General features: G+C 69.6%; 219 protein-coding genes, 1 tRNA gene, 5 pseudogenes and 2 riboswitches (2 of these 227 only partly in view). Of the genes and pseudogenes, 102 read left to right on the top strand and 123 right to left on the bottom strand.

The window, feature by feature from the left end; genetic code table 11:
* The 3 genes in view from G6N48_RS15800 to G6N48_RS15810 are tightly spaced (at most 32 nt apart) and all read left to right on the top strand, a layout consistent with a single transcriptional unit that may run on beyond the window.
* Positions 1-1,964: the 3' portion of an FUSC family protein gene (locus G6N48_RS15800; RefSeq protein ID WP_085272073.1), read on the top strand. Its footprint begins 220 nt before the window's first position; only the last 1,964 of its 2,184 coding nucleotides appear in the window; its start codon lies beyond the left edge, outside the window; its stop codon occupies positions 1,962-1,964.
* Between the two features lie 32 nt (positions 1,965-1,996).
* Positions 1,997-3,247: a cytochrome P450 gene (locus G6N48_RS15805; RefSeq protein ID WP_085271867.1), complete on the top strand. Its 1,251-nt coding sequence runs from the start codon at positions 1,997-1,999 to the stop codon at positions 3,245-3,247.
* Positions 3,248-3,263: 16 nt separating this feature from the next.
* Complete coding sequence (locus tag G6N48_RS15810) at positions 3,264-4,442, top strand: FAD-binding domain (RefSeq protein WP_085271866.1); 1,179 nt, start codon at positions 3,264-3,266, stop codon at positions 4,440-4,442.
* A gap of 26 nt (positions 4,443-4,468) precedes the next feature.
* Here the strand turns inward: G6N48_RS15810 and G6N48_RS15815 are convergent, their stop codons facing one another.
* A complete protein-coding gene (locus G6N48_RS15815) occupies positions 4,469-5,341 on the bottom strand; it encodes an alpha/beta fold hydrolase (protein ID WP_085271865.1) in 873 nt (290 codons plus the stop codon).
* Positions 5,342-5,421: 80 nt separating this feature from the next.
* Here G6N48_RS15815 and G6N48_RS15820 point away from each other — a divergent pair, with 80 nt between their 5' ends.
* From G6N48_RS15820 to G6N48_RS15830, 3 genes are all read left to right on the top strand, one after another.
* Positions 5,422-6,318: an NYN domain-containing protein gene (locus G6N48_RS15820; protein WP_085272072.1), complete on the top strand. Its 897-nt coding sequence runs from the start codon at positions 5,422-5,424 to the stop codon at positions 6,316-6,318.
* A 115-nt stretch (positions 6,319-6,433) separates the two neighbouring features.
* A complete protein-coding gene (locus G6N48_RS15825) occupies positions 6,434-7,687 on the top strand; it encodes a cytochrome P450 (protein WP_085271864.1) in 1,254 nt (417 codons plus the stop codon).
* Positions 7,688-7,770: 83 nt separating this feature from the next.
* Positions 7,771-9,123, top strand: a complete 1,353-nt coding sequence (locus G6N48_RS15830; protein WP_232066631.1) for a hypothetical protein — start codon at positions 7,771-7,773, stop codon at positions 9,121-9,123.
* Positions 9,124-9,129: 6 nt separating this feature from the next.
* Here the strand turns inward: G6N48_RS15830 and G6N48_RS15835 are convergent, their stop codons facing one another.
* The 7 genes from G6N48_RS15835 to G6N48_RS15865 form a co-directional block, all read right to left on the bottom strand.
* Entirely contained in the window at positions 9,130-10,419 is a 1,290-nt protein-coding gene (locus G6N48_RS15835) for an NRAMP family divalent metal transporter (RefSeq protein ID WP_085272070.1), read from the bottom strand.
* Between the two features lie 161 nt (positions 10,420-10,580).
* Entirely contained in the window at positions 10,581-11,078 is a 498-nt protein-coding gene (locus G6N48_RS15840; protein WP_085271863.1) for a hypothetical protein, read from the bottom strand.
* A gap of 62 nt (positions 11,079-11,140) precedes the next feature.
* Complete coding sequence (locus G6N48_RS15845) at positions 11,141-12,238, bottom strand: PDR/VanB family oxidoreductase (RefSeq protein ID WP_085271862.1); 1,098 nt, start codon at positions 12,236-12,238, stop codon at positions 11,141-11,143.
* A complete protein-coding gene (locus G6N48_RS15850) occupies positions 12,235-14,001 on the bottom strand; it encodes an SDR family oxidoreductase (RefSeq protein WP_085271861.1) in 1,767 nt (588 codons plus the stop codon). The genes G6N48_RS15845 and G6N48_RS15850 overlap by 4 nt, the downstream gene beginning before the upstream one ends.
* Before the next feature lie 18 nt (positions 14,002-14,019).
* Positions 14,020-14,928 carry a metal-dependent hydrolase gene (locus G6N48_RS15855; protein ID WP_085271860.1) on the bottom strand — a complete coding sequence of 303 codons (909 nt, stop codon included), beginning with the start codon at positions 14,926-14,928 and terminating at the stop codon, positions 14,020-14,022.
* Positions 14,929-14,947: 19 nt separating this feature from the next.
* Complete coding sequence (locus G6N48_RS15860; protein WP_085271859.1) at positions 14,948-18,181, bottom strand: fatty acyl-AMP ligase; 3,234 nt, start codon at positions 18,179-18,181, stop codon at positions 14,948-14,950.
* A 516-nt stretch (positions 18,182-18,697) separates the two neighbouring features.
* Entirely contained in the window at positions 18,698-19,690 is a 993-nt protein-coding gene (locus G6N48_RS15865) for a diacylglycerol kinase family protein (protein WP_085271858.1), read from the bottom strand.
* Positions 19,691-19,831: 141 nt separating this feature from the next.
* On the opposite strand from G6N48_RS15865, the gene G6N48_RS15870 reads away from it, so the two are divergent.
* The 4 genes from G6N48_RS15870 to G6N48_RS15885 all read left to right on the top strand — a co-directional run bounded on the left by G6N48_RS15870 (position 19,832) and on the right by G6N48_RS15885 (position 22,654).
* Complete coding sequence (locus tag G6N48_RS15870; protein WP_085271857.1) at positions 19,832-20,701, top strand: oxidoreductase; 870 nt, start codon at positions 19,832-19,834, stop codon at positions 20,699-20,701.
* A gap of 99 nt (positions 20,702-20,800) precedes the next feature.
* On the top strand, positions 20,801-21,724 hold the full coding sequence (locus tag G6N48_RS15875) for a DMT family transporter (protein ID WP_085271856.1): 924 nt from the start codon (positions 20,801-20,803) through the stop codon (positions 21,722-21,724).
* An 89-nt stretch (positions 21,725-21,813) separates the two neighbouring features.
* The gene (locus G6N48_RS15880) at positions 21,814-22,335 is read left to right on the top strand and encodes a restriction endonuclease (protein WP_232066632.1); all 522 of its coding nucleotides are present in this window, start codon (positions 21,814-21,816) and stop codon (positions 22,333-22,335) included.
* A gap of 34 nt (positions 22,336-22,369) precedes the next feature.
* Positions 22,370-22,654: a hypothetical protein gene (locus tag G6N48_RS15885; RefSeq protein ID WP_085271855.1), complete on the top strand. Its 285-nt coding sequence runs from the start codon at positions 22,370-22,372 to the stop codon at positions 22,652-22,654.
* 186 nt (positions 22,655-22,840) lie between these two features.
* On the opposite strand, the gene G6N48_RS15890 is transcribed toward G6N48_RS15885, so the two are convergent.
* A tRNA-Tyr gene (locus G6N48_RS15890) sits at positions 22,841-22,924 on the bottom strand.
* Positions 22,925-22,993: 69 nt separating this feature from the next.
* Here G6N48_RS15890 and G6N48_RS15895 point away from each other — a divergent pair.
* Together G6N48_RS15895 and G6N48_RS15900 are read left to right on the top strand one after the other, a co-directional pair.
* Positions 22,994-23,485 carry a YajQ family cyclic di-GMP-binding protein gene (locus G6N48_RS15895; RefSeq protein WP_085271854.1) on the top strand — a complete coding sequence of 164 codons (492 nt, stop codon included), beginning with the start codon at positions 22,994-22,996 and terminating at the stop codon, positions 23,483-23,485.
* A gap of 63 nt (positions 23,486-23,548) precedes the next feature.
* Complete coding sequence (locus G6N48_RS15900; RefSeq protein WP_085272068.1) at positions 23,549-25,084, top strand: flavin-containing monooxygenase; 1,536 nt, start codon at positions 23,549-23,551, stop codon at positions 25,082-25,084.
* 3 nt (positions 25,085-25,087) lie between these two features.
* Here the strand turns inward: G6N48_RS15900 and G6N48_RS15905 are convergent, their stop codons facing one another.
* On the bottom strand, positions 25,088-26,560 hold the full coding sequence (locus G6N48_RS15905; RefSeq protein ID WP_085272067.1) for a trypsin-like peptidase domain-containing protein: 1,473 nt from the start codon (positions 26,558-26,560) through the stop codon (positions 25,088-25,090).
* 141 nt (positions 26,561-26,701) lie between these two features.
* Between G6N48_RS15905 and G6N48_RS15910 the strand changes: the two genes are divergently transcribed.
* Both G6N48_RS15910 and G6N48_RS15915 read left to right on the top strand, forming a co-directional pair.
* On the top strand, positions 26,702-27,727 hold the full coding sequence (locus tag G6N48_RS15910; protein WP_085271853.1) for an NAD(P)H-dependent glycerol-3-phosphate dehydrogenase: 1,026 nt from the start codon (positions 26,702-26,704) through the stop codon (positions 27,725-27,727).
* A 242-nt stretch (positions 27,728-27,969) separates the two neighbouring features.
* Entirely contained in the window at positions 27,970-29,475 is a 1,506-nt protein-coding gene (locus G6N48_RS15915) for a SulP family inorganic anion transporter (RefSeq protein WP_085271852.1), read from the top strand.
* On the opposite strand, the gene htpX is transcribed toward G6N48_RS15915, so the two are convergent.
* The gene (gene htpX, locus G6N48_RS15920; RefSeq protein ID WP_085271851.1) at positions 29,472-30,341 is read right to left on the bottom strand and encodes a zinc metalloprotease HtpX; all 870 of its coding nucleotides are present in this window, start codon (positions 30,339-30,341) and stop codon (positions 29,472-29,474) included. The two genes, G6N48_RS15915 and htpX, sit on opposite strands and share 4 nt — an antisense overlap.
* A gap of 74 nt (positions 30,342-30,415) precedes the next feature.
* Entirely contained in the window at positions 30,416-31,423 is a 1,008-nt protein-coding gene (grcC1, locus tag G6N48_RS15925; RefSeq protein ID WP_085271850.1) for a nonaprenyl/(2E,6E)-farnesyl/geranylgeranyl diphosphat synthase, read from the bottom strand.
* A 22-nt stretch (positions 31,424-31,445) separates the two neighbouring features.
* Here grcC1 and menJ point away from each other — a divergent pair, with 22 nt between their 5' ends.
* Together menJ and G6N48_RS15935 are read left to right on the top strand one after the other, a co-directional pair.
* A complete protein-coding gene (gene menJ / locus G6N48_RS15930) occupies positions 31,446-32,675 on the top strand; it encodes a menaquinone reductase (protein WP_085271849.1) in 1,230 nt (409 codons plus the stop codon).
* Positions 32,676-32,728: 53 nt separating this feature from the next.
* Complete coding sequence (locus G6N48_RS15935) at positions 32,729-33,097, top strand: DUF732 domain-containing protein (RefSeq protein WP_085271848.1); 369 nt, start codon at positions 32,729-32,731, stop codon at positions 33,095-33,097.
* A 7-nt stretch (positions 33,098-33,104) separates the two neighbouring features.
* Here the strand turns inward: G6N48_RS15935 and G6N48_RS15940 are convergent, their stop codons facing one another.
* Positions 33,105-33,797, bottom strand: coding sequence for a demethylmenaquinone methyltransferase (locus G6N48_RS15940; RefSeq protein WP_085272065.1), 693 nt, complete (start codon positions 33,795-33,797; stop codon positions 33,105-33,107).
* Positions 33,798-33,855: 58 nt separating this feature from the next.
* On the opposite strand from G6N48_RS15940, the gene G6N48_RS15945 reads away from it, so the two are divergent.
* Positions 33,856-34,680: an SDR family oxidoreductase gene (locus G6N48_RS15945; RefSeq protein WP_085272066.1), complete on the top strand. Its 825-nt coding sequence runs from the start codon at positions 33,856-33,858 to the stop codon at positions 34,678-34,680.
* A gap of 31 nt (positions 34,681-34,711) precedes the next feature.
* Here G6N48_RS15945 and G6N48_RS15950 read toward each other — a convergent pair whose 3' ends face one another.
* From G6N48_RS15950 to G6N48_RS15975, 6 genes are all read right to left on the bottom strand, one after another.
* Positions 34,712-35,875 carry a glycosyltransferase family 4 protein gene (locus G6N48_RS15950; RefSeq protein WP_085271847.1) on the bottom strand — a complete coding sequence of 388 codons (1,164 nt, stop codon included), beginning with the start codon at positions 35,873-35,875 and terminating at the stop codon, positions 34,712-34,714.
* Positions 35,876-35,954: 79 nt separating this feature from the next.
* Complete coding sequence (locus tag G6N48_RS15955) at positions 35,955-36,497, bottom strand: DUF3592 domain-containing protein (protein ID WP_085271846.1); 543 nt, start codon at positions 36,495-36,497, stop codon at positions 35,955-35,957.
* A gap of 10 nt (positions 36,498-36,507) precedes the next feature.
* The gene (menD, locus tag G6N48_RS15960; protein WP_085271845.1) at positions 36,508-38,160 is read right to left on the bottom strand and encodes a 2-succinyl-5-enolpyruvyl-6-hydroxy-3-cyclohexene-1-carboxylic-acid synthase; all 1,653 of its coding nucleotides are present in this window, start codon (positions 38,158-38,160) and stop codon (positions 36,508-36,510) included.
* Positions 38,161-38,225: 65 nt separating this feature from the next.
* Positions 38,226-39,014: an alpha/beta fold hydrolase gene (locus G6N48_RS15965; protein ID WP_085271844.1), complete on the bottom strand. Its 789-nt coding sequence runs from the start codon at positions 39,012-39,014 to the stop codon at positions 38,226-38,228.
* Positions 39,011-39,991, bottom strand: coding sequence for an o-succinylbenzoate synthase (locus G6N48_RS15970; protein WP_085271843.1), 981 nt, complete (start codon positions 39,989-39,991; stop codon positions 39,011-39,013). Before G6N48_RS15970 ends, G6N48_RS15965 begins: the two co-directional genes overlap by 4 nt.
* Positions 39,988-41,592, bottom strand: coding sequence for an amidohydrolase (locus G6N48_RS15975; protein ID WP_085271842.1), 1,605 nt, complete (start codon positions 41,590-41,592; stop codon positions 39,988-39,990). The genes G6N48_RS15970 and G6N48_RS15975 overlap by 4 nt, the downstream gene beginning before the upstream one ends.
* 78 nt (positions 41,593-41,670) lie before the next feature.
* On the opposite strand from G6N48_RS15975, the gene fadD8 reads away from it, so the two are divergent.
* Complete coding sequence (fadD8, locus tag G6N48_RS15980) at positions 41,671-43,272, top strand: fatty-acid--CoA ligase FadD8 (protein ID WP_085271841.1); 1,602 nt, start codon at positions 41,671-41,673, stop codon at positions 43,270-43,272.
* A 111-nt stretch (positions 43,273-43,383) separates the two neighbouring features.
* On the opposite strand, the gene G6N48_RS15985 is transcribed toward fadD8, so the two are convergent.
* On the bottom strand, positions 43,384-43,932 hold the full coding sequence (locus tag G6N48_RS15985; RefSeq protein WP_232066633.1) for a TetR/AcrR family transcriptional regulator: 549 nt from the start codon (positions 43,930-43,932) through the stop codon (positions 43,384-43,386).
* An 81-nt stretch (positions 43,933-44,013) separates the two neighbouring features.
* Here G6N48_RS15985 and G6N48_RS15990 point away from each other — a divergent pair, with 81 nt between their 5' ends.
* The 10 genes from G6N48_RS15990 (at position 44,014) to G6N48_RS16035 (ending at position 52,232) form a co-directional block, all read left to right on the top strand.
* Entirely contained in the window at positions 44,014-44,949 is a 936-nt protein-coding gene (locus G6N48_RS15990) for an aldo/keto reductase (protein WP_085271839.1), read from the top strand.
* A 14-nt stretch (positions 44,950-44,963) separates the two neighbouring features.
* Positions 44,964-45,419: a nitroreductase family deazaflavin-dependent oxidoreductase gene (locus G6N48_RS15995; protein ID WP_085271838.1), complete on the top strand. Its 456-nt coding sequence runs from the start codon at positions 44,964-44,966 to the stop codon at positions 45,417-45,419.
* Positions 45,416-46,318 carry a 1,4-dihydroxy-2-naphthoyl-CoA synthase gene (locus G6N48_RS16000; RefSeq protein ID WP_085271837.1) on the top strand — a complete coding sequence of 301 codons (903 nt, stop codon included), beginning with the start codon at positions 45,416-45,418 and terminating at the stop codon, positions 46,316-46,318. Before G6N48_RS15995 ends, G6N48_RS16000 begins: the two co-directional genes overlap by 4 nt.
* Before the next feature lie 44 nt (positions 46,319-46,362).
* Positions 46,363-47,256: an SDR family oxidoreductase gene (locus G6N48_RS16005; protein WP_085271836.1), complete on the top strand. Its 894-nt coding sequence runs from the start codon at positions 46,363-46,365 to the stop codon at positions 47,254-47,256.
* Positions 47,257-47,287: 31 nt separating this feature from the next.
* Complete coding sequence (locus G6N48_RS16010) at positions 47,288-47,695, top strand: VOC family protein (protein WP_085271835.1); 408 nt, start codon at positions 47,288-47,290, stop codon at positions 47,693-47,695.
* 97 nt (positions 47,696-47,792) lie between these two features.
* Positions 47,793-49,043 (top strand): inorganic phosphate transporter, encoded by a 1,251-nt coding sequence (locus G6N48_RS16015; protein ID WP_085271834.1) that lies wholly within the window; start codon positions 47,793-47,795, stop codon positions 49,041-49,043.
* Complete coding sequence (locus G6N48_RS16020; RefSeq protein WP_085271833.1) at positions 49,040-49,357, top strand: hypothetical protein; 318 nt, start codon at positions 49,040-49,042, stop codon at positions 49,355-49,357. The genes G6N48_RS16015 and G6N48_RS16020 overlap by 4 nt, the downstream gene beginning before the upstream one ends.
* Before the next feature lie 51 nt (positions 49,358-49,408).
* Positions 49,409-49,702, top strand: a complete 294-nt coding sequence (locus tag G6N48_RS16025) for a DUF3349 domain-containing protein (protein WP_085271832.1) — start codon at positions 49,409-49,411, stop codon at positions 49,700-49,702.
* Positions 49,703-49,773: 71 nt separating this feature from the next.
* A complete protein-coding gene (gene menE / locus G6N48_RS16030) occupies positions 49,774-50,868 on the top strand; it encodes an o-succinylbenzoate--CoA ligase (RefSeq protein ID WP_372511308.1) in 1,095 nt (364 codons plus the stop codon).
* 11 nt (positions 50,869-50,879) lie between these two features.
* Entirely contained in the window at positions 50,880-52,232 is a 1,353-nt protein-coding gene (locus tag G6N48_RS16035; RefSeq protein WP_085271831.1) for a hypothetical protein, read from the top strand.
* Between the two features lie 23 nt (positions 52,233-52,255).
* Here G6N48_RS16035 and G6N48_RS16040 read toward each other — a convergent pair whose 3' ends face one another.
* Genes G6N48_RS16040 through G6N48_RS16050 form a run of 3 tightly spaced genes read right to left on the bottom strand, consistent with a single transcriptional unit; the run spans position 52,256 to position 55,411 of the window.
* Entirely contained in the window at positions 52,256-52,918 is a 663-nt protein-coding gene (locus tag G6N48_RS16040; protein WP_085271830.1) for a TIGR04282 family arsenosugar biosynthesis glycosyltransferase, read from the bottom strand.
* Positions 52,915-53,577, bottom strand: coding sequence for a glycosyltransferase family 2 protein (locus G6N48_RS16045; protein ID WP_085271829.1), 663 nt, complete (start codon positions 53,575-53,577; stop codon positions 52,915-52,917). The genes G6N48_RS16040 and G6N48_RS16045 overlap by 4 nt, the downstream gene beginning before the upstream one ends.
* A 25-nt stretch (positions 53,578-53,602) precedes the next feature.
* Positions 53,603-55,411 carry a hypothetical protein gene (locus tag G6N48_RS16050; RefSeq protein ID WP_085271828.1) on the bottom strand — a complete coding sequence of 603 codons (1,809 nt, stop codon included), beginning with the start codon at positions 55,409-55,411 and terminating at the stop codon, positions 53,603-53,605.
* A gap of 306 nt (positions 55,412-55,717) precedes the next feature.
* Here G6N48_RS16050 and G6N48_RS16055 point away from each other — a divergent pair, with 306 nt between their 5' ends.
* Positions 55,718-57,442, top strand: a complete 1,725-nt coding sequence (locus G6N48_RS16055; protein WP_085272063.1) for a DUF7937 domain-containing protein — start codon at positions 55,718-55,720, stop codon at positions 57,440-57,442.
* A 3-nt stretch (positions 57,443-57,445) separates the two neighbouring features.
* On the opposite strand, the gene G6N48_RS16060 is transcribed toward G6N48_RS16055, so the two are convergent.
* Complete coding sequence (locus G6N48_RS16060) at positions 57,446-58,492, bottom strand: NAD-dependent epimerase/dehydratase family protein (RefSeq protein ID WP_085271827.1); 1,047 nt, start codon at positions 58,490-58,492, stop codon at positions 57,446-57,448.
* Positions 58,489-59,265: an S-methyl-5'-thioadenosine phosphorylase gene (locus G6N48_RS16065; RefSeq protein ID WP_085271826.1), complete on the bottom strand. Its 777-nt coding sequence runs from the start codon at positions 59,263-59,265 to the stop codon at positions 58,489-58,491. The genes G6N48_RS16060 and G6N48_RS16065 overlap by 4 nt, the downstream gene beginning before the upstream one ends.
* Positions 59,266-59,336: 71 nt before the next feature.
* Between G6N48_RS16065 and G6N48_RS16070 the strand changes: the two genes are divergently transcribed.
* A complete protein-coding gene (locus tag G6N48_RS16070; RefSeq protein WP_085272062.1) occupies positions 59,337-60,209 on the top strand; it encodes a 1,4-dihydroxy-2-naphthoate polyprenyltransferase in 873 nt (290 codons plus the stop codon).
* Here the strand turns inward: G6N48_RS16070 and G6N48_RS16075 are convergent.
* On the bottom strand, positions 60,206-60,490 hold the full coding sequence (locus G6N48_RS16075) for a DUF4229 domain-containing protein (RefSeq protein WP_139826047.1): 285 nt from the start codon (positions 60,488-60,490) through the stop codon (positions 60,206-60,208). The two genes, G6N48_RS16070 and G6N48_RS16075, sit on opposite strands and share 4 nt — an antisense overlap.
* A 169-nt stretch (positions 60,491-60,659) precedes the next feature.
* Here G6N48_RS16075 and G6N48_RS16080 point away from each other — a divergent pair, with 169 nt between their 5' ends.
* Entirely contained in the window at positions 60,660-60,812 is a 153-nt protein-coding gene (locus tag G6N48_RS16080) for a hypothetical protein (RefSeq protein WP_139826021.1), read from the top strand.
* A 6-nt stretch (positions 60,813-60,818) separates the two neighbouring features.
* Here the strand turns inward: G6N48_RS16080 and G6N48_RS16085 are convergent, their stop codons facing one another.
* Genes G6N48_RS16085 through hemL form a run of 7 tightly spaced genes read right to left on the bottom strand, consistent with a single transcriptional unit; the run spans position 60,819 to position 68,098 of the window.
* The gene (locus tag G6N48_RS16085) at positions 60,819-62,117 is read right to left on the bottom strand and encodes a MinD/ParA family ATP-binding protein (RefSeq protein ID WP_232066634.1); all 1,299 of its coding nucleotides are present in this window, start codon (positions 62,115-62,117) and stop codon (positions 60,819-60,821) included.
* A gap of 40 nt (positions 62,118-62,157) precedes the next feature.
* Positions 62,158-63,135, bottom strand: coding sequence for a c-type cytochrome biogenesis protein CcsB (gene ccsB / locus G6N48_RS16090; protein WP_085271823.1), 978 nt, complete (start codon positions 63,133-63,135; stop codon positions 62,158-62,160).
* A complete protein-coding gene (locus tag G6N48_RS16095; RefSeq protein ID WP_085272061.1) occupies positions 63,132-64,733 on the bottom strand; it encodes a cytochrome c biogenesis protein ResB in 1,602 nt (533 codons plus the stop codon). The genes ccsB and G6N48_RS16095 overlap by 4 nt, the downstream gene beginning before the upstream one ends.
* 47 nt (positions 64,734-64,780) lie before the next feature.
* Entirely contained in the window at positions 64,781-65,560 is a 780-nt protein-coding gene (locus G6N48_RS16100; protein WP_085271822.1) for a cytochrome c biogenesis CcdA family protein, read from the bottom strand.
* The gene (locus G6N48_RS16105) at positions 65,557-66,135 is read right to left on the bottom strand and encodes a TlpA disulfide reductase family protein (RefSeq protein WP_085272060.1); all 579 of its coding nucleotides are present in this window, start codon (positions 66,133-66,135) and stop codon (positions 65,557-65,559) included. The genes G6N48_RS16100 and G6N48_RS16105 overlap by 4 nt, the downstream gene beginning before the upstream one ends.
* Positions 66,136-66,155: 20 nt before the next feature.
* The gene (locus G6N48_RS16110; RefSeq protein WP_085271821.1) at positions 66,156-66,764 is read right to left on the bottom strand and encodes a histidine phosphatase family protein; all 609 of its coding nucleotides are present in this window, start codon (positions 66,762-66,764) and stop codon (positions 66,156-66,158) included.
* The gene (gene hemL, locus G6N48_RS16115) at positions 66,764-68,098 is read right to left on the bottom strand and encodes a glutamate-1-semialdehyde 2,1-aminomutase (protein WP_085271820.1); all 1,335 of its coding nucleotides are present in this window, start codon (positions 68,096-68,098) and stop codon (positions 66,764-66,766) included. The genes G6N48_RS16110 and hemL overlap by 1 nt, the downstream gene beginning before the upstream one ends.
* Positions 68,099-68,277: 179 nt before the next feature.
* Here hemL and G6N48_RS16120 point away from each other — a divergent pair, with 179 nt between their 5' ends.
* Positions 68,278-68,673, top strand: a complete 396-nt coding sequence (locus tag G6N48_RS16120; RefSeq protein ID WP_085271819.1) for a nitroreductase family deazaflavin-dependent oxidoreductase — start codon at positions 68,278-68,280, stop codon at positions 68,671-68,673.
* 515 nt (positions 68,674-69,188) lie between these two features.
* Here the strand turns inward: G6N48_RS16120 and G6N48_RS16125 are convergent.
* Positions 69,189-70,474, bottom strand: a pseudogene (locus G6N48_RS16125) (amino acid permease).
* Positions 70,475-70,559: 85 nt separating this feature from the next.
* A complete protein-coding gene (locus tag G6N48_RS16130; protein WP_085271817.1) occupies positions 70,560-71,705 on the bottom strand; it encodes an LLM class flavin-dependent oxidoreductase in 1,146 nt (381 codons plus the stop codon).
* Between the two features lie 268 nt (positions 71,706-71,973).
* On the opposite strand from G6N48_RS16130, the gene G6N48_RS16135 reads away from it, so the two are divergent.
* The gene (locus tag G6N48_RS16135) at positions 71,974-72,855 is read left to right on the top strand and encodes an alpha/beta hydrolase (RefSeq protein ID WP_085271816.1); all 882 of its coding nucleotides are present in this window, start codon (positions 71,974-71,976) and stop codon (positions 72,853-72,855) included.
* Between the two features lie 281 nt (positions 72,856-73,136).
* On the opposite strand, the gene G6N48_RS16140 is transcribed toward G6N48_RS16135, so the two are convergent.
* Both G6N48_RS16140 and G6N48_RS16145 read right to left on the bottom strand, forming a co-directional pair.
* Positions 73,137-73,832, bottom strand: coding sequence for an Rv0518 family GDSL lipase (locus G6N48_RS16140; RefSeq protein ID WP_085271815.1), 696 nt, complete (start codon positions 73,830-73,832; stop codon positions 73,137-73,139).
* 111 nt (positions 73,833-73,943) lie between these two features.
* Positions 73,944-75,164, bottom strand: coding sequence for an acyltransferase family protein (locus G6N48_RS16145; protein ID WP_085271814.1), 1,221 nt, complete (start codon positions 75,162-75,164; stop codon positions 73,944-73,946).
* Between the two features lie 305 nt (positions 75,165-75,469).
* Between G6N48_RS16145 and G6N48_RS16150 the strand changes: the two genes are divergently transcribed.
* Positions 75,470-75,907, top strand: coding sequence for an STAS domain-containing protein (locus tag G6N48_RS16150; protein ID WP_085272058.1), 438 nt, complete (start codon positions 75,470-75,472; stop codon positions 75,905-75,907).
* On the opposite strand, the gene G6N48_RS16155 is transcribed toward G6N48_RS16150, so the two are convergent.
* The 7 genes from G6N48_RS16155 to G6N48_RS16185 form a co-directional block, all read right to left on the bottom strand.
* The gene (locus tag G6N48_RS16155) at positions 75,891-76,154 is read right to left on the bottom strand and encodes a hypothetical protein (protein WP_085271813.1); all 264 of its coding nucleotides are present in this window, start codon (positions 76,152-76,154) and stop codon (positions 75,891-75,893) included. The two genes, G6N48_RS16150 and G6N48_RS16155, sit on opposite strands and share 17 nt — an antisense overlap.
* Positions 76,151-76,693 carry a DUF3093 domain-containing protein gene (locus tag G6N48_RS16160; protein WP_085272059.1) on the bottom strand — a complete coding sequence of 181 codons (543 nt, stop codon included), beginning with the start codon at positions 76,691-76,693 and terminating at the stop codon, positions 76,151-76,153. Before G6N48_RS16160 ends, G6N48_RS16155 begins: the two co-directional genes overlap by 4 nt.
* Positions 76,694-76,719: 26 nt before the next feature.
* Positions 76,720-77,709 carry a porphobilinogen synthase gene (gene hemB, locus G6N48_RS16165; protein WP_139826019.1) on the bottom strand — a complete coding sequence of 330 codons (990 nt, stop codon included), beginning with the start codon at positions 77,707-77,709 and terminating at the stop codon, positions 76,720-76,722.
* Between the two features lie 100 nt (positions 77,710-77,809).
* Positions 77,810-79,477, bottom strand: a complete 1,668-nt coding sequence (locus G6N48_RS16170; RefSeq protein WP_085271811.1) for a bifunctional uroporphyrinogen-III C-methyltransferase/uroporphyrinogen-III synthase — start codon at positions 79,475-79,477, stop codon at positions 77,810-77,812.
* Positions 79,478-79,497: 20 nt separating this feature from the next.
* Positions 79,498-80,442: a hydroxymethylbilane synthase gene (gene hemC, locus G6N48_RS16175; protein WP_085272057.1), complete on the bottom strand. Its 945-nt coding sequence runs from the start codon at positions 80,440-80,442 to the stop codon at positions 79,498-79,500.
* Between the two features lie 13 nt (positions 80,443-80,455).
* Positions 80,456-81,835 (bottom strand): glutamyl-tRNA reductase, encoded by a 1,380-nt coding sequence (locus G6N48_RS16180; RefSeq protein ID WP_085271810.1) that lies wholly within the window; start codon positions 81,833-81,835, stop codon positions 80,456-80,458.
* 151 nt (positions 81,836-81,986) lie between these two features.
* Positions 81,987-82,268: a glutaredoxin family protein gene (locus G6N48_RS16185; protein ID WP_085271809.1), complete on the bottom strand. Its 282-nt coding sequence runs from the start codon at positions 82,266-82,268 to the stop codon at positions 81,987-81,989.
* A gap of 91 nt (positions 82,269-82,359) precedes the next feature.
* Between G6N48_RS16185 and G6N48_RS16190 the strand changes: the two genes are divergently transcribed.
* From G6N48_RS16190 to G6N48_RS16210, 5 genes and pseudogenes are all read left to right on the top strand, one after another.
* Positions 82,360-82,683: a WXG100 family type VII secretion target gene (locus G6N48_RS16190; RefSeq protein ID WP_085271808.1), complete on the top strand. Its 324-nt coding sequence runs from the start codon at positions 82,360-82,362 to the stop codon at positions 82,681-82,683.
* Positions 82,676-82,966: a WXG100 family type VII secretion target gene (locus G6N48_RS16195; RefSeq protein ID WP_085271807.1), complete on the top strand. Its 291-nt coding sequence runs from the start codon at positions 82,676-82,678 to the stop codon at positions 82,964-82,966. The genes G6N48_RS16190 and G6N48_RS16195 overlap by 8 nt, the downstream gene beginning before the upstream one ends.
* A 120-nt stretch (positions 82,967-83,086) precedes the next feature.
* A complete protein-coding gene (locus G6N48_RS16200; RefSeq protein WP_085271806.1) occupies positions 83,087-84,010 on the top strand; it encodes an HAD family hydrolase in 924 nt (307 codons plus the stop codon).
* 44 nt (positions 84,011-84,054) lie between these two features.
* Positions 84,055-84,567: an FAS1-like dehydratase domain-containing protein gene (locus G6N48_RS16205; protein WP_085271805.1), complete on the top strand. Its 513-nt coding sequence runs from the start codon at positions 84,055-84,057 to the stop codon at positions 84,565-84,567.
* A gap of 10 nt (positions 84,568-84,577) precedes the next feature.
* Positions 84,578-85,506 (top strand): annotated as a pseudogene (locus G6N48_RS16210) (cyclopropane mycolic acid synthase family methyltransferase).
* Positions 85,507-85,585: 79 nt separating this feature from the next.
* On the opposite strand, the gene G6N48_RS16215 reads toward G6N48_RS16210, so the two are convergent.
* The 9 genes from G6N48_RS16215 to G6N48_RS16255 form a co-directional block, all read right to left on the bottom strand.
* On the bottom strand, positions 85,586-86,662 hold the full coding sequence (locus tag G6N48_RS16215) for a lysophospholipid acyltransferase family protein (protein WP_085272056.1): 1,077 nt from the start codon (positions 86,660-86,662) through the stop codon (positions 85,586-85,588).
* A 5-nt stretch (positions 86,663-86,667) separates the two neighbouring features.
* Entirely contained in the window at positions 86,668-87,795 is a 1,128-nt protein-coding gene (locus G6N48_RS16220; RefSeq protein WP_085271803.1) for an SDR family oxidoreductase, read from the bottom strand.
* Positions 87,796-87,854: 59 nt separating this feature from the next.
* Positions 87,855-87,956 carry a 30S ribosomal protein bS22 gene (locus G6N48_RS16225; RefSeq protein WP_003402602.1) on the bottom strand — a complete coding sequence of 34 codons (102 nt, stop codon included), beginning with the start codon at positions 87,954-87,956 and terminating at the stop codon, positions 87,855-87,857.
* A 186-nt stretch (positions 87,957-88,142) separates the two neighbouring features.
* Positions 88,143-88,400, bottom strand: coding sequence for a cell division/environmental response transcriptional regulator (locus tag G6N48_RS16230; protein ID WP_085271802.1), 258 nt, complete (start codon positions 88,398-88,400; stop codon positions 88,143-88,145).
* 140 nt (positions 88,401-88,540) lie between these two features.
* Positions 88,541-89,416, bottom strand: a complete 876-nt coding sequence (proC, locus tag G6N48_RS16235; protein WP_179969881.1) for a pyrroline-5-carboxylate reductase — start codon at positions 89,414-89,416, stop codon at positions 88,541-88,543.
* A gap of 24 nt (positions 89,417-89,440) precedes the next feature.
* Entirely contained in the window at positions 89,441-90,274 is an 834-nt protein-coding gene (locus G6N48_RS16240; RefSeq protein ID WP_085271800.1) for a thioesterase family protein, read from the bottom strand.
* Between the two features lie 15 nt (positions 90,275-90,289).
* Entirely contained in the window at positions 90,290-91,132 is an 843-nt protein-coding gene (locus G6N48_RS16245; RefSeq protein WP_085271799.1) for a sugar phosphate isomerase/epimerase family protein, read from the bottom strand.
* Between the two features lie 27 nt (positions 91,133-91,159).
* Positions 91,160-92,188: a hypothetical protein gene (locus G6N48_RS16250; protein ID WP_085271798.1), complete on the bottom strand. Its 1,029-nt coding sequence runs from the start codon at positions 92,186-92,188 to the stop codon at positions 91,160-91,162.
* Complete coding sequence (locus G6N48_RS16255; RefSeq protein ID WP_085271797.1) at positions 92,185-93,201, bottom strand: Ppx/GppA phosphatase family protein; 1,017 nt, start codon at positions 93,199-93,201, stop codon at positions 92,185-92,187. The genes G6N48_RS16250 and G6N48_RS16255 overlap by 4 nt, the downstream gene beginning before the upstream one ends.
* Positions 93,202-93,484: 283 nt before the next feature.
* Between G6N48_RS16255 and G6N48_RS16260 the strand changes: the two genes are divergently transcribed.
* Positions 93,485-94,270 (top strand): hypothetical protein, encoded by a 786-nt coding sequence (locus tag G6N48_RS16260; RefSeq protein WP_085271796.1) that lies wholly within the window; start codon positions 93,485-93,487, stop codon positions 94,268-94,270.
* A gap of 81 nt (positions 94,271-94,351) precedes the next feature.
* On the opposite strand, the gene regX is transcribed toward G6N48_RS16260, so the two are convergent.
* The 6 genes from regX to G6N48_RS16290 form a co-directional block, all read right to left on the bottom strand.
* The gene (gene regX, locus G6N48_RS16265; protein WP_066917713.1) at positions 94,352-95,035 is read right to left on the bottom strand and encodes a two-component sensory transduction protein RegX; all 684 of its coding nucleotides are present in this window, start codon (positions 95,033-95,035) and stop codon (positions 94,352-94,354) included.
* 108 nt (positions 95,036-95,143) lie between these two features.
* Complete coding sequence (locus G6N48_RS16270; protein ID WP_139826018.1) at positions 95,144-96,364, bottom strand: sensor histidine kinase; 1,221 nt, start codon at positions 96,362-96,364, stop codon at positions 95,144-95,146.
* Positions 96,365-96,515: 151 nt separating this feature from the next.
* Entirely contained in the window at positions 96,516-97,265 is a 750-nt protein-coding gene (locus tag G6N48_RS16275; protein WP_085271794.1) for a phosphoglyceromutase, read from the bottom strand.
* A gap of 21 nt (positions 97,266-97,286) precedes the next feature.
* Complete coding sequence (locus G6N48_RS16280; RefSeq protein WP_085271793.1) at positions 97,287-97,802, bottom strand: type III secretion system chaperone family protein; 516 nt, start codon at positions 97,800-97,802, stop codon at positions 97,287-97,289.
* Entirely contained in the window at positions 97,799-99,133 is a 1,335-nt protein-coding gene (mshA, locus tag G6N48_RS16285; protein ID WP_372511307.1) for a D-inositol-3-phosphate glycosyltransferase, read from the bottom strand. Before mshA ends, G6N48_RS16280 begins: the two co-directional genes overlap by 4 nt.
* Complete coding sequence (locus G6N48_RS16290) at positions 99,134-100,363, bottom strand: ROK family transcriptional regulator (RefSeq protein WP_232066801.1); 1,230 nt, start codon at positions 100,361-100,363, stop codon at positions 99,134-99,136.
* Positions 100,364-100,619: 256 nt separating this feature from the next.
* On the opposite strand from G6N48_RS16290, the gene G6N48_RS16295 reads away from it, so the two are divergent.
* Positions 100,620-101,369, top strand: coding sequence for an SDR family oxidoreductase (locus G6N48_RS16295; RefSeq protein WP_085271790.1), 750 nt, complete (start codon positions 100,620-100,622; stop codon positions 101,367-101,369).
* Here G6N48_RS16295 and G6N48_RS16300 read toward each other — a convergent pair.
* Together G6N48_RS16300 and G6N48_RS16305 are read right to left on the bottom strand one after the other, a co-directional pair.
* Positions 101,353-102,699, bottom strand: a complete 1,347-nt coding sequence (locus G6N48_RS16300; RefSeq protein WP_139826017.1) for a L,D-transpeptidase — start codon at positions 102,697-102,699, stop codon at positions 101,353-101,355. The two genes, G6N48_RS16295 and G6N48_RS16300, sit on opposite strands and share 17 nt — an antisense overlap.
* A gap of 71 nt (positions 102,700-102,770) precedes the next feature.
* Positions 102,771-103,886 (bottom strand): UDP-N-acetylmuramate dehydrogenase, encoded by a 1,116-nt coding sequence (locus tag G6N48_RS16305; protein ID WP_085271789.1) that lies wholly within the window; start codon positions 103,884-103,886, stop codon positions 102,771-102,773.
* 26 nt (positions 103,887-103,912) lie between these two features.
* Between G6N48_RS16305 and G6N48_RS16310 the strand changes: the two genes are divergently transcribed.
* Genes G6N48_RS16310 through G6N48_RS16320 form a run of 3 tightly spaced genes read left to right on the top strand, consistent with a single transcriptional unit; the run spans position 103,913 to position 106,309 of the window.
* Positions 103,913-104,422: a DUF2505 domain-containing protein gene (locus tag G6N48_RS16310; protein WP_085271788.1), complete on the top strand. Its 510-nt coding sequence runs from the start codon at positions 103,913-103,915 to the stop codon at positions 104,420-104,422.
* Between the two features lie 22 nt (positions 104,423-104,444).
* Positions 104,445-105,275 carry a carbon-nitrogen hydrolase family protein gene (locus G6N48_RS16315; protein ID WP_085271787.1) on the top strand — a complete coding sequence of 277 codons (831 nt, stop codon included), beginning with the start codon at positions 104,445-104,447 and terminating at the stop codon, positions 105,273-105,275.
* Positions 105,272-106,309, top strand: coding sequence for an LmeA family phospholipid-binding protein (locus tag G6N48_RS16320; protein WP_085271786.1), 1,038 nt, complete (start codon positions 105,272-105,274; stop codon positions 106,307-106,309). Before G6N48_RS16315 ends, G6N48_RS16320 begins: the two co-directional genes overlap by 4 nt.
* 15 nt (positions 106,310-106,324) lie before the next feature.
* Here the strand turns inward: G6N48_RS16320 and deoC are convergent, their stop codons facing one another.
* From deoC to G6N48_RS16350, 6 genes are all read right to left on the bottom strand, one after another.
* Complete coding sequence (gene deoC / locus G6N48_RS16325) at positions 106,325-107,002, bottom strand: deoxyribose-phosphate aldolase (RefSeq protein ID WP_085271785.1); 678 nt, start codon at positions 107,000-107,002, stop codon at positions 106,325-106,327.
* Positions 107,002-107,427, bottom strand: coding sequence for a DUF2599 domain-containing protein (locus G6N48_RS16330; protein WP_085271784.1), 426 nt, complete (start codon positions 107,425-107,427; stop codon positions 107,002-107,004). Before G6N48_RS16330 ends, deoC begins: the two co-directional genes overlap by 1 nt.
* Before the next feature lie 4 nt (positions 107,428-107,431).
* On the bottom strand, positions 107,432-107,719 hold the full coding sequence (locus G6N48_RS16335) for a DUF2516 family protein (RefSeq protein WP_085271783.1): 288 nt from the start codon (positions 107,717-107,719) through the stop codon (positions 107,432-107,434).
* Between the two features lie 92 nt (positions 107,720-107,811).
* A complete protein-coding gene (hbhA, locus tag G6N48_RS16340) occupies positions 107,812-108,417 on the bottom strand; it encodes a heparin-binding hemagglutinin HbhA (protein ID WP_085271782.1) in 606 nt (201 codons plus the stop codon).
* A gap of 228 nt (positions 108,418-108,645) precedes the next feature.
* Positions 108,646-109,065, bottom strand: a complete 420-nt coding sequence (locus G6N48_RS16345) for a helix-turn-helix domain-containing protein (protein WP_085271781.1) — start codon at positions 109,063-109,065, stop codon at positions 108,646-108,648.
* Between the two features lie 84 nt (positions 109,066-109,149).
* Complete coding sequence (locus G6N48_RS16350) at positions 109,150-110,544, bottom strand: DUF445 domain-containing protein (protein WP_372511230.1); 1,395 nt, start codon at positions 110,542-110,544, stop codon at positions 109,150-109,152.
* A gap of 133 nt (positions 110,545-110,677) precedes the next feature.
* On the opposite strand from G6N48_RS16350, the gene G6N48_RS16355 reads away from it, so the two are divergent.
* Together G6N48_RS16355 and pcaA are read left to right on the top strand one after the other, a co-directional pair.
* Positions 110,678-111,385, top strand: a complete 708-nt coding sequence (locus G6N48_RS16355; protein WP_085271779.1) for a TetR/AcrR family transcriptional regulator — start codon at positions 110,678-110,680, stop codon at positions 111,383-111,385.
* 195 nt (positions 111,386-111,580) lie between these two features.
* Positions 111,581-112,444: a cyclopropane mycolic acid synthase PcaA gene (gene pcaA / locus G6N48_RS16360; protein ID WP_085271778.1), complete on the top strand. Its 864-nt coding sequence runs from the start codon at positions 111,581-111,583 to the stop codon at positions 112,442-112,444.
* A 61-nt stretch (positions 112,445-112,505) separates the two neighbouring features.
* Here the strand turns inward: pcaA and G6N48_RS16365 are convergent, their stop codons facing one another.
* The 4 genes from G6N48_RS16365 to G6N48_RS16380 form a co-directional block, all read right to left on the bottom strand.
* Positions 112,506-113,366, bottom strand: coding sequence for a cyclopropane mycolic acid synthase family methyltransferase (locus G6N48_RS16365; protein ID WP_085271777.1), 861 nt, complete (start codon positions 113,364-113,366; stop codon positions 112,506-112,508).
* A 178-nt stretch (positions 113,367-113,544) separates the two neighbouring features.
* Positions 113,545-114,408 carry a 3-hydroxybutyryl-CoA dehydrogenase gene (locus tag G6N48_RS16370; protein ID WP_085271776.1) on the bottom strand — a complete coding sequence of 288 codons (864 nt, stop codon included), beginning with the start codon at positions 114,406-114,408 and terminating at the stop codon, positions 113,545-113,547.
* Between the two features lie 174 nt (positions 114,409-114,582).
* Positions 114,583-115,869, bottom strand: coding sequence for an isocitrate lyase (aceA, locus tag G6N48_RS16375; protein WP_085271775.1), 1,287 nt, complete (start codon positions 115,867-115,869; stop codon positions 114,583-114,585).
* 276 nt (positions 115,870-116,145) lie between these two features.
* Entirely contained in the window at positions 116,146-116,940 is a 795-nt protein-coding gene (locus tag G6N48_RS16380) for an acyl-[acyl-carrier-protein] thioesterase (protein WP_085271774.1), read from the bottom strand.
* Between the two features lie 168 nt (positions 116,941-117,108).
* On the opposite strand from G6N48_RS16380, the gene ramB reads away from it, so the two are divergent.
* Together ramB and G6N48_RS16390 are read left to right on the top strand one after the other, a co-directional pair.
* Complete coding sequence (ramB, locus tag G6N48_RS16385) at positions 117,109-118,524, top strand: acetate metabolism transcriptional regulator RamB (RefSeq protein WP_085271773.1); 1,416 nt, start codon at positions 117,109-117,111, stop codon at positions 118,522-118,524.
* Positions 118,521-119,087, top strand: coding sequence for a carboxymuconolactone decarboxylase family protein (locus tag G6N48_RS16390; RefSeq protein WP_232066636.1), 567 nt, complete (start codon positions 118,521-118,523; stop codon positions 119,085-119,087). The genes ramB and G6N48_RS16390 overlap by 4 nt, the downstream gene beginning before the upstream one ends.
* A 9-nt stretch (positions 119,088-119,096) precedes the next feature.
* Here G6N48_RS16390 and G6N48_RS16395 read toward each other — a convergent pair whose 3' ends face one another.
* The 5 genes from G6N48_RS16395 to exaC all read right to left on the bottom strand — a co-directional run bounded on the left by G6N48_RS16395 (position 119,097) and on the right by exaC (position 123,320).
* Positions 119,097-119,372, bottom strand: a complete 276-nt coding sequence (locus tag G6N48_RS16395) for a hypothetical protein (protein ID WP_085271772.1) — start codon at positions 119,370-119,372, stop codon at positions 119,097-119,099.
* Between the two features lie 4 nt (positions 119,373-119,376).
* Complete coding sequence (gene lpdA / locus G6N48_RS16400) at positions 119,377-120,771, bottom strand: dihydrolipoyl dehydrogenase (RefSeq protein WP_085271771.1); 1,395 nt, start codon at positions 120,769-120,771, stop codon at positions 119,377-119,379.
* A gap of 33 nt (positions 120,772-120,804) precedes the next feature.
* The gene (locus G6N48_RS16405; RefSeq protein ID WP_085271770.1) at positions 120,805-121,374 is read right to left on the bottom strand and encodes a hypothetical protein; all 570 of its coding nucleotides are present in this window, start codon (positions 121,372-121,374) and stop codon (positions 120,805-120,807) included.
* On the bottom strand, positions 121,367-121,645 hold the full coding sequence (locus tag G6N48_RS16410; protein ID WP_085271769.1) for a putative holin: 279 nt from the start codon (positions 121,643-121,645) through the stop codon (positions 121,367-121,369). Before G6N48_RS16410 ends, G6N48_RS16405 begins: the two co-directional genes overlap by 8 nt.
* 151 nt (positions 121,646-121,796) lie before the next feature.
* Positions 121,797-123,320, bottom strand: coding sequence for an acetaldehyde dehydrogenase ExaC (gene exaC, locus G6N48_RS16415; RefSeq protein ID WP_085271768.1), 1,524 nt, complete (start codon positions 123,318-123,320; stop codon positions 121,797-121,799).
* 77 nt (positions 123,321-123,397) lie between these two features.
* On the opposite strand from exaC, the gene G6N48_RS16420 reads away from it, so the two are divergent.
* From G6N48_RS16420 to G6N48_RS16440, 5 genes and pseudogenes are all read left to right on the top strand, one after another.
* Positions 123,398-125,431 (top strand): prolyl oligopeptidase family serine peptidase, encoded by a 2,034-nt coding sequence (locus tag G6N48_RS16420; RefSeq protein WP_085272053.1) that lies wholly within the window; start codon positions 123,398-123,400, stop codon positions 125,429-125,431.
* Positions 125,428-126,513 carry an NHL repeat-containing protein gene (locus G6N48_RS16425; RefSeq protein ID WP_085271767.1) on the top strand — a complete coding sequence of 362 codons (1,086 nt, stop codon included), beginning with the start codon at positions 125,428-125,430 and terminating at the stop codon, positions 126,511-126,513. Before G6N48_RS16420 ends, G6N48_RS16425 begins: the two co-directional genes overlap by 4 nt.
* A 32-nt stretch (positions 126,514-126,545) precedes the next feature.
* Positions 126,546-126,857, top strand: a complete 312-nt coding sequence (locus G6N48_RS16430) for a hypothetical protein (RefSeq protein WP_085271766.1) — start codon at positions 126,546-126,548, stop codon at positions 126,855-126,857.
* 8 nt (positions 126,858-126,865) lie between these two features.
* Positions 126,866-127,775: pseudogene (locus tag G6N48_RS16435) on the top strand (crotonase/enoyl-CoA hydratase family protein).
* A gap of 68 nt (positions 127,776-127,843) precedes the next feature.
* Complete coding sequence (locus G6N48_RS16440) at positions 127,844-128,296, top strand: DUF5078 domain-containing protein (RefSeq protein WP_085271765.1); 453 nt, start codon at positions 127,844-127,846, stop codon at positions 128,294-128,296.
* A gap of 133 nt (positions 128,297-128,429) precedes the next feature.
* Here G6N48_RS16440 and G6N48_RS16445 read toward each other — a convergent pair whose 3' ends face one another.
* Entirely contained in the window at positions 128,430-129,116 is a 687-nt protein-coding gene (locus G6N48_RS16445) for a TetR family transcriptional regulator (RefSeq protein WP_085271764.1), read from the bottom strand.
* A gap of 324 nt (positions 129,117-129,440) precedes the next feature.
* Between G6N48_RS16445 and G6N48_RS16450 the strand changes: the two genes are divergently transcribed.
* Genes G6N48_RS16450 through G6N48_RS16460 form a run of 3 tightly spaced genes read left to right on the top strand, consistent with a single transcriptional unit; the run spans position 129,441 to position 134,419 of the window.
* Positions 129,441-129,863, top strand: coding sequence for an MmpS family protein (locus G6N48_RS16450; RefSeq protein WP_085271763.1), 423 nt, complete (start codon positions 129,441-129,443; stop codon positions 129,861-129,863).
* Between the two features lie 50 nt (positions 129,864-129,913).
* Positions 129,914-132,736 (top strand): MMPL/RND family transporter, encoded by a 2,823-nt coding sequence (locus tag G6N48_RS16455; RefSeq protein WP_139826044.1) that lies wholly within the window; start codon positions 129,914-129,916, stop codon positions 132,734-132,736.
* Positions 132,737-132,745: 9 nt separating this feature from the next.
* The gene (locus G6N48_RS16460; RefSeq protein WP_139826016.1) at positions 132,746-134,419 is read left to right on the top strand and encodes a cytochrome c biogenesis protein DipZ; all 1,674 of its coding nucleotides are present in this window, start codon (positions 132,746-132,748) and stop codon (positions 134,417-134,419) included.
* Here G6N48_RS16460 and G6N48_RS16465 read toward each other — a convergent pair.
* Entirely contained in the window at positions 134,406-135,269 is an 864-nt protein-coding gene (locus G6N48_RS16465) for a hypothetical protein (RefSeq protein ID WP_085271762.1), read from the bottom strand. The genes G6N48_RS16460 and G6N48_RS16465 overlap by 14 nt on opposite strands.
* Before the next feature lie 6 nt (positions 135,270-135,275).
* Positions 135,276-135,788: a mycothiol transferase gene (locus G6N48_RS16470; RefSeq protein ID WP_085271761.1), complete on the bottom strand. Its 513-nt coding sequence runs from the start codon at positions 135,786-135,788 to the stop codon at positions 135,276-135,278.
* A gap of 65 nt (positions 135,789-135,853) precedes the next feature.
* On the opposite strand from G6N48_RS16470, the gene G6N48_RS16475 reads away from it, so the two are divergent.
* The 4 genes from G6N48_RS16475 to G6N48_RS16490 are packed head-to-tail and all read left to right on the top strand — an operon-like array spanning position 135,854 to position 140,077.
* Positions 135,854-137,593 carry an N-acyl-D-amino-acid deacylase family protein gene (locus tag G6N48_RS16475; protein ID WP_085271760.1) on the top strand — a complete coding sequence of 580 codons (1,740 nt, stop codon included), beginning with the start codon at positions 135,854-135,856 and terminating at the stop codon, positions 137,591-137,593.
* Between the two features lie 38 nt (positions 137,594-137,631).
* On the top strand, positions 137,632-139,059 hold the full coding sequence (locus G6N48_RS16480; protein ID WP_085271759.1) for a PPE family protein: 1,428 nt from the start codon (positions 137,632-137,634) through the stop codon (positions 139,057-139,059).
* Positions 139,060-139,093: 34 nt separating this feature from the next.
* Entirely contained in the window at positions 139,094-139,501 is a 408-nt protein-coding gene (locus tag G6N48_RS16485; RefSeq protein ID WP_085271758.1) for a hypothetical protein, read from the top strand.
* Positions 139,502-139,516: 15 nt separating this feature from the next.
* Positions 139,517-140,077, top strand: coding sequence for a carboxymuconolactone decarboxylase family protein (locus tag G6N48_RS16490; protein ID WP_085271757.1), 561 nt, complete (start codon positions 139,517-139,519; stop codon positions 140,075-140,077).
* Here the strand turns inward: G6N48_RS16490 and G6N48_RS16495 are convergent.
* The 4 genes from G6N48_RS16495 to G6N48_RS16510 form a co-directional block, all read right to left on the bottom strand.
* Positions 140,066-140,893: an SDR family NAD(P)-dependent oxidoreductase gene (locus G6N48_RS16495; protein ID WP_085271756.1), complete on the bottom strand. Its 828-nt coding sequence runs from the start codon at positions 140,891-140,893 to the stop codon at positions 140,066-140,068. The genes G6N48_RS16490 and G6N48_RS16495 overlap by 12 nt on opposite strands.
* Before the next feature lie 146 nt (positions 140,894-141,039).
* Positions 141,040-142,665 (bottom strand): chaperonin GroEL, encoded by a 1,626-nt coding sequence (gene groL / locus G6N48_RS16500; RefSeq protein WP_085271755.1) that lies wholly within the window; start codon positions 142,663-142,665, stop codon positions 141,040-141,042.
* 232 nt (positions 142,666-142,897) lie between these two features.
* A complete protein-coding gene (locus tag G6N48_RS16505; RefSeq protein ID WP_085272051.1) occupies positions 142,898-143,590 on the bottom strand; it encodes a M24 family metallopeptidase in 693 nt (230 codons plus the stop codon).
* Positions 143,591-143,609: 19 nt separating this feature from the next.
* Positions 143,610-144,179: a TetR/AcrR family transcriptional regulator gene (locus G6N48_RS16510; RefSeq protein ID WP_085272052.1), complete on the bottom strand. Its 570-nt coding sequence runs from the start codon at positions 144,177-144,179 to the stop codon at positions 143,610-143,612.
* Positions 144,180-144,282: 103 nt separating this feature from the next.
* Here G6N48_RS16510 and G6N48_RS16515 point away from each other — a divergent pair, with 103 nt between their 5' ends.
* The gene (locus G6N48_RS16515) at positions 144,283-145,197 is read left to right on the top strand and encodes an SDR family NAD(P)-dependent oxidoreductase (protein ID WP_085271754.1); all 915 of its coding nucleotides are present in this window, start codon (positions 144,283-144,285) and stop codon (positions 145,195-145,197) included.
* 54 nt (positions 145,198-145,251) lie between these two features.
* Here G6N48_RS16515 and G6N48_RS16520 read toward each other — a convergent pair whose 3' ends face one another.
* From G6N48_RS16520 to G6N48_RS16530, 3 genes are all read right to left on the bottom strand, one after another.
* A complete protein-coding gene (locus tag G6N48_RS16520) occupies positions 145,252-145,431 on the bottom strand; it encodes a hypothetical protein (protein WP_085271753.1) in 180 nt (59 codons plus the stop codon).
* Between the two features lie 115 nt (positions 145,432-145,546).
* A complete protein-coding gene (locus tag G6N48_RS16525) occupies positions 145,547-146,992 on the bottom strand; it encodes a flavin-containing monooxygenase (RefSeq protein WP_232066637.1) in 1,446 nt (481 codons plus the stop codon).
* Positions 146,989-147,462: a VOC family protein gene (locus G6N48_RS16530; protein WP_085271751.1), complete on the bottom strand. Its 474-nt coding sequence runs from the start codon at positions 147,460-147,462 to the stop codon at positions 146,989-146,991. The genes G6N48_RS16525 and G6N48_RS16530 overlap by 4 nt, the downstream gene beginning before the upstream one ends.
* Positions 147,463-147,535: 73 nt before the next feature.
* Between G6N48_RS16530 and G6N48_RS16535 the strand changes: the two genes are divergently transcribed.
* From G6N48_RS16535 to G6N48_RS16580, 10 genes are all read left to right on the top strand, one after another.
* A complete protein-coding gene (locus G6N48_RS16535; protein ID WP_085272050.1) occupies positions 147,536-148,480 on the top strand; it encodes an SDR family NAD(P)-dependent oxidoreductase in 945 nt (314 codons plus the stop codon).
* An 18-nt stretch (positions 148,481-148,498) separates the two neighbouring features.
* A complete protein-coding gene (gene moeA, locus G6N48_RS16540) occupies positions 148,499-149,704 on the top strand; it encodes a molybdopterin molybdotransferase MoeA (RefSeq protein WP_085271750.1) in 1,206 nt (401 codons plus the stop codon).
* 62 nt (positions 149,705-149,766) lie between these two features.
* Positions 149,767-150,501, top strand: a complete 735-nt coding sequence (locus G6N48_RS16545) for a phosphatidylserine decarboxylase (protein ID WP_085271749.1) — start codon at positions 149,767-149,769, stop codon at positions 150,499-150,501.
* On the top strand, positions 150,498-151,388 hold the full coding sequence (pssA, locus tag G6N48_RS16550; protein ID WP_085271748.1) for a CDP-diacylglycerol--serine O-phosphatidyltransferase: 891 nt from the start codon (positions 150,498-150,500) through the stop codon (positions 151,386-151,388). The genes G6N48_RS16545 and pssA overlap by 4 nt, the downstream gene beginning before the upstream one ends.
* Complete coding sequence (locus G6N48_RS16555; protein WP_085271747.1) at positions 151,385-153,574, top strand: AAA family ATPase; 2,190 nt, start codon at positions 151,385-151,387, stop codon at positions 153,572-153,574. The genes pssA and G6N48_RS16555 overlap by 4 nt, the downstream gene beginning before the upstream one ends.
* Positions 153,575-153,756: 182 nt before the next feature.
* Positions 153,757-155,184, top strand: coding sequence for an MFS transporter (locus G6N48_RS16560; RefSeq protein ID WP_232066638.1), 1,428 nt, complete (start codon positions 153,757-153,759; stop codon positions 155,182-155,184).
* A 119-nt stretch (positions 155,185-155,303) separates the two neighbouring features.
* Positions 155,304-156,698 carry a long-chain-fatty-acid--protein ligase gene (locus G6N48_RS16565; RefSeq protein WP_232066639.1) on the top strand — a complete coding sequence of 465 codons (1,395 nt, stop codon included), beginning with the start codon at positions 155,304-155,306 and terminating at the stop codon, positions 156,696-156,698.
* A 101-nt stretch (positions 156,699-156,799) separates the two neighbouring features.
* Positions 156,800-158,152, top strand: coding sequence for an acyl-CoA reductase (locus G6N48_RS16570; protein ID WP_308205285.1), 1,353 nt, complete (start codon positions 156,800-156,802; stop codon positions 158,150-158,152).
* Positions 158,149-159,081, top strand: coding sequence for an SDR family NAD(P)-dependent oxidoreductase (locus G6N48_RS16575; protein ID WP_085271745.1), 933 nt, complete (start codon positions 158,149-158,151; stop codon positions 159,079-159,081). Before G6N48_RS16570 ends, G6N48_RS16575 begins: the two co-directional genes overlap by 4 nt.
* Positions 159,066-159,650, top strand: a complete 585-nt coding sequence (locus G6N48_RS16580; RefSeq protein ID WP_232066640.1) for a TetR/AcrR family transcriptional regulator — start codon at positions 159,066-159,068, stop codon at positions 159,648-159,650. Before G6N48_RS16575 ends, G6N48_RS16580 begins: the two co-directional genes overlap by 16 nt.
* Here G6N48_RS16580 and G6N48_RS16585 read toward each other — a convergent pair.
* From G6N48_RS16585 to G6N48_RS16615, 7 genes are all read right to left on the bottom strand, one after another.
* Positions 159,647-160,465, bottom strand: a complete 819-nt coding sequence (locus G6N48_RS16585; protein WP_085271744.1) for an enoyl-CoA hydratase-related protein — start codon at positions 160,463-160,465, stop codon at positions 159,647-159,649. The two genes, G6N48_RS16580 and G6N48_RS16585, sit on opposite strands and share 4 nt — an antisense overlap.
* Positions 160,462-161,484 (bottom strand): TIGR03617 family F420-dependent LLM class oxidoreductase, encoded by a 1,023-nt coding sequence (locus tag G6N48_RS16590; protein WP_085271743.1) that lies wholly within the window; start codon positions 161,482-161,484, stop codon positions 160,462-160,464. Before G6N48_RS16590 ends, G6N48_RS16585 begins: the two co-directional genes overlap by 4 nt.
* Positions 161,481-162,134 carry an LON peptidase substrate-binding domain-containing protein gene (locus G6N48_RS16595; RefSeq protein ID WP_139826013.1) on the bottom strand — a complete coding sequence of 218 codons (654 nt, stop codon included), beginning with the start codon at positions 162,132-162,134 and terminating at the stop codon, positions 161,481-161,483. The genes G6N48_RS16590 and G6N48_RS16595 overlap by 4 nt, the downstream gene beginning before the upstream one ends.
* A complete protein-coding gene (locus tag G6N48_RS16600) occupies positions 162,134-163,267 on the bottom strand; it encodes a glutamate--cysteine ligase (protein ID WP_085271741.1) in 1,134 nt (377 codons plus the stop codon). The genes G6N48_RS16595 and G6N48_RS16600 overlap by 1 nt, the downstream gene beginning before the upstream one ends.
* A complete protein-coding gene (gene sodC / locus G6N48_RS16605; RefSeq protein ID WP_085271740.1) occupies positions 163,267-163,935 on the bottom strand; it encodes a superoxide dismutase[Cu-Zn] in 669 nt (222 codons plus the stop codon). Before sodC ends, G6N48_RS16600 begins: the two co-directional genes overlap by 1 nt.
* Positions 163,936-164,039: 104 nt before the next feature.
* Entirely contained in the window at positions 164,040-164,519 is a 480-nt protein-coding gene (locus G6N48_RS16610; RefSeq protein WP_085271739.1) for a LytR C-terminal domain-containing protein, read from the bottom strand.
* Positions 164,520-164,537: 18 nt separating this feature from the next.
* On the bottom strand, positions 164,538-164,846 hold the full coding sequence (locus G6N48_RS16615; protein ID WP_085271738.1) for a DUF3263 domain-containing protein: 309 nt from the start codon (positions 164,844-164,846) through the stop codon (positions 164,538-164,540).
* Positions 164,847-165,040: 194 nt separating this feature from the next.
* On the opposite strand from G6N48_RS16615, the gene G6N48_RS16620 reads away from it, so the two are divergent.
* From G6N48_RS16620 to G6N48_RS16640, 5 genes are all read left to right on the top strand, one after another.
* A complete protein-coding gene (locus G6N48_RS16620; RefSeq protein ID WP_085271737.1) occupies positions 165,041-165,634 on the top strand; it encodes a peptide deformylase in 594 nt (197 codons plus the stop codon).
* Positions 165,634-166,464 carry a GNAT family N-acetyltransferase, cg3035/Rv0428c family gene (locus G6N48_RS16625; RefSeq protein WP_085271736.1) on the top strand — a complete coding sequence of 277 codons (831 nt, stop codon included), beginning with the start codon at positions 165,634-165,636 and terminating at the stop codon, positions 166,462-166,464. Before G6N48_RS16620 ends, G6N48_RS16625 begins: the two co-directional genes overlap by 1 nt.
* Before the next feature lie 62 nt (positions 166,465-166,526).
* Entirely contained in the window at positions 166,527-167,345 is an 819-nt protein-coding gene (locus tag G6N48_RS16630; protein ID WP_085272047.1) for an exodeoxyribonuclease III, read from the top strand.
* 162 nt (positions 167,346-167,507) lie between these two features.
* The gene (locus tag G6N48_RS16635) at positions 167,508-167,954 is read left to right on the top strand and encodes a hypothetical protein (protein ID WP_085272046.1); all 447 of its coding nucleotides are present in this window, start codon (positions 167,508-167,510) and stop codon (positions 167,952-167,954) included.
* Between the two features lie 20 nt (positions 167,955-167,974).
* Positions 167,975-172,417, top strand: coding sequence for a cation-translocating P-type ATPase (locus G6N48_RS16640; protein ID WP_085271735.1), 4,443 nt, complete (start codon positions 167,975-167,977; stop codon positions 172,415-172,417).
* Here G6N48_RS16640 and G6N48_RS28960 read toward each other — a convergent pair.
* Positions 172,344-172,580: pseudogene (locus tag G6N48_RS28960) on the bottom strand (hypothetical protein); the annotation flags it as partial. The gene G6N48_RS16640 and the pseudogene G6N48_RS28960 sit on opposite strands and share 74 nt — an antisense overlap.
* On the opposite strand from G6N48_RS28960, the gene G6N48_RS16645 reads away from it, so the two are divergent.
* Entirely contained in the window at positions 172,479-172,754 is a 276-nt protein-coding gene (locus G6N48_RS16645; protein WP_139826011.1) for a hypothetical protein, read from the top strand. The pseudogene G6N48_RS28960 and the gene G6N48_RS16645 overlap by 102 nt on opposite strands.
* A gap of 31 nt (positions 172,755-172,785) precedes the next feature.
* On the opposite strand, the gene G6N48_RS16650 is transcribed toward G6N48_RS16645, so the two are convergent.
* From G6N48_RS16650 to G6N48_RS16660, 3 genes are all read right to left on the bottom strand, one after another.
* Positions 172,786-176,658 carry an ATP-binding protein gene (locus G6N48_RS16650; RefSeq protein ID WP_085271733.1) on the bottom strand — a complete coding sequence of 1,291 codons (3,873 nt, stop codon included), beginning with the start codon at positions 176,656-176,658 and terminating at the stop codon, positions 172,786-172,788.
* Positions 176,655-177,011 (bottom strand): STAS domain-containing protein, encoded by a 357-nt coding sequence (locus G6N48_RS16655; protein WP_085271732.1) that lies wholly within the window; start codon positions 177,009-177,011, stop codon positions 176,655-176,657. The genes G6N48_RS16650 and G6N48_RS16655 overlap by 4 nt, the downstream gene beginning before the upstream one ends.
* A 116-nt stretch (positions 177,012-177,127) precedes the next feature.
* Positions 177,128-177,787: a PAS and ANTAR domain-containing protein gene (locus G6N48_RS16660; protein ID WP_232066641.1), complete on the bottom strand. Its 660-nt coding sequence runs from the start codon at positions 177,785-177,787 to the stop codon at positions 177,128-177,130.
* A 156-nt stretch (positions 177,788-177,943) separates the two neighbouring features.
* A riboswitch (TPP riboswitch) is annotated at positions 177,944-178,054 on the top strand.
* On the opposite strand from G6N48_RS16660, the gene thiC reads away from it, so the two are divergent.
* The 5 genes from thiC (at position 178,045) to G6N48_RS16690 (ending at position 182,628) form a co-directional block, all read left to right on the top strand.
* Positions 178,045-179,691 (top strand): phosphomethylpyrimidine synthase ThiC, encoded by a 1,647-nt coding sequence (thiC, locus tag G6N48_RS16665; RefSeq protein WP_085272045.1) that lies wholly within the window; start codon positions 178,045-178,047, stop codon positions 179,689-179,691. Its footprint overlaps the riboswitch before it by 10 nt.
* 56 nt (positions 179,692-179,747) lie before the next feature.
* Positions 179,748-180,626 (top strand): bifunctional hydroxymethylpyrimidine kinase/phosphomethylpyrimidine kinase, encoded by an 879-nt coding sequence (gene thiD, locus G6N48_RS16675; protein ID WP_085272044.1) that lies wholly within the window; start codon positions 179,748-179,750, stop codon positions 180,624-180,626.
* Complete coding sequence (locus G6N48_RS16680) at positions 180,623-181,258, top strand: alpha/beta hydrolase family protein (RefSeq protein ID WP_085271730.1); 636 nt, start codon at positions 180,623-180,625, stop codon at positions 181,256-181,258. The genes thiD and G6N48_RS16680 overlap by 4 nt, the downstream gene beginning before the upstream one ends.
* Before the next feature lie 46 nt (positions 181,259-181,304).
* On the top strand, positions 181,305-181,739 hold the full coding sequence (locus G6N48_RS16685; RefSeq protein ID WP_085271729.1) for a MarR family winged helix-turn-helix transcriptional regulator: 435 nt from the start codon (positions 181,305-181,307) through the stop codon (positions 181,737-181,739).
* A 19-nt stretch (positions 181,740-181,758) separates the two neighbouring features.
* Entirely contained in the window at positions 181,759-182,628 is an 870-nt protein-coding gene (locus G6N48_RS16690) for an LLM class F420-dependent oxidoreductase (protein WP_085271728.1), read from the top strand.
* A gap of 16 nt (positions 182,629-182,644) precedes the next feature.
* Here the strand turns inward: G6N48_RS16690 and G6N48_RS16695 are convergent, their stop codons facing one another.
* From G6N48_RS16695 to G6N48_RS16720, 6 genes are all read right to left on the bottom strand, one after another.
* Positions 182,645-184,099 (bottom strand): neutral zinc metallopeptidase, encoded by a 1,455-nt coding sequence (locus G6N48_RS16695; protein ID WP_085272043.1) that lies wholly within the window; start codon positions 184,097-184,099, stop codon positions 182,645-182,647.
* Positions 184,100-184,405: 306 nt separating this feature from the next.
* Positions 184,406-185,875 carry a M28 family peptidase gene (locus G6N48_RS16700; protein ID WP_085271727.1) on the bottom strand — a complete coding sequence of 490 codons (1,470 nt, stop codon included), beginning with the start codon at positions 185,873-185,875 and terminating at the stop codon, positions 184,406-184,408.
* The gene (locus tag G6N48_RS16705) at positions 185,872-187,368 is read right to left on the bottom strand and encodes a M28 family metallopeptidase (RefSeq protein ID WP_085271726.1); all 1,497 of its coding nucleotides are present in this window, start codon (positions 187,366-187,368) and stop codon (positions 185,872-185,874) included. The genes G6N48_RS16700 and G6N48_RS16705 overlap by 4 nt, the downstream gene beginning before the upstream one ends.
* Before the next feature lie 95 nt (positions 187,369-187,463).
* On the bottom strand, positions 187,464-187,889 hold the full coding sequence (locus G6N48_RS16710; protein ID WP_085271725.1) for a DUF2752 domain-containing protein: 426 nt from the start codon (positions 187,887-187,889) through the stop codon (positions 187,464-187,466).
* Positions 187,890-187,902: 13 nt separating this feature from the next.
* On the bottom strand, positions 187,903-188,244 hold the full coding sequence (locus G6N48_RS16715; protein WP_085271724.1) for a CD225/dispanin family protein: 342 nt from the start codon (positions 188,242-188,244) through the stop codon (positions 187,903-187,905).
* A 21-nt stretch (positions 188,245-188,265) separates the two neighbouring features.
* A complete protein-coding gene (locus G6N48_RS16720; protein ID WP_139826010.1) occupies positions 188,266-188,601 on the bottom strand; it encodes a hypothetical protein in 336 nt (111 codons plus the stop codon).
* A 60-nt stretch (positions 188,602-188,661) separates the two neighbouring features.
* Here G6N48_RS16720 and G6N48_RS16725 point away from each other — a divergent pair, with 60 nt between their 5' ends.
* Together G6N48_RS16725 and G6N48_RS16730 are read left to right on the top strand one after the other, a co-directional pair.
* Positions 188,662-189,189, top strand: a complete 528-nt coding sequence (locus G6N48_RS16725; RefSeq protein ID WP_085271723.1) for a serine/threonine protein kinase — start codon at positions 188,662-188,664, stop codon at positions 189,187-189,189.
* Between the two features lie 6 nt (positions 189,190-189,195).
* On the top strand, positions 189,196-189,714 hold the full coding sequence (locus tag G6N48_RS16730; protein ID WP_085271722.1) for a serine/threonine protein kinase: 519 nt from the start codon (positions 189,196-189,198) through the stop codon (positions 189,712-189,714).
* On the opposite strand, the gene G6N48_RS16735 is transcribed toward G6N48_RS16730, so the two are convergent.
* The 4 genes from G6N48_RS16735 to thiO form a co-directional block, all read right to left on the bottom strand.
* Positions 189,715-190,473, bottom strand: a complete 759-nt coding sequence (locus tag G6N48_RS16735; RefSeq protein ID WP_085271721.1) for an SGNH/GDSL hydrolase family protein — start codon at positions 190,471-190,473, stop codon at positions 189,715-189,717. It abuts the gene before it with no gap.
* A gap of 10 nt (positions 190,474-190,483) precedes the next feature.
* Positions 190,484-191,272 (bottom strand): thiazole synthase, encoded by a 789-nt coding sequence (thiG, locus tag G6N48_RS16740; RefSeq protein ID WP_085271720.1) that lies wholly within the window; start codon positions 191,270-191,272, stop codon positions 190,484-190,486.
* Positions 191,265-191,462 (bottom strand): sulfur carrier protein ThiS, encoded by a 198-nt coding sequence (gene thiS / locus G6N48_RS16745; protein ID WP_085271719.1) that lies wholly within the window; start codon positions 191,460-191,462, stop codon positions 191,265-191,267. The genes thiG and thiS overlap by 8 nt, the downstream gene beginning before the upstream one ends.
* Complete coding sequence (gene thiO / locus G6N48_RS16750; protein WP_085271718.1) at positions 191,459-192,466, bottom strand: glycine oxidase ThiO; 1,008 nt, start codon at positions 192,464-192,466, stop codon at positions 191,459-191,461. The genes thiS and thiO overlap by 4 nt, the downstream gene beginning before the upstream one ends.
* A riboswitch (TPP riboswitch) is annotated at positions 192,458-192,585 on the bottom strand. (Overlaps the previous gene by 9 nt.)
* 35 nt (positions 192,586-192,620) lie before the next feature.
* On the opposite strand from thiO, the gene thiE reads away from it, so the two are divergent.
* Positions 192,621-193,295 carry a thiamine phosphate synthase gene (gene thiE, locus G6N48_RS16755; protein ID WP_085271717.1) on the top strand — a complete coding sequence of 225 codons (675 nt, stop codon included), beginning with the start codon at positions 192,621-192,623 and terminating at the stop codon, positions 193,293-193,295.
* On the opposite strand, the gene G6N48_RS16760 is transcribed toward thiE, so the two are convergent.
* Complete coding sequence (locus G6N48_RS16760; RefSeq protein ID WP_085271716.1) at positions 193,267-193,899, bottom strand: NUDIX hydrolase; 633 nt, start codon at positions 193,897-193,899, stop codon at positions 193,267-193,269. The genes thiE and G6N48_RS16760 overlap by 29 nt on opposite strands.
* A 124-nt stretch (positions 193,900-194,023) precedes the next feature.
* On the opposite strand from G6N48_RS16760, the gene glnX reads away from it, so the two are divergent.
* From glnX to G6N48_RS16775, 3 genes are read left to right on the top strand one after another with little or no spacing between them, the layout of a single operon-like run.
* On the top strand, positions 194,024-195,343 hold the full coding sequence (gene glnX, locus G6N48_RS16765) for a protein kinase G-activating protein GlnX (protein WP_085271715.1): 1,320 nt from the start codon (positions 194,024-194,026) through the stop codon (positions 195,341-195,343).
* A complete protein-coding gene (locus G6N48_RS16770; RefSeq protein WP_085271714.1) occupies positions 195,343-196,320 on the top strand; it encodes a glutamate ABC transporter substrate-binding protein in 978 nt (325 codons plus the stop codon). The genes glnX and G6N48_RS16770 overlap by 1 nt, the downstream gene beginning before the upstream one ends.
* Complete coding sequence (locus G6N48_RS16775; RefSeq protein WP_085271713.1) at positions 196,320-198,590, top strand: serine/threonine-protein kinase PknG; 2,271 nt, start codon at positions 196,320-196,322, stop codon at positions 198,588-198,590. The genes G6N48_RS16770 and G6N48_RS16775 overlap by 1 nt, the downstream gene beginning before the upstream one ends.
* A 333-nt stretch (positions 198,591-198,923) precedes the next feature.
* Here the strand turns inward: G6N48_RS16775 and G6N48_RS16780 are convergent, their stop codons facing one another.
* Positions 198,924-199,778 carry an endonuclease domain-containing protein gene (locus tag G6N48_RS16780; RefSeq protein ID WP_085272042.1) on the bottom strand — a complete coding sequence of 285 codons (855 nt, stop codon included), beginning with the start codon at positions 199,776-199,778 and terminating at the stop codon, positions 198,924-198,926.
* Between the two features lie 94 nt (positions 199,779-199,872).
* Between G6N48_RS16780 and G6N48_RS16785 the strand changes: the two genes are divergently transcribed.
* Together G6N48_RS16785 and G6N48_RS16790 are read left to right on the top strand one after the other, a co-directional pair.
* Positions 199,873-201,189, top strand: coding sequence for a DUF1800 domain-containing protein (locus G6N48_RS16785; protein WP_085271712.1), 1,317 nt, complete (start codon positions 199,873-199,875; stop codon positions 201,187-201,189).
* Between the two features lie 10 nt (positions 201,190-201,199).
* Entirely contained in the window at positions 201,200-202,399 is a 1,200-nt protein-coding gene (locus tag G6N48_RS16790; protein ID WP_085271711.1) for a DUF1501 domain-containing protein, read from the top strand.
* On the opposite strand, the gene G6N48_RS16795 is transcribed toward G6N48_RS16790, so the two are convergent.
* The 3 genes from G6N48_RS16795 to fgd are packed head-to-tail and all read right to left on the bottom strand — an operon-like array spanning position 202,388 to position 206,628.
* A complete protein-coding gene (locus G6N48_RS16795) occupies positions 202,388-203,548 on the bottom strand; it encodes an acetate kinase (RefSeq protein WP_085271710.1) in 1,161 nt (386 codons plus the stop codon). The two genes, G6N48_RS16790 and G6N48_RS16795, sit on opposite strands and share 12 nt — an antisense overlap.
* Positions 203,538-205,595 carry a phosphate acetyltransferase gene (pta, locus tag G6N48_RS16800; RefSeq protein ID WP_232066804.1) on the bottom strand — a complete coding sequence of 686 codons (2,058 nt, stop codon included), beginning with the start codon at positions 205,593-205,595 and terminating at the stop codon, positions 203,538-203,540. Before pta ends, G6N48_RS16795 begins: the two co-directional genes overlap by 11 nt.
* 22 nt (positions 205,596-205,617) lie before the next feature.
* A complete protein-coding gene (gene fgd / locus G6N48_RS16805; protein WP_085271708.1) occupies positions 205,618-206,628 on the bottom strand; it encodes a glucose-6-phosphate dehydrogenase (coenzyme-F420) in 1,011 nt (336 codons plus the stop codon).
* Positions 206,629-206,722: 94 nt separating this feature from the next.
* Between fgd and G6N48_RS16810 the strand changes: the two genes are divergently transcribed.
* The gene (locus tag G6N48_RS16810) at positions 206,723-207,481 is read left to right on the top strand and encodes an MBL fold metallo-hydrolase (RefSeq protein WP_085271707.1); all 759 of its coding nucleotides are present in this window, start codon (positions 206,723-206,725) and stop codon (positions 207,479-207,481) included.
* Positions 207,482-207,504: 23 nt separating this feature from the next.
* Here G6N48_RS16810 and G6N48_RS16815 read toward each other — a convergent pair whose 3' ends face one another.
* The 3 genes from G6N48_RS16815 to G6N48_RS16825 are packed head-to-tail and all read right to left on the bottom strand — an operon-like array spanning position 207,505 to position 209,317.
* Entirely contained in the window at positions 207,505-207,999 is a 495-nt protein-coding gene (locus G6N48_RS16815; protein WP_085271706.1) for a GNAT family N-acetyltransferase, read from the bottom strand.
* Positions 208,000-208,046: 47 nt separating this feature from the next.
* The gene (locus G6N48_RS16820; protein ID WP_085271705.1) at positions 208,047-208,943 is read right to left on the bottom strand and encodes a class I SAM-dependent methyltransferase; all 897 of its coding nucleotides are present in this window, start codon (positions 208,941-208,943) and stop codon (positions 208,047-208,049) included.
* 5 nt (positions 208,944-208,948) lie between these two features.
* The gene (locus G6N48_RS16825) at positions 208,949-209,317 is read right to left on the bottom strand and encodes a DUF3054 domain-containing protein (RefSeq protein ID WP_085271704.1); all 369 of its coding nucleotides are present in this window, start codon (positions 209,315-209,317) and stop codon (positions 208,949-208,951) included.
* 116 nt (positions 209,318-209,433) lie between these two features.
* Between G6N48_RS16825 and G6N48_RS16830 the strand changes: the two genes are divergently transcribed.
* The 5 genes from G6N48_RS16830 (at position 209,434) to G6N48_RS16850 (ending at position 214,407) form a co-directional block, all read left to right on the top strand.
* Positions 209,434-210,618, top strand: coding sequence for an acyl-CoA dehydrogenase family protein (locus G6N48_RS16830; RefSeq protein WP_085271703.1), 1,185 nt, complete (start codon positions 209,434-209,436; stop codon positions 210,616-210,618).
* A gap of 20 nt (positions 210,619-210,638) precedes the next feature.
* Entirely contained in the window at positions 210,639-211,787 is a 1,149-nt protein-coding gene (locus G6N48_RS16835) for an acyl-CoA dehydrogenase family protein (RefSeq protein WP_085271702.1), read from the top strand.
* Between the two features lie 37 nt (positions 211,788-211,824).
* Positions 211,825-212,439: a hypothetical protein gene (locus G6N48_RS16840; protein WP_085271701.1), complete on the top strand. Its 615-nt coding sequence runs from the start codon at positions 211,825-211,827 to the stop codon at positions 212,437-212,439.
* A gap of 233 nt (positions 212,440-212,672) precedes the next feature.
* Entirely contained in the window at positions 212,673-214,061 is a 1,389-nt protein-coding gene (locus G6N48_RS16845; protein ID WP_085271700.1) for an NAD(P)/FAD-dependent oxidoreductase, read from the top strand.
* 82 nt (positions 214,062-214,143) lie between these two features.
* Positions 214,144-214,407, top strand: a complete 264-nt coding sequence (locus G6N48_RS16850; protein WP_085271699.1) for a hypothetical protein — start codon at positions 214,144-214,146, stop codon at positions 214,405-214,407.
* A 105-nt stretch (positions 214,408-214,512) separates the two neighbouring features.
* Here the strand turns inward: G6N48_RS16850 and G6N48_RS16855 are convergent, their stop codons facing one another.
* Positions 214,513-215,394 (bottom strand): cytochrome P450, encoded by an 882-nt coding sequence (locus G6N48_RS16855; protein WP_308205283.1) that lies wholly within the window; start codon positions 215,392-215,394, stop codon positions 214,513-214,515.
* A gap of 504 nt (positions 215,395-215,898) precedes the next feature.
* Between G6N48_RS16855 and G6N48_RS16860 the strand changes: the two genes are divergently transcribed.
* Entirely contained in the window at positions 215,899-216,624 is a 726-nt protein-coding gene (locus tag G6N48_RS16860) for a TetR/AcrR family transcriptional regulator (RefSeq protein WP_085271697.1), read from the top strand.
* A gap of 51 nt (positions 216,625-216,675) precedes the next feature.
* Here the strand turns inward: G6N48_RS16860 and G6N48_RS16865 are convergent, their stop codons facing one another.
* The 4 genes from G6N48_RS16865 to G6N48_RS16880 form a co-directional block, all read right to left on the bottom strand.
* Positions 216,676-217,068 (bottom strand): rhodanese-like domain-containing protein, encoded by a 393-nt coding sequence (locus G6N48_RS16865; RefSeq protein ID WP_085271696.1) that lies wholly within the window; start codon positions 217,066-217,068, stop codon positions 216,676-216,678.
* On the bottom strand, positions 217,065-218,195 hold the full coding sequence (locus tag G6N48_RS16870) for an ATP-grasp domain-containing protein (RefSeq protein WP_139826039.1): 1,131 nt from the start codon (positions 218,193-218,195) through the stop codon (positions 217,065-217,067). Before G6N48_RS16870 ends, G6N48_RS16865 begins: the two co-directional genes overlap by 4 nt.
* Before the next feature lie 89 nt (positions 218,196-218,284).
* On the bottom strand, positions 218,285-218,923 hold the full coding sequence (locus G6N48_RS16875; protein WP_085272041.1) for a PaaI family thioesterase: 639 nt from the start codon (positions 218,921-218,923) through the stop codon (positions 218,285-218,287).
* Between the two features lie 8 nt (positions 218,924-218,931).
* Positions 218,932-220,230, bottom strand: a complete 1,299-nt coding sequence (locus G6N48_RS16880) for an adenylosuccinate synthase (RefSeq protein ID WP_085271694.1) — start codon at positions 220,228-220,230, stop codon at positions 218,932-218,934.
* Positions 220,231-220,297: 67 nt separating this feature from the next.
* On the opposite strand from G6N48_RS16880, the gene G6N48_RS16885 reads away from it, so the two are divergent.
* Genes G6N48_RS16885 through G6N48_RS16895 form a run of 3 tightly spaced genes read left to right on the top strand, consistent with a single transcriptional unit; the run spans position 220,298 to position 222,668 of the window.
* Entirely contained in the window at positions 220,298-220,942 is a 645-nt protein-coding gene (locus G6N48_RS16885) for a peptidase M50 (RefSeq protein ID WP_085271693.1), read from the top strand.
* Between the two features lie 60 nt (positions 220,943-221,002).
* Positions 221,003-221,731, top strand: coding sequence for a site-2 protease family protein (locus G6N48_RS16890; RefSeq protein ID WP_163670973.1), 729 nt, complete (start codon positions 221,003-221,005; stop codon positions 221,729-221,731).
* A 40-nt stretch (positions 221,732-221,771) separates the two neighbouring features.
* Positions 221,772-222,668 (top strand): cation diffusion facilitator family transporter, encoded by an 897-nt coding sequence (locus G6N48_RS16895; protein WP_085271691.1) that lies wholly within the window; start codon positions 221,772-221,774, stop codon positions 222,666-222,668.
* Here G6N48_RS16895 and G6N48_RS16900 read toward each other — a convergent pair.
* On the bottom strand, positions 222,665-223,078 hold the full coding sequence (locus G6N48_RS16900; RefSeq protein ID WP_085271690.1) for a DUF3151 domain-containing protein: 414 nt from the start codon (positions 223,076-223,078) through the stop codon (positions 222,665-222,667). The two genes, G6N48_RS16895 and G6N48_RS16900, sit on opposite strands and share 4 nt — an antisense overlap.
* Positions 223,079-223,143: 65 nt before the next feature.
* Between G6N48_RS16900 and G6N48_RS16905 the strand changes: the two are divergent.
* Positions 223,144-223,734 (top strand): annotated as a pseudogene (locus G6N48_RS16905) (hypothetical protein); the annotation flags it as partial.
* Between the two features lie 60 nt (positions 223,735-223,794).
* Here the strand turns inward: G6N48_RS16905 and fbaA are convergent.
* A complete protein-coding gene (gene fbaA, locus G6N48_RS16910; RefSeq protein WP_085271688.1) occupies positions 223,795-224,829 on the bottom strand; it encodes a class II fructose-bisphosphate aldolase in 1,035 nt (344 codons plus the stop codon).
* Between the two features lie 96 nt (positions 224,830-224,925).
* Between fbaA and G6N48_RS16915 the strand changes: the two genes are divergently transcribed.
* Positions 224,926-225,609: a DedA family protein gene (locus tag G6N48_RS16915; RefSeq protein ID WP_085271687.1), complete on the top strand. Its 684-nt coding sequence runs from the start codon at positions 224,926-224,928 to the stop codon at positions 225,607-225,609.
* Between the two features lie 19 nt (positions 225,610-225,628).
* On the opposite strand, the gene G6N48_RS28670 is transcribed toward G6N48_RS16915, so the two are convergent.
* Positions 225,629-226,823: the 3' portion of a 3-oxoacid CoA-transferase gene (locus G6N48_RS28670; RefSeq protein ID WP_085271686.1), read on the bottom strand. Its footprint extends 152 nt past the window's final position; the window shows 1,195 of its 1,347 coding nt (coding positions 153-1,347); its start codon lies off the right edge, out of view; its stop codon occupies positions 225,629-225,631.

The raw sequence follows: 226,823 nt of genomic DNA on the forward strand, positions 1-226,823 counted from the left end.
CGCCGCACAAGCTGGCCGCCGACGCCGCCTTCGTGACGGTGGTGTTCGCCGCCGTCTACGTCCGCCGCTTCGGGGCGCGCGGAAGGGCGCTGGGCATGGTCGCGTTCATGGCCTACTTCTTCACCCTGTACCTGCGGGCCAGCCTGCGCGAGTTGCCCTGGCTGGTCGGGGCGGTCCTGGTGGGCACCCTGTGCACGTACGTGATCGGCACCTACGTGCTGCCCGACCGGCCGGAGCGCGTACTGAGGGCCACCATCCGATCGCTTCGGGCGCGCATGGCGATCGTGGTGGACGGCACCGCGGACGCCCTGCGGGCCGGGTCGGTCGACGAGCGGCGCCGGCGGCGCATGCGGGTGCGCGTCGCCCGGCTCAACGAGACCGCGCTGATGATGCAGAGCCAGATCGAGGACAAAGCCAACCCGGCCAACCCTGACAGGGTTTGGCCCGGCGTCAGTGCCGAACGACTGGCGCCGTGGTTGTTCGACGCCGAACTCGCCGTCGAATGGGTGGCGATCGCCGGTCAGCGTGCCGCCGCCGCACCCGCGATCCCCGGGCCCACCCGGTTGGAACTCGCCGGGGCGCTGACCCAGCTCGCCTTGGCCATCCGCAACCCGCAGCGCGACGGGCTGCGCCGGGCGGCGGACCGCGCGCAGGGGATTCTCGACCGCCAACCGGGCCCCGCCGACGCGGAGGACACCGGTGCGGCCGCGGTCCGCCGCCTGGTACTGGCGATCACCGCCGCGGCCCAGGCGACGTCCGACGTCCGGGCACTGGTCGAGCGCACGGCGGCCGCGCACGAAGGACGCGACGAGGGTGCCTCCGCCCGGCCGGTCAGCCCCGACGTCGCGGGCGGCCCGGACGTCGCCGACGTCGAAGACACCCCGCAACCCCATGGCGGCCTGCTGCCCACGACGCGCCAGGCCATTCAGGTGTCCGTCGCCGCGACGCTGGCCATCATCACCGGCGAGTTGGTGTCGCAGTCGCACTGGTACTGGGCCGTGATCGCGGCTTTCGTCATCTTCGCGGGCACCAACTCGTGGGGCGAGACCTTGACCAAGGGCTGGCAGCGACTGGTCGGCACGGTGCTCGGCGTGCCGTGCGGCGTGCTGGTCGCCACGCTGCTGTCCGGACACACCACCGCGTCGCTGGTCACGATCTTCGTCTGCCTGTTCTGCGCCTTCTACTTCATGCAGGTCACCTACAGCCTGATGACCTTCTGGATCACGACCATGCTGGCGCTGATGTACGGCCTGCTCGGGGAATTCACCTTCGACGTGCTGCTGCTGCGCATCGAAGAGACGGCGATCGGCGCCGTGATCGGTGTGACGGTCGCGATCCTGGTGTTGCCCACCAACGTCAGCACCGTCATCCGGCGGGACGCCCGGGCGTTCCTGACGACGCTGTCGTCCCTCATCGAGACGAGCGTCGCGACCATGTTCGACGACGACGACAGCGCGAGCCCGACCGAGCAGGCCCGCCAACTCGACCGGGACCTCCAACAGTTCCGGCTCACCGCGAAGCCGATGCTCTCGGGGATCGCCCGGGCGGGCAGCCGGCGCAGCATCCAGCGCGGCCTGCAACTGTTCACCGCCTGTGACCGCTACGCCCGCAACCTGGCCCGCAGCAGCGAGCAGTACGAGGACCCGGCGTGCTGCCGCGAGTTGCTGGACGCCGTCACCGACGCCGCCGTGCAGATCCGGCGCAGCATCGACGCGCTGGTGTGCGCACTGGACGGCGCCCGCGACGTGACCATCTACCCCGCGGCCGATGCCCTCGACGCCGCCGAGGCGCTGGCCAGGCAGCAGGACCGCGACTGCGAACCGGGGCCCAACACGCAGCGACTGCTCACCGCGCTGCACTCGCTGCGCCGCATCGAACGGGCCGTCGTCGCCGCGGCGGCGCGCCTCGGCGCGGTCGCGGGTTTCAAGGTGCCAGACCAGGCCCAGCGGCTACCATCGGCCTGACCGCCACGCCAACGCAGGCGAGGAGACCCGCCATGGCCGCTCCGCAGCTTCCGCCGGGGTTCGATTTCACCGACCCGGACATCTACGCCCGCGGGCTACCGGTCCAGGAGTTCGCCGAGCTGCGCCGAGTGGCGCCGGTCTGGTGGAACGAGCAGCCGCCCGGCCAGGGCGGGTTCGGGGACGGCGGCTACTGGGTGGTGACCAAGCACCGCGACATTCGCGACGTCTCGCTGCGCAGCGACGTCTTCTCGTCGGCGCAGAAGTCGATTGTGCCGCGCTACCGGGAGGACCTGGCGGCGGGCCAGATCGAGGCGGGTCGCGCCTCGATGATCATGATGGACGACCCCGAACACAGCCGGCTGCGCAAGATCGTCTCGCGCGCCTTCACGCCGCGCGCCGTCGAGCGGTTGCGCGCCGACCTCGCGGAGCGGGCGCGGCAGATCACCGTTCGCGCCGCCGCGCAGGGCTCGGGCGACTTCGTCCGCCAGGTCGCCTGCGAGTTGCCCCTGCAGGCCATCGCGGGCCTGCTCGGCGCACCGCCCGGGGACTACGAGAAGCTGTTCGACTGGACCAACACCATGATCGGCAGCGACGACCCGGAGTTCGCCGACAACGACGCGCTGGCGTCGGCGGGCGAATTGATGTGGTACGCAATGCAATTGGCGTCCCATAAGGTCGAGCACCCCGGCGACGACATCGTCACGGCGCTGGTGCGGGCCGATGCCGAGGGCCAACGGCTCTCCGAGGCCGAGTTCGGCATGTTCGTGGTCACGCTGGCCGTCGCCGGCAACGAGACCACCCGCAACTCGATCACGCAGGGCATGATGGCCTTCGCCGACTATCCGGACCAGTGGGAGCTCTTCCGCGCGCAGCGACCCAAGACCGCGGCGGACGAGATCATTCGCTGGGCCACACCCATCACCGCGTTCCAGCGCACCGCCGTGACCGACACCGAACTGGGCGGGGTGCGGATCGGCAAAGGCCAGCGGGTGGTGCTGTTCTACCGCTCCGCGAACTTCGACGAAGAGGTCTTCGACCACCCGCACACCTTCGACATCCTGCGGAGCCCCAACCCACACGTCGGATTCGGCGGCACCGGGGCGCACTACTGCATCGGCGCGAACCTGGCGCGCATGACGATCGACCTGATGTTCAACGCGATCGCCGACCAGCTGCCCGACCTGCGTCCGGTGGCCGCCCCCGAGCGGCTGCGTTCGCCGTTCATCAACGGCATCAAGCACTGGCAGGTCGACTACACGGGCCCGCGCCCGGTCGGGCAGTGAATCCGCCGCTCGCGCAATGAGAATCGCGATCAGCGGTGCCGGTGTGGCGGGGGCTGCGCTCGCCCACTGGCTGCAGCGCACCGGCCATACGCCGACGCTGATCGAGCAGGCCCCGGCATTTCGCACCGGCGGCTACATGATCGACTTCTGGGGCGCCGGCTACCAGGTGGCCAAAAGGATGGGCATCGAAGACGCCGTCCGCGCCGCCGGGTACGAAATCCAGCGGCTGCGCTCCGTGGGCTCCCGCGGCGAGGTCAAGGCGGACGTCGACGTCAAGGTGTTCCGCCGCATGCTCGGCGACGACTTCACCAGCCTGCCCCGCGGCGACCTGGCCGCCGCCATCTACGCCACGATCGAGGACAAGGTCGAGACGATCTTCGGTGACAGCATCGCCGCCGTCGACGAGCACGGCGGCGGTGTCCGGCTCGCCTTCGAGAGGGCCGCCCCGCGCGACTTCGATCTGGTGATCGGCGCCGACGGACTGCACTCGAACGTGCGCCGCCTCGTCTTCGGACCGGAGGCGGACTTCGAGCACTATCTGGGGTGCAGGGTCGCGGCGTGCGTCGTCGACGGCTACCGGCCCCGCGACGAGTTGGTCTACGTCATGTACGCCACCCCCGGCCGCCAACTGGCGCGTTGCGCGCTGCGCGACGACCGCACCATGTTCCTGTTCGTCTTCCGCGTCCCGAACGACAGAGTCGCCACCTCACCCAAAGATCAGCTGCGCGAGGAGTTCCGCGACGCCGGCTGGGAAAGCCGGGAGATCCTGGCGACGCTCGACGACGGCGCGTCCGGTGTCGAAGACCTGTACTTCGACGTCGTCAGCCAGATCCGCATGGATGGCTGGTCGCGCGGCCGGACGCTGCTGGTGGGCGACGCCGCCGCGTGTATCTCCCTGCTCGGCGGCGAGGGCACCGGTCTGGCGATGACCGAGGCCTACGTGTTGGCCGGCGAACTGGCGCGCGCCGGCGCCGACCACCGCCGCGCCTTCGATGCCTACGAGGCGCGCCTGCGCCCCCTCATCGAGGCCAAGCAAGCCGGCGCCGAGAAGAACATCCCGTTTTTCGCGACGAAGACCCGGCTCGGCCTGTGGTTTCGCACCGTCGCGATGCGCACCATGAACTTCGCTCCGCTGGCCAGGCTCTTCGCCGGCACCGTGGTCGACGACTTCGAACTGCCGGACTACGGCTTGTGACGGGGCTGTGATTTCGCCCGTCCGGCTCAGAAGCTCGGCTGCGGGCTGCCCAGGTCCGGACGTTCGCTGCTGGTGACGAAGTCCTCGATCAGCCCGATCACCCTGTCGGGCATCTCGACCTGCGGGAAGTGCCCGACGCCGGCCAGCACCTCCAGCCTGCTGTCGGTGCGCACCTCCTGCGCGGCATACGCGTGGGCGACCGGGATGATGTCGTCGCGATCGCCCCAGATCGCCATGACCGGCAGCTCCTGGCGCAGCCGCAACCGGCTGAGCGCACTGACCGCCTGGCCGCGGTAGTCGACCACGGACCGCAGGGTTCGCAGGAACGACTGGCGGGTCTCCCGATCCGACAGGGACGAGTAGGCGCTCCACAGCTCGGCGCCGCGCGGCGACCGCACGCCGGCGCTCCGCAGCCACGACCGCAGCTTGTTGCCGACGGCGAGCACCGGCTTCGGCGCGATGACCGGCAGCACGAACTCCGCCCCAGGCGCCGAGAGCAGCCGCAACACCAGTCCGACGTCCGGCCCCAGGCCGCCGCTGCTAATCAGGATCAAGCGCTTGGCGTAATCGGGGTGCTGGTAGACGAACTGCATCGCGACCCCGCCCCCGAGCGAGTGCCCGACCACGGTGGCCTGGCTCACGCCCAGTTCGTCGAGGAAGTCGCGCAGCCACACGGCGAACGCGCCCAGCGAGTAGTCGCCCCTCGGCTTGTCCGACGCCCCGTGGCCGAGCAGGTCCGGCGCGATCACCCGAAAGCTCCGCGACAGCCGCGGTATCACCGCGCGCCACGTATCCGAACTGCCGGCCATGCCGTGGATGAGGAGCAGGACCTGCCCTTCGCCCTCGTCGCGGTACGCCACACGGTCACCGTGCAGCTCCAAGAACGACAACTGCTTCATCGCATCGGGGTACCCCGCGCAGGCGGCGTTGACAAGGAAAGTGACACAGAACGCTCACCGCCCGGCGGAGGATGTACGTCATGACCGAACCCGTCGCGGCCCGCGTGGCCGTCTACCTCGACTTCGACAACATCGTGATCTCGCGGTACGACCAGGTGAACGGGCGTAGCTCCTTCCAGCGGGACAAGGCCAAGGGGCTCGAGAAGTACCCCGAGCGGCAGGCCAGGGCCAGGGTCGACGTCGCCGCGATACTCGACTTCGCGTCGTCGTTCGGCACGCTGGTCCTCACCCGCGCCTACGCCGACTGGTCGGCGGACGTCAACGCGGGGTACCGCGGGCAGCTGGTGGCCCGCGCGGTCGACCTGGTGCAGCTGTTCCCGGCCGCCGCCTACGGCAAAAACGGCGCCGACATCCGGCTGGCCGTCGACGCGGTCGAGGACATGTTCCGCCTGCCCGACCTGACCCACGTGGTGATCGTGTCCGGCGACTCCGATTACATCGCGTTGGCGCAGCGCTGCAAGCGCCTCGGCCGGTACGTGGTGGGCATCGGGGTGGCGGGCGCGTCGAGCCGGGCGCTGGCGGCGGCGTGCGACGAGTTCGTCGTCTACGACGCGCTGCCGGGCGTTCCGGTGCTCGAGCCGGGCCCGGCGCCGGCAGACCCCGAGCCGGCGCTGGCGAAGAAGCGGCAGACCGGGCGCGGCAGGGCGACCGAACCCGAGGAGCAGGAGCCGCCCGACCCCCAGCTCGCCGCGACGGCGCTGCTGACGCGCGCGCTGCAGATCGGCCTGGAGAAAGACGACGCCGACTGGCTGCACAACTCGGCGGTCAAGGCGCAGATGAAGCGGATGGACCCGTCGTTCAGCGAAAAGTCGCTGGGCTTCCGGTCGTTCAGCGACTTCCTGCGCTCGCGGTCAGACGTCGTGGAGCTCGACGAGACGTCGACGACCCGGATGGTGCGGCTGCGCACGGAAAAGTGACAATACGAATCTTGGCTTACGTATGATTCGGGCCGCGTCCGCACCGGCCCGACGTTGACTACCCCCATCTCTGGCCATACATTGATCGAAAGTCGTCGGGCCCCAGGAGACCGTCATGGCCGTCGGTACCGCTCCCGCAAGCGTTTTCGATGCCGACTTGCCGGCACTGTCCTACGGCGACGACGAGACCCCCGCGCAGATCTATCCCCGCCTGCGCGCGGCCCAGCGGCAGGCGCCCGTCGCGCTGGGGCCGCACGGGCCCGAGGTGCTCTCGTACCATCTGGTGCGTTCTGTCCTGCGGGACAACCGGTTTCAGATTCCCCCCGGCTTGAACATGCTCGTCCAGGGCATCAGTTCGGGGCCGTTGTGGGACAAGGTGGTCAACAGCCTGCTGTGCCTGGAGGGCGACGCGCACCAGCGGCTGCGCGGCCTGACCGCCAAGGCGTTCACACCCCGGGCGGTCGAGCGCCTGCACGACACCATGGCCGACGTCATGAACGGACTCGTGGACGGTGTCGCCGACCGGGGGCGCTGTGACGTCGTCGCCGACCTCGCGCGCCCCTACCCCGTGCCCATCATCTGCGCGCTGCTCGGCGCACCCCGGGAGGACTGGCGACGGTTCTCGGTCTGGGCCGACGACGTGTTCAAAGCGTTCAGCTTCACCGTCGATCTACGCGCAGTCGAGCCGGACGTCATGCGCGCGTGGGGCGAGCTCGACGACTACGTCGACGCCATGGCCGCGCGGCGGCGGCACAGCCTCACCGACGACCTGCTCTCCGATCTGATCCGCGCCGAGGACGACGGCGACCGCCTCACCGGCGCCGAGCTGCGCATGCTCGCCGGGGGACTGCTGCTGGCCGGCACCGACACCACCCGCAATCAGGTGGCGGCCTCGGTGCAACTGCTGTGCGAGCATCCCGACCAGTGGCAGCTGCTGCGGCGCCGGCCCGAACTGGCGATGCGGGCGGTCGAGGAGAGCATGCGGCACTCCCCGATCGTGTGCGGCACGCTGCGCCTGGTGGTCGACGATGCCGAACTGGGCGGCTACCTGTTCCCCGCCGGCACGATGGTGCTGGTGAACACCGCCGCGGCCAACCGCGATCCCGCGGTGTACGACGACCCGGACCGCGTCGACATCACCCGCGAGGGCGCCCCGGCGATCCTCACGTTCGGCGGGGGCGTGCACTACTGCCTGGGCGCCAACCTGGCCCGCCGAGAGATCGCCGAGGCGCTGACCGTCCTGGCCCGCCGGCTGCGCAACCCGCGCGTCGCGGGGCCGGCGCCGTGGAAGCCGATGGCCACTTTGAGCGGCCCCACGAGCCTGCCGATCGAGTTCGACGCGGAGCGGCCGCTTCGCGAGCGCGTGTGACGTAAACCGCCGCCTTACGGTCGCGGCGGCGCCGACCCGGCCTTACGCTCGTTGGTTACACGAAAGTAACGGGGGTCTGGTTGATGTTTGCGGTCCGGGGGCAGCGCGTGCCCAGACACGGCCTGGCCCCGGTCACCGGCCTCGTCGTCGCCCTCGCCCTGGCCTCCTGTTCGGACACCGCGGCCCCGCCGGCGCCCACCCCGACCACCTCGACGTCGCCGTCGCGGGCGAGCGCCGGCGCCGCCGCCGCCCCCTCTCCCGCCCCGGTCACGGGCCCGCTGGAGAAGGACTGGAAGAGCTACGGCGGTACGGCTTACTTCGGCTGCCCCGAGAAGTTCTCCACCGGCAACTCGGCCCTCGACGCCATCCGCCCCAAGATCTTCGACCCGAAGACGGGGCAGTACGTCGCGCCCGCCGTCCCGATGGTGGCCGCGGGCGAGACTCTCACCGGCGCCATGTGTGCGCTCACGGGCACCGCCGGCGATATGCGGGTCGTCTACGTCGTCACCACCGGCAAGCCCGCGCAGGGCACCGAGCCCGCCGTCGCCAGGACCACCGCATACGCGTACGACTTCACGTCGGGCCAGCCGCTGGCCACCAAGGACCTGCAACCGCCCTCCCCCGAGCTGAAGCTCACGCAGCCGGGCGGATGGGCGCTCTCCTCGACCGCGACCGGTGTCGCCTGGTGCAACGCGTTCACCGACGGGCACGCCGCCACGTCACCGCCCCGGACGGTCGTCCTGTCCGCCACCGACCTGTCCAGCATGTGGGACGACCCGGAACCGGCCCGCGTCTGGCAGGACGTCCTGGCCTTCCACCGCAACACCGACCCCGCCAAGACCTTCGGGGCCGAGCTGCGCCGCCCCGGCGGCGAGGCGATCTACCAGGACAACGACATCCGCACCGTCGACGCCGAATTGTCCGACGGCCCCAACAAACTGGTGCAGATCACGCACTGGGACTCCTACAGCCCGCCGGTCCTGTCGACCATGTTCTACGACCTGAACGCGAAGTCCGTCATCAAGATCGGTGACACCGATCGGGTCTCCGGGGGCGGACTGGCCGCGACGCTGTCCGACGGCAGATTGTTCGTCGACGGCCGCGGGTCGGACACTTCACAATTCGGCTTCGGGGTGTGGAACCTACAGACCCAGCAGTGGGAGCTGCTCAAGACCCGGGAGGACGCCAAGGCGATCGCGAAGATCGCGTTCTTCGACGACCACCTCTACATCACGAATACCGGCGGCACGTTCGCGGTGATCGCGCTGCCCGCGACGGATCCGGTCGCGCCGAACTGGTCGGTGCGACCCTTCCAGCGAATCTCCGACTGGACGCTGGTGTGCCGCGGCGAAACGGCGCCGGGCTCGAACGGGGAGTGCAAGGAGATCGTGATGGTGCAGGACCAGGACGGGCACTATCCCGGCCCCTGGTTCTGACGCCGCTCAGGCCCAGCCGAAGGCCTGCGGGACCATGTAGAGCCCGAAGCCCATCACGACGAGGCACAACGTGCAGGTGATGTATTTGCGCGGCCCGCGCATGCGCCACTGCTCGGGCAGGGCCCTGGCCTCCAGCGCCAGCAACAAGCCCAGGACGATGGGCAGCAGCAACGCGTTCATCACCTCGACGTCGACCGCCAGGTTGACCAGGTCGACGCTGGCCAGCACCAGCACCGCGCCGACGATGTGAGCCAGCCCGTAGGTGATGTAGAACTTGGCGGTGGCCCGGTTGGGGCGCTCGTTGAGGGTGTGCCGCCAGCCGAAGACTTCCGAGAGGCCCCACGCGCCGGCGAGGGACGCGACGATCGCGGCGACCAGCGCCGCGCCCAGCATCCCGAGGCCGAAAAGGACCGTTCCGCCGACCCGGCCGAGGTACGGGGTCAGCGATGCGGCGATGTCACCCACCGTGTTCAAGGACGCCCCGCCGCTGTGCGTTCCGACCGTGGACGCCACCGTGACGACCACCGCGATCATGATCAGCTGGGTCAGCACCGCGCCCGCGGCGGTGTCGTAGCGCGCCTGGCGAATCGTGGCGACCGACAGTTGCTTGTCGACGACGGCGCCCTGCTGGTAGAAGACCATCCACGGCATGATGACCGCGCCCACGTTGGCGGCGATCAGCAGCAGGTACGACGAGTTGCCCAGCGGCATGGACGTCAGGCCCGCGGCGAGCGCCCGCGGTTGCGGCCGCGCCATCACCATGGCCACCAGGAACGCGAGTTCGGCCGCGCCCACGACCAGCCCGATGCGTTCGACGCGCCGGTAGCTGCCGGTCAGCGCCAGGGCCAGCAGCGCCGCGGTCGCCACCGGGATGCTCACCCACCGCGAGACGCCGAACAGTTCGCCCACCCCCGCGACGCCGGCGAACTCCGTCAGCAGCGCCCCGATCGCCGACGCGAACAACGTGAACGCCGACAGCCACGCCCAGCCGCGGCCGAACCGGTCCCGGATGAGGGCACCGTGCCCCTGCCCGGTGACGATGCCCAGCCGCACGGTCATCTCCTGCACCACGTAGAGGATCGGCATCAGGAGGAGCTGCGGCAGGACCATTCGGTATCCCCACAGGGCGCCGGACTGCGACGCCGTGATCAGCGAGCCCGCGTCGGTGTCGGCCAGCATCACCACCAGACCGGGGCCCCACACCGCCAGCAGTCCCCAGCGCAGCCAGCGACCGCGGCCGCGCGGCGACAGCGACGGGCGACTGTCGTCGGCCACCGGCGTGGTTGTATCGGTCACCACCAGCTCCTTTGCGTTCTTGGTGCGACGACGGTCGGGCGCGGCGCAGAGAACCCGCTAAGGGTAGCCTAACTCGCGACGCGGCCGACATCGACGTGGTGACGGGCATGGTCCGCAACTCCGGAATACCGGTGGGCCTGTCTGACCGCGTCCGCGGCGAATTACGCCGGAAGGGCTCCTCGGGCGATCAGCAGTTCGCGTATCTCGGTGAACCTGGTCTGAGCCGCGTCGTACTCGTAGCTCTCCACGACCGCGACCCAGTCGTCACCCTGCCTGATCGCGAATTCGGCTGCGTCGGTGAGCCGTTGGAAGAACACCTCCGCAAGCTCGTCGGACCACAGCACCCACACCCCCAGGGGCGTGTGGTCCAGCGCGCCCATCGCCGCGTAGAAGGTGTCCAGGACGCCGGTCGAACGATCCGGATTCAGGAAGTACAACAGATGAGGTATCTCGGAGTACGCCTTCTCCAGGAACGCCACGATGGCGGGATCGCGATAGGGATGGCCCGGCGGCACCTCGTCGAACACGAGCTCGACGGATCCGCACCAGGAGCGGGCCCGTTCGGGATCGGCGCCCGCTTCGCTCAGGGCGTCACGCACGGCGCTGATGTCCGACACGGACCACTGGCTCTTCGGGATCTCGAGCCGCTGCGGCGTCATCGGATCGGCCCTTCCCTGCACGCTTTCCCGACCAGCCAAGGTTACCCGGGCCCGATCGCCGATCAGGCGTCGATCACCACCCGGCCACCGGTCGCACGGGAGACGCAGACCAGCATCTCACCCTCGTCCTCGGCGGCGCGTCCGCGGCGGTCGACCGCACCGCCCAGCACCTTCACCTTGCAGGTCCCGCAGAACCCCTGTTGACACGAGTAGGCGGTGGCCGGGTCGCCGTCGAGCATGACGTCGAGCGCGGACCGGTTCGACGGCACGCGCAGCACCCGTTTCGAGCGCACGAGCTCCAGTTCGAAGGGGACACCGTCGACCACGGGCGGCGGGCCGAACCGTTCGTAATGCAGAGGCGCGCCGGCGTGTTCGGCGCGCGCGGTGCGCACCGACTCCAGCAGGGCAGTCGGGCCGCATACATACACGGCCGTCGCCGGGCCGGCGCCGGCGAGCAGCTCCTCGGCGGTCGCGAAGCGGCCGCGCTCGTCGTCGGCCCACACGGTGACCCGGTCGGGCCCCAGGGCGAGCACCTCGTCCAGCAGCGGCATGTGGTCGCGGCCGCGGCCCGCATAGACGGCGCGCCAGTTCATCCCCCGGTGCGCGGCCACCCGGATCATGGGCAGGATCGGCGTCACGCCGATGCCGCCGATCACGAACAACACGTCGCGCTCGTCGGTGACGAGGTAGAACGCGTTGCGGGGGCCTTCGAAAACCAGGGTGTCGCCCACGCCGAAGGCGTCGTGCATCTCGATGGAACCGCCGCCGCCGTCGGCGATCCGGCGCACGGCGATGCGGTAGTCGGTGCGCCGCCCCGGGGGCCCGCACAGCGAATACTGCCGGCGGCGGCCCGACGGCAGTATGACGTCGATGTGCGCGCCGGGGGTCCACGACGGAAGCAGTCCGCCCTGCTCGTCGGCCAGGGTCAGCGCGACGACATCGGGCGCCAGCAGTTCGCGCCCGGTGACCACCGCGGTGGTGGTCCGCCGCACCGGCTGCACCCGCTCCGGGGTCCACCGCGACGCCGATGCCATGCCCCCGAAGAGCACGCCCGCGCCCCACAGCGCGGTGTAGAAGCGGTCGCGCTTGCGGCGGCCGTACAAGTCGGCCGGTCTGCTGTTCCACACGGTCTGCGACACAAGGCCCTCGCTGTCGTTCATGTCTGTCGGATGTCGATGCGCGCGAACAGCCGCACCAGCGTCGGGCTGACGCGGCGCATGGCGTAGCCCAGCCGGGACTCGGCCGCGATCGGCAGCACCGCCGGTCCGGTCTTCACGGCCCCGACGATCGCCTTCGCGGTGGCTTCCGGGGTGTAGTTGCGGCGGCGGTACGCGGCGTCGGCCTTCGCGCGGGCGCGCTCCTGTTGCTCGGCGGTCAGGCCCGCGTAGATGGTGCTCGTGGCGATGTTGGTGTTGACGAAGCCGGGGCACACCGCCGTGACGGTGATGCCCTCGTCGGCGAGGTCGGCGCGCATCGATTCGCTCAGCGCGAGCACCGCCGCCTTCGAGGTGCCGTAGGCGACCATCGATTTCGACGGCAGGAAGGCCGCCGCCGACGACACGTTGATGATCGTTCCGCCCTGGCCGCGTTCGACCATCTGGGCGCCGAACAACCGGCTGCCGTTGATGACGCCGCGCAGGTTGACGGCCATGATGGCGTCCCAGTGTTGCGGAGTCGTCTCCAGGAAGCGGCCAGCCATGCCGATGCCGGCGTTGTTGACCAGGATGTCGACGACGCCGTGCTTGTCGTGGACCTGCGCGGCGAGCTCGGCCATCGCGGCGTCGTCGCTGACGTCGGCCCGGTAGACCGCCGCCTCGGCCCCGGCCGCCCGGACGGCCTCCGCCGTCTCGTCGGCCCCGGCGGCGTCCCGGTCGACCACCACCACGGTGGCCGTGCCCCGGCGCGCCAGCTCGACGGCGGTGGCCCGGCCGATGCCGGCGCCCGCGCCGGTGACCAGCGCGAGTTTGCCGCGCACGTCGCGGGGCCCGGTGCGCACCACGGCCTCGCTCGCCGGGGCCCCGTTCGCGTTCACCCGGTCGACCCATTCGGCGGTGAGCCGGGCGATGACGTCGGGCCGCGAGGCCACCACCCAGTGGCCGCCCTCGATGTGCACCACCCGGGCGGCCGCGGGGATCGCGCCGGTGAACCGCTGCATGGCCGGCGACACGAAGTGGTCCTGTCGCGCCACCAGCACCTGGACCGGCACGTCGGTCCGGGGCAGCCGCGGGGGCGGCGCCAGGATGGGCGCGGGCATGTTGGCGCGGTAGAGGTTGAGCCCGTTGAGGTAGTCGCGGGTGGACCGGTACGCGGCGCGGCGCCGGCTGCGGGTGCTCGACCGGCCGATGCGTTCGACCGCCTCGAACACCTTCGCGGTCGCTCGCGTCCGGATCGCCGCCTCGGGAAGCCCCGGGCACAGGAAGAACCAGATGTATCCCGACGCCACGAACTGTTTGGCGACGTCGGCCACGGCGCGGGGGGTGCGCGCCGAGCGCAGGAACCTGCCGGCGTAGTTCAGGTGCGGCCCGGACACCGACGTGAACGACGCGACCTTGTTCCTCACCGAGTCGCTTGCCGACCCATCGGTGACCGCCGCCCAGCACTGGATCGAGCCCCAGTCGTGCGCCAGCAGGTGGACCTCGTCGAGGCCGAGGCCGTCGATGACGGTGCCGATGTCGGACACCAGTTGCGGCAGGCGGTATCCCGACCGGTCGGCCGGGACTCCCGATTCGCCGGCGCCGCGCACGTCGACGGCGATGACGTTGTACCTGTCGGCGAGCTCCGCCGCGACGCCGTCCCAGACGTGATGGTTGTCCGGGTAGCCGTGCACGGCCAGGACGCTCGGCCGCCGCGGGTCGATCTCGGTGTAGGCGTGAACGGCCAGCGGCACGTCGTCCGTCGCGGTAACGGTCATGGTCGTGGTCATGAAGCCTCCCCCGAGGGCTCAGTGGGCCGCGCGGGCGGCCGGCGATCGCGCCAGGTAATCGACCGCGCGCCCCACCCCGCCCAGCTGGGACGGATGGAAACCCGGCCGATAGTAGGCGCCGATCACCCGCACGAACTCGAAGGGGCCGGGCACCAGCCGCCGCCGCGCCGCGCGGAAGTAGTCCCGCCAGCGCGGCCTGGTGCCCGGCGGCAGGTGCGGGTCGACGGAGTACATGAACCCGACGCCGCGGACGAACAACCACAGCAGCGCCGGCGTCACCAGCAGCTGGGTGCGGACCTGACGCCAGTACCCGGCGCGCAGGTGCTTCATGGTGTCGAAGGCCACCGCCTTGTGTTCGACCTCCTCGGCGCCGTGCCACCGCAGCAGGTCCAGCATCACCGGGTCGGTGCCGAGCGCGTCGTGCTGCGGGGTGTCGAGGATCCAGTCCCCGAGGATGGCGGTGTAGTGCTCGAGGGCCGCCACCATCGAGACCCGTTCGACCAACCAGCTCTGCCGCCGTCGCGGGCTCCAGCCGGGCCGGTCACCGATGAGCTTGGTGAACAGCCAGCGGATCTGGTCGATGAACGGCGTCAGGTCGATGCCCCTGGCGGCGAAGTGGTCGAGCACGCCCGCGTGGGCCTGGGAGTGCAGGGCCTCCTGGCTGATGAAGCCCTGCACGTCGCGGCGCAGCTGGTCGTCCTTGATCAGCGGCAGCGCGTTCTTGAAGGCGTCGACGATGAACTCCTCGCCCGCCGGCAGCAACAGGTGCAGGACGTTGCAGAAGTGGGTGGCGAAGGGCTCGTTGGGCACGTAGTAGAACGGCAGCGTCGTCCAGTCGAACTGGACGTCGCGGGCCTGCAGGACGAGGCGCTCGTGCCCGAGCGACGCACCGCGCGGGCCGGTGGCCTCGTCGTCGACGGTGAACATTGGTGAACTCCTTGGATAGCTAGGCGCTGCGGCGGGCGTCGTCCTCGGTGATCAACTCCTCGCTGCACAAAAACCGGTGCAGGTTGGCGACGGTCTCGGCCAGGGCCGGCTCGCGCAGCCGGGCTTTGGTCATTGTGCGCGCACGCCGGTACTGGGTGTTGTCGTACCTCTTGTCGCGCATCGCCGCGATCTTGCCGGCCGAGCGGGTGAGGAAGTCGACCAGCGGGTAGAAGGGGTCGCTCGGCCCGCACCGGCGGTTCAGCTGCTCGGAGAACGAATCGATGTCGTGGTACTCGAAGCGGTAGCCGTAGCGCTCGGACAGGATCCGCGTCACGTCCATCAGCCCGTAGTAGTCGTCGGCCGTGATGTTGAAGACGGTGCCGGCCTCGGCGGGCAGACCGATCAGCTCCACGATGTGCTCGGCCACCAGGTCCGCGGGCAGCAGGCTGATCTGGTTGTGCGCCCTGACGGCCAGGCCGTGCTGGATCATGAAGGCCGTGAGCCGCACCAGGATGTCCTCCTGGCTCCCGAAGCCCGCGCTGGTGGGGGAGATGAGCGAGGGCCGGTAGATGCGCACGTCGAGGCCCTGCCGCTGGGCGTGCAGCGCCAGTTGCTCGGCGACCCACTTGGTCTGCGAGTAGCCGAAGTCCAGCCCGCTCATCTGCTCGTTGGCGTCCCACTCCCCCACCACGGGCAGGGTGCTCCACCCGTAGATGAAGGTGCTCGACACCAGGTGGAAGGCCTTGCGGTGGCCCGTCATGGCCAGGCGCAACAGCTCCCAGGTGCCGACGACGTTGGCGGGCCGCAGGGCGTCGTAGGTGCGCACGTAGTTGACCAGGGCGCCGTTGTGCACGATGGCGTCGACGCTGTCGGCCAGTCGCCCGAACGCCTCCTCACCGATGCCGAGGCTCGGCTCGGCGAGGTCGCCGCAGACCACCCGCACCCGCGCCCGCACCTGGGCCTCCAGCGCCGCGGACCACAGGCGCGCCCGCCGCAGCGAGGCGACGATCCGGTCCAGGCCGTGCTCGGCGTCCGTCGCGCGGATCAGCGCGTGAATGGTGAACGACGTCCGCCCGATCAGGCTGCTCAGCAGGAACGGTCCCAGGAACCCCGTGACACCCGTCACCAGGATGTCGGTGGGCGCGCCGGAGCGCGCCGGGGGAAGCTCCGGCAGGGGCAGCTGCGCGTCGGCGCGCATCTGCGTGATCTCGTGCGCCTCGTACTGCGCGGAGATCTGCGCCAGCGCCTGCCGCAGGGCGTCGATCGGCTGCCCGGCCCCCTCGCCGAACTGCCGCACCAGCCCGAAGAACTCGGCGACCGTCAGGCGCTGCAGCAGGCGGGTGTTGACGGCCTCGGCCAACTGCCCTGCGCCGTGCTCCTCGAGCAGGGCCTGCAGGTCCGCCCGCAGCTCGGCCAGGGCCAGCGAGTCGATCCCGAGGTCCGCGAACGAGCAGTCCTCCTCGCCGGTGAGGTCGTAGTCCTCGATGAGAGTGCGAAACCGGGCCAGCGGACCCGTGCCGGCGTCCGGGCCGTCGTGGGTTGGGTGGGCGTAACTGCCCACCACGGGCAGCTGCCCGTCGAGGTAGAGCCGCCGGGTCTCGGCCCGCCGGATCTTCCCCGAGGTGGTCTTGGGGATGGTCCGCGGCGGGACGAACACGATGGTGTGCGGGTCGATGTGGCCGTGCCGGCGGATGGCCCGCGCCAGCGCCCGCCCGTCGGGCAGGTCCGCGGCGTCGCGCACCTCGGCGACCACGACCAGCGCCTCGGAGTCGTCGTCATCGACCGCGAAGGCGGCGACGCAACCCTTGCGGATGTGCGCGGCCGCGCGCTCCGCGATGGCCTCGATGTCCGAGGGGTAGCAGTTGACGCCGCGGACGATGACCAGGTCCTTGGTCCGGCCGCAGACGAACAGCTCGCCCTCGTACAGAAAGCCCAGGTCGCCGGTGCGCAAGTAGGTGCGCTCGTCGTCGCCCGCGATGCGGGCCCCGAAGGCCTCCGCGGAGGCGTCGGGCCGGCGCCAGTAGCCACCGCCCTTGGACGCGCCGGCCACCCAGATCTCCCCGATCCGGCCCTCGCCCAGCGCATGGCGCGACTTCGGGTCGACGATGCGGACGACGTTGCCGGCGACGGGCTTGCCGGAGCTCACCAGCGGCGCCTGATTGCTGTTCCGGGGCAGAGCCTTCTCGACCCGCACCACGTTCTCCTGCAGCGCGCGCTTGTTCACCGACACGATCTGGCGTCCGCGAAGGGACACGATCAAGGTGTTCTCGGCCAGGCCGTAGGCGCCGGTGACCGCGTCGGGCCGCAGGCCGTACGCGGCGAAGCGTGCGCGGAATCGCGTGAACGTTGCGGCTCGCAGCGGTTCGGCGCCGATGACCATGGAGTCCAGGCTGCTCAGGTCGACGCCGGCCAGCTCCGAGTCGGGCAGCTTGTCTTCGCGCAGGCAGTACTCGAGCGCGAAGTTCGGAGCCGGCGTCTGGGTGGCGCGGACCTGGCTGATCAGCCGCAGCCACGCCGAGGGCCGCTTGAGGAAGTCCTCCGGCGACATCGCGTGCGTGGTGCCGCCGATCACCGTGATGAACAGGTAGGCGGAGATGAGACCCATGTCGTGGTGCTGCGGCAGCCACGAGACCGCCACCTCCCTGCCCGGGTAGGCCGAGGCGTTGGCGATGACGTTCGCGTGGCTGACGATGACGCCCTTGGGGTCACTGGTGGACCCCGACGTGTACTGCAGGAACAGCACCCGGCCGGGCGTATCGGCGACCGGCGCGCCACCGAAATCGCGCGCACCGTCCGTCCCGAACCAGGGCAGCTCGGGGAGCTGCGGCGAGCCCGCCCAGGCAAGGCCGCCCCCCTGGGTGCCGAGAAGCATGCGGAAGTCGTGCTCGAGCTGCTTGGTCGACAGCACCGCCTTGGCCTGGCAGTCCCGCGCGATGAAGGCGAGTTTGGCCAGACCGGCCTCGAAGGACATCGGCAGCGGGGGGCTGACCGGGACGGCGATCACGCCGAGCCGCGCGCACGCGAACAGCGCCGCGACCATCTCCAGGCCCGGGGGGTAGACCAGCAGCGCCCGGTCGCCGGCCCGCAGGCCCGCCTCCGCGGACAGATAGGCGGCCAGCTCGCGCGTCCGGCCGGCGAAGCTCGCGTAGGTGTAATGCTCGAGCTCGCGGCCCTCTGAGTCGACGAACCGAAAGAGCGTCTGATCCGGTTTTTCGGCTTCCCACTTCTGCAGATAGTCAATGAGCGTCTCCATCGCGGGAGCACCCCCTTCCAGGTCGGGCCCGAAATCGCTTTGCGCTTTAAGCTTGGATTTACCCAATGTAGCGCCACTAAATGACACCAGGCAAAGGCGATTGCGACGTTTATGGGTGGTCCACATCGATTTCACAGCTGCGCCTTAAACGGCGTGGCGTATGTGCTTTTCCGGCGTGCAAATGCATAATCGCACAGTTACGTATCTCAGTACTTCAGGAGCCATTGAGCTGGTCTTTCGAAGCATCCTGCCCCAAATACGCCGATACTGAACTACGCATTTTCGCGTTGTCCAATTTGAGCAGATATTCCCGCGCCGGCCCGCACGTGGGACCGCTATTCCGATGCGCATGATCGCAATCGCAGCAGCGACGGCAAATAATGGCATTGCGGCAATGGTCGGCGCCGAGTTCCGGCGGCACGCAGCCCCTGAGCGACGGTGCGCCCGAGCACACCTACTGACGTACTGACGCCGCGCGCGACGGACGAAGCGCCGGCGTGCGCGACATCACAGCGGTCAGCCGACCTGCGCGACCCGGATGCGCGGCCCGGCGCGGGCCGTCAGCGTCACGACGCCGACGAATCGCTCGCCGTCGATGATCGGGGACAGCGGCTCGCCGTCGGCCTCGATGAGCATCTCTTGGCCGTTGACGTCGCGCACCCGCTCGCCGTGCAGGGTGCCGTTGGTCAGCGCGGCGGGAAGTTGCACGACGATCCTCGACGGCCTCAGCTCCCCCGCCTGGAAGCTCAACGCACCCGGCCTTTCCGCTTTGGGAAACAGCCGGAACGGACCGCCGATCCGAAGGTCGATCGCGCCCGCGTGCAGCAGCCGGTGCTTGCGCGTCGGCACCTCTTCGCCGTCGATCACCACGCGGGCACGCGTCGGGGCGAACAGGCGCGACGCGTAGTTCGATTTCGTCACGCGCCCGGGGACGACCTTGGTCGCCAGGTAGTCGCCGAGCGAGCGGGCGATCACCCGGGCGACCATCGTCCGGCCGTGATGGGCGTAGCCGTAGTACATGTCGTAGAACCGGTTGCCGACACCCCCCGCGGCCAGCCCGAAGCAGATCCGGCTCAACGTCGACCCGTCCTCGGTCTCACCCTCCAGCTGCAGCGTGTCGAGGAACACCTCCGGCGGTGGCCGGTCCGCCTCGGCCGCGGCCGCCAGGGCGCGCACGATCGCATCCGCCCTGCCGTGCACCCCGGCCTTGCGTGCGACCGCGTTGACGCTGCCGCCGTTGGTGGGGACGAAGGTCGGCCAGCGCTGCGGATCGGACTCGCATTGCCACACCTCATTGATCAGCCAATGCAGGGCGCCGTCACCGCCGTCGCCCACGAGGTGGGTCACCCGCGGCAGCAGTTCCTTCACGGTCTCGCCGAGGTGCTCGGTCGAGGCGGTCTGGCGCACCTCACCCCACGTGCCCGCGGCGCGCTGCAGTTCGGCGCAGCGTTCATCCGGCGCGGCCCGGTTCCTGCGCGCGTTCGGATTGACGATGACCCCTAGGTACATCCGGCGGTGACCACTCCTGAGTGCGGGAATTACGCGCACCAGGTGCGATCCCGAGCGCTCCCCAGACGATACCTGCGGTGTTGTCGCCGCCACCCGGTCGCGCGCCCGGGCCCGACGCCACTGCCGATTAGTCTGGTCGCCATGCCAGGTTGGACCGCAGCAGACCTGCCTTCGTTCGCCGGGCGCACCGCCGTCGTGACCGGCGCCAGCGGCGGCCTGGGCGAGGTCACCGCGCGTGAGCTGGCCCGGGCCGGCGCCCGCGTCATCCTGGCGGTGCGCAACCCCGAGAAGGGCGCGGCCGCCGCCGGCCGCATGAGCGGCGATGTCGAGGTGCGCCGGCTCGACCTGCAGGACCTGTCGTCCGTGCGGAACTTCGCCGACGGGCTGAGCACGGTCGACGTGCTGGTGAACAATGCCGGCATCATGGCCACCAAGCACGCGGTGACCGTCGACGGCTTCGAGGGCCAGATCGGCACCAACCACCTGGGCCATTTCGCGCTGACCAACCTGCTGCTGCCCAGGATCACCGACCGGGTGGTGACGGTGTCTTCCCTGCTGCACCACATCGGCTACATCAGCATCGAAGACCTGAACTTCCACAGACGGCCGTACTCCGCGTGGCTGGCCTACGGCCAGTCCAAACTGGCGAACCTGCTGTTCACCAGCGAGCTGCAACGGCGTCTGGACGCCGCGGGGTCGCCAGTGCGCGCCTTGGCCGCCCATCCCGGCTGGTCGCACACCGACCTGCAGGGCCGCTCCGGCCGCAGGCTCGGCGATGCGCTGGTGCTTGCCGCCGATCGGATCGTGTCCACCGACGCCGACTTCGGGGCCCGGCAGACGCTGTACGCGGCGTCGCAGGATCTGCCCGGTGACACCTTCGTCGGCCCGCGGTTCGGGCTCTACGGGCGCACCCAGCCGACCTGGCGCAACTGGCCGGCCCGCCGAGCGACGACCGCCGCGGCGCTGTGGGACTTGTCCGAACGGCTGACGGACACCAAATTCCCCCTCTGAGCAGCGCCGGGTCGGTCGGCTTTCGCGGCCGCGCGCCTCGCGCAGCTAAATTGGTGACTACACAGTAGGCGGCTTCGGCGCGGCGAGGAGGGTCACCGGATGTCGAGAACCGATATGGCGGTGCTGCTCGCACTGGCCGCCGCGCTGGCGGCAGCGGTCGGCAACGTGGTCCGTCAGCGGGCCGCACAGGAGGTGACCGACAAGCCGGTCGGTCACCTCGCGCTGTTCGGCATGTTGCTGCGTGACCGCAAGTGGTGGCTGGGCGGCATCGGGGACGTCTCCAGCTACGTCCTGATCGCGGCGGCCCTCGACAAGGGCTCGGTGATCCTGGTGACGGCGCTGCAGGTGACGGCGCTGCTGTTCGCCCTGCCGGTGTATGCGCGGTTGTCCCGCCACCGGATCACCGGGCGGGAATGGGCGTGGGCGGTCCTGCTGGCCGCGGCACTGGCGGTGGCCATCACGGTCGGCAATCCGGCGGTCGGCCACGAGCGGGCGCCGATGAGCGCCTGGCTGGCGGTGGTCCTCGTGATGGGTCCCCTGCTGGGCCTGTGTCTGCTGGGCGCCCGGATGTGGTCGGACCGTCCGGTCGCGGCGCTACTGCTGGCGGCGGTGGCCGGATCGTTGCTCGGAGTGTTCGCGGTGCTGACCAAGAGCATCGTCGACATCCTCGAGCACGACGCGGGACACCTGCTGCGCACGCCGGAACTCTACGGCTGGGTGTTCGCCGGGGCGGCCGGGATGATCTATCACCAATCGGCGTATCGCGCCGGTGCCCTCACGGCGTCGTTCCCGACGATCATCGTGGCGAAGCCCGTGGTGGGCGCGGTCCTGGGGGTCACCGTCCTCGGCGAGACATTGCACACCGGTGGCGCCGGGTGGTTGGTGTTGGCCGTGGCGGTCACTGCGGTGATCGCCGCGACGGTGGCGCTGGCCCGCGGTGAGGCCGCCACGGTGGCGGCGGGCGCGGGCCGCGACGTGCGGATCGACGCGATGCCGGCGCCGTCGCAACCCCTGAGCGGCTGAGATCTGTCGCCGCCGGTCTCTATCATTCGGCCCATGCATCGGCTGTCGCCGCCCACCCGTGTCGCCACACGGCTTTCGCCGCTCCCCGTATGAAGATCGCGTTCCTCTTCCTGCCCGGCTACTTCGCGCTGCTGCTCGGCTTCATGGGGCACAGCACCGCAATCGGCTTGGCCGGAGCGGGTTTGGGCCTGCTGCTTGCGGCCCTGGTGTCGCGCAAGGCGGGCTGGGGCCCGCGGCCCGCCGGGATGAAAGCGATCGACGCCATGGACGGGGTGGCGTTCGAGGACTACGTCGCCGGGCGCCTGCGGCGGGCCGGCTGGCAGGTCGGCTTCACGCCGCCGGTGGGCGACTACGGCGTCGACCTGATCGCACAGAAGGACGGCCAGTCGGTGGCGATCCAGTGCAAGCGCCACGGCAAGACGGTCGGGATCGCCGCCGTCCAGCAGGTGGTCTCGGGCGCACGCCACCACGGCTGCACGAGGAGCATCGTCGTCAGCAATCAGGAATTCACCTCCGCGGCAAAGCAATTGGCCCACACCCACGGCTGCCAGTTGATCGGCCGACGGGCCCTGCAGGCGTGGGTGCCGCCGCCGTCGCGCCGGGCGGTCTAGCCTTGCACCATGCCAACCCGGGTTGGGGGATCACGTGCCCGATGACGATCGCCCCAGGAACGACATCAGCCTCGTCGAGCTGGAGGCCCTGCTGTTCCCGGGCGGACGGTACTCGCTGAAGGACTACGGCAGACTGCGCGCGACCATCGTGGAGCTCTCCGAGCAGTACGGGCACGAGCGGATCATGGCCATGATCAAAGAGCTCAACTCGATCAAGCGGGTGCCGGCGAAGATCGCCGCCGAAGACGCCCAGGAAGCGTTCAGGCGGATGTTCAAAGCCCTCAGGGATCGGCGCGGCCGGGGCGAGCCGCCCGCCTAGGTGTACCCGGCGCGATCGTGGCCGGCCACGGGAGGTCGTCGGGCCCAAAGACCCACCCTCCCCGGCTCTTCCGGACAGCACCGGCGCGAGCGACGACGCGCGGTCGGTTTCGGTTCGGGCGGGCCGGGCGCACGGCGACAGTCCCCGGCCGCTGCGCGCGAGGGTCCCGAGAGGCGGTAAATCTGGTGGTGGCAGGTACAGGATTCGAACCTGTGAAGCTTTCGCGACGGATTTACAGTCCGCTCCCATTGGCCGCTCGGGCAACCTGCCGCCTAGCAGGGTACAACGAGCGGGTAGACAAATCACAAACGGCCAGCACCGCAAGAAGGGACGGATCGAATGGCGGACTCATCGTTCGACATCGTCAGCAAAGTGGACCGCCAGGAGGTCGACAACGCGCTCAACCAGGCGGCCAAGGAGCTCTCCACCCGCTTCGACTTCCGTGGCACCGACACCAAGATCGCCTGGAAGGGTGACGAAGTCATCGAGCTCACATCGTCGACGGAGGAGCGGGTCAAGGCCGCCGTCGACGTCTTCAAGGAGAAGCTGATCCGCCGCGACATCTCGATGAAGGCGTTCGACGCCGGCGAGCCGCAGCCGTCCGGCAAGACCTACAAAGTCACCGGGTCGCTCAAGCAGGGCATCAGCAGCGAGCACGCCAAGAAGATCACCAAGCTGATCCGTGACGACGGCCCCAAGACCGTCAAGACCCAGATCCAGGGCGACGAGATCCGCGTCACCAGTAAGAAGCGCGACGATCTGCAGGAGGTCATCGCGATGCTCAAGCAGGCCGACCTGGAGGTGGCGCTGCAGTTCGTCAACTATCGGTAGCCGCCCGGCGCCCGGGCCGTGGCGTTACGCTCGACAGCCATCGGGATGAAAGCGAGGTTCACGATGACCGTGACTCCCCGGGAGGCCGTCGACGGCGCTCTGCCCACCACGGACGACGACGGCGGCCGGTTCGACGTCGTCATCGTCGGCGCCGGCATCTCCGGCATCGACGCGGCCTACCGGATCACCGAGCGCAACCCCGGCCTCAGTTACGTCATCCTGGAACGGCGCGAACGCATCGGCGGCACGTGGGACCTGTTCCGCTACCCGGGCGTGCGCTCGGACAGCAGCATCTTCACGCTGTCGTTCCCATTCGAGCCGTGGACGCGGGAGGAGGGCGTCGCCGACGGCGTCCACATCCGCGAGTACCTGACCGCCACCGCGCACAAATACGGCATCGACCGCCACATCCGGTTCAACAGCCACGTCCGGTCGGCCGACTGGGATTCGGCCACCGACACCTGGACGGTCACCACCGAAGAAGACGGGGCACCTGAGGGCGCGCGCAAGCGCTACCGCGGCCGGTTCGTGTTCTTCGCCAGCGGCTACTACGACTACGACGCGGGCTACACCCCGGACTTCCCCGGCATCGGCGAGTTCCGGGGCACCGTCGTGCATCCGCAGCACTGGCCGGAAGACCTCGACTACGCCGGCAAGAAGGTCGTGGTGATCGGCAGCGGGGCCACCGCCGTCACGCTGCTCCCCTCGCTGTCGGACCGGGCCGCGAAGGTGACCATGCTGCAGCGCTCGCCGACCTACCTGATCTCTGCGTCCAAATACAGCAGGGTCGCCGCCGTCGCCCGTAAGCTGCTGCCCCGCAGGGCCGCTCATCTGGTCATCCGGATGTACAGCGCGCTCACCGAGGCGGCGTTCTTCCTGCTGTCGCGCAAGGCCCCGGCCCTGGTGCGGCGCCTCCTGCGGAGTATCGCGATCAGGAACCTGCCCGCCGGTTACGCCGTCGACGTGCATTTCAAACCGCGCTACAACCCCTGGGACCAGCGGATGTGTTTGATCCCCGACGCCGACCTCTACAACGCCATCCGCGCCGGGCGCGCCGAGGTGGTCACCGACCACATCGACCATTTCGACGCGAGCGGTATCGCGCTCGAATCCGGCGGGCACCTCGACGCCGACATCGTCGTCACCGCCACCGGCCTGCAACTGCAGGCGCTCGGCGGAACAGAGATCAGCCTCGACGGCGAGCGGATCGATCCCACCGAGCGCTTCGTCTACAAGGCGCACATGCTCGAAGACGTGCCCAACCTGTTCTGGTGCGTGGGCTACACCAACGCGTCGTGGACGCTGCGGGCCGACATCACCGCACGAGCGACGGCAAAGCTCATGGCGCACATGGCTTCTCATGGTTACACCCACGCCAGCCCGCACCGCGGCAACCAGCCCATACCCGAGAAACCGGCGTGGGACATCAACGCCGGCTACGTGCTGCGGTCGCTGCACGCGCTGCCGAAATCCGGCACCAAACGGCCGTGGAACGTGCGGCAGAACTATTTCGCCGACGCCATCGACTACCGGTTCGACCGTATCGAGGAGGCGATGGTGTTCGGACGCGTCGCCGAACGGGCGGCGCTGGCGGGGTAGCGGTCAGCGAGTCGGGTTGGCGCCCAACGCCGATCCGTCGTCCGCTATCCGCTTCCCGCAGCTGGGGCAGTACTTCTCGTCTGGGTGATGCGCCGCCCCGCAATCCGAACAGAAATGCGGTTCGAGGTCCGGGGCAACGCCGATGAGCCCGGCGGCGCCGAGCTTGAGCCCCGCCCGCGTCCGGACCGGTTTCCCGGTGCCGGCCGGCCCACCGGAAACCAGCTGCAGGGCAGGGTTTTTCGCCGGCCGGTACGGCCGCCACCGGGTGCGAACCGCCGCGAGCGTCAGCCCCGCGCCGGCCGCGAGCACCAGCGCGACGCCCCCGACGGTGTACCACGCCAGGTTCGCGCCGCGAAGCGCCGACTGGTCACCGTACTGCTGGCGCAGGTTCGCCGCGCTGGTCTTGAGGTCGGCCAGGCCCGGGTAGTCCGGTGACAACGCCAACGCCTGGTCGAAGTCGTTGATGGCTTGGGTGTAGCGGCCGGCGTAGTACTGGCCGAGCCCTTCGCGGTAGACGACGTCGGCGGGCCCGAGCCTGGGCCTGACGCCCTTGCCCGCCATCACCGCCGCGAGGGTGTCCGCCGGTGCGATGAAGTTGAACGCCTGCGGCTCGCCGACCGGGCCGAAGCTGTTGACGCCGATCACCTTGCCGTCGAGTTCGACGGTGGGGCCGCCGCTCATGCCTTCGGAGGCCGCGGCGTCGACCTCGTAGACGGGGTTGGATCCCATGACCGACTTCTTGCTGACCGCGCCGGACTTGTTGGTGGGGTCCAGCGACGGCCCGGTGATGTTCTGCGTGCTCTCGGGGAAGCCCACCGCGAGGATCGCCGTGCCGATGCTGACGTCGGCGTCGGTGGCCAACTCCGACGACGGAAGGTTGCGCCCGTCCACCTTGAGAAGCGCGACGTCGCCTTTGCCCAGGGGACGGAAATCCGCGACGCTGGCGGGGAGCTTCCCGGCGACCGTGCGGCCCGTCCCGTACATCACGGTGAGGCCGACCTCGGGTCCGCGCTCGGCGGTCTCGCCCTCCACCCGCGCGTTCTTGACAAGCCAGTCCAGCGCCGCCGCGGGATCCCGCGACTCGGGCGCACCCGGGAACTGTGCGATGTACTCGCCGGCGGCGCGTTTGAGGATCAGCAGCTTCGCGCTCTGCGGGTCGACGCAATGACCGGCCGTCGCCACCCAGCCGTCGGGGTTGACGGCGAAAGCGGTGCAACCCCACGTCGCGAGGAACGGCATGCTCGAACCCGGCCCGAACTGCGAGAGCACCTGCCCGTCGGGCAGCCGCACGGTGCCGTATCCCTGGCCGGCCAGATACATGACGGCCGGGCGGATCAGGGCGGCCGCCTTCTCCGCGGGGTTGGCCCGCGGGCGGCCGTCGTCGGCCGCGGCGACGCCCGGTGTGCCCACCGACATCGCCAGGACGGCCGACGACACCAGCCCGATCGCCCGGCCGCAACGAGCGCGTCTTGGCATCATTCCTCCTTCAGACGAACCCCTTCGACTCTTCGCGGCGGCGCGTGGCCGGGGGTAGGGGCCGAAGTCCCCTGCCGGGAGGCCATTGGGGAGTTCGTGAACTGCTTCTAAATCGCTGGTGTCGGCAATACGCTGATCGCCATGGCAGTCGACACGCGCGAACCCAGAGTCGTTGTCCTCGGTGGCGGTTCCTGGGGAACCACCGTGGCGTCCATCTGCGCGCGCCGCGGTCCCACGCTGCAGTGGGTGCGCTCGCAGGAAACGGCGCTAGACATCAACACCCGGCACCGCAACAGCCGCTATCTCGGCAACGACGTCGTCCTCAGTGACACGCTGCGCGCCACCACCGATTTCGCCGAGGCGGCGAACTGCGCCGACGTCGTCGTCATGGGCGTTCCCTCGCACGGCTTTCGCGGGGTGCTGACCGAGCTGGCCAGGCAGCTGCGGCCGTGGGTGCCGGTGGTGTCGCTGGTCAAGGGGCTCGAGCAGGGCACCAACATGCGGATGTCGCAGATCATCGAGGAGCTGCTGCCCGGACACCCGGCGGGCATCCTGGCTGGCCCGAACATCGCCCGCGAGGTGGCCGAGGGCTATGCGGCCGCCGCGGTGCTCGCGATGCCCGACCAGCATCTGGCGACGCGGCTGTCGGCGTTCTTCCGGACCCGGCGCTTCCGCGTGTACACCACCGACGACGTCGTCGGCGTCGAAATGGCGGGCGCGCTGAAGAACGTGTTCGCCATCGCCGTCGGCATGGGCTATTCGCTGGGCATCGGCGAGAACACCCGGGCGTTGGTGATCGCGCGGGCGTTGCGCGAGATGACCAAGCTGGGCGTGGCGATGGGCGGCAGCCCGGAGACCTTCCCCGGACTGGCCGGGTTGGGCGACCTCATCGTCACCTGCACCAGCCAGCGCAGCCGCAACCGCCATGTCGGTGAGCAACTCGGCGCCGGCAAGCCGATCGACGAGATCATCGCGTCGATGAACCAGGTGGCCGAGGGCGTCAAGGCCGCGAGCGTGATCATGGAGTTCGCCGACGAATTCGGCCTGAACATGCCGATCGCCCGCGAGGTCGACGCCGTGATCAACCACGGCGCGACCGTCGAGGACGCCTATCGCGGCTTGGCCGCCGAGGTTCCGGGGCACGAGGTGCACGGCGCGGGCTTCTGAGCCGTTTCCGCAAAGTCACTGCCGCGGAACATTTGCATTCGGTATGGGCCGGGCCCGTCCGCTTGACCCGCGCTTGACCGCCGAAATACCGTCGAGTGCGGTAGCCAGGCGTTCCCGCCCCCGACGCTGCGGGTCGGCGCATACGTAATCGCTTGTGCGCCAGCGTGCTACGACGAGGTGAGCAAGCGTACCCGGGGCGGATACCGCACATCCCCCGCTATGACTGACGAGGGAATCGACCGATGCACAACACCTTTCGAGCAGACCGCTTGCGGTCGGTGATCCGGCACGATCTGCCGGCCTCGCTGGTCGTCTTCCTGGTCGCGCTGCCGTTGTCACTGGGCATCGCGATCGCGTCCAACGCCCCCGTGCTCGCCGGCCTGATCGCCGCCGGAGTGGGCGGCATCGTCGTGGGGGCCATCGGCGGCTCACCGCTACAGGTCAGCGGCCCGGCGGCCGGGCTGACGGTGGTGGTCGCCGGCCTGGTATCCGACTTCGGTTGGGAAATAACGTGTTTCATCACCGTCGTCGCGGGATTCCTGCAGGTGATGCTGGGACTGAGCCGGGTGGCACGGGCCGCCCTGGCGATCTCGCCCGTCGTGGTGCACGCCATGCTGGCCGGCATCGGCATCACGATCGCCCTGCAACAAGCCCACGTGCTGCTGGGCGGGAAGTCCAAGAGCACGGCCTGGCACAACCTGACCGGCCTGCCCGGCCAGATCATCGGCGCGCACCGACCGGGAGTTGTCCTGGGGGCTCTGGTGATCGTCATCCTGATCGCCTGGCGACGGGTTCCGCCCAAGCTGCGGCGCGTCCCCGGCGCCCTGGTCGCCATCGTCGTCGTGACGGTCATCTCGGTCGCCTTCCCCTTCCACGTCAGGCGCATCGACCTCGACGGCTCGCCGCTGGACGCCCTGCAGCTTCCCGGCGTCCCGCACGGCAACTGGGGCGCGATCGGCCTCGGGGTCATCACGGTCGCGCTGATCGCCAGCGTCGAGAGCCTGCTGTCGGCGGTCTCGGTCGACAGGATGCATACCGGGCCGCGCACGGACTTCAACCTCGAGCTGATCGGGCAGGGCACCGCGAACCTGGTGTCGGGGATGATCGGCGGGCTGCCCGTGACCGGCGTGATCGTGCGCAGCTCAACCAATGTCAACGCCGGCGCGAGGTCGCGCGCATCGGCGTTCATGCACGGCGTCTGGGTCCTGCTGTTCACCATCCCGTTCGCGGGACTCATCGACCAGATACCGACCGCCGCATTGGCCGGACTGCTCATCGTCATCGGCGTCCAGCTGCTCAAGCCCGCGCACATCGAAACCGCCATGAAGCAAGGGGATCTCACCGTTTACGTGGTGACCGCGGCGTGTGTCGTCTTCCTCAACCTGCTGCACGGCGTCCTCATCGGCCTCGCGCTGGCGATCACGTTGACCGGGTGGCGGGTGATCCGGGCCAGGGTGGAGGCGGCGGGCACCGATGACACCTGGCGGGTGGCGATCCACGGGGCCGCCGCCACCTTTCTCACCCTGCCGCGGTTGACGCGGGTACTCGCGTCGATTCCGCCGGGAACCTCTGTCACGGTGACCATCTCGGTCAACTACCTCGATCATGCGGCACACCAGGCGATTTCGGACTGGCAGCGGCAGCACTGCGCCAACGGGGGCACGGTCCGGATCGAAGGCGGTGCCCAGACGGGCCAGTTCGCCCGCCGCGTTTGGCTCGATCCGGCGCAGCCGGAGGCCGCGGCCTAGCTGGGTCCGCGCGCCATCGACTCCAGCCGGCGGATGCGGTCTTCGATCGGCGGGTGCGTGGAGAACAGCGCGCCCATCCGCTCGCCCGCGCGAAACGGGTTGGCGATCATCAGGTGCGCCTGGCTGGCCAGCTGCGGCTGCGGCGGCAGCGGGGCCAGCTGGACCCCGCCGGAGATCTTGCGCAGGGCCGACGCCAAAGCCAGCGGGTCGCCGGTCAGCACCGCGCCGGACTCATCGGCCTGGTACTCGCGCGAGCGCGACACGGCCAGCTTCACCACCGTCGCCGCGATCGGACCCAGCAGCGAAACCAGGAGCAGCGCAAAGGGATTCTCACCGTCGCGGTCACCGCCGCCGAACATGCCGGCGAACATGGCCATGTTGGCCAGCGCGGTGATCACCGAGGCCATGGCGCCGGCGATGCACGAGATCAGGATGTCGCGGTTGTACACGTGGGACAGCTCGTGGCCCAGCACCGCGCGCAGCTCCCGCTCGTCGAGAAGCCCGAGGATGCCCGTCGTGCAACACACGGCGGCGTTGCGCGGGTTGCGGCCTGTGGCGAACGCGTTGGGCGCGTTGGTGTCGCTGATGTAGAGCCGCGGCATCGGCTGGCGCGCCGAGTTGGCCAGCTCGCGCACGATCCGGTACATCGCCGGCGCCTGCACCTCGGAGACCGGTTGTGCGTGCATCGCCCGCAGCGCCAGCTTGTCGCTGTTGAAGTACACGTAGATGTTCATGCCGACGGCGAACAACACCGCCAGGAACATGGCGGTCCTGCCGAACAGCGCGCCGACGAACACGATCAACGCGGACATGCCGACCAACAGGGCGAAGGTCTTGAACCTGTTGGCTTGCGGATGCCAGGTCATCAGTGCCCTCCTACGAGAATTTGCCGACTTCAGCCAATTGAACGCCCGAGTGGACTTCCGGGTTCCGCGGGCCGCTAACCGTGCCTGCTGATCGTGTAGTCGACCAGGGTCTGCAGCGCCCGCCGGCCGGGGACGTCGGGCATGGTGGCCAGTTCCCGGTGCGCCTGCTGCGCGTAGTCCGCCAGGAAGCGCTTGGCCTTGCCCATGCCCGGCGATGCCCGCAGCAGCGCCAGGGCCTCGGTCACCAGCTCTTCGTCCGCGATGGGACCGGTCAGCAGCTCGCGCAGGCGTGCCGCCTCCGGCCCGGGCTCCCTGAGCGCGTAGACCATGGGCAGTGTGTGCACCCCTTCGCGCACGTCGGTGCCGGGCAGCTTGCCGGACTCACCGGCGTCGCTGTCGATGTCGATGATGTCGTCGGCGATCTGGAACGCGGTGCCCACGATGCCCCCGACGCGGCTCAGCCGCTCGACCTGATCGGTGTCGGCGCCCGAGAACATCCCGCCGAACCGGCCGGCCGCGGCGATCAGGCAGGCCGTCTTCTCGTAGACCACCTTGAGGTAGTGCTCCACCGGATCGGCCCCGTTGCCCAGGCCCCGCGTCTCGCGCATCTGACCGGTCACCAGCTGGGCGAACGTCTCGGCGATCAGCCCCACCGCCTCCGGCCCCAGCCGCGACACCAGCCGCGAGGCCGTCGCGAACAGGTAGTCGCCGGCCAGGATCGCGACGTTGTTGCCCCAGCGCACGTTGGCCGTGGGCGCGCCGCGGCGGACCTCCGCCTCGTCCATCACGTCGTCGTGATAGAGCGTGGCCAGATGGACCAGTTCGATGACGGCGCCGGCGATGGTCACCTCGCCGGCGTCGGGATTGGGTCCGATCTGCGCCGACAGCACCGTGAACAACGGCCGGAACCGCTTGCCGCCGGCCTTGAACAGGTGCATCAGCGAGTCGGTCATCACCGCGTCCGCGCTGCCCAGCTCGGCCTCCATGAGCTGCTCGACCCGGGCGACGCCGTCCCGCACGATCGCCGCGAATGCGGCATCGCCGAAGTCGACGCCCGCCACCACCGTCGCCGGAGTGCTCACCCGACCAAACATACTGGTGTACATGAAGACGGCAGCGACCAGAGCCGACCTGGTGGTGGTGGGCGCCGGGCCGGCCGGTTCGGCGGCGGCCGCCTGGGCGGCTCGCGCGGGGGCCGACGTCCTGGTCATCGACTCGGCCAGCTTTCCGCGCGACAAGGCGTGCGGTGACGGGCTGACGCCGCGCGCGGTCGCCGAGCTGGAGCGGCTGGGACTGGGCGGCTGGCTGGACACCCGGATCCGGCACCGGGGCCTTCGGATGAGCGGCTTCGGCGGCGAGGTGGAGGTGCAGTGGCCCGGCCCGTCGTTCCCGTCGACCGGCAGCGCCGTCGCCCGTCTCGAGCTGGACGACCGCATTCGCACATGCGCTTCAGATTCCGGGGCGCGGATGATGCTTGGCGCGAAAGCGGTTGGCGTGCATCACGATTCGTCACGCCGCGTGGTGTCGGTGATCTTGGCCGACGGCACCGAGGTGGGCTGCCGCCACCTGATCGTCGCCGACGGGGCGCGGTCCACGCTGGGCCGCAAGCTGGGCCGGCGTTGGCATCAGGAGACGGTGTACGGCATCGCCGCACGCGCATACCTGCCCACGCCGCGCGCCGACGACCCGTGGCTGACGTCGCACCTGGAGCTGCGCTCCCCCGACGGCGCCGTGCTGCCCGGCTACGGCTGGATCTTCCCGCTGGGCAACGGCGAGGTGAACATCGGCGTGGGCGCGCTGTCGACGTCCAAGCGGCCCGCGGACCTGGCGCTGCGGCCGCTCATCTCCTACTACGCCGACCTGCGCCGCGACGAGTGGGGCTTCACCGGTGAGCCGCGGGCGGTGTCGTCGGCGCTGCTGCCGATGGGCGGGGCGGTCTCGGGGGTCGCCGGACCCAACTGGATGCTGATCGGCGACGCCGCCGCCTGCGTCAACCCGCTCAACGGCGAGGGCATCGACTACGGCCTGGAGACCGGGCGCATGGCCGCGGAGTTGCTGGACTGCCGCGACCTCTCACGGGAGTGGCCGTCGCTGCTGCAGCGGCACTACGGCCGCGGGTTCTCCGTGGCGCGCAGGCTGGCGCTGTTGCTGACGTTTCAGCGATTCCTGCCCGCGACCGGGCCGATCGCGATGCGCTCCACGACGCTGATGACCGTCGCCGTGCGGGTGATGGCCAACCTGGTCACCGACGAGGACGCCGACTGGGTGGCGCGCGCGTGGCGGGGCGGCGGGCGCCTGTCGCGGCTGGTCGACCGCCGGACGCCCTTCAGCTGAACGGGTCGGCATCGGGGCTGATAGAGCCGCCGCTGCGGTGTATAGTCCGGCTAATGAAGCGTATGAGGCTGGTAACCGGTGTCGCCGCGGCGGCCGCAGCGATGACCCTGGCCGCGCCGGCGCAGGCCGACCCCGGAGTGCCCAGGACGCCGTCACCCCCCAGCGACTACGACGCCCCCTTCAAGAACACGGTCAACGGCTTCGGCATCTACGGCCCGCAGGACCAGCTCGCGTGGATGGGCAAGATCAGCTGCGACCGGATCAACAGGGGACTGGACACCGACCCGTACAAGTCGGCCAACTTCATCCAGCACAACCTGCCGCGGGGAACCACCCAGGGCCAGGCTTTCCAGTTCCTGGGCGCCGCGATCGACCACTACTGCCCCAACCAGGTGGGCTTCATCCAGGGCGCCGGCCGCTAGGCCGTCATCACCGCAGCGGTTTGTGCCCGGCGTGCAGCGCCACGATGCCGCCGGTCAGGTTGCGCCACCGCACCGCGGTCCACCCGGCCCGTGAGATGTGCCGTGCCAGCTCGTCCTGGTCGGGCCACGCCCTGATCGATTCGGCGAGATACACGTAGGCCTCGGGGTTGCTCGACACCGCGCGCGCCACCCGCGGCAGCGCCTGCATCAGGTACTCCTTGTAGACGGTGGCGAACAGCCCGTTGGTGGGCGTCGAGAACTCACACACCACCAGGCGGCCTCCGGGACGGGTCACGCGGGCCATCTCGCGCAGCGCCGCCTGCGTGTCGACGACATTGCGCAGGCCGAAGCTGATGGTCACCGCGTCGAACACGGCGTCGGCGAACGGCAACCGGGTGGCGTCGCCGGCCACCTTCGGAACCCCGCGCGAAGCCCCCGCCGCCAGCATCCCGACCGAGAAGTCCGCCGCGACGCACCACGCCCCGGACTTGCGCAGCTCGACGGTGGACACCGCGGTGCCCGCGGCCAGGTCCAGCACCTTGTCGGCGGGACCGATCGCCAGGGCCGACCGGGTGGCGCGCCTCCAGAACCGGTCCTGGCCCAGCGACAGCACCGTGTTGGTCAGGTCGTAGCGGCGGGCGACGCCGTCGAACATCGACGCGACATCCCGGGGGTCCTTGTCCAACGCCGCGCGACTCACGATGTCGACGGTACCGCCCGCGGGGAATGAGGCGGCCACACGGGCGTTGCACGAATGCGTGACTGAGAAAATATGGTTCATCACCGGAGCATCACGAGGATTCGGGCGGGCGTGGGCTAGCGCCGCGCTGGAGCGGGGCGACAAGGTCGCCGCCACCGCACGCGACACCGCCTCGCTGGACGACCTGGCCGGCAAGTTCGGCGACGCGCTGCTGCCGCTGCGGTTGGACGTCACCGACCGCGAGGCGGACTTCGCCGCGGTTGCCCAGGCGCACAAGCACTTCGGGCGCCTCGACGTCGTCGTCAACAACGCCGGTTACGGCCATTTCGGGTTCGTCGAGGAGCTCTCCGAGCAAGACGCGCGCGACCAGCTCGAGACCAACGTGTTCGGCGCGCTGTGGATCACCCAGGCGGCGTTGCCCTACCTGCGCGAGCAACGCGGCGGCCACATCATCCAGGTGTCCTCGATCGGCGGCATCACGGCGTTTCCGTTGGTCGGCATGTATCACGCGTCCAAGTGGGCGCTCGAAGGCCTGTCGCAGGCGCTGGCGCAGGAGGTCGCGCCCTTCGGGGTGCACGTGACGCTGATCGAACCGGGCGGCTTCGACACCGATTGGGCCGGCCCGTCGGCCAGGCACTCCGAGGCCCTGCCCGCCTACGACGACCTGCGGACCGCCGTAGTGGCCGAGCGCAGCAAGCGGTGGGCCAGCCCCGGCGACCCGTCGGCGTCGGCAGCCGCACTACTGAAGGTGGTGGACGCCGAAAAGCCGCCGCTGCGAGTCTTTTTCGGCGCCTCCCCGCTGGCGACGGCCAAGGCCGACTACGAGAGCCGGTTGCAGAACTGGCAAGAATGGCAGGACGTGGCTGAACTGGCCCAGGGCTAGCCGGGAAAGCCGGCGGCGCTGCGCCTGGTCTTCACTCGCCCTGGGCATAGCGCCGCAGCGAGTTACGCGATATCCGCGCCCTCGCCGACGGCGACTGCACCGCCTCGTAGTGGCCGAGCAGCTCGTCACAGATCACCGGCCAGCTGCGGCCCAGCACGCTGCGCCGGGCGGCCGGCGAATAACGGTGGCGCTCCTGCAGCAGGTGCGCGGCAGCGGTCGGCAGCCGCTGCTCGAACTCGTCGACGGGCAACAACAATCCGGTGCGGCACGGCGCGATGAGATCACGCGGGCCGCCGGCGTCGGGGGCGATCACCGGCAACCCCGACGCCAGCGCTTCTTGGACTACCTGACAGAACGTCTCGTGCTCGCCGGTGTGGACGAAGACGTCCATGCTGGCGTACGCGGCGGCGAGCTCGTCGCCGTACAACGCCCCGGTGAAAACCGCTGTCGGCATGGCTGATTGAAGTTTCTGGCGGTCGACGCCGTCACCGACGACGACGAGCTGCACCGCGTCGTCGGCCGCGAGCGAGATCAGCCGCTCCGCATGTTTCTCCGGTGCCAGCCGCCCGACGAAACCCACGATCGGCTTGCCCTGCGGAGACCACCGCCGCCGGAGCCGTTCGTCGCGCGCCGACGGCGCGTACCGCAGGACGTCGACGCCGCGGGCCCACCGGTGAACTCGCGGGAACCGTTGCTTGACAAGCGATTCCATGGTGGCACTGGACGGCGCCAGGGTGCGGTCGGCGAGGGTGTGCAGGTGGCGGAACCAGGCCCAGGCGGCCCGCTCCGTCGCGCCGATGCCGTAGCTGGCCGCGAAACCCGGTACGTCGGTCTGGTAGACCGCCACGGTCGGCACCCCGAGCCAGCGGGCCGCCTTCACCCCGCCGTAGCCGAGCAGCGCCGGCGACGCCAGGTGCACGACGTGGGGGTCGAATCCCCGCAGCACTTTCACCATCCGCGGCGTGGGCACGCCCAGCGGCAGGGACGTCACTTTCGGGAACATGCGAGACGGCACCCGGTGCACCCGGATGCCGTCGTGGAGTCGCTCTGCGCGTTGCTCGCCCGGCGGATTGTCCGGCGCTATGACCAGGGCTTCGTGACCGGTGCGGCGCAGATGCTCGAGCACCCGGACCACCGAGTTGCTGACACCGTTGACTTGGGGCAGGAAGGATTCGGCGACGATTGCGACTCGCACACCGCCACAGTGACAGTGCCGCCTGTCAAAAAGGTTTCCTGCGGGCATACGACACGCGAAATCTGCTGGTCGGACGCTTTTAGGTGTGTTGTCCGACGGTTTGGGGCTCGGATTCGGTCTCGGCCGGGGCGCGCCGGTCCAGCCACTTGTCCAGCGCGGCAAGGACGATCAGCGCCGCCGTCGCCGCCAGCCAGCCCACCACCGCGATGGAACCCGCCGGGATGATGGCCAGCCCGGCGTTGCGGTGCTGCACCCGGACCAGGTTGGGGTCGTTCTTGTTGTACTCGACGTAGATCCGCATGCCCGTCGACAACTGTGAGGGGTACAGCACGCCGAGTTCCGGGCGGTAGGTCACGCGGTCGGGTGTGACGAACTCGATGGTGGAGCGCATCGGCCCGGCGCTGAGCACCTCGGCCTGGGCCACGCCCATGTTGTGCTGGATGGCCAGATCGTCGCGCCACGCCCCGGCGACCAGCAGCACCGACTGCAGCGTGACCAGGCCGGCGATGATCAACACGGCGATCCGTGCCCACCGCAGCGCCACCCGGGCCCTGGTCTTCGGCGCCGCGTCGCTGCGACCGTGAATCAGTATGTGCGCCAACACCTTCGGCTCGATCGGCATCAGCGCGACCTCACAGGGCGGCTCTGATGGCGGCGTGCAGCTGCCGCAGCGACGAGCGGTCCGCCTTGACCTCCAGCACCCGCATGCCCGGCGCCGGTTCGTCGAGCGCCGCGGCGAGGTCGTCGACCTCGATCTGCCGGCTCTCCACGTGGTAGGCACGGCACAGCGCGCCGACGTCGACGTCGTGCGGGGTGCCGAAGATGCGCGACGACACGTCGGCGAACCGCGGGTCACCCTGCTCGAGCAGCTCGAAGATACCGCCCCCGTTGTCGTTGGACACCACGATCGTCAGCCGGCGGGGGGTGGGCTCGGTGGGGCCGATCAGCAGCCCGGAGCTGTCGTGGACGAAGGTCAGGTCGCCGATCAGGGCGACCGTCCGGGCCGCCGCGGCGCCGGTGCGCTCGTGCGCCAGGGCCGCGCCGATCGCGGTGGACACGGTGCCGTCGATGCCGGCGACCCCACGGTTGGACCGCACCTTGACATCGCGGGCGTCGAGCCCGACGAGCGCCGCGTCGCGGACCGGGTTGGACGCCCCGAGCACCAGCTGGTCGCCCGGCCGCAGCGCGTCGGCGACGGCGGCGGCGACGTGCAGGCCCGTGGTGAGCGGGTGGGCCTCGAGTTGGCCGCGCACGGCCTCGTTCGCCAATCGGTTGGTCTCGGCGCAGCGCCGCAGCCACTCCGGGCGCGGCGTCCCGGTGACGATCGCCCTCGTGCCGGTGGCCTGCGAGTTGCCCGAGACGTCGGGCCAGCGCGGTCCGGTGGTCAGCGCGAACACCGGCACCCGCGGGTCGGCCAGCAGCGACGACACCGGCCGGTGCAGCGTGGGCCGGCCCAGCATGATCACCTGCTTGGGTCGCAGCAACGGCAGCGCCAGCGGGTGCAGCGGGTTGGCCCCGGACGCGGGAGCCGGCGCCGTCGGCTCGGCGACGGTCGGCAGCGCCGCCAGGTTGGGGTGCACGCCCGCGCCGTGGCCGGCGATGACGACCGTGTCCGGCGACAGGTCGATCTCGAGCGGTTGGTCGAAGGAGACCGGCGGCGAATAGGTCCACGGCCGGCCGCCGGGGCGGCCGGGCGGGGTCACGGCACCGTGCGGTTCGGGGCCGGGGACCAGCGGTTCGCGCAGCGGGATGTCGAACTGCACCGGGCCGGCGTTGGCGGAGCGGGCGCCCGTCGCCGCCGCCAGCACCCGGCAGGTGGCCGACCGCCAGGTGGCGTTCAGCGCGTCCAACCGGTCCGGGGCGTCCTCGGCCAGGCCGAGGCTGATGCTGGCGCGGACCTGGGTGCCGAAGTAGCCCAGCTGCTCCATGGTCTGGTTGGCCCCGGTGCCCAGCAGCTCGTAGGGCCGATTGGCCGACAGCACGATCAGCGGCACCCGCGCGTAGTTGGCCTCCACCACCGCCGGCCCGAGGTTGGCCACCGCGGTGCCGGACGTCATGGCGACGCAGACCGGCGCGTCCGCGCCGATCGCCAGGCCGATGGCCAGGAAGCCCGCGGTGCGCTCGTCGATGCGGACGTGCAGCCGGATCTGGCCGTCCCGGTCGGCGTCGTGCAGCGCGAACGCCAGCGGCGCGTTGCGCGAACCGGGGCACAGCACCACGTCGCGCACGCCGCCGCGGATCAGTTCGTCAACGACGACGCGGGCCTGGGTCGTCGAGGGATTCACCAGTACAGAGTGTCACAACCCGGGCCGGCGGCGGCCGGTGCTGCGACCGGCCGGGCCCCGACGGGTCAGACCTTGACGTTGGCGAAGAACTGCAGCGCCGCGGAGTTGACGGCCTGCGGGCGCTCGAAGAACCCGAGGTGCCCGGCGTCGGGTATCTGCAGGTAACGGCCGTTGGGCAACGCGTCGGCGACCTCGCGGCCCAGGTACGGCGGGGTCACCACGTCGTCGGCGAAGCCGATCACCAGCACCGGGGCGGCGACGCTGCGGTAGGCGGCCAGCCGATTCGTCTTCGGCGCGACGTCCACCTGGCAGCGCAGTCCCGGGGTCCGCTTGACCGGCCACGCCTCGAACATCGCGATCCAGTCGGCGACGGCCTCGTCGTCGTTGATGGTCTTACGCGAGAAGCTCTCCAGCAGGCGGGCTCTCGCGTCATAGAGCGGGGGCAGCTGGATGCCGGACTCGTGCAGCTCGGCCTCTGCGTCGGCGAAGAACTGGCGGGCGCGGTCCAGGCGGCCGCGGGTGGCCATCAGCACCGCGGCGGACACCAGTTCGGGCCGCGCCACCATCAGTTCCTGCGCGATGAACGACCCCATGGACACCCCGACGAGGCGCGCCGGGGCGGCGCCGAGCGACTCGATGAGCTCGGCCGTGTCGGCGACCATCGTCTGGGTGGTGAAGGCGTCGGCGTTCTCGGTGGCGCCGATCCCGCGGTTGTCGAAGGTGATGCACCGGTATCCGGCCGCCAGGAACGCCGGGACCTGGTGCGGGTGCCACGTGCGTCCGGCGCCGCCTCGCCCGGCTATGAAAACTACGGGCTCCCCCGAACCGCGGTCGTCGTAAGCGAGGTTGGTCATCCGGACGACGGTACAAGGAGCGGATAGCAGGCCCTGACCCGGTCGATCCACCACTGCCGCCGCGCTGGCGGCGCGGCCAGCGCCCGCAGCCGGGCCGGATCGGGCGCCACGGGCCCCACCGCCAGCAGGCCGTCGACCGGGCCGGCCACGTCCGCCACATCGTCGACGAACAGCCCGCCGGTGCCCAACCCACAGGCGTGGCGCAACTCCGGCAGTGCCGCCGCGGCCCTCACCCCGGCGGCGATGCCGACCGCCGAATCCAGCGCACTGGACACCACGACCGGGACGTCGATCTGCGCGGCGATGGCCAGCAGCAACCGGACGCCACCCAGCGGGGCGACCTTGAGCACCGCGATGTCGGCGGCTCCGGCGCGGACCACGGCCAGCGGGTCGTCGGCCTTACGGATGCTCTCGTCGGCGGCGATCGGCACGTCCGGCATGTCCGCGCGGCGGCGCAGCGCCGCGAGTTCGTCGACCGTCGCGCAGGGCTGCTCGAGGTACTCCAGCGGGCCGTCGGCGGTCAGGGCCGCCGCGGCGCGGACCGCCTCGTCGACGCTCCAGCCGCCGTTGGCGTCCACCCGCACGGTCGGGATCAGGGCACGCACCGCGTTGACCCGGGCGATGTCGTCGGCCAGCGTCTGCCCGGGTTCGGCGACCTTGACCTTGGCCGTGCCGGCCCCGGGGAACCGGGCCAGCACCTCGCTCACCCGGCCGGGGTCGACGGCGGGCACGGTCGCGTTGAGCGGGACGCGGTCACGCAGCACGGGCGGCGGTTCGCGGTAGGCGGACTCGACGCAGGAGGCCAGCCAGTGCGCGGCCTCGCGCGGGCCGTATTCGACGAACGCCCCGAACTCTCCCCATCCGCAGGGGCCCTCGATCAGCGCCACCTCGCGGGTGGTGATGCCGCGGAACCGGACCCGCATGGGCAGGGCGACGACGTGCAGGCGGTCGAGCAGGTCCTGCAGTGCCGGGATCACGCGCCGTAGACCCGGCGGCCGGCCAGGTAGGTCGCCCGCACCTCGAGGTCGGCGATCCGTTCGGGCGGCACGGTGCGGGGATCGGCCGAGAGCACCACCAGGTCGGCGTACTTGCCGACCTCCAGGCTGCCGACGATGTCGTCGGCGAACAGCTGCCAGGCGGCGTCGATGGTCTGCGCGCGGATCGCCTGCTCGACCGTCAACCGCTCCTCGGGTGCCAGCACCCGGCCGCTGGGTGCCGTCCGCGTCGCGGCCACGCTGATGTTGCGCAGCGGCTCCTCGGGGGTGACCGGCGGGTCGTTGTGCAGCGAGATGCGCATGCCGGTGGCCACCGCCGAACCCGCGGGCATCCAACGGGATCCGCGTTCCGGCCCGAACAGGCCGTCGACGATGATGTCGCCCCAGTAGTGGATCTGGTCGACGAACAGGCTGCAGGTGACGCCGAGGTCGGCGGCCCGGCGGAGTTGGTCGGGCCGGATGGCGCCGACGTGCTCGAGGCGCAAGCGGTGGTCGGGGCGCGGGTGTCGGCGCAGCGCCTCCTGGTAGACGTCGAGGATGGTGTCGACGCCGGCGTCGCCCTGCACGTGGCAGGCCATCGGCCAGCCGAGCGGGAAATACGCGCCGACGATCTCGCTCAGCTGCTCCTTCGTGTAGTTGGCGTGGCCGCAGGATCCCGGCGGGACCCCAATGCTGCGGGAGGCCTCGGTGTCCAGGTACGGGAAGGTCAGGGCGATGTTGCCGACCCAGGGCGAGCCGTCCACCCAGATCTTGATGCCGACCTGGCGCACCATGTCGTCGCCCTCGCCCGGGGTGGCGTCGGTGGACATCCGCGGGTTGGAGATCTCATAGGTGCGCAGCCGGACGGTGAGTTCGTCGTGCAGCTGGTCGACCAGTGGCCCAAACGCCGGGTCGAACGCCATCTCCGAGCAGGTGGTCAGGCCCGCGCGGTTGAGCCGGGCGCATTCGGCGCGCAGCATCGCGGGGTAGTCGCCGCGCTCGATGGCGCCGGCCAGCAACGGGAACACCGCGCCGGTCTCCTCGGCGGTGCCGTCGAGTTCGCCGCTCGGGTCGCGGCCGAACCTGGCGCCCTTGGGGTCAGGGGTGTCGCGGGTCAAGCCGGCGTGCCGGGCCGCGTGGGAGTTGAAATAGGCCTTGTGCCCCGAGTTGTGGATGATCACCAGCGGACCGTCGGGCGCGATCTCGTCGAGCCACGACAGCGTCGGCGCCGGAAGTCCGCGCTGCAGCAACGCATCCCACCCGTTCAGGTAGGCGCCGGCCGCTCCCCGCTTCTGGACCTCGCCGCGGACCGCCGCGACGACGTCCTGCGCGCCGGGCACCGTCACCGGGCGGATGTCGACGATGCGGTCCGACAACGCCAGGGCCTCCATCAACGGATGGCCGTGCGCCTCAATGAATCCCGGCATGACACAGCCGCCGCCGAGGTCGACGGTCTCGGTGCCGGGCCCCGCGAAGGGCGCGACCTCGGCGCGGGTGCCGACGGCGACGATGCGGCCGTCGGCGACCGCCAGCGCCTCGGCCGTGGGCCGCGCATCGTCGACGGTCAGCACGGTTCCGGTGACGACGACGTCTGCGGCGGCCATAGCCAGAAATCCTAGTGATGATTGCGGTGTGCGAGGGCAGGGCTGACTGGAATTGCAACACGTTCTAGTCTGGCCATCATGACTGACGAGCTGCTGCGCCATCCGACCCACAACGGCCACTTGTTGGTGGGCGCGCTCAAGCGCCACAAGAACCGGCCGGTGCTGTTCCTCGGCGACACGACGCTGACCGGCGGTCAGCTGGCCGAGCGGATCAGCCAGTACACGCAGGCGTTCGAGGCGCTGGGCGCCGGCACCGGGGTGACCGTCGGGCTGCTGTCGCTGAACCGGCCCGAGGTGCTGATGATCCTGGGCGCCAGCCAGACTCAGGGATACCGGCGCACCGCGCTGCACCCCCTGGGCTCGCTGGACGACCACGCCTACGTGCTGTCGGACTGCGGCGCCAGCTCGCTGATCGTCGACCCCAATCCGATGTTCGTCGAGCGGGCGCTGGGGTTGTTGGAGAAGGTGGACTCCCTCAAGCAGATCCTCACCATCGGCCCGGTACCCGAGGCACTGAAAGATGTGGCGGTCGACCTGTCGGCCGAGGCGGCCAAGTACCAGCCCAAGCCGCTGGTGGTCGCCGAGCTGGCGCCGGACCACATCGGCGGCATGGCCTACACCGGCGGCACCACCGGCAAGCCCAAGGGCGTGATGGGCACCACGGGCAACATCGCCGCCATGACACAGATCCAGCTCTCCGAGTGGGAATGGCCCGAGAGCCCGCGATTCCTGATGTGCACCCCGCTCTCGCACGCCGGCGCGGCGTTCTTCACCCCCACGGTGGTCAAGGGCGGCGAGATGGTGGTGCTGAGCAAATTCGACCCCGCCGAGGTGCTGAAAACGATTGAAGAGCAACGCATTACCGCCACCATGCTGGTGCCGTCGATGCTGTACGCGCTGATGGATCACCCGGATTCGCACACCCGCGACCTGTCGTCGCTGGAGACCGTCTATTACGGGGCCTCGGCGATGAACCCGGTGCGGCTGGCCGAGGCGATCCGCCGGTTCGGCCCCATCTTCGCCCAGTACTACGGTCAGTCCGAGGCGCCGATGGCGATCACCTATCTGGCCAAGGGCGACCACGACGAGAAGCGGCTGACGTCCTGCGGACGCCCGACGCTGTTCGCGCGGGTGGCGCTGTTGGGCGAGGACGGCAAGCCGGTGCCGCAGGGCGAGCCCGGCGAGATCTGTGTCAGCGGGCCGCTGCTGGCCGGCGGCTACTGGAACCTGCCCGACGAGACCGCCAAGACCTTCAAGGACGGCTGGCTGCACACCGGCGACATGGCCCGCGAGGACGAGGACGGCTTCTACTTCATCGTCGACCGGGTCAAGGACATGATCGTCACCGGCGGCTTCAACGTGTTCCCCCGCGAGGTCGAGGACGTCATCGCCGAGCACCCGTCGGTAGCCCAGGTCTGTGTGGTCGGGGCGCCCGACGAGAAGTGGGGCGAGGCCGTCACCGCGGTGGTGGTGCTGCGCGCCGACGCCGCGCGCGACGACGCCGCGATCGAGGCGATGACCGCCGAGATCCAGGCCGCGGTCAAGGAGCGCAAGGGCTCGGTGCAGTCGCCCAAGCGCGTCGAGATCGTCGACGCGCTGCCGTTGACCGGGCTGGGCAAGCCGGACAAGAAGGCCGTGCGGGCGCGGTTCTGGGAGGGCGCGGGCCGCGCGGTCGGCTAGGCATGAGCCTGGCCCTGGGCCTGGGCCTGGGCCTGGGCCTGGGCCACCGAGTGTGCGGCCAGCCGCACACTCGGGCTCGAACGTGCGGCTGGCCGCACACTCGACCGAAAGCTAGGCCGCGATCCCGGCCACCAGGAGGTCGAGCATGCGGGCCGTCTGCTCGGGCGAGCGGCTGGCCAGGAAGATGCCGATCAGGCTGGACACCACGTCGTCGGCCGCCACGTCGGCGCGCAGGCTACCGTCGCCGGCGCCGGCTGCCAGCAGCAATTCGACCGCACCGACGATGCTGTCGCGGGTCTGGCTGGGCGTAAAAGCGCCCGAGTCGAACATCGCGTGCAGCGACTCGGCCATTCCGCGCTTGGCGGCGACGAAGCTCGCGTAGCGGTCCATCCAGTGCCGCAACGCGGTCCTGGGTGGGTGTCGCTTCAGCAGCTGTTCGGCCGCGGCGGCGACCTCGGCGAGCTCGGTGCGGTAGATCGCCTCGACCAGGGCCTGCCGATTGGGGAAGTGGCGGTACAGCGTGCCGATCCCGACGCCGGCGTCGCGTGCGATCGACTCCAGCGACACGGGCCGCCCGTCCGCGGCGGCGAATGCCGCCGTCGCGACCTCGAGGAGCTTCTCGCGGTTGCGGCGCGCGTCGGAGCGGACACGGTCGACCAAAGCGGAGGCTCCTCCGGTTCTGCTACGGTGATACAAGCGGAGGGTCCTCCGCATTTCCAGTGTGGCAGATGGGAGCACTCAATGAGCGGACCAAACCCCGGCGGCCTCGGCACTATCGGGACCAACACGGTCGCCCGCGTCGGTTACGGCGCCATGCAGCTCTTCCAGACCACACCGGAGGCCGCGGCCGCGGTCCTGCGCCGCGCGGTCGAGCTCGGCGTCAACCACATCGACACCGCATCGTTCTACGGCCCCGGCGAGGTGAACCGGCGGATCCGCGACGCGCTGGCGCCCTACCCGGAAGACCTGGTCATCGTCAGCAAGGTCGGCGCGCGTCACACCGGTGCGGACCCGATCCCCCTGGCCGCCGCGCAACGGCCGGCCGAGCTGCGCGCCGCCGTCGAGGACGACCTCGAGCAGCTGGGCCTCGATCGCATTCCGGTGGTCAACCTGCGGCGCATGGACCTCGGCCCGGGCGTGGCCGCCGAGGGCGACCAGATCGTCGACCTCGACGACCAGCTGGCCGAGATGATTGCCCTGCGCGACGAGGGCAAGATCGGCGCGATCGGGATGAGCAGCGTGCCGCTCGAGGTGCTGCGGCGCGCGCTGCCGGCCGGCATCGTGTGCGTGCAGAACGCCTACAGCCTGCTGGACCGCTCGCAAGAGGAGATGGTCGAGGTCTGCAACGACGAGGGCATCGCGTGGGTGCCGTATTTCCCGCTGGGGTCGGCGTTCCCGGGCTTCCCCAAGGTCTCCGACAACCCGGTGGTCGCCGAGATCGCCGGTGAGCTGGGGGTCACGGGCTCCCAGGTCGGGCTGGCCTGGCTGCTGGCTCACTCACCGAACACCCTGCTGATCCCCGGCACGCGATCCGTCGGGCACCTCGAGGAGAACCTCGGCGCGGGCGACGTCGTGCTGGACGCGGGCGCGCTGGAACGGCTGGACGCCGTCGCCACGCCGGGGGCCGACCCGTGGGCGCACGGCGTCGAACCCTTCCTGGAGGCGCCGAACAGCTGACTACTGTGGCAGCCATGGGAAACGCCGAGGGGCTCAAACCACCCTGGTGGCTGAAGCCGGCGAACAAGGTCTTCATCCGGCTGTCGCGGCTCGGGCTGAGCTTCGGCGGCGAGAGCCCGGTGGTGTTGACGGTGGCGGGCCGCAAGTCCGGGGCGCCGCGGTCGACGCCGGTGACACCGATGACGGTCGACGGCAGACGGTACGTGGTCGGCGGCTTCCCGGGCGCCGACTGGGTCCGAAACGTCAGGGCCGCAGACGAAGTCACGCTGACTCGGGGCCGCCGGCAGGAACGGGTCCAGATGGTGGAGTTACCCGCCGACGACGCGCGACCTTTCCTGCGGGCGTTCCCGACCGAGGTTCCCACCGGTGTCGGTTTCATGCGGCGGTCCGGCCTGGTCAAGGAGGGCCGACCCGACGAGTTCGAGGCGCTGGCCGGCGTCTGCCCGGTCTTCCGACTGGACCCGCTGTGAGCGCCACCCCTTTTGACGCCCGGGCCTGGCGGCCGGTCGGCGGGTTCGAGGACTTGACCGACATCACCTACCACCGGCACGTCGAGGACGCGACGGTCCGCGTCGCGTTCGACCGGCCGGAGGTGCGCAACGCGTTCCGCCCGCACACCGTCGACGAGCTGTACCGGGCGCTCGACCACGCCCGGATGTCGCCCGACGTCGGCGTGGTGCTGCTGACCGGCAACGGGCCGTCGCCGAAGGACGGCGGCTGGGCGTTCTGCTCGGGCGGCGATCAGCGCATCCGCGGCCGCTCGGGCTACCGGTACGCGAGCGGGGACACCGCCGACACCGTCGACGTGGCCCGTGCCGGGCGGTTGCACATCCTCGAGGTGCAGCGGCTGATCCGCTTCATGCCCAAGGTGGTCATCTGCCTGGTCAACGGGTGGGCGGCCGGCGGGGGGCACAGCCTGCACGTGGTCTGCGACCTGACGCTGGCCAGCCGTGAACACGCCCGTTTCAAGCAGACCGACGCCGACGTCGGCAGCTTCGACGGCGGCTACGGCAGCGCGTACCTGGCCCGTCAGGTGGGCCAGAAGTTCGCCCGCGAGATCTTCTTCCTGGGCCGTCCCTACACCGCCGAGCAGATGCACCTTATGGGTGCGGTCAACGAGGTGGTGGAACACGCTGAGCTCGAGACGGTCGGCGTGCAGTGGGCGCGCGAGATCAACGCCAAGTCTCCTCAGGCGCAGCGCATGCTGAAGTTCGCGTTCAACCTGCTCGACGACGGCCTCGTGGGGCAGCAACTGTTCGCCGGGGAGGCGACCCGGCTGGCCTACATGACCGACGAGGCCGTCGAGGGGCGCGACGCCTTCCTGGAGAAGCGCGACCCGGACTGGAGCCCGTTCCCCCGCTACTTCTGAGCGGCCCGCCGGGGGCCGGGGACCCCCCGCCTAAACTCCTCACGATGAGCAAGAGCCCGTTGCGCCGGTTCACCGACCAGATCGTGCTGGCCACCATGCGCCCGCCCGCGGCGCCGCAGGTGCTGGTCAACCGGCCCGCGATCAGGCCGATCACCTTGACGGGCAAGCGCATCCTGCTCACCGGCGCGTCGTCGGGCATCGGCGAGGCCGCCGCCCGACAGTTCGGCCGCGAGGGCGCGACCGTGGTGGTCGTCGCCCGCCGCCGGGACCTGCTCGACGCGCTGGCCGACCGGATCACCACCGCCGGCGGCGCCGCCCTGCCGATCCCGTGCGACCTCTCGGACCTCGACGCCGTCGACGCGCTGGTGGCCGACGTCGTCGACCGCATCGGCGGGGTCGACATCCTGATCAACAACGCCGGCCGGTCCATCCGCCGGCCGCTGGCCGAATCGCTGGAACGCTGGCACGACGTCGAACGCACGATGGTGCTCAACTACTACTCGCCGCTGCGGCTGATCCGCGGGCTGGCGCCCGGCATGCTCGAGCGCGGCGACGGCCACGTCATCAACGTCTCCACGTGGGGGGTGCTGTCGGAGGCCTCGCCGCTGTTCGCGGTCTACAACGCGTCGAAGGCCGCGCTGTCGGCGGTGAGCCGGGTCGTCGAAACCGAGTGGGGCGCACGGGGTGTGCACTCGACGACGCTGTACTACCCGCTGGTGGCGACCCCGATGATCGCCCCGACCAAGGCCTACGAAGGGGTGCCCGCCCTGACGTCGGAGGAGGCCGGCGAGTGGATGATCACCGCCGCCCGCACCCGGCCGGTGCGGATCGCGCCGCGCATGGCCATCGCGGCCAAGGCGCTGGACACCTTCGGCCCCCGCTGGGTCAACGCGATCATGCAGCGGCAGAGCGTGCAGCCGAACCCGGCCGGCAGCTGAGCCGGCCCGCGAGCGTGATAGACACGACGCTATGGAGATCCTGGCCAGCCGGATGCTGCTCCGGCCGGCGGACTATCAGAGGTCGCTGAGCTTCTACCGCGACCAGATCGGCCTGGCGATCGCGCGCGAATACGGGGCCGGGACGGTGTTCTTCGCCGGTCAGTCTTTGCTGGAGCTGGCCGGTTTCGGCTCCCCGGACCACTCCCGCGGCCCCTTCCCCGGCGCGCTGTGGCTCCAGGTCCGCGACATCGCAGCAACCCAGGCCGAGCTCGAAAAGCGAGGGGTCGCAATAGCGCGCGAGGCGCGCCGCGAACCCTGGGGCCTGCACGAGATGCACGTCACCGACCCGGACGGCATCACCCTGATCTTCATCGAGATCCCCGCTGACCATCCGTTGCGGCGCGACACCCGAGGTGAACGACAGGGAACGTCTGGTTAACTGCCAGGTAACATCTGGCGACGAGTCAAGGTACACCTGCGATTTGGCTGTTCGACCATTAGACAACTGAATCCTCCTACCACGAGAATCAGGCGCTGTGAACATAGAGTTGTTCCTCCTAATCATTGTCGTAGTCACGGCTCTCGCCTTCGATTTCACCAACGGATTCCACGACACGGGCAACGCCATGGCGACCTCCATCGCCAGTGGCGCGCTGGCCCCCAAGGCGGCTGTCGCGCTGTCCGCGGTGCTCAACCTCGTGGGTGCCTTCATGTCCACGGCCGTCGCGGCGACCATCGCCAAAGGCCTGATCGACGGGCACATCGTCACGCTGGAACTGGTGTTCGCCGGCCTCGTCGGCGGCATCGTCTGGAACCTGCTCACCTGGCTCCTCGGCATCCCGTCGAGCTCCTCGCACGCGTTGATCGGCGGCATCGTCGGCGCCACGATCGCCGCCGTCGGCGGGCACGGCGTGCTCTGGAAGGGCCTGGTCTCCCACGTACTCATCCCGGCGGTCGTCGCCGCGATCCTGGCCATCGGGGTCGGCGCGCTCGCGACCTGGCTGGTCTACCGCGTCACCCGCGGGCTGGAAGAAAAGCGCACCGAGGCCGGCTTCCGCTACGGCCAGTGGGGTTCGGCCTCGCTGGTCTCGCTGGCCCACGGCACCGGTGACGCGCAGAAGACGATGGGCATCATCTTCCTGGCGCTGATGTCCTACGGGTCGATCAGCAAGAGCGCTTCGGCGCCGCCGCTGTGGGTGATCGTGGGTTGCGCGTTGTCGATGGCGGCGGGCACCTACCTGGGCGGCTGGCGGATCATTCGCACCCTGGGCAAGGGCCTCGTCGAGATCAGGTCCCCGCAGGGCATGGCCGCCGAATCGTCTTCGGCCGCAGTCATTCTGTTGTCCACCCACTTCGGGTACGCCCTGTCGACCACGCAGGTCTGCACCGGCTCGGTGCTGGGCAGCGGGCTGGGCAAGCCCGGCGGCGAGGTGCGCTGGGGCGTGGCCGGCCGGATGGCCACCGCGTGGCTGGTGACGCTCCCGCTGGCCGGGCTGGTCGGCGCCATCACCTACTGGATCGTCCATCTGATCGGCGGGTATCCCGGCGCGATCATCGGCTTCGGGTTGCTGGTCGCGGTCTCCACCGTCATCTACATCCGGTCGCGCAAGGTCAAGGTCGACCACAACAACGTCAACGCCGAATGGGAAGGCAGCCTCACCGCCGGCCTCGAAGGCCTGGAGGAAAAGCAAGGTCCGCCGGGCACGGGACCCCTGATCGGCGGCGCCGCCGCCGGATCCGGGTCGGGCTCCGAAGGTGACACCGTGAGCGCGGGGAACCCGTCATGAGCCACTTCAGCGAGTGGTTCAACTACCAGGCGTCGCTGCGAATCCTGATCTTCAGCATGCTGGCGGGCGCCGCTCTGCCCGGGCTGTTCGCCCTCGGGCTGCGGTTCCATGCGGTCGGCGCCGGGGCCGTCGCCGCTGACGGCAGTCAGCCGCACAAGAACCCGGCGCTGGTGGCGGTGGCCTGGGCGATCTACGCCGTCGTGCTGGCGGTGATCGTCTTCGCCCTGCTCTACATCTCCCGGGACTTCATCTCGTCGACCTTGCACACCTCGTTCCTCGGAGGGAAACCGAGCGCCCCCGCAGTCCACCACTAGACTGGAACTGTCCACCCGACTGCCGATCCCCTCGCCCGGAGAGATAGCACAGTGAACGGATTCCTCGGTTCGATAGTGTCGTGGTTGCGAGCGGGATACCCGGAGGGCATCCCCCCGACGGATACGTTCGCGGTGCTGGCCCTGCTGACGCGCCGGATGTCCAACGACGAGGTCAAGGCCGTCGCACAGGAGTTGATGCAGCGCGGCGACTTCGACAACGTCGACATCGGCGTGGCGATCACCCAGATCACCGACGACCTGCCGTCCCCGGAGGACGTCGAGCGGGTGCGGCAGCGGTTGGCGGCCAAGGGCTGGCCGTTCGACGAGGCCGAGGACCCCGCATAGCGGTCCTGACCGCGGTCGGCGTCCCCCCGGGCGCGGCCGTCTCGGCGTTGTTGCCCGCGCTGGAACGGGCCCTGACCGGCCGCGGTCCCGCCCTGCTGCCGGTGGCCCCCGGCGACGATCGTTCGCCCGACGGCCTGCGGGCCGGAGCCGAGATCGACGACGACGTCGCCCTGGTGGTGACGACCTCGGGAACGACGGGCACACCCAAGGGCGCGCTGCTGACCGCCGCCGCGCTCACCGCCAGCGCCGCGGCCACGCACGACCGGCTGGGCGGGCCGGGCCGGTGGCTGCTGGCGTTGCCGCCCCACCACATCGCCGGGATCCAGGTGCTGGTGCGCGGCGCGCTCGCCGGTTGCGCTCCCGTTGAGCTCGACGTCTCGGCGGGGTTCGACGTGGCTCGGCTGCCGGGCGCGGTCCGGCGCCTGGGCTCCGGCCGGCGCTACACCTCCCTGGTGGCCGCGCAGCTCGCCAAGGCGCTCGCCGACCCCGCCGCCGCGGCGGCGCTCGCCGAGCTCGACGCCGTGCTGCTCGGCGGTGGGCCGGCCCCGCGACCGGTCCTCGACGCGGCGGCCGCGGCCGGGGTGGCGGTGGTCCGCACCTACGGCATGAGCGAGACCGCCGGTGGCTGCGTCTACGACGGCGTCCCGCTGGACGGGGTGCTGCTGCGGATCAGCGACGGGCGCATCGTCATCGGCGGGGCGACCCTGGCCAAGGGGTACCGCAACCCCGTAGCTCCCGATCCTTTCGCCGAGCCCGGCTGGTTCCGCACCGACGACTTGGGCGCCCTGGAGCGAACCGGCGACGGCGCGGGCGACGGCGTGCTGACCGTGCTGGGCCGCGTCGACGACGCGATCAGCACGGGTGGGCTGACCGTGCTGCCCCAGCCGGTCGAGGAGGCGCTGCGCACCCACCCGGCCGTCGGCGACTGCGCGGTCTTCGGCGTGGCCGACGACCGGCTGGGGCAGCGGGTGGTGGCCGCCGTGGTGCCGCGCGAGGGCCGCGAGGCGCCGACGCTGGCCGCGCTGCGCGCCCACGTCGCGACGGCGCTGGACGCCACGGCCGCGCCCCGCGAGCTGCACATCGTCGACGCGCTGCCGCGGCGGGGGATCGGCAAGCTCGACCGGGCCGCGCTGGTGCGCCGCTTCGCCGGCGCGGCGGGTCAATAGGCTGTCCGGCTGTGAGGATCGCTGCCCGAGAAGCTTCAGCCGTCGCGATCGGGGCCGCCCTGGTGGCGGCGGCGTTCGTGCTGCCCCACATGAACCTGGGCGTCAAGCCACGGCTCGACATCGGACCCGAGCGGCTGGCCACCCACGCCGGGTCCGCGCCCATCTTCGGCGCCTGGGAGGTACACGCCAGCTGGGGCACCGGCCCCGCCATCCTCATCGCGGTCGCCGCCGTGCTGTGGGGACCGGCGCTGGCACAACGGGTTTCGTGGCGCGTTCTGACGCTGGGCACCTGGGCCACCGCCTGCGCGTGGGCCTTCGCGCTGGCGATGATCGACGGCTGGCAGCGCGGCTTCGCCGGCCGGCTGACCACCCGCGACGAGTACCTGTCGGCGGTGCCGGGCGTCACCGACATCCCCGCCGCGCTGCGCACTTTCGCCGGCCGCATCCTGGACTTCCAGCCCAACTCCTGGACCACCCACGTCTCCGGGCATCCGCCCGGCGCCCTGCTGACGTTCGTCTGGCTGGACCGGATCGGCCTGCACGGCGGCGCCTGGGCCGGATTGCTGTGTCTGCTGGTCGGCACCAGCGCGGCGGCGGCCGTGCTGGTCGGGGTTCGCGCGCTGTCCGACGAGCAGACCGCGCGCCGCGTCGCGCCGTTCGTGGCGGTGGCGCCGACGGCCATCTGGGTCGCGGTCTCCGCCGACGGATACTTCGCCGGTGTCACCGCGTGGGGCATCGCGCTGCTGGCGGTGGCGGTGCACCGCCCGGTCCGGTCCCCCGCACTGGTGGCCGCCGGCGCGGGGCTGCTGCTGGGCTGGGGCGTGTTCTTGAGCTACGGCCTGATCCTGATGGGACTTCCGGCGCTGGCCGTCCTGGTTTCGGCCGGCAACGGCCGGGCGGCCCTGCGGGCGCTCGTCCCGGCCGCGCTCACCGCGCTGGCGGTGGCGGCGGCCTTCGCGGTCGCCGGGTTCTCCTGGTTCGACGGCTATAACCTTGTGCAGCAACGCTATTGGCAGGGTATCGCGAAGGACCGGCCGTTTGCTTACTGGTGGTGGGCGAACCTGGCGTGCGTGGTCTGTGCAATCGGATTGGGCAGCGTCGCCGGAATCAGCGCGATGTTCGACATGCCGGCGCTTCGGCGGCGCTCCGGCTTTCACCTGGTGCTGTGGGCCATGCTGGCCGCGATCGTGGCCGCGGACCTGAGCATGCTCAGCAAGGCGGAGGTAGAGCGCATCTGGCTGCCGTTCACCATCTGGCTGACCGCGGCGCCCGCCCTGCTGCCGGTCCGGTCACACCGGATGTGGTTGGCACTCAACGCCGCCGGGGCACTGCTGATCAACACCATCATGGTCACCCACTGGTAGGGGCGAGAGCCACGAAGGCTGCGCTACAGGCCGGCCGCCCGGGTGGCCCGGGCGAACCGGCTGTCTGAGCTACAGGCGTCCCGCACGGCGGCGACGTCGCCGACGACGTCGAAGTCGGCCAGCCGTGGCGCCGGCGCCACCTCGACGCCGTTGTCGCGCAACGCTTTCAGTGTCAGTTCACCGGTATCGGGTTGCGACATCGGGACGGTTCGCAGGCAGTCGGCCATCGCGGGCGCGCGGACGCCCAGCACCCACCAGCCACCGTCGTCGGCCAGACCGAGCACCGCCGGTGCCCCGGTGAGCCGGCGCGCGCAGCCGGCCAGCAGGTCAGCGGTCACCTGCGGGGTGTCCATCCCGATCTGCAGCACGGGATGGCCGTTCGCGGAGTCGGCGTGCGCGTTGGCGAGCCGGTCGGCGAAGCCGTCGCCGCGCTGGGAGATCACCGCGAAGGACTCCAGCCGCCCGCGGATCTCGTCGGCGCGCGCGGCGGCGCCTAGGTCGCCGGTCAACGCCACCACCCGCGCCGCGACGGGCGCGTCCGCCACCGCGTCCAGCGTGTCCAGCAGCGCGGCGGCGGCGATGTCGGCCGCAACCCGCTCCCCCACCGTCGCGGCCAGCCGGGTCTTGGCCAGGCCGGGCTCCGGCGCCTTGGCGACCACCAGCAGCGTCACCGGCACGACAGTCATGAAATGACCTTCCAGAAGTCCAGAATCGCGGTGACGCTGCCGCGCAGCGAGCCGCTCACCTTCGACTTGCCGCCCGTGCGGGGACCGTAGCTGACGTCCAGTTCCACGACGTGCCAGCCGGCCGCCGCGGCCCGCACCAGCAGCTCGAGGGGATAGCCGGACCGCCGGTCGGCGACACCGAGATTCAGCAGCGCCTCGCGGCGGGCCACCCGCATCGGCGCGATGTCGTGCACCGGCAGGCCGTGGCGGGTGCGCAACCGCCAGCTCATCACCACGGTGCCCACCCGGGCGACCCACGGCCAGCGCAGCCCGCGCACCGGGCGGCGCCGCCCGATCACCAGGTCGGCGCCCCGCTCGAGCTCGGCGACCAGGCGCGGCAGGTCACCGGCGTCCATCGACCCGTCGGCGTCGATGACCGCCACGATCGGGGTCGTCGCGGCGACCACGCCCGCATGCACCGCCGAACCGTAGCCCGCCCGCGGTTCGGCCACGACCCGGGCGCCGTGCCGGCGGGCGACACCGGCCGTGTCGTCGGTGCTGTTGTTGTCGACCACCAGCGCCTGGTAGCCGGCCGGGACCGCCGCCAGCACCGCCGGGAGCGACTCCTCCTCGTTGAGACAGGGCAACACCACGGTGACCACGTCGTCGGCGTCGGGCATGCCTTGACCTTAGGGACGCCCCCGCTCAGAAGCCGTGATGGCCCCCACCACCGCCGCCGGTGCCGCCGCCACCGCCCGTGGCGCCGTGCGGCTGTTGGGGCACCGCCGGCTGTTGCGGGACCACCGGCTGCTGCGGAACCACCGGCTGCTGGGCGTGCGTCGACGGCACGCTCGGCTGCGTCTGGGTCGGCAGCGTCTGCGTCGGCTGCGTCTGCGTCGGCTCGGTCGTGGGCGCCGGGTGCGTGGTCGAAGGCGGCGAATACGTGGTGGTCGGCGGCGAATACGTCGTGGTGGGCGGCGAATAGCTCGTCGTCGGCGGTTCCGTGGTGGTCGGCGGCGAATACGACGTGGTGGGCGGCGAATAGCTCGTCGTCGGCGGCTCGCTGGTGGTCGGCGGCGAATACGACGTGGTCGGCGGCGAGGAGGTGGTCGGGGGGGTGTAAGGCGGCTGGGGCGGGTTGTAGGGCGGCCGCGGCGGATAGCCGGGATGCCAGCCGGGGTAAGGGACGATGATCGGGATCGGCAGCGGCATACCCGGATTCGGGTTCGGCACGAAGCCGGGAGTGCCGGGTGTCTCGGGTCCGACCGGGACCGGCGCGACGGGCCCTGGCACGTTCTGCGCGGGCGGCGTCACCTGCTGGGGAACCGAAGGCGCGGGGACGGTCCCGCCCTGGAAGCCCGCGTTGGGCGCGTTGGGGGGCGGCGGCGGCACCGGGGCCTGCTGCTGGGTGGGCAGCAGCGGCATGAACTTTCCCGGTGCGGCGTTCTGGCGTCCCACCACCGGCGCCTGGCTCGCGGTCGGACGAACGGCGATTGCCACCGCGGCGGCCAGCGAGGCCAGCCCGATCACCGCGAAGGCGATGACGGCGTTGCCGATCAGCAGCGACCGCCGGCTGAGCCGAGCCGGGCCGGCCTCCTCGACGTCGTCGTACTCCGGGCCGTACTCGTCGATCTCGCCGGGATACTGCCCGGCGTCGTCGGCCATCGAATAGGCGAGCTGCTGGTCAGGCGCGTTCGGGTCGCCCACCTGGGCGGGCGGCACGATCATCGTCTCGTCGCCGGCGAGCCCGGCCGCGGGGGCCAGCGCCGTCGCATCCCCGGCGAGGCCGGCCGCCGGCGCCAGCGCGGTGGCGTCCCCCGCGAGGCCCATCGCCGGCGCCATCGCCGTGGCGTCCCCGAGCAGTCCGGCGGCCGCCGGCCCTGCCGCCAAAGCCGCGCCGCGGGCCAGTGCGAAGGTGGGGTCGTCGGCGACCTGGACCCGCATGGTCGAGTCGTCGCGCAGCTGGTCGGCGATGCGGGTGAGGTCGGGTGACGCCCCCACCAGGAACAGCTCGCGCGGGGCGCCGGCCTCGGCACCGAGCCGGGCCATCATCGTGTCGAACATGGCGGTCGGGTCGCCGCCCGCGAGCGGCGCGGAGGCCAGCACGGTCGGGGGCGCGTCGCCGCCCGGACCCGCGGCCGGCACCGACAGCGTCGCCGTCTCGTCGTCCATCACCAGGGCGGCGCCCGGCTGCCCGGCGGCGCGCATCAGCGCCGCCACCGCCTGCGACTCCGACAGCACCGCGACGTTGTGGACGCCGGAATCCTCCAGCATCCGCCGCAGCTGGTCGGCCTTGGGGTCGTCGGACCAGCACACCCGGGTGCCGACCAGGCGGTGCTGCTCGTCGGCCAGCAACCGGTTCGTCCCCACCACGGTCTCGGTCAGTTTCCCCACCGGGTTGCCCTCGAGCTCGACGACGGACTGGTCGATCACGTCCGCGCCCCGCGCGCCCGACCCGATAAGCGCCAAGCGGGCGACGGGTCCTGTGACGGCGACCCCCAAAACGACGTCCATCCCGGTTCTCCTTCGGCCGGCCACCCCGCAACCAGCAATGTCCCGGCATCATTACACTGGCGATACCGTTGGCAGTATCAGTCATTCGGGCGAAGGTTCGCCTATTGCGCAGCCTAACCAGCTTGCCGAACGACGGGCCGGTCGCCCGGGGAGTCGCCTCCGCGGACGTGCCGGCGTCGGTCACCGCCACGGCCTCCGAACGGAGAATATGTTCGCAACCGAGCAGTGCGGCCGGCCCGGCAGGGCATTGCCCCACCGCACAACCCAACCTGCGCCAAGAGTAGCCGCGTTCGATTCCCGGGAGGCATTGTGAGCCAGAGCAGCGACGACACGCCTACCGGCCCCATCGGCGGCCGCACGCAGCAAACACCCACTCCGCGCATCGTCCGCCCGCCGGCCGCCGCCGCGGGCGGGGCGCCGGCGAAAGATCCGCTGCGGCGGTGGAACCTCGCGGCAGACCTGACCGCCGTCGCGCTGCTCGTCGCCGCGCTGTTCCTGCCCTGGAACCTCTACTTCGGCGTGGGCATCCCGGGCAGCAACACGGCTCTGTTCGCGGCCCTGCTCGCGGTGACGCTGCTGTCGGTGGTCTCGGTGGCCGTGGGCGGCTCCTGGCGGTCGTCGGGCGCCCGCGTCAACCCCGCGCGCGCCGGGCGGCTCCGGCTGGCCCTCAACGTGCCCTACCTGCTGCTGGTGCTCGCCTTCGTCGGGTTCGACGTCTTCGAAACCGTCCGCTTCGGCGGCACCGTCAACCTGCCGGGCGGCGCCGGCCCCGGCGCGTGGCTGGGGATCGCCGGCGCGTTGCTGAGCGCGCAGGTGGCCGTCGCCGAGGCCCGCACCGGACCCGCCGACGACAGGCCCGGCGGCTGGCTGCAGTCCGCCCGGATCGTCGGCTACCTGTCGATGACCGCGGCGGTGCTGAGCTTCGGTTTCAACCTCTACTGGCGGGTGCGCTACGCGCTGCAGACCTCTGGCGCGGCAACCGACTTCGGCAAGCAGAACGTCGCGGTCGTGGTGACCGCCGTCGTCTACGGAACGGCGGCCCTGCTGGCCGTGCTGGTCGCGTCGCGCTGGCTGCTGCCCGGCACCAAGGCGGCCCGGCTGGCGACCGTGGCGCTCGGCGCCTCGACACTGGTGGCCGGCGTCGTCGTCTGGGCCCTGCCGGTGGGCCGCGACATCGACGCCTTCCACGGCATCGCACAGAACACGTCGACCGCCGGTGTCGGCTTCGAGGGATACCTGGCGTGGGCCGCCGCCGCCGCGATGTTCGCCCCGCGGACGTTGTTCGGGCCGCGCGACTCGTCGCCGACCGAAGAGGACGCGTGGCGGACCGCGGCCAGGCACGGTTTGTTGCTCATCGCCGTCTGGTGCATCGGATCGGTCGCGATGCGCCTGACCGACCTCGGCGTGGCCGTCACCCTGGACTACCCCTTCTCCCGCTACGACAGCATCGTGCTGGCGACATTCGACCTGGCCACCGCGATGCTGGCGATCTGGCTGCGGGCCAACCTGGCCGGCGCCGACGTGTCGGCGAGGCTGGTCTCGTCGCTGTGCGGGCTGGTCGCGACGCTCTGCGTCGCCCGCGTCGTCGTCGGCGTGGCGCTGGCCCCGCGGTTCGCCGACTCGCCCACCTCCCCCGAACAGCACCCGGTCTACGGCAACAACCTCGCCCAGCAGATCACCAGCACCTTCGACGTGGCGCTGTGCGGGCTGGCGATCTGCATCCTGGCCGCCGCAATCGCCACGGGTCACCTCAGCGGTCGCCGGGTGCGGCTGCAGCGGCGCCGCGCCGCCCAGAAGCGCCCGGTTCCCGCGACTCCCGCGCCGGGCGCGCCGGCGCCCCGCGGCCGCGTACCGGTGGGTCGTCCCGCCCCGCCGTCGGCCGCCGCCACCACGCGCATCCCGACCGGCGGCATGGACACCCCCACAACCCAGATCCCGGCGGCAGGACCCCGGATCTTCCGGGGTGACGACTCCGCCACCCGGGGAATACCGGTGCCCAAACCCAAGATCTACCGGCCGCCGCAGGGCTAGCGGTCAGCGCAGCGGCGCGAACGCGAACTCGCGCAGGCCCACGACCGGGTCGACCGCCGCGCAAAAGCCCAGGACCTCGGCGGCCCGCGCGGGATCGGCCACGATGTGGCGCACGTCGCCGCTGCGGTACTGACCGGTGACCACCGGGGCCACCGAATCCGAGCGCGCGTCACACAGGGCGGTGGCCACCTGCAGGATCGAGATCGGCCGCCCGGAGCAGACGTTGAGCGCGGTGAACCCGGGGCCGCCTTCGGTCGCGATCGCCGCCGCCACATTCGCGGCGGCCACGTCGTCGACGTGGACGAAGTCGCGCATCTGGCCGCCGTCCTCGAAAACCCTTGGTGACTCGCCCTTTTCCAGCGACGATCGGAAGATCGCGGCCACCCCGGAGTACGGGGTGTCGCGCGGCATGCCGGGGCCGTAGACGTTGTGGTAGCGCAGCGCCACCACCGAACCGCCCACCGAACCCAGCGCCTCCGACCACGCCAGCGCGTAATGCTCCTGCGCGGTCTTGCTGGCGGCGTACAGGCTGCGCGGGCGCAGCGGCGCCTCCTCGTCGACCAGCCGCCACGCCAGTTCCTCATCCCCGATCGGGCAGCGGTGTTCGAAGACCCCGGCGTCGAGGTCGGCGCGCCGCCGGGGCAGCGGATCGACCGCGCCGTGTTGCGCGCAGTGGTAGTGGCCCTGCCCGTACACCACCATCGACGACGCCAGCACCAGGCGGCGCACCCCGGCCGCGAACATCTGCGCCAGCAGCACCGTGGTGGCGAAGTCGTTGTGACCCCCGTAGGCCGGCGCGTCGGCGGCGTCCACCCCCGCCCCGACCATCGCCGCCTGGTGGCACACCACGTCCACGCCGTCCAGCAGCGGGGCCAGCGCCGCGGCGTCGCGGACGTCGACGCGGTGGCAGCCCGGCGGGGGCACCGCGTCCGGGCCGTGCGCGGCGGGCAGGAGCACGTCGAGCGCCACGACGTCGTGACCCGCGGCGCGCAGCGCCTTGTCGATGCGCGAGCCGATGAAGCCGGCCGCCCCGGTCAGCAGCACCCTCACGGCAGCTGCACCGGCAGCGTGACGCCGGCATGCGGCAGGCAGTGGGTGCAGGTGCGTTCGTCGGCCACCCGCCCGATCGCCTCGCGCACCAGCTTCTTGAACAGTTCGATGTTCTTCTCGAACTCGGCGAAAACCTCGACGGTGGTCACCCCCTCGCCCGCCTGCACACCCGCATCCAGATCCGTAATCAAAGCGATTGCCGCATAACACATTTCAAGTTCCCTGGCCAGCACGGCCTCCGGGTATCCGGTCATGTTGACCAGGCTGAATCCGGCGGAGGCGAACCAGCGGCTCTCCGCCCGGGTGGAAAACCGCGGCCCCTGGATCACCACCATGGTGCCGCCGTCGACCACTCCGGGCAGGCCGGTGACCGCCTCGCGCAGGGCCGGGCAGTACGGGTCGGCGAAGTCGACGTGGATACCGCCGGAGTCGAAATACGTGTCGGCGCGGCCGCTGGTCCGGTCGACCAGCTGGTCGGGGACCACCACGGTGCCCGGGCCGTTGGCGGGGTCGAGGCTGCCCACCGCGCACGGTCCGAACACCCGTCGCACCCCGAGCTTGCGCAGGGCCCACATGTTGGCCCGGTAGGGCACCGTGTGCGCGCTGAACTCGTGGGCCGCGCCGTGCCGGGGCAGGAACGCGACCTCGTGCCCGCCGACGGCGCCCACCGCGACGGGCGCGCTGGGCGCGCCGTACGGGGTCTGGACCTCGATGGTGCGGACAGCGGATTCGAAGAACGCGTAGAACCCGCTGCCGCCGATGACTCCGAGCATTCGCCCATTGTCGTGGATCTGTCGTGGATCGCGGGTGCGGGGCCGTCCCCGTTCCCTGGCACGATGGATCGGTGGCCGGTCTCGGGCAGTGGATCGAGGGTGCGCGACCGCGGACCCTACCCAACGCGGTGGCGCCGGTGGTCGCGGGCACCGGAGGTGCGGCGTGGTTGCACGCCGCGGTGTGGTGGAAGGCGTTGCTGGCGCTGGCCGTCGCGGTCGCGCTGACGGTCGGCGTGAACTACGCCAACGACTACTCCGACGGCATCCGCGGCACCGACGACGACCGGGCCGGACCCGTGCGGCTGGTGGGCTCGCGGCTGGCGACGCCGCGGTCGGTGTTGGCCGCGGCGCTGACGAGCCTGGCCGCCGGCGCGGTCGCCGGGGCGGCGCTCGCGCTGGTGAGCGCGCCGTGGCTGATCGTGGTGGGCGCGGCCTGTATCGCCGGGGCGTGGCTGTACACCGGCGGGTCGAAACCCTACGGCTACGCCGGCTTCGGCGAGCTCGCCGTGTTCGTCTTCTTCGGCCTGGTCGCCGTGCTGGGCACCCAGTACACCCAGGCGTTGCGGGTCGACTGGGTGGGTTTGGTGCTGGCGGTGTCGATCGGGGCGCTGTCGTCGTCGGTGCTGGTGGCCAACAACCTGCGTGACATCCCCACCGACGCGCAGTCGGAGAAGATCACCCTCGCGGTGCGCCTGGGCGATGCCCGCACCCGCATCCTGTACCAGGTGCTGCTGCTGACCGCCGCGGCCGGCACCGTCCTTCTCATGACCGCGACGCCCTGGTGCGCCGCGGGGTTGGTGGCGGTTCCACTGGCCGTGCGCGCGGCGCGGCCGGTGCGGTCCGGCCGCGGCGGGCGCGAACTGATCCCGGTGCTGCGCGACACCGGCCTGGCGATGGTGGTGTGGGCGAGCGCGATGGCGGTCGCGCTGGCGTTCGGGCGCTAGTCGCCGGTCTGTTCGTCGGCCCCGGCCGGCTCGGTGCGGCCATGCAGCCGCGCCTGCAGCTGCCGCCGTTCGGCGCGCCGGCGTTCGCCGGCGACCGCCAGCGACGCGGTCGCCCGCCGGCGCAGCGGGCCGAACAGCCAGATGCCCAGGGGCATCGCGATGATCAACGCGAACAGCACCGCCACGATGAGGGGGAACTGGCTGACGCCCAGCAGGCGCGCGACGCCGTAGATCGCGGCGGCGAGCGCCGCCGCCAGCAGCAGCCTGGCCGCCGCGTACAGCGCAACGTCGACGGCGACCCGGTTGCGGCCGCCGTCGCCGTGTTGGGTTCGGGCGCCTTGTTCTGTGCGGGCGCCGTCTTCAGTGTGGTTGTCGCCCGGTCCTTCTGGAAGCACTTCTGACACAGGTCGAGCCTACGGCGCGGGTATATTCGCCCGGAGGAGGTGTTTGGTGCTCTACCTGCTGCTCATCCTCGTTCTGGGGACGCTGATCTACGTTGGCTGGCGCGCGGCGCGGTCACAGGTTCACCGGCCGAAAACCCGCGTGATCGGACCCGACGACGATCCGGATTTCTTGCGGCGGCTGGGTCACGGCGGGCAGTAGGCCGGCTTACACCACTCCCGGGTTGCGCTGATCGGCGGCGAAGCCCTCGGCCACGATGGCCGCCAGTTCGGTGAGCGCGTCGCGGGTCGGCCGGCGCAGCCGGTCCAGCTCGATCTCGGCGCCCTCTTCCAGATGCGGGTCGAACGGCACCAGCTGGACCGCGCGACAGCGCCGGGAGAAGTGATCGACCACCTTGTTCATGTCGACCTTGCCCGGGCGCGGCCGGACGGCGTTGATCACCGCGACCGAGTTGCGGACCAGCTCCTGGTGGCCGTGCGCGTCCAGCCAGTCCAGCGTCGCCGAGGCGCTGCGCGCGCCGTCGATGGAGCCCGAGGCGACCACGATCAGGGCGTCGGATTTCTCCAGCACCGACGACATGACCGAGTGCAACAGGCCGGGCCCGCAGTCGGTGAGCACCAGGCCGTAGAACCGCTCCAGGATGTTCAGGGTGCGCACGTAGTCGTCGGCGCTGAAGGCCTCGGAGACGGCCGGGTCGGTCTCCGACGCGAGCACCTCCAGCCCGCTGGGGCCCTTCGAGGTGTAGCGGCGGACGTCGCTGTACCGCTCGATCGTCCCGGCGTCGTGCAGCAGCTGACGCACCGTCGCCGCGGTCTCCAGCGGGATCTTCTGGCTCAGGGTGCCGCGGTCGGGGTTGGCGTCGACGGCCACGACGCGGTCACCGCGGATGGAGGCGAAGGTGGCACCCAGCGTCGCGGTGATAGTGGTCTTGCCCACACCGCCCTTCAGCGACAACATCGCGACGCGGTAGCAGCCCCGCAGCGGCCGGTTCACCTGCGCCACCAGGTTGTTGTATCGCGCGGCCCGCGGGCTCTCGCCGAGGTTGATCAACTGACCGGAGAGCACGTAGAGCAGCCGGCGCCAGCCCTCCGATGGGGGCGGCTTGACCGGGCGCAGCAGCATGCCGGTGGACAGCTCCGGGTACGGCGTGTGCGGGACGGCCTCGGGACGAAAGGCGGGTCGGGGGCGGGGGCCGTCGGGCTGGCCTCCCGCGGGGGCGTCGTAGTACGCCCCGTAGGCGGTCGGGTCGACCCGCGCGATGCCGGTCGGCGGGGTGGACTCCCAGTTCTGCCGGACCGCGGATCGGGGCGCGGTCGGGGGCGCGGTCGGGGGAGGCGCCTCGCGCCGCTCCGGCGCGGGCACCCGGCGCTCGGTGCGGAATCCGGCGAAGGCGCGGGTGGGGGCGTCGCCCCCCGCTTCGGCCGGCGGTTCGCCGGCGCTGCGCGGGGGCACCTGCGAGGTCGGTTGGTCGGGCGTCCCGACGCCCGTCGTCGGATGCTCGGACACGTGCACTCCCCCTTGAGCTAGCTGGGCCGGTTGCTGGCTGTCACCCCACGCCCGCATACGAATGCAGGCCTACGGTCACCAGGTTAACGAAGAACAAATTGAAGACCATGGCCACGAACCCGGCGACGTTGATCCAGGCCGCCTTCCTGTCGCGCCAGCCGGCGGTGGACCGGGCGTGCAGATAGGCCGCGTAGATCACCCACGCGACGAAGGAGACCGTCTCCTTGGGGTCCCAACCCCAGTACCTGCCCCAAGCCTCCTCCGCCCAGATCGCCCCGAAGATGACGCCGAAGCCGAAGACCGGGAACGCGAAGATCGTCGTCCGGTAGGCGATGCGGTCCAGGGTCTGCGCGTCGGGGAACCGCTGGATGACCCGGGCCAGGGCGCCCTCGGTCTCGGGCGAGCCGAGCCGCGACGTGCGCAGCAGGAACAGGATGCTGGCGATGCCGGCGACCATGAAGATCCCCGAGCCCAGGCTGACCACCGACACGTGGATGGGCAGCCAGTAGGACTGCAGCGCGGGCATCACCGGCGCCGCGTTGGTGTAGAGCCAGCGACCGGACACGGTGAGCAGGATCAGGACCGGCACCAGCAGGAACACCCACAGCGGCCGGTACTGCGGGCGGCGCAGCACGACCGCGCCGGCGATCAGCCCGCACAGGCACGTCAGGTTGATGAACTCGTACATGTTGCCCCACGGCACCCGCACGGTGGCCAGGCCGCGCAACACGATGCACGCCAGCAGCAACCCGATCCCGAGGTAGACCACCGCCAGCCCGGCCCGCCCGACGCGTTCGTCGAAGGGCCGCTGCGGGGTTTCCTCCACGATCCCGGGGGTGAAGCTGTCGGCGGCGACGGCACCGGCGAGCACCCGTTCGCGCTGATCCGCGCGGCGGGCCCCGACGTAGGCGAGCTCGAACGCCAGCAGCAGCAGCGCGACGACCAGGGCCACCACCGCCGAGGTGAACGCCCAGTCCGAGTAGCGCGCCAGGACGATGTCGACGTGCAGGGTATTCATGTGACGTCCACCTGAGAACTCCTTTTGGACGCTGCGGGGGCCTGTTCGTCGCCGCCGCGACCGGATTCACCGAGCCCCGCCAGCAGCCGCCCGGTCAACCGTTCGAACTCCTCGCCCCAACCGGAGTTGTCGGTGCGCGCCAGACCACCCAGTTCGACGTTCACCGTACCCGCAGGCTCGGCGGCGGGCGTCAGTCGCACCCAGACGCGACGACGGCGTACGAGCAGCGACACCAGCAGCCCGGTCATCATCGTGCCGGCGAACAGCAGCACCCACACCTGCCCCGGGTCGTGGGAGACCTGAAGGTTGACGAACGGCACGGCGCCGTCGAAGCGGACGACAGTGCCGGCGCCCGGGCCCTGGTCGATCCGCACCTCCTGGCCGGCGCGCAGGTTGACCCGCTTCTCCTTGGTCAGCCGGCCCTGCTGGATCAGCCGGGGGTCCAGGGTGAACAGCGACTGGGGCCGCCCGGTGTCCAGGCCGGTGTCGCCGCGGTAGATGTCGACGGCGACCGCGGGGGCGATCAGGGCGGGGAACCGCGACGACAACAGGGTGCCGTTGAGCTGCTCGGTCGGCGCGAGCAGGCCCTGGATGGCGATCTCGTGCCGGCGGCGGTCTGCCGGGTCGGGGTAGCTGCCGGCGGGCGGGTCGACGCGCACTACGCCCGACGAGAGCAGGGTCTGCGGGTTGTCGGGGCGCCACTGCACGGTCGAGGTGCGCGTCTGCCCGTTCGGGAAGGTGACCGTGAACGTGGGCGCGTAGCCGTGGCCCTGCAGGTAAACCCGGTCGCCGCCGACCCGCAGCGGGTGGTTGACCTCCAGCAGATAGTGCCGCCAGGTGTTGGCGGCCAGGTCGCGGCCCGACTGGTAGTCGATGTCGGCGGCAAACGAGGTGGCCTGCCCAGACGGCAGGTAGTGGGCCGAAAAGTCGTTGACGCGTACACAGATCGGGTGCAGCGAGGTGCCGTCGACGGTGTTGCCGGCCCGGAACGAGTCGAACGCGGCCGGCGAGGCCGAACAGAAGCCGGGGCCGCCGTCGGCGATGACGATCACGTTGCCCTCGTAGCCGAACAGCTTGCCGACGGCCACCGCCACCAGCAGGCCCAGCAGCGAGAAGTGGAAGACGATGTTGCCGAACTCGCGCAGATAGCCCTTCTCCGCGGAGATCTCGACGGCGGGTGCGGCGACGTCCTCCTCGTGCCGGATGGCGGTGCGCCAGCCCCGCAGCCGCCCCGTGATCTCGTTCGCCAAGGCGTTGAGCTGCCCTGGCCCGGCGGTGATCTGCGCCTCGGCGTGCTTGGGCAGGCGGGCCAGGTTTCGCGGCGCGGCCACCGGGGTGGCGCGCAGGCTGCGCGCGTGTTCGATCATCCGCGGGGTGAGGCAGCCGACGAGGGAGACGAACAGCAACACGTAGACGGCTGTGAACCAGAAGCTGGAGAACACGTCGAAGGCCTGCAGCCGGTCCAGCCAGGGGCCGATGGACGGGTGCGCTTTGAGGTAGTCGTCGACCTTGCCGGCGTTGAGGTTGCGCTGCGGCAGCAGCGCGCCGGGGATCGCGCCGAGCGCCAGCAGGAACAGCAGCACCAGCGCGGTGCCCATCGAGGTCAACGCGCGCCACGTGTTGCGGATCAACGCGATCGCTTTGCTCAAATCGGCAGCCTCACGTCTGTTACGAACGCGTCGCGCAGCCAGGAGACCGCGTCGTTCCACACCCCGGTGACCAGGAGAACGCCGACCGTGATCAGCAGGGCGCCGCCGAAGATCTGGATGGCCCGGGTGTGGCGGCGCAGCCAGCTCAGGCCCGCCACCGCGCCCGCCGAGCCGAAGGCCAGCAGCACGAACGGTATGCCCAGCCCCAGGCAGTAGGCGACCACCAGCGCGATCCCCCGGGCAACGCTCGCGCCGTCGGTCGCCGAGGCCACCGTGATGACGCCGGCCAGCGTCGGCCCCAGGCACGGCGTCCAGCCCAGGGCGAACACCGCGCCCAGTACCGGCGCGCCCGCGACCGTGGTGAACTGCCGCGGGCTGAACCGGGCCTGCCGCTGCAGTGCCGGGATGAGGCCCACGAAGACCAGGCCCATGACGATGGTCAGCACGCCCCCGACCCGCTGCAGCATCAGCTGGTTGGTGATCAGCGCCGTCGTCATGCCCAGCACGGCCACGGTGCCCAGCACGAACACCGTCGTGAACCCGGCGACGAACAACGCCGCCGACCCCGCGACCCGCCACCGCGCCGACGGCGGCGCCTCGAGCGCGCCGGGCGGGGGCTGCTCGTCGACCCCGACGACCGCCGCCAGGTACGACAGGTAGCCCGGCACCAGCGGCACAACGCACGGCGAGGCGAAGGACACCAGGCCCGCCAGCAGGCACGCGCCCAGCGCAACCAGCAGCGGCCCGGCGGCCGCGACCTGCGTGAACCCGCTCATTCGTGCGCCACCCGCTGCACCACCGGCTGCAGGTCCTCGGCCAGCAGTTCGCGCAGGAAGACCGCGGCCACGCGGTGCTGACGGTCCAGGACCAGCGTGGACGGGATGACGGTGGTGGGGTACTTGCCGCCGAACGCGATCAAGGTGCGCATCGCCGGGTCGTAGATCGACGGGAAGGTGACGTGGCGGTCGTCGACGAAATCAACCGCGGCCTGCCGATTGTTGTCGCGCACATCGATGCCCAGGAAGGAGACGCCGGCGTCACGGGTGGCGTCGTACACGCGCTGCAGCTGGGTTACCTCGGCGCGGCACGGCCCGCACCACTGCCCCCAGATGTTGATGACGACGACTCGGCCGTTGAAGATCGGGTCGTCCAGCGACAGGGTGTGCGCCGGGTCGGCAAGGTCCGGGCCGGACAGCGGTCCGGGGCGGCCGCGACTGGCGGGCGGGTTGTAGTAGATGTCGGTCTTGCCGCCGGGCGAGACGAATTCGAAGGTGCCGCCCTGGGCCACCGCGTCGTGGCCGGCGGAACAGCCGACCAGGCCGGGAAGGGCCGCCAGCACCATCCCGGCCATCACCAGTCGCCGCGACACGATCAAGGCGCCGCCGGCTCGCGGTACTCGACGTCGACCAGGCGGTCGTCCTCGTACACCAGAGTCGTGACGGAGCACAGCCCGCACTCGCGGCGGCGCGGGTCGTGCCAAAGCCGCTTGCCGGTCAGGTGCAGCCGCAGCGTCCACACCGGCAGTTGGTGGCTGACGCACACCACCTCCTGGCCGGCGGCGCGGGCGCGCGCCTTGTCCACCGCGCTGGTCATGCGGGCCGCGATCTCTTTGTAGGGCTCGCCCCACGAGGGGGTGAAGGGGTCGCGCAGCCGCCACCAGAAACGCGGGTCGCGCCACGCGCCGTCGCCCGGGCCGACGCGGCGGCCCTCGAAGAAGTTCGCCGACTCGATCAGGTCGGGATCGGTGTCGACGGGCAGACCATGCTTGGCGGCGATGGGCCCGGCCGTCTCCTGCGCCCGCTGCAACGGGGAGGCGATCACCGCGGCGATGTCGCGTCCGGCCAGGGCCTCGGCGACCACGTCCGCCTGAGACCTGCCCTTCTCGGAGAGGTGAAATCCGGGCAGCCGGCCGTAGAGGACACCGCCGGGGTTGTACACCTCGCCGTGGCGGATCACGTGGACGCGGGTCTGTTCGGCCATCACGCGCGGACCTCCTGGGCTGAGGCGGCGGCGCGCGCGGCCCCCGGCAGGCCCTCGGCGATCCGCTCGAACGCGGTATCGTCGAGCGCCGCCGAGACGAACCACGCCTCGAACGCGCTGCACGGCGGGTAGACGCCCGCCTCCAGCAGGGCGTGGAAGAACGCGGGGAAGCGCCAGGTCTGGCTCGCCCGCGCCGACGCAAAGTCGGTCACCGGGGAGTCGGTGAAGAACACGCTGAGCATGTTGCCGGCCCGCGGAATCTGATGTGGCACACCGGCATCCGTGAGCGCATCGGACAACAGCGCGGCCAGCCGGTCCGCGTTGGCGTCCAGGGTCGCATACACCGCGTCGTCGGCGTTGCGCAGCGTCGCCAGACCGGCGGCCATCGCCACCGGGTTACCCGACAGGGTGCCGGCCTGGTAGACGGGCCCCAGCGGCGCCAGCCGCTCCATCACCTCGGCGCGGCCGCCGAACGCCGCCGCCGGCAGCCCGCCGCTCATCACCTTGCCGAAGGTGAACAGGTCGGCGCTCACGGGATCGATTCCGTACCAACCGCTTCGGCTGACCCGGAAGCCCGTCATCACCTCGTCGACGATCAGCAGGGCACCGTGCCGCGCGGTGATCTCACGCAGCGCCGCGTTGTATCCGGCAGCAGGCGGTACGACCCCCATGTTGCCGGGGCTGGCCTCGGTGATCACCGCGGCGACCTGCTCGCCGAGCCGGTCGAACGTCTCGCGGACGGCCTCGATGTCGTTGTACGGCAGCACAATGGTGTCGGCGGCGGCGGCGCCGGTGACCCCCGGCGAGGATGGCAGGCCCAGCGTCGCCACCCCCGAACCGGCGTCGGCGAGCAGCGCATCGACGTGCCCGTGGTAGCAGCCGGAGAACTTGACGATCTTCGGCCGGCCGGTGAACCCACGGGCCAGCCGGACCGCGCTCATGGTGGCCTCGGTGCCGGAGTTGACCAGCCGTATCCGCTCGACGGGCGCGACCCGGCCGATGATCTCGCGGGCCAACTGGCTCTCCGCCGGCGTCGGCGCCCCGAACGACAGGCCGTTGGATGCCGCGGCGGCGACGGCGTCGACGACGGCCGGGTGCGCGTGGCCCAGGATCATCGGGCCCCAGGAGCACACGAGGTCGACGTAGCGGTTGCCGTCGGCGTCGGTGAGCTGGTAGCCGCGCGCCTCGGTGATGAAGCGCGGCGTCCCGCCGACCGCCGTGAACGCCCTGACCGGGGAGTTCACTCCGCCCGGGATGACCGTGCACGCGTCGTCGAACAGGCGGGCCGACTCCGTGGTGGCCACCGCGGCGGTCGCCTGGTCACTGCTTCCCATGAGAACCAGTGTCCCAGTCCCCGCGGCGTCTTCAACTACAGGGTGTAGCAGGAACGGCGGCGCCTCGGCTGCGCCGCGCAGGGCGACCCGCCGCGGCAGGGGCATCGACGGACGACAGGTGTCGCCCAGGTCGGCGCAGTGGGTTGAATCCGGCGGGTGCCTGCGAGTTGGATGGAGACATGGAACTTCCCCAGCGGCTCGCGCGGTTCAACCGTCACGTCACGAACCCCATTCAGCGGATGTGGGCCGGTTGGGCCCCCTCGTTCGGCATCGTTGAGCATGTCGGGCGTCGTTCGGGCAAGCAGTACCGGACACCCGTCAGCGTCTTCAACGCCGAGGTGGACGGCAAACCGGGGGTGGCGATTCTGCTGACCTACGGCCCGGACCGCGACTGGCTCAAGAACCTCGTCTCCGCCGGCGGCGGGAAGATGCGCCGTCACGGCAAGACGTTCGGCATCACCGATCCGAAGGTCGTCAGCCGGGACGAGGCGGCGCCGCACGTGTCGCCGAGGGCCCGCGCCGTGTTCGCCAGGCTGCCGTTCGAGCAGGCAGTGCTGCTGACCAAGACGGGATAGGCGTCCGGGCGTTGGGCGTCTTGGGCGTCTTGGGCGTCTTGGGCGACTTGGGCGTCTTGGGCGTCTTGGGCGACGACACGCCGACAAACCCCGCCCCAGACGCACACTGAAAACCCTGAACGCACACCCGAACACGCGAAACGGCCGGGCCGCCACGCCACCACCACCGCCGCGCCCCCTCACGCGACGAGTGTGCGCCGTGGGCGTCGAGTGTGCGCCCAGGGCGTCGAGTGTGCGCCCAGGGCGTCGAGTGTGCATCCAGGGCGTCGAGCGTGCGCCCTGGGCGACGACACGCCGACAAACCCCGCCCCAGACGCACACTGAAAACCCTGAACGCACACCCGAACACGCGAAAAGGGCCGCCACGCCACCACCACCGCCACGCCACCACCACCGGCGCTCCGCCTCACGCGTCGAGCGTGCGTCTAGGGCGTCGACACCCCGACACACCCCGACACACCCCCCCGACGCACAGCACGCTCAATGCCCAGCGTTCACATTCAAGGCACCGGCGCTCAGCCGGCGGGGGTGCTCTCACGGCCCACGTCTCGCCGGCCGCGGGCCCGCGCCGCGAAGTACAGCCCCACCGCCACCACCCAGGACAACAAGCTCAGCCAGAGCTGACTGCGTGCCGAGCGGTCGAATGCCATCTGCACCAGAACCGCGGTGATGCCACCCAGCGTCAGCACCGACAGGACCGGGAAGAACCACATCTTGACCCGTAGCTTCTCCGCAGGGGTGCGGCGCCGCAGGATGATCTGCGACAGCGCGATCAGCCAGTAGACGAAAAGGATGATGGCGCCCGAGGAGTTGAGCAGGAAGAGGAACACCGTGTTCGGCGCCACCCGCGCCATGATGACGACAGACCGAACACGAGCACTGGCGACATGGGGACGCGCGTGTAGAGGCCCGAGTTCAGGCAGGACAGCACCGCGGTGAGCACCACCGCGTTCATCACCTGGTCCGCGCCCGACAGGCCCATGTGCTTGAGGGCGGCGACGTACGGCGAGGCCCCGAGTTCGACCGAGTTCCACGGCAGGATCACCACGAGCAGTAACACCGAACCGACGAAGAACACCCCGATGCGCGCGACGACCGACCTCGTCGCCCTCTGCACCGCCTGCTGAGGATCACGGCTTTCGGCGGCGGCGACGGTGACGATCTCGGCGCCGACCATCGAGAAGATCACCACAACGATGGCGGCGAAGACGGCGCCGACGCCCTTCGGGAAGAAACCGCCGTGCGACGTGAGGTTCGCGAAACCAGCGTGGTGGCCTGGCAGAAAACCGGCGACGTAAGCGGCACCCACGCCGAGAAAAATGACGATGGTCGCGACTTTGATTCCGGCGAACCAGAATTCGAATTCGCCGAACGAGGACACCGAGAACAGATTGGTGGCGGTCATGAGCAACATCAGGCATAGCGACATCAGCCACAGCGGCGCGTGGAACCAGTAGTTGAGGACCTTGCCTCCGGCGACCGCCTCGAACCCGACCACGATCACCCAGAAGTACCAATACAGCCAGGCGACCGAAAACCCGGCCCAGCCGCCCAGGGCCTGCGCCGCGTAGTCGGCGAACGACCCGGTCGACGGATTCGCGGCCGCCATCTCCCCGAGCATCCGCATCACCAGGACGATCAGCAGCCCGCACAGCGTGTAAGTCAGGAAGGCGGCGGGGCCCGTGTCCCGGATCACCACGCCGGAGCCGACGAACAGCCCGGCGCCGATCACGCCGCCCAGGGCGATCATGCTGAGCTGTCGTTGCGACAGCCCTTGGCGCAGTTCCGAAGTGCCACCCACGTCCCCAACCACAGCACATCGGCGTGCACGGCACCACCTGGCCCGCGAGTGGCGCGGCTCTACAGGTGCAGGTCGTGCTCGCGGATCAGTGGGCCGAGGCGACGGCGAACGGCGTCGCCGGCGCGGGATGGGTCCGGCGGTGGGGGTGCTTGAACAGTCCCATCCGTTCCAGCAACGGCAGCACACCCTCGCCGAACCAGTAGGCCTCTTCCAAGTGCGGGTAGCCGGACAGGATGAACTGGGTGATGCCCAGTTGGGCGTATTCGGCCAGCCTTTCGGCGACCTCGGCGTGCGACCCGACCAGCGCAGTGCCTGCCCCGCCGCGCACCAGGCCGACGCCGGCCCACAGGTTGGGGCCCACCAGCAGCCGGCTGCTGTCGCCGCCGTGCAGGTCCAGCATGCGACGCTGGCCTTCCGACTCGCTGCGCGCCAGGCTGGCCTGCACCCGGGCGACGTCCGCGGGGTCGACGGCCGCCAGCAACCGGTCGGCCTCGGCCCACGCCTGCGCGGAGGTGTCGCGGCTGATCACGTGAATCCGTAAGCCGTACTGCAGGATTCGGCTGGCGTCGACGGCCAGCCCGCGGATCCAGTCCAGCTTCTGCGCCACCGCCTTCACCGGCTCACCCCAGGTGAGGTAGACGTCGGAGTACTTGGCCGCGACGGGTCCGGCGGCCCCCGACGACCCGCCGAAGTACACCGCGGGGATCGGGTCGGGCGGGTTGTTCAGCTGGGCGTCCTCGACGTGTATGTGGCTGCCGGAGAAGGAGACCGGCTCCTTGGCCGTCCACAGTTCGCGCACCACGTGCAGGAACTCGGCGGTGCGGGCATACCGCGCCTGCTTGTCCAGGAAGTCCCCATAGGCTCGTTGCTCGTGCGGCTCACCGCCGGTCACCACGTTGAGCAGCAACCGTCCCCCCGAATGACGCTGGAAGGTGCCGGCCATCTGCGCGGCCAGCGTGGGGCTCAGCAGCCCCGGCCGGAAGGCGACCAGGAATTTCAGGCGTTCGGTGCCCTCGATCAGCATCGCCGTCGTCAACCAGGCGTCCTCGCACCACAATCCGGTGGGCGTGAGTACGGCCTCGAACCCGTTGTCCTCGGCGGCCGCACATACCTGGTGCAGGTAGCGCAGCGTCGCGGGCCGGTCACCGGACATCTGCGTGCCGTGCCCGCCGGCGACCAGGTTCCGCGAATCGCCGTAGGTCGGCAGGAACCAGTGAAACGACAGACTCATCCACAATCCTTTCGGCACGAAAGCTCCATGGTGCGCAACGCCCGCCAGGCGCGCGAGGGTTGAAACCGGCGAGATTAGATTCCCTGGCCACGCCTCGGCGGGTGCCCGCGGCCGGTGTCGGACCGGTCGACGGCGCACCACCGAAAGGTCACGGGCCGGACTCCGCGCGGCGCTTAGATGAGGGAAACGTCACTGGTTCGTGACCACCAGATCACAATGCCCCCGATACGGCGCGCCTCGGTGGATCCGGGCCGGTCAAGGCGGCATCATGGCGCCTGTGCCTGACGTGAACCGCCGCGCGATATTGCGCATTGGTGCCGGTGCCACGGCGGCGGCAACAGGCGCGTGGGCGTTGAGCGCGCTGCTCGATCCGCTCGAGCCGCAGGCGGCGCCGGCGCTGTCCCCCGCCCCATTCGAACCGTCGGCGGCGGGCAACGCCCTGCCGAACAGGTTGACCGGCTCGTTCGTGTCGGCCGCGCGCGGAGGCGTCACCACCAACTGGGTCATTGCCCTCCCGCCCGGCCAGAAGGCCGAGTCGGGCACGCTGCGCCCGGTGATCGCACTGCACGGCAAGGACGGCAACGCCAACATGATGCTCGAGTGCGGCGTGCAGGAAGGGCTGGCCCAACTGGTCAGGGAGGGCAGGCCGCCTTTCGCCGTCGTGGGCGTCGACGGCGGCAGCGACTGCTACTGGCACAAACGAGCCGACGGCACCGACTCCGGCGCGATGGTGCTCGACGAATTGCTGCCGATGTTGTCCACGATGGGTTTCGACACTTCCCGGGTGGGCTTCATGGGGTGGTCCATGGGCGGCTACGGCGCACTGCGCCTGGGCGCCAAGCTGGGGCCGTCACGGACCGCCGGGATCTGCGCGATCAGCCCGGCGCTGTTCACCTCCTTCGCCGGCAGCGATGCCTTGGCCTTCGACAGTTACGACGACTGGGTGCAGAACAGCGTGCTGGGGCTGCCGGCGCTCTCGGAGATACCGCTGCGGGTGGACTGCGGAACGTTCGACCGGTTCTGCTTCGCCACAAGGCAATTCGTCAGCCAACTGAAGACCCCGCCTGCGGGCAGCTTCTCCCTGGGCGGGCACGACATGGTCTATTGGCGCTCGCAGTTGCCCGGCGAGCTCGCCTGGTTGTCGTCGTAGGGGGGCCGCAATGAACTTCTCGTCATCATCGGACGTCAAATCGAGAAAGGTTCGGAGGTTCTAGGACATGAGTCCGCTGCTGCTGGTCTGCATTGCGCTCGCCGCGCCGGTCGCCGGGATGGGGCTGCTTAACTTGCAGACGCGCCTGGAGCGCTGGGACTACGAACGGCACGTGGACGACTGAGACGTCGGCACGTCCCCGCCGCCCAACGGCCCCGCCTACTGTGGGCTAACGCGAGCACAAGGCACGGCAAACGCAGATTGCATGGATGCGAGAAGCCTCAGGTGGACAGCTGCGTTCCGATGAGCGGGGCGATCTTGTCCGCCATGTAGGCGTGCCCGGCGTCCGTCGGGTGCACGCCGTCGGGCCCGATCAGGTCGGGCCTGCCGACGAACCAGCCCTCGGCGATCGGGTCGACGAACGCCGCTCCCGCCGTGACCGCGGCGGCGGCCAGCACGTCGCGGATCTGCAGCACGTTGATGGGCACGTCGGCCGTCGGCCACGGCGGCCCGATCACCAGGAACCTCGCCGACGGCGCGATGCGCCGCGCCAGATCGTAAGTGGTGCGGACCTTTTGGGCGAGCAAACCCAAATCGACACCCTGATCGTTGCGGGAGCCGAAGAACACCACAAGCGCATCCGAGGGTTTGACCGCCCGCGCGGTGAGATCCTCGAAGATGCTGCCGTGATCGCCCACCGCGCCGTACCCGGCCCTGCCCTCGGCGGCCACGTCCGGCGCGATCCGCTCGCCGCGCTGGTCGAGCGTCCGCCAGGCGCGAGCGGTCCACGATTCCAGCCCCAGCCCGCCCTCGTTGGTACCGGTGGTGTAGGAATCACCAACCACGGCAACATGGTTCAGCCTGAAGTCCACGGTCAGAGCGTCGTGGGCGCCCGCCCGCGGCGGGTGCGCCGCGCCCGCGACGACCGCACCGACCAGCACCCCGAAACTCGCGACGAACGCGGCGGAACGACTCACTGCTACCTCCCCTCGAACGGCCCCTGAGGACGGCCCCGGACCACCTTGTCCCGCGCCCCAGCCCGAACTGGACGGAACCGTTCGCCACCCGACGAACCGTCCGAATCATTGTCACATCGCGCGGGCCGGGACCGCTTCCAACGCACGGTCGATCTGGTGCACCTTGGTGCCCGCCTCGTGGCCGGGCCCGGCCTTCGGACCGGCCGGCCTGGTGTTCACCATCCGGCGCATCCAGCGGCGGGCGGGCTCCTCGACGGTGTGGTACAGCAGCATCGACGCTGCCACGGCCACCGCGAGCAGCGCGAAGACGTTCCACTTCCACAGGCCGTCCTGCGGTACCAGCGCGAATTGCTCGACGGCCCAACCCCATGCGGTGTGCACCAGCTCGTGGACCATGTAGAGGCAGAACGAGATCTCGCCGCCGTAGACCATCACCCGGGTGGACAACAGCCGCGGCAGGCCTCCCACCCCGGTCGCCAGCGTCATCACCAGCGGGACGAACAGCATGTCTACCACCCCGCCGCTGTCCACGACCCCGCTGATCGGATGCGCGTCGAAGTAGTAGAAGACGCCGACCATGGCGGCGGCCAAAAGCACGGCGAGATAACCGGATACGTGCCGGGCGCGGTCGCTCAGCCGCAGCCGGCGCACGGCGGCGCAGGCCAGTGCGCCCGCGGTGAACTGCGTGACGATCCGCGGCAGCCAACTCCACGGCGTGTAGAAATGGCCGCTGGTCAGCAGCAACACCACCGGTGGCAGCGACGCGGCGAAGGCCAGCAGCGCCAGGCTCCGCGCCCTGGTCGCGCGCTCCATCCGAAAGATCACCAGAACGAGCAGTCCGAACAGCAGATAGGCCAGCCACTCCGCGCTGATCGACCACGCCGGGCCGTCCCAGCTGGAATCGTCGAAGAAGGGCTGAAACCACAACTGCACCAACAGGACCTGCCGGACGTAGCTGACGGCGGTGAGCTGGTCGGCGTCGGGCGAAGGGACGTGGCCGACGTGCAGGGTGAAGATCACCCACAGGGCGGCCAGGTGCAGCGTGACCAGGTATACCGGCCACACCCTGGCCAGCCGCAGCCACAGGAAGTGCAGGGTGTCGCGCAGCGACCACGACCTGCCCATGCGGTCCAGGTAGTTCCAGGCCAGCACGAACCCGCTGAGGATGAAGAACAGGTCGACGCCCTGCGCGCCGCAGTTGAGCACCGGCGCCAGTGCGTCGCGGAAGTCGGGCGAGACGTCACCCAGCATCGGCCGGAAGTGGAACAGCACCACCCACAGGGCGGCGACGATGCGGAGGCCCGTCAAAGCTCTGATCTCTCCGCCGCGCACGATGCTCTTTTCCGTCCGACTCCGCGTCTTCGGCTGCCGGCTAGTCAACTCCACGACCCCCCGACTAGCGAATCGGCAGCCCTGGCAGCCTAGCAGCGCAGGCCTCACGGTCGCGCCAGGAGTTCTCCCGCGGCGCGGCCCGGCGTTTGCTCGTCGCCTCAAACAGGCGGCCAGAGTTCTTAGCAAGAAGTTAGACGTAGTTGTCGGTCCCCTTAATCACGCGGGTAATCGTTAGAGACAGGCTTGGTCGGCGTCGACTCGGCACTGTGCGGCCAGCGGTGGACAGACGGGGATTGAGGTTGCTGATGACAATCGCGAACATCAGAGCGCGGCAGCAGGACGGCACGTTCGATTGCGGGCGCGCCCAGATCCGGGCCCACTGCCGCCACCTCGCCACGGTCGTCACCGTCCGCGGCGAGATCGGCGCCGACAACGCCGAGCGGGTGAGCCAATACATCCGGCGCTTCATCCTCGAGGACAACACGGTGGTCCTCGACCTCAGCGAGGTTCGCCGGTGCGACGCGGCCGGCGCTTGGCTGCTGGCCCGGTTCGACGAGAGCTGCCTGGCCGCGGGTGTGGATTGGATGCTGGTGGCGAGCCCGGCGGTCACCGAGGCGCTGGACGCCGGCGACCGGGCCGCCTTCCCGATCACGCACTCGGTGCGCGACGCGCTGCACGACCTGGCCGACGCGATCGTCAGCCGCCGTCAGCTGGTGCTGCCGCTGATCAAGAAGTCGGCTTAACGGCGCGCGACCGCAGGCGCCGCAGCCTGGCCGTCCCGCCGACGGCCAGCACCCCGGCCGCGGTCAACAACAGCATCGTCAGCAGCAGCAGCTGCGGGTCGTACACGAGCGACGTGGTGGACGGCTGCCCGTCGGTGATCGGCGCGACGCTGACGGTGCGCCGCGCGTGCGACCAGCTCACCCCCGCGGAAGCGAACGCGACGACCGCCAGGACGAGCATCAGCCGGGCACGGTGGCGGGCCATCACAGCGCAGGCCCGTCGTCGTCGGAGTCGACGTCGTCGACCGCGGTGCCGGGTGGTTGCACCCGCTCCTGGACCAGCGGGGTGAGCGCCGCCCGCAGCTGCCGGTGCCGGCGCGCCCAGGCCTGGGCATAACGCCCGCCCGTGAGCTTGAGGCCGATGCCGATCCGGCCACGCGGCACCCCGGCCAACTCGCCGAGTGCCCGCGCCGACTGCCACCTGGCCAGGTCCTTGCCGGAGGCCTCATGGTTCTCGGGCTCGGGATACACCTTGACGATCTCGCGCACCAGGATGGTCTCGGTGCCCTGACGCAGGGCGTCCTCGGTCAACTCGACCGAGGTGTGGATTCGGGCCGCCTTGACCTGGATCCCCAGAAACGCCGACACCATCACCAGAAAGATCGCCGGAACCAGCAGCCCTATCCCGGCACCGCTCCACAGCTCGATGAGGATCATCGACGCCGCCGCCGCCGGGCCCGCCAGCAACCACAGCCAGCTCCCGCCGGACTCGGCGAACAACGGCTTGGAGTCATCCACCGACGCCATCTTCTGATTGTCGCCCGGCCGCGCGGTCATGAAAGCCAACCCGCCGCATCGGCGGCCCAATAGGTCAGCACCATGTGGGCGCCGGCGCGGCGGATGCTCGTCAGCGATTCCAGCGCCGCGGCGCGGACGTCGAGCCAGCCGTTGGCGGCCGCGGCGCAGATCATCGCGTACTCCCCCGAGACCTGATAGGCGGCCACCGGCACCGGCGAAATCGAGGCCGCCGCGGCCACCACGTCCAGGTAGCTCATCGCGGGTTTGACCATCACGATGTCGGCGCCCTCGTCGAGATCGAGTTGCACCTCGCGCAGCGCCTCCCGGGAGTTGCCCGATTCCTGCTGGTAGGTGCGCCGGTCCCCGGACAGGCTCGAGCTCACCGCCTCGCGGAAGGGGCCGTAGAACACCGAGGCGAACTTGGCCGCGTACGCGAGGATCGCCACGTCGGTGTAGCCGGCGGCGTCCAGGCCGTCGCGGATGGCGCCTACCTGACCGTCCATCATTCCGCTGGGGCTGACCACGTGCGCTCCCGACTCCGCTTGCGCCACAGCGAGTTTCACGTAACGCAGCAACGTCGCGTCGTTGTCCACCCGGCCCCGGCTGTCAAGGACGCCGCAGTGGCCGTGGTCGGTGAACTCGTCGAGGCAGGTGTCGGCCATCAGTACGGTCGCGTCGCCGAGGTCTTTGGCCAGGTCGCGCAGGGCCACGTTCAAGATGCCGTCGGGGTCGGTGCCCGCCGAACCCGTCGCGTCCTTGTCCTGTTCGCGCGGCACCCCGAACAGCATGAGGCCGCCCACGCCGGCGGCGACGGCCGCGTGGGCCGCGCCGCGCAACGACTCGCGGGTGTGCTGCACGACGCCCGGCATCGAGGCGATGGGCCGCGGCTCGGCGATGCCGTCGGCGACGAACATCGGCAGCACCAGATGCCTTGGCTCCAAGGAGGTTTGCGCCACCAGACGACGAAGCGCCGGGGTGGAGCGGAGCCGGCGCGGACGCTGGCGCGGATAGGCGCCCATGCTCACCTGGCGGCTTCGTGGCCGCGAACGCGCGCGCAATGCCGGCCCCGACGGCGCGTCGCCGCACAGACACGCACGCTCACGAGGGGAACGGGCACGCCGGGCACTAGCGTCTGCGGCTCTTCTTGCGCGGGGGCGGCAGTGCGCCCTCGGCGCGCAGCCGGGCGGCGTGTTCGGCCAGCGCGTCCACCAATGGACCCACGGCGGCGGTCTCGGGCTGCACATCGACCCGCAGCCCGAACTCCGCGGCGGTCTCGGCGGTCTTGGGCCCGATGCAGGCGATGATGGTTCTCGCGTGCGGCTTTCCGGCGATGCCGACGAGGTTGCGCACGGTGGAGCTCGACGTGAAGCACACCGCGTCAAAGCCGCCGGTCTTGATCATCTCCCGCGTCTCGGCCGGCGGCGGGGCGGCCCGCACCGTGCGGTAGGCGGTGACATCCTCGATCTCCCAACCGCGTTCGCGCAGGCCCTCGGCCAGCGTCTCGGTGGCGATGTCGGCGCGAGGCAGCAGGACCCGGTTCACCGGGTCGAAGATGCTGTCATAGGGCGGGAAGTCGTCGAGCAGGCCCAGCGAGGACTGTTCACCGGCCGGCACCAACTCGGGGCTGATCCCGAAGGCGCGGACCCGGTCGGCCGTCGACTCGCCCACGCAGGCGATCTTCACCCCGGAGAACGCTCGGGCGTCGAGCCCGAACTCGCCGAACTTCTCCCACACCGCGCGCACGGCGTTGGTGGAGGTGAACACCACCCACTGGAAGCGGCCGTCGACCAAGCCCTTGACGGCCCGCTCCATCTGCGCGGGGCTGCGCGGCGGCTCTACCGCGATGGTCGGCACCTCCACCGGGAGAGCGCCGTACGACGTCAGCCGGTCGCTCATCTCGCCGGCCTGGTCCTTGGTGCGGGGCACCAGCACGGTCCATCCGTAAAGTGCGCGGCTTTCCCACCAGTTCAGCCTGGCCCGGTTGGTCACCGTCTTGCCGATGGTCACCACCAGCGAGCCGTTCTGGCGGTCGCCGCCCGCATCGGCGCCGAGGAGCGCCGAGTCGGTCAGGCCGTGCAACGTGGTCTCGACCGATCGCTGCTGGCAGGTGGTGCCCTGCGCGGTCACCACGCACGGGGTGGTCTCGGACAGCTGGTGATCGATCAGGGTGCGCGCCGCGTCGGGCAGGTGCGACGCGGTGGCCTGCAGGATCAAGGGGCCGGGTGCCGCGGCCAGAGCGTCCCAGTCCACCTGTGGGTCGCGCACGTCGGCGACCGTGTGCGACGACCCCAGCGGCAGACCCGCGTAGGTGGGGACCGCGCTGGTGGCGGCCAGGCCGGGCACGATCTCGATGTGCATGTGGCTGCGCGCCACGGCGTTCACCTCGGTGATGACGGCGTCCACCGTCAGCGGGTCGCCGGCTACCAGCCGGACCACATCGGCACCCGAGCGGGCCTCGGCCACCAGCGTTTTGGCGACCTCGGCAGGTTCGCCCAGGGCCGGGCGGACATCGGGACCGGCGGACATCACCGCGGGCGCGGCCTGGGGTTGCTCCGCGTCGGCGGCCCCGTCCCCGGTCGCGGGCGCCGGACTGGCCGGCGCCGGGCCGGAGACCGGTGGCAGGTCTTTGCCGATCAGTGCCAGCACCGGCTCCGGCACATCGGGGTCGGTGAAGACCAGTGCGGCGTTCGCCAGCACCGAGGCCGCCCGGGTGGTCAACAGGCCGGGGTCACCCGGACCGGAACCCACGAACGTGATTTGGCCCGGCCTTGGCTTGCGCCCTCGCGTCGTCATTGTCGCTCCCACGTCGCTCTCTACTTTTCCTCGCGCGAGTCTTGCCGCGCTGCGCTCATCAGCTCCCGCGCGCCAAGCTCGAACAACTCCGCGGCCACCGAGAGCCCCAGCTCTCGTGCCCGACCGGGATTGCCGATGCCGGACGCTCGGATCACGTCGGACCCGTCCAGCGCCGCCACGCAGCCGCGCAGCGACAGCTCCTCGAAGACCCGGCCGTCCTCATCGATGGACTCGACCACCTCGGCGATCGCGCCCACCGGTGCAGAGCAACCGGCCTCGAGTTCGGCCAACAGGGCTCGCTCCGCGGTGACCGCCGCTCGCGTGTCGGCGTCGTCCAACTCCGCCAGCACCGCCGCCAACCCGTCACCGGCGCGGCATTCGACGGCGAGCGCGCCCTGAGCCGGCGCCGGCAACATCTGCACCGGCTCGAGCGTCTCGGTCACGTCACCGAGGCGGCCCAGCCGGGCCAACCCAGCCCGAGCCACCACAATCGCGTCCAGATCACCACTGCTCACCCTGTTCAACCTGGTATCTAGGTTGCCTCGTAGGGGGCGGATTTCCAAACCGAGACCCAATGCTCTAAGCTGCGCGGCCCGCCGGGGAGACGAGGTGCCCACCAGCGAACCGGGCGGCAACTCGCCCAGCACCATCCCGTCGCGCGCGACGACCGCGTCACGGGGGTCGTTCCGGGTGGGTATCGCCGCGATGGTGAACCTCGGGTCGTCGGCGGTGGGCAAATCCTTGTGGGAGTGCACCGCCGCGTCGACGCGGCCGTCTTCGATGGCCTCGCGCAGCGCGGTGGTGAAGACGCCCACTCCGAGGGTCTCGATGGGCGCCGAGGACCGGTCACCCACCGTGCTGATGGTCACCAGCTCCGCCGGGTGTCCGTTGGCGATCAGCGCGTCCCTGACGGCGCCGGCCTGCGTGGTGGCCAACAGACTGCCGCGGGTGCCTATTCGGATCACGTGCGGCAATCGGCTACTCGGCGCGGGTCTGCGCGCCGCCGGCATCCAATCCGCCTGCCACAACTGGCAATTCGCCTGCGGCGACGGCGGCTACGGAGTCGATGGCGGTCTGGTCGAGTTCGAAGAGTTCACGCAGCGCCTCGGCGTAGCTGTCGCCACCGGGGGCGCTCGCGAGCTGCTTGATCCGCACGGTCGGCGCGTGCAGCAGCTTGTCCACCACCCGGCGGACGGTCCGGGCCACCTCCTCGCGCTCGGACATCGCGAGCCCGGGCAACCGGTTGTCCAGGCGCAGCAACTCCGCCTCGACCACGTCGGCGGCGCGCTGGCGCAGCGCGGTCACCGTCGGGGTGACCTCGGCCATCCGCTGCCCCGCCAGGTAGGCCGACACCTCGGCGGCGACGATGTGGCGGGCGGCGTCGACGTCGGAAGCGGCGGCGTGGGCGGACGGCTCGTGCTGGATGCGGTCCACGTCGACCACCCAGACGCCGGGCAGCCCGGCGACCGCCGGATCGACGTCGCGCGGCATGCCCAGGTCGCAGATCACCAGCGGGCGGGTCGCCTCGTCCCGGCCGGCGGCGGCCAGCGCGTGATGCACGTCGGCCAAAGAGATCACCGGGCTCACCGCACCGGTGCAGCTGACCACGACGTCGGCCTGGGCCAGCGCACCGGCCAGCTGGTCGAGATGCAGCGCCCGGGACGCCACGCCGGCATCGCGGATCTTGCGGGCCAGCCGCTGGGCGCGGGACGACGACCGGTTGAGCACCTGGATCTCGCGGATGCCCGCGCGGGTCAGATGCGCCGCGGCCAGGGCGCCCATCGCACCGGCGCCGACCACGACGGCGGTCCTGCCCGACAGGCCGCCCAGGCGGCGTTCGGCCATATCGAGGGCCACCGAGACAACCGACGCGCCGGCGGCGTCGATGGCGGTCTCGGAGTGCACGCGCTTGCCCACCGACAGCGCCCGCTGGGCCAGCTCGTGCAGCACCCGCCCGACGGTCCGGTTGCCTTCGGCGGAGGCGTACGCGCGCCGCACCTGCCCCAGCACCTGCTGTTCCCCGATCACCGCGGAGTCCAGACCGCTGGCGACCGAGAACAGGTGCTCGACGGCGGCCTCGCTGTAACGCACGTAGGCGTATTTGGTCAGGTCTCCCATCGGCATGCCGGAGTGCTCCGACAGCACCTGCCCGATCACGGCCAGACCGCCGTGGAACGCGTCCACCACCGCATAAACCTCGACCCGGTTGCACGTCGACAACACCATGGCCTCGGTCACCAGAGGGGACTGCAACACCCGGTCGACGATCTTGCCCTGATCGGATTCGTCGATGGTGAGGTGTTCCAGGACGGAGACCGGCGCACTGCGGTGCGAAACCCCGAAGAGCAGGACGCTCACGGCAGCATCACCTGGCCAGCTCCCTTGCTTGTCCCAGTAACTGAACTGCTGTCCACGGTAATCGTTTATCAGCCGGGCTACCAAATAATGGGGGCGTCAAGCGGCGCTGGTCACAGCCGCGGCCCCGGCAGGGGGTCGCCGGGACCGAGCCCTATCGGCCGAGGTCGGCGCGCAGCCGGTCCTCGTCGATGTCCCAATAACTGTGCTCGCGGCCGTCGAGCAGCACCACCGGCAGCCGGTCGCCGAACTCCGCCCGCAGGCCGGGGTCGCCCGCCGCGGCGGCGGCGTCGACGTCGACGCACGACAGGTCAAAGCCCCACTCGCGGGCCAGTTCCCCGAGCCGGGCGTGCACTCGCACACACAGGGTGCAGCCGTCGCGCGTCAGCAGCACGACCTGTGGCCGGCCCGAAGCCGCCGCGCCCGTGTCTGCCATGGCGACCAGTGTGCACCGGACACACGACGGACCTGCCGCCCGGGCCGCCGGGTGAATTGTCGGGCCCGTCCGGAGTCGTTAACTTTTCGTCGTGGCCGGTGACAACACTTTGCGCGTCGACCCGCACACCCTGCGGTGGTCCGCCGCGGCGCTGTCGAACGGCGCCGAGGAGCTGCGTAACCGGTTGACCGATCTCGACGACCGGGTCGGCGCCCTGTTGGGCGGGTGGCGCGGCGCGTCGGGGTCCGCCTACGGCTCGGCGTGGGAGTTGTGGCATCGAGGCGCCGGCGAGGTCGAGGCGGGGCTGGCGATCCTGGGGCGGCTCGTCGCCGAGGCCGGCGGGGCTTACCAGGAGAACGAGACCACTTCGGCGCTGCGGATGCGCCTGGGCAGGAGCGAGACCGACCGTGGCTGAACCGTTTCGCGTCGATCCCGAACTGCTGGCCGACACCGTGGGCCACATGGCCGAATTCCAGCGCTACGCCCAGCAGATGATCGACGAAATCGATTCGGTGGTAAGGCATCTGCATTCGACGTGGACCGGTGAGGGCGCCGCCGCCCACGCCGAGGCGCACCGGCACTGGGCCTGCGGCGGGGCGATGATGCGTGCGGCGCTGGCGCAGCTGACAAGCGCGGGTGCGACCGCGCACGCCAACTACACCGGGGCGGCGTCGACGAACCGGGGCATGTGGTCCTAGCCGGGCAGCTCGGGGTGTGGGGGGCCGCGGGCAGGCCAGGCGCGTCCGCGTCCGGCGGATAGGGTTGGATACCGGTGGTCCGCCGGTTGCCGAGCAGCACAGCTTCTAGGAGGTTTAGCAGTGACTTCCTCGGAGAATTCCCCGGACCGGGAAGGGCCGGGCGTCACTCCCGTCGACCTCGAGTCGCTGGCCGCCGACGCCAGCGCCGCGCGCGCGCTGGAGGGCATGCGGCAAGCGGCCGCGGCGGAGGGCCCGGCCGGCCCGCAGCCACCGGTCGACCTGACCGCGGCCGCGTTCTTCGACGTGGACAACACCCTGGTGCAGGGCTCCTCTGCGGTGCATTTCGGCCGGGGACTGGCCGCACGCAACTATTTCACCTACCGCGATGTGCTCGGATTCATCTACGCGCAGGCCAAGTTCCAGATGCTCGGCAAAGAGAACAGCAACGACGTCGCGGCCGGGCGGCGCAAAGCGCTCGCGTTCATCGAGGGCCGCTCGGTCGAGCAGTTGGTCACCCTCGGCGAGGAGATCTACGACGAGATCATCGCCGACAAGATCTGGCCCGGAACGCGTGAGCTCACGCAGATGCACCTCGATGCCGGCCAGCAGGTGTGGCTGATCACCGCAACGCCGTACGAACTGGCGGCCACCATCGCGCGCCGGCTGGGCCTGACCGGCGCGCTGGGCACCGTCGCCGAGTCGGTCGACGGCGTGTTCACCGGCAGGCTCGTCGGCGACATCCTGCACGGCACCGGCAAGGCGCACGCCGTGCGGTCGCTGGCCATCCGGGAGGGACTCAACCTCAAGCGCTGCACCGCCTACTCCGACAGCTACAACGACGTGCCCATGCTGTCGCTGGTCGGCACGGCGGTCGCCATCAACCCCGACGCCCGCCTGCGCACCCTGGCCCGCGAGCGCGGCTGGGAGATCCGCGACTTCCGCACCGCCCGGAAGGCGGCCCGAATCGGGGTACCGTCGGCGCTGGCGCTCGGCGCGGCCGGGGGCGCCTTGGCCGCCCTGGCCTCCCGACGTCAATCGCGCTGATAGGCTGCGCCGCTAGCATCTATTCGAGCGGAGAACAACGCGCTATGACGACTCCCAAAGAAGCCGAAGGACTCATCGGCAGCAACTACCGGGGATCGGACTACTTCGAGGTCGGACGCGAGAAGATCCGGGAGTTCGCGCTCGCGGTGAAAGACGACCACCCGTCCCACTTCAACGAGGCCGACGCGGCCGAAGCCGGTTATCCGGCGCTGTTGGCGCCCTTGACCTTCGCGGCAGTCGCCGGGCGGCGCGTGCAGCTGGAGATCTTCACCAAGTTCAGCATTCCGATCAACATCGCCCGGGTCATCCACCGCGACCAGAAGTTCAAGTTCCACCGGCCGATCCTGGCCCACGACAGGCTCTTCTTCGACACCTACCTGGACTCGGTGATCGAGTCGCACGGCACCGTCCTCGCCGAGATCCGCAGCGAAATCTCCGACGCCGAAGGCAATCCGGTGGTGACCGGCATCGTGACGATGCTCGGCGAATCCGCACACCAGGAGGCGAGCGCGGCAGAAACCGCCGCCGCCGTTGCGTCGATATCAGCCGGTAAGTAGGGTCGGTTTAATGACGTCACAAGGCAAAACGGGGGGGACCGACACCCGGCTGAAGCCGCCGGTCGACAAGGTCCGGTCGCACTACGACAAGTCGAACGAATTCTTCAAGCTCTGGCTTGACCCGTCGATGACGTACAGCTGTGGCTATTTCGACGAGAACCCCGACCCGCAGAATCTGACCAAGACCCTCGAAGAGGCGCAATACGCAAAGCGCAAGCTCGCCCTGGACAAGCTGAACCTCGAGCCGGGCATGTTGCTGCTCGACATCGGCAGCGGCTGGGGCTCGACGATGCGGCACGCCGTGGCCGAGTACGACGTCGACGTGATCGGGCTGACGCTGAGCGAGAACCAGCACGCCCACTGTGTCGCCGAATTCGAGAAGATGGACAGCCCCGCCGTAAAGAGGTGCGAATCCAGGGCTGGGAGCAATTCGACGAGCCGGTCGACCGGATCGTGTCGCTGGGCGCGTTCGAGCACTTCGCCGATGGCGCGGGCGACGCCGGCTACGAGCGCTACGCCACCTTCTTCAAGAAGTACTACGACCTGCTGCCGGACGACGGCCGGATGTTGCTGCACACCATCGTGGTGCCCAACGCCGAAGAAGGCAAAGCGATGGGCTTGAAGGTCAACATGACCCTGCTGCGGTTCATCAGCTTCATTTTGAAGGAGATCTACCCGGGCGGGAAGTTGCCCCAGGTCGACCTGGTCGACAAGTACGCGACGGACGCGGGTTTCAAGATCGAGCGCCACCACTTCATCGGCAAGAACTACGTTCCGACGCTGACCGCTTGGGGCGATGCCCTCGAGGCGCACAAGGAAGAGGCGATCGCCCTGAAGGGGCAGGAGACCTACGACATCTACCTGAAGTACCTGCGGGGCTGCTCAGACCTCTTCCGAGACGGCTACACGAACGTCTGCCAGTTCACGATGGTCAAATAATCGTTCGGCACGCTGAGCGCCCCGGTGTCCGTCGGCACTGGGGCGCTTTGCTGTTCGGGGTGGCCCCGACCTGGCGGAATCAGCCCAGGAAGATGTTGCGGCGCCCGGCGAGCATCCGGTACAGCGTCTGCTGAATGGTCTCGCGCACCTGGTCGGTCAGCTCGAAGGTGACCATCGGGTCTTCGGCGTCGGACGCCGCGTAGTCGTTGGTGTAGATCGGCTCGCCGAAGGTGATGCGCCATTTGGACGGCAACGGCACCAGGCCGGCGGGGCCGGCCAGCGGGAACAGCGGCGTGACCGGGAAGTACGGCAGGCCGAACAGCCGCGCCAGCAGCTTGACGTCGGTCAGCATCGGATAGATCTCTTCGGAGCCGATGATCGAGCACGGGATGATCGGCGCCTTGGTGCGCAGCGCGGCGGTCACGAAGCCGCCGCGGCCGAACCGCTGCAGCCGGTAGCGCTCCTCGAAGCGTTTGCCGAGGCCCTTGTAGCCTTCCGGGAACACCGCCGTCAGTTCGCCGCCGGCCAGCAGCCGGTGCGCGTCGGTCGTGCAGGCCATGGTGTGGCCGGCCTTGCGCGCGGCCTCGCCTATCAGGGGCAGGTCGAAGACCATGTCGGCGGCCAGCAGCCGGATGTCCCGGTGCGCCGGGTGCTCGTCGTGCACGGCCACCGACAGCATCAGGCCGTCGAATGGCAGCACCCCGGCGTGGTTGGCCACCACCAGGGCCGGACCGTCGCCCGGCAGGTTCTCGATGCCGCTGACCTCCACCCGGAACCACGACCGGAAGAAGAACCTCAGCAAAGGCCTGACGATTGCGCTGTTGAAGTGCGGGTCGAAGCCGAACTCGTCGACGCTGTAGTCGCCGGTGAGCCGCTGGCGAAGAAATCCGGCGACCGCGGCGACACGCTGAGCCAGCTCGTTCAGGGGCGCCTCGGGGGAGCCCGGCTTGCCGCCGGTGCCCGCGGTGCGGCGGCGTTCGTCGATTTCGCGGACGACGGCGGCGATCTGCTCGGCCGACGCGCGGCCCTGCGGCTCGGATAGCAACGAGGGATGCTGCCGCGCCGACTCCGCGCGCTGATCGGCTCGCCGACGCGCCGCTACCCGGCCCCGATTGGTGTGCAGTGGAATGACATTCGCTCTGGTTTCACCCACCACGATATCTACCTGACCCCGCCCCACGGAATTGGACTACGGCTACCCCAGCGCTGCGCTAGAGCTATGGCGCGACCTTCCAAGGAGCGTACCCGATGCGGGTCGATTATGGGAGTCAGGCGACGTCCGCGGACGTAGTCGTCGAACGCCTCCGCCGTCGTCCATTTCGGCTGGTAACCAAGCTCGGTGCGCATCCTGGTGGTGTCCATGACGCGGCCGTAGCTCAAATAGTCGAACTGCTCGCGGCTGATCTCGTTGTAGCGATTGGCCCGCCGCAGCGAATCCAGCGCCCATACCCCGAAGCCGGGCACCGGCAGCGGAATCCGGCCGGCCCGCCGGATCGCCTGGGACAGCATGACGATGCCGTCGGCGCCGATGTTGAACGTCCCGGCCTTGCCGGCCATCGCCGCGCGTTCCAGCGCCCCGAGCGCATCCTGCTCGTGCAGCAGCTGAAGTCGCGCGTCGCGGCCAAACATGGTGGGCACCAACGGTCCTGCAAGGTAGCGCGACAGCGTGGTGTCCATCGCCGGGCCGATCATGTTGGCCAACCGCAGGATGGTGACCGCGATGTCCGGCCGGCGCCTGCCCAACCCGCGCGCATACCCCTCGATGTCGAGGCTGTCCTTGGCGAAGCCGCCGCGCAACGGACGCCGGCTGGTGCTGTCCTCGGTGAACACGACCGGGTCGTGGGCGCTCGACCCGTACACCTCGGACGTCGACTTGAGCACGACGCGGCGCACCGACGGCGCCTTCTGACAGGCCGCGAACAACTGCATCGCGCCCATCACGTTGATTTCCTTCAACGCGGCGCTGCCGCCCGACCGCGGCGCGTACGAGGCGGCCGCGGCGTGCACCACCGTGTCGACATCGCCGTTGCGAATCACCTTGGCAATGAATGGGTTTCGAATGTCGGCGCGGACAAACTCGGCGCGGCCCATCCGGCGCAGCATGTCCTTGCTGGGCGCGATCGCGTCCACCGCGATGACCCCTTTGATCATCGGGTTCTGCGCGAGGCGGGCTGTCAGGTAGCCGCCGAGGAACCGGCACGCGCCGGTGACCAGCACCACCTTGGGGTAGTGCACGGCGTCGCTTCCGGTGCCCCCCGCTGCGGCACCTTCCCCACTCGACGAATCCACTCGAACAGACTATCGGCCAGGCGGCACAGCGGCACCAACGCCGCGGTGGGTGAGCGGAGCTACTTGCCGAGTTTTCTGCGCTGCACCCGGGTGCGACGCAGAAGTTTGCGGTGCTTCTTCTTCGACATGCGCTTGCGCCGCTTCTTGATTACTGAACCCATGAACTCCGCTATCTGACCTGAGACCTGCGTTAAAAGGACCACGCCACTTTACCCGGCCCGACACGCGGAACACCAAACCGGCGTCGCTGCAACCTCGCGCAACCGCGAGGCTGCACGTCGTGATGTGGCGCACCGGGACCGCCCAGGCCGCGCGCGGATTGACGTCCGCACGCGGCCCGATTCGGCTCAGCCGGCGTCGAAGTAGGAGGTCTCCAGCATGTCGTGGACGGCCTTGGCGTGCACCCGGAACGACCGCCCGACCCGAACCGCGGGCAGCTCGCCGTTGTGCACCAGCCGGTAGACCGTCATCTTGGAGACCCGCATCAACGCCGCAACCTCGGCGACGGTGAGAAACTGAGTCCTGCCCTGCTGGCCTTCGACAGAACTCGTGTCCCGTCCCTTACCTGCAGAATCTCGCGCTGATGGCCCGTTCGTAGACGTCATCGCAACCCATTCGTGTCAGGCACGCGCAATGCCAGCGGCTTCCCCTCCGCCGGCACCCACACGTGCATACAGCTAGGAGAATAGCGGGACTGATGGGGTTACTGGTACTGGTGGGGGACAACTCGTTGAAAAACCTTGAATTATTCCGATGTAATTCTTAGCTGCTCAGAGCGCTTTTTGGCGGCCTGGACGGCCGCATCGACCGCCGCTCGCAATCCGCCTTTTTCGAGCTCCCGCAGGGCCGCGGCGGTGGTGCCGCCGGGCGAGGTGATGGTGGCCCGCAGCTGCGCCGCCGCGGTATCCACCCGCAGGCCCAGCGCCTCGCCGGCGGCCGGGCGCCCGTCGGCCTCCATGCGCTCGAGCAGCATGGCCGCCGCGCCGGCCATGGTCTGTGTGGTCAGGTCGGTGGCCACCTGACGGTTCAGGCCCGCCGCGACACCGGCGTCTACCAGGGCCTCGACCAGCAGCAAGAAATACGCCGGCCCCGAACCCGACAGCGCCGTGACGGCGTCCATCTGCGCCTCCGGCACGGTGAGCACGCCACCGACGGCGTCGAACAGCGCCGAGACCTCCTCGAGCTGCACGGCGGTGACGAAGCGGCCCTTGGCCAGCGCGGTCACTCCCGCGCCCACCAGCGCCGCCGCATTGGGCATCGCCCGTACCACCGGCGTCCCGGCCGGCAGCTTGGACTCGAAGTAGCCGAGCGTGATCCCCGCCGCCACGGTGACGAAGACCTGCTCTGCGGAGTCATTCCCGGCCGCGGTGGCGGCGCGGGCCAACTCCCCCATCACCGACTCGACGTCGGCCGGCTTGACCGCGACGACGACGAACGACGCGTTGTCCACGGCGTCGCTCACCGAGGTGACCCGCACCGAGTACTCGTCCGCCAGGTACTTGGCGCGCTCGGGAATCCGTTCGACCACCACGAGGTCTTTGGTCTGACGGCCGGCGCGCAGCAGACCCGACAGCAGTGCCTCGCCGATGCTGCCCCCGCCGATGATCGCGATTCTCGCCATGCCGGACAGCATCGCAGACCCCGGCTATCCGCGAGCGGCAGGGACCAGCGCGAGCTGGCGTGACTGCGCCACGATCCGGCCGAGGCTGTCGACGACGATGTGGTCCTCATCGAACCAGTCGTGGCCGATCTCCATGCAGGTGCAGACCACCCGCAGCCAGCCGTCGGCGGGCAGGCCGCGCAGGAAGGTGGTGAGCTGAATGGTGGGAGCCCAGCCGGTGCGGTCGACGGCGAAGGTCACCGGCGCCGAGAGGTCCCCGCACATGAGCGCGAACAGCGCGTCCGGGGCGACGTCGCGGGGCCTGGCCCACATCTGCAGCATCGGCGGCTTACCGTCCGTGCCGGGGCCCATCGTCGACAGCAGCGGACGGACGTCGCATCCCTCGCCCAGGTGGACCAGGCCGCCCAGCGGGTGCCCGGGACCGATCGGCTCGATGTCGTCGGGGGGCTCCGGCGCCATCAGGTCCACGACCGGGTTCGCCGACAGCAGCGGCGAGGCGGGACCGCCGGGAGGATAGTGCTCGGGCTCGCCGATGTTGACCACGGCGTGCACGGCGGTGCGCTCGCCCTGCAGGAGTTCGACGTCGACGACGCTGATGCGCCGGCCGCGCTTGCGGACCGAGGTCACCAGGCGCATCGCCCCCGGATCGGGCGCCCACAGAAAGTTCGCCGAGACGGCGACGGGTTCCAGCCCGTTCGACGGGCCGCCGCACGCGGTGCGGGCCGCGTTGGCGCACAACGCCAGCATGGCGCCCCCGTGCACCTTGGGCCCGATGGTCCAGCGCTTGTCGAGTTCTCCCTCGTAGACGCAGGGCTCGACCTCTCGCAGCGTCATCGCGGTGGTGAATAAGGCGTTCATGATCTCCTGGGTACGTCAGCGCAGCAGGTGTGTGCGGGCAAACTGCAGCGACTGGGTGAGCATGGTTTCGCGCTCGCCGGCCGAACGGGCGCTCGAGGTGGACACCTCCAGGATGACGTGCCCCGCGAAGTGACCGCCGGCCAGCATCTGGCACACCTCGGCGGTGGGTTGCGTGCCGCGCCCCGGCACCAGATGCTCGTCGGCGGGCAGGCCGCTGCCGTCGCACAGGTGCAGGTGCACCAGCCCCGCGCCCATCCGCTCCGCCATGTCCAGGGCGTCGGTGCCCGCGGTGGAGGTGTGGGACAGGTCCAGCGTGTAGTGGGCGTGGTTGCCGTCCAGCGGGTCGTAGGACGGCGCGAACGCCGAGATCGCCGGGCCGGGACCGCCGCCCCGCTTGCGCATGCGTTCACGCGACTGGCCGGCCCCGAAGAACCGGTCCGCGCGGAACGGAAACATGTTCTCGACGGCCACCAGCACGTCGCTGGACGCCTCCAGCTCCATGACCTGCTCGCTGAATCCCTCCGCGTAGCGCCGCTGCCAGCGGAACGGCGGGTGCACGACGACGGTCTGGGCGCCCAGTTGCTCGGCGGCCCGCACGCTGCGTTCCAGCTTGGGGATGGGGTTGGCGCCCCACACCCGCTGCGAGATCAGCAGGCAGGGGGCGTGCACGGACAGCACCGGCACGCGGTAGCGCCGGGACAGCTTCTCCACCGCGTCGATGTCCTGGCTGACCGATTCGCTCCACACCATCAGTTCGACGCCGTCGTAGCCCAGGCGCGCCGCGTACTCGAACGCGGCCTCGGCCCGCAGCGGATACACGGAGGCCGTGGAGAGGCCGACTTTGATTGATGGGCGCAACTGTCTGGGGTTCTTGAGTAGGTGCGCCTAGCCCGACTGCAAGGACAGCGCCAGGGGCCCCAGGGTGATCAGGGCGCCCACAGCGACCGCGATCAGCGTGCTGGTGATGTCCTCGGTCTTGCGGACGACCCGCACCCCGACGACGAGGCCCAGGATGACCAGCACCGACAGCACCAGCGCAACGATGCTGTTCCAGCGCCACAGCTGGTCGAACGCCACGAACAGCCCGGCCCCGAACGCGACGGCCAGCATCGACTGGAATACGACCAGGCCGGCGCGCCACAGCGCTTCGAACCGGCCCGGGGCCGGACGGCCCTCGGCAGCGTCGCCCCCTTGGTCGTCTGCGAGGCGCGGTTTTGCGGAAGGCGCCGCAATGCCCCAGTCCGCGCCGCCGCCGTCGAGGTCGTGCCCGTTCGCCAGGGTCGAATCCAGGCCCTGCAGGTAGGAGCGGACGTACGCCGAATCCTCCGCCGTGAGGTCGGCGTCGCGCACCTCGGAGTCCATCACGTCCACAGGCATGTCGGCGTAGGCGTCCACCGGGTCGGGACTCATGTCCTCGGCGCCGGCGGCCTGCCCCGGCCGGTCGGACTTCTCGTCCGGCTCGGCGCGGCGCTGCGGGAGTGGGTAGGCGCTGCGCTCGGGCCCCGACGCCCGGTGCGGCTGCGGCGGCGACTTGGGCCAGCGCGGCTCGGGCTCGGACCAGTACGCGGTCGACGAGCGGTTCTCCTGTTCGTGGGCGAGGTCGTGCGCGGGGGCTTCGGCGGGTGCGTGCGCTTCGGCGGCGGGTGCGTGCGCTTCGGCGGCGGGTGCGGGTGCCTCGACCGCGGTGGCGGTGTCCGGGCCGGTCTCGCGGTGCTCGTGGTGCTCGTGGTGCTCGTCGTCGCGGATGACGGGGATCTCGCCGGTCAGCTCGGCGACGGTGACCGCGTCGCTGTCGCCGCGCCGGCGGCGCCGGCGGCGGGTGACCGCCGGAGCGCCGATGGTCCCATTCCTGGCCAGTAGCTCGGCGACCGAGATAGGCCGGGTGCTGTCGGTGTCGGAATGCGGTCCCGTCATGATTTGTCGCCTCTCGATCGGTTGCCGTCCCGATCAACTGCTGAACCTCCAGCATCGCCTTTGGCGGGCTCCATGAGGGCGGTTCCGTCGGCTTCGCTGTCGAGTTTGCGCAAGATGAGACCTTCCCGTAACGCCCACGGGCAGATATCCACCGATTCGATCGACAACGCTCGCATGCTCGCCTCCGCCACCAGGGCACCCGCCACGATCTGCGGCGCCCGCTCGGCGCTCACCCCCTCCAGTTCTGCGCGATCAGCGGTGGTCATCCTAGAGATGAAAGATATGAGTTGCCTGAGACCGTTTGCTGTGAGCGTCCGTTTGACCCGGGGCCCGGCGGCCGACGGCGCCGCACCGGTCAGCCGCGCCAAAGACCGGAACGTCTTGGAGGTGGCCACCGCGAGGTCGGGGGCACCGGCGTCCAGCACGGTCATGCTGGCGTCCGACAGCTCGGCGTCCAACCAGTCGCGCAGCATCGCCACGCGGCGGCGGCCGGGCGGGTCGTCGGGCAGCCATTCGCGGGTCAGCCTGCCGGCGCCCAGCGGCAGCGACAGCGCGACCTCGGGCTCCTCGTCGACGCCGCTGGACATCTCCAGCGACCCGCCGCCGATGTCGAGGTTGATGATCCGGCCGGCGCTCCACCCGTACCAGCGGCGCACCGCCAGGAAGGTCAGCCTCGACTCGGCCACCCCGTCGAGAACCTGTAACTCGACGCCGGTCTCTTTGCGCACCCGGGCCAGCACGTCGTCGGAGTTCTCGGCGTCGCGCACAGCCGATGTGGCGAAGGCCATCAGCTCGGCGCAGCCTGAACTGTCGGCGATCTTGGCGAACTCGTCGATGGTGGAGATCAGCTTCTCCGCGCCGCGTTTGGTGAGCTTGCCCGAACCGTCGATCGACTCGGCCAGCCGCAGCGTGGCTTTCGTCGAACTCATCGGCGTCGGATGCCCGCCGCGGTGGGCATCGACGACGAGCAGATGCACCGTGTTGCTACCCACGTCGAGAACGCCCAATCGCACAACGAACAACCTAGTCGTGTGACGATGCGGGCCGCGTTTGGCCCGCTGAGGAACACGACGATCCCACACCGTCGTGTGACGATGCGGGCCGCGTTTGGCCCGCTGAGGAACACGACGATCCCACACCGTCGTGTGACGATGCGGGCCGCGTTTGGCCCGCTGAGGAACACGACAGTCCAGCACCGCCGTGTGACGATGCGGGCCGCGTTTGGCCCCCCCTCGAAGGCGTGGCCCCGCGCGTCGGTCGGGCCGAAGGCCCCAAACCTTGGGCTAACGTGGATCCGTGGCGGATTCACACCCGGGGCCGGGCCAGGAGGTCGAGCTGGACTTCGCCCGTGAATGGGTGGAGTTCTACGACCCGGACAATCCCGAGCACCTGATCGCGGCGGACCTCACCTGGCTGCTGTCGCGGTGGACGTGCGTGTTCGGCACCCCCGCCTGTCACGGCACGGTGGCGGGGCGCCCGGACGACGGATGTTGTTCGCACGGCGCGTTTTTGTCCGACGACGACGATCGCGCGCGGTTGGACGACGCCGTGCGGCAGCTGTCCGCCGACGATTGGCAATTCCGGGAAAAGGGCTTGAGCCGCAAGGGATACCTGGAACTCGACGAGCACGACGGCCAGCCTCAGTACCGCACCCGCAAACACAAGGACGCCTGCATCTTTTTGAACCGGCCGGGTTTTCCCGCGGGCGCGGGCTGTGCCCTGCACATCAAGGCCGTCGAGCTGGGCGTGCCGCCGCTGACCATGAAGCCCGACGTGTGCTGGCAACTGCCGATTCGGCGCAGCCAGGAGTGGGTGACCCGGCCCGACGGCACCGAGATCCTGAAAACCACTGTGACGGAATACGACCGCCGCGGGTGGGGCTCCGGTGGGGCCGACCTGCACTGGTATTGCACCGGCGACCCGGGCGCCCACGTCGGGGCCACCCAGGTGTGGGAGAGCATGGCCGACGAACTCACCGAACTGCTCGGCGCGAAGGCCTACGCGGAGCTGGCGGCGATGTGCAAGCGTCGCAGCAAGTTGGGGCTCGTAGCGGTGCACCCGGCGACCCGGATCGCCGAGTAGCCCCCGTTCGGGTCGCGTGCCCCAAGCTGAGCGCGCAGCCGTCGATTCCGGGCGGCCGGCAGACCGGCTGGGCGGTGTCGGCTAACCCTCGAGCTTGTAGCCCAGCCCGCGCACCGTGACCAGGTGCACGGGGTTGGCCGGGTCGGCCTCGATCTTGGAGCGCAGGCGCTTGACGTGCACGTCGAGCGTCTTGGTGTCGCCCACGTAGTCCGCGCCCCAGACCCGGTCGATCAGCTGTCCGCGGGTCAGCACCCGGCCACTGTTGCGCATCAGGTACTCGAGCAAGTCGAACTCCTTGAGCGGCAACGTGATCGTGTCGCCGTTGACGGAGACGACGTGCCGCTCGACGTCCATCCGCACCGGGCCGGACTCCAGCACCCCGTCGCTGATCTCGGAGTCGTCGTCGCCCCCGCGGCGCAGCACCGCGCGGATCCGGGCGATCAACTCGCGCGCCGAATACGGCTTGGTCACGTAGTCGTCCGCGCCGAGCTCGAGCCCCACCACCTTGTCGATCTCACTGTCGCGGGCGGTCACCATGATCACCGGCACGCTGGAGCGCGCGCGCAGCTGCTTGCACACGTCGGTGCCCGACATGCCCGGGAGCATGAGGTCAAGCAAGACGATGTCGGCGCCGGCGCGGTCGAACTCGGCCAGCGCGGCGGGGCCGTCGGTCATCACCGTGGCCTCGAAGCCCTCCTTGCGGAGCAGGAATGCCAGCGGATCAGCCAGCGACTCCTCATCCTCCACGATAAGCACGCTGGTCATCGGCGCCACTCCTTCTCATCGCTGCGCTCTGCATCGTCGTAGGCGCGCGTCATCGGCGCCACTCCTTCTCATCCTCATCGCTTCGCTCTGCAGCGTCGTCAGCGCGCGTCATCGACTCAATTCTTCCTCTCTGTGGGGCCTGCTGGGCCGCACCTCACGACCCCGCTGTGGCTCGTTTACCTCGTCGCCGTCCTTGAAGGCGGGGATGGACAGGGTGAAGGTCGACCCGGTTCCGGGCTTGCTCCACACACCGATGCTGCCGTTGTGGTTGGCCGCGACGTGTTTGACGATGGCCAGGCCCAGCCCGCTGCCCCCGGTGGCGCGGGACCGCGCCTTGTCGCCGCGGAAGAACCGCTCGAAGACGCGCTCCTGGTCTTCCAGGGCGATCCCGATGCCGCGGTCGGTGACGGCGATCTCGATGTTGTCGCCGCGGCGACGACGGCTGATCGATACCGGCGACCCCGGAGGCGAGTACGCGATCGCGTTGGAGACCAGGTTCGCCAATGCGGTCACCAGCAGGGTCTCGTCACCCAGGACCCGCAAGCCGGCCGGGGAGTCGGTGCGGATCTCGATGTCGGCGTTGTCGGCAGCCACCTTGTGGCGCGAAATCGCTTCGGACACAACGGTGTCCACCTCGACCTCGGTGACGTTGGGCAGCCGTTCTGCGCCCTGCAGCCGAGACAGCTCGATAAGCTCGGCGACCATGTCGCCCAGCCGGTTGGCCTCCACGAGCACCTTCTCGGCGAATCGCCGCACGGTTTCGGAGTCGTCGGCCGACGCCAGCAGCGCCTCGGCCAGCAGCGCCATGGCCCCGACCGGGGTTTTGAGCTCGTGGCTGACGTTGGCCACGAAGTCGCGCCGCGTCGCCTCCATGCGCGCGTAGTCGGACTGGTCGTGGACGAACACCACCGCGAACCGCCGGTCTTCTTCGCTGAGCAGTCGGGCCTGCCCGTGCACCGACAGCCCGGACCGGCCCGGTGCGCGTTTCGCGGGCCGCAGGTCGAACTCCGCCACCACCCCGGCGAGCGCCTGCTGGGCCGCCTGCCAGGCCTGGTCGTCGAGCTGCCGGTCGCGGACCAAGCCCAGTTCCCTGGCCCGTTCGTTGAGGTAGACGACGTCGCGGTGCGAGTCCACGACCGCGGCTCCCATCGGCATCAGGGCCACGATCCGTTGCAGCATCTGGGCGACTGTGATTCCGCTCCACTCAGTGGTCGTCTGCTGACGGTGTTGCACCGCCCGAGATGACAGCCGCCTCCCGGCCGCAACACCTGCGGCCAGCGCGACGACCGACAAAACCCCGGCCAGCAACAGCGCCGAGAACACAGTCACATAGCAAATCCTACAAATCTTCCTGAACGCCGCCCTAGCGGAACGAGGCCAAAATCGGACAAGTCACATCCTGAGCCACAGGTGTTCCGCTCGCGTTCACGGAATGTTTGGCAAGAGTGCCTTTAACCCGCGCCGCCGGCCGGCAACCCCCTCAGCCGCGCCCCTGGCCCGCGACCGCGGCGGCACCCACGGCCGCCGCCTCCGGATCGAGGTAGGTGCCGCCCGGGACCACCGGCCGCAGGTCGCCGTCGAGGTCGTAGCGCAGCGGGATACCGGTCGGGATGTTCAAGTCGACCACCGCCTCGTCGGACATCCCGTCGAGATATTTGACCAGGGCGCGCAGGGAGTTCCCGTGTGCGACCATCAGCACCGTCTTGCCAGACCGCAGATCCGGGACGACCACGTCGGTGAAGTACGGCAGGAACCGGGCGACCACGTCGGCCAGGCACTCGGTAAGCGGGCCGCCGCCGATGTTCGCGTAGCGGGGGTCGGAGTCCTGGCTGTAGCGGCTGCCCCTCTCGATCGGCGGTGGCGGCGTGTCATAGCTGCGCCGCCACGCCATGAACTGCTCGTCGCCGTAGCGGGCTTTGGTCTCGGCCTTGTTCAGCCCCTGCAGCGCCCCGTAGTGCCGCTCGTTGAGCCGCCAACTGCGCCGCACCGGGATCCACAGCCGGTCGGCGGTGTCCAGCGCCAGGTGGGCGGTGGTGATCGCGCGGCGCAGCAGGGAGGTGTACAGGACGTCGGGCAACAGGTCGCTTTCGGCCATCAACTCGCCGCTGCGCACCGCCTCGGCGCGGCCCTTCTCGGTCAGGTCGACGTCGACCCAGCCGGTGAACTGGTTGCTGGCGTTCCATTCGCTCTCACCGTGGCGCAGTAGCACCAACGTGGCCGTTTCACCCATGGCGGTAATTCTCTCACGGGCTCAGTCGTCTTGGTCGTCCTCGTCGATCAGATGCGCGAACGCCTGCAGGTTCTTCAGCGATTCGCCGCGAGACACCCGCCACTCCCACTCCTTCTGGATCGACGAACGAAAGCCCAACTCCAGCAACGTATTGAAGTCGGAGTCGACCGCCTCGAGCACCTGCCCGAGCACTCGGTCGATCTCGTCGGCGTCGACCGAGGCCAGCGACATCCGGCCCACCAGGTAGATGTCGCCGACGTTGTCCAGCGTGTAGGCCACACCGTAGAGCCGGCGGTTGCGTTTGAGCAGGAACCGGTAGACGCCCTCGTGGTTCTCGTCGGGCTTGCGGCACACGAAGGCCTCGACGCGCACCGAGTGTTCGCCGATGCTCAAAATGGTGTTGGTCTTCAGCTTCCGCTCACCGGGCAGCTCCACCACCAGGCCCGACGGGCCACCGTGTGCCCCAGCCTGTTTCGAGTAGTTGAGGTCGCTCGCCTGCAACGCACCCTCGATGACGGCTTCGACTGTGGAGTTCATGCACCCATCCCCTGGCGCTCGGCCCGGAAGTCCCCGATCGCGCGCCGGTAGCTGGCCAGCAGCGCGTCGGTGGTGTTGTCCCAGGAAAACTTTGACGCATGCTCCGCCGCCGCGCGGCTCATCGCCCCAGCCTGCGGGGCGCGCAGGCGCAGCAGCCGGTCGAGCGCGTGTGCCCAGTGCTCGACATCGTGCCCGGGCACCAGCGTGCCGGTGACCCCGTCGCGCACCGCCACCGGCAGGCCGCCCACCGCGGCCGCGACGACGGGGGTGCCGCACGCCTGCGCCTCGAGCGCCACCAGGCCGAACGACTCCGAATAGCTCGGCACGGCAACCAGATCCGCGGCCCGGAACAGGGTGGTGAGATTTTCGCGGGACTGCGGCGGCAGGAACGTCACCCGGGCCGCGATCCCGAGTTCGCCGGCGAGGCGGACCAGCCCGTCGGGGGACGACCGGCCGCTGCCCGACGGACCACCGGCCACGACGACGCGCACACCCGGCAGCTTCGCGGCTGCCCGCAACACGATGTCGGGTGCCTTCAGCGGCTGGATCCGTCCGACGAACGCCACGACCTTCTCGCCGGGCGGCAGGCCCAGCGCCGCCCGGGCGGCGCGACGGTCGCCCGGCCTGAACGTCTCGAGGTCCACGCCCGGGTGGACCACGTCGATGCGCGCCGGGTCGGCGTTGTGCAGGGAGATCAGCTGCTTGGCCTCGTCGGCGGTGTTGACGATCAGCCGGTCCGCCTCGTCGACCACCTGCTGCTCCCCCACCGTCCGCAGCGGTGGCTCGGGGGCGTCCCCGTCGGCCAGAGCCGCGTTCTTGACGGCAGCCAGCGTGTGCGCGGTGTGGACCAGCGGCACGGCCCAGCGGTCGCGTGCCAACCAGCCGACCTGCCCGGACAGCCAGTAATGCGAGTGCACGATGTCGTAGTAGCCGGGCTCGTGGGAGGCCTCGGCGCGGAGCACGCCCGCGGCAAAGGCGCACAGCTGGGTGGGCAGGTCATATTTGTCGAGGCCCTCGAACGGCCCGGCCACCACGTTGCGCACCAGGACGCGGGGCGCCACCCGCGCCACCGGCGGGTCGGCCGAGGCGGTCGCCCGGGTGAAGATTTCCACCTCGATGCCACGCCGGGCCAGGTGCAGCGCGGTTTGCAGGACGTACACGTTCATGCCGCCGGCGTCGCCGGTGCCGGGCTGGGCCAGCGGCGAGGTGTGCACCGCCAGCACCGCTACGCGGCGCGGGTCATTCAGCCGGAAGACGTCATCGTGCCGCACACTTTCATCTTTACAGGACGGCCCGAGCGCCCTATCAAGCGCGCAGGCTGCGCGGGCGATTCACGCCGACGACTCGTCGGCGGGGACGTCGCGCAGCGGCGCGTCCAGCGCCCCCGCGCGGCGCATCGCACCCAGCGGGTTGGCGTACAGCCCACCCAGCGACACCGTCCCGGCCCCGGCCTCCTGGACGCGGTTGCCGAAGGCGGTGACGCGGATGTCGCGCGGCGAGAGCACCGAGCGCGCGGCGAACGCCCGCTCGACGTGCTCCATGGCCTCCGGGTACTCGGTGAAGGCCTGGCCGCCGACCACCAGTTCGTCGGGGTTGAGCATGTCGCGCAGCAGGGCGACCGCCTCGCCGAGGACACGGGCGCGCTCCGCCAGCAGCTCTTGGGCCTGCGGGTTGCCGGCCCGGGCCACCCGCACCAGATCGGTGACGCCGGTGGTGGCGCGGCCCGCGGGGCCGCCGGGGACGACCTTGAGCCTGCGGGCGGCGGCCAGGACGGCCTCGTCGCTCACGGTCGATTCCAATTGGCCTGTGCCGCCGAGCAATTCGGAATAGGCGGGCAGGGTCGCGATGGTGCCGGGGCCGCTGGCCGGGCAGTGCACCCGCCCGCCGATCACCAACGCATAGCCCACGGTCTCGCGGGCGTAGACGTACAGACTGGTCGGCGAGCTCGGCCGAAATCGGCGCATGCCCAGGAGCAGCTCGGCGCCGGCCATGGCGTCGACGTGGGAGGCCACCGATACCGGCAGGTGCAGCGCGTCGGCCAGCACCGGACCGACGGGCGCCTGCCGCCAGCCCAGTCGGGGGTGGTCGACGTGCCCGGTGGCGCCGTCGACCGTGCCACCGATGGCCACCCCCACCCACAGCGGGCGGCGCCGGTGCCAGCGCTGCAGGTAGCGCCCCGCGCTCTCGGCCAGCGAGGCCAGCGCGGGACCGGCGGGGCTGAGCGGCGTCGGTGTCTCGACCGTGTCAAGTGTGCGGCCGAACAGGTCGGTGGCCACGATGCTGGTGGTCTTGGCCCCGATGTGGATGCCCAGGGTCACGAAGGGCTCGTGGTTGATCTCCACCGGCACGCGCGGGCGACCGATCGCGCCGGAGACGGCGAGGTCGGCGCGCTCCCGCAGCAGCCCGGCGTCGAGCAGGGCGATGACCTGGCGGTTGACCGTCGCGATGCTCAGGGAGGTGACCCTGGCGATGACGTCGCGGCCGACGGGGCCGTGCAGCCGGACGGCCCGGAAGACCGACGCCGCCGCGGAGTCGGGAATATGCAGCGCCGGCGGCAGGATCTGGGGGCGAGATCGCCGATTGCCCGTCTGGCCGGCTGCGCGGTTAGGCGAACGGTGGGAGGGGGTAAGAGTGTTCGAGCGCACGTGCGTCCTTTGTCCGAGTTCTGCTGGCCGGTCCTTGGCCACGCCTGAAATCAGGAGCGGCAAAGTGCGCGGCAACAACACGCACGTGCCGCGAAGCGACACGCGACCGTCGTGTTGAACAAGGCGCTGGGGTGCACACCAAAAACCTAGCATGATTACTAGAGTTGCTGCGATGGTTGCAATTGGCAGGAATGAACGCGTCGCCGTGGTCACCGGTGCGAGTTCCGGAATCGGCGAGGCGACCGCGAGAACCCTTGCCGCACAGGGCTTTCACGTGGTCGCGGTGGCGCGGCGCGCACAGCGCATCCAGGCGCTGGCCGACGAGATCGGCGGCACCGCGATTGTGGCGGATGTCACAGACGACGCCGCGGTCGACTCCCTGTCGGCCGCGTTGGGGCGGGTCGACGTGCTGGTCAACAACGCCGGGGGCGCACGGGGCCTGGAATTCGTTGCCGACGCCGACCTCGAGCACTGGCGGTGGATGTGGGAGACCAATGTGCTGGGCACGCTGCGGGTCACCCGCGCGCTGCTGCCACGGCTGATCGACTCCGGCGACGGGCTGATCGTCACCGTCACCTCGATCGCGGCGCTGGAAACCTACGACGGCGGCGCCGGGTACACGGCGGCCAAGCATGCCCAGGGCGCGCTGCACCGCACGCTGCGCGGCGAGTTGCTGGGAAAACCGGTGCGGCTCACCGAGATCGCGCCCGGTGCGGTCGAGACCGAGTTCTCGCTGGTGCGATTCGACGGCGACGAAAAGCGCGCGGACGACGTCTATACCGGCATCACCCCGCTGACGGCGGGCGACATCGCCGAGGTGATCGGATTCGTGGCCTCCCGGCCCTCGCACGTCGACCTGGACTTGGTTGTCATCCGGCCCCGCGACCAGGCCAGCGCGTCCCGGTTCAACCGCCGGGGCTAGGCACCGGGCTCGAAGAGGTGGTCGTCGTCGTGGTCGGCGTGCCCGACAGCGTCGGCGCGTCCGTCGGGGTGACCGGCGCGGTGACGGGGATCTGAGTCGACGGCGCGTGCGCCTTCGGCGGCGGCAGCGCCGACATCGCGACCCAGGTGTCCCAGTCCACGGCCCAGTCCCAGATGTCGCCGTCGGCGTAGGACAGCTGGATGGTGCTGCCGGTCACCTCGACCGGGTCACCGTAGATCGCGGAGTGGTAGTACTCCTCGGCGTCGCCTGTCGAGAGGTTGATGCAGCCGTTGGTGACGTTGCTGTTGCCCTGCGCGCCCGCACTCGACGGGTTGGCGTGGATGAATTCGCCGTTGTTGGAGATCCGCACCGCCCACCGTTCGTGGGCGTTGGTGTAGCCGGCGGCCGGGTTGGACATGTAGAAGTCGGCGTACTTCTCGGTGACCACGTGGATGCCGTTGCGCGTGACGTTGCGGGCCTTGTCGGCCTCGCCGTAGCTGCACGGGAAGTCCATGATGACGCCCGCGTCGGTGACGACCTGGATCCGGTGCGACGACACCTCCGCCTTCACCACCTGCCGCCGGCCGATCTGAATGCGCAGCGAGATGTCGTCGGCTCCGTAAGCGCCGTCGCCGAACGGCAGCCCGTACAGCTTGGCGTCGACGTTCACCGTGGTCCCGGCCGGGTAGTACTCGCGCGGCCGCCAGTGCACCCGGGCCCCCTGCGACTCGTCGGGCAGCCAGGCCCAGCTGCCCTCGACCGGCGGGTCGGTGGTGACGGCGAGCGCCTTCTCGACGGCGGCCTTGTCGCTGATGGTCGAATCGAACTGGATGATCACCGGCGCGGCCACCCCGACGGTCTGACCGTCGGCCAGCTGGAACTGCCCACCGACCTTCTTGGTGGGCGAGACGGTGGTGAACTTCCCGGACACGGGCACGGCCTTGCCGTTGTGGCCGACCGCCGCGCCGCTCCACGTGTAGGTGGAGTCGTAGCCCAGCGGCTCGGTGGTCGTGTAGACCGTGCGGTCCTGGTTGAACGTGCCGGCAACCGCCTTGCCGGACGAGTTCGTCAGCGTGACGTGCTGGAACCAGCCTTCGCTGACCTGGACGCTGATGGGCGCGATCGGCACCACGTTGTCGGCCGCCGGGGTGTTCAGGGCCGGCTGGTAGGTCAGCTGCGGCGCCGGCGGCTCCTTCTTCTCGGCCTGTTTCGTCGCGGTGCCCGCGCACGCGGCCAGCAGGCCCGGGGCGAAAACGCCCAGGCCGAGGGTCGCCAAAGCCACGCGCCGGTTGATCGGCGGCGGGGCGCTGGGCGTGGTCACGACATCCAAAGATACCGGGCGAAAGCGACCCGCCTCGCCGCGACAATGCGAGGTCGGGGCAACAATCCGCGAGATTGCCGCTACAGCCTGCAGCCGAGCAGGACCGGTTCCGGCTGCAGTGTGATACCAAACACGTCATGCACCCGGGTCCGGATCAACCGGGCCAGAGCGAGCACGTCCTCGGTGTTCGCGCCGCCGCGGTTGGTGAGCGCCAGCGCATGCTTGGTGGACAGCCGACAGCGGGCTTCGAGACCGCCGGGATCCGGCTCGGGATATCCCTTGGCGAAGCCCGCCCGCTCCACGAGCCAGCCGGCGGCCAGCTTGACGCCGTCCGGGGCCGGATAGTGCGGCACCGGACCGTCGATCGTGTCCGCCAGCCGCTCGCAGACGTCCGGGGCGACCACCGGATTGGTGAAGAACGAGCCCACACTCCACGTGTCGTGATCGGCCGCGTCCAGCACCATGCCCTTGCGGCCGCGCAACCTCAGCACCGCTTCGCGGACCGCCCGTGGCTCGGCGCGCTCCCCCGCGCTCACGTCGAGCGCATCTGCCAGCTCCCCATAGCGCAGCGGCGCGCTGCGGCCCGCGGCGTCCAGCGCGAACTCCACTTCCAGCACCACCCGGGCCGGTCCCAGCCCGACGGCCTCGCCGTGCTTGAAAATGCTTGTCCGATAACCGAATTCGAGCTCGCTGCCCGGTACCCAGCGCACCGTGCCGCTGTCGCGCTCCAGCACCCGGACCCGGGTGATGCAGTCGGACACCTCAGCCCCGTACGCCCCGACGTTCTGCACCGGGGTGGCCCCGGCCGAACCGGGGATGCCGGACAGGCACTCCAGCCCCCCCAAGCCGTGCTCGATGCTGCGGACCACCACGTCGTCCCACACCGCACCCGCCTCCGCGCGCAGCAGGTTGCCGTCGACGGTGATGCCGCCGTTGGCCAGCCGCACGGCGGTCACGCCGGTCAGGGAGTCGGCGAGCACCACATTCGAACCGCCGGCGAACACCAGAACGGCCTCGTCCACGCCGTCGTCGCGCCCGTCCAGCTCCCGCAGCACGGCGATGACGTGATCGGTGCTGGTGCACGTGATGAGCCGCCGCGCCACGGGTCCGATCCGCAGGGTCGTCAACGGCGCCAGCGGCGCCTGCTCGGCGACCTGCGCGCCGGCGTGAAGCCGACCGGCAGCGCTGGGTCTCATGGCCCGTAACGGTAGCCTGACCAGCTATGCCGCATTCATTCGAGTTGTCGGCCGACTACGAGGACAACGCCGAAACGCTGTATCAGGCCTTCCGTGAGGAGGACTACTGGCTGGCCAGGCTGGCCGACATTCCCGTCGACGAGGCGAAACTGGATTCGATGCGCATCGGCGGCGACGGCACCGTCGACGTGGTCACGCTGCAGGTCGTGCGCAGCCACAACCTGCACGCGCTCGTCAAGCAACTGCACCGGGGTGATCTCTGTGTGCGCCGCGAAGAGACATGGGACCCCTTCGCCGACGGGGTGGCGCGGGGCCTCATCGCGGGCACGATCGTGGGCACTCCGGTCGACGTGTCGGGCAGCGCCGAACTGTCGTCGACGGAGCCCGGCGGGGCCCGGCTCACGTACCGCATCACCGTCAAGGTGCGGATCCCGATCATCGGCGGCAAGGTCGAGAAGCTCATCGGCACCCACCTGGGCGAGCTGGTCAGCAGGGAACAACGCCTGACCGCGGACTGGATCGCCGCCAACGCCTGAGCCCGCGCCTAAGCTGGCCCGCATGCGTATCGCGTTGGCGCAGATCCTCAGCGGCAGTGATCCGGCGGCGAACCTGGAGCTGGTCCGGGAGTACACCGGACGCGCCGCCGACGAGGGCGCGACGCTGGTGGTCTTCCCCGAAGCCACGATGTGCCGGTTCGGCGTCCCGCTGGCGCCGATCGCGGAGCCGGTCGACGGGCCGTGGGCCGACGGCGTGCGCCGCATCGCCGCCGACGCCGGTGTCACCGTGATCGCCGGGATGTTCTGCCCGGCGGGCGACGGGCGCGTGACCAACACGCTGATCGCGGCGGGGCCGGGGCGGCCCAGCGGGCCGGACGCGCACTACGACAAGATCCACCTCTACGACGCCTTCGGCTTCGCCGAATCGCGCACCGTCGCGCCCGGCCACCAGCCGGTGGTGATCACCGTCGACGACGTCGAGGTGGGGTTGAGCGTTTGCTATGACATCCGGTTCCCCGCCCTCTACACCGAGCTGGCCCGCCGCGGCGCCCAGCTGATCGTCGTCTGCGCCTCCTGGGGGTCGGGTCCCGGCAAGCTCGAGCAGTGGACGCTGCTGGCGCGGGCCCGCGCCCTGGACTCGATGAGCTACGTCGCCGCCGCCGGTCAGGCCGACCCTGGCGAGGCCGTGACCAGCTCGGGGGCACCGACCGGGGTGGGCGGCAGCCTGGTGGCGTCGCCACTGGGCCAAGTCGTCGCGTCGGCCGGCTCCCAGCCGCAGTTGGTCGTCGCCGACATCGACGTCAGCACGGTCTCGCAGGCCCGCGACAGCATCGCGGTGCTGCGCAACCACTCACATTTTGCTCAGATCGATAGGGCAGAATCGGTCGGGTGACGAACCCACAAGGACCACCCAACCAGGACCCGTCGACGTGGGCCCGTCCCGGCAACCAGGGCCCGTTCGGCCAGCCCCCGACCGAGCGGCCCACCGAACGGATCAACACCGGCGGACCGGGCCACGTCCCCCCGCCGCCCGCCGGGCAGGTGCCGAATCAGCCCGGCCACATCGGCGCGCCGCACCCGAACGCGCAGCGGCCCCCGACCGCTCCCCCGAATTTCCCGCCCGACGGCCCGACGCAGAAGATCGCCACCCCCGGCCCGGACCCGACGCCGGCGAAGAAGAAGCGGCGTTTTCTTCGCGACCCCCTGTCCATCCTGCTGGTCTGCATCATCGTGGTCGCGCTGGTGATCGCCGGCCTGGTCGGGGCGGAGCTGTATGCCCGCCACGTCGCCGACAGCAAGGTCGCCCAGGCGGTGGCGTGCGAAGTGAAGGACCAAGCGACCGCCTCGTTCGGGGTGGCGCCGCTGATGTTGTGGCAGCTCGCCACCAAGCACTTCACCAACATCTCGGTGTCGACCGCGGGCAACCAGATCCGCGACGCCAAAGGCATGAAACTCGACATCAACATCAAGGACGTCCAGCTCAAGGACACCGGCACGTCCAAGGGCACCATCGGCTCCCTGGACGCGACCATCACCTGGAGCTCTGACGGCATCAAGGACTCGGTGCAGAACAGCATCCCCGTGCTGGGTCCGTTCGTCACCAACTCGGTGACCACTCATCCCAGCGACGGAACGATCGAACTCAAGGGCATGCTGGACAACATCACGGCCAAGCCGGTGGTGTCCGGAAGCGGCCTGCAGTTGCAGATTCAGACCTTCAACGCGCTGGGCTTCACGATGCCCAAGGAGTCTGTCCAGTCGACGCTGGACGACTTCACCTCCAACCTGACCAAGAACTATCCGCTGGGCATCCACGCGGACAGCGTCCAGGTAACCCAGACCGGCGTGGTGAGCCACTTCTCCACCCAGAACGCCAGCATCCCGGCGGGCGGCAACGACAACGACCCCTGCTTCGCCAACATCTGACGCGCCCGGCGAAGGCTAGCCGAGCTCGTCGAGCACGGCCCGGGTCCCCGACAGGCCCAGCCTGGTGGCGCCGGCGTCGAGCATGGCGAGCGCCGCGCCGGCGCTGCGGATGCCGCCGCTTGCCTTGACCCCCAGCCGGCCGCCGACGGTGCGGCTCATCAACTCGACGGCGCGCACCGACGCGCCGCCCGCGGGATGAAACCCGGTGGACGTCTTGACGAAGTCCGCGCCGGCGTCCTCGGCGGCACGGCACGCCTGCACCAGCGTCCGCTCGTCGGGTCCCGTCAGCAGCACTGCCGATTCGACGATCACCTTGAGCACGGCGCCGGGGATCGCCGCGCGCACCGTCTCGATGTCCGAGCGCACCGCGTCGAAGTCGCCGGCCAACGCGGCACCGACGTCGATCACCATGTCGACCTCGACGGCGCCCTCCGCCACGGCCCGCGCGGCCTCGCGCGCCTTGACCTCCGGCGCATGCTTGCCAGACGGGAACCCCGCTACCGCCGCCACCCGCACGCCCCCGCCGGAGCGCACCGCTACGGGCACCATCGACGGCGAGACGCACACCGCGCAGACGCCCAGTTGGCGTCCCTCGTCGGCCAGACCGGCCACGTCGGCCGCGGTGGCCTCGGGCTTGAGCAGCGTGTGGTCGACCAGGGCGGCCAGCTGTGCCCGGGTGAGTTGCCGAGCCACTAGAACCCCTCTTCCCGGCCGCCGGGATTGCAGCCGGCAGCGGCCATATCGGCGTCGTCGACGACTGGCCGCCACGGTTCCAGGTTCCAGCTGGTCTTGCCGGGCTGCACCAGTTCGGCGATCTGCCAATGGCAGAGGAACTGTGCTCGCATGCCGGGGGTGTCGGCGTCGGGAGACAGGGCGAGCACCTCACCCCAGGCCTCATCGGCCGAACCGATGGTGTCCGGCAGCCGCGAGGCCGCCCGCCCCGATGCCGTCGGAAAAACCCGCAGGCTGCGCAGGCCGTTCCACTGCGCCCACTGGGTGTGGTCGATGAAGGGCGGAGCCGGGGCGGCGCCTCCGGCTCCCGGATCAGCCGGAGCGGGAGCCGCGCCGACCAGGGCGACGACCACGGCAGCGGCGAGCGCCACCAGCAAGAGCTTCATCCAACTAGCGCGACTTACCTTGGATCTCCAGCAGTTTGGGACGCACGTCCACCAGGTAGACACCGGCCGCGCAGGCCGCGATCACCATGCCGAGCACCCCGAGGACCGGGTAGAGGATTGTCGTGACCGCGATGGCTCCGCCGAGGATCAACAGCCACACCGGCTTGGTCAGCTTGTCGACGGCCGTGTAGGCGTCGGGCCGCTGCATCGCCGCGTGCACGAAGGCGTACACCGCCGTGACCAGGACGGCGATCTGCAAGACCAACATGACGGTTCCCACGAGCTGGTTCACCACGTATCCAGAGTATGCGGGCACCGTCCGGCACGTCGACTCAGAGTCGCCGGGCGGGCAACTCCGTGTCGCGTGCCGTCCTCGGGTCGGTCTTACTTCTGGGTGACCTTCTTGGCCGGAGCCTTCTTGGCCGGCGCCTTCTTGGCCGGAGCCTTCTTGGCCGGCACCTTCTTCGCCACGGCCTGCTGAGCCTTCTTGGCGGCGCTCTCGGACTTCTTGGGCAGCTCGATGCCGACCAGCTTGGCCGCGCGCTCACCGACCGCTCGGGTCTGCGATGCGACGGTGCCGAGCGCTTCCTGCGTCAGCTCGACGGCCTGGTCCACGTACCCCTCGGCCCGCGCGGACGCGTCGTCGATACCGGTCTGGCTGCGCAGCCGCTGCAGGGCAGCCTCGCCGCGCTCGACCAGCTCGTTGTAGCGGCTGGTCGCCGCCTCGAGGTAGCCCTCGGCGGCCTTGCGCAGCTCGTCGCTGGTGAACTTCTCCCGCAGCTCGGTGAACTGCTCGGGCAGGTCCTCCTGCAACTTGTTCAGGCGGGCGCGACTCTCTTCGACGCGCGAGCGGGTGTCGGTGCGGGTCTCCTCGGCGCGCTCGCGCAGGTTGCCGATCAGTTCGTTGACGGTGGCCAGGGCCAGGTCGGCCGCTCCCAGGGCCGCTAGCAGCGGGGCCCGCAAATCTTCGATGTTCGAGTTCTCAGCCATGGTTCTTCCTTTCATGGTCGGCGTTTATCGGGTTTGCCGATGGTCAGGTCTGCAAGTCACGGCTAGCGTTCGCTGCCGCCGCAGGTCGTCGTCAAGACCTCCGGTCTTGTCTGGCAAGCAATCTGCAGGAATACCTCCTGTTGCGTCGGTCGGACGGGATCGGGACAGGGCCACAGCAGGAAACCCCGAACCCGGCGGCGTCCGGCCGCACCCCTCATGAGCGGCCGATCACTCGTCGCTGACGGAAGGCGTCAAACGCTCCTCGTCGGTGGATTCATTCTGTTGGATAAACGATGCGTACATCTCGAGCAGTATTTGCTTCTGGTCCTCGGTGATCGCCATGTCGGTGACGACGGCGTCGCGCACCTGGCTCTTGTCGGTGGGCTCGAGGATCCCGGCCCGCACGTAGAGCACTTCGGCGGACACCCGCAACGCCTTTGCTACCTGGTTCAGAACGTCCGCGGAAGGCTTCCGCAGGCCGCGCTCGACCTGGCTCAGGTAGGGATTGCTGACGCCGGACCTCTCGGCCAGTTGCCGCACCGACACGTGTGCGTTCTCCCGCAAGCTCCTGATGAAGCTTCCGACGTCGGAGGCCATGTCAGACGCGGCGGACGACACCTTGGTGGAGAGCTTCTCCTCCGATGGCATCGCGTTGCTCCTGTTCCGCCGGCTGACGTCGACGGCACCAGGATACGGAGAAGTGCTTGCTATTGCAAGCAGTCGCTGGCGCCGCTAGAAGAACAGCTGCGCGACGGCGTAGATGGCCAGGCCGGCCAGCGAGCCCACCACAGTGCCGTTGATCCGGATGAACTGCAGGTCACGTCCGACGTGGAGTTCGATCCGCCGACTGGCCTCTTCGGCGTCCCAGCGCTCGATCGTGTCGGTGATGATCGCCGTGATCTCCACCCCGTACTGCGAGACCAGGTGCTGGGCGGCGCGCACGATCCAGTTGTCCACCTTGTCGCGGAGCTCGGCGTCGTCGCGCAGGGACTCCCCGATGTGCATGACGGTGTCGGCGATGCGGGTTCGCAGCGCGCTCGACGGGTCGTCCACCCCCTCGAGCACCAGCCTCTTCAATGTCGTCCACGCCGTCGCGGCGGCGTTCGCGATCTCCTCCCGGGCCATCAGCTGCTCCTTGACCGCGTCCGCGCGAGCGATCGTTTCCGGGTCGTGCTGCAGATCGTCGGCGAATTCGAACAGGAACCGGGTCGCCGAACGCCGCAGCTCGTGGTCGGGACTGCGGCGCACCTTGTCGGTGAAGTCCATCAGCTCGCGGTGGATGCGATCTCCCACCAAGTGGTCGATGAATCGCGGCGACCAGCTCGGAGAGTCACGCTCGACCACCCTCTGAATGACCTCCCCGGCGTTCAGCGACCACTGGAAGGCCCGGTCGGCCAGCAATTGGATCAGCGCCTCCTGCCGGTTCTCGGCCAGCAGGCTGCCCAGCACGCGGCCCACCGGAGGGCCCCACTGGGGTTCGGCGATGCGGCGCACGATCATCCGGTCGATGACGTGCTGGACGTCTTCGTCCCGCAAGAGCTCCACCAGCACCCGCAGCACGGTGGCCGTCTCGCCGGCGACCCGGTTCGCGTGGGAGGTGTCCGAGAGCCACTTGCCGAGCCTGCCCGGCACTTGCGCGTCGCGCAGCTTGGCCTCGACGACGGCCGGCGACAGGAAGTTCTCCCGCACGAACGTTCCCAGGCCCTCACCCAGCTGGTCCTTCTTGCGTTTGATGATCGCGGTGTGCGGGATGGGGATGCCGAGCGGATGCTTGAACAGCGCGGTCACGGCGAACCAGTCCGCCAGAGCCCCCACCATGCCCGCCTCCGCGGCCGCGCCCACGTAGCCCACCCAGACACCCACGTGGCCGTGCGCCTGCGCCCAGCGGCAGGCGAGGAACACGACGCTGGCCCCGATCAGGAAGCCGAGCGCCACCGTCTTCATCCGGCGCAACGCCACCCGCCGCTGGGCGTCGGCTTCGGGATCGGCCCCCGCGAAAGATTCCGCAAAGGACACCGGTGTGGGCCGGGAGCCGTTGGGGGAGGTCACTGCGCTCGGCCGCGGTTTCGCCGGTCCCGACGCGTCGGAAGAACCTGCCTGCGTATCCAGGGCTCTGTGTGCCACCACACCATCATCTATCGCCGCGTCCGGTTGGTGTGCCGACATGGCCCACCGGGTAATTCGACTACGCAGACTCACCGCCTGTCAGGCACCCATACGCCGTAGTATTGCGGGGTCTAGTGAATGGGAATTGGCGACAGTGGCAGAGCGAATCCCGGCTGTGACCGCGAGGACTGACGGCCGCAAGCGGCGATGGCATCAACACAAGGTGGACCGCCGCAACGAGTTGGTCGACGGCACCATCGATGCGATCCGCCGACACGGCCGCTACCTGAGCATGGACGAAATCGCCGCGGAGATCGGCGTTTCCAAAACGGTGCTCTACCGCTACTTCGTCGACAAGAACGATCTGACGACCGCGGTGATGATGCGATTCACGCAGACCACGCTGATTCCCAACATGGCCGCCGCCCTGTCGTCGAACCTGGACGGAATCGATCTGACCCGCGAAGTGATCCGCGTGTACGTCGAGACCGTGGCGGCCGAACCCGAGCCGTACCGGTTCGTGATGGCGAACAGCTCGGCCAGCAAGAGCAAGGTGATCGCCGACTCCGAGCGCATCATCGCGCGCATGCTCGCCGTGATGATGCGCCGACGCATGGTGCAGGCCGGGATGGACACGGGCGGCGCGGAACCGTGGTCCTACCTGATCGTCGGCGGGGTGCAGCTGGCGACCCACTCGTGGATGTCGGATCCGCGCATGACCAGCGACGAGCTGATCGACTACCTGACCATGCTGAGCTGGAGCGCCCTGTGCGGGATCGTCGAGGTCGGCGGCTCGCTGGACAAGTTCCGCGAAGAGCCGCATCCCTCTCCGATCGTGCCGCCGCGGGGCGGCGACGGCTGATCGCGGCGGCGCAGCGCGCGATTGCGGTGCGCGTTTTGTGATTCGAACTCGCGGCATGTGACCCTATGAGCCGGTCACGGAAGGCGACTTGGACCGCCGTAACGGATAGCATGCAGAGGGTGCATCGGGGGTAACCGGCGGGTGCGCCGGTTGGCTGACCACCACGCCCCCGCGTAACGAAAGGCGTATTTTCTTATGTCTGTGCAGCTCACGCCACATTTTGGCGACGTGCAAGCCCACTACGACTTGTCGGACGACTTCTTCCGGTTGTTCTTGGACCCGACTCAGACGTACAGCTGCGCGTACTTCGAGCGTGACGACATGACGCTGGAGGAAGCGCAGATCGCCAAGATCGACCTCGCGCTGGGAAAGCTGAAGCTCGAGCCGGGGATGACGTTGCTCGACATCGGCTGCGGCTGGGGCGCCACGCTGCGCCGCGCGGTGGAGAAGTACGACGTGAACGTGATCGGTCTCACGCTGTCGGAGAACCAGGCCGCGCACGTGCAGAAGATGTTCGATCAGATGGACAGCCCCCGCACCCGCCAGGTCCTCCTGGAGGGCTGGGAGAAGTTCCACGAGCCCGTCGACCGCATCGTCTCGATCGGCGCCTTCGAGCACTTCGGCCGCCAGCGCTACGGCCGCTTCTTCAAGATGGCCTATAGTGCGTTGCCACCCGGCGGTGTGATGTTGCTGCACACGATCGTTCGCCCCAGCTTCAAGGATGCCCGCGCCAAGGGCAAGAAGCTGACCCACGAGATCGTGCACTTCTCGCAGTTCATCCTCGCCGAGATCTTCCCGGGCGGCTGGCTGCCCACACCTCAGACCGTCGGGGAGCACGCCGTCACGGCCGGCTTCGAGCTGACCCGGGTGCAGTCGCTGCAGCTGCACTACGCCCGGACGCTGGAGACGTGGGCGGCCGCACTCGAGGCCAACAGGGACCAGGCCATCGAGATCCAGTCGCAGGTCGTCTACGACCGTTACATGAAGTACCTGACGGGTTGCGCGAAGCTTTTTCGCGAGGGCTACACCGACGTCGACCAGTTCACCCTCGAGAAGTGAGGGAGAAGTGAGCGCCGGCCCGCGTTGAGGCCGGCGCCACCTCTCCGCCGGCCTCGGGCCGCTACTTGGCGAGAGTGAACTGTCCTACGTTGCTGATGCCCTTGCGGAAGAAGTTCTCACACCCGGTCAAGTAGTGCATGTAGCGGTCGTAGACCTCGCGGGATTGCAGGGCGATAGCCATTTCTTTGTTTGCCGCCAAGTTAGCCGCCCACATGTTGAGCGTTCGCTCATAGTGCTTCTGCAGCAACTCCACCTGGTCCACCGAGAATCCCGCGGACTGCGCGAAATCGAAGATTTGTTCCTGCGCCGGCAGCTGTCCGCCCGGGAAGATCTCGGTGTAGATGAATCGAATGAATCGCACATCGCTCATCGTCAGCGAGATACCGCGGGCATGCATTTGTTTTTGCGAGTATGCCAAAATCGTGTGTAACAGCATTCGGCCGCCGTCGGGAAGGATGTCGTAGGCACGTTCGAAGAACGCGGCGTAACGCTCCTTCTTGAAGGCTTCGAAGGCGCCGATGCTGACGATCCGGTCCACCTTGTCCTCGAATTCTTCCCAGCCCTGCAGCCGCACCTCGACGTTGCGCCCCGTGGGAATCCGAGCCAGCATCGCTTTGCTGTATTCGAACTGATTGCGGCTCAAGGTGATTCCGATCACGTTGACGTCGAATCTCTCGATCGCCCGCCGCAGCGCTCCACCCCAGCCGCAACCGACGTCGAGCAACGTCATCCCGGGCTCGAGCGCCAGCTTTCCCAGCGCCAGGTCGAACTTCGCGTTCTGGGCTTCTTCCAGGGTCATGTCGTCGCGCTCGAAGTATGCGCAGGTGTAGCCCATGGTCGGATCGAGGAATAACCCGAAGAACTCGTCGGAAATGTCGTAGATGGACTGCGACTCTTCGTAGAACGGTTGCAGAGCGGTCATTATTCGGCGAGCACCTCTCGGTCATCAGACGCGAGTATAGTAACCGACGGATATGAGCACTGCCACACCGACTGGCAAACGGCTCCGCTGCGGCCACAAGCGATCGCGATTCAGATGAGAAGTTTGCTGATCACGGTCCGGGCGGCGTGGGGTATCGCCGCAGTGACACCTGGCGCTGTCAGTAGGCGTAGAAGCCCTGCCCGGACTTCTTGCCCAGCCGGCCGGCCTCGACCATGCGCAACAGCAGCGGCGGCGGCCCGTATTGCGGCTCCTTGAATTCCTCGAACATCTTGTCCGCGATCAGCTTCAGGGTGTCCAGGCCGACGAGGTCGGACAGGCGCAGCGGGCCCATCGGATGCGACAGCCCGGCGACGGCCGCTTTGTCCACGTCCTCGACGGTGGCGAAGCCGCCCTCGACCATGCGGATCGCCGACAGCAGGTAGGGCACCAGCAACGCGTTGACGACGAAGCCCGACCGGTCGGAGCAGCGCACCACCTGTTTGCCGAGGACGGCGCCGGCGAACTCCTCGGTGCGGGCGGCGGCGGCCTCGTCGGTGACCAGCGTGCTGACCAACTCGACGAGGGGCAGCACCGGAACCGGGTTGAAGAAATGCAGGCCCAGCACCCGCTGAGGATTCTTGGTGGCCGCAGCGATCTTCATGATCGGGATGCTCGACGTGTTGGACGCCAGCACGGCGTCAGGGTCGGCGATGACGCGGTCGAGTTCGGCGAACACCGAAGCCTTGATGGCGTCGTCTTCGACGATCGCCTCGATGACCAGCTGCCGGTCGGCGAGGTCCTTCAGATCCGTGGTGAAGGTCAGCTTGCTCAGAGCGCGGTCACGCTCGCGTTCGGTCACCTTGCCCGCGCTGACGCCGCGCTCCAGCGACTTCACGATCCGGTTGCGCCCGGCCGTGATCAGCGCGTCGGTGGTCTCGAACACCGTCACGTCGACGCCGGCGCGAACAGAGACCTCGGCGATGCCGGATCCCATCTGGCCGGCCCCGACCACCCCTACCCGCTGGATCGCTGCGTCGCTCACCCTGGTCCTCTTTCGATGTCGTATCGTCTTGCACCGCAAAGGCCCCGCCCAGGATCGCTGGGCGGGGCCAATGCTACTTCAGCCGGATCTACGGCCTGGGTTCAGTGGCTCGTCCTCAGTGGCTCAAGCCTGTCGGTTCCACCTCGTCCTCGCGGGCCCGAGGCCCGCTCGTCCTCAGTGGAACTGACCCTCTTCGGTGGAGCCGGTCAGCGCGGTGGTCGACGACGTGGGGTCGACCGTGGTGGCGATCCGGTCGAAGTAACCGGCACCGACCTCGCGCTGGTGGCGGGTCGCGGTGTATCCGCGCTCCTCGGCGGCGAACTCGCGCTCCTGCAGCTCGACGTAGGCGCTCATCTGGTTGCGGGCATAGCCGTAGGCCAGGTCGAACATCGAGTAGTTGAGCGCGTGGAAGCCGGCCAGGGTGATGAACTGGAACTTGAAGCCCATCGCGGCCAGCTCCTTCTGGAACTTCGCGATCGTCGAATCGTCGAGGTGCTTGCGCCAGTTGAACGACGGCGAGCAGTTGTAGGCCAGCATCTGGTCCGGGAACTCGGCCTTGACGCCCTCGGCGAACTTGGCCGCCAGCTCGAGGTCGGGGGTGCCGGTCTCCATCCAGATCAGGTCCGAGTACGGCGCGTAGGCCCGGGCCCGCGCGATGCACGGTTCGAGACCGTTCTTGACCCGGTAGAAGCCCTCCTTGGTCCGCTCGCCGGTGATGAACGGCTGATCCCGCTCGTCGACGTCCGAGGTGATCAGCGTCGCGGCCTCCGCGTCCGTACGGGCGATGACGACGGTCGGCACGTCGCAGACGTCGGCGGCCAGGCGCGCCGAGGTCAGCGTCCGGATGTGCTGCTGAGTCGGGATGAGCACCTTGCCACCGAGGTGGCCGCACTTCTTCTCCGAGGCCAGCTGGTCCTCCCAGTGCGAGCCCGCGACGCCCGCGGCGATCATGGCCTTCTGCAGCTCGAAGACGTTCAGCGCGCCACCGAAGCCGGCCTCACCGTCGGCCACGATCGGTGCCAGCCAGTTCTCGACCGAGGTGTCGCCCTCGACCTTGGCGATCTCGTCGGCGCGCAGCAGCGCGTTGTTGATCCGGCGAACCACCTGCGGCACCGAGTTGGCCGGGTAGAGGCTCTGGTCGGGGTAGGTGTGCCCGGACAGGTTGGCGTCACCGGCGACCTGCCAGCCCGACAGGTAGATGGCCTTCAGGCCGGCGCGCACCTGCTGGACGGCCATGTTTCCGGTCAGCGCGCCCAGCGCGTTGATCCACTCCAGGTCGTGCAGCTGGTCCCACAGCACCTCGGCGCCCCGGCGGGCCAGCGTGTGCTCCTCGACCACGCTGCCCTGCAGCGCGACGACGTCCGCGGCGGAGTAGGTACGGTTGACGTTCTTCCAGCGGGGGTTGGTGTCCCAGTCGTGCTGGATCTGCTCGGCGCTCTTCGGGGTGCCAACGACAGACATCGGATCTCGCTCCTTAACAGTCTTTCCATGCTGATTGGTTGCGGCCGATACCGCGGTCCCGCGGCGGCTACAGCCTCAACTTCACTGATGTGCTAACACGACGATGGCACAGCGTATCGGCGCTGGCCACCCGTTTCATTTGCCAATTTCAGCAACGGCTCCGCCGGAAATTGCGAATCTTGCGAAGCGCTTGATTAACTTGACCGTTTAAGAAGCTACCCGTCGGTAACGTTAAATCCGCAGGTCATCCCGGTAAAGAGCGGGGTGCCGGTTTCGCTACAGGGCGAAGAGCGCGGCGACGGCTTTCGTCTCGTCGCCGACGGCGTATGTGAGCGTTGTAACAGTCCGATCGGCGAGGTCGGCGCCGAACTGGTCGGTCGATCCGGCCGGATGCACGTGCGAGATGATCTCCAGCTTGTCGCCCAGCGCGACCGGCGCCTCGTGTTCGATCGTCGTGCGCAGCGGCGCCTGCAACAGCTCCGGATGCGAAGCCAAGTAGTCCTCGACCACGCTCCAGTAGACCGAGTTGTTCATGTGGTCGAACAGGTCGATGTCGGTGACCCGAACCGGGAACTCGTGGATCTCCGCCGCATCCTCGCGGCTCCCCGGCTTCAGGTAGCCCTTCCACCGCAACCGCTGCACCGACGTGGTCTTGTGCAAACCCGCCAGAAAATCGTCGGCGATGCGCGACGGCATCTGCGTCTCTCGGTTGATGTTGATCCAGAACGCCTCCGACTCGATCAGTCCGCCCTTGCGCCCGTCGATGCGGACCCGCATCTCGCACCACCTGTTGGAGGTGCCCGAGCACCACCGCCGGCATCGCAACATGTCCTGGAATTCGATCGGGCGGATCAGGTCGACCATGGTGCGACGCACGATCCACAGCGGATGGGTCTCCTCGAACCCCATCTCCCGCAACTGATCTTGCCCGATGTCTTGGATGTGCCGGGCCGCGGCGTCCAGGCGCAGCCGGCCCGTCCTGTCGATGTCGCCGACCCGCAGCGGCCACTCCCGGCCGAAAACATCGGGATGGCCTTCGGGCACCGGCATCAGCGTCTTGTCCAGGCTCACGGCGTCCCCGTCTTCTCCTCGTCGATATCCCAGGTTAACCGGGACCCTCGCGCGAATTGTGCCAAACGAGGCGCGTCGACCGCCGACTTTGGCACCACCCGCAACGAGCGCGAGGCCGTGTGCCAACTCTGCGAACCGCGCCTTCGCAGCACAGGTACCCTGAGCGAAATGGCCAAAACCTTCGTCGGCTCCCGCGTCCGCCAGCTTCGCAACGAGCGCGGGTTCAGCCAGGCCGCCCTGGCCCAGATGCTCGAGATCTCGCCGAGCTACCTCAACCAGATCGAGCACGACGTCAGGCCGCTGACGGTGGCCGTGTTGCTGCGCATCACCGAGGTGTTCGGCGTGGACGCGACCTTCTTCGCCTCGCAGGACGACACCCGCCTGGTCGCGGAGCTGCGCGAGGTGACGATGGACCGGGATCTGGACATCGATGTCGACCCCACCGAGGTTGCCGAGATGGTCAGCGCCCATCCCGGCCTGGCCCGCGCTGTCGTCAATCTGCACCGGCGCTACCGGATCACCACCGCGCAGCTGGCCGCCGCCACCGAGGAGCGGTTCTTCGACGGCAGCGGCAGCGGCTCGATCACCATGCCGCACGAGGAGGTGCGCGACTACTTCTACCAACGCCAGAACTACCTGCACGAGCTGGACACCGCGGCCGAAGACCTCACCGTGCACATGCGCCTGCACCACGGCGACTTGGCGCGCGAGCTGACCCGCCGGCTCACCGAGGTGCACGGGGTGCACATCAACCGGCGGATCGATCTCGGTGACACGGTGCTGCACCGCTTCGACCCAGCCACCAAGACGCTGGAGATCAACAACCACCTGTCGCTGGGCCAGCAGGTGTTCAAGATGGCCGCCGAGTTGGCCTACCTCGAATTCGGCGACCTGATCGACGGCATGGTCGAGGAGGCGAAGTTCACCAGCGACGAGTCGAACACCCTGCTGCGGCTGGGTTTGGCCAATTACTTCGCCGCCGCGGCGGTCCTGCCCTACCGCCAGTTCCACGACGTCGCCGAGAACTTCCGCTACGACGTCGAGCGGCTGTCCTCGTTCTACTCGGTGAGCTACGAGACCATCGCGCACCGGTTGTCCACGCTGCAGCGGCCCTCGATGCGCGGGGTGCCGTTCTCCTTCGTCCGGGTGGACCGGGCGGGCAACATGTCGAAACGTCAGTCCGCCACGGGTTTTCACTTCTCGTCGAGCGGCGGCACCTGCCCGCTGTGGAACGTCTACGAGACATTCGCCAACCCGGGCAAGATCCTGGTCCAGATCGCCCAGATGCCCGACGGCCGCAACTACATGTGGGTGGCCCGCACCGTGGAACGCCGGGCCGCCCGGTATGGTCAGCCCGGTAAGACCTTCGCGATCGGGCTGGGTTGCGAACTCCGACATGCCCACCGGCTCGTCTACTCGGAAGGACTCGACTTGTCGGGCGATATCGCCACACCGATCGGCGCCGGTTGCCGTGTCTGCGAACGCGACAACTGCCCACAACGGGCGTTCCCGGCTTTGGGCCGGGCGCTCGACCTCGACGAGCACCGCAGCACCGTCTCGCCGTATCTGGTGCAGCAACCGTGAGCGGGGCGCACAACGGTCAAGCCGGCATCGGCCGCATCCCGTCGGGCGGGCTGCGCCAGTTGGGACCGATCAACTGGGTGGTGGCCCGCGCGGCCGCGCGCACCATGCGCGTGCCCGAGATGCACCTGTTCACCACCCTGGGCCAGCGCCGGCTGCTGTTCTGGGCGTGGGCCTTCTACGGCGGCCGGCTACTGCAGGGACGGTTGCCGCGCGCCGACACCGAGCTGGTGATCCTGCGCGTCGGCCACCTCCGCTCGTGCGAATACGAGCTGCAGCACCATCGCCGCATGGCGCGCGCGGCGGGTCTGGGCCCCGACGTTCAGGAGGCGATCTTCGCCTGGCCCGAGGGCGCCGCGGACAAACTCGACGCTCGCCAGGTCGCGCTGCTGGCGGCCACCGACGAGTTCGTGAAGGACCGTACGGTCACCAGCGACACCTGGCAGCAGCTGGCGGTCTACCTGGACCGGCGGCAGCTCATCGAGTTCTGTCTGCTGGCAAGCCAATACGACGGGCTGGCCGCCACGATCACCGCGCTGCACATCCCGCTGGACAATCCCCGGTAGCCCGGGAGCTCAGAAGTAGACGTCGGCCAGCACGGCCAGGGTCAACGCCACCGGAAGCACCGGCAGGCCGAAGGCCAGCGCGGACCACGCGTGTCGGCCGCGGCGGCGCAGCATCAGTCCCCCCACCGCGGCGGCGATCCCGAGCACCACCGACAGCAACAGCACCGTCGGGGCCCACCGGCCCACCGCCGCGTTGTCGTCCACGATCGAAAAAGCGGCCAGCCACAGGAGGTAACCCGCGACGAGCCCGCCGGCGGCGCCCAGAGCGGTCTGACTTCTGATCATCTGGTCAGAAGTTGATCATGTGGCCGGTCAGGCCGTGGAAGCACTCCTGCAGCGCCTCGGACATGGTCGGGTGGGTGTGCACGTTGCGGGCCAGCTCGGTGGCCGTCAGGTCCCACTTCTGCGCCAGCGTCAGCTCGGGCAGCAGCTCGGAGACGTCGTGACCGACGAGGTGCCCGCCCAGCAGCTCGCCGTGCCTGGCGTCCGCGATCAGCTTGACGAAGCCGCTCGGGTCGCCGACGCCGTGCGCCTTGGCGTTGGCGGTGAACGGGAACTTGGCCACCACGACGTCGTGACCCTCGTCGCGGGCCTGCTCCTCGGTGAGCCCGAAGCTGGCGACGTTCGGCTGGCAGAACGTCGCCCGCGGCATCATCCGGTAGTCCCCGAGCGCCAAAGTCTCCGCGCCGGCGATGGTTTCGGCCGCCACGACGCCCTGGGCCTCGGCGACATGCGCCAGCTGCAGCTTGCCGGTGACGTCGCCGATAGCGTAGATGTGCGAGACGTTGGTCTGCATGTAGTCGCCGATCCCGATCGCCTTGCGGTCGGTCAGGGCGACCCCGGCCCGGTCCAGCCCGTAACCCTCGACGTTGGGCGCAAACCCGATGGCCTGCAACACCTTTGCGGCCTTGAGCTCCTCGGATTTACCGTCCTTGCTGACAGTGACCGTCACCGCCGAGCCGTCGTCGGAGATGGACTCGACCTTGGTGCCGGTCAGGATCCGGACGCCCAGCTTCTTGAACTGCTTCTCGATCTCCTTGGAGACCTCGGCGTCCTCGTTGGGCAGCGCGCGTGGCAGGAACTCCACGATGGTCACGTCGACCCCGTAATTCTTCAGCACATAGCCGAACTCCATGCCGATCGCGCCGGCGCCGGCGATGACGATCGATTCCGGCAGTTCGCGGGACAGGATCTGCTCTTCGTAGGTGACCACGTTGGCCGACAGCGAGGTGCCCGGCACCAGCCGGGTGCTGCTGCCCGTCGCGATGATGCAGTTGTCGAACGTGACCTGCTCGGTGCCACCGTCATTGAGGTCCACCGACAACGTGTTGGAGTCGGTGAATCGCCCGTAGCCGTGGATCTCGGTGATCTTGTTCTTCTTCATCAGGAAGTGCACGCCGGCGACGCGGCCCTCGGCCACCTTGCGGCTGCGGTCGAACGCGGCGCCGTAGTCGAAGGTCGCCTCACCGCTGATCCCGAAGGCCTTGGCCTCCTTGGTGAAGATGTGTGCGAGCTCGGCGTTGCGCAGCAGCGCCTTGGACGGGATGCAGCCGACGTTGAGGCAGACACCGCCCCAATACTTCGGTTCGATAATTCCGGTGTTCAGTCCGAGTTGCGCGGCGCGGATGGCCGCGACGTACCCGCCGGGGCCGGCCCCGAGGACGACGACGTCGTAGTGAGTCACGGCCCCTACCCTAATGGGCTGCTCGACGGCCCGTTAATACGGAATGACACCCGCCAGGCATTCCCCAACCCGCTCACAGTGGTAGTAGCCGTAGAGGGGCGCCGCGGCGAGGACGGACCCGAACGGCGCGGACATCACACCGAGCGAGAGCGCCGAGATCAACGGCCTGCCCTGGACCATCGCCAGCATGACGCCCGCGACCACGCACGCCACGACATAGACCAGGACCACGTACACCGCCGCCGTCTTGTCGTTCGTGTGATACCACCAATAGAACAGGCTCAGGCCCACCTCGGCCGCCGCGACCCACACGCCGAGAACCACCAGCAGCAGCTTCCACCACCGCAGGTACACGTAACGACCGGGAACGGTAACCGATTGCACCTGGGCGCCAGTGGATTCGGTCTCGGGCAGTTGGCCGGCCGCGGGCTCGGCCGGTTTCTCGGGTTCGGTCGCGACGGGTACCGGCTTCGCGCCGCCGGCGTCATCGTCGGATTCGTCCGAGAAGTCCGGGACCCAGGAGTGCGTGCCGGTGTCGTCGTCGTCGAAATCCGGCGTGAACGCCTGCGTCCCGGGGTTCGACGGGTGGTCGTCGTCAGCCACGCGACGTCACCTGCAGCGCCAGGAGCGCGCCGAACCAGCCCGGCGCAACGGCCAGCACGAAAGCCCCGGCCGTCGTGACCCAGCGGCGTCCGGAGAACAGAATGGTCGTCAACCCGATCACGCTGGGCAGCCCGAGCACCAGGGCGATGACGAGTTCGGGGCGCAGCCTTGCGTGGAAGAGGACGACGAAGGCCACCGCGGCGAGAAACCCGACAGCGCTGCCGATCAGCATGGCGCCGGCCAACAGCCAGGGACGCGGAAGCGGAACCACGATGACGACTGTACTGCGGTCACCTGGGAGGAGGGCATGTTGACGGCGCCGCGTCACCCACCCCCGGGCCGCGCGTCGAGGGTCGTTCGCCGCGCCCGTCGCCGGCGCCGGACGTCGGCATCGCTGCGCGGTGCGTCGTCGGCGGCCCGCATCAGAAGAAGCCTTGCGCCTTCTCGGAGTAGGACACCATCAGGTTCTTGGTCTGCTGGTAGTGGTCGAGCATCATCTTGTGGTTCTCCCGGCCGATGCCGGACTGCTTGTAACCGCCGAACGCCGCGTGCGCGGGGTACACGTGATAGCAGTTGACCCACACCCGCCCGGCCTGGATGTCGCGGCCGGCCCGGTAGGCGGTGTTGCCGTCGCGGCTCCACACGCCGGCGCCCAGGCCGTAGAGGGTGTCGTTGGCGATCGAGATTGCGTCGTCGTAGTCGGAGAACGACGTCACCGCCACCACGGGGCCGAAGATCTCCTCCTGGAAGACGCGCATCGTGTTGGCGCCGGAGAAGATCGTCGGCTGCATGTAGAAGCCGCCGGACAGGTCGCCGCCCAGCTCGGCCCGCTCGCCGCCGGTGATGACCTTGGCGCCCTCTTCCTTGCCGATCTCGATGTAGGACAACACTTTTTCCAGCTGCTCGCTGGACGCCTGGGAACCCAGCATCGTGTCGCTGTCCAGCGGGTCGCCCTGGCGCACCGCCTTGGTCCGGATGGCGGCCAGCTCGAGGAACTCGTCGAAGATGTCGGACTGCACCAGGCTGCGCGACGGGCATGTGCACACCTCGCCCTGGTTGAGGGCGAACATGGTGAACCCCTCGAGCGCCTTGTCGCAGAAGTCGTCGACTTTGGCCATGACGTCGGAGAAGAAGATGTTCGGACTCTTGCCGCCGAGCTCCAGGGTGACCGGGATCAGGTTCTGCGAGGCGTACTGCATGATCAGGCGCCCGGTGCTGGTCTCCCCGGTGAACGCGACCTTGGCGATCCGGTTGCTCGACGCCAGCGGCTTGCCCGCCTCGGCCCCGAACCCATTGACGACGTTGACCACGCCCGGGGGCAACAGATCGCCGATCAGCGACATCAGGTAGAGCACCGAGGCCGGTGTCTGCTCGGCGGGTTTGAGCACCACCGCGTTGCCGGCCGCCAGGGCCGGCGCCATCTTCCAGGCGGCCATCAGGATCGGGAAGTTCCACGGGATGATCTGGGCGACCACGCCGAGCGGTTCGTGGAAGTGGTAGGCGACCGTGTCGGAGTCGATCTGACTCAGCGAGCCCTCCTGCGCGCGGATGGCTGCCGCGAAGTACCGGAAATGGTCGGCCGCCAGCGGGATGTCGGCGGCCAGCGCCTCGCGGATCGGTTTGCCGTTGTCCCAGACTTCGGCCACCGCGAGCGCGGCCTTGTTCTCCTCGATCCGGTCGGCGATCCTGTTCAGGATCAGAGCCCGCTCGGCGGCCGCGGTCTTGCCCCAGGCCCGCGCGGCCCCGTGGGCTGCGTCGAGAGCTATGTCGACGTCGGCCTCGTCGGAGCGGGCGACCTCGCAGAACGCCTGCCCGGTGACCGGTGTGGGGTTTTCGAAGTATCGCCCCGCCACCGGCGCGACCCACTGGCCACCGATGAAATTGCCGTACCGGGACTCGTAGGACATCAGCGCCCCGGCGGAACCTGGACGTGCGAAAACAGTCATCTGCTCGACCCTCGTCCTCTGTGTCATTTCCGATGTGTAATACACCTCACAGTACCGCCGGGGCCAGAATGGCTGCCATGACATCCGGGGCTTTCCACGACACCGTCGACCCGTACCTGTGGCTCGAGGAGGTCACCGCCGAGGATGCGCTGGACTGGGTGCGCGCCCACAACGAGCCGACACTCGCCCGGTTCTGTGACGCGGACTTCGACCGGATGCGGGCCGAGGCACTCGAGGTGCTCGACACCGACGCCCGCATCCCGTATGTGGTCCGTCGCGGCGAGCACCTGTACAACTTCTGGCGCGACGCGGCCAACCCGCGCGGGCTGTGGCGGCGCACCACGCTGCAGAGCTACCGCACCGAATCCCCCGAGTGGGACGTGCTGATCGACGTCGACGAGCTGGGCCGGGCCGACGGCGAGAACTGGGTGTGGGCGGGCGCGGGCGTCATCGAACCGGAGTACACGCGCGCGTTGGTCGGCCTGTCCCGCGGCGGCTCCGACGCGTCGATCGTGCGCGAATTCGACATGGCGACAAGGAAATTCGTGGTCGACGGATTCGAGTTGCCGGAGGCCAAGTCACAGGTCGCGTGGGCGGACCCGGACACCGTGCTGGTGGGCACGGATTTCGGCGAAGGCTCGCTCACCGAGTCGGGCTACCCGCGGGTGATCAAGCGGTGGCGCCGGGGCACGCCGCTGGCCGACGCCGAAACCGTGTTCGAGGGGGCCCGCGACGACGTCCGGGTGTCCGCGTCGGTCGACCGCACGCCCGGCTTCGAGCGCACGCTGCTGGGCCGCGCGATCGACTTCTGGAACGAGGAGATCTACGAGCTGCGGGGCACGGAGCTGATCCGCATCGACGCGCCCACCGACGCCGGGGTGTCGGTACACAGGCAGTGGCTGCTCATCGAGTTGCGCACCGACTGGAACCTGGGATCGGCGACCTATGCCGCGGGTTCGCTGCTTGCCGCCGATTACGACGAATTTCTCGACGGCACAGCGCAATTGGCGGTGGTGTTCGAACCCGACGAACACACCGCGCTGAACCACTACGCGTGGACCCGGGATCGCCTGCTGATGGTAACGCTCGCCGACGTGGCCAGCCGGGTCGAGATCGTCACGCCCGGCAGCTGGAAACGCGAGCACGTCGCGGGAATCCCGGCCGCCACCAACACCGTCGTCGTCGCCGCCGACGAGCACGGTGACGAGTTCTTCCTCGATTCGAGCGGATTCGTCACGCCGTCGCGGCTGATGCGTGGCGTCGGCGAGGGGCCACCGGAGCAGGTCAAGTCCGCGCCGTCGTTCTTCGACGCCGAGAACTTCTCGGTCGCGCAACATTTCGTCGATTCCGAGGACGGCACGTCCATCCCCTACTTCGTCGTGCGACCCGCCGATGCCACGGGGCCGGGGCCGACCATGCTGTATGGGTACGGCGGGTTCGAAACCGCCAACACGCCCGCCTACAGCGGGGTATTGGGCCGGTTGTGGCTGTCGCGCGGGGGTACCTACGTGCTGGCCAACATTCGCGGCGGCGGCGAATACGGGCCCGAATGGCACACCCGGGCGATGCGTGAGGGCCGGCACAAGGTGGCCGAGGACTTCGCCGCCGTGGCAACCGATCTGGTGAAGCGGGGCATCACCACCGTGGACCAGCTCGGCGCGCAGGGCGGCAGCAACGGCGGCCTGCTGATGGGCATCATGCTGACCAAGTACCCGGAGCGATTCGGCGCGCTGGTGTGCAGCGTGCCGCTGCTGGACATGAAGCGCTATCACCTGCTGCTGGCCGGCGCCTCCTGGATGGCAGAGTACGGCGACCCGGACAATCCCGACGACTGGGCGTTCATCTCCGAATACTCTCCCTACCAGAACATTTCGGCGGCCCGCCACTACCCTCCGGTGCTGTTCACCACGTCCACCCGCGACGACAGGGTCCACCCCGGGCACGCCCGCAAGATGGCGGCGGCCCTGGAGGCCGCGGGTCACCCGGTGTTCTACTACGAGAACATCGAGGGCGGGCACGCCGGCGCGGCCGACAACGGACAGGTGGCCTTCAAGTCCGCGCTCACCTATTCCTTCCTCTGGCGGATGCTGGCCCCGCAGCCCCCGCGATGAGCCCGCGCGCGATCGCGGCGGTCCTTGTCCCCCTGGCACTGATGGTCACGCCGCTGAGCGCGTGTGGACAGCATGGCGGCGGGTCCGCCGGGCCGGCTACCACCACCGGCATCCTGCCGCCGGGCGTGCCCACCGAAGGCACCCGGCCGCCGGCTGCGATGCTGCCCCCCGCGGCCGAGCCGCTGCAGGCGCCGCCGCCGCGCGGCACGCCGCCCGGGCGCCTCGTGCCGGTCGGCGGGCACCCGGAGGGCGTCGCCGTCGACGACAAGACGGGCGTCGTCGCCGTCGCGTGTCACGACCCCGACGAACTGGTGTTGCTCGACGCCGGCTCGCTGGCCGTGCTGCGGCGGGTTCCGCTGCCCGGCTCGGTGCGCCACCTCGCGCTCGCGGCCCCGGGCGGCCCGCTGTTGGTGCCCGTCGAATCCGCTGACGCGCTGGTGGAAGTCCAGCTGCCGGACGGAGTCGCGTCGGCGCCGATCGTCACCGGCACCTCGCCGCACGACGCGGCGGCGGCCTCCAACGGCACGGTCTTCGTCGGGAACGAACTCGGCGGCACCGTGAGCGTCCTGCGCGGCGGGCGCATCGTGAAGGTCTTCACCGACAGCGTGCAACCCGCAGGCCTGGCGGCGTCCGGCACCACCGTCGGCATGCTCGACGCGCGCCGGAACACCCTGACCGTCTACGACGCCGCCGCGCTGTCCATCGTCGGCTTCGCCCCGGCCGGGGCGGGCCCCACCCATCTGGTCGCCGACCGGCACGGCCGGCTGATCGCCGCGGACACCCGCGGCGACACCGTCCGCGTGTTCGAACCGCTGCCCGCACCCCGCGAGGTCGCCAGCGCCGTGCAGCCCGGCGGCCCCTACGGCATCGCCTACGACGGGGCGCGAGACCGCCTTTGGGTCGCCTCCTCGGGCACCAACGAAGTCGTCGGCTATGACATGACCCAGCCCGCGCCGCGGGAGATCGGGCGAGTGGCGACGGTGCAGAACCCCTACACCGTCGGCGCGGACGCGCGGACCGGGCGGCTCTTCGTCGCCGGGGTCACCGCCGGGGTGGTGCAGGTCGTCGACCCGGCCTTCTGAGCCGGTCAGCGGCCGGCCATAAGATCGTCGATGTGTCTGTGACCGAACGGATCGAACTCACCCTGCTGGTGACGGGACTGATCCTGATCGCCGCGGGCGCGACGCAGGCGCGCTTCCGTTACATCGCGCACCGCCGCGCGGGTCGGCGGTACTACTGGACCACCTCCTTGCTGGGCATCGTCTGCTTCGCGTTCGGGGTCGGCAAGATCTGGCCGAACGCCGTCCTCGCCGCGCTGTTCTTCGTGGGGATCATCGTGGGCTCCGCATACCTGATGACGCCGTACCTCAAGATCGGCGGACGCATCTATGCGTCGAGCCCGGAGAATCGTCAGCCCGACCCCTAGGAGTGGGCATGCCCGCTTTCGAGACCCTGCTCTACACGACGCGCGGCCCGGTCGCGACGATCACGCTGAACCGCCCCGAGCAGCTCAACACCATCGTCCCGCCCATGCCCGACGAGATCGAGGCGGCGGTCGGCCTGGCCGAGCGCGATGCGGACGTCAAGGTCATCGTGCTGCGCGGCGCCGGCCGGGCCTTCTCCGGTGGGTACGACTTCGGCGGCGGCTTCCAGCACTGGGGCGAAGCGATGATGACCGACGGGCAGTGGGACCCCGGCAAGGACTTCGCGATGGTCACCGCGCGCGAGACCGGCCCGACGCAGAAGTTCATGGCCATCTGGCGCGCCTCCAAGCCGGTGATCGCGCAGGTGCACGGCTGGTGCGTCGGCGGGGCCAGCGACTACGCGCTGTGCGCCGACCTGGTGATCGCCAGCGACGACGCCGTCATCGGCACCCCGTACGTCGAGCAGGATGTGGGGCGCCTACCTGACCGGGATGTGGCTCTACCGGCTGAGCCTGGCGAAGGCGAAGTGGCACTCGTTGACCGGCCGGCCGCTGACCGGCGTTCAGGCAGCGGAGATCGAGCTGATCAACGAGGCGGTGCCCTTCGAGCGCCTCGAGGCACGGGTCGCCGAGGTCGCGGCCGAGCTGGCATCGATCCCGTTGTCCCAGTTGCGGGCACAGAAACTGATCGTGAACCAGGCCTACGAGAACATGGGATTGGCGTCGACGCAGATGCTCGGCGGCATCCTCGACGGGCTGATGCGCAACACCCCCGATGCGATCGACTTCATCCGGACCGCCCGGGATCAGGGCGTGCGGGCGGCCGTGGAGCGCCGCGACGGCCCGTTCGGCGACTACAGCCAGGCGCCGCCGGAGCTGCGGCCGGACCCCACGCACATCATCGTCCCTGATCGCGACTGATAGTGAGATGGGCTATTGATTCGGGTGCGGAACGCCATCCGGGCGTGGAAAGTGCTACGGTAACAACTATGTCTCGGCTGAGTTCCGGCCTGCGTGCAGGCGCCATCTTCACTGCTCTGGGTATCGCCGCAACGATTTTCCCGAACATCGCGGCGGCCGACTCCACGGAGGACTTTCCGATCCCCCGCCGCATGATCGCCACCGACTGCGACGCCGAGCAGATCCTGGCCGCGACCCGGGACACCAGCCCGGTGTACTACCAGCGGTACATGATCGACTTCAACAACCACCCGAATGTCCAGCAGGCGACCATCGACAAGGCCCACTGGTTCTACGCGCTGTCGCCGGCGGACCGCCGGACCTATTCGGAGAACTTCTACACTTCGCAGGCCGACCCGCTGTGGCTGGCCTGGCCGAACCACATGAAGATCTTCTTCAACAACAAGGGCGTCGTCGCCAAGTCCACCGACGCGTGCGACCAGTACCCCAAGGGCGACATGTCCGTGTGGAACTGGGCGTAGCACCGCCCGTCCACTGCCTCACCCGCGCGGTCGTGAATTCGACTGTGTTTTCACGGGTTTGACTGTGCGCGGACGGCGGCGACACCCCGCCGCGGCCGCACGCTCGACGCCATGGAAGCACCCTCGGGTCTGCTCATGACGATCCGGATTCCAGACCGATGCAGGTGGCCGTGAGCACCCGCGTGAGGGCCGACGCGAAATCGATGTTCCATTCGGGCGGCAGGGCCCCGGGCTCGTCGGCGTAGGCGTCGGTGAGCCGCTCGGGCGGGTTGGCGATGTGCCAGAACGCGGCGGCCAGCGAATAGGCGGCGATCACGATGTCGAAGGCGCCGGACCGGCCGAGCGTAGGCAGCGCGCGCTCGATCGCGTCCGCGATCGCGACCGCGGCGGCGGAGATGGTCCGCCTGATGTCGACGACCCTGTCGGCGTCGACCTCGTGCTCGAGGTGCAGGTGCAGGTTGGCGAGCAGGTCGCAGAACAACGGGTCGGCCGCCAGTCCGTTGGCCAGGGTCTCGGCCACCCGCGTCGGCGACGTCGGACCCGGTTCGCCGAGATCCGCGCAGACCCTTTCCGACCACCTCACCCACCCCTCGGCGGTGAGGTGCAGCAGCACCTCCTTGTGCGAGGTGAAGTAGCGGCGCACCGCGGAATAGTGAATGCCCGCGCGCCTGGCGACGGCGGTCAAGGTGACCGACGCGACGCCGGTCTCGACGGACAGCGAGCGCGCGGCTTCGACGAGCGCCGCCGCACGTTGACGCTTGTTCTCCTCCGTGCGAGCGCGTTTGAACGTGAGTTGCGCCACGCGCAGAGGGTAACGCACGTAGCGTGACTTGTATAACGCACGGCACGTGATTTGCGAGCGCACCCAAACACTCGGTTGTTACGCACGTGATATGCGTTACACTTTCGTGGACGAAGGGGAAGGAGTCCGGGCTCCGGCGCCACCATGCATTGCTTAGGCTAGCCTTGGTTGCGCTACCATCACGGCGCCGCCGGGTTGGAGAGACCGCCAAGCCGCGGAGCCACCGAATCGACGCGCGAGCGCCGGCCGCGGCGCGGCGATCGGAAGTCGAAGCCGAAAACCGGGCGCCCGAACCGTCCGTCGCGCAATGCCTACCGGTGAAGGGGATTCGAGATTCTCAAGGTGCTGTCGCGGACCTGGATCCCGCTCGTCATCGCCGTCGCGCTGGTGGTGGGGGGCTTCGTGGTCTACCGGGTGCACGGCCTGTTCGGCTCCCAGAAGCGGGAGTCCTACGCCGACAGCAACATGGAGAGCGCCAAACCCTTCAACCCCAAGCGGATCGTCTACGAGGTGTGGGGGCCGCCCGGTACGACCGCCGACATCAGCTATTTCGACGTCAACGCCGACCCGCAGCGGATCGACGGGGCGCAGCTGCCCTGGCGGCTGCAGATCACGACCACCAAGGCCGCGGTCATGGGAAACCTTTCGGCACAGGGTGACAGCAACAGCCTCGGGTGCCGCATCACCGTCGACGACGTGGTCAAGGCGGAACGGGTCTCCAACGAGGTGCACGCCTTCACCTTCTGCCTGGTGAAGTCCGCGTGAACACCCGGACCACCGTCACCGCGCACGCGACACGGCCGTTCATCGCGCGGATGATCCGCCGATTCGCTGTGCCGATCATCCTGTTCTGGCTGGGCGTCGTCGTCGTGTTCAGCGCGTTCGTGCCGTCGCTGGAGAAGGTGGGCGAACAACGCTCGGTGTCCCTGAGCCCCAGCGACGCACCGTCGTTCCAGGCGATGAAGCGCATCGGCCGGGTGTTCAAGGAAGGCGATACCGACAGCTCGGCGATGATCGTGCTGGAAAGCGACAAGCCCCTCGGTGACGACGCCCACAAGTACTACGACACCCTCGTTCGCAAGCTGCGCGCCGACAAGCACGTCCTGAGCGTCCAGGATTTCTGGGGCGATCCGCTGACCGCCTCGGGAGCGCAGAGCAACGACGGCAAAGCCACCTCCGTCCAGGTGAACCTCGCCGGCAATCAGGGGGAATTGCTGGCCAACGAGTCCGTCGAGGCGGTCCGCAAAATCGTCGACAGCACCCCGGCGCCGCCCGGGCTCAAGACGTACGTGACCGGGGCGTCGGCGATGGCGGCCGATTTGCACCACAGCGGCGACAAATCGCTGATCACGATCACCCTGACCACCATCGCCGTGATCTTCACGACGATGCTGCTGGTCTATCGCTCGATCGTCACCGTGGTCATCCTGTTGGCCACGGTGTTCGTCGAATTGTCGGTCGCCCGGGGAGTGGTCGCGCTGCTCGGGGCGAACGACATCGTCGGGCTCTCGACGTTCGCGGTGAACCTGCTCACCTCGTTGGCCATCGCCGCCGGCACCGACTACGGGATCTTCCTGTTCGGCCGCTACCAGGAGGCCCGCCAGGCGGGCGAGGACCGCGAAACCGCCTTCTACACCACGTATCGCGGCGTGGCCCACGTCGTGCTGGGCTCCGGCCTGACGATCGCCGGTGCGACCTTCTGCCTGCACTTCGCCCGAATGCCCTACTTCCAAACACTGGGCATCCCCTGCTCGGTCGGCTTGCTCGTCGCGGTGCTGGTGGCGCTCACGCTCGGCCCGGCGATCCTCACCGTCGGAGGGCGTTTCGGCCTGTTCGATCCCAGGCGCCGGCTCAGCACACGCGGCTGGCGGCGGGTGGGCACCGCGGTGGTGCGCTGGCCGTTGCCCATCCTGGCGGTGACGTGTGCAATCGCGCTGATCGGTCTGCTCGCGCTGCCGGGATACACACCCAACTACAACGACCGCAGCTACCTGCCCGACTTCATCCCGTCCAACCAGGGATTCGCGGCCGCCGACCGGCATTTCTCGCAGGCGCGCATGAAACCGGAGATCCTGATGATCGAATCGGATCACGACATGCGCAATCCGGCGGACTTCCTGGTGCTGGACAGGTTGGCCAAGGGCATCTTCCGCGTGCCGGGAATCTCTCGGGTGCAGGCCATCACGCGCCCGGACGGGACGACGATGGATCACACGTCGATCCCGTTCCAGATGAGCATGCAAAACGCCGGTCAGCTGCAGAACATGAAGTACCAGCGCGACCGGATGAACGACATGCTCACCCAGGCCGAGGAGATGTCGAAGACGATCGCCACGATGCAGCGCATGTACGCGCTGATGTCGCGGCTCGTGGGCATCACCCACAAGATGGTGGGCGACACCGAGGAGATGCAGCAGATCACCAACGAGTTACGGGATCAGATCGCGAACTTCGACGACTTCTTCCGGCCGGTGCGCAGCTACTTCTATTGGGAGAAGCACTGTTTCGACATCCCGATCTGCTACTCGTTCCGGTCGATCTTCGACGCGCTCGACGGTGTGGACGAGATCAGCGACAAACTGGAGACGCTGGTCGGTGACATCAAGCAGCTCGACACCCTGATGCCGCAGATGATCGCCCAGTTCCCGCCGATGATCGAGACCATGGTGAACATGCGGACCATGATGCTGACGATGCACAGCACCATGTCGGGCATCTTCGACGAGATGGACCAGATGAGCGACAACGCGACGGCCATGGGCCACGCGTTCGACCAGGCAAAGAACGACGACTCGTTCTATCTGCCCCCGGAGGTGTTCAAGAACGCCGACTTCAAGCGCGCCATGAAGAACTTCCTCTCACCCGACGGCCACGCCGCCCGCTTCATGATCCTGCACCGCGGGGATCCCGCGTCGGCGCAGGGCATCAAGAGCATCGACGCCATCCGCACCGCGGCCGAGGAGTCGCTCAAGGGAACACCTCTGGAAGACGCGAAGATCTATCTGGGCGGCACCGCGGCGGTTTTCAAAGACCTCTCCGAGGGCGCGGACTACGACCTGATCATCGCCGGGGTCTCCTCGCTCACCCTGATCTTCATCATCATGCTGCTCATCACCCGGGCGTTCGTCGCCGCGGCGGTCATCGTCGGCACGGTCGCGCTCTCACTGGGCGCGTCGTTCGGCCTGTCGGTGTTGGTGTGGCAGTACATCCTCGGGATCCAACTGCACTGGCTGGTGCTGGTGATGTCCGTCATCGTGCTGCTGGCGGTGGGGTCGGACTACAACCTGTTGCTGGTCTCGCGCTTCAAGGAGGAGATACACGCGGGGTTGAAGACGGGCATCATCCGATCGATGGGCGGCACCGGCAAGGTCGTCACGTCGGCGGGCCTGGTCTTCGCCTTCACGATGGGCTCGATGGTGGTCAGCGACGTGCGGGTGATCGGCCAGATCGGCACCACGATCGGGCTGGGCCTGTTGTTCGACACGTTGATCGTGCGCTCGTTCATGACGCCGTCGATCGCCGCGCTGCTGGGACGCTGGTTCTGGTGGCCGATGCGCGTGCGCTCGCGGCCGCTGCGTGTTCCGGCCAAACCCGTTGGGCCGCAACCGCACGATGAGTCCTTTGCTTACAGCGACTAGGCGCGGTCCATGCTCACCATCGCGCTGATCGGGTTCCTCGGCGGCCTGATCACCGGCATCTCGCCGTGCATCGTCCCGGTGCTGCCGGTGGTGTTCTTCTCCGGTGTGCACACTTCGCGCGAAACCTCCGCCGCCCGGCCGTATCTGGTGATCGCGGGCCTGGTCTGCAGCTTCAGCGTGGTGACCCTGGCCGGTTCCGCCCTGCTCTCGGCTCTCCACCTGCCGCAGGACGCGATCCGCTGGGCCGCGCTGGTGGCGCTCACGCTCATCGGCCTGGGCTTGATCTTCCCGCCCCTGCAGCACCTGATCGAGCGGCCCTTCTCCCGACTTCCGCAGCGCCAATTCTCGCCCGGCAGTAGCGGGTTCGTTCTGGGGCTGACGCTGGGTGCGCTGTATGTGCCGTGCGCGGGACCGGTGCTGGCCGCCATCGTGGTGGCGGGCGGCACCGCGTCCCTCGGCGCGCCGATCATCGTGCTGACCGGGATGTTCTCGCTCGGTACCGCCCTGCCGCTGCTGGCGTTCGCTCTGGCCGGGCGGGGCGTGGCCGGGCGGGTCACGGCGTTCCGCCGCCGGCAGCGGCTGATCCAGGCCGCCGCGGGCGTCACGATGATCGTGCTCGCCGTCGCGCTGGTGTTCAACCTGCCCGCCACGCTGCAGCGCGCCATCCCCGACTACACCGCCGCCATGCAAAAACAGATCGGGGCCAACGACATTGAGCGCAAGCTGCATCCCGGCGCGGCGAAGGGCCAGCTCGCCGACTGCACCGAGGGCGCCGCGCAACTTCAGGAGTGCGGGCCCGCGCCGGCCATCGGCGGCATCACCGAATGGCTCAACACCCCGGGCGGAAGGCCTGTCGACCTGGCGTCGCTGCGCGGCAAGGTGGTGCTGATCGACTTCTGGGCGTACTCCTGCATCAACTGCCAGCGCGCCATCCCCCACGTCGTCGACTGGTACAACCGTTACCGCGACAGCGGTTTCATCGCCATCGGCGTGCACACCCCCGAGTACGCGTTCGAACGCGTCCCCGCCAACGTCGCCAGTGGCGCCGCGGCCCTGCACATCACCTACCCGGTTGCGCTGGACAACGACTACACGACGTGGAACAAGTACCAGAACCTGTACTGGCCGGCCGAATACCTGATCGACGCCGACGGGGTTGTCCGGCACACCAAGTTCGGCGAGGGCGACTACGACGGCACCGAAAAACTGATCCGCCAACTTCTGGTCGACGCCAACCCGAACCTCCATCTCCCCGCGGCGGTGAACGGGGTCGACACCACCCCGCGGAGCAAGCTCACCCCCGAGACGTATCTGGGCGTGGACAGGGCCTCCAACTACGCCGGCAACGTCCCGTACCAGGCCGGCACCGCCACCTTCGACTACCCGGCCAGCGTGCCCGCCGACCGGTTCGCCCTGCGGGGGCAATGGACCCTCGACGACCAGGGCGCCACGGCCGCCGGTGACGACGCCGCGATCCGGCTCAACTACACCGGCAAGGACGTCTACGCCGTCGTGGGCGGCACCGGCACCATCACGGTCACCCGGGGCGGCAACACGACGACGACGGTTGTCGGCGGGGCACCCACCCTGCACCAGATCGTGGCCGACCCCACCGCGCGCCGCGACCAGCTCGACATGCGGGTCAGCAAGGGCCTGCAGGTGTTCTCGTTCACGTTCGGCTAGCCGGTTTCCGCAGGCCGCCCAGCACCGCGACGACGACCCCGGACACCACCAACCCCACACCGGCCATCAATGTCAGGTCCAGCCACTCGTGCAGGCCGGCCTCGGCGCGGCCGACCATCACGTCGGCGATGCGGCGGACGTCCCCGGCGGTGTGGTTGAGCACGTCGTTGACGCGGCGCCTCCCGACCTCGATGGCCGCATAGCCGCTCGCTCCCACGAGCAGCGCGGAGACCCCGAGGCTGGTCAGCGCCTGGCCGCGGCGGCGCGCCGCGGCCAGCGTCAGCAGCGCGCACCACCCCGTCACCGCGACCGCGCCGACGCTCAGCCAGGGGCCCCAGGCGGCGAGCCGGCTCAGCTCGCCCCGCCGCAACGAGGCCGGGACCGAGACGGCCACCGGCACAGCCACATTCGCAGGAACGTTGACGTGATAGCCGCTCAGCAGGGGCTGAATCGAGCTGTCCTCGAGCATCGGTGCGACGTCAACCACCCATTGATCGCCGCCCTGGCCGGGCCCGGCAGCGTCGAACAACCAGTCGTGCGCCGAGCGGTTCGCCTGGGCGAACAGGGGCGGGAAGCCCGGGCCCGCAGTGAACGCGGCGGCCGCGGCGTGCAGCTGCGAGCTGTCGACGGGGTAGCGTCCGGCGCCCCGCGCGGCGATCAGCGCCATTGCCCGCGTGGTCAAGTCGGCCGCCATCGCGGATTGCAGAGCCGGGTCGCCCGCGGCTTCGGTGGCCATCGCGGCATAACCGTCGGCGTCGACGAGGTGCAGCTGCGTCCACGCCGCGGGAACGGCCACCGCCAGCGCGACCGTGGTGGCCAGCCACAGCGCCACCGTCACAGCGAATCGCACGCGGCCCTACTGAATGCCCCGCAGGTAGGCAGCCTGCCCGAGGTGCTGGGCGCAGTCGTCGATGATGCTCACCAGCCGCGCGCTGGCCGTCACCGGCGGGTCCCAATTCGTGTCCACGACCCGGGCCAGCTCGTCGGCGGTCACCCGGGCGACGTATTCGAGGGTCAGCTCGTGCACCGCGTGGTAGTAGCCGGACAGCAAGTCCGCGGACGCCCGCACCTTCGCCACCTCCTCGGGGCCGTGACCGTAGCCGGTGTCGTTTCGCGGCAGGTCCAGCCCGAAGCGATCCACCCAGCCGTCGCGCAGCCACACCTGCTCGACGCCGGCCACGCCGGCCAGCTGGATGTCCTGCACCCGCGCGCTGTGCCAGAGCAGCCAGGCGATGCTGTTCGCGCCGGGGGTGGGCCGGTAGTTCGAGACGTCGTCGGTCAACCCGTCGGTCAGCTCGTCGACGTGTTCGATCAGCCGGGTGAAGGCGTCGCGGAGCAGTTCGGACACGGCTTCGTCGGTGCTGGCCATATCTGCGAGATTACGGGAGGCGTTTTCCCTGGCACGACCCCCGGACGCGGTCGTAGATTAGTTAGATGTCCTACGACCTCGTCATCCGCAACGGCACCATCGTCGACGGGCTGGGGGGTGAGCCGTACGTCGGCGATGTCGCGGTGGCAGGCGGCGTCATCGCGGAAGTGGGGGCGGCCGGCTCGGTCGACGGCTCCGGCGCCGTGCGGGAGATCGATGCGACGGGGCTGCTCGTGACGCCCGGATTCGTCGACCTGCACACCCACTACGACGGCCAGTCCATCTGGTCGGAACGCCTCACGCCGTCCTCGGCGCACGGGGTGACCACGGTGGTGATGGGCAACTGCGGCGTCGGATTCGCGCCGTGCCGCCAGTCCGACCACGACGTGCTCGTCGACGTTATGGCGGGGGTCGAGGACATTCCCGGCGTCGTCATGACCGACGGCCTGCCCTGGACGTGGGAGACCTTCCCCGAATACATGGACGCCCTGGAAGCGGGCCGGCGTGACATCGACGTCGCCGTCTACCTGCCGCACTCCCCGCTGCGGGTGTACGTGATGGGCCGGCGCGGCGCCGACCGCGAGCCGGCCACCGCCGAGGACCTGGCCAAGATGCGGGCACTGGCCAAGGAGGCCATCGAGGTCGGGGCGCTGGGATTCGCGTCGTCGCGGCTGACGATCCACAAGACCGAGAGCGGCTCACCGATCCCCAGCTACGACGCCGCCCGAGAGGAGATCGAGGAGATCGCCCGGGGCGTCGTGGACGGCGGCGGCGGGCTGCTGCAGTTCGTGCCCGACATCCCCGCCGGCGGCTACCAGCCCGTCCTGCAGACGGTGTTCGACGTCGCCGAGGACGTCGGACTGCCCGTCACCTTCACCCTGGTGGTCGCCAACTCCGGCGACCCCACCTGGGAAGACGCGATCACCATGATCGAGAAGGCGAATGCGGCGGGCGGAGACATCACCGCGCAGCTGCTGCCCCGCCCGATCGGTCTGATCATCGGGCTGCAGCTCACCGCCAACCCGTTCGTGCTCTACCCCAGCTACCGCGAGATTGCGCACCTGCCGCTGGCCGAACGCGTCGCCGAGATGCGCAAACCCGAGGTTCGCGCCCGCATCCTGGCCGACAAGCCCGGCCAGGGACACCCGATCCTCTACGTCGCCCAAATGTGGGATTGGATCTTCCCGCTGGGCGACCAGCCCGACTACGAGCCCGACCCGGCGACCAGCATCGGCGCCCGCGCCCGGGCCCGCGGGGTGCACCCGATGGAGGAGGCCTACGACCGCCTGCTCGACGACGAGGGCCGCGCCATGCTGCTGGTCGCCACCAGCAACCTCGCGAACAACTCGCTGGACACCGTCGGCGGGCTGCTGCACCGCGACGACGTGGTGCTCGGCCTCGGCGACGGCGGCGCCCACTACGGCATGATCTGCGACGCCAGCTACTCGACGTACTTCCTGGCGCACTGGGCGCGCGACCGCAAGAGCGGGCGGTTCACCGTGCCCGAGGCCGTCCGCGAACTCACTTCGGTGCCCGCCCGGGTGGCCGGGCTGGGCGACCGCGGCCGCATCGCCGTGGGCTACAAGGCCGACCTGAACGTCATCGACCACGCGGCGCTGCGGCTGCACAAGCCGATCATCAGCTTCGACCTGCCCGCCGGCGGCCGCCGGCTGGACCAGACGGCGGAAGGATACGTCGCGACGGTGGTGTCCGGGGCCGTAATCGCCGAGAACGGCGTCCCGACCGGCGCGCGTCCTGGCAAGTTGGTGAGAGGTCGTCAGCGTATTCCGGTACCCGCGCAATAACGCCACGAAGGGCACCCCCTCTTAGTTAAGTTGGGTCAGTGACGAGCCCGCATTTTGCGTGGTTGCCGCCTGAAATCAATTCGGCACTACTGTTCGCCGGTCCTGGCGCCGGGCCGCTTATTGCTGCGGCCGAGGCGTGGGACGGGCTTGCCGAAGAGCTGGCTTCGTCGGCGTCGTCGTTTTTTTCGGTGACGTCAGATCTGGCTAACGGGTCGTGGCAGGGCGCGTCGTCGGCGGCGATGCTGGCCGTCGCCACCCAGTACGTGAGCTGGCTCAGCGCCGCGGCGGCGCAGGCCGAGGCGGCGTCCAGCCAGGCCGCCGCGATTGCGACCGCGTTCGAGACGGCGCTGGCGGCCACCATTCAACCGGCCCTGGTGGCCGCCAACCGCGGACTGGTGCAGGCGCTGGCGTCGACGAACTGGTTCGGGCTCAACACCCCGGCCATCATGGACACCGAGGCCGCATACGAGGCCATGTGGGCGGCCGACGTGGCGGCGATGTTCGGTTATCACGCCGACGCGTCGGCGGCCGCCGCGCAATTGGCGCCTTGGCAGGCGGTGCTGCAGAAGCTCGGCATCAGCTTCAACAACGGGCAGCTCAGCCTCAACATGTTCGGTTCGCAGGGCAATTTCAACGTCGGATTCGGCAACAGCGGTACGGCGAATGTCGGCTCGGGGAACTCCGGCAGCAACAACATCGGTTGGGGCAACCTCGGCAGCAACAACATCGGGTTCGGCAATACCGGCAACAACGACTTCGGAATCGGCCTGACCGGTAACAATCAGTTCGGATTCGGCGGCTTCAACTCGGGTACCGGCAACATCGGATTGTTTAATTCTGGCAATAACAATATCGGCTTCTTCAATTCCGGCAACGGAAACTTCGGTATCGGTAATTCGGGTGTTTCAAATACCGGTTTCGCGAATGCCGGCAGCATGAATATGGGTTTCTTCAATAATGGCGCCGCCAATACCGGAATGTTCCAGGACAACGCCCTGGGAGCCGCCGGATCGGACCCCGGCACGTTCAGCTCCGGGCGCTACGTCACGGGCGGCCTGAGCGCGGCCGGCGCCTCGGGATTGCTCGGCTCGACGGGCGCGGCCACCGGCGGCATCAACCCGGGCGTCGCGGCCCCCAGCCTGATCAGCAGCGCGGCGGCCCACGCGGACTTCGCGTCCGCGGCCACGTCGGCGCCGTCGCTCGCCGGCAGCGTCGAATCCGGCGCGAACAGCAGCCTGGCCAGCGCGGTGACCGGGACGACCGCCACGCCGCCGGCGCTGCGGACGACCACAACGGCGGGCCCGCAGGGCTTCTTCACCACGGCCGCGGCCGGCGACTCGGGCCTGCGCGGCGCCGCCACCCGCGACTCGGGCATTCCCAGCTCCGGGTTCTTCAAGGGCGACCGCGGCGTCGTCGACCCCACCCCCGGCGAGGGCGAGCCGGGCCTGCCGGGCTCGCCGAGCTGAAACGGCGCCGGGGCGCCGCCTACCCTGGGACATCATGCGCACGAAGAAGCAGGTGGACATCGAGCGGCTGGCCGCTGCGCTGCCCGACTACCCGTTCGCGTACCTGATCACCGTCGACGACTCCTACCGTGTGCACACCGTGACGGTGCAACCCGCGCTGCGTGAGGCGACCCTCGATGTCGGGCTCATCGGCGGGCGCACGCGCGAAAACCTGGCCCACCGCGGCGACGTCACCCTGTTGTGGCCGCCGACCGAACCGGGCGGTTACTCGCTGATCGTCGACGGCCGGGCCGAGGTGAGCGTCGAAAACCGAGGCGAAGACGCCGTCCGCCTGGGCGTCGTACCCACCCGTGCGCTGCTGCATCGCGAGGCGGAGCCCGACTCCCCCGGCGCCGCGAAGGGCTGCCTACACGACTGCGTGGTGTTCTCGCTTCCCGCCTGACGTACAGTCGGATCCGTGAGCCGCGTCGCACCGCTCGCCCCGCCCTGGAGCGAGGAAGATGCCACGGCCATCAATAGCTGGGGCCATCCCGACCGCACGTACGAGCCGCTGCTGCTGGTGCGCTGCCTGCAACGCCATCCGGCGCTGGCCATGCGATTGCGCAAGCTCGGCGAATCCCTGTACGTCGCAGCGCTTTTGCCGCCCCGGACGCGGACCATCGCGATCCTGCGGATCTGCGCGCTGCTGCGGTGCGAGTACGAGTGGGGCGGGCAGGCGGCGTTCTGGGGCCCGATCGCGGGTGTCAGCGACGACGAGTGCGACGCGCTGGTCACCGGCGGGGCCTCCGACCCGCGGTGGAGCGCGAGCGAGCGGACCCTGATCGAGGCGGTGGACGAACTGGAGCGCACCGGCTCGTGGTCGGAGCCGACCTGGGCGGCCCTGGGGCGCTTCCTGGATGACGAGCAGCGGATCGAATTGCTGACCGCCGTGGGCTGGTACCGCACGATCTGCACGCTGTGCAACGCCCTGGCCCTGCCGGTCGAGGGCTGGATGCGGCGGTGGCCCTCAGGCCGGTGACCTGTCCCTTTTGAGACCCGGGTGCTGGCTCTTGAGCAGCGGCAGGAGCAGCCGCCGCGGCATGAACTGGAAAACCCGGGTGCTCACCCGGCTCGGCAGCCCGGCGATCACCGTTCCGCGGTCGTGCTCGAGCGCGTCGACGCCCACGCGCGCCACGTCCCGCGACGGCATCCACATGAACTTCGGAAACGCGCTGGCGAAGTCCCGCTCGTCCATGCCCGCGTTCTGCAGGAACTCGGTGCGCACCGGCCCCGGGCACAGCAGCGCGACGGTGACGCCGGTGCCGGCGAGCTCGGAGCGCACTCCTTCGGTGTAGGTGTTCACGAACGCCTTGGTGGCGGAATAGCCGGACTGGCCCGGGATTGGGTGGAAGCCCGCGGTGGATCCGACGTTGAGGATCGCGCCGCGTCCGCGCGGCACCATCTGCTGGACCGCTCGGGTGGTCAGGTCGATGACGGCCTCGACGTTGACCCGCACCTGGGCGATCTCGTCGTCCACGTCGGTCTTCGTCACCGAGCCGATGGTCCCGATGCCGGCGTTGTTGACCAGGATGTCGGCTGTCAGGCCGCGCCGGGCGACCTCGTCGAGGAGCGCGGCGCGGGCGGCCGCATCCGCGACGTCGCAGGCGATCACCTCGACTTTCACGCCGCGCCGCGCGAGTTCTTCGGCCAGTTCGCGCAGCTTGTCTTCGCGGCGGGCGACGAGGGTGACGCCGTGGCCGCGGTCGGCCAGCTCGCGGGCGATGTCGGCGCCGATTCCCGACGACGCGCCGGTCACGACGGCGGTGCTGACGGGTGAGGGAGTTGGGAGGGCCACGGCTCGAACCTACCCCGCCGAGTGTGCGGCCTGCCGCACGCTCGGCACCCAGGGTGCGGCAGGCCGCACACTCGGCGAAGGGGGCGCACGCGAAGACGAAAAAGCCCGGCCTGCACAAGCAGGCCGGGCTTTTTCGTTCTACGGACTCAGAAGTCCATGCCACCCATGCCACCGGTCGGGTCGCCCGCGGGAGCGGCCGCCTTCTCCGGCTTGTCGGCGACGACGGCCTCGGTCGTCAGGAACAGCGCCGCGATGGACGCCGCGTTCTGCAGCGCCGAACGGGTCACCTTGACCGGGTCGGCGACGCCGGCCTTCAGCAGGTCCTCGTACTCACCGGTGGCGGCGTTCAGGCCGGTACCGGCGGGCGAGTTGCGGACCTTCTCGGCGACGACGCCGGGCTCCAGCCCACCGTTGAAGGCGATCTGCTTCAGCGGGGCCTCGAGCGCCACCCGCACGATGTTGACGCCGGTCGCCTCGTCACCGGAGAGCTTCAGCTCGTCCAGGGCCGGGGCCGCGTGCAGCAGGGCCACGCCGCCGCCGGCGACGATGCCCTCCTCGACGGCCGCCTTGGCGTTGCGGACCGCGTCCTCGATGCGGTGCTTGCGCTCCTTGAGCTCCACCTCGGTGGCCGCGCCCGCCTTGATCACCGCAACACCGCCGGCCAGCTTGGCCAGGCGCTCCTGCAGCTTCTCGCGGTCGTAGTCGGAGTCGCTGTTCTCGATCTCGCTGCGGATCTGGGCCACGCGACCGGCGATGGCGTCGGAGTCACCGGCGCCCTCGACGATGGTGGTCTCGTCCTTGGTGACGACGACCTTGCGGGCCTTGCCGAGCAGCGCGACGTCGGCGCTCTCCAGCGACAGGCCGACCTCCTCGCTGATCACCTGACCACCGGTGAGGATCGCCATGTCCTGCAGCATCGCCTTGCGGCGGTCACCGAAGCCGGGGGCCTTGACCGCCACCGACTTGAAGGTGCCCCGGATCTTGTTGACGACGAGGGTGCTCAGCGCCTCGCCCTCGACGTCCTCGGCGATGATCAGCAGCGGCTTGCCGGCCTGGATGACCTTCTCCAGCAGCGGCAGCAGGTCCTTGACCGTCGACACCTTGGAGCTGACCAACAGGATGTAGGGGTCCTCGAGGACCGCTTCCTGACGCTCGGCGTCGGTGACGAAGTAGCCCGAGATGTAGCCCTTGTCGAACCGCATGCCCTCGGTGAGCTCGAGCTGCAGGCCGAAGGTGTTGGACTCCTCGACGGTGATGACGCCCTCGTTGCCGACCTTGTCCATCGCCTCGGCGATCAGGTCGCCGATCGACTGGTCGCCCGCGGAAATCGCGGCGGTAGCGGCGATCTGCTCCTTGGTCTCGACCTCCTTGGCCGACTTGAGCAGGGTCTCGGTGACCTTGTCGACCGCCTTCTCGATGCCGCGCTTGAGGCCCAGCGGGTTGGCGCCGGCCGCGACGTTGCGCAGGCCCTCGCGCACCAGCGCCTGGGCCAGCACCGTGGCCGTCGTGGTGCCGTCACCGGCGACGTCGTCGGTCTTCTTGGCGACTTCCTTGACCAGCTCGGCGCCGATCTTCTCGTAGGGGTCCTCCAGCTCGATCTCCTTGGCGATGGACACACCATCGTTGGTGATCGTGGGGGCACCCCACTTCTTCTCCAGGACGACGTTGCGGCCCTTGGGACCCAACGTCACCTTTACCGCATCGGCGAGGGCGTTGAGCCCCCGCTCGAGGCCGCGACGGGCCTCCTCGTCGTACGCAATTGTCTTGGCCATTGCGAAGTGATTCCTCCGGATCGGGAACGAAACTGGGGCAGCCGGGTCACGAAAACCCCATTACTTACGCTGGCCGGGCTCAGTGCCCGCGACGGACGACCAGAGTGGCCTCACCGTCCCGACCTAGCACTCACGGGTCGCGAGTGCCAACGTCATTCTTAGCACTCGCCCATGCCGAGTGCAAGAAGGGTCACCGGTTATCGCGCACGGCGCAACGCCACCGGCCGGCGGCTCAGGCCAGGTCGAGCAGCTGCTCGTGGAACCCGCCGAAGCCACGTGCCCGGTCGACCAGATGGATCTCCAAGATCCAGTGACAGAGGCGGCCGGTCGGGTCCGTGCGCCGCATCGGCTTGCCCGAGCCGGGCATGATGTACCACTCGACACCGGGACCGGCGATCTTGCGGTGCGGGAACTCCCCGACCAGATGGCCGGCGATGGAACTGCCGAACTCGAACCCTTCGGCGTGGGCGACCCCGACGACGAACTCGAACAGTTCGGCGCCGGTGACGTCCGGGTGGCCGTCGAAGTAGTCCCTGCCCGCCTGCCACACGCGGGGCAGAGCGTCGCGCAAGGCCTTCTTGTGTGGATCGTCGCCGAGCACGAACGTGCGCCCGAAGTCGGCCTCCCACTCCTCGAAGATCGGCCCGAGGTCCAGGAAGACGATGTCGCCGTCGGCGATCACCCGGTCCGGGGGCCGATCGGAGAAGGGCCGCAGCGTGTTCTCGCCGGCCCGCACGATCCGCCGGTGCCAGTGCCGGGTGACGCCGAACATCTGCGCGGCGAGGTCGTGGATGTCGCCGGACAGCTCGTGCTCGCCGACGCCGGCCCGGATCATGGTGCGCCGCTCGATCTCCGCGAACAGTTGCGCCGCCTTCTCCTGGGCGTCGAGAAGCCGTTCGGCGCGGACGTCCTCGGCGGCAGTCAACCCCTCCACCCCCGCGATGCTAGCCGGGCTTCGCGCGCAGACCGTCGATGACGACGTCGGTGACCCGCTCGGCCAGTTCGGGGTTGTAGGACTCCATCGCCTGGCAGCCGACCAGGATCGACTTCACTTCGCGCACGCCGACGTCCGGGCGTGCCGTGCCCGCCCGCTGCGCGGCGCGCAACAGCTCGTCGAGCACGGCAAGGAAAGCGTCCTCGGCCTCGGGCGCGGCGTTGGTGATGTCGATGCCGAGCCCCGCCAGCGCGTCCACCAGGCCGCGGTCCGCCGCGCCCCACTGCAACACCATGGAGCGCAGGAAAGTGAACAGCGCCTCGCCGGGCCGGTCGGAGCCCAGCAGCGCGTAGCCGTCGTCGACGATGTGCTGCAGCCGGTCCGCGATGACGGCGTGAAACAGCGCCTCCTTGGTCGGGAAGTGCCGGTAGACGGTCCCGGCGCCGACGCCGGCGCGGCGGGCGATCTCGTCGACCGGCACCGACAGGCCCTCGGCCGCAAACGTTTCGTAGGCGACTTGCAGGACGCGCATTCGATTGCGCGCCGCGTCGGCGCGCAGCGGCCGCGCGGGTTGCGCCATCTGTTCACCACCCATCGGTTGACAAAGCGGGGCGCACGTTCCGTATAGTGGACGATCAACCGGGGCGCACGCCCCGTTTACCGTACTCGATGAGGAGTTTCTCATGGCCAAGTGGACCGCCGCGGACATCCCCGACCAGACGGGCCGGGTCGCCGTCGTCACCGGAGCCAACACCGGCCTGGGCTACGAAACCGCCCTGGCGCTGGCCGATCACGGCGCCCACGTGGTGCTGGCGGTGCGCAATCTCGACAAGGGCAAGGACGCCGCCGCCCGCATCGCCGCCAAGAGCGCGACGGCGGACGTCAAACTGCAGGAGCTCGATCTGACGTCGCTGGACTCCGTCCGTGCCGCCGCCGACCAGTTGCGGTCCGACTACGACCGCATCGACCTGCTGATCAACAACGCCGGCGTCATGTACACGCCGAAAGAGACCACCAAAGACGGCTTCGAGATGCAGTTCGGCACCAACCATCTGGGCCACTTCGCTTTGACCGGGCTGCTGCTGGATCGCCTGCTGCCGGTCGCGGGCTCGCGGGTCGTGACGGTGAGCAGCATGGGGCACCGCATCCTCGCCGACATCCACTTCGACGACCTGCAGTGGGAACGCCGCTACAACCGCGTCGCGGCGTACGGCCAGGCCAAGCTGGCGAACCTGCTGTTCACCTACGAACTGCAGCGCCGGCTCGCCCCGCAGGGCACGACGATCGCGGCCGCCGCCCATCCCGGCGGGTCGAACACCGAGCTGGGCCGCTACACGCCCAGGGCGGTGCGGCCGCTCGTCGACGTGTTCTTCTCGGTGATCGCGCAGGACGCCGCGATGGGCGCGCTGCCGACACTGCGCGCCGCCACCGACCCGGCCGTGCTCGGCGGGCAGTACTACGGCCCCGACGGCTTCGCCGAGACCCGGGGCTATCCGAAGGTTGTCTCGTCGAGCGCCAAGTCCCACGACCCCGACCGGCAGCGCCGGCTGTGGGCGGTGTCCGAGGAACTGACCGGCGTCGTCTACCCCTTCGACTGACCGAAGGGGCGGGTGCCATAGCGGACGACGCTGTCGCACTGCCGCGCGACCGGCTCAGGCGTAGGTTGTGGCCGTGCAGGGGAAGAAGCGGCGTGCGGCGAACGCGCGGCAGAAGATGGACATGGCGATGAGCGCGCCCATCATGGCCGGGCTGCGGATCAGGCGGCCGGCGCGAATCGCGTCGCGGGCGAGGGCCGCGGCCGCGCCCCGCCCCCGGCGGGGTGGGCGCCGCATTCGCGTAGGCGTGGGGCTGCCCGACAGGCTCGCCGCCAAGCTGCGCGCGCCTCGCCCGCCGCGACGGGGCCAGCTCAAACGGCTGGCCCCGGGGAGCTGACTCGAGCGGCTCAACCTAGGGCCGCAGCTCGTAGTCCTTCTCGACCATGGTGCGCGTTCGCGCGTAGAACGTCTGCCCGCTGTAGGGCAGCTGGGTGACGACCTTGCCGCTGCGGTGCCGGAAGTAGTTGTCGCAGGCGAGCCACACCTTGCCCGTCATCGCCGCCTGGATCTCGCCGTTGTACCGCCGCTGCGCGTCGGCGGTGACCTCGACTGTGCGCGCCCCCCGGTTGCCCATCGTGTCGAGGATGTGACGGACGAACGTCGTCTGCGCCTCGTGGATGTAGATGATCGAGTTCACCCCGTTGGTGTTGGGGCCGTACAGGACAAAGAGATTCGGATACCCCGCCACGAGCGTCCCGAGGTAGGCCTCGGCACCCTCACTCCAGTCGTCACGCAGGTGACGCCCGCCCGACCCGAACACGTCGATGCTGGCCAGGTAGTCGGCGGCCTTGAAGCCGGTGCCGTAGATGATCGTGTCCACGCGGTGTTCGGCGCCCTCGACCGTGCGCAGGCCCCACTCGGTCAGCTCCGCGATCGCGGCCGTCTCCAGGCTGACGTTGGGCAGGGCGAAGGTCGGATACCACTCCCGCGACATCAGCGGCCGTTTGCAGCCGGCGGGGTAATCCGGCATCAGCTTGGCGCGCAGCTCGGGGTCGGCCACCTTGCGCATCAGATACGAGCGGGCGAGTTCCGTCGCCTCGCGGGTCTGCGCGCCGTCGACGTCGAAATTCGCGGTCTCGTAGGCGTCGAAGGCGTCCTCTCGCAGTTTGCGCGCCGCCGCGGGGTTGCGCGCGAACTCCTCCTGCTGCTCTGCCGTGAACGGAAAGTCGAACCGCGGCGCGATCCAGATCGGCGAGCGCTGGAACACGGTCAGACGCGCGGTGTCTCGCGCGATCGCGGGAACGTACTGCACCGCGCTGGCGCCGGTGCCTATCGACGCGACCCGCTCCCCGGCCGTCGACTTGCTGTGATCCCAACGGGCCGAATGGAATTGGCGGCCCCGAAACCGGCTCGCTCCCGGTATCCGGGGAATGTTGGGCACGTCGAGCATGCCGACGGCGCTCACCACCACGTCGAACTCGTACTCGCGAGCCTCGTCCGTCGTCAGCGTCCAGCGCCGGTCCGTGTCCGACCAGCGCGCCGCCGATATCGTGGTGGAGCGCCGCAGATGCGCGCCGAGCCCGTGGTCGACGGCCACCTTCTGCAGGTAGGCGAGGATCTCGGGCTGGTTCGCATACGTCTTGCTCCACCGCGGATTCGGGGCGAACGAGTACGAGTAGAGATGCGAAGGGACGTCGCACGCCGCCCCCGGGAAGGTGTTGTGGCGCCACGTCCCGCCGAAGCCGTCGGCGCGGTCGAAAATCGTGAAATCGTATCCGCCCGCGGCGAGTTGGATGCCCATCGCGATGCCGCCGGCGCCGGCGCCGATGACACCGACGCGGGTCCGCCCGCCGCTCACCATTGCGCGAAGTACGGTCGCTGGGGGCGGGTCTTCTCCACCAGGATGAACACCACACCCCACGGGTCGACGAACCAGCTGGTCCGGACCCGCGCGACCTCGGCGATCCCGCTCACCAGGAACCGGACCCCCTTGCCCTCCAGCTCCGCCCGGGTGGCGTCGAGATCCACACAGATGAGCCCGACATGGGACAGGCCGTGATCTGTCAGCGCACGGGGGTGCCGATCGATTCGATCGACGTTGAGGTACTCGATGACCTCGAGCACCCGGTCACCGTCGTCGCCGAACCCCATGATCGCCGCCTTCATCGCGGGATCGGCCATCAACTCGCCCATATCCTCGCGGATAGCGTTGTCTGCCATGACATATGGCGGCGAAAGCACGCGCATACCCAGCACGTCGCGGTAGAACGCGACCGCCGCCTCGCAATCGGGAACGCACACTGCGGTGTGAGCCAACCCGGTGATCACGTCCTCGACTGTACGGCGCCGCCGCGGGCGCCGCGGCCAGCGGCGGCCCGTCCGGGTGGGTATGTTCTGGGCCATGGCATCCAACGGCAAGGACACCCGGAAGTGGTCTGAGTCCGACGTGCCGGACCAAAGCGGCCGCGTCGCCGTCGTCACGGGCGCGAATACCGGCATCGGATACCAGACGGCCGCCGTCCTGGCCTATCGCGGCGCCCATGTCGTGCTCGCGGTGCGCGATCTGAAGAAAGGCAACGCCGCCCTGTCGCGCATCGTCGCCGCCACCCCCGGGGCCGACGTCACCCTGCAGGAGCTCGACCTGAGCTCGCTGGACTCGGTGCGCGCGGCCGCCCGGGCGCTGCGAGCGGCCTACCCGCGGATCGACCTGCTGATCAACAACGCCGGAGTGATGTGGACCCCCAAGCAGGTCACCAAGGACGGCTTCGAATTGCAGTTCGGCACAAACCATCTCGGCCACTTCGCGCTGACCGGGTTGGTGCTCGAGAGCCTGCTGGGAGTCCGCGGCTCGCGGGTGGTGACCGTGAGCAGTCTCGGCCACCGGCTGCGGGCCGCAATCCACTTCGACGACCTGCAGTGGGAACGCCGCTACGATCGGGTGGGCGCCTACGGGCAGTCGAAGCTGGCGAATTTGCTGTTCACCTACGAGCTGCAGCGCAGGCTGGCCGCCCACTCCGCCGCCAACGATGCGACCATCGCCGTCGCCGCGCACCCCGGCGGCTCCAACACCGAGCTGGCCCGCAACCTGCCGGGCATCTTTCAGCCGGTGAAGGCGGTTCTTGGGCCGGTGCTGTTCCAGAGCGCGGCCATGGGCGCCCTGCCGACGCTGCGGGCCGCGACCGACCCCGGCGTCGCGGGCGGGCAGTACTACGGCCCGGACGGCTTCCTCGAGCAGCGCGGTCACCCGAAGCTGGTCGAGTCCAGCCGGCAGTCACACGACGAGCACCTGCAGCGTCGCCTCTGGACCGTCTCCGAAGAACTCACCGGCGTCAGCTTTCCGATCTGACGGGCCGATAATGGCCGGATGCGGTCCGTCCAGGAACACCAGCGTGTCGTCACCGACCTGATCCGCGCCCGCCCGCCGGGGGCCGTCGCGCTGGCCGCCGCGCAGGGTCTGGTTCTGGCCGACGACGTGGTCGCGTCGCTGGCGCTGCCGTTGTTCGACAACTCCGCGATGGACGGCTACGCGGTGCGCGCCGAGGACACCGCCGTCGCGACGCCGCAACGCCCGGTGGTGCTGCCCGTCGCCGAAGACATCCCGGCCGGCCGCACCGACATGCTGACGCTGCAGCCGCACACCGCGCACCGCATCATGACGGGCGCACCGGTGCCCGCCGGCGCGACCACCATCGTGCCCGTGGAAGACACCGACGGCGGCGTCGAGTCGGTGTCGATCCGGCAGGGCCGTGAACCCGGAAAGCACATCCGCCGGGCGGGCGAGGACGTCGCGCCCGGCACCACGGTGTTGCGCAGTGGGCAGGTCGTGACGCCGGCCGTGCTCGGGCTGGCCTCGGCGCTGGGACTGGCTGAACTGCAGGTGATTCCGCGCCAGCGAGTGCTGGTGCTGTCCACCGGCTCGGAGCTGGTGGCGCCCGGCACGCCGCTAAGGCCCGGCCAGATCTACGAGTCCAACTCGCTCATGCTGGCCGGCGCGGCGCGGGAGGCCGGAGCCGAAGTCGTCGGCGTCGAGACCGCCGGCGACGACGTCGCGCAGTTCCGTTCGATCCTGGATAAGCATGCCGGCAATGCCGAAGTGATCATCACCAGCGGCGGGGTCAGCGCCGGCGCCTACGAGGTGGTCAAGGACGTCTTCGGGCGCCAAGGCGATCAGGGAGTGGAGTTCGTCAAGGTGGCGATGCAGCCGGGCATGCCGCAGGGCGTCGGGCGGGTGGCCGGCGCGACCATCGTCACGCTGCCCGGCAATCCGGTGAGCGCGCTGGTGTCCTTCGAGGTGTTCATCCGGCCTGCGCTGCGCGCGGCGATGGGCCTGCCCGATCCGCACCGGCCGCACCGGCCCGCCGTCCTCGCCGAATCGCTGACGTCGCCGCGCGGCAAGCGCCAGTTCCGGCGCGCCATCTACGACCGCGACGCCGGCAGCGTCACCAGTTACGGCCCCCCGGCGTCGCACCACCTGCGATGGCTGGCGTCGGCGAACGGGCTGCTCGACATTCCCGAGGACGTCGTCGAGGTGCCGGCCGGGACCCGGCTGGAGGTCTGGGACCTGAGTTGACCCGCGGGTGTGGCCGTCTCGCGGCCGAAGACCAACCGGCCCGGGCTCCGTAAGATGGCCGCGTGGCAAGACGCCCCCGAACGGTCGGTCCGACAGCCGAGGACCCGACCTTCAGCCCGCAACACGCGCTTGAGCTGGTGCGCTCCTCCGTTCCACCGATTCATCGGGCCGGGCGGCCATTCGTCGCCGCCGGGTTGGGCCTGGCCGTGGTGGGGCGCAACCATCGGTGGATCCGGCGGTCGGGCCTGCTGGCGGCGGGCGCGTGCGCGGCGTTCTTCCGGCACCCCTCGCGCGTTCCGCCCGACCGCGCCGGCGCGGTCGTCGCGCCCGCCGACGGCGAGATCTGCGTGATCGACTCCGCGGCCCCGCCCGCCGAACTCGGCATGGGTTCGGAAACGGGGGCAGCCCCGCTGCCCCGGGTCAGCATCTTCCTTTCGCTGCTGGACGCCCACGTCCAGCGGTCGCCCGTCAGCGGCGAGGTGATTGCCATGCGGCACCGGCCGGGCCGGTTCGGTTCGGCCGACCTGGCCGCGGCGAGCACCGAGAACGAGCGGACCAGCCTGCGCATCCGGACGGCCGGCGGGGCGGAAGTCGTCGTCGTGCAGATCGCGGGTCTGCTGGCGCGCCGCATCGTGTGCGACGCCCGCGTCGGGGACACGCTGTCGATCGGCGAGACCTACGGCCTGATCCGCTTCGGCTCCCGGCTGGACATCTATCTGCCGGCGGACGCGGAAGTGCTGGTGAGGGTCGGGCAGCGCGCGGTCGCCGGCGAGACCGTGCTGGCCGAGCTGCCATGATCAGCAAGCCGCGCACCAGGCGGGGGGTCGACCTGCACATCCTGCCCAGCGCAATGACCGTGCTGTCGATCTGCGCCGGACTGACCGCGATCAAGTTCGCCCTCGAGCATCAGCCCAAGGCGGCGATGGCGCTGATCGCCGCGGCCGCCATCCTCGACGGGCTCGATGGCCGGGTGGCCCGCATCCTGGACGCCCAATCACGCATGGGCGAGGAGATCGACTCGCTGGCCGATGCGGTGAACTTCGGCGTGACGCCCGCGATCGTGGTGTATCTGACGCTGTTCGCGCAGTCACCGGCCGGCTGGATCGTCGTGCTGCTCTACGCGGTGTGCGTGGTGCTGCGGCTGGCCCGATACAACGCGTTGCTCGACGACGGAACCCAGCCCGCCTACACACACGAGTTCTTCGTCGGGATGCCCGCGCCGGCGGGCGCCGTCTCGATGATCGGCCTGATCGGGCTGAAGCTTCAGTTCGGCGAGGGCTGGTGGACGTCGCCGGTGTTCCTGTGCATCTGGATCACCGGAACGTCGATGCTGATGATCAGCAAGATCCCGATGCGCAAGATGCACGCCGCCGCGGTGCCCCCGAACTGGGCGGCGCCGCTGCTCGCGGTGCTGGCAATCTGCGCGGCGGCCGCGGTGCTGGCGCCCTACCTGCTGATCTGGGTGATCATCGTCGCCTACCTGTGCCACGTGCCGTTCGCGGTGCGCAACCAGCGCTGGCTGGCCGCGCACCCGGAGGCGTTGGCGGACAAGCCCAAACAACGTCGCGCCGCGCGCCGCGCGATCCGCCGGGCGCGACAGCCCAGCCGCCGGTCGATGGCGCGGCTCGGGCTGAGAAAGCCGGGCGCCAGACCAGGGGGCAAACCGGGCGGGCGTCTGCGATGACGCTCGACCCGGCCGGCACACGTCAGCTCACCCTGACCGCCCGGCTGAACACGTCCGCGGTCGACTCCCGTCGCGGCGTGGTCCGCCTGCACCCCAGCGCCGTTGCCGCGCTGGGGATCCGGGAGTGGGACGCCGTGTCGCTCACCGGGTCACGCACCACCTCGGCCGTTGCGGCGCTGGCCGGTCCGGGAACCCCCGCCGGCACCGTGCTGCTCGACGACGTGACGCTGTCCAACGCCGGACTGCGCGAGGACACCGCGGTGATCGTCGGGGCGGTGACCGTCCACGGCGCGCGGTCGGTCACGCTGTCCGGCTCGCCCCTGGCCACCCAGTCGCTGACGCCGGTCACCCTGCGACAGGCCTTGCTCGGCAAGGTGATGACCGTCGGCGACGCGGTGTCGCTGTTGCCGCGCGACCTGGGCCCGGGCACCTCTGCCCCTTCCTCTCACCGGGCCGCCGCGCGGGCGCTGGCCGCCGCCGTCGGGATCAGCTGGACCTCGGAGCTGTTGACCGTCACCGGCGTCGATCCCGGCGGGCCCGTCAGCGTGCAGCCGAACTCCCTGGTCACCTGGGGCGCCGGTGTTCCCGCGGCGAGCGGCGCTCCCGCTGCCGAGCCGTTCGAGGTCACCAGCCCGGGGATCCTCGTCGAGGAGCTCAAGGGCTCGGGGCCCCAGGCTGCCAAGCTCTCCGAATGGCTCAAGCTCGCGCTCGACGAGCCGCACCTGCTCAAGACGCTGGGAGCCGGTGCCAACCTCGGGGTGCTGGTCTCCGGACCCGCCGGGGTGGGCAAGGTCACGCTGGTGCGGGCGGTGTGCGACGGCCGCAGGCTGGTCGAACTCGACGGCCCGGAGGCCGGCGCGCTGGCCGCCGACGCCCGACTGAGCGCGGTGGCGTCGGCGGTGAAGACGATTCGCGACGGCGGCGGCGTCTTGCTGATCACCGACGTCGACGCCCTGCTGCCCGCCACCGCCGAGCCGGTCGCCTCGCTCATCCTGGGCGAGCTGCGCACCGCGGTCGCCACCGAGGGAGTCGCCCTGATCGCTACGTCCGCACGTCCCGACCAACTCGATCCCCGGCTGCGCGCCCCCGACCTGTGCGACCGCGAACTGGGCCTACCGCTGCCCGACGCCCCGACCCGCAGGTCGCTACTGGAGGCGCTGCTGAAGCCCGCTCCCACCCGAGACCTCAATCTTGACGAGATCAGCCATCGCACACCGGGTTTCGTCGTCGCCGACCTGGCCGCGCTGGTGCGCGAAGCGGCGCTGCGGGCGGCGTCGCGGGCCAGCGCCGACGGGGAGTCGCCCGAGCTGCACCAGGAGGACCTCGTCGGCGCGCTGACCGTCATCCGGCCGCTGTCCCGCTCGGCCGGCGAAGAGTTGACCGTCGGGGACGTGACGCTCGACGATGTCGGCGACATGGCCGAGGCGCGGCAGGCGCTGACCGAGGCGGTGCTGTGGCCGCTGCAGCATCCCGACACCTTCGCCCGGTTGGGCGTCGAGCCGCCGCGCGGGGTGCTGCTGTACGGCCCACCCGGCTGCGGCAAGACCTTCGTCGTCCGCGCGCTGGCCAGCACCGGGCAGCTGTCCGTGCACACCGTCAAGGGCTCCGAGTTGATGGACAAGTGGGTGGGCAGCTCGGAAAAGGCGGTGCGCGAACTCTTTCGGCGGGCCCGCGACTCGGCCCCGTCGCTGATCTTCCTCGACGAGGTCGACGCGCTGGCGCCGCGCCGGGGGCAAAGCTTCGACTCGGGCGTGACCGACCGGGTGGTGGCCGCACTGCTGACCGAGCTGGACGGCGTCAACCCCCTGCGCGATGTCGTGGTGCTGGGCGCCACCAACAGGCCGGACCTGATCGATCCCGCCCTGCTGCGCCCGGGCCGGTTGGAGCGGCTGGTGTTCGTCGAGCCGCCTGACGCCGCGGCCCGAAGCGAAATCCTGCGCACCGCAGGCAAATCCATTCCGCTGAGCGCCGACGTCGACCTCGAGGGCGTCGCGGCGGCCCTGGACGGCTACAGCGCGGCCGACTGCGTGGCGCTGCTGCGCGAGGCCGCGCTGACCGCGATGCGGCGCTCCATCGATGCCACCGACGTGACGGCCGCAGACCTCGCGACGGCGCGGCAGAACGTGCGCCCGTCCCTGGACCCCGCGCTTGTCGAGTCCCTGCGCGCGTTCGCCGGGGCCTTTTAGCGCCGCCCGTGCGCCGACGCCGCGGCGGGGTGGTTGCTGAACGCATTGCTGCGGCCGGGTTTGAACTCCCGGCCCGTTCGCCTCGTAACCAAATCACATACATCATTTCGTCGAGGTCGTGGCACGCCGCCGAGGAGAGAACACATGAACGATGAGCGGCCCGTCCTCGTGAGGTGGCGGCGATGATCGCCACCCTGCCGTCCCCGCGCCTGGCCCCCACCCTCGGCGCGCGCCGGCCCGGCCCGCTCGGAAAGGTTCACGACGCGGCGCCGACGAGCCGGGTCATGGTGGTGGCCGTGATGGTGTCGATGGTCGCCTTCCTCGACAGCACCGTCGTGAACCTGGCCCTGCCGGCCACCGAGCGCGATCTCGGCGGGGGCATGTGCCTGCAGCAGTGGGTCGTCGACGGCTACCTGCTGGCGCTGGCCGCCATGATCCTGCCGGGCGGCGCCATCTCCGACCTGTTCGGGCGGGTTGCGGTGATGCGGTTCGGGCTGTTGGCGTTCGGGACGGGCTCGGCGCTGGCGGCCACCGCGATCTCGCCGGCGATGCTGATCGCCGGGCGCGTCGTGCAGGGTCTGGGCGCGGCGTTTCTGGTACCTGGATCGCTGGCCTTGATCAATTCCACGTTCGGCCACGCACGCCGGGCCGCGGCGGTCGGCACCTGGACCGCCTGGACCGGCACCGCGTTCGCGCTCGGCCCGCTGCTGGGCGGCCTGGCGGTCGACCTGCTGAGCTGGCGATGGATCTACGTGTTGTCGGCCGTTCCGATGGCCGTCGGCTTCGCCCTGACCTTCTGGCTGCGCCCGATTCCGCGACCCGCCCGAAGCGCCCGCCTCGACGTCGAAGGGGCCGCGCTGGCGGCAATCGGCCTGTCGGGCAGCGTATTCGCGCTCATCGAGGCGGGAAAGCACGGGTGGCACTCGGGTTTCGTCGCATCGCTGGTGGTGGGGGTCGCGGCGTTGCTGGCGTTCGTGGCATGGCAGCGCCGCGCGCCGCACCCGTTGGTGCCTCCGGACCTGTTCGCGAGCCGCACGTTCGCGAGCGCCAACCTGATCACCGCCTTCGTTTACGGCGCGCTCACCATGGCCTCGCTTGCCGTCTCGCTCTACATCCAGGAGGTCGCGGGTTACGGCGCGACGGTCGCGGGCCTGGTCACCCTGCCCAGTCCCGTCATTTCGTTCCTGTTCGCCAGGCGGGTCGGCGGCCTGGCCGCCCGGATCGGGCATCGGTTCTTCCTGACGACGGGACCGTTGGTGGCCGCTGCCGGCCTGCTGCTGATCCGGCCGGGGCGCGGGTTCGACATCGCCACGCACCTGCTGCCCGGGGTGATCCTGCTGGCCGCCGGCATGGTTCTCACCAGCACCCCGCTGACGGCGCTGAACCTGTCGTCGGTGCAGCCGGCCCGCGGCGGAGTGGCGGCCGCCGTCCAGAACGCGGTCGGCCGGACGTCGGCGTTGACCTCGGTGGCGTGCCTGGGACTGATCGCCGCCGGCAGGCTGACCGACGCCAGCTTCGCCCGGCTGCTGCAGGTGGCCGCGGGGTTGTTCGTGATCGGCGCGTTGGTCGGCGGGTTTTCCGTCACCAAGGTGAAGCAAATTTGCAGTTGACTGCACTATTGCTTACAACTGCATATACCGGTTAGGGTGAGGCTGCGACGGGGCCATACTCGAATCGAGGGATGCCAATGGCGGCAACGAAAACGGCAGCGCGGCCGGTGGGTGAATTCATGGACGACCCGATCGGCTTCTTCGGCCAGTCCTACACACAGATGCACAGCATCGAACGCGACGAGCTCGAAGCGCTGCAACGCCAGGCGATGGGTATCCGATTTCACCAGCACTACCGAAGCATCGAGATGCTGCGCAAGCTCGCCGACCGGCTGGGTATCACGGCCATAGATGAGTTCAATGATGTTGTGCCGTTGATGTTCTCACACACGGCGTTCAAGTCGTACCCCGCGGCGCTGATCGACAGGAAGCGCTTCGACCTGATGACCGGCTGGCTGGACAAGCTGACCAGCTACGACCTGTCCGCCGTGGACACCGCCGGATGCACCGGCATCGACGACTGGATCGACCGGCTTGACGCGCAGACCCCACTGGAAACCATCACGTCCAGCGGCACCACCGGCACCATCTCGATCCTTCCCAAGGACAAGCGCGGCGCCGAAGAGGGCATGAGGCTCTGGAAGATCTGCCTCTTCCAGACCTTCGGCCAGGAACCGACGGACGCCGAACTCAATCCCTCGGTCGATGTCGTGTGGCCGAACTTCGCCAACGGCAAGCTCGGACATCTGCGTATCGCCAACATGATCAAGCGGGGATTCACCGGCGGCGACGAACGCAGGTTCCATGCCCTCTACCCGTTCGCGGTCGATACCGATCTGATGTTCCTGGCGTCCAAGATGCGCGCCGCGGCATCCCGCGGGGAGCTCGATCGGCTCGAGATCGATCCGGCGCTGGCCGCCCGCAAGGACGAGTTCATCGCCATGCAGGCCCGCCAGGCACAGGACATGGACGCGTTCTTTACCCGCATCACCGACCAGCTGCGGGGGAGGCGGGTCTTCATGCTCGGCACCTACCACCTGATGTACGACATCGCCAAGGCCGGCCTCGACCGGGGCGTGCGCAATGTCTTCGCCCCCGACTCGGCGATCCTGACCGGCGGCGGCATGAAAGGCATCGCGCTGCCTGAAGATTTCATGGACGTCATCAAAGACTTTCTCGGCGTCGACCGCATCCAGCAGGGATACGGGTTTTCCGAGTCCAGCACCTTCCACTGGGGTTGCAGCGCGGGGCGCTACCACGTGGCACCGTGGGTCATCCCGTTCGTGCTCGACCCCGACACCAGCGAGCCGCTCCCTCGCACCGGTGTGCAGACCGGACGCGCGGCCGTCTACGACATTCTGCTGCGCGCCCACTGGGGCGGCGTCATTTCCGGTGACGAGGTCACCATTGACTGGGACCTCCGATGTCCGTGCGGGCAGGTCAGCGTCGCCTTCGAGAAGGACATCATTCGCTACAGCGACAAGCATGGCGTCGAAGACGACCGGATCACCTGCGCCGCAACGCAGGAGGTGCACAACGAAGCCGTGAACTTCATGAAGGGAGTGGATCTCTGATCGCCTACACTGTCCCGCTATTCCTGCGGGGGCAGGTCATCACCGACAACCTTGTTCCGTTCGATAGCCGGATTGGTGCATCGCAGTTCCGGGCGCCTGACATGAGCAAATACGTCGACCAACTCCCGCTGGCAAGCCCAGCCGAGATGACCGACCTCTACGAGCTGAGCTTCGGCGAGATCCTCGACGTGCTCGAGTCGCTGGGCAATGCCTTGGACTTCGAGTCGAACGCCCACCTGCAGGAGGCCTACGAAGCCTCACTGATCGCCAACGTGTTGCCCGCGGAAATGCTGAGGAATAGCTATCTCGTACTGCGGCAACTATTTTCGCGGGACAATGTCACCGAGATCGCCGAGACCCAGGTGGGATTGTCCTACCTCAACGGGTGGGTACCCCAGACGCTGCGCGACGGCCGCCAACTGCGGGTGCGCGCTTTCGGGTCCCGCACCCTTCACATCCCGGCAGGCAACGGCGGCCTGGTCTCCGCCGTGACGATCCTGCGCTCGGTCATCACCCGATCCGATGCCATCATCAAGGCGCCGTCCAACGACCCCCTGACCGCGATTGCGATCGCCCGCACGCTGGCCGATGTGGCACCGGATCACCCGATCACCAGGCATCTGACGGCCGGTTACTGGAAGGGTGGCGATCTGGCCGTCGAGGAAGCTTTGTACCAACCCCACCACATCGAGAAGATCGTGGCCTGGGGCGGCCTGGCATCGGTCAAACATGTGACCCGTTACATCCAACCTGGATTGGAGCTCATCGCGCTGGACCCCAAGCGCAGCGCGACCATCATCGGTCGCGAGGCGTTCGACGACGACCCCACGATGCGGGAGGTGGCCCGCCGGGCCGCGACCGACATCGGTGTGGCGAACCAGGAGGGTTGTGCCAACGCCCGGGTTATCTACGTGCTCAGCGGAACCGACTCCGCGGGTCTCGCCAACGCCAATCGGCTCGGCGAACTCATCTACCAGGAACTGTTGTCGCTGCCCGCGATCGTGAGCACCCCACCGCTGTACCCCGACCGTGAGCTCATCGACCACGTCGAGGCCTCGCGAATGACCGAGGACTTCTATCGCGTCATCGGTGGCGAGCGGCGCGAGGGCGCCATCGTCGTCTCCCAGATGGATGAGCCTGTGGACTATTCGACGATGCTGTCCGGCCGGGTCGCCAACATCGTGCCGGTGGACGACATCGACAAGGTGACCGCCGCGGTCAACAGCTACACGCAGACGATCGGCATCTATCCCGAATCCCTGAAGCGCCGATTGCGCAACACGCTGCCGTTGTTCGGCGCCCAGCGAATGACCAGCCTGGGCTACGCGTGCAACGTCGCTGTCGCCGCGCCGCAGGATGCCATCGAACCGATCCGCCGCATGTGTAAGTGGATTGTCGACGAGGAATGCGATCCCGGCGTCGTCACCCCACTGTGGGAACTCGCGCAGGCATGACCAGGCGCCTGACCGCCATGGGCGTCGTCGAGGGAATCGACCTGTCCGGCAAGACGTGTGTGATCACGGGCGCGTCGTCGGGGCTGGGCCGCGAGTCGGCCCGGGCGCTGGCCGCCGCCGGCGCTCACGTCGTCCTGGCAGCGCGCGACACCGACGCGCTCAGGCAAACGGCCAAGTGGGTGTCTGCAGAGGTGCCGGGAGCGCGCACCTCGACGGTACATCTCGACCTTACGTCGCTGGCGAGCGTTCGCACGGCCGCAACGACCATCCAAGAGATCAGCCCGGTGATCGACGTCTTGATGAACAACGCCGGCGTCATGTTCACCCCATTCGGCCGCACCCGCGACGGCTTCGAATTGCAGTTCGGGACAAATCATTTGGGCCACTTCGAACTCACCCGGCTCCTCGTCCAACCGCTGACCGCCGCCGGCGGCGCCCGGGTGGTGATCCTGTCGTCCGGCGGACACGTCATGGGTGACGTGGACTTTGGCGACCCCAATTGGGAGCGCCGCGAATACGACAAGTTCGCGGCCTACGGCGCGTCCAAGACGGCGAACATCCTGCACGCGCTCGACGCCGATCGACGCCTGCGCGAATTCGGAATCCGCGCCTACGCCGTCCATCCGGGAACGGTGGCGACCTCGCTGGCGCGGTACATGTCGCGTTCGGATTTTTCACGGTTACGCGAATACGCCGCAGCGAGCACCGCAGCGCACGGCGAACCAACCGATGGCTACCTCGAGTTCACCACCCCCGACCATGGTGCGGCCACCCAGGTGTGGGCGGCGGTCAGCCCCGAACTGAATGGCAGGGGTGGGCTGTACCTCCTGGATTGCGGAGTCAGCGAAGCGGTCGCCCCCTACGCATGTGATGAGCGCAGGGCCGCGCAGTTGTGGGCGCTCTCCGAGACATTGTGCGCGGCGCGATGAACAGGACCGAACGGCGCAAGCGTGAAGTGCGCGAGAAGATCCTCACTGCTGCCTTTGATCTCTTTCTGGACCAGGGGGTTTCAGCCACCAAGATCGAGGAGATCTGCCAGCGCGCCGACGTCGCCAACCGGACGTTCTTCAACCACTTCTCGACCCGGCAGGACATGATCCGGGCGCTGGCGGAGCGCAGACTGGTCAATCTGCACGACGTCGTCTTCGGTCGCGCCGATGAAGCGGTGCCGGCGCGGCTGGTCGGCGTGTTCGACGACATCGCCGCCGCGCTGGCCGAATCGGGCGACACCTACAGAGAGATGATCGGTGAGATGCTGGCAATCAGCGGCTACGGCATCCAGCGAGGATCCCACCTGCATGACACTTTCGTCGAGCTGGTCAAAGACGGGGTCGCTCGCGGCGAAGTCAGCACACGACACGACGCGGAGACCCTCGCCGACATCGCCGTCGGGGCGTTGTCCGGCGGCATCCTCAACTGGACGCTCGATCCGGGCTATTCGCTGGAAACCAACCTGCACCGACTCGGCGCCGCGCTCGCCGACCTGTTGGCGGTCTAAGGCTCCGGCAGCGCCGCCCAGTCGTCCGACACCCGCGCGGTGAACCGCGGCGGGCGCCGCTCGAGGAACGCCGCGACCCCTTCGCGGGCGTCGGCGCCGCCCATCACCCGTTGGTGCAGTTGGGTTTCCAGCGACGCGACCTGCCGCGGCGTGTAGCTCTTGATCGCGCTGTCCCAGAGCAGCCGCTTGCACAGCGCCGCCGACATCGGCGCGACGTTGGCCGCGATGTCACTGGCCATCATCACCGCGTGGTCCAGCACCTGCTCGGCGGACGTTGCGCGACTGGCAATTCCGAGCGCCACCGCCTCGGCGCCGCCGAATGTCCTTCCGGTGAGCAGGATGTCGGCTGCCACCCCAAGGGTGGTCAGCTGCGCCAGCGTCCAATGCGCCATGCAGTCCGGAAGCACCCCGCGGCGCACCTGCACCACACCGTATTTCGCTTCGTCGGCGACGATGCGGATGTCGGCCTGCAACGCAATGGTCAGCCCGATCCCGATAGCGTGGCCGTTGACGGCGGCGATCACCGGTTTGCGAAGCTCGAAGGCGGCCGGGGTGATGGGCGATGCCGAGAAGGTGCTCGGCTCGTCGGGAGCCTCGAACGGACTTGTGTCGGCGGAGAAGTCGGCCCCGGCGCAGAAGGCCCGGCCCGCCCCGGTCACCACGATGACGCGGACGTCGTCGTCCTCGTCGCAGTCCCGGTAGGCCCTGCTCAGCAAGGCACCCATCTCCGCGGTGTAGGCGTTGAGGCGATCGGGGCGGTTGAGCGTGATCACCGCCACCCCCTGGTCGACGTCGACGGTCACTTCGGCGCTCACGGGCGGGCCGGGATCCGGTGCAGGGCGGCGACCAGGTCGGCGACGTCGGCGCTGCGCGGCCGGTAACCGGGGAAGTAGCAGCACACCTCGGCGGCGTGCTCGCCGAAGCGTGCGCCGATCTGCTCAGCGCATTTCTCGGGGCTGCCCACGATCCCGATCCGGGCCACCATCTCGTCGGTGATCAGCCGGCGCATCGCGGCGAAGGCGCCCTGCTTGGACAGTGCGTTCAGTTCGGGCTGGGCGCCGGCCCACCCCTCGACCTCGAGCACGGGCAGATAGGCCGGGGTGGACCCGTAGAACGCGATCAGCGACGCCACCCCGTTCACGGCCGCCGTGAGGTCCGCGTCGTCACGGCCGACGGCGACCATGGCCTGCGCGACGATGGGGAAACTCTCGCTCGTCCGCTTTGCGCGGCGCAGGCCCTCATGCACCGCCGGGATGGTGCGCTCGGCGAAATGGCGAGAACTGTTGAACGGCATCACCAGTAACCCGTCGGCCGCCTCGGCGGCCGTGCGGGTCATGATCGGCCCGAGCGCTCCGAGGAACACCGGCGGTGGGCCGAACGGGTTGGGGCCGGGGTTGAAGTTGGGCGCCATGATCGTGTGGGTGAAGAACTCGCCGCGAAAGTCCAAGCGGCTCTGGCCTTCCCATGCGGCGAAGATCGCCTTGATCGCGGCGACGGTCTCGGCCATCTTCGCCGCGGGCCTCTCCCACGTGCTGCCGTACCGCTTTTCGATGTGGGCCTTGATCTGGGAGCCCAGGCCCAGCCGGAACCGGCCGCCGCTGTAGAGCTGCAGGTCGTAGGCGGCGTGCGCCAGGTGCAGCGGGCTGCGCGGCGCGGCAATCGCCACGTTGGTCATCAGCTGCAGCCCGGTCGCCCCGGCGGCGATCAGCAACGGGAAGAACACGTCGTGCTGGCCCTCGAAGGTGAACAGTCCGTCGGCGCCGGTGGAGGCGACGTCGCGGGCGCTCGCCGCCGCCTCGGTCGGTGAGCCGTCGATCTGCAGATGCACCTTCATTCGGAGAGCTGGAACTCCACCATCTCGGCGAGGGTTTCCACGGCCTCGCTCAGTGCGGCCAGCCGCTCGGCGGCCGACGGCGCCTCGAGCACCGCGTAGCGGTCGGCCGCGCCGATCGGGAGGCGAGACGCCAAGGCGAACAGGCGTTGTCCCGCGCTCGCGTCGGGCGCGAGCTCGTCGTGGCCGAGCAGCACGTCACGGTCCGGCAGCACTGCGTCGCGGGCTTCGGCGATCCTCTCGAACAGGGCCACGATCCGGTCCTCCAGGTCCACCAGCTGGGCGCCCGTCACGGGATCGCCCGGCTCGTCGGGCCACAGCGTCACGGTGGCCCGCGGGTAGGGATCGTCAGGCAGCCATTCGCGCACGCGGATCCGTTCGCCCGCTCGGCAGCGCAACGAGTACCGGCCCGCGCCGTGATCGACGCATTCCTCGATCCTGACCACTACGCCGGTGTCGCAGCGCGCATCGCCGCCGCCGACCTCGCGGCCGCGGGAGATGAGCACCACGCCGAACGGGTCGCCACTGTCGAGGCAGTCCCGGACCAGCGCGCCGTAGCGGGGCTCGAAGATCCGCAACGGCAAGTCGACGTCGGGCAGCAGCGCGGACTCCAGCGGAAACATCGGCAAGCAGGTGAGTTCGAGATCGGCCATCAGAATTCCAGCTCAGCCACCAGTTCGTCGACGACCGCGCGCAGATCGCCGTCATGTTCCTCGGCAACCCTACGCTGGCGTTGGTAGGAGGCGCCCTTCCGGGGGATGTCGGCCACCGCGGCCAGTTCGTCGACACAGTCCAGCGATTTCGCGACCGGTTCCAGCTGGGTCAGCACGTCGTCGAGGTCCTCGGTCACCAGCCGCTCGTTGCTGTCCGCGTCCAGGATGATGACGGCGTCGAGGCCGTACCTCGCTGCGCGCCACTTGTTCTCCTGAACGTGCCAGGGCGGCATGTCGGGCAGCGTCTCACCGGCGTCCAGCCGGTGGTCCAGGTCGACGATCAGGCAGTGGGTCAGCGCGACCAGCGCGCCCAGCTCACGCAGATTGGACACCCCGTCGCAGATGCGCACCTCGAGGGTGCCCAGGTGCGGCGAAGGCCTGATGTCCCAGCGGATTTCGTTCATATGATCGATGATGCCGGTCTTCTTCTGGTCGTAGACGAAGCCTTCGAACTCCGCCCAGGTCTGGAACTGGAACGGCAGCCCGGCGGTGGGTAGCTGCTGGAACATCATCGCGCGGTTGCTGGCGTATCCGGTGTCTTCGCCGCCCCACCACGGCGAGGAGGCCGAGAGCGCCAGCATGTGGGGGTAGTACCTCAGCAACGACGACATGATGGGCATCACCTTGTTCGCCGACGAGATGCCCACGTGCACGTGCACCCCCCAGATCAGCATTTGCCTGCCCCACCACTGCGTGCGTTTGATCAGTTCGGCGTAGCGGGGGGCATCGGTGAGTTTCTGGGTGGACCAGCGGGCGAACGGGTGCGTGCCGGCGGAGAAGAGCTCCATGCCTCGGTCGCGCACAATCCGGCGCGCCGGGCCCAGAGTCTCGCGCAGGTCGTCCATCGCCTGCCCCGCGCTGTCGCAAACGCCGCTGACCACCTCGACCGTGTTGCGCAGCAACTCCTGGTGCACGCGCGGGTTTTCGCCGATCTCGGCGATGACGGCGGCGGCCTCGTTGCTGAGGTCCCGGGTCTTCGCGTCGACCAGGGCGAACTCCCACTCCACGCCGATGGTCGGCCGCGGTGAGGGGGCGAAATCGATGTGCGCCCTTTTCCTGTTGTCTTGCGCCACTAGCCCGAACCGATTACACCGCACGCGACGCGCTTGCCGACGTCTGCGTTGTTCATCCCCATGCCGGCCATGCCGCCGGCACCCTCGGCGCCGGCGTGGATGATGATGGCGGTCTTCTCGCCGGTGAGCAGGTCGTCCATGCCGAATGCGTCCGTGGTCGTCACCAGCATCCCCGCCCCGCCCTTGCGCACGGCGAGCGCGGGCAGGTCGCCGCTGGCGGGTTCGGAGTTATGCCCCGGCGCCTGGAAGTGTCCGCCGGCGGACAGGAAGTCCCCCGGAGCGCCGCCGGCCGGGTCGACCGAGTTGGGCTCGCACTTACCGACCTTGTGGACGTGGACGTCGTGGAGGCCCGGCGCGAGCATATTGTTCGCGGTCGTCTCGATGGTGATGGTGGCATAGCCGTTGTTGAAGGCGAACTGCGCGGTCGCCACCTCGGTGCCGTCGGGCGCCTTGAGGTGCGTGGCGATGATCGACGAATCCCCGGGCGCGGCTTGCGCCTTCGCCATTTGCGACGGCGCGGGCGACCCGGTCCAGATGGGCGGCGGGGTGCCCTGTGTGGTCGCGGCGTGCTGGGGTGACGAACAGGCCGTCGCCAGCGCGGCACCAACCAGTGCGGACAGGGCGACGGCGGCGACGGCGGCGTTGCGGGAACCGGGAAGCTTGGGCATAGCCGAAGCCTAGCCCGGTGACGAAGCGCGCCGATACGGCGCGCGCAGGAGGCGGGCCATCCTGACCAGCCCGGTGACGAAGCGCGCCGATACGGCGCGCGGGGTCAGCCGGTGACGAGAACGATCACGCCCGGCGGCTGGCTGGTGAGCTCCGGGCTTCGCGGTTCGACGGGGGCTCCGAGCTTCTGGCCCACCGCGTCGGCGGTGGCGTGCTCGCCGTCGGCGTCGGTGTAATACACCGTGGTCGTCGTCACGTCGGACACCGCCAGGTTCCCGACGTCGGTGACCTTGAATCCCGCCGAGGTGAGTTCGTCCTTGGTGCGCGCGGCGACGCCCTCTTTGGCGGAGATGTTGTAGACCCGCACCTCGGCGTCGTTGGCGGAGGGCTTGCCGGTGGGCGAGGGCGACGGCGAGCTGGTGGTGCTCGTGGTGCTCGACATCGCCGAGGCCGAGTCGTCGTCGGAGTTGCCCGACGAGCCCAGGGCCTGCCATCCGAGCAGCAGGAAGATGACGCCCAAAAACAACAGCACCATCACCATGGCCCGCAGCGGAAGGCCGGTGGAGTCGGGGACTCGCTCTTTCATCGAGCCCACTTTAGCCAGTTAGGTGACCTCGAAGCCGAGGCGCCGTGCCGCTCGCGCCTTCTGGCGGCTCGCACGCAGCCGTCGCAGCCGCTTCACCAGCATGGGGTCGGCGGCCAACGCCTCGGGCCGGTCCACGAGAGCGTTGAGCACCTGGTAGTAGCGCGTCGCCGACATCGAGAACAGCTCTTTGATGGCCTCTTCCTTTACTCCGGCGTACTTCCACCATTGACGTTCGAACGCGAGGATGTCGTGTTCGCGGCGGGTGAGCCCATCTGCAACTTCAGAATCGTCCCCCGATCGATTTGCCCGCGCCATAGCGCTGTCCATATCGCTTCCCCTGGACCCTTCCGGCGGATATCCGAACTGCTCTGATGACTTACCCATGGCCGTGTTTCGGCGATCATTGAACCACGCCCTTAACCCTCAAGTCGTGATCCAGACCCGCGCGTCGGGCGATTCGCGCCATTGCCGCCCCGGATGGCCGATCTGCCGCGCGGCCGGGTGCGGTAGCTTAGCCGACCATGGCAGTCGTACCGATCCGCATCGTGGGAGATCCCGTGTTGCACACGCCGACGCAGCCGGTGCAGGTCGCGGCCGACGGATCGCTGCCCGCGGAACTGCCCGAGCTGATCGCCACGATGTACGAAACCATGGACGCCGCGCACGGGGTCGGCCTGGCCGCGAACCAGATCGGCTACGGGATACGGCTGTTCGTCTACGACTGCGCGGAGGACCGGGGCGTCGCCGCCCGGCGGCGCGGCGTGGTCATCAACCCGGTCCTGGAAACCTCCGAGGTGCCCGAGACCATGCCGGACCCGACCCTCGACGACGAGGGCTGTCTGTCCGTTCCGGGTGAGTCGTTCCCCACCGGCCGCGCGAAGTGGGCGCGGGTAACCGGACTCGACGCCGACGGCGCCCCGGTTTCCATCGAGGGCACCGGCCTGTTCGCGCGGATGCTGCAGCACGAGACCGGACACCTCGATGGCTTCCTGTACCTGGACCGCCTCATCGGCCGCTACGCCCGCAGCGCCAAACGTGCGGTCAAGTCCAACGGGTGGGGCGTGCCCGGTCTGTCGTGGCTGCCGGGCGAGGACCCGGACCCGTTCGGTCACTGATGATCTCGTGGCCGGCCCTGGGCACACGGGTGACGGTTCGCTACCGCCGCCCGGCCGGGTCGGTTCCGCCGCTGACCGATGCGGTGGGACACCTGCTGGCCGTCGACCCCGTGGTGCGCGTGCGGACGAAGAGCGGCGTGGTCGTGGAGTGTGGGCCCGACGACGTCGTCGCACTGCGGGCGCTGACCGACGCGCCGGTCCGTACCGCCGAGATCCGTTCGCTCGAGCATGCGGCCGCCGCCGCGCATCCCGGCGTCGAGCAGATGTGGGTGGACGGCTGGCTGCTGCGGGCGGGCGGGGCGGGTTTGGCAACGAATTCTGCTGTACCGCTTGATGTTTCGGCCGGATTGGGCGCTCTGCCTGCTATTGTCGACTGGTACGGGCGGCAAGGCCTTCCGCCCCGGCTGGCTGTTCCGGACCGCCTGCTGCGACTGCCGCATCCGTCCGTCGAGCGCACGGAACGAGTGCTGGTGCGCGCCATCTCGGCCGTGGGCCACCCCGACCCGTCCGTCACGCTGTCGCCGCCCTCCGTCGAATCCGGCCTGATCGACGGCCAGGTGATGTTCGCGAACGGCCCGGGCGGGGCGGTGGCCCGCGCGGCGCTGACCCGGGGCCCCGAGGGCACGGCGTGGGTCGGCCTGTCGGCGGTGCGGGCTTCCGACGAGGCGGCCGCCGCGCGGGCGTGCGAAGCTTTGCTGGCCTGGGGCGCGAGCCGCGGCGCGACGCGCGGCTATCTGGTCGCCGACGACGGGCGCGAGACCGCCCCGGCGGCTGCACTCGGTTTCCGGCTGCACCACCGTCGTCGCTACGTCCTGGCCGATACCGTCTAGCCATGCCCCACGACCCGGCCGATGACGGCCCCCCTGGCGATGGCGGCGACCCGGGGCACCGATTGCGTCTGGCCACCTGGAACGTCAACTCGATTCGCAGCCGCCTGCCGCGCGTCCTCGACTGGCTGGCCCGAGCCGACGTGGACGTGCTGGCCATGCAGGAGACGAAGTGCTCCGACAGCCAATTCCCCACGCTGCCGTTCTTCGAGCTCGGCTACGAGGTCGCCCACGTCGGATTCAACCAGTGGAACGGCGTGGCCGTCGCCTCCCGGGTGGGTCTCGACGACGTGCAGGTCGGCTTCACCGGCCAGCCCACCTGGAGCCCTAAACCGGACATCGCGGCCGTCGCGGAGGCCCGCGCGCTGGGCGCCACCTGCGGCGGCATCCGCGTCTGGAGCCTCTACGTGCCCAACGGCCGCGCCCTGGGCGACCCCCACTACACCTACAAGCTGAAGTGGCTTGCCGCGTTGCGCGATACGGCCGCCGGCTGGTTGCGCGAGGACCCCGCCGCGCAGATCGCGCTGGCCGGCGACTGGAACATCGCGCCGAGCGACGACGACGTCTGGAGCACCGATTTCTACGCCGGCTCCACCCATGTCTCGGAGCCGGAGCGGGCTGCATTCGGCGCCGTCGTCGACGCCCAATTCGCCGATGTCGTCCGGCCGTTCGCGCCCGGCCCGGGCGTATACACCTACTGGGACTACACCCAGCTGCGGTTCCCGAAGGCGCAAGGGATGCGCATCGACTTCATCCTGGCCTCGCCCGCGCTGGCGTCCCGCGTGACGGCGGCGCAGATCGTGCGCGACGAGCGCAAGGGGAAGGCGGCCAGCGATCACGCGCCGGTGCTCATCGACGTCCGCCGCGACCACCCCGCAGGTTGAGCCCCAAATCCGACTCCGCTTCGCGTTGTCAGGGTGGTGCTGACGTGGCAGGCTTTGCTTTGTTGGACGCGGAAATTAATTTTCTCCGGCTGTTAACTTCGCGTTCAGCGGGTACACAGCACCGCGCGGCGATGCGCGCTGCGGCAGAGCCAGGGAGTGATCATGAGTGTCATCGGCGGAGCGTTCCGGGGGGCGGGTCAAGCGGTGAATCGCGCCGCGACTGCGACAACCGCGGCCGCAGGCGCCGTCGGTGGCGCGGCGGTGAATGGTCTTGTCGGCGGCGTCACGGGCGCCGCGGAGGGCGTGAAGCGCGGCATCAGCAGCGGCAGTCACTCGGCGCCGGCGGCGGCCCTGGCCTTCGGCGCGATCGGCGCCGCCGGACTGGTCGAGTGGCCGGTGCTGCTCGCGGTCGGCGGGGGCGCCCTGTTGTTGCAGAGGCTCAGCCGCAAACCGGAACCGTCCGCGCCGGCGGCCAAGGCGAATCTCAAGCCGGTTCCCGCCGAGCCGGCGGCCGTCGGGGCCGCGCCCCGGAAAGCCGCGAGTAAGCCGCCCGCGAAGAAGGCGGCCGGGCGCAGGGCAGGTGCCGCCGGGTTGCGCAGCACCAACTGACGAGGACTTGCCGAACACTTTTGAACATTGCCACATCCATTCGACGCTCCGCGCCGCTGCGCGCCGTCGAGACGGGCCTCAATATCGCCGTCATTCCCGTGCGCGAGGGCGCCCGGGCACTCACGGGGAATTACGCGTACCAGAGGACGCCGCGCCGGCGCTGTTGGCGCGGCGACGACCGCGCCTGGATCGAGGTCAGAGGCCTCGATCGCGAGCACGGCCGCGATCTGGGGCGCAGCGTGCTCGACGCCGTCCGCGCCCACCCCGGCGTCGCGTCGGCCGGCCTGAACTACGCGCTGTCGCGCGTCGTGGTCACCGTCGAGGGCCCCGGCACGTCACTGCGCGAACTCTGCGACATCGTCGATAGCGCCGAAAAAAGTTGCGGCGCAACCAAATTAAAGCCCGCCGAGCGCCCGGCAAGCCTGCCCGGCGACGGTCTGGTGCTGGCGGCCCGGGCCGCGACGGTGGCCGTCGACGCGGCGGGCCTGACCGTCGCGCTGACCGGCCGCGCGTTGCGCTTGCCGCGCGCGCCCATCGCCGTGCTGGCCGGCGTGGTGGCGGTCGACTATCAGCCGTGGCTGCGGGGTGTACTCGAGAGCCGCATCGGCCGGCCCGCGACGGACACCGCCATGGCGTTCGCCCTCGCGGCGGCCGAAACGGTGACGCAATCGCCGGCGTCGCTGTCGGTGGGCCTACTGATCCAGTCGCTGAAGGCCGCCGAAAGCCGCGCGGCGGCGCGGGCCTGGCGCACCCACGAGCCGGAGTTGGCGCGCCGCGCCGACCAACCGCAGGCCGACGCGCTACCGCCGAGGCTGCCGCGGGGCCGGCCGCGCGAGCACCACGCGGGACGCTTCGCCCTGTTCTCGGCGCTGAGCGCAGGGGTGGTGGGAGCCACCACCCGAAACCTCAACACGGCCGCCACGGCGTTGCTGGTGACCACCCCCGCGGCAAACCGCACCACCGTGGAGGCCTTCGCCGCGAAACTCGGGCAGGGGCTGGCCGATCGGCACGGGGTGCTGTCGCTGCGGCCCGACGCGCTGCGCCGACTGGACCGCATCGACGCGATCGTGATCGACCCCCGGGTGTTGTGCACCGACACGGTGCGGGTGGCCCGCATTCGCGGCGCAGACGACGCCGAGCTGGCCGCCGCGTGGACCCGCGCGCAGCTGGCGCTGGACGGGGACGGCGCCGCGCCCGGCTGGCATCGGGTGCCAGCAAAAGCGGTCGGCCGGCCGAGCGCCAAGATCGAGGCGCTCTACCGCTTCGCGCACCACCCGCTGGCGTCGGCCGTGGTCGCCGAGGCCCACCGCGCCGGATCCGAACTGGTCTCCGTCGATGCCGAGTCGCTGGGCGAGTTGCGACCGGCCTTCGACGACATCAGGCCTCTCGACGGCGGGTCCATCGACGACGCCCTGGCCCGCACCGTGACGGACCTGCAGGGCGCCGGCCGCACCGTCGTGGTGCTTTCTTCGGTTGCCGCACAGGCCATTTGGTCTGCAGACGTAGCACTGGGTGTGATGCCGCGGTCCGGGGCGGACGCGCCGCCCTGGAACGCCGACCTGCTGCTGCCCGACCTGGCCGCCGCATGGCGGGTGCTGCATGCGCTGCCCGCGGCCCGGGCCGCCGCGCAGCGCGGCGTGGCGATCTCAGCCGGTGCCACCGCAATGGGTTCGCTGCTGATGATCCCCGGCGTCCGCGGCATCGGGCGCGGACCGGTGACCACCGGTGCCGCGGCGGGAGCGTTGTCGGGATATCTGTTGGCGCACGGCATCATCGGCGCCGACTCCCCCCGACCGGCCGCCGCCCAGGAGTGGCACGCGATGTCGGTCGAGCAGGCCCGCCGGGCTCTGCCGTCTTCGGATCAGCCTCCGGACGGCGATCCGGGCCAACTCGCCCTGGCCGCGATCGGCGCCCCCACAGCCGGATCCGCCGGTCACGGGTTCTGGCAGTTCGTCAAGGCCGTGCGGGCCGAGTTGACCGACCCGCTGACGCCCGTGCTGGCGCTCGGCTCGGCGGCCAGCGCGGTGCTCGGTTCGCCCGTCGACGCGGTGTTGGTCTTCTCGGTGCTCGCCGGCAACTCCATGCTCGCCGCCAGCCAGCGCTTGCGTGCCGAGAACCGGCTCAATGTTCTTCTGGCGCAGCAGATCCCGCCGGCCAGGAAGGTGGCGATCGGACCGGGCGGCGAACGCTCCTACACCGACGCCATCGCGGCCCAACTGCAGCCCGGCGACCTGATCGAGGTGCGCACCCATGAGGTGGTGCCCGCAGATGCCCGCATCGTCGAGGAGGTCGACCTCGAGGTCGACGAGTCGACGCTGACCGGCGAGTCGCTGTCGGTGGAGAAGCAGGTCGACGCCACGCCGGGCGCCGACCTCGCCGAGCGCCGCTGCATGCTCTACGCCGGAACCACCGTGGTAGCCGGCACCGCGCTCGCGCTGGTGACGGCGGTGGGCGCCGACACCCAGGAACGGCGCGCCGCCGAGTTGGTGTCCGCGGACACGGCGTCCGACGTCGGCCTGCAGCATCAGCTCAGCCAGCTGACCAACCGCGCGTTCCCGGTCAGCATGACCGGGGGCGCGCTGGTCGGCGCGCTGGGGCTGTTGCGGCGCACCCCTTTACGCGAGGCGGTCGCCAGCGGCATCGCCATCGCCGTCGCCGCGGTCCCGGAGGGCATGCCGCTGGTCGCGACGCTGGCGCAGGCGGCGTCGGCGCGTCGCCTGACGAAGTTCGGCGCGCTGGTGCGTGTTCCGCGTTCGGTGGAGGCGCTCGGCCGCATCGACGTCGTCTGCTTCGACAAGACCGGAACCCTCAGCCAGAACCGGCTGCGAGTGGCGGAGGTCCGTCCCGCGGCGGACCACTCGCGTGAGGAGGTGTTGCGCTGCGCGGCCCACGCCGCCCCGCCGACCAACGGCAACCCCCACATCCACGCCACCGACGCCGCCATCGTCGAGGCGGCCGCATCGGTCAACGGCGCGCACTCGGCGGCGCCCGTCGCTCACCTGCCTTTCCGCTCCGGCCGGTCCTTCTCCGCGTCGGCGACTGGTGACGAGCTGACCGTCAAGGGCGCGCCCGAGGTGGTGCTGGCGGCGTGCGGCGAGGCGCGCTCCGCCGCGGAACAGACGGTGGCGGACATGGCCGCCGGCGGGCTGCGGGTGATCGCGGTGGCCCAGCGGCGGCTGACGCCGCAACAGGCCCGGGCGGTCCGGGATAACCCGGACGACATCGCCGGCTTCTGCGGCAGCGGGCTGACGCTCACCGGCTTCCTCGGCCTGTCGGACACCCCGCGGCCCGAGGCGCTGGGCCTGCTGGCGGATCTGCGGCAGCAGGGTGTCGGCGTCAAGCTGATCACCGGCGACCACCCCATCACGGCGCTGGCCATCGCCACCGAGCTCGGCCTGCCGGTGACGGCCGACCAGGTGATCAGCGGCGTCGAGTGGGACGCGCTGTCGCGCAAGGACCAGGAGCGCGTCGTCACCGAGCGGGTGATCTTCGCCCGGATGACCCCGGAGAACAAGGTCCAGGTCGTCCAGACCCTTGAAAGCGCCGGTGTGCGGACCGCGATGGTGGGCGACGGAGCCAACGACGCCGCCGCCATCCGGGCCGCCACCGTCGGCATCGGCGTGGTGGCCGGCGGCAGCGACCCGGCGCACATGGCGGCCGACGTGGTGCTCGTCGACGCGCGCATCGAGGCGTTGATACCCGCGATCCTGGAGGGCCGCCAGCTCTGGCAGCGGGTGCAGGCGGCCGTGGCGGTGCTGCTGGGCGGCAACACCGGCGAGGTGCTGTTCGCCATCGTCGGCAGCGCGATCACCGGAACCTCGCCGCTGAACACCCGCCAGCTGCTGTTGGTGAACATGATGACCGACGCGCTGCCGGCCGCGGCCCTGGCGGTCAGCAAGCCCAGCGGCCCGGTCGACCCGGGAATCCGGGGTCCCGATCAACCCGCGTTGTGGCGCGCGGTCGCCATCCGCGGAGTCACCACAGCCGGCGCGACGACGGCGGCCTGGCTGATGGCGAGCGTGACCGGGCGCCCGCAGCGCGCGTCCACCGTGGCGCTCATCGCCCTGGTGGGCGCCGAACTGGGCCAGACGCTGTTGGACTCGCACGCCCCGCTGGTGGTGCTCACTGCGGCCGGTTCGCTCGCGGTGATGGGGACGCTGATCAGCATCCCCGTGGTCAGCCAGTTGCTCGGCTGTACCCCGCTGGGGCCGGTCGGCTGGGCACAGGCTCTGGGGGCAGCCGGCGCGGCGACTGTGGGGATCGGTGTCCTGAACCGCGTTGCGGAGGGGTTGAGCAGTTCGGACACGCGACCACAGCCGGCCGCGGCGCCTTCGGACGGCGAGGCTGCCGAACGTCCACAACCCCGACGCGCCACAACAGCGCATAGAGTTCAACTAACGGCACGCGAAGCACCGAAGCGATCGACGAAACCAGCGGATCGGCATTCTCGGTCGTCGACATAACTCCGACGGTGGCCGCGCCACCCGGCGAGTCGGCAAATCCTCCGTTACTGAAAGGCAAATGATGGCGGAAAAGAAGTCGCGCAGGGGGACGCCGCAGCGAGACGCGGTACAGAAGATCCGCGAGGGCGAGACCTTCGTGGTGAACCTGCCGGTGCTGGGTCAGGTGGAGATTCCGCGGCCGGAGCAGCTGGCGTATTTCGGCGGCCTGGCCGCCCTGGCGGCGTTCGAGCTGATCGACTGGCCGGTGGCCGTGGTGATCGCCGCCGGTCATTTCCTGGCGAGCAACCACCACAACAAGATTCTCGAGGAACTCGGCGACGCGATGGAAGAGGCCTGAGCGCCCGACGGGGAGCGATTGGGCCGAGCCGTCAGAGCGGCGCCGAGCTGGCCGACACCGCGCGGTCGAACTGCAGCGTCACGCGGGTGCCCTTGGGGGTGCGGACGGTGTCGACGCGGTCGGCCAGGCCACCGATCAGCGTGAGCCCGCGTCCCCGCCGCCGGCTGCGCAGGCTGGCCGACGAATCCCCCACCCATCGACCCGAGTCGCTGACGGTGATCGCCACAGTTTCCCGACGCAGGAACGCCTCCACGGACACGGTTTTGCGGGGCTCGCTGCCGCTGCCATGCTCGATCGCGTTGGTCACCGCTTCCCCGGTCGCCAGCAGAATGTCCAGCTCGCGGTCCTCGGTCACTTCGATGCTGTTGAGCCAGGACCGCAGTTGGCCGCGCGCGACCGGGATCTGAGCCGGCGCGGCCGGCAACACGGAGGCGAAGCTGCGCGCAGCCGCGTGGGCCGGACGCAGCGCCAAAACCACCACGTCGTCGCGATAGCCGGCCGGCGGAGTCATGCGGGAGAGTAGCTGCGTGCACACGGACTCGACGGCGAGGTCGGCGCAGTCGGCCGCCGCGGATTTGAGCCGGCCGAAGCCGTCGTCGAGGCTCTCGCCGGCTCGCTCGATGAGGCCGTCGGTATAGAGCAGGATCAGGCTTCCCGGTCCGAGCTCCGCGGTCGCGGTCGCCTCCGGAGACTCGTTCGGGGAGTCCATCTCCCGCACGGCCACCGGGGGGCGGCGACCGGCCTCGAGGAACTCCGGTTGGCCCTCGGCGGAGAGCACCAACGGATAGGGATGGCCGGCGCAGCTGTAGCGCACGGCGGCGCGGCCGGTCTCGCGGTCTGCCTCGACCAGTGCGTAGGCCACCGTCGCGCAGCGCGCGCCCGCGACGCTGACCGCATACCGGTCCAGGGCGCCCAGCACCGCCGCCGGTTCGGCCGCGGTCAGCGCCGAGGCGGCCACCGCGGCGCGCAGCCTGCTCATCACGATCGCGGCGGTCAGGCCGTGTCCGACAACGTCGCCGACCGAGATGCCCAGCCTGGCCGAACGGTCCAGCGGGGTGATCGAATACCAGTCGCCGCCGACCCGCATCGTTTCCCCGGCCGGCTGGTACACCGCCGCGACGACCGCGGCGGTCGAGCTGTGGTCCAGGTCGAGCAGGTGTTCCTGGAAGTCGATGGCGATGCGATGTTCGCGCGCCATGACGCGGACCCGTTCCAGGGCCGAGGACGTCAGTTCGGCCATCCGGCTGAAGGTGTCGAGTTCGGCTGCGTCGAACTGGCGCGGCTCTGGCCACAGGAACGTGACCACACCCATCACGCGGCCCGAGTGATCCCGCATCGGGTGGGCAACGCAGGCACGGACACTGGCGGCGGTGTCCCGGACCGCGTGCTCGTAGCGCGCGGGCAGTTCGAAGGTGTCGGGGATGACCATGGGTTGGCCGCTGCTCACGACGTCGACTCCCACCAGCGGGGAGTCGAGCGCGGCCACGTGGTAGCGGTCGCGCAGCTCCGCGGGAACCATGCCGGCGTATTCGAACCGCACGTGGTGCTCCCCGTCGAGAACCCCGATGGAGACCGCCGCGGCATCGCTGGTACCGAAGGGCGAGGCGAGCAGAGCGTCCATGATCCCGGCGATGGAGTCGGTGGCCTGCAACGCGGAGTCGAGTGCAACGAGGTCGGAGGTGAGCCGCGCGTGCGCCTCGCGTCGCTGGCGGTCGCGTTCGCGGCCCACCGCGGACAGCCTCGACCGCACCCGGTCGATCAGGTCCTGCGAACGGAACGGCTTCGGTAGATAGTCGTCGGCGCCGCCGGCGAAGCCCTCGGTGACGGCCTCCGCGCCGGCGCGCGCCGACAGCATGAGGACCGGAATGGCCGCGAGCGCCGGATCGGCGCGGATGGCGGCGACGAATTCGAAGCCGTCCAGGCCCGGCATCATGACGTCGGTCACGATCGCGTCCGGGCGCCGGTCACGCGCCGCGGCCAGCGCCGACTTACCGTCGCCGACGAGCATCGTCTCGAAATGAGTCGACAACACCCGGTCGAGATGGGCCCGCATGTCGGCGTTGTCGTCGGCGATCAGCACCAGCCGGCGCTCCCCGGCGGGATCGGCAGTCTCATCGGCGGGTTTCGTGACGGGCGTCAGCCACTGACGCGCCTCGGCCAGATACGGGTTGGTCTCGTCCAACGGCCCCCCGGGTGACTGACCCACCGCCACGCCCGCCGTAGACCGCGGCAGCCGAATGGTCACCGTCGTCCCGTGGTCCACTTCGCTGTCGATCTCCACCGTCCCGCGGTGCAGCTCCACCAACCCGCGCACCAGCGAAAGGCCGATCCCGGTTCCCTCCACGCTGCGACCCCGCGCGTTGTCCGCTCGGTAGAAGCGATCGAACAGACGATCCAGGTCGTCGGCGCGGATGCCCACTCCGGTGTCGCGCACAACCACGACGCAGTTTGTGACGTCCGCGCGCACCTGGACTGAAATCGAGCCCCGCAGAGTGTATTTCACCGCGTTGGAGAGCAGGTTGAGAATGATCGTCTCCCACATTCCCAGGTCGACTTCGGCCAGAGCGGGGGCGCAGTCCACGTTGAGTGTCAGTCCGCCACGTTGACAAAGCTCGGTGAACGACGACGCGATGTGCGCGGTGAAGGCACCGACGTCGGTGCAGACCAATCTGGCGCCGGCCCGCCCGGCCTCGATGCGGGAGAAGTCCAGCAGCGAGTCGACCAGGCGCTGCAGGCGCCGCGCATTGCGTCCCGCGGTGCTCAATTGTTCGGCCAGAAGGGATTCCGGCGGCGCCTCGGCAAGCGCGTCATCGAGCGGACCGAGCAGCAGGGTCAGTGGTGTCCGAAACTCGTGGCTCACGTTGGTCAAAAAAGCCGTCTTCGCCCGGTCCAGCTCGGCGAGCGCATCGGCGCGCTGCCGCTCCCGTTCGTAGGAGACGATCGAGGCGAACGACGAGGACACCTGGTCGGTCAGCAATTGGCAGAAGCCGCGGTACTGGTCGTCCAGCGGGCGTCGCGGACTCGTCCCCACCACCAGTGCGCCGGCGGTCGAGGCCTCGCCCAGCGGCAACACCAACGCCTGTTGCGGGCAGTCGGCCCCGAGGATCGTCTCGATTCCCGGTATGGCCGCCGCCACGTTCTCGATCAGGCGCACCTGCGCCCGGGACCGCGACGCCGAGTCCCAGCCGGTCAACCGCGCCAGGTCCTGCGGCAGCAGCGCCCGCACCGACGGCGTCGCGCCGCGCAGCGCGATGGCTCCCGTCTCGGGGTCGCCGACGTAGACGGCGACGAAGGGCAGGTCGGCGGGCTGACCGGCGCACACCGTGACGGCCACCTCGACCGCGTCGTCGATGCTGCGCGCGCCCATCAACGCGGCGGCGACGGCGTTGAGCAGGTGCAGGCGGCGCTCGCTGAGCACCCGTTGGGTGGTCTCATAGGACGGGCAGAAGATGCCGTACGGCCGGCCACCTGCGTCGATCAACGGGCTGTAGGTGAACGAGAAGAACCGTTCCTCGCGACGGCCGGCGGTGACCATCGGGAGCATGAGGTCGCGCGACCACGTCGCCTCGCCGGTGGTGATGACCCCGGCGAGCATCGGGCCGATCGAATCCCAGATGTCCCACCACACGTCTCGGCCGGGCTGACCCAGTGCGGCGGGGTGTTTGTCACCGAGGATCTCGATGTATGCCTCGTTGTAGACCACGAACAGGTCCTGCGGGCCCAGCCACAGCGCGAGCGGGAACCGCGACGTCAGGGTCGTGGCGACCGCCGACCGGACCTCGCGTGCCCAGTCGCGCGGCGAACCCAGCGGGTGCGCGGCCCAGTCGAATTCGGCAAATCGCCGACCCATTTCGCCGCCCAGAGTCACTGCGGCCGCCAAATCGGCCGGCAGCGCCACGGTCATCGCTGCGGCTTACGTCGCAGCGCGTCGGGCAGGGTCGGATAGATGTCGAGGATGCGGTCCAGCTCTGTCACCTGGATCGGTCTAAGCACCTGGTCGTGGTCCGCCACCAGAGCTACCGAAGTGCCGGCCTCCTTGGCCTCCTCGTGGCAGTCCAGCACCGCGTTCAGCGCGGCGCTGCCGAAGAAGGTCACCGGTTGCAGGTCGATCACCACCAGGCGCGCCGGGTGCGCCGCGGCCTGCTGCAGGGCGCCGGCGAGGCGGGAGGCGAGCTCCTCGACGGTGCTGGAGTCGATCTCACCCTTCGCACGGACGACGACGGCGTCCTCGCGCGCCTCGTCTTCGACTACCAACAATGCCGTCGCCTTTCGCCCGGATACGCGGCACGCGCGTGACTCCCGTCTTCGAAGATTAACCCGTGTTCGACCTGCGGCGTTCGCGTATCAGGCCGGTTACCCGGCGGGCTCGGCGATTACCCATCGGTCTGCGGGGGAATCCTGTCGTGCACTGTAAGCAGCAGGTGGTCGAACTGGCTTTGCTGCGCCGCGACCGGAGCCTTCAGTGTGGCGATCTCGTCCAGCAGTTGTTTGGCCAACGATCGCACCTTGACGTTGGTCACCTGGGAGCGCCACTGCAGCACGCCGAAGGCCTGCTCTGCGCTGACCCGGTAGACGTACATCAGCACGCCCTTGGCCTGCTCGATGGCCGCGCGGTTCTCGAAGAGGTCGGGCAGCGCCGCGTCGAGCACCTCCTGCCGCGCCGCGTCGAAGGTGCTGGTGAGGTCGATGTAGTAACCGGCGGTGCCCACCACCGCACCCGTCTCGTCATGCATGCGATCGGCCACCACGATCGCGTCGTGCACCCTACCCGCGGTGTCGATGAGGCGGTGGCGGCTCGAGAAGGACTCCTCGGCGTGCAAGGCGCGGTCGAGCAGTTCCTGGACGTGCGCGCGGTCGTCGGGATGCTTGTGGGAGAGCAGCAGTTTCGTGGTCGGCTCGACCGAGCCGGGTTCGTATCCGTGCATCCTGGCCACCTCGTCGGACCACTCCCACCGCTGCCCCACGAACCAGAAGCGGAAGGCGCCGATGTTCAGGTAAGGGGCGACCGCATCGGCCGGGCCGTTCGCCTCCACATTGCTTGTCCCGGTTATCCCGGTTGTCCCGGCACCCGGCTGACTTCGCTGCTGCACGTCTGCATTTTTCCATCGGGAGTGTGCCCCGGGCCACCCACAAGGCCCGGCCCGCATGCCGCGCTTGCGGGGTGGGGGTAACGTCGCGTCCGGACACATCCACCAATACGCGGGAGCGCACGCCGAGTGCGCTGAGAGGACGGCTCGGGGCCGTCGACCGTAAGAACCTGACCGGGTAATGCCGGCGTAGGGAGATGAAAATGACCGTGACAGTCGAACCATCGGTGACCACCGGACCCATCGCCGGCAGTGCGAAGGCCTATCGCGAGGTGGCGGAGCCCGGCGGCGGGGCGGCGCTCCGGGTCCCGTTCCGGCGCGTGAACCTGTCCAACGGGGAGCACTTCGACGTGTACGACACCTCGGGGCCCTATACCGATCCCGACGCCTCGATCGACCTGTCGCGCGGGCTGCCGGCCAGATCCGGGTTGGTCCGCGACCGCGGCACCCAGCTGCAGCGCGCCCGGGCCGGGGAGATTACTGCGGAGATGGCGTTCATCGCCGCCCGCGAGGGGATGGCCGCCGAACTGGTGCGCGACGAGGTCGCCCGTGGCCGCGCCGTGATCCCGGCCAACCACAATCATCCCGAGATCGAGCCGATGATCATCGGCAAGGCGTTCGCGACCAAGGTCAACGCGAACATCGGCAACTCGGCGGTGACGTCGTCGATCGCCGAGGAGGTCGACAAGATGGTGTGGGCCACCCGTTGGGGCGCCGACACGATCATGGACCTGTCCACCGGCAAGAACATCCACGAGACCCGCGAGTGGATTCTGCGTAACTCTCCGGTGCCCGTCGGCACGGTGCCCATCTACCAGGCGCTGGAGAAGGTGAACGGTGATCCCACCGAGCTGACGTGGGAGATCTACCGCGACACCGTCATCGAGCAGTGCGAGCAGGGCGTGGATTACATGACCGTGCACGCGGGCGTGTTGTTGCGCTACGTCCCGCTGACCGCCAAGCGAGTCACCGGCATCGTCAGCCGCGGCGGCTCGATCATGGCGGCGTGGTGCCTGGCGCACCACACGGAGTCGTTCCTGTACACCAACTTCGCCGAGCTCTGCGAGATCTTCGCCCGCTACGATGTCACGTTCTCCCTCGGGGACGGCTTGCGGCCGGGTTCGATCGCCGACGCCAACGACGCGGCGCAGTTCGCGGAGCTGCGCACGCTGGGTGAGTTGACCAGAATCGCCAAATCCCATGGTGTACAGGTGATGATCGAGGGTCCCGGACACGTTCCGATGCACAAGATCGTCGAGAACGTGCGCCTGGAAGAGGAGTGGTGCGAGGAGGCCCCGTTCTACACGCTGGGCCCGCTGGCCACCGACATCGCGCCGGGCTACGACCACATCACCTCGGCGATCGGCGCGGCCATCATCGCCCAGGCCGGGACCGCGATGTTGTGCTACGTGACCCCCAAGGAGCACCTGGGCCTGCCGGACCGCAAGGATGTCAAGGACGGGGTGATCGCCTACAAGATCGCCGCGCACGCAGGCGATCTGGCGAAAGGCCACCCACACGCGCAGGAGCGCGACGACGCGCTGAGCAGGGCCAGATTCGAGTTCCGGTGGCACGACCAGTTCGCGCTCTCGCTGGATCCCGACACCGCGCGCGACTTCCACGACGAGACGCTGCCCGCCGAACCCGCCAAGACCGCGCACTTCTGCTCGATGTGCGGGCCCAAGTTCTGCTCGATGCGGATCACCGCCGACGTCCGCGCGTACGCGGCCGAGCACGGTCTCGACAGCGAGGAGGCGATCGAGGCGGCGCTGCAGCAGGGCATGGCGGACAAGTCGGCCGAGTTCGCCGAGCACGGCAACCGGGTGTATCTGCCGATCAACCAGCGGTGATCGCCAGCGCGGCGGAGCCGGGCGCAGCGGGTCACCGCTCATCCGAACCAGCGGTGATCGCCAGCGCGGCGGAGCCGGGCGCAGCGGGTCACCGCTCATCCGAACCAGTCGCCTATCTGCCACTGCCGCCGCCGGGGACCACTCCCCTGCGGGTGCTGTCCATCGCCGGATCGGACTCGGGCGGCGGGGCGGGCATTCAGGCCGACATGCGCACCATGGCGCTGCTGGGCGTGCATGCCTGCGTCGCGGTCACCGCGGTCACCGTGCAGAACACGCTGGGAGTCAAGAGTTTTCACGAAGTCCCCGACGACGTGGTCGCCGACCAGATCGAAGCGGTGGTCAGCGACATCGGCATCCAGGCCGCCAAGACCGGGATGCTGGCGTCCTCCGCCATCATCGGCGCGGTCGCGACCACCTGGCGGCGGCTGGGGTTGACGGCTCCGCTCGTCGTCGACCCGGTCTGCGCTTCCATGCACGGCGACCCTCTGCTTGCGCCGTCGGCGCTGAATAGCCTTCGCGATCAACTGTTTCCCTTGGCCACGCTGGTGACGCCCAACCTCGACGAGGTGCGACTGCTGGTGGGCATCGACGTCGTCGACGTCGCCTCGCAGCGCGCCGCGGCCGAGGCGCTCCATGCGCTGGGTCCGCAGTGGGTCCTGGTCAAGGGCGGGCACCTGCGGTCATCCGGGCGCAGCCGCGACCTACTCTACGACGGCGCAGACTTTCACGAGTTCGACGCGCAGCGGATGGCCACGGGCAACGATCATGGCGGCGGCGACACCCTGGCGGCCGCGATCGCCTGTGCGCTGGCACACGGGCTGGCCGTTCCCGACGCGGTCGGCTTCGGGAAGCGGTGGGTCACTGAGAGCCTGCGCGCGTCCTATCCGCTCGGCGGCGGTCACGGCCCGGTATCCCCTCTGTTCAGGCTGTCATGAGTGACCTCCCGAGCCTGGACCAGATCGCCGGCGTGGCGCATGAACCGCAGGGATCGGCGTCGGGCGTCGTGGTGCTTACCCATGGGGCCGGCGGCAACCGGGATTCGCTTTTGCTACAACAGGTTTGCGACGAGTGGTCCCGCCGCGGCTGGCTCGCGGTGCGCTACAACCTGCCCTACCGCCGGCGCCGGCCCACCGGTCCGCCGTCCGGTTCGGCCGCCACCGACCGCGCCGGGATCGTCGAGGCGATCATGTTGTGCCGCGGCCTCGCCGACGGCCCACTGATCGCGGGCGGGCACTCCTACGGCGGCCGGCAGACGTCGATGGTGGTGGCCGGACGCGAAGCCGACGTCGACCTGTTGTCGCTGTTCTCCTACCCGGTGCACCCACCGGGCAAGCCGGAACGCGCCCGCACCGAGCACCTGCCCGGCATCAGGGTGCCGACGGTGTTCACCCACGGGACCTCGGATCCGTTCGGCACTCCCGCCGAGCTCAACGAGGCCGCAGCACTGGTCTCCGGCACGACCGCCGTGGTGGAGATCGCCGGTGCGCGGCACGATCTGCGGTCGAAAACCCTGAACGTGGCCGCGCTGGCGGTAGACGCCGCCCTGCAACTATTGGGCCGAATTTAGTCAGCTTAGACTGGACAGTTTGGACTGGCTAGTTTAGCCTGGCGGTGTGGACGGCATCGACGAGTCAGCGGCCGCGGCGGCCCGCGACCTGCGGGTGCTGGTCGGCCGGCTGCGACGCCGGTTGAGGGGTCTCGCCACTGACGAAGATCTGACACCCTCCCAGACCGCGGTGCTCATCAGGCTCTGGAAGGAGGGCGCCTCATCGGCGAGCGTCCTGGCCGGAGCCGAGCAGGTGCGTCCACAGTCGATGGCCACGATAGTGGCCGCCCTCGAGCAGCGGGGGCTTGTCGTGCGTGAGCCCGACCCGAGAGACGGCCGACGACAACTGATCTCGTTGACCGCGGCGGGCCGGCAACGCGCTGAGAGCAACCGGCAGGTCCGCGAGGAGTGGCTGGTGCGCGCCATCCACGAGCGGTATTCCGAACGCGAACGCCGCGTCATCATCAAGGCGTTGGCACTGCTCGAGCGCTTGACCGAATGACGAAAGGGGCTTGACGGCAATGGAATTAGCTGTGCACTTCATCGACTTCCTGCCGGGCGATCCGGCGATACTGGGGCCGACACTTGCCGACGCTGCCAAGGCAGCCGAAGAGGGCGGCGCGACGCTGTTCACCCTGGCCGACCACTTCTTCCAGATGGAGAACGTGGGACGCGCCGAAGACCCGTTCCTGGAAGGCTACACATCGCTGGGCTTTCTGGCCGGACAGACGACGACCATCGACCTGGCCTTGCTGGTCACCGGGGTCACGTATCGGTATCCCGGGGTGCTGGCCAAGGTCGTCACCACGCTGGACGTGCTGTCGCAGGGCCGGTCGATGCTGGGGCTAGGCGCGGCGTGGTACGAACGAGAACACACCGCCCTGGGCATCGCGTATCCGCCGCTGCGCGACCGCTTCGAGATGCTCGAGGAGACGTTGCAGATCTGCCGGCAGATGTGGAGCGACGACGACGGGCCGTATCACGGCAAGCACTACCGGTTGGCCGAGACTATCTGTGCGCCGCAACCGATTCGGCGTCCGCCGATTCTGATCGGTGGCGACGGCGAGCGCAAGACGCTGCGGCTGGTCGCGCAGTACGCCGACGTGTGGAACAGCACGACGTCCGACGTCGACGAGCTGGCCCACAAGGTCGACGTTCTGCACCGTCACTGCGAAGCGGTCGGTAGGAATTCCGCAGAGATCCGCAAGACGGTCGCCTATCCCGTCAATCCCTTCGACGACGTGGACGGGTACCTGAAGACCGCCGAGCGGTACGCGCAGCTGGGCGTGGACATGGTGAATACGGGGCCGTTGCCCGGAAACCCGGACCCCGTCGGGTTCATCCGGCGCCTCGGCGACGAGCTGGCTCCCCGGCTCGCCGAAATAGGTTGAGTGGCACAGAGTCCGGCTAGCCAGGGTAGCGCGAATAACATGCGTCCATGTCGCCGGTCACGCCGCCGCGGAACGCCGCTATCCGGGTGAAACCGGCGGGCACACTGGTGCCGTCGGCGTCGCTGGCGACGAGGTGATTGGTGAGTAGGCCCGCGACCGCTTCGTCGAGGTCGCCGGCGGTCAGCAGCAGCCCCTGCTGCGGGACGTCGACGGGATCGGCCATCTTGCGGTGCACCACACCGGTCAGGCAGGCGGTGCGCAGCGCCGTCCACGGGCTCTGCATCGGCAGGCCGCGTTGGTGCTGCGCCGCCAGGGCGTATCTCGACATCACGATGGACAGGGCGGTGTCGTCGCCCTGCGGGAGGCTGTGCTCGTTCTCGTCGGCGGCCTTGCCCATCATGGCCAGCCCGGGCAGGTCTACCACGATGGTGTTGGTGGCCGGGCAGTAGGACGCCGGCGGGCTGGCCTTGGCATCCGCGCACGGGGCCATCGTGTAGGACAGCGCCGGCGGGTTCTTCGGCGCGAACACCCTTCCCAGCGCCTGCATCAGCATCGACAGGGTGTCCTTGTTGATCGGGACCTCGCCGGTTTCGGGGTTTCCGCTGTTGTCGACCCGCAGAGTGTTCGGCAGGTCACCGCGGCGATCGTCGATCTCCTTCTCGTTGATCGCCGCGCAGGCCGGTGCGCCGTTGATGAAACCCATCTGGAAGGCGCTGATCCGGTCCAGGGCCGACCCGTGCTCGTCATCGTTGTCGGTCTCGCTGTCCATCACCGGGTCGCGCGTGGTGATGATCCCCGCCAGCACGTGATCGAGTCCGTCAGCGGTGCTGAGGGTGAACCGGCGCGACTTGCCGTCGGCGACCCAGAACAGGTAGACGCCGGCGAAACAATCGGCCTGTTGCTCGCGCACGATGATGGGATCGTGTTTGGTCACCAGCTTCGCCATGTGCTGCAGCGCGTGCCCGAATTCGTGCGCCAGCACGCCGTTGACGGACATCTCGCCGAAGTAGCGCTTCGCCACGGCCAGGAACACGCCCCGGTCCCACGCGATCAGGTTGCAGCGCGAGGTGAAGAATGCGTTGACCAGCTTGTAGGTGTCGCTGTGGCAGACGGTCGGACTATCCGGATCCTCGGAGTTGTAGGACACCAGCCTGCCTACCGGAACGAAAGATCCCTTGAGCGAATCGCTGTACACCGACCTCCAGTAATCCTCGATGTCGTTGACCGACAGCAGCGACAACCTGTCGATGGTCCCGTTGTCGGTGCCCACCACCGTGCCGGTCGGGGCCGGCGCATCCGAGCGGATCCCACTGGGGCCGTTGGTGGCGGTCAGGCCGGCCACCCGGAACGGATCGTTGAGCATCGACAGCCCGCGGCCGTCGACGACCGTGGTGCACGCCGACACCACCATCGCCGCCGCGGCGCAGGCGCGCGCCGCGGCCGTGCGTCGACCCCGCGCGCGCCAACCCATGACGAACCTCATCCCGACCGGCAAACCGAAGGGATCTCATTCTAGAGCCAATGGTCAACGGCCATCGGATGAACGCGTGGGTTCAGCAAACGACGGAGGTCGGCGCAGTCTTGAGGGGCCGCTATTGTCCCGCGTCGGGCCGGGACACGTCTCCGCGCCAGGCGCCGGTCCCACTGGGGCGGGATTCGATGAACTTCTTGAACCGCTCCAGGTCACCGCGGATCAGGAGTCATACCCGCGCACCGGCGGTTCAATCACTTCGTGTCCGACCCGGAGGCCACCACGACGCCGCTGCCGGGTCGCGCGCTACGGAACCCTGGTGCGATGCCGCTTGTCGTGCGGGGGGACGCCGTTGACGCCGCCGATCGACTCCGCGTAACTGCCGACCGCGAACGCGGCGCCAGAACCCATGACCGCCAACGCATCTCGATTGATGTTGTCGACCGTGTCGCGGGGACTCTGGAAGTCGGGGTCGAAGGGGGCGCCCGCCTGGCCTCCCCAGAGCCGTGCCTGCACAGTGGTTTTCAGCTGCGAAGCACCAGTCGTCGTCCCGCCGATGGGCACGCCCGCGACCATGAAGGGGTGGTAGTCGGTCCGGGTACTCAGCGGCATGTCCGCGGGCCGCTTTCCCGCCAGGTTCAAGAAGCCGGCCAGGGTGCGCTCGATGCCCGCCGACCCCTCGGGCACGTCCGCGTACGTCACGCCGGGCCCGGGCGGGCCGGACTGGTCGCCGTCGTCGGTGAAGAATCCGGCGTTCGGCGAACCCAGCATGGCGAAATTCAGATACAGCGCGATGTCGTTGAGCTGCTCGGCGTTCATGCCGAAGACGTAGTCCATCACGCCGTTGAGGCCGTCCTCCTCGGCACCCCAGAACGCGAATCGCACCGCATTGTTGACCGGCGCCAGCGGACCCAGTTGCAGCGCGGTCTCCAGCACCGCGGCCACCCCCGAACCGTTGTCGTTGATTCCCGGGCCGGCGCGCGGGCCGTCGAGGTGGGCGCCGACCATCACCACTTCGTGGGGGGAGCCGGTCCTGGTTTGCGCCAACACGTTTCGTGACGTGATCTTCACGTTCTGCGCGTCGAGCACCATGCGAATCGGCGCTGTCGCGGCTGCCAGCGCCGAGCCCGCGTACGAACCGGCGACGGCGACCGGCACGGTCAACTGTTTGAAATAGCCCGGGTTGAACAGCGTCGGCGGGGCTCCCTGGCCGGCGGGCGCGCTGAGCACGATCAGCGCGGCCGCACCCTTGGCGACCGCGCTGTGCTGCTTGTCGACCACCGAGCAGCGTGAGTCGTCGACCACGGCAATGGCACCCTTGGGCACGACGGGCGGGTAGTCGGTGACCGCGCAACCCGACGGTTGCGTCGGTCGGACGGGCTGGCCGGTCAGGCCGCCGGGCGGCGTCTGCACCAACAGCGAGGCCTGGTCCACCGCGTAGCTGCGTCCGGCCACCGTGATCGACGGCTTGCCGGGCGCCACCGTGTACAAGCGGTCGAACTGCGGGGTCGACACGTCGAAACCTCGGTCCCGCAACGTCTTGGCCACGTAATCGACGCTGGCGTCATACCCCGGCGTGCCTTCGGCGCGGTTGCCCTTGTTGGCGTTCGCGATGTCCTGCAACGCGTGCAGGTGGGCGAACATCCGATCCGCGGTCACCTTCGCGGCCAGGTCGTGGCCGAGGTCGGGGGCGCCGACCGGCTTGACCGGCCGCGGCGACGAGCATCCCGCCAGCAGCCCGGCCAGCAACAGTACCGCGCCGAGCCCGCGGATCATGATTTGTTGAGCACGTGGCGCGTGCGGTCCTCCATGATGGGAACCCCGTTGTGCCCGCCGATATCCTGCGCGTATAGGCCTATTGCGTAGGCGACCCCGCCGCCGTTGATTCCCAGCGCGGTGCGGTTGATGTGATCGAGGGTGTCGGACTTCTGATGGTAGTTCGGGTCGAACGGCTGGTTGGCGGTGCCGCCCCACAGCTTGGCCTGGTCGTCCGACATCTTGCCCTCGGCGCCCGAGAACAGGCCGCCCGCCGGGATGCCCGCGAGGGTGAACCCGTCGTAGTCGGAGCGACCGTCGAACGCGGTGTCCTGCGCGGTCTTCCCCACCGACTTCAGGTAGGCGACCAGGGTGCGCTCGATGCCGGCCGAGCCTTCCGGAACCACCGGCCGATCGCGCACTTCCATCGGCAGCGACTGATCGCCGTCATAGGTGAAGTAAGCCGGGTTCGGCGATGCCAACATGTCGAAATTCAGATAGAGCGCAATGTTTTTGAGCCCGTCGATGTCCAGCGATTCGACATAATTGCGCGACCCGATCAGACCGAGTTCTTCCGCGCCCCAGAAGCCGAACCGTGCCGCGTTGTGCACCGAAGGCGAACTACCCAGCTGCACAGCGGTTTCCAGCACCGCCGCGACCCCCGAGCCGTCGTCGTTGATGCCCGGCCCCTCGGGGACGCTGTCCAGATGCGCGCCCGCCATCACCACGTTGGTCGCCGAACCGGTCTTGGTCTGCGCTATCACGTTGCGCGCCTTGAAGCTCTGGGCGCTCGCGTTCAGTTTGATCGTGGTAAGCCCCGGCTGCTCGCGAAGCTGCACGGCCACGGACTTGGTCACACTGAGCACCGGGATCTTGACGTCGGTGGCCGGCCCCAGGGTGCCGCCCATCACCTGCTCGTCCACGTTGTCGGCGATGATCAGCGCCACCGCCCCGCTCTGCGCGGCGGTATCCTCCTTCTGCGAAAACGGGCAGTTGCCGCGGCTCACCATCACCACGGCGCCTCGCGACGGCAGCGTGAAGTAGTCGGAAGCGGCGCAACCGACGTTGGCCGGCGGCATGACCACCAGGGGCCCGCTCACCCCGTCTGGCGGCGTCCCGAGGCTGAAGTCGAGTGCGTGCGCGGCCAAAGAGTTGCCGGCGACGGTGAGCACCGGCTTGTCGGCATGGAAGACGCGCGCGGAGAATTCGGGTGTCTGCACGTCGAACCCCTTGTTACGCAATGTGGTTGCCACGTAGTCGACGGTGGCGTCGTAGCCCGGGGTGCCCACCGCGCGGGTGCCGTTGTTGGCGTTGGCGATGTCCTGCAATTTGGTCAGGTGCACCATCATGGCGTCGCTCGTCACCTTGTTGTGCAGCGCGGTCGCGAACTCGGCCGCCGCGGGGTCACCGCTCGCCAGGGGCGAATTGGCCGGCCGGTGAAGGCAACCGCCCGACAGCGCGGCAAGTGCCGCGACAGCGAGGATCGCCGGTATCGCCTTCGATTTGAGGACCATCGAGGCCAAGGTTAGACCGCTGTCGCACCTGCGCGCGCAGGGACACGAAGACTCATCGCAAACGCCTGCATTCCCCCGAATGCCGCCCGGTCCGCTCAGACCCGCAGGAAACTGAACGGGGCAAAGGGAATGTTGCGCAGGGCGAACCAGGCCACCACCAAAGACAGCGTCACGGCCGCCGACCAGCGGTGATGCTGCCAACTCCGGATGCGTCGGCCCGCCAGGCGGCCGTAGGTCCACGCCAGGTACGCCCACACCAGAAGCACCAGCGCCGCCAGGCCCAGGGCATTGAACCGCGCGGCCGCCAAAAGGTCGCCGTGCATCAGCGAATACAGCATGCGCATGCTGCCGCACCCGGGGCAGTCGATACCCAGCAGGGCCTTGGTGGGACACACGGGCAGTGGGCCGCCCGGTGTGGTCGGGTCACCCAACCACACCGCCGCGCACACGCAGACCGCCGACGCGGCCACGGCCAGTGGTGCGCCGAGAACGGGGGCCGACGAGCGTTCGCGGACTACCACAGCCGGCCCCGGCCTAGAATCCCAGCAAAGTCATGGCCGCCGCATTGGTATTCGAGTTCATGCTCGCCACGTTGACCGCGATGATGATCGCGTTGACGATGAGCCCGACGATAACCGACCACATCACCCACTTCTTGGCGCTGTCGGCGGCGGCCTGTGCCTCGGGGTAGCGCCCCTGCGCCCATAAACCGTTGACCTGGCTGGATTTGACGATCGCCACAATGCCGAAGGGAAGGCAGCAGAACAGCGTCACCAGAATGGACCACACCAGATAGTTTTTCGGCGCTTGCCCCGCCGGCGGCTGCGGCGGGTAGCCGGGATAACCAGGGGGCGGCGGCGGGGGCGGTTGGGTCATCGATTCTCCAGTCAAGAGGAGTTAGCTGGCGTGAAGCGTTGCTAACCATACCCGAGCGAAGTCGAGACTGGCCATCACAAAAAATGAAAATTTCCAGGCCGCGCGCTTCGGGTCGGCGGTGCGCGAGGCCGGGCTCTCCATCAGCTGTTCATGCTTGAAGTCGCGAGGGAGCAAAACCGTTGGGCGCAGAAGCGTCTCGACGTTTCCCGGATTTTCGGCCGGTGCCGCCCGATACGCGCGCACGGTTTGCCGGATTCGGCCGCACCGACGAATGCTTTCCCACGGAATGTATTGCTGCGTGGTGCCGTAGCCCCGCAGAGCCGATTTGGCCGAAGTGGTGTTTGGAGCGTGCCGCACAAATACACTCCTGCTGTCAGCGCGGCGCACGCCGGTCCGACAACGTCAAGGAGTCAAGGGATGTCTCATCTCACCAAAGCGCTGCGCGCGGCGACGACGGCGGCGTTCACCACCGGCGTCGCGTTGGCGGGCATCGCCACGGCGGCCGCCGACCCCGCGGGCAACACCGGCAGCCAGGACGACATCAACGCTTTGGCAACGTCGTTGTCGAAGGGTTACGACGTCAAGATGTGCCAGCCGGCTCCGCTGACCGGCACCGTGCTGGCCGAACTCGACTGCGGCCAGAGCCCCGATCCCAACGGGCCGGCCGCGGGCGTTTACCAACTGTTCGGCAGCGGCGCCGACATGTCCGCCGCCTTCACCGCCGGCATCAAGGGTGTCAGCCTGAGCACCTGCGGCGACAGTGGCCAATCGCCGGGCACCTGGCACCAGGGCTCCGGCCAGGCGGCGGGGCAAGTGGCGTGCGGCACCTACGAGAACGCCGCGACGATCACCTGGACCACCGACAGCAAGAACGTGCTGAGCCACGTCCGGGCGTCCAACACCGACGTCAACGCGCTCTACCAGTGGTGGCGCACCAATGGCTGAGCTGCTATACGGGACAGTGTGAGAGCACTTCGGGCGGTCCTCACGGCGGCGCTGATCGGTGGTTCGGCGGCGGGGATCGCGACGGCGGGCGCCGACCCGGGCACCGGCAACCCGGCCGACGTCAACACCCTGGCCACCTCGCTGTCGAAGGGCTATAGCCTCGATAACTGCACGCCGGAAAGCGTCACCGCCGGGGAACTGGCCGCGCTCACGTGTGGGCGAAGCCCCGACCCGGCCGGACCCGTTCTGGCCAAGTACGTGCTCCTGCGCAACGGCGGTGAAATGGCGGGCATGTTCATCCGCTCGATCGCGGAGGACTTGCTGACCGACTGCGGCACGCTCAAGTCGCCCAACGTGTGGCACCGGGGCGGCTCGACCGAACCGACCGGCCAGGTGGCGTGCGGGACATTCCAGAACCAGGCCGAGGTCATCTGGACCATCGACGACAAGAAGGTGCTCAGCCTGATCCGTGGGTCCACCAACGACGTGCCGTCGCTCTACCAATGGTGGCAGGCCAACGGCTGATCACAGTTGGGCCGCAACCAACTTCGCCACCGCGCGCATGCCCGCGGCGTTGGGGTGCAGCGGGGCCGGCCGGCCCGGCAGCGGCACACCGGGCCTCGTCGTCCACGGCTCCGCCGACCACGCGTGGTGCTCTCGACTGGCCGTCGCTGCGCGGATCACCTCGCAGCCGGTCGCCCAGGCCGCGTCCGCCGTCATTCGTTCCAGCCGCGCGGCCACATGGCGCCCCAGGTCGGCGTCCCGCCGCGGCAGGCCCGGCACCGGCACGCCCTCGGGCGGCAAGACCGTCAGGTAGTCGACGAAGAACACGCGGGCGTCACGGGCGCGCTCGCGCAGGGCGCGACCCACGGCGCACAGGGAATCGAATGCGTCGTCCAGTGCCCGATCTCGCGCGGCGCGGTCCAGCAATTCGCGGATGCGGCCGCCGATCACGGGCAGGCGCCGCGCCGGCCGGGGCAGCGAGGCGGCCATCAACAGCGGGATGTAGCCGACGTCGTTGCCGCCGATGGTGACCGTCACCAGGCTCTCCGAACCGTCCAGGGCATCGATCTGGGGCGGCATGCCGCGCTGACGGTCGGCGAGCACGTGGGCGGTGGTGGCTCCGGAGAATGTGACGTCGACGAGGTCGAAGCCCTGTTGCTCGGCGATCAGGTGCGCGTAATTGCGGGCCGATCGGCCCGACCACCGGGGAGCCCCGGGGGCACCGGGCCGGATCCCCGGACCCGCGGCCATCGAACTACCCAGCGCGACATAGCGTTTCATCAACCTGAGCTCAACTGGCCGCTCCTCGGCGGTCCGCCCCGCCGCCAGGCGGGCTGGATGCCTGCGCCCAGAACCGCTTCGGGATCCGCCCCGCCCGCCGCGCCAGGTGTCCGGCGGTGACGGCGGCGGCCATCGCGGCGGCCATGGCGGGGGGGTCGGCAGCCCGGGTCACCGCCGTGGCCAACAGCACGGCGTCGCAACCCAATTCCATCGCCAGCGCGGCGTCGCTGGCGGTGCCGATGCCGGCGTCGAGCACGACGGGAACACCCGCCCGGGCGACGATCATCTCGATGTTGTGCGGGTTGGTGATCCCGAGGCCGGTGCCGATCGGCGATCCCAGCGGCATCACCGCGGCACAGCCGGTGTCTTCGAGGCGGCGCGCCAGCACCGGGTCGTCGTTGGTGTAGGGCAGCACCACAAAGCCGTCGTCAACCAATTGCTCCGCGGCACGGACCAGTTCGATGGCATCGGGCAGCAGCGTACGTTCGTCGGCGATCACCTCCAGCTTTACCCAGTCGGTGTTCAGCGCCTCGCGGGCCAGCTGCGCGGTGAGCACCGCCTCGGCCGCGCTGCGGCAGCCCGCGGTGTTGGGCAGCGGCGTGATGCCCAGCCGGTTGAGCAGGTCCAGCAGTCCGGTGCCGCCCTCGGCGTCGACCCGGCGTATCGCGACCGTGGTCAGCTCGGTGCCCGACGCGATCAGCGCCTCTTCTAGCACCGCGAGGTTGCCCGCTCCCCCGGTGCCCATGATGAGCCGCGAGGCGAAGCTGCGGTCGGCGATCGTCAAATTCGAGTCAGCCACCCTGCACCGCCGTCACCACTTCCAATCGGGCTCCATCGAATAAGGTTGTCTGCCAACCGGAACGGGGCAGTACCGACGACTGAAGGGCCACCGCGACGCCGCGGTCCGGGAAGCCCAGCGACTCCATCAGCGCGGCGACGGTGGTCCGCTCGTCGACCTCGACCTCTTTCTCGTTGACGACGACGATCACGAGGGGGCTCCCACCGGGGCGAGTGCGGCGAGCACCCGCTCGGCCGTCCACGGCGCGAGCAGAAAGCCGGACCGGCCGTGGCCGGCCGCGACCAGCGTTCGCGCGTCGAGGCGTTGCACGATAGGCAGGTTATCGGGCGTCATCGGGCGCAGCCCGGCGGCACACTCGGCCAGTTCGTACTCTCCCAGCGCGGGCAGCACCGCGCAGGCGTCGTCGAGCAGGTCGCGCACTCCGGACACGGTGGGGGCGGTGTCGCGTCCGTGCTCGTACTGGGTGGCGCCCACCACCACCCCGTCCGCGCGCGGCACCAGGTATACCTGACGGCCGTGCACTCTGGCCCGAATCACCCGCTGCGGCAACGGCATACATCCCTTTCGCCAGCGCAGGCGCAGCACTTCGCCCTTCACCGGGCGCACCGGCAGTCCCGGCCAGAGCGCCGGGGCGTCGATGCCGTTGGCGATCACCACCGCATCGCCTTGCGCACCCGACAGGTCATCGACCGGTCCGGCCCACCGCACACCCAGGCGCTCACAGTCTCGCCTCAGCGCGTCCAGCACCGCCCGGTTGTCGACCGCGAGCTCGGTGGGCGCCCGGAAACCGTGCCGGATCCCTTGGGCCAGAGCGGGTTCGACGTCACGGGCGGCCGACTCCCAGATCACCGGGTGCCCCTGCGCCGACAACCAGTCGGCGACAGTGCGCAGGTCCGCTACGTCGGCGCGGTCCACGGCCACCACCAGCGACTCGCGCGCGGTCACCACCTGCGGCGGCAACCCGTCGAGGTACCCGCCCTCGCGCCACAGCCGCAGGGATTCCAGGCCCAGCCGCAACAACCGCTCCTCGCCGGGCCAACCCTCGCTGTGCGGTGCGAGCATTCCGCCGGCGACCCAGGACACCCCCCTGTCGTCGCCTCGGTGTACGTGCACCGACAAGCCGGCCCGAGCCGCGCGGCGCGCCACCGACAGGCCGATGACGCCGCCACCGATGACAGCCACGTCCATGCTCATCCTTCGCCTCCCTTCGCCGGCATGACCCGGATCAGGTGTGACGGTCAGGGCAGGCCCAGTTCGCCTGGTTGTGCCCACTCTCAGCCCCGCAGCCACCCGGGGCTCCCGTGTCCAGCATTTCTCCCGTCCCACGCTAGCGCGCTAGCGTCGCGGTGTGCACGCCTCCACCGCAGCCCGGCTGGCTCGAGCCACCCTGTACCTGTGCACCGACGCCCGGCGTGAGCGCGGCGATCTGGCCGAGTTCGCCGACGCCGCGCTGGCCGGCGGGGTCGACGTCATCCAGCTGCGGGACAAGGGGTCGCCCGGCGAGCGGCGGTTCGGCCCGCTCGAGGCGCGCGACGAGCTGGCGGCGTGCGACGTCCTCGCCGACGCCGCGCGCCGGCACGGCGCCCTGTTCGCGGTCAACGACCGCGCCGATATCGCCCGCGTGGCCGGCGCCGACGTGCTGCACCTGGGGCAGGGCGACCTGCCGCCGGCCGTGGCCCGCGACATCGCCGGGCCCGACACGCTGATCGGCCTGTCCACCCACGACGCCGACCAGGTGGCTGCCGCGGCGGCCGGCGCGGCGGACTACTTCTGCGTCGGCCCCTGCTGGCCCACCCCGACCAAACCCGGCCGCGAGGCGCCGGGGCTGCGGCTTGTGCGCGTCGCGGCCGGCACGGGGAGCGCCAAGCCATGGTTCGCGATCGGCGGCATCGACGGGCAGCGGCTGCCGGAGGTGCTGGCCGCCGGCGCGCGCCGCATCGTGGTGGTGCGTGCGATCACCGCGGCCGAGGACCCGCGGGCCGCGGCACGCGAGCTCAGCGCGGCGCTTGCAGCAGCGAGCTGACGCGGCGGCTCAGCTGTGAATGGGCCTGATCTGCGTCCCCCGGCACGCACCAGACGAAGACGCCCGCCTCGAGTTCGATCGTGCGTGGCAGGTGTCGGCGCCGGTCGTCGCCGTGCTCCAGCGGGATCAGGGCCGTCGCGGTGCGCAGCCGCTGCCAGCTCGCCGCGAACCCGGGATGCAGCGGCAGGTCGGCCACCTCGTCCTCGCCGACCCAGCGCATCTCGGCGCTTTCCCCGTTGGGCAGGGTGTGCAGCAACTCGGCGGTGTCGGCGATGACGGTCGTGTAAGTCCACCGGGTTCCGCCCATCCCGCCGACCTCGGCCGTGACGACCGCCCCCCGCACGGTGACCCGCTCGGGCGGAAGGCCCGCCTCCTCGTGCGCTTCGCGGACCGCGGTCTGCTCCGGGGTCTCATGGCTGTCCCGCGCGCCGCCGGGCAGACCCCAGGTCCCGCCCTGATGACTCCACACCGCCCGATGCTGCAGCAGGACCGCGGGGGTGCCGTCGTGGCGGGGGGCCCGCAGCAGCAAACCCGCCGCGCCGAATCGCCCCCAGTAAGGGGCGCCGCTGTCGGAGATCACCCATCCGTCACCGTCGCCGTGCACGAGTTCAGAATAGGCAGCAGGCATCCGGGGTCAATCTGTCCGCCTCCCCCCATACGCCCCAACCTTCTCTTAGAATTCGCTTATAGATATTGAGTGCCGGCCGAAAGACGAGGGCTGATCAGACGTGACGGTTGAGTTGGCGCACCCGTCGACCGAGCCGCAGGGATCGCGCTCGCCGGTCGAACCGGCCCACCCCCGCTGGTGGTTCGTCGCGACGACGCCGGGCCGCATCCTGACCATCGGGATCGTCCTGGCGGTGCTCGGCGGCATCAGCGCCTTCGCCACCTCGACGACCATCAACCACCGGCAGCAGGTGCTCACCACGGTGCTCAACCACACCGAACCGCTGTCGTTCGCCGCCGGCCGGCTCTACACGACACTGTCGGTGGCCGACGCCGCGGCGGCCACCGCGTTCATCGCCGAGGCCGAGCCCCAATCCGTCCGGCAGCGCTACGAGCAGGCGATCACCGATGCGGCGGTCGCCGTGACCAGGGCGTCGAGCGGGCTGACCGACGAACCGCTGGTGCAACTGCTCGGACGGATCAACGCCGAACTGGCCGTCTACACGGGGCTGATCGAGATCGCCCGGACCAACAACCGGGAAGGCAACCCCGTCGGTTCGTCCTACCTGTCGGAGGCTTCCGGACTGATGCAGACGACGATCCTGCCCGACGCCGCGCAGCTCTATCAGGCGACGGCCGAGCGGGTGGACACCGAGACCACCGCGTCCACGCAGATCCCGGCGCCGGTGATCCTGGTGGTGGCCACCACCGCGGCCTTCGGGGCGTTCGCCCACCGCTGGCTGGCGCGGCGCACCAGGCGCCGCATCAATCCGGGGCTGGTCGTGGGGGGACTCGCTATTCTCGTCATGGTGGTATGGGTCGGAACCGCGCTCACCATTTCGACGACGGCGAGTCGCAGCGCCGAGGACACCGCCGCCGACTCGCTCAAGACCGTGACCAACGTCGCGATCACCGCCCAGCAGGCGCGGGCCGACGAGACGCTGTCGCTGATTCGGCGCGGCGACGAAGAGAAGCGGAAGCAGTCTTTCTATCAGCGCATCGACTCCATGCATCAGCAGCTCGACCACTACATGGGTCGCAGCGACGCCGTCGACAAGCCCGACCTGCAGGGCGCCGACCAGCTGCTGCTGCGGTGGCGACAGGCCAACGACCGGATCAATTCCTACATCTCGGTCGGTAACTACCGGGCCGCCACCCAGGTCGCGCTCGGCAGCGGGGAGGACGACTCCACCCCGGCGTTCGACAAGCTCGAAGACGAGCTCGGCAAAGCCATGGACCAAAGCCGCACCCACCTGCGCAACGACGTCCTCAACGCGCGCAGCGGGCTGTCCGGCGCGCAGGTCGGCGGCGTGGTGCTGAGCCTCGGGGCCGCCATCGCGGTCGCCCTGGGGTTGTGGCCGAGGCTGAAAGAGTATCGATAATGACGCGGGCGCCCAGGCTCCGGCGGGCGTGCTCCGTGCTCGCCACGGCGCTGCTGCTGGCGGGGTGCGGGCACGCCGAGACCTTGACGACCCGGACGGCTCCGACCCTGCCGCCGCCCACCCCGGTGGGCATGCAGCAACTGCCGCCCGAGCCGCCGCTGCCGGCCAACGACGGCAGCCAGGATTGCGACCTGACCGCCAGCCTGCGCCCGTTCCCCACCAAGGCCGAGGCGGACGCCGCCGTCGCCGACATCCGCGCCCGCGGCAGGCTGATCGTCGGACTCGACATCGGGAGCAACCTGTTCAGCTTCCGCGACCCGATCACCGGAGAGATCACCGGCTTCGACGTCGACATCGCCGGCGAGGTCGCGCGCGACATCTTCGGCGCGCCGTCGCACGTCGAGTACCGGATCCTTTCGTCGGACGAACGCGTGACCGCGCTGCAGAACTCCGAGGTCGACGTCGTCGTCAAGACCATGACCATCACCTGCGAGCGGCGCAAGCTGGTGAACTTCTCGACTGTCTACCTCGACGCCAACCAGCGCATCCTGGCGCCGCGCGACTCACCGATCGCCAAGCCGGCCGACCTGTCCGGCAAGCGGGTGTGCGTGGCCAAGGGCACGACGTCGCTGCACCGCATCCGCCAGATCGACCCGCAGCCGGTCATCATCTCGGTGGTCAACTGGGCCGACTGCCTGGTGGCCATGCAGCAGCGCGAGATCGACGCCGTGAGCACCGACGACTCGATCCTGGCCGGACTGGTCGAGGAGGACCCGTACCTGCACATCGTCGGGCCGAACATGGCGACCCAGCCCTACGGCATCGGCGTCAACCTGCAGAACACCGGCCTGGTGCGGTTCGTGAACGGGACGCTGGAACGGATCCGCCGAGACGGCACCTGGAACACGTTGTACCGCAAGTGGTTGACGGTCCTGGGCCCGGCGCCGGCGCCGCCCACCCCGAGGTATCTGGACTGATGGCCGAGGCACCGCACTCCGCGGACCCCGAGGACGCCGCCCCCGGCACGCAGCCCGCCGAGGCCCAGTCCGCCATGACCTCGGAGGGGCGGCCACAGGCCACCCAGGCGCTGTTCCGGCCGGACTTCGACGACGATGAAGACGACGACTTCCCGCACATCTCGCTGGGCACCATGGATTCCGAGCCCGCGGACCGCATGACGGTGGCGACGCGGGTGCTGCCGCCGGTGCGCCAGCTCGGTGGCGGACTGGTCGAGATCCCCCGGGTCCGCGACATCGATCCGGTCGAAGCCCTGATGACCAATCCCGTGGTGCCGGAATCGAAGCGGTACTGCTGGAACTGCGGCAAACCCGTCGGCCGGAGCGGCAAGAAAGGCAAGGGAGAGTCCGAGGGCTGGTGCCCCGCCTGCGGCAGCCCATATTCGTTTCTGCCGCAGCTGAATCCGGGTGACATCGTCGCGGGCCAGTACGAGGTCAAGGGCTGCATCGCCCACGGCGGTCTGGGGTGGGTGTACCTGGCGGTCGACCACAACGTCAACGACCGGCCGGTGGTGCTCAAAGGCCTGGTCCACTCCGGGGACGCGGAGGCGCAGGCGATCGCGATGGCCGAGCGGCAGTTTCTCGCCGAGGTGGTCCACCCGCAGATCGTGCAGATCTTCAACTTCGTCGAGCACACCGATCGGCACGGCGACCCCGTCGGCTACATCGTCATGGAGTACATCGGCGGGCAGTCGCTCAAGCACGGCAAGTACGACAAGCGGCCCGTCGCCGAGGCCATCGCCTACCTGCTGGAGATCCTGCCGGCGCTGAGCTACCTGCACTCCATCGGCCTGGTCTACAACGACCTCAAGCCCGAGAACATCATGCTCACCGAGGAGCAACTCAAGCTGATCGACCTGGGCGCGGTGTCTCGGATCAATTCGTTCGGCTACCTCTACGGCACCCCCGGGTTCCAGGCGCCGGAGATCGTGCGCACCGGGCCGACGGTGGCCACCGACATCTACACGGTGGGCCGGACCCTCGCGGCGCTGACGTTGAACCTGCCCACCCGCAACGGCCGGTACGTCGACGGGCTACCCGAAGACGATCCGGTGCTGCGCACCTACGACTCGTTCCGCAGGTTGCTGCGCCGCGCCACCGATCCCGACCCGCGCCGCCGGTTCGCCAGCACCGAGGAGATGTCCGCCCAGATGATGGGCGTGCTGCGCGAGGTGGTCGCCCACGACACCGGGGTTCCCCGGCCCGGCCTGTCGACGGTGTTCAGCCCGAGCCGGTCGACGTTCGGGGTGGACCTGCTGGTCGCGCACACCGACGTCTACCTCGACGGCCAGGTGCACTCCGAAAAGCTGACCGCACGGGAAATCGTTACCGCGCTGCAGGTTCCGCTGGTCGATCCGACCGACGTCGCCGCCCCGGTGCTGCAGGCGACCGTGCTCTCGCAGCCGGTACAGACGCTGGACTCGCTGCGCGCGGCCCGCCACGGCACGCTGGACGCCGACGGCGTCGAGGTGTCCGAGTCGATCGAGTTGCCGCTGATGGAGGTCCGCGCACTGCTCGACCTCGGCGACGTGGCCAAGGCCACCCGCAAGCTCGACGACCTCGCCGAGCGGGTCGGCTGGCAGTGGCGGCTGGTGTGGTATAAGGCCGTCGCCGAGCTCCTCACCGGCGACTACGACTGTGCCACAACGCATTTCACCGAGGTATTGGACACCTTCCCCGGTGAGTTGGCGCCCAAGTTGGCCCTGGCCGCCACCGCGGAGCTCGCGGGCACCACCGACGAGCACATGTTCTACCGAACGGTGTGGCGGACCAACGACGGCGTGATCTCGGCGGCCTTCGGGCTGGCCAGATCGCTGTCCGCCGAGGGCGATCGGGCCCTCGCGGTGCGCACCCTCGACGAGGTGCCGGCCACCTCGAGGCACTTCACCACCGCGCGACTGACCAGCGCGGTTACCTTGCTGTCCGGCCGTTCGAAGAGCGAGATCAGCGAGGAGGACATCCGCGACGCCGCCCGCCGTGTGGAGGCTCTGCCGCCCACCGAACCGCGGGTGCTGCAGATCCGCGCCCTGGTGCTGGGCTGCGCGATGGACTGGCTCGAAGACAACGAGGCGAGCACCAATCACATCCTGGGCTTTCCGTTCACCGAGCACGGCCTGCGGCTCGGCGTCGAGGCGTCGCTGCGCAGCCTGGCCCGTGTCGCGCCCACGCAGCGGCACCGCTACGCGCTGGTGGACATGGCCAACAGAGTAAGACCGACGAGCACCTTCTAGGTTCGCGGGTCGCGCGTGGGCGTCGAGTGTGCTGCAGGGGCGCCGCGTGTGCAGCCACGGCGGCGAGTGTGCGGCCACGGCGGCGAGTGTGCAGCCACGGCGGCGACACGCCGACGAAGACCGCCCTACACGCACACTCAAAACCGTGAGCGCACAACCGAAGCCCCGGCCGCTGCGCGTCGCGCGTGGGCGTCGCGTGTACACCCTGCGCGTCGCGCGTGGGCGTCGCGTGTACACCCTGCGCGTCGAGTGTGGGCGCCGCGTGTGCACCCTGGGCGTCGAGTGTGCAGCCACGGCGGCGACACGCCGACGAAGACCGCCCTACACGCACATTCAAAACCGTGAGCGCACAACCGAAGCCGCGAACGCCTCTCGCACTCGTCGGATGATCTCGGCGGGACGGTCGTCGGCGACCACCCGGACGATTATCCAGCCCATGCGCTCGAGCGTCTCGATCCGCCGAATGTCCTTGGCGAATTGCCGACGATCCGTCCGATGCTGGTCGCCGTCGTATTCGACGGCGACCATGCGGTCCTCCCAGCCCAGGTCGAGGTAGGCGAACGGTATGCCATCGACGTCCGACACGGGTATCTGCGTCTGCGGCCGGGGCAGACCCGCGTCGATGAGGAGCAGCCGCAGATAGCTCTCCCGTGGCGACGCTGCGCCCGGGTCGACGAGCTCCAGCGCGGCCTCCAGCCGCCGCAGCCCCGGAGAGCGCGGGTGGTTTGCGGCGACGCGCAGCACGTCGTCGTTCTTGACGCCCGTCGCCCGGGCGAGCGCATCGAGCCGGACCACCGCCGAGCGGACGGCGCCCCGCCGGCCGATGTCGAAGGCGGTGCGCTCGGGCGTGGTGACGACACGGCCATCGAGCACCTGCGTCTCACCGTCGGCCAGCGCGTAGCGACGCGTCAACACGCCGCGGGGTGCGCGGGCGGTGGTGTGCAGCACCTCGACCGGGACATCGTCGGGGATCCACTCGGCGCCGTGCAACGCCGCGGCGGCCGCGCCGACGATGGTCCCCCGTCGCCGCGTCCACAGCCAGGCGGCGGCGATCCGCAGTTCGAGCGTCAACGCGACGTCGTGCGGCAGGTACACGTTCGGGAACACGGCACGGTATCGCGTACGCAGCTGGTGCCTGCTCAGCGCCCCGGACGCCAGCGCCTCGCTGCCGATGATCGGCTTCTGCATGCCGCGCAGCATCACACGAACGGCACGCACCATGGTTACCTCTGTGCACAGCCACCTCAAGCAAATCGCAAGGATGCTGGAGCACAGTGGACGCATGGCGGCGCAGTCCATGCGGTGGATCAGCACGGCCCGCATGCTGCGGCGGGCCGGGTTCGGCGTGACGGGAACCGAGGTCGACGCGGCCGCAGCCGGCGACTGGCCCGCCTACGTCGACGCGATGCTTGCCGCCGACCCCGACGCGGACCCGGGCGCGGTCGCCACCCCGATGCCGGTCATGGAGGCGCCCCGCCGGCCCGGCAAGGGCGCCACGGTCGCGGCGCGCAAGCAGTTCAACCAGCAGCTCTCCGAACAGCAAGACGTGCTGTCGGATTGGTGGCTGCGCCGCATGGTGAGCGTCGCGCAGCCCGCCCACGAGAAGCTGACGTTGCTGTGGCACAACCACTTTGCCACCTCCGCGCAGAAGGTTCGGGCCGCGGCGTACATGGCCGCGCAGAATCAGAAGCTGCGCACCCTGTCGCTGGGCGACTTCCGTACCCTGGCCTACACGATGCTCACCGATGCCGCGATGCTGCGCTGGCTGGACGGTCAGAGCAATACGGCCCGAGCCCCCAACGAAAATCTCGCGCGCGAGTTCATGGAGTTGTTCGCCCTGGGCCACGGCAACGGCTACACCGAGGACGACGTGCGCGCCGGCGCCCGCGCGCTGACCGGCTGGGTGATCGGCGACGACGGGCGCACCGCGCTGGTGCCCAGACGACACGACGGCAGCGCCAAGACGCTGTTCGGCCAGAGCCGCAACTTCGACGCCGCCGGATTCTGTGACGCCGTGCTGGCGCAGCCCAAGTCGGCGCAGTACGTCGCCGGCCGGCTGTGGCAGCAACTGGCGTCCGACGACCCGCCGTCGCAGCCGGCGCTCGACCGGCTGGTGTCGGCCTATGGCCCCGGACGGGACCTGCGCGCGCTGACCCGCGCCATCCTCACCGATGACGAGTTCACCGGCGCGCGGGCCACGACGGTGAACACCCCGGTCGAATGGCTGGTCGGCGTCATGCGGGCGATGCGGGTGCCGGTGAACCAACCCGCCCCCCGCAAGATCGCCGACGCCACCCTGCGCGCACTGGGACAACGGCCCTTCTATCCGCCCAGTGTCGGCGGCTGGCCGCATGGCCCGGTGTGGCTGTCCACCGCCAGCGCCGAGGCCCGGCTGCAGGCCGCGAGCCGGCTGGCGCAAGTCGGCGACCTGTCCGGTGTCGAAAGCGCCGCCCCGGGTGACCGCATCGACGCGGCCGGCTACCTGATCGGCATCGGGGCCTGGTCGGACCGGAGCGCCAACGCGCTCAAGCCGCTCATCCGCACGCCGTCACAACTGGTCGCGGCCGCCGTCAACACGCCCGAATACCTGACGTCCTAGCGAGATCACGATGCCAGAGATGAACCGCCGCAGATTCCTGATCGCCAGCGCGGGTGTGGGGGCGGCCGGCCTGCTGTCCACGGCGGTCGCGGTCGACTGGCCCGACATGATGCGCGCGGCCCGGGACCGGCCGCTGGCCGCGGGCGCCGGTGTCCTGGTGATCGTCTCGCTCTACGGCGGCAACGACGGCATCAACACGGTCATCCCGTACGCGGACAACGCCTATCACGACGCCCGGCCGGAGCTGGCCTACGCCCCGGGCGACGTCCTGCACCTCGACCAGCAGCTCGGGCTCAACCCCGCGATGAAGGGCCTGGCCGGCCTGTGGGAGCAACGCCAACTCGCCATCGTGCGCGGGGTCGGCTACCCGCAACCCGACCACAGCCACTTCCGGTCCATGGACATCTGGCAGACCGCCTCGCCGGCCGAACCGGTTTCGACGGGCTGGATCGGCCGCTGGCTCGACGCCACCGGCGACGACCCGCTGCGCGCGGTCAACATCGGGCCGGTTCTGCCCCCGCTGGCCGTCGGCGAAAAGCACACGGCGGCAGCCCTTTCCACGATGCGGGGGGCGGCCAGGCGTGCGGAGGGCTTCGACTCCATCATGAGCGCACTGGGCGCAGACGACCCCGGCGACACCCCGGCGATGGCAGCGGTGTGCAAGGCCTACCGCGACGCGCGCACCACCGACAGGACGTTCGCGTCGGTCAGAGCCGGTGCCAAGGGCCACAATTCGCTCGCGTCACAACTCGACGCCGTCGCCGACGCGGTGCGCGCCCGGGTGCCCACGCGGGTGTACACGGTGCAGCTGGGCGGCTTCGACACCCACGCCGGCGAGCGCGGCACCCAGCAGCGCCAGCTGCAGACCCTCGACGAGGCTCTGACCCCGTTCCTGCAGCAGATGGCGGGCGACCCCTACGGCCGCAACGTCGTGGTGATGGCGTACTCGGAGTTCGGTCGCCGGGTGCGCGCCAACGCCTCGCAGGGCACCGACCACGGCACCGCCGGGCCCGTGCTGGTCGCGGGCGCACCCGTCAGCGGCGGCTTCTACGGCGAGCAGCCCAGCCTCACCGACCTCGACCGCGGCGACCTCAAGTACACCACCGACTTTCGCGACGTGTACGCCGAGCTGCTGACGAGGACGGTCGGGACCGATCCCGCGCCGTCCGTCGGCGCGGGACGAAAACCTCTGGGCTTCCTAACGGCCTAGCAGGCCCGCGCAGTCGCGTGCGATGGCGAGTTCCTCGTTCGTGGGAATCACCAGCACCGTGATCGGCGAGTCGTCGGCGGATATTCGCCGAGCGCCGCCGCCGGCCGCCGCGTTGCGGCGCTCGTCGACAACGATACCGAGTTCGCCCATGCCGGCCAGCGCGTCACGGCGTACCAGTGCATCGTTTTCGCCGACGCCGGCGGTGAAGGTGAGCACGTCGGTGTGCCCCAGCACCGCCAGGTATGCGCCGATGTACTTGCGTAACCGGTGAATGAAGACGTCGTACGCCAATCGCGCTGCGCCGTCGCCAGATTCGATCATCGAATGCAGCCTTCGGAAGTCACGCTCGCCCGCCAGTCCCCAGAGGCCCGATTCGTTGTTGAGCATCGACTCGATCTTGTCGACGCTCATGTTCGCGGCGCGCCACAGGTAACTGATCACACCGGGGTCGACATCGCCGCTGCGGGTGCCCATCACCAGCCCCTCCAGCGGCGTCAGACCCATCGAGGTGTCGACCGGGCGGCCGCCCGCGATCGCCGACGCCGACGCGCCGTTGCCCAGGTGCAGCACAATCTGATTCAGGCCGGCCGCCGGCCCGCCGACGAACGCCGCCGCCTGCTCGCTGACGTAACGGTGCGAAGTGCCGTGAAACCCGTAACGCCGTATCTGCCAGCGCTGCGCCAAGTCCCGATTCACCGCGTACGTCGCGGACGCGGCCGGCAGCTCGTGAAAGAACGCCGTGTCGAAGACGGCGATGTGCGCGACGTCGGGGAGCAGCTTGCGAGCCACCTTGATCCCCTGCACCGCGGGCGGATTGTGCAGCGGGGCAAGCTCCGAGAGCTTCTCGAGCTCGGCGATCCGCGCATCGTCGAGTAGCGTCGGGCGATAAAAGGCGTTGCCGCCGTGGACCACCCGGTGGCCGACGGCCAGCAGGCCGCACGACGTGAGGTCGACACCGGCCTCGGCCAATTGCGCGAACGCAAGCCGCAGCGCCTCCTCGTGGTCGCCGACCCGCGACGACGGTTCACCGATCTGCTGGATGCCGCCGCCCGTGCGCGCGGCCCCGGACTCGAGGTCGATCAGCTGATATTTCAGCGAGGAGGAGCCGGCGTTGATCACCAGCACCACGCGGGACGCGTCAGCCGTCATGGGACACCTGAGCCTGGATGGCGGTGATGGCGACCGTGTTCACGATGTCTTCGACCAGCGCGCCGCGGGACAGGTCGTTCACCGGCTTGCGTAATCCCTGGAGGACGGGCCCGATCGCGATTGCGCCGGCGCTGCGCTGCACCGCCTTGTAGGTGTTGTTCCCGGTGTTGAGGTCGGGGAAGATCAGCACGGTGGCGCGGCCGGCGACGGGCGAGCCGCGCAGCTTGGTGGCCGCGACGGACGGTTCGATGGCCGCGTCGTACTGGATGGGCCCCTCGACGGGCAGGTCGGGCTCCCGAGAGCGCACCAAATTGGTTGCGGTCCTAACCTTTTCCACGTCCGCTCCGCTGCCGGAGTCACCGGTGGAGTACGACAGCATGGCCACGCGCGGCTCGATGCCGAACAGCGCGGCGGTGCGCGCCGAACTGATCGCGATGTCGGCCAGTTGCTCGGGGGTCGGGTTGGGGACGATCGCGCAGTCGCCGTAGGCCAGCACCCGATCCGGCAGGCACATGAAGAAGATACTCGACACCGTCGACACGTCGGGGACGGTCCTGATGATCTCGAGCGCCGGCCGCACGGTGTGCGCCGTGGTGTGGGCGGCGCCGGAGACCATGCCGTGGACCAAGTCGTTGTGCACCATCATGGTGCCGAAATATGTCGCGTCGAACATGATCTCGTGGGCGTGCTCCAAGGTGACGCCCTTGGCCTTGCGCAGCTCAGCATACTGCCCGGCGAATCGCTCGCGCAGGTCGCTGGTCGTCGGGTCGATCACCGTGGCGTCGCTCAGGTCGACGCCGAGTTCAGCCGAGCGATGCCGGATCGAGGCCTCGTCGCCCAGGATGGTCAGGTCGACGACGCCACGCTGCAGCAAGCGACCTGCAGATCGCAGGATGCGGTCGTCCTCGCCCTCGGGCAGCACGATGCGCTTGCGGTCGGCACGCGCCCGCAGCGTCAGCCCGTGGATGAACATCTGCGGAGTTATCACGGTCGGGATCGGAATCGCGAGCTGCGCCAACAGATCCGTCACGTCGACGTAGCGCTCCATCAGCTCCAGCGCGGTGTCGATCTTGCGCTGCGACGCCGCCGTGACCCGGCCACGGGCCGCGGCCGCGGCGCCGGCGGTGTCGTAGGTGCCCAGGTCGGTCGCAATGATCGGCAGCCGCAGCCGCAGGCCGGCCACCAGGGCGGCGATCGACGGATGCAGGTCGAACCCGCCATTGAGGACGATGCAGGACAACGACGGAAAACCCTGCGCCGCATGGGCACTCGCGACGGCGAGGACCACGTCCGAGCGGTCGCCCGGGGTGATCACCGCCATGCCGTCACGCAGCCGTTCCAGCACGTGGTCGGCGGTCATCCCGGCGGCGAGGACGCTCATCACCTCACGCTCACGCAGGGACGCCTCGCCGCTGACCGGCTTCCCGTTCACGGCCCGCTCGAGTTCGGCCACCGTCGGCGCCGACAGCAAGGGCTCCTCGGGCAGCACGTAACTGCGCTGCTCGAAGACCGCCAGCGCCTTTCGCACAGCCTCCAGCTGGGCCGGATCGCACCGATTGGCGACCACCGCCGCGGTGTGTGCGCGCTGCGCCGACAGCTCGGCCATGCAAACCTGGACCACACTCGAGATCTCTTCGGGCGTGCGACCTTTGCCGCTGACGGTCAGCAATACCGGCGCGCCGAGGTTGACCGCGATTCGCGCGTTGACCGACAGCTCGGCGGGCCGGGTGATGTCGGTGTAGTCACTGCCCACGATCACCACGGCGTCGCAGGCTTGCGCCATCGCGTGGTAGGCATCCACCACGTCGGCGATCGCGGCATCGCCGTCGGCGTGCAGCCGCTGGTAGGTGGTGCCGACGCACTGGTCGTAGGTCAGGCCCGCGGTGGTGTGGGCCAGCAGCAACTCCAAGATGTAGTCCCGGGAGCGATCGCGGCGCGTAATCGGCCGGAACACACCGACTTTCGCGACGGTCGCGGCCAGGCGGTGCAGCAGCCCCAGCGCGATCGCCGACTTGCCGGTCTCCGGTTCGGGAGCGGCGACATATATCCCTGGACCGGCTCCAGTGGTTTCAGCCAAGTCGCCGCAGCCTGGGGGCCAGGTCCTTTTCGAAGAGCTCCAGGAAACGGCGCTGGTCGTGGCCGGGCGCATGGAACACCAGGTGGTTGAGGCCCCAGTCGACGTAGTCCTTCACCTTTTCGACCGCCTCATCGGGATCCGACGTAACGATCCAGCGCTTGGCGACCTGCTCGATCGGCAACTCGTCGGCGGCCTTCTCCATTTCGAGCGGGTCGTGGATGTTGGTCTTCTGCTCGGCCGTCAGCGACAGCGGCGCCCAGAAGCGGGTGTTCTCCAGCGCCAGCTCCGGGTCGGTGTCGTAGGAGATCTTGATCTCGATCATGCGGTCGATATCGTCGGGGTTCTTGCCCGCCGCCTCCGCGCCCTCCCGCATCGCGGGAATGAGCTTGTCCTTGTACAGCTCCTCGCCCTTGCCCGAGGTACAGATGAAGCCGTCGCCCGCGCGCCCGGCGTACTTGGCCACCTGCGGTCCGCCCGCGGCGATGTAGATCGGAATACCGCCCTCGGGAACGTCGTAGATGGACGCGCCCTTGGTGTGGTAGTACTCACCGTCGAAGTCGACCCGGTCGCCCAGCCACAGCTCACGCATCAGCCGGACGGACTCGCGAAGCCGGGCGTAGCGCTCCTTGAACTCCGGCCAATCGCCCTGGTAGCCGGTGGCGATTTCGTTCAGCGACTCCCCGGTGCCCACGCCGAGGAAGATGCGATCCGGGTAGAGGCACCCCATCGTGGCGAATGCCTGGGCGATGACGGCGGGGTTGTACCGGAAGGTCGGCGTGAGCACCGACGTGCCCAGCACCAGCCGCTTGGTCCGCTCTCCGACGGCGGTCATCCACGCCAGGGAGAACGGAGCGTGGCCGCCCTCGTGCCGCCACGGCTGGAAATGGTCACTGACGGTCGCGCTGTCCATGCCGTGACCTTCGGCGGCGACAGCGAGTTCAACGAGCTCACGCGGTGCGAATTGTTCAGCGGAAGCCTTGTATCCCAGTTTCAGTTCAGCCACGAGTCTTTTCTACTCCTAACCGCCTCTGGACTCACCCTCGCGACCCGCCACGCCCGGCTCCGCCGCGCTCGCGATCGCTCCTAGACTCACGGCCATGGCCCACCAGCCGACCCCCGTCCAAGTGACCGACACGGTGCACCTCGTCCAGGGCCGTGCCGTCAACTGGACGATCGTCGCCGACGACACCGGCGTGATGCTGATCGACGCCGGCTACCCCGGCGACCGCGAGGCCGTGCTGTCCTCGCTGCGGACGCTGGGCCACCACGCCGGCGACCTGCGCGCCATCCTGCTCACGCACGCACACATCGACCACCTCGGCTCGGCGATCTGGTTCGCCCGCGAGCATGGCACTCCGGTGTTCTGCCACTCCGGGGAAGTTGCCCACGCCAAGCGCGAGTATCTGGAGCAGGCATCGGTTTTCGATGTCGCGCTGCGGATTTGGCGTCCCCGCTGGGCAAAGTGGGGTCTGCACGTGGTGCGTAGCGGCGGCCTGATCCGCGACGGCATCCCGACCGCCCGGCCGTTGACCGCCGAGGCCGCCGCCGCTCTCCCGGGCCGCCCCACGGCGGTCGACACCCCCGGGCACACCAGCGGCCACTGCTCGTACCTGGTCGACGGCGTCCTGGTCAGCGGCGACGCGTTGGTCACCGGTCATCCGCTGCTGCGCCGGTCCGGGCCGCAGCTGCTGCCGGCCGTGTTCAGCCACAGCCAGCACGACTCGGTGCGCAGCCTCGAGACGCTGGCCTCGCTCGACACCGAGATGCTGCTGCCCGGTCACGGCGACGTGTGGCGCGGCCCGATCCGCGAGGCGACACAGGCCGCCTTCGCGCGGGCCGGCGGCGCGACGGCATGACGTCGGAGGTCTGCCCCGCGCGCTCACCGAGCAGCGGGCGTCAGCCACTTCTCGAACGCGATCGGCCGAAACGGCCCCCAGGACGGCAGCGGATCGGGCGGCACGCGGGTGTAGCCCGTGGCGTCGTAGAGGGCCTCCGCCTCGGGTTGCCGATTGCCGGTGATCAGGTACAGCCGCCGGTAGCCGCGCGCGGCGGCCTCGGCCTCCAACGCCGCCAGCAGCGCCTTCGCGTAGCCGCGCCGCCGGTGCGCGCTGTCGGTCCAGATCCGCTTGAGTTCGGCGGTCTGCGCGTCGTATCGCTGGAAGGCGCCGCCGACGACCGGGACGCCGTCCAGCACGCCGACCAGCATCCCGCCGTCCGGCGCGGCCAACGCGGTCGCCGGGACCGGCAGCCACTGCAGGTGGATGTCCGGCGTGCCGCCGTAGCGCTGCGCGTACTCGACGGCCAATTCTGCCAGCAGGGGCTGGGCCAGCGGATCGTCGTGGGTCGCGGACACGAAGTGCAGCGGGCCGGGCATTCCTCCATTCTTGCCGGATGGTCCGGGCGCGGCGAAGGAGAGCGACGTCAGCAACGCCGCGGCGGTCTGCGGGCGGCCAGCCGCGCGGCGGTGACGTATTTCGGGATGAACAACGAGTCGCCCGGATTGTGGTGCGGCCGTTCCAGCCCTAGGACGCCGCGTATCTCCGTGGCGTCGCGGGCCGTGGTTTCCCAGCCGAGCTCTGTCAAATACTCAGGCACATAACGGTATTCGCCTGGATGGGTGAGGCTGGCCAGGTCGACGTCCAGGCCGTGGCGCTGCCAGCAGTCGACGTAGGCGCGTTCCGCCTCGAGCTGCAGCGGGTTCCAGGCCGGCAGGTGGTCGGCGGCGAACCGGCTGCCGGCCGCACTGGCCGAGGACAGCGACTGCAAAAGACGATGCTGGCGCTCCGGCGTCAGGTACCCGACCAGAAGCTGCTCGGCGATCCACACGGTGGCCCGGGTGTCGTCGAAACCCACCCGTCGCAGCGCCGCCACCCAATCCTGGCCCAGGTCAACGCCGACCGCGCACCGGTTGGCGGTCACCCCGGCGCCCAGGCCGCGCAGCACCTCGGATTTGAAATCCAGCGTCTCGGGCCGTTCGACCTCGTAGACGGTGGTGCCGCGCGGCCACCACAGCCGGTAGGGCCGGGTGTCCAGACCGGACGCCAGGATCACCACCTGACGGATGCCCGCCCGGACCGCTTCGGCGAGGAAGTCGTCCGAACAGCGGGTGTGCGCCACGACGATGTCGATCAGGGCGGCCAGCTGCGGGTCGCTGCCGCCATCGGTCGCGAACGTGCGGTCGTCGATCATCCGGGCGAGATAGTCCGCCCCTGCGGCGCGCACCAGCGGATCGGCGAACGGATCGTGCAGCAGCCCCGCGCCGGTCGCGATCGCCCTCGCGGTGGCGGCGAACGCGGCGGTCGTCGGGACGGGTGCCATCGATCTCAGGCGTCGGAGCGGCGCCGCGCGAGTCCGACGGCCGCGCGCCAGCCGAGCAGCAGCAAGGCCGTCACGGACGACGCCACGACCACGAAACTGGCCGCCACCCCGGCGGAAGTGGCCTTGCGCAACACCATGCCGACCACCACGGTGCACGACCAGACCACGACTCCGGTGGGAAACACGGCGGTGGGCCGGCGCCAGCCCCGCGAAACCAGCCAGCCCAGGACGGTCCCGCTGAGAAACGGCCAGGCCGTGGTCGCGACCCCGGTGGCACTGAGCCCTTCGTCGTGGCTGCGACGCCCCACCGCGCAGAACACCAGCACGCCGATGACGTCCACAGCCAGCCAGGACGGCCACCGGAGCCTAAGCATGAAGCGAGACTACCGGGCAGCGGTGCCGTTCTTTGCGTCCCGGGCGGCGCGATTGGCCGGCGGACAGGTGCTCAACTGCGCGGCCTGGCCACGGCGATTAGTGGCAGGCTGATTCCATGAGCACTCAGACACCCCCCGCCTTCGATCGAGACGACCCCCTGGGCCTCGACGCCTCGCTGTCCGACGACGAACTCGCGGTCCGCGACACGGTCAGGAAGTTCTGCGCCGAACACGTGCTTCCCCACATCGCGGAGTGGTTCGAGATCGGTGACCTGCCGGTTCGCGAACTCGCCAAGCACTTCGGCAAACTCGGCCTGCTCGGGATGCACCTGCACGGCTATGGCTGCGGCGGCGCGTCGGCGGTGCACTACGGGCTGGCGTGCACCGAACTCGAGGCCGCCGACTCCGGCATCCGGTCCATGGTGTCGGTGCAGGGGTCGCTGGCGATGTTCGCCATCTGGCGGTTCGGGTCCGAGGAGCAGAAACAGGAGTGGCTACCCGGTATGGCGGCGGGCGAACGGCTCGGCTGCTTCGGGTTGACGGAGCCCGACGTCGGGTCCGACCCGGCCGCGATGACCACCCGGGCACGCCGGGACGGGTCGGACTGGGTGCTCAACGGCCGCAAGCTGTGGATCACCAACGGCTCGGTAGCCGACGTCGCGGTCGTGTGGGCGGCCACCGACGACGGTGTCCGGGGCTTCCTCGTCCCCACGCAGACCGCCGGATTCACCGCCAACACCATTCATCACAAGCTGTCGCTGCGCGCGTCGATCACCAGCGAGCTGGTGCTCGACGACGTGCGGCTGCCCGCCGACGCGATCCTGCCCGAGGCGCGCGGGCTGCGCGGGCCGCTGTCGTGCCTGTCCGAGGCGCGCTACGGGATCATCTGGGGATCCATGGGAGCGGCCCGCTCGGCCTGGCAGGCCGCGCTCGACTACGCCACGCAGCGCACCCAGTTCGGGCGCCCGATCGCCGGATTCCAGCTCACCCAAGCCAAACTCGTCGACATGGCGGTCGAGTTGCACAAGGGACAGCTGCTTTCGTTGCACCTCGGGCGGCTCAAAGACGGCCCAGGTCTGCGCCCCGAACAGGTGAGCTTCGGCAAGCTCAACAACACCCGAGAGGCGATCAAGATTTGCCGCACCGCACGAACGATATTGGGCGGCAACGGGATATCACTGGAGTATCCGGTCATCCGGCACATGGTGAACCTGGAATCGGTGCTGACCTACGAGGGCACCCCCGAGATGCATCAGCTGGTTCTGGGCCAGGCGTTCACGGGCAGCGACGCCTTCCGCTGACGATCCGACAGGAGCACCGCATGGCCGCGCGTCTCGAATACACCTCCGAGCATCACCAATTTCGCGAACTGGTACGGGAATTCGTGCGACACACGGTCGTTCCGGCGCATGAGGAGGCCGAACGGCAGGGTCGCTGGGACCGGTCGTTGTTCGCAGAGGCGGGCAAGCTCGGCCTGCTGGGCTTTTCGGTGCCCGAGGACTTCGGCGGGCCGGGAGTCGACGACTTCCGGTACAACGCGATCCTCATCGACGAATTGCAGCGGGCGGGCGCGGCGGCCGAATCGATCGCCTTCACCCTGCAGAACGACATCGTGCTGCCCTACCTCACCGATCTGACCACCCCCGAGCAGCAGCGGCGCTGGCTGCCCGGCGTGGTCACCGGCGAGACGGTGCTCGGCATCGCGATGACCGAGCCCGGCACGGGCAGCGATTTGGCGGGTATCCGGACGTCGGCGGTCCGGGACGGCGACGAATACGTGGTCAACGGGGCCAAGACGTTCATCTCCAACGGGCAGAGCGGCGACCTGTTCGTCGTCGCGGTGCGCACCTCGCCGGACCGGCACAAGGGGCTGTCACTGCTGGTGGTCGACGCGGATACGCCGGGGTTCTCGCGCGGACGCAACCTGGAAAAGATCGGCCTGCACGCCCAGGACACCAGCGAGCTCACTTTCACCGACATGCGGGTGCCCGCCGGCAATCTGCTCGGCCAGGAAGGCGCGGGCTTCTACCAATTGGTGGGCAACCTGCCGCAGGAGCGACTCGCGCTCGGGGTCGGCGCGGTGGCCGCCGCGGAGAGCGTCCTGGCCCAGACGCTGGACTACGTCCGCGAGCGCAAGGCGTTCGGTACGCCGATCGGCAGCTTCCAGAACAGCCAGTTCGTGCTCGCCGAGCTGGCGACCGAAATCGACATCGCCAGAACGTATCTCGATGACTGTCTGGCTCAGCATCTCACCGGTGACCTGACCGCCGCGCGCGCCGCGCGGTTGAAGTGGTGGACCACCGATCTGCAGGTGCGCACCGCCGACCGCTGCCTGCAGCTACACGGCGGCTATGGCTACATGCGGGAGTACAGCGTGTCGCGCGCGTTCGTCGACGCCCGCATCCAGACGATCTACGGCGGGACCAACGAGATCATGAAGACCATCATCGCCAAGGACCTCGGAATCTGATGACCACCGACTCGACCGGCCACGCACACCTGTTCAAATGAGAGCCATGAGACTTCGGAGCATGATCGCGGCGATGTCGTTGGCCCTCGCGGTGGGGACGCCGTCCGCCGGCGCCGCGCCCAGCGTCACGCTGCCCCCGATGACGTCCGGCGGCGGCGGACCGCTCATCGGTGGCGGCAACAACGCGGGGATCGCCGGCCAGTTGACCAGCCTGAACGATCCCAACGTCCAGGAGGCGGACGGCACGGACGCCGCGCAGTTCATCACGGCCGCCGGAGCGGTCGCCGACACCCAGCTCGCGGCGCCCTTCGGGCTGCTGCGCCGGGCGATGTCGTGCCAGACGAACAACGCCGGGTTCGGGGCCCGCGCCTTCCGCCGCAAGGACGGTCTCTGGGGTGGGGCGATGCTGGTGGCGGCCAAGAGCGCCACCCCCAACGTCGACGACCTGGCGAACTGCGAGAAGACCAACTGGCGCCGGGCGACGGCGGGCACGCAGACGTCGGGTTGCAACAGCGGCTGGGTCACCCCGAACTCGTTCGCGAGCCGCAACGGCGCCGAGGCTTACTACATCCTGCTCGCCGGCACGGCCGACGACTTCTGCACCGCGCTGAACGCCAAGTACAAGACGAACGCGAGCACCTGGCCGTTCTAAAGGGCGGCGGATTGAAAATCGGCGGGATCAACGCACCCCACCACTTCGGCATCGTCCGATCGAACATATGTTCGATTATAGCGGGATGGGTCGACTACAGTTACCTTCGCGTGGCTGGCCCGCACCGCCAGCCCTTGTAGCGTGAGCTCGGCAAGATGGCCGGAGACCTTATCCCGCCGCTGGACGGTGCCAAGTCTTACGGTGGAGATGCGCCGGCACAGAGAGGGGTGAGCATGTCGCATCGAGTTGTCATCATCGGGAGCGGATTCGGCGGACTGAACGCGGCGAGGGCTCTCAGGCGGGTCCCCAAAGGAAGCCAAGTCGACGTCACTCTGATCTCGAAGACGACCACGCACTTGTTCCAGCCGCTGCTGTACCAAGTGGCGACGGGCATCCTGTCCGAAGGCGACATCGCGCCCACCACCAGGCTGATCCTGCGCAAGCAGAAGAACATCCGCGTTCTGTGGGGTGAAGTCACCTCCGTCGACCTCAAAGCTAAGACGGTCACGTCCCACCTGATGGGAATGGATACGGTGACGCCGTACGACAGCCTGATAGTGGCCGCCGGCGCGCAGCAGTCCTACTTCGGCCACGACGAGTACGCCGCCTTCGCGCCCGGCATGAAGACCATCGACGACGCCCTCGAGCTCCGCGGCCGGATCCTGGGTGCATTCGAGGCCGCCGAGGTCGCCACCGACCCCGCCGAGCGACGGCGCCGACTCACCTTCGTGGTGGTCGGCGCCGGGCCCACCGGTGTCGAATTGGCCGGCGAGATCGTGCAACTCGCCGAGCGGACCCTGGCCGGCGCATTCCGGACCATCACGCCCAGCGACTGCCGGGTCATCCTGCTCGATGCGGCGCCCGCGGTGCTGCCGCCGATGGGCCCCAAGCTGGGTGCCATCGCGCAGCGCCGGTTGCAGAAGATGGACGTCGAGGTGCAGCTCGACGCCATGGTGACCGCCGTCGACTACATGGGCATCACGGTCAAGGAGAAGGACGGCAGCGAACGGCGCATCGAGTGCGCCTGCAAGGTGTGGGCGGCCGGCGTGCAGGCCAGCTCGCTGGGCAGGATGATCGCCGAACAATCCGACGGGACCGAAACCGACCGTGCCGGAAGGGTGCTCGTCGAACCCGACCTCACCGTCAAGGGCCATCCATACGTCTTCATCGTCGGCGACCTGATGTCCGTGCCAGGCGTTCCGGGCATGGCGCAGGGCGCAATCCAGGGAGCGCACTACGCGGCCACGACGATCAAGAACGCGGTCAAAGGCGCCGACAAGCTGGGCAACCGCAAGCCGTTCGCCTACCACGACAAGGGCAGCATGGCACTCGTCTCCCGCTACAGCGCCGTCGCCAAGGTCGGCAAGCTGGAGTTCGGCGGGTTCATCGCCTGGCTGGCCTGGCTGCTGCTGCATCTGTACTACCTTGTGGGCCACCGGAACCGGGTCGCCGCCATGTTCGCCTGGGGGATTTCCTTCCTGGGCCGCACGCGCGGCCAGATGGCCATCACCAGCCAGATGATCTATGCGCGCCCGGTGGTCAATTGGGTGGAGCAACAGACGCAGGGAACGCTGGCGGCGGCCGAGCGTGCGGAAGAGGCTGAACAGAGGGCGACGGGCTAACCAATTCTCCTCAGCGCCAGTTTGCGGGTGCTAGAGTCCCGGCTCGGGGCAAGGGAAGACACATCCGGGAGGACTCACGATCATGCAGATCTCTAAGGCACGACTTGCGGTCGCGGGGGTACTGACGGCCACCGCTTTCAGCGTTCTCGGCGCCGGAACCGCCTACGCCGTCCAGGAACACATGTTCAACGCGCGCAACGATCTGCAGCAGGGGCTCGGCGAACTGCAGCAGGCCGAATCCGACAAGGGCGGCCACCGCGAGCAGGCGATCAACCTGGTGCAGCAGGCCATCGACCAGGTGAACCAGGGCATCCAGTACGCCCAGCAGCACCCGAACGGTCAATAAGCCCGTCGCCTGACGGCGCCCCTCGTTGACGCGTCCGGCGGATGCCAATCGCTGGCCCCCGGCCGGCGAGCGGTTCGGATGGGTGCGTCCGTTGCGCGAGCGGTCTCACGAGGCGATGAGCCGTACCGGGAGGTGGCTGTGGCGGTGGATGATGTTGTTGACCGCCCAGGTCGGTTCTGCGGCGAGCTCGATGCGGTCGACGAGGCCGATCAGGGCTTTGAGCATGGCGGTGGTTTCCAGCCGGGCCAGGCCTTGGCCGGCGCAGGCGTGGGCGCCGTTGCCGAAGCCTAGGTGGCGTCCGGCTTCGTTGCGGATGTCGAAGACGTTCGGGGCCTCCCACTCGAGTTCGTCGCGGTTGGCTGAGGCGTACATCACCAACACCCGAGCGCCCGCGGGAATGGACGCACCACCGATCTCTTTGCTGCACAGAGTCTTTCGGGTGAAGGCGCGAATCGGCGACTCAAATCGCACCACTTCGTTTACGGCATTGGCCATCAGCGAGGGCTCATTCTTGAGCAGGTGCCATTGCTCCGGGTGCGTGGCAAAGAGATATATGGCGCTCGAGATGGCGCTGATGGTGGTATCCAACGACGGGGCTATGTAGTCGACCAGCAGTGGCGGCACTTCTTCTGCGGTCAGGGTTCCGTCGGTGACGGCGGTGAGAAGTTCGTGCGCCATGCTGCCGGGCAGCACGTCGCGGTCACGTACGACACTTCGCGCGAAGCGCAGCATCTGCAGGCTGCGCGGCACGGCTTTGAGGGCCTGCCAGTTCGGTGGGCCGAGAATGTCGAAAGTCGCTGCGGCCCAGTCGAGTAGATGATCGCGTTGATTTCGTGGCCACCCGACCAGATCCGGAACGACGGCCAGCGGGAGAGCGGTAGCCAGGTCACTCACCGCGTCAACCCTGCCCCGGCTCACTGCGTGCTCGACGATGGCGCAGGCCCGTGCGTCGATGTCGTCACCCAGGGCGCGCAGCGCGCGGGGCATCAACCTGTGCGCGACGAGCTTGCGGCGTCGGTCGTGTTCGGCACCGTCGCTGTTGAGTGTGGTCCCGCGCGACAGCCGATTGGCGATGACGTTGGCCGCAACCCCATGTCCGGAGGCGTACTGTCCGTCGTCGCGCAGGGTGGCCTTGCACTCGGCGTAACGCGGCAGAGCGTAGAGGCGATGGCGGGCAAGCCATACAGCCGGTCCCAGATTCCGAATGGCGCGGTAGTGGGGGTAGGGGTCACGGATTGCTGAGGCGCTGTAGATGCTGGGCCGATACACCGGCACATTTGCAGAATGACGGATCACGCGATGGCTCCTACCCGTGGTCGGCGGTGCGGGCATGCGCCGAGGTGGCGGCGAGGTCGCGGCCCGCGACCATGTCGGTGTGGTCGGGTCTGACCACCACCGGCAAAGTTGAGGAAATCGTCATACACGAGCATATTGTCAGAAGATACTAACTGACGAAATCCTCAGCAAGGAGTCCGCTGGTATTCTCCGCTCATGGATGCGCCCCAGAGCGAGGGCGGCGAGCCGCAGAATGCACGAGTCAACCGCCTCGAACGCCGCAAGATGCGTACCCGCAACGCCCTCATCCGCGCCGCTCAGGGCTTTATTGCGCAGGGCAGACTCGGTGCTGCGATCCTCGAGATCACCCAGGCCGCCGACGTGGGCATGGGTTCGTTCTACAACCACTTCGACAGCAAGGAAGAACTGTTCGAGGCGGCCGTCACCGACGCACTCGACAACCTCGGCGCGCTGCTCGACGGCTTCACCGCATCCATTTCAGACCCGGCCGAGGCTTTCGCGGCGAACTATCGCCTGACTGGACGATTGTTCTGTCACCGCCCGCAGGAAGCGGCGCTGCTACTGGCCCACTGCGGATCCCTCATCTTGTCCGACCGCGGGCTGTCCCCGCGAGCCTTGCGTGACATCACCGCCGGGATCGAACGGGGCCGATTCACCATCCCCGATCCCGAATTGGGATTGGCCATCGCCGGCGGGATGCTGGTCGGGATGGCGGTGCTGTTGCGCGACCGGCCCGAGCGCAACGCCGATGCCACCGTCGACGAGGTGACCGAACGCCTGCTGCGGACGCTGGGCATGACCCCCCAGCGAGCCCGGGCAATCTGCCGCAAGCCGTTGCCGGACGTGTCAACGCTGCACGACCCTCCTACGGAGTGGCCAACTCCTCTGCAGCCGACGTCCACCGATCCTTCCTCCGACTGACGTCGGCGCCTGCGAGCGGCGGCGACATCGTCGCGCGGGCTGCTGCGCCGGTCACATCTGCTTCCAGGGCAATCCGGTCGCTTGCCAGCCCGTTCCACTCTGCCGGCCCTCGAAGCCGTCCAGCACGTTGAAGGACGGCGCGATGCCCAACCCGGTCGCGAGCTCGGCGGCGGCGATGGAGCGGCTGCCGGAGCGGCACAGGAAGATGACCGGGCGCTCGTCGTCACCCACCTGGTCGCGCAGTTCGTCGGCGAAGCCCTCGTTGCGCAACCCGTCGGAGGTGTTCCACTCGATGAACACCGCCTCGCGCCCCAGCCCGGAGAGGTCCGGCACCCCGACCGTGCGCCATTCGGCGTCGGTGCGCACGTCGACCAGCATGGCCCGGGGGTCGTCGTTGAGCAGCTGCCAGGCCTGCTCGGGCGTGATGTCTCCCGCGTAGCTCATCCGCGTGAGTCTCCCACATCCAGCCGGCCGGCAACCTCGCGGGCGCGGTCACGCGCGACGTCCACCTCCGGCGCGGTGGCCAGCGCCAGCAGCCCCGACGCGGTCGCCCGCACGTCGCTTTCGGGCACACCCAGCGCGCCCCTCAGCGCTGCCGGCGACGGCGAGCCGGCCGCCTCGATACCGCGCACGGCCGACGGCGACAGCATCATGGTGTCCACCGGCAGACCCATGATGGTCCGCGCGAGCAGTTCGAACGCAGACAGTCGCTGGCCGCGCAGGGTCGTCCAGGCGCTGGCGCGCGGCAGCGCCGTCACGCCGGCGAAGTAGACCTCGTCGCCGTTGATCATCAACTCCACGCCGAACACGCCGCGGCCGCCGAGCGCCTTGACGATGCGCGCGGCGATCGACCTCGACGCGTCCATGGCGGCGGCGGTCAGCTTCTGCGGCTGCCACGCTTCGAGCACGTCGGCGTCGACACCTCGATGACCGATGGGCGAACAGAATTCGATCACCGGACCGCGCGGACCGTCGCTGCGGACGGCGAGCAGTGTGATGTGGAACTCCACCTCGACCACCGCCTCGGCCAGCACCCGCGCGCGCTCCGCCCCCGCATCGCCACCGACCGCGCGCTGCCAGGCGGCCCCGATGCCGGCGCGACTCGATACGGACGAAATACCATGCCCGGTAAGCGATTTCACCAGCAGTGGATAGCCGACGTGGGCACCCACCGCCTCCAGCTCGCCGGCCGATCCGGCGAACCAGAACGGGGCGGTGGGCAGGCCCAGCTCGTCGGCGGCCAGCCGGCGCAGGCCCTCCGTGTCGGCGGCAAGCCGCAAGGCGCGGGCGCTGGGCACCAGTTCGGGGCCATCCGGCCCGCCGCCGGTGGCCAACCGGTCCAGGGCGTCGAGGTCACTGGCCGAGACCGCGTCGGTGACGCACACGTAGTCGGGACGCTCCCGCCCGACGGTGGCGGCCAGGCCGTCTGCGCGCTCCTCGACGGCGATCACCTTCGCGCCCAGCCGCCGCAGCGAGATCGCCAGCTCGCGACTCAGCTCGCCCGAGCCCACCAGCATCACCCGCGGCCCGGCGTCGGCGCTCGCAGCGGGCGTGGCCGGGGAGATCGCCATGGCGAGTGCGGTCGTCTGGGTCTCGTCGGCGGGTGCGTCGGTCACCGCTCAAGGATAGGTCCGCCGCTAAGGGCGGCCGTCCGGCCGGCTCAGGGCTGGCCGGGCAGCAACCGGACCATCAGACCGGTCCCCTCGGCCAGCACGGCGCCGTCGGCGTCGAGGAGTTCGGCGGCCACGAACGCCTTGCGACCCTCGGTCCTGGTGACGCGGCCGCTCACCTTCAGCGGCGCGTCGATCGGGGTGACCTTGCGGTAGTCGACGTGCAGGAAGGCGGTCCGGCTGATGGGCCGCCCCGCGGCGTGCGCGATCATGCCGAACATGTGGTCGAACAACAGCGGCAGCACGCCGCCGTGGACCGCCATGTTGCCGCCGACGTGAAACCGGCTGAAGTGTCCCGTCATCTCCACGCCGTCGGGCGCGTAGCGGGTCAGCGTCCACGGCGGCAGCAGCAGGCTGCCCATGCCGGGCAGGTCCGGCGCCCTACCGGCCGGCGCCTTGCCCTCCTCGGCGCGGAACGGGTCCAGCAGCTTCACCAGTGCGCCCACCCGGTCGGCCGCCTCGTCCCACAGGTCCTCGTCAGGGTCGGCGCTTACCGCCAGGTCCTGCAGCTCTCGCATGGCCGCCACGAACCGGCCGAAGCCCGGGCCAGGGCTGGCCGGGCCGTACTCGGGAAATCCGCCGTGGTGCTCGTAGTCGGGGTCGAGTTCCTTGGGGTCGGGCTCGGCCAGCGGGTGGGTCACGCGCGGGCCGCCAGGACGTCGCGCCGCACTATGGACTGGTCACGTCCCGGGCCCACGCCGATGCACGAAACGTGTGCTCCCGCAAGCTCTTCCACACGTAACACGTAGTCGCGCGCCTTGGCCGGCAAATCGTCGAAGTCCCGCGCGTCCGAGATGTCCTCCCACCACCCCGGCAGCTCCTCGTAGATCGGCTCGGCGCGGTGCAGATCGCTCTGGGTCATCGGCATCTCGTGGGTGCGCACCCCGTCGAGCTTGTAGCCCACGCACACCGGCACCGTTTCCAGGCTGGACAGCACGTCGAGCTTGGTCAGGAAATAGTCGGTGATGCCGTTGACGCGGGTGGCGTAGCGGGCGATGACGGCGTCGAACCAGCCGCACCGCCGGCGCCGGCCGGTCGTCACGCCGAACTCGCCGCCGGTCTTGGACAGGTATTCGCCGTTCTCGTCGAACAGTTCGGTGGGGAACGGGCCGGAACCCACCCTGGTGGTGTACGCCTTGAGGATGCCCAGCACGGCGGTGATCCGCGTCGGGCCGATCCCCGAGCCGACGGCCGCGCCGCCCGCCGTCGGGTTCGAGGACGTCACATAGGGATACGTGCCGTGGTCCACGTCGAGCAGGGTGCCCTGCGAGCCCTCCAGCAGGACCGTCTCCCCGTCCTCCAGCGCGTTGTTGAGCAACAGCCGGGTGTCGGCGATGCGATGCCGGAAGCCCTCCGCCTGCTGCAGGAGCGACTCGACCACCTGGTGCGGGTCCAGCGCCTTGCGGTTGTAGATCTTGACCAGGATCTGGTTCTTGAGTTCCAGGGCACCCTCGACCTTGTGGGTCAGCACCTCGGGGTCGAGCACGTCGGCGACCCGGATGCCCTGGCGGGCGATCTTGTCCTGGTAGCAGGGCCCGATGCCGCGGCCGGTGGTGCCGATCTTCTTGTTGCCCATGTAGCGCTCGGTGACCTTGTCGATGGCGACGTGGTAGGGCAGCAACAGGTGCGCGTCCGCGGAGATCAGCAGCTTGGAGGTGTCCACCCCGCGTTCCTCGAGGCCGCGCAGCTCCTCGAGCAGCACACCGGGATCGACCACCACACCGTTGCCGATCACGTTGGTGACGCCGGGGGTCAGCACCCCCGACGGGATCAGGTGCAACGCGAAATTCTCGCCGCCCGGCAGGACGACGGTGTGCCCGGCGTTGTTGCCACCCTGGTATCGCACCACCCACTGGACCCGGCCGCCGAGCAGGTCAGTGGCCTTACCTTTGCCCTCGTCGCCCCATTGGGCGCCGATGAGGACGATTGCCGGCATGACGTGCTCCAACCTGATCTCGCCTGCGTATTGTGGTCCAGCCGGTGACCCACCCTAGCTGAGGAGGTTGCGAGAAGTGACCCACCTGGCGGTTCTGGTGTTCGGCCAGACGCGTGCACGGGGCGCGCTGCGCGGGTGGCCGACGCTCCAGGTCCGCGACGTGACGGATCTGGACGATGCGATCGGCCGGTACCGGCGGCTGGTCGTCGTCGGCGCCGATGCGGATCTGGCCGCGCTGCTGACGCGGCTGCTGCGCGCCGGCAGGCTCGACGTCGAGGTCGCCTACGCGCCGCCCCGCCCCACCAGGGCGACCCGGGCGTACCGGCTGCCGGCCGGGCGTCGCGCGGCGCGCCGCGCCGTGCGCGGCTCCGCCCGGCGGGTCACGCTGGTCCGCGACGACACCGGCTCGGTGGTGGTGGGCCGCGCCGCCTGGATGCCGCCCGACGAACGGCGGACCGTCCACGGCGAGGCGGTCGTCGACGACACCGTGCTGTTCGACGGCGAGGTCGCCGCGGTGCTCGTCGAGCCGACACTCGCCCCGCCGGGGCTGCGGGCCCGGGTGGGCGGGCTCTGGCACCGCTGGGTCGCAGGCCGCGCGGCGCAGCTGGGCTGCACCGGCGTGACCGTGGTGCGCGACGGGCGCGCGGCGCCGCGGGCGGCCCGCCGATCGACGTTCTACCGCAATATCGAAGGCTGGCTGCTGGTCGGATAGGTTCGACCGGTGAGCTTCCCTGTCCGGCCGGCGGTGCGGCCCAGCCCCATTTTCCTGGCGATGCTGGCCGCGACGGCTGCCGGTGGCGCGCTGGCCTGGCTGGCCGGGTCGACCGCGCGGCCGATGGCGTACGCGGGGGTGTTCACCTTCGTGATCGCCGGCTGGCTGGTGTCGCTGTGCCTGCACGAATTCGGGCACGCGGTCACCGCGTGGCGGTTCGGCGACCACGATGCAGAACTGCGTGGCTACCTGACCCTCGATCCGCGCCGCTACAGCAATGCGGCGCTGTCGCTGGTGCTGCCGATCATCATCATCATCCTGGGCGGGATCGGCCTGCCCGGCGCCGCGGTGTACCTGCGGACCTGGTTCATGACGCCCGCCCGCCGCACGCTGGTCAGCCTCGCGGGACCGATGGCCAACCTGCTGCTGGCGGTGCTGCTGCTGGGTTTGACCCGGCTGTTCTTCGACCCGGACCACGCGGTCCTGTGGTCGGGCGTGGCCTTCCTGGGCTTTCTGCAGGTCACCGCGCTGGTGCTGAACGTGCTGCCGATCCCGGGCCTGGACGGTTACGACGCGCTCGAACCCCACCTGAGTCCGGAGACGCAGCGGGCACTGGCACCGGCCAAGCAGTGGGCCTTCTTCATCCTGGTGTTCCTGCTCCTGGCGGTGCCGGCGCTCGCCCAGTGGTTCTTCGGGGCGGTGCTGTGGCTGTTCGACTTCTCCGGGGTGCCGCAGGTGCTGGTGGGCAACGGCGACGCGCTGACCAGGTTCTGGAGCCGCTGGATCTGACCCTTGCCATATATGCGTCGATCCGCATATATTTCACGGCATGGGCGCGGGTCACAGTCACACCCCCGACGAGACCGATGCGTCCCGGATGATCCCGCGGATGATCGCCGCCGCCGCGATCCTGGCCGCCTTCTTTGTGGTGGAGCTGACCACCTCGCTCCTGATCAACTCCATCGCCCTGCTTGCCGACGCCGGGCACATGCTGACCGACGTCGTCGCCGTATTCATGGGCCTGGCGGCCGTCACATTGGCGCGGCGCGGCAGCTCATCGCCCGCGCGTACCTACGGCTGGCATCGGGCCGAGGTGTTCACCGCGGTCGCCAACGCCGCGCTGCTGATCGGCGTGTCGGTGTTCATCCTGTACGAGGCGATCCAGCGGTTGCGGGAAACCCCGTCTATTCCCGGCGTCCCGATGATCGTGGTCGCCCTCGCCGGGCTGACCGCGAACCTGGCGGTGGCGCTGCTGCTGCGCTCCCATTCGTCGCAGAGCCTCGCGGTCAAGGGCGCCTACATGGAGGTGGTCGCCGACAGCGTCGGCAGCCTGGGCGTCCTGATCGCCGGTGTCGTCACGGTCACGACGCGCTGGCCCTATGCCGACGTCGTGGTCGCCGTGCTCGTCGCGCTGTGGGTGCTGCCGCGCGCCCTCTCGCTGGCCCGCGACGCCCTGCGCATCCTCTCCGAGTCGTCGCCGACCCACATCGACGTGGCGGAGTTGCGCGGCGCGCTGGCCTCCGTCGAGGGCGTGACCGAGGTGCACGACCTGCACGTGTGGACGCTGTCGCCCGGCAAGGACATGTGCACCGCGCACCTGAGAAGCGCCGGCGACTCCGCCCGGGTGCTGCACGACGCCCGCGCCGTGCTGTCGGCCCGGGGACTGGACCACGCCACGGTGCAGATCGACTGCCCGGGCGAGCCCGACTGCACCGAGACGTTCTAGAGCCCGAGCGCCTTTCGGGCCTCGGGGTCACAGTCGTCGAGCAGGTCCAGGCAACGCAGGTACTCGTCGGTCTCGCCGATCGTGTCGGCCGCGCGCGCCAGCGCCGCCACGCACCGCAGGAAGCCGCGGTTGGGCTCGTGGGAGTACGGGACCGGCCCGAAGCCCTTCCACCCGTTGCGACGCAGCTTGTCAAGGCCGCGGTGGTAGCCCGTGCGCGCGTACGCGTACGCGGTGATGGCCTTGTCGTCGGCCAGCGCCTCTTCGGCGAGTGCCGCCCAGGCCACCGACGCCGACGGATGCGCCGCGGCGACGATGCCCGGGTTCTCCCCGGCGAGCAGTTCCGCCTCCGCGTCGGCATCGGCGGGCAACAGGATCGGATCGGGTCCCAGAAGGTCTCCCATCGGCGTCATGACACCTATTCTGCAGATCCGTCCTGGCGCCCAATCCGGGGGACGTGTCGCTAAGCTTTCTACTCATGCCCAATGCACCCGAACCCGGTCGCGGCGGCACGCCGAAACGGCCCGGGTTCGACCCTCGCGAACCGCGCGGCGAGCGGAGCGATGCGCGGCGGGCCGCGGGACCGGACGACGAGGCGACCGAAAGCTACCCCCTGGTTCCCGGCGACTCCGAGACCGAGACCGTGGTGTTCAATAAGCAGGGCCCCGACGACGACCCCGGGTCCGATCCGGACGACCAGCAAAGCGGCGAACGTCGTTACACCGCACCGGGTTTCGACGCGAAAGAGACCATGGTGATCTCCACCGCCGCGGAGCCGGCCACCGAGGTGTTCCGCTCGCCCCCCGGGCACGAGGAGCCGACGGCGCAGTTCGGCGTTGCGTCCAAATCCGCCGCTCCACAATCCATTCCGCCCCGGCTCGGCGCCACACTGCGGACCTCGCGGCAGTTCAACTGGGGATGGGTGCTCGCGCTCGTCGTGCTGGTGCTGGCGCTGGCGGCGATCGCCATCCTGGGCACCGTGCTGCTGACCCGCACGAACCACCCGAAGTCATCGCCGGACGACCCGGTGCGCCACACCATCGACAGCTCCGAAGTCGCGGTGCAACGCGACCACCCGGTGGTATTCGGCGTCGACCAGGTCGGATTCCGGGGGAAGAGCTGGCTGCGCCTAGCCCCCGAGTGACTTTCCCGCGCAGTGCAGGTCGTTGCACGCTTCCACGACCCGCTCGCTCATCGAGGCCTCGGCCTTCTTCATGTAGCTGCGCGGGTCGTAGACCTTCTTGACGCCCACTTCGCCGTCGACCTTGAGCACGCCGTCGTAGTTGGTGAACATGTGACCGGCGATCGGCCGGGTGAAGGCGTACTGGGTGTCGGTGTCGACGTTCATCTTCACCACGCCGTAGCCCAGCGCCTCCTCGATCTCCGACTTCAGCGAACCCGAACCACCGTGGAAGACGAAGTCGAACGGCTTGGCGTCGGCGGGCAGCCCCAGCTTGGCCGCCGCCACCCGCTGGCCCTGGGCGAGGATGTCGGGGCGCAGCTTGACGTTGCCCGGCTTATAGACGCCGTGCACATTGCCGAAAGTCGCTGCCAGCAAATACTTTCCGTGCTCGCCGGCACCGAGGGCGTCGATCGTCTTCTCGAAGTCATCGGGCGTGGTGTACAGCTTGTCGTTGATCTCGTGCGCCACGCCGTCCTCCTCGCCGCCGACCACACCGATCTCGATCTCCAGGATGATCTTGGCGGCCGCGGCCTCCTTGAGCAGCTCCTGGGCGATCACCAGGTTCTCGGCGATCGGCACCGCCGAGCCGTCCCACATGTGCGATCCGAACAGCGGGTCCCCACCCGCGCGCACGCGTTCGGCAGAGATCGCCAGCAGCGGGCGCACGTAGCTGTCCAGCTTGTCCTTGGGGCAGTGGTCGGTGTGCAGCGCGACGTTGACGGGGTACCGGGCCGCGATGGACCACGTGAACTCGGCCAGCGCGACCGCCCCGGCGACCATGTCCTTCACCCCGAGCCCGGACGCGAATTCGGCACCACCGGTGGAAAACTGGATGATGCCGTCGCTGCCCGCGTCGGCGAAGCCCTTGATGGCGGCGTTGACCGTTTCCGATGAGGTGCAGTTGATGGCCGGGAACGCGTACGAGTTCGCCTTGGCGCGCTGCAGCATCTCCGCGTAGACCTCGGGTGTCGCGATGGGCATGGGAACTCCTCGTTCGTCTCTTCGTCGGAGGCCGGGTCCACTCAGTATGGTTCAGGACGGTCGGCCGCTCACCCCGAGCCGGTATGTTGAGACACCGTGAGTACCGCCGTGATGGCCTTGCCCGACATCCTCGACCCGATGTACTGGTTGGGCGCCGACGGTGTCTTCGGCTCCGCGGTGCTGCCGGGCATCCTCGTCATCGTCTTCATCGAGACGGGTCTGCTGTTCCCGCTGCTGCCCGGGGAGTCGCTGCTGTTCACCGGCGGCTTGCTGGCCGCGCACCCGCATCCCCCGGCGAGCATCTGGGTGCTGGCGCCGTGCGTCGCGCTGGTCGCGATTCTGGGCGACCAGACCGGGTATTTCATCGGCCGGCGGATCGGGCCGGCGCTGTTCAAGAAGGAAGACTCGCGGTTCTTCAAGAAGCACTACGTGACCGAGTCGCACGCCTTCTTCGAGAAGTACGGCCCCTGGGCGATCATCCTGGCCCGGTTCGCGCCCTTCATCAGGACCTTCGTCCCGGTGATCGCCGGGGTGTCGTACATGCGCTACCCGCTGTTCCTCGGCTTCGACATCGTCGGCGGCATCGCGTGGGGTGGCGGTGCGACGCTGGCGGGCTACTTCCTGGGCACCGTCCCGTTCGTGCACCAGAATCTGGAAAAGATCATCCTGGCCATCTTGTTCGTGTCGCTGCTGCCGGCGTTCCTCGCGGCCTGGCGGGGCTACCGTGGCCGGCGGCGCCGGGTCGAGGAGGGCTCGGATCAGGTGCCGGTCTCGGACTGAGGCGCCCTCTGCCGCCGGCTCAGGCGACCAGGAAGTCGCAGCCGGTTTTGTCCCGGACCTCGGCGACCGTGACGCCGGGATGCAGTTCGGTCAGCGTGAGCCCGCGCCCCGGATCGACGTCGAAGACGCACAGGTCGGTGATGATCATGTCCACCACCCCTTTACCGGTGAGCGGGAGCGAGCACTGCCTGAGGATCTTCGGGCTGCCGTCCTTGGCGGTGTGATCCATCACGACGATCACCCGTTTGACCCCCGACACCAGGTCCATCGCGCCGCCCGGGCCCTTGACCATCCTGCCCGGGACCATCCAGTTGGCCAGGTCGCCGTTCTCGGCCACCTCCAGCCCGCCCAGGATCGACAGGTCGATGTGGCCGCCGCGGATCATCGCAAAGGAGTCCGCGCTGCTGAAGAAGCTGGACCCGCGGATGGTGGTGATGGTCTGCTTGCCCGCGTTGACCAGGTCGGGGTCCACCTCGTCTTCGGCCGGATAGGCTCCGATGCCCAGCAGTCCGTTCTCCGATTGCAGAGTGACGTTGATGTCGTCGGGGATGAAGTTGGCGACCAGCGTCGGAATGCCGATGCCGAGGTTGACGTAGTAGCCGTCGCGCAACTCCTTGGCGGCACGCTTGGCCATGAGCTCGCGGATGGGGCTGTCGCTCTTGACCGCGGCGCCGCCGCTGGTGGTGCGGAATTCGATCCGCTTCTCGTATGCGGGTCCCTCGACGATGCGGTCCACGTAGATGCCCGGGGTGTGGATCAGGTCGGGATCGAGTTCGCCGACCTCGACCAACTCCTCCACCTCGGCGATGGTGACGGCGCCGCAGGTGGCGATCATCGGGTTGAAGTTGCGCGCCGTCTTGCGGTAGACGAGGTTGCCCGCGGTGTCACCCTTCCACGCCTTGACGATCGCGACGTCGGCGCGAATCCCTTCCTCCAGAACGTATTCGGTGCCGTCGAAGACCCTCATGTCCTTGCCTTCGGCGAGCTGGGTGCCGAAGGCGGTGCGGGTGTAGAAGCCCGGGATCCCCGCGCCGCCGGCACGCAATTTTTCGGCCAGCGTGCCTTGGGGGGTGAGCGCGAGGTCCAACTCGCCGGCCAGCACCTGACGCTCGAATTCCTTGTTCTCCCCGACGTAGGAAGCGATCACCTTCTTGACCTGTCGTCCCTTGAGCAACAGGCCCATGCCGAAATCGTCGACGCCCGCGTTGTTTCCG

The organism is Mycobacterium parmense (genome assembly GCF_010730575.1).
In the GTDB taxonomy this organism is placed as follows: Bacteria; Actinomycetota; Actinomycetes; order Mycobacteriales; family Mycobacteriaceae; genus Mycobacterium; species Mycobacterium parmense.

What these genes read in the sequence shown, in the direction of transcription:
- G6N48_RS15820 (WP_085272072.1), top strand. Translation starts at nt 5,422, where the DNA reads ATGACCGAACCCGTCGCGGCCCGCGTGGCCGTCTACCTCGACTTCGAC.
- G6N48_RS16625 (WP_085271736.1), top strand. Translation starts at nt 165,634, where the DNA reads ATGATCTCGTGGCCGGCCCTGGGCACACGGGTGACGGTTCGCTACCGC.
- G6N48_RS16825 (WP_085271704.1), bottom strand. Translation starts at nt 209,317, where the DNA reads ATGCTTAGGCTCCGGTGGCCGTCCTGGCTGGCTGTGGACGTCATCGGC.
- G6N48_RS16840 (WP_085271701.1), top strand. Translation starts at nt 211,825, where the DNA reads ATGAGAGCCATGAGACTTCGGAGCATGATCGCGGCGATGTCGTTGGCC.
- G6N48_RS15840 (WP_085271863.1), bottom strand. Translation starts at nt 11,078, where the DNA reads ATGACGCCGCAGCGGCTCGAGATCCCGAAGAGCCAGTGGTCCGTGTCG.
- G6N48_RS16835 (WP_085271702.1), top strand. Translation starts at nt 210,639, where the DNA reads ATGGCCGCGCGTCTCGAATACACCTCCGAGCATCACCAATTTCGCGAA.
- G6N48_RS16775 (WP_085271713.1), top strand. Translation starts at nt 196,320, where the DNA reads ATGGCCGAGGCACCGCACTCCGCGGACCCCGAGGACGCCGCCCCCGGC.
- G6N48_RS16250 (WP_085271798.1), bottom strand. Translation starts at nt 92,188, where the DNA reads ATGACGGGACCGCATTCCGACACCGACAGCACCCGGCCTATCTCGGTC.
- G6N48_RS16795 (WP_085271710.1), bottom strand. Translation starts at nt 203,548, where the DNA reads ATGACGGCTGACGCGTCCCGCGTGGTGCTGGTGATCAACGCCGGCTCC.
- G6N48_RS16705 (WP_085271726.1), bottom strand. Translation starts at nt 187,368, where the DNA reads ATGGTCCTCAAATCGAAGGCGATACCGGCGATCCTCGCTGTCGCGGCA.
- G6N48_RS16020 (WP_085271833.1), top strand. Translation starts at nt 49,040, where the DNA reads ATGAGCCACTTCAGCGAGTGGTTCAACTACCAGGCGTCGCTGCGAATC.
- G6N48_RS16095 (WP_085272061.1), bottom strand. Translation starts at nt 64,733, where the DNA reads ATGGGCACCGCGCTGGTGCTGCTGTTCCTGCTGGCGCTCGGCGCGATC.
- G6N48_RS16120 (WP_085271819.1), top strand. Translation starts at nt 68,278, where the DNA reads ATGGAACTTCCCCAGCGGCTCGCGCGGTTCAACCGTCACGTCACGAAC.
- G6N48_RS16820 (WP_085271705.1), bottom strand. Translation starts at nt 208,943, where the DNA reads ATGGCACCCGTCCCGACGACCGCCGCGTTCGCCGCCACCGCGAGGGCG.
- G6N48_RS16725 (WP_085271723.1), top strand. Translation starts at nt 188,662, where the DNA reads ATGTCTCATCTCACCAAAGCGCTGCGCGCGGCGACGACGGCGGCGTTC.
- G6N48_RS16900 (WP_085271690.1), bottom strand. Translation starts at nt 223,078, where the DNA reads ATGACGCCGATGGGAGACCTTCTGGGACCCGATCCGATCCTGTTGCCC.
- G6N48_RS16895 (WP_085271691.1), top strand. Translation starts at nt 221,772, where the DNA reads ATGGGCGCGGGTCACAGTCACACCCCCGACGAGACCGATGCGTCCCGG.
- G6N48_RS16420 (WP_085272053.1), top strand. Translation starts at nt 123,398, where the DNA reads ATGACATCCGGGGCTTTCCACGACACCGTCGACCCGTACCTGTGGCTC.
- G6N48_RS16700 (WP_085271727.1), bottom strand. Translation starts at nt 185,875, where the DNA reads ATGATCCGCGGGCTCGGCGCGGTACTGTTGCTGGCCGGGCTGCTGGCG.
- G6N48_RS16040 (WP_085271830.1), bottom strand. Translation starts at nt 52,918, where the DNA reads ATGACTGTCGTGCCGGTGACGCTGCTGGTGGTCGCCAAGGCGCCGGAG.
- G6N48_RS15955 (WP_085271846.1), bottom strand. Translation starts at nt 36,497, where the DNA reads ATGCCGATCGAGCCGAAGGTGTTGGCGCACATACTGATTCACGGTCGC.
- G6N48_RS16865 (WP_085271696.1), bottom strand. Translation starts at nt 217,068, where the DNA reads ATGAGCTACGCGGGAGACATCACGCCCGAGCAGGCCTGGCAGCTGCTC.
- G6N48_RS16330 (WP_085271784.1), bottom strand. Translation starts at nt 107,427, where the DNA reads ATGAAGCTCTTGCTGGTGGCGCTCGCCGCTGCCGTGGTCGTCGCCCTG.
- G6N48_RS16045 (WP_085271829.1), bottom strand. Translation starts at nt 53,577, where the DNA reads ATGCCCGACGCCGACGACGTGGTCACCGTGGTGTTGCCCTGTCTCAAC.
- G6N48_RS16230 (WP_085271802.1), bottom strand. Translation starts at nt 88,400, where the DNA reads ATGACGTCTACGAACGGGCCATCAGCGCGAGATTCTGCAGGTAAGGGA.
- G6N48_RS16510 (WP_085272052.1), bottom strand. Translation starts at nt 144,179, where the DNA reads ATGGCGCAACCCGCGCGGCCGCTGCGCGCCGACGCGGCGCGCAATCGA.
- pcaA (WP_085271778.1), top strand. Translation starts at nt 111,581, where the DNA reads ATGTCTGTGCAGCTCACGCCACATTTTGGCGACGTGCAAGCCCACTAC.
- G6N48_RS16295 (WP_085271790.1), top strand. Translation starts at nt 100,620, where the DNA reads ATGGTTGCAATTGGCAGGAATGAACGCGTCGCCGTGGTCACCGGTGCG.
- G6N48_RS16535 (WP_085272050.1), top strand. Translation starts at nt 147,536, where the DNA reads ATGGCATCCAACGGCAAGGACACCCGGAAGTGGTCTGAGTCCGACGTG.
- G6N48_RS15870 (WP_085271857.1), top strand. Translation starts at nt 19,832, where the DNA reads ATGCCAGGTTGGACCGCAGCAGACCTGCCTTCGTTCGCCGGGCGCACC.
- G6N48_RS15845 (WP_085271862.1), bottom strand. Translation starts at nt 12,238, where the DNA reads ATGAACGACAGCGAGGGCCTTGTGTCGCAGACCGTGTGGAACAGCAGA.
- G6N48_RS16205 (WP_085271805.1), top strand. Translation starts at nt 84,055, where the DNA reads ATGACGACTCCCAAAGAAGCCGAAGGACTCATCGGCAGCAACTACCGG.
- G6N48_RS16610 (WP_085271739.1), bottom strand. Translation starts at nt 164,519, where the DNA reads ATGAAAGAGCGAGTCCCCGACTCCACCGGCCTTCCGCTGCGGGCCATG.
- G6N48_RS16560 (WP_232066638.1), top strand. Translation starts at nt 153,757, where the DNA reads ATGATCGCCACCCTGCCGTCCCCGCGCCTGGCCCCCACCCTCGGCGCG.
- G6N48_RS15995 (WP_085271838.1), top strand. Translation starts at nt 44,964, where the DNA reads ATGGGAAACGCCGAGGGGCTCAAACCACCCTGGTGGCTGAAGCCGGCG.
- ccsB (WP_085271823.1), bottom strand. Translation starts at nt 63,135, where the DNA reads ATGAATACCCTGCACGTCGACATCGTCCTGGCGCGCTACTCGGACTGG.
- thiO (WP_085271718.1), bottom strand. Translation starts at nt 192,466, where the DNA reads ATGAGCATGGACGTGGCTGTCATCGGTGGCGGCGTCATCGGCCTGTCG.
- menJ (WP_085271849.1), top strand. Translation starts at nt 31,446, where the DNA reads ATGAAGACGGCAGCGACCAGAGCCGACCTGGTGGTGGTGGGCGCCGGG.
- ramB (WP_085271773.1), top strand. Translation starts at nt 117,109, where the DNA reads ATGGCCAAAACCTTCGTCGGCTCCCGCGTCCGCCAGCTTCGCAACGAG.
- G6N48_RS16470 (WP_085271761.1), bottom strand. Translation starts at nt 135,788, where the DNA reads ATGGCCAGCACCGACGAAGCCGTGTCCGAACTGCTCCGCGACGCCTTC.
- G6N48_RS16680 (WP_085271730.1), top strand. Translation starts at nt 180,623, where the DNA reads ATGAGTGACCTCCCGAGCCTGGACCAGATCGCCGGCGTGGCGCATGAA.
- G6N48_RS15880 (WP_232066632.1), top strand. Translation starts at nt 21,814, where the DNA reads ATGAAGATCGCGTTCCTCTTCCTGCCCGGCTACTTCGCGCTGCTGCTC.
- G6N48_RS16110 (WP_085271821.1), bottom strand. Translation starts at nt 66,764, where the DNA reads ATGGCCGAACAGACCCGCGTCCACGTGATCCGCCACGGCGAGGTGTAC.
- htpX (WP_085271851.1), bottom strand. Translation starts at nt 30,341, where the DNA reads ATGACCTGGCATCCGCAAGCCAACAGGTTCAAGACCTTCGCCCTGTTG.
- G6N48_RS16275 (WP_085271794.1), bottom strand. Translation starts at nt 97,265, where the DNA reads ATGGGTGAAACGGCCACGTTGGTGCTACTGCGCCACGGTGAGAGCGAA.
- G6N48_RS16850 (WP_085271699.1), top strand. Translation starts at nt 214,144, where the DNA reads ATGCAGATCTCTAAGGCACGACTTGCGGTCGCGGGGGTACTGACGGCC.
- G6N48_RS16395 (WP_085271772.1), bottom strand. Translation starts at nt 119,372, where the DNA reads ATGATCAGAAGTCAGACCGCTCTGGGCGCCGCCGGCGGGCTCGTCGCG.
- G6N48_RS15860 (WP_085271859.1), bottom strand. Translation starts at nt 18,181, where the DNA reads ATGGAGACGCTCATTGACTATCTGCAGAAGTGGGAAGCCGAAAAACCG.
- G6N48_RS16170 (WP_085271811.1), bottom strand. Translation starts at nt 79,477, where the DNA reads ATGACGACGCGAGGGCGCAAGCCAAGGCCGGGCCAAATCACGTTCGTG.
- pssA (WP_085271748.1), top strand. Translation starts at nt 150,498, where the DNA reads ATGATCAGCAAGCCGCGCACCAGGCGGGGGGTCGACCTGCACATCCTG.
- G6N48_RS15830 (WP_232066631.1), top strand. Translation starts at nt 7,771, where the DNA reads ATGTTTGCGGTCCGGGGGCAGCGCGTGCCCAGACACGGCCTGGCCCCG.
- G6N48_RS16455 (WP_139826044.1), top strand. Translation starts at nt 129,914, where the DNA reads ATGATCCGCCGATTCGCTGTGCCGATCATCCTGTTCTGGCTGGGCGTC.
- G6N48_RS16690 (WP_085271728.1), top strand. Translation starts at nt 181,759, where the DNA reads ATGGAATTAGCTGTGCACTTCATCGACTTCCTGCCGGGCGATCCGGCG.
- thiC (WP_085272045.1), top strand. Translation starts at nt 178,045, where the DNA reads ATGACCGTGACAGTCGAACCATCGGTGACCACCGGACCCATCGCCGGC.
- moeA (WP_085271750.1), top strand. Translation starts at nt 148,499, where the DNA reads ATGCGGTCCGTCCAGGAACACCAGCGTGTCGTCACCGACCTGATCCGC.
- G6N48_RS16100 (WP_085271822.1), bottom strand. Translation starts at nt 65,560, where the DNA reads ATGAGCGGGTTCACGCAGGTCGCGGCCGCCGGGCCGCTGCTGGTTGCG.
- G6N48_RS16185 (WP_085271809.1), bottom strand. Translation starts at nt 82,268, where the DNA reads ATGGCAGACACGGGCGCGGCGGCTTCGGGCCGGCCACAGGTCGTGCTG.
- G6N48_RS16635 (WP_085272046.1), top strand. Translation starts at nt 167,508, where the DNA reads ATGAGTGTCATCGGCGGAGCGTTCCGGGGGGCGGGTCAAGCGGTGAAT.
- G6N48_RS16345 (WP_085271781.1), bottom strand. Translation starts at nt 109,065, where the DNA reads ATGCCATCGGAGGAGAAGCTCTCCACCAAGGTGTCGTCCGCCGCGTCT.
- G6N48_RS16515 (WP_085271754.1), top strand. Translation starts at nt 144,283, where the DNA reads ATGGCCAAGTGGACCGCCGCGGACATCCCCGACCAGACGGGCCGGGTC.
- G6N48_RS16010 (WP_085271835.1), top strand. Translation starts at nt 47,288, where the DNA reads ATGGAGATCCTGGCCAGCCGGATGCTGCTCCGGCCGGCGGACTATCAG.
- G6N48_RS16595 (WP_139826013.1), bottom strand. Translation starts at nt 162,134, where the DNA reads ATGGCCGATCTCGAACTCACCTGCTTGCCGATGTTTCCGCTGGAGTCC.
- G6N48_RS16645 (WP_139826011.1), top strand. Translation starts at nt 172,479, where the DNA reads ATGGCGGAAAAGAAGTCGCGCAGGGGGACGCCGCAGCGAGACGCGGTA.
- G6N48_RS16880 (WP_085271694.1), bottom strand. Translation starts at nt 220,230, where the DNA reads ATGCCGGCAATCGTCCTCATCGGCGCCCAATGGGGCGACGAGGGCAAA.
- G6N48_RS16160 (WP_085272059.1), bottom strand. Translation starts at nt 76,693, where the DNA reads ATGGCGTCGGTGGATGACTCCAAGCCGTTGTTCGCCGAGTCCGGCGGG.
- G6N48_RS16225 (WP_003402602.1), bottom strand. Translation starts at nt 87,956, where the DNA reads ATGGGTTCAGTAATCAAGAAGCGGCGCAAGCGCATGTCGAAGAAGAAG.
- G6N48_RS16615 (WP_085271738.1), bottom strand. Translation starts at nt 164,846, where the DNA reads ATGGACAGCGCTATGGCGCGGGCAAATCGATCGGGGGACGATTCTGAA.
- regX (WP_066917713.1), bottom strand. Translation starts at nt 95,035, where the DNA reads ATGACCAGCGTGCTTATCGTGGAGGATGAGGAGTCGCTGGCTGATCCG.
- exaC (WP_085271768.1), bottom strand. Translation starts at nt 123,320, where the DNA reads ATGACTGTTTTCGCACGTCCAGGTTCCGCCGGGGCGCTGATGTCCTAC.
- G6N48_RS16790 (WP_085271711.1), top strand. Translation starts at nt 201,200, where the DNA reads ATGCCAGAGATGAACCGCCGCAGATTCCTGATCGCCAGCGCGGGTGTG.
- G6N48_RS16475 (WP_085271760.1), top strand. Translation starts at nt 135,854, where the DNA reads ATGTCCTACGACCTCGTCATCCGCAACGGCACCATCGTCGACGGGCTG.
- sodC (WP_085271740.1), bottom strand. Translation starts at nt 163,935, where the DNA reads ATGCCCAAGCTTCCCGGTTCCCGCAACGCCGCCGTCGCCGCCGTCGCC.
- groL (WP_085271755.1), bottom strand. Translation starts at nt 142,665, where the DNA reads ATGGCCAAGACAATTGCGTACGACGAGGAGGCCCGTCGCGGCCTCGAG.
- G6N48_RS16855 (WP_308205283.1), bottom strand. Translation starts at nt 215,394, where the DNA reads ATGCCCCGCGCGCTGCGCGCCCTGGGTGACGACATCGACGCACGGGCC.
- G6N48_RS16105 (WP_085272060.1), bottom strand. Translation starts at nt 66,135, where the DNA reads ATGGCCGGGATGGTGCTGGCGGCCCTTCCCGGCCTGGTCGGCTGTTCC.
- G6N48_RS16130 (WP_085271817.1), bottom strand. Translation starts at nt 71,705, where the DNA reads ATGAGTCTGTCGTTTCACTGGTTCCTGCCGACCTACGGCGATTCGCGG.
- G6N48_RS15900 (WP_085272068.1), top strand. Translation starts at nt 23,549, where the DNA reads ATGACCGTGACTCCCCGGGAGGCCGTCGACGGCGCTCTGCCCACCACG.
- fbaA (WP_085271688.1), bottom strand. Translation starts at nt 224,829, where the DNA reads ATGCCCATCGCGACACCCGAGGTCTACGCGGAGATGCTGCAGCGCGCC.
- G6N48_RS16315 (WP_085271787.1), top strand. Translation starts at nt 104,445, where the DNA reads ATGCGTATCGCGTTGGCGCAGATCCTCAGCGGCAGTGATCCGGCGGCG.
- G6N48_RS16065 (WP_085271826.1), bottom strand. Translation starts at nt 59,265, where the DNA reads ATGCTCGGAGTCATCGGCGGCAGCGGGTTCTACGCGTTCTTCGAATCC.
- G6N48_RS16815 (WP_085271706.1), bottom strand. Translation starts at nt 207,999, where the DNA reads ATGCCCGGCCCGCTGCACTTCGTGTCCGCGACCCACGACGATCCGCTG.
- G6N48_RS15915 (WP_085271852.1), top strand. Translation starts at nt 27,970, where the DNA reads ATGCACAACACCTTTCGAGCAGACCGCTTGCGGTCGGTGATCCGGCAC.
- proC (WP_179969881.1), bottom strand. Translation starts at nt 89,416, where the DNA reads ATGGCGAGAATCGCGATCATCGGCGGGGGCAGCATCGGCGAGGCACTG.
- G6N48_RS16365 (WP_085271777.1), bottom strand. Translation starts at nt 113,366, where the DNA reads ATGACCGCTCTGCAACCGTTCTACGAAGAGTCGCAGTCCATCTACGAC.
- G6N48_RS15905 (WP_085272067.1), bottom strand. Translation starts at nt 26,560, where the DNA reads ATGCCAAGACGCGCTCGTTGCGGCCGGGCGATCGGGCTGGTGTCGTCG.
- G6N48_RS16620 (WP_085271737.1), top strand. Translation starts at nt 165,041, where the DNA reads ATGGCAGTCGTACCGATCCGCATCGTGGGAGATCCCGTGTTGCACACG.
- hbhA (WP_085271782.1), bottom strand. Translation starts at nt 108,417, where the DNA reads ATGGCTGAGAACTCGAACATCGAAGATTTGCGGGCCCCGCTGCTAGCG.
- G6N48_RS16575 (WP_085271745.1), top strand. Translation starts at nt 158,149, where the DNA reads ATGACCAGGCGCCTGACCGCCATGGGCGTCGTCGAGGGAATCGACCTG.
- G6N48_RS16485 (WP_085271758.1), top strand. Translation starts at nt 139,094, where the DNA reads ATGCGCACGAAGAAGCAGGTGGACATCGAGCGGCTGGCCGCTGCGCTG.
- G6N48_RS16570 (WP_308205285.1), top strand. Translation starts at nt 156,800, where the DNA reads ATGAGCAAATACGTCGACCAACTCCCGCTGGCAAGCCCAGCCGAGATG.
- G6N48_RS15805 (WP_085271867.1), top strand. Translation starts at nt 1,997, where the DNA reads ATGGCCGCTCCGCAGCTTCCGCCGGGGTTCGATTTCACCGACCCGGAC.
- G6N48_RS15990 (WP_085271839.1), top strand. Translation starts at nt 44,014, where the DNA reads ATGAGCGGACCAAACCCCGGCGGCCTCGGCACTATCGGGACCAACACG.
- G6N48_RS15815 (WP_085271865.1), bottom strand. Translation starts at nt 5,341, where the DNA reads ATGAAGCAGTTGTCGTTCTTGGAGCTGCACGGTGACCGTGTGGCGTAC.
- G6N48_RS16135 (WP_085271816.1), top strand. Translation starts at nt 71,974, where the DNA reads ATGGCGCCTGTGCCTGACGTGAACCGCCGCGCGATATTGCGCATTGGT.
- G6N48_RS15975 (WP_085271842.1), bottom strand. Translation starts at nt 41,592, where the DNA reads ATGGCCGCCGCAGACGTCGTCGTCACCGGAACCGTGCTGACCGTCGAC.
- G6N48_RS16280 (WP_085271793.1), bottom strand. Translation starts at nt 97,802, where the DNA reads ATGAACTCCACAGTCGAAGCCGTCATCGAGGGTGCGTTGCAGGCGAGC.
- G6N48_RS15855 (WP_085271860.1), bottom strand. Translation starts at nt 14,928, where the DNA reads ATGTTCACCGTCGACGACGAGGCCACCGGCCCGCGCGGTGCGTCGCTC.
- G6N48_RS15935 (WP_085271848.1), top strand. Translation starts at nt 32,729, where the DNA reads ATGAAGCGTATGAGGCTGGTAACCGGTGTCGCCGCGGCGGCCGCAGCG.
- G6N48_RS16565 (WP_232066639.1), top strand. Translation starts at nt 155,304, where the DNA reads ATGGACGACCCGATCGGCTTCTTCGGCCAGTCCTACACACAGATGCAC.
- G6N48_RS16785 (WP_085271712.1), top strand. Translation starts at nt 199,873, where the DNA reads ATGGCGGCGCAGTCCATGCGGTGGATCAGCACGGCCCGCATGCTGCGG.
- G6N48_RS16695 (WP_085272043.1), bottom strand. Translation starts at nt 184,099, where the DNA reads ATGGGTTGGCGCGCGCGGGGTCGACGCACGGCCGCGGCGCGCGCCTGC.
- G6N48_RS15865 (WP_085271858.1), bottom strand. Translation starts at nt 19,690, where the DNA reads ATGTACCTAGGGGTCATCGTCAATCCGAACGCGCGCAGGAACCGGGCC.
- G6N48_RS16650 (WP_085271733.1), bottom strand. Translation starts at nt 176,658, where the DNA reads ATGACCGTGGCGCTGCCGGCCGATTTGGCGGCCGCAGTGACTCTGGGC.
- G6N48_RS15850 (WP_085271861.1), bottom strand. Translation starts at nt 14,001, where the DNA reads ATGACCACGACCATGACCGTTACCGCGACGGACGACGTGCCGCTGGCC.
- aceA (WP_085271775.1), bottom strand. Translation starts at nt 115,869, where the DNA reads ATGTCTGTCGTTGGCACCCCGAAGAGCGCCGAGCAGATCCAGCACGAC.
- G6N48_RS16440 (WP_085271765.1), top strand. Translation starts at nt 127,844, where the DNA reads ATGTCTCGGCTGAGTTCCGGCCTGCGTGCAGGCGCCATCTTCACTGCT.
- G6N48_RS16310 (WP_085271788.1), top strand. Translation starts at nt 103,913, where the DNA reads ATGCCGCATTCATTCGAGTTGTCGGCCGACTACGAGGACAACGCCGAA.
- G6N48_RS16810 (WP_085271707.1), top strand. Translation starts at nt 206,723, where the DNA reads ATGGCCCACCAGCCGACCCCCGTCCAAGTGACCGACACGGTGCACCTC.
- G6N48_RS16860 (WP_085271697.1), top strand. Translation starts at nt 215,899, where the DNA reads ATGGATGCGCCCCAGAGCGAGGGCGGCGAGCCGCAGAATGCACGAGTC.
- fadD8 (WP_085271841.1), top strand. Translation starts at nt 41,671, where the DNA reads ATGACTGACGAGCTGCTGCGCCATCCGACCCACAACGGCCACTTGTTG.
- G6N48_RS15910 (WP_085271853.1), top strand. Translation starts at nt 26,702, where the DNA reads ATGGCAGTCGACACGCGCGAACCCAGAGTCGTTGTCCTCGGTGGCGGT.
- G6N48_RS16050 (WP_085271828.1), bottom strand. Translation starts at nt 55,411, where the DNA reads ATGGACGTCGTTTTGGGGGTCGCCGTCACAGGACCCGTCGCCCGCTTG.
- hemL (WP_085271820.1), bottom strand. Translation starts at nt 68,098, where the DNA reads ATGGGAAGCAGTGACCAGGCGACCGCCGCGGTGGCCACCACGGAGTCG.
- G6N48_RS16520 (WP_085271753.1), bottom strand. Translation starts at nt 145,431, where the DNA reads ATGCGGCGCCCACCCCGCCGGGGGCGGGGCGCGGCCGCGGCCCTCGCC.
- G6N48_RS16305 (WP_085271789.1), bottom strand. Translation starts at nt 103,886, where the DNA reads ATGAGACCCAGCGCTGCCGGTCGGCTTCACGCCGGCGCGCAGGTCGCC.
- G6N48_RS16240 (WP_085271800.1), bottom strand. Translation starts at nt 90,274, where the DNA reads ATGAACGCCTTATTCACCACCGCGATGACGCTGCGAGAGGTCGAGCCC.
- G6N48_RS16735 (WP_085271721.1), bottom strand. Translation starts at nt 190,473, where the DNA reads ATGAAACGCTATGTCGCGCTGGGTAGTTCGATGGCCGCGGGTCCGGGG.
- G6N48_RS16780 (WP_085272042.1), bottom strand. Translation starts at nt 199,778, where the DNA reads ATGCAGAAGCCGATCATCGGCAGCGAGGCGCTGGCGTCCGGGGCGCTG.
- G6N48_RS16870 (WP_139826039.1), bottom strand. Translation starts at nt 218,195, where the DNA reads ATGGCGATCTCCCCGGCCACGCCCGCTGCGAGCGCCGACGCCGGGCCG.
- G6N48_RS16830 (WP_085271703.1), top strand. Translation starts at nt 209,434, where the DNA reads ATGAGCACTCAGACACCCCCCGCCTTCGATCGAGACGACCCCCTGGGC.
- G6N48_RS15875 (WP_085271856.1), top strand. Translation starts at nt 20,801, where the DNA reads ATGTCGAGAACCGATATGGCGGTGCTGCTCGCACTGGCCGCCGCGCTG.
- G6N48_RS16425 (WP_085271767.1), top strand. Translation starts at nt 125,428, where the DNA reads ATGAGCCCGCGCGCGATCGCGGCGGTCCTTGTCCCCCTGGCACTGATG.
- G6N48_RS15895 (WP_085271854.1), top strand. Translation starts at nt 22,994, where the DNA reads ATGGCGGACTCATCGTTCGACATCGTCAGCAAAGTGGACCGCCAGGAG.
- G6N48_RS16460 (WP_139826016.1), top strand. Translation starts at nt 132,746, where the DNA reads ATGCTCACCATCGCGCTGATCGGGTTCCTCGGCGGCCTGATCACCGGC.
- G6N48_RS15810 (WP_085271866.1), top strand. Translation starts at nt 3,264, where the DNA reads ATGAGAATCGCGATCAGCGGTGCCGGTGTGGCGGGGGCTGCGCTCGCC.
- G6N48_RS16590 (WP_085271743.1), bottom strand. Translation starts at nt 161,484, where the DNA reads ATGAAGGTGCATCTGCAGATCGACGGCTCACCGACCGAGGCGGCGGCG.
- G6N48_RS15825 (WP_085271864.1), top strand. Translation starts at nt 6,434, where the DNA reads ATGGCCGTCGGTACCGCTCCCGCAAGCGTTTTCGATGCCGACTTGCCG.
- G6N48_RS16005 (WP_085271836.1), top strand. Translation starts at nt 46,363, where the DNA reads ATGAGCAAGAGCCCGTTGCGCCGGTTCACCGACCAGATCGTGCTGGCC.
- G6N48_RS16890 (WP_163670973.1), top strand. Translation starts at nt 221,003, where the DNA reads ATGCTGGCCGCGACGGCTGCCGGTGGCGCGCTGGCCTGGCTGGCCGGG.
- G6N48_RS16555 (WP_085271747.1), top strand. Translation starts at nt 151,385, where the DNA reads ATGACGCTCGACCCGGCCGGCACACGTCAGCTCACCCTGACCGCCCGG.
- G6N48_RS16845 (WP_085271700.1), top strand. Translation starts at nt 212,673, where the DNA reads ATGTCGCATCGAGTTGTCATCATCGGGAGCGGATTCGGCGGACTGAAC.
- G6N48_RS16770 (WP_085271714.1), top strand. Translation starts at nt 195,343, where the DNA reads ATGACGCGGGCGCCCAGGCTCCGGCGGGCGTGCTCCGTGCTCGCCACG.
- G6N48_RS15965 (WP_085271844.1), bottom strand. Translation starts at nt 39,014, where the DNA reads ATGACCAACCTCGCTTACGACGACCGCGGTTCGGGGGAGCCCGTAGTT.
- G6N48_RS16715 (WP_085271724.1), bottom strand. Translation starts at nt 188,244, where the DNA reads ATGACCCAACCGCCCCCGCCGCCGCCCCCTGGTTATCCCGGCTACCCG.
- G6N48_RS16150 (WP_085272058.1), top strand. Translation starts at nt 75,470, where the DNA reads ATGACAATCGCGAACATCAGAGCGCGGCAGCAGGACGGCACGTTCGAT.